Annotated in this window: 142 protein-coding genes, 9 tRNA genes and 2 pseudogenes (1 of these 153 running past the window's edge); 51 read left to right on the forward strand and 102 right to left on the reverse strand. The window is 45.2% G+C overall.

Features of this window, described 5'->3' with window-relative positions:
* On the forward strand, positions 1-266 hold the 3' portion of the coding sequence (locus OH460_RS06615; RefSeq protein ID WP_061032531.1) for an AMP-binding protein. The gene continues 1,423 nt to the left of window position 1, outside the view; only the last 266 of its 1,689 coding nucleotides appear in the window; its start codon lies beyond the left edge, outside the window; it ends in the stop codon at positions 264-266.
* A gap of 338 nt (positions 267-604) precedes the next feature.
* Complete coding sequence (locus tag OH460_RS06620; protein WP_061032529.1) at positions 605-1,510, forward strand: LysR substrate-binding domain-containing protein; 906 nt, start codon at positions 605-607, stop codon at positions 1,508-1,510.
* A gap of 147 nt (positions 1,511-1,657) precedes the next feature.
* Here OH460_RS06620 and OH460_RS06625 read toward each other — a convergent pair whose 3' ends face one another.
* Positions 1,658-1,864: a DUF1127 domain-containing protein gene (locus OH460_RS06625; protein ID WP_017063291.1), complete on the reverse strand. Its 207-nt coding sequence runs from the start codon at positions 1,862-1,864 to the stop codon at positions 1,658-1,660.
* A gap of 103 nt (positions 1,865-1,967) precedes the next feature.
* Here OH460_RS06625 and OH460_RS06630 point away from each other — a divergent pair, with 103 nt between their 5' ends.
* Both OH460_RS06630 and OH460_RS06635 read left to right on the forward strand, forming a co-directional pair.
* A complete protein-coding gene (locus tag OH460_RS06630) occupies positions 1,968-2,924 on the forward strand; it encodes a LysR substrate-binding domain-containing protein (RefSeq protein ID WP_061032528.1) in 957 nt (318 codons plus the stop codon).
* 39 nt (positions 2,925-2,963) lie between these two features.
* The gene (locus OH460_RS06635; protein WP_004740608.1) at positions 2,964-3,176 is read left to right on the forward strand and encodes a VF530 family DNA-binding protein; all 213 of its coding nucleotides are present in this window, start codon (positions 2,964-2,966) and stop codon (positions 3,174-3,176) included.
* 271 nt (positions 3,177-3,447) lie between these two features.
* Here OH460_RS06635 and fusA read toward each other — a convergent pair whose 3' ends face one another.
* The gene (gene fusA, locus OH460_RS06640) at positions 3,448-5,538 is read right to left on the reverse strand and encodes an elongation factor G (protein WP_008218763.1); all 2,091 of its coding nucleotides are present in this window, start codon (positions 5,536-5,538) and stop codon (positions 3,448-3,450) included.
* A 234-nt stretch (positions 5,539-5,772) separates the two neighbouring features.
* On the reverse strand, positions 5,773-7,152 hold the full coding sequence (gene radA, locus OH460_RS06645) for a DNA repair protein RadA (protein ID WP_061032527.1): 1,380 nt from the start codon (positions 7,150-7,152) through the stop codon (positions 5,773-5,775).
* Between the two features lie 161 nt (positions 7,153-7,313).
* On the opposite strand from radA, the gene OH460_RS06650 reads away from it, so the two are divergent.
* Positions 7,314-9,662, forward strand: a complete 2,349-nt coding sequence (locus tag OH460_RS06650) for a PilZ domain-containing protein (RefSeq protein ID WP_239939543.1) — start codon at positions 7,314-7,316, stop codon at positions 9,660-9,662.
* Between the two features lie 110 nt (positions 9,663-9,772).
* Here the strand turns inward: OH460_RS06650 and serB are convergent, their stop codons facing one another.
* Positions 9,773-10,753: a phosphoserine phosphatase gene (gene serB / locus OH460_RS06655; protein WP_105057548.1), complete on the reverse strand. Its 981-nt coding sequence runs from the start codon at positions 10,751-10,753 to the stop codon at positions 9,773-9,775.
* 109 nt (positions 10,754-10,862) lie between these two features.
* On the opposite strand from serB, the gene OH460_RS06660 reads away from it, so the two are divergent.
* A complete protein-coding gene (locus OH460_RS06660) occupies positions 10,863-11,474 on the forward strand; it encodes a YtjB family periplasmic protein (RefSeq protein WP_080566560.1) in 612 nt (203 codons plus the stop codon).
* A 97-nt stretch (positions 11,475-11,571) separates the two neighbouring features.
* On the opposite strand, the gene deoD is transcribed toward OH460_RS06660, so the two are convergent.
* The 7 genes from deoD to OH460_RS06695 form a co-directional block, all read right to left on the reverse strand.
* The gene (gene deoD / locus OH460_RS06665) at positions 11,572-12,291 is read right to left on the reverse strand and encodes a purine-nucleoside phosphorylase (protein WP_061032524.1); all 720 of its coding nucleotides are present in this window, start codon (positions 12,289-12,291) and stop codon (positions 11,572-11,574) included.
* Positions 12,292-12,358: 67 nt separating this feature from the next.
* On the reverse strand, positions 12,359-13,579 hold the full coding sequence (locus OH460_RS06670) for a phosphopentomutase (RefSeq protein ID WP_269996061.1): 1,221 nt from the start codon (positions 13,577-13,579) through the stop codon (positions 12,359-12,361).
* A gap of 76 nt (positions 13,580-13,655) precedes the next feature.
* The gene (gene deoA, locus OH460_RS06675) at positions 13,656-14,984 is read right to left on the reverse strand and encodes a thymidine phosphorylase (protein WP_061032523.1); all 1,329 of its coding nucleotides are present in this window, start codon (positions 14,982-14,984) and stop codon (positions 13,656-13,658) included.
* A gap of 221 nt (positions 14,985-15,205) precedes the next feature.
* The gene (deoC, locus tag OH460_RS06680) at positions 15,206-15,982 is read right to left on the reverse strand and encodes a deoxyribose-phosphate aldolase (RefSeq protein WP_008218778.1); all 777 of its coding nucleotides are present in this window, start codon (positions 15,980-15,982) and stop codon (positions 15,206-15,208) included.
* A 509-nt stretch (positions 15,983-16,491) separates the two neighbouring features.
* A complete protein-coding gene (locus tag OH460_RS06685) occupies positions 16,492-17,754 on the reverse strand; it encodes a NupC/NupG family nucleoside CNT transporter (RefSeq protein WP_269996065.1) in 1,263 nt (420 codons plus the stop codon).
* Between the two features lie 204 nt (positions 17,755-17,958).
* Positions 17,959-18,771, reverse strand: a complete 813-nt coding sequence (locus OH460_RS06690; protein ID WP_269996067.1) for a TatD family hydrolase — start codon at positions 18,769-18,771, stop codon at positions 17,959-17,961.
* The gene (locus tag OH460_RS06695; RefSeq protein WP_004740620.1) at positions 18,752-18,907 is read right to left on the reverse strand and encodes a DUF5363 family protein; all 156 of its coding nucleotides are present in this window, start codon (positions 18,905-18,907) and stop codon (positions 18,752-18,754) included. The genes OH460_RS06690 and OH460_RS06695 overlap by 20 nt, the downstream gene beginning before the upstream one ends.
* A gap of 245 nt (positions 18,908-19,152) precedes the next feature.
* On the opposite strand from OH460_RS06695, the gene OH460_RS06700 reads away from it, so the two are divergent.
* Together OH460_RS06700 and OH460_RS06705 are read left to right on the forward strand one after the other, a co-directional pair.
* The gene (locus OH460_RS06700; protein WP_269996069.1) at positions 19,153-21,201 is read left to right on the forward strand and encodes a hypothetical protein; all 2,049 of its coding nucleotides are present in this window, start codon (positions 19,153-19,155) and stop codon (positions 21,199-21,201) included.
* 97 nt (positions 21,202-21,298) lie between these two features.
* A complete protein-coding gene (locus OH460_RS06705; protein WP_269996071.1) occupies positions 21,299-21,997 on the forward strand; it encodes a hypothetical protein in 699 nt (232 codons plus the stop codon).
* Here OH460_RS06705 and OH460_RS06710 read toward each other — a convergent pair.
* The 6 genes from OH460_RS06710 to ubiT form a co-directional block, all read right to left on the reverse strand.
* Positions 21,994-22,824: a LysR family transcriptional regulator gene (locus OH460_RS06710; protein ID WP_269996073.1), complete on the reverse strand. Its 831-nt coding sequence runs from the start codon at positions 22,822-22,824 to the stop codon at positions 21,994-21,996. The two genes, OH460_RS06705 and OH460_RS06710, sit on opposite strands and share 4 nt — an antisense overlap.
* 106 nt (positions 22,825-22,930) lie before the next feature.
* Positions 22,931-24,511: a peptide chain release factor 3 gene (gene prfC / locus OH460_RS06715; RefSeq protein ID WP_269996075.1), complete on the reverse strand. Its 1,581-nt coding sequence runs from the start codon at positions 24,509-24,511 to the stop codon at positions 22,931-22,933.
* A 159-nt stretch (positions 24,512-24,670) separates the two neighbouring features.
* Entirely contained in the window at positions 24,671-25,126 is a 456-nt protein-coding gene (gene rimI / locus OH460_RS06720) for a ribosomal protein S18-alanine N-acetyltransferase (RefSeq protein WP_269996077.1), read from the reverse strand.
* Positions 25,119-25,517 (reverse strand): DNA polymerase III subunit psi, encoded by a 399-nt coding sequence (locus OH460_RS06725; protein WP_137407274.1) that lies wholly within the window; start codon positions 25,515-25,517, stop codon positions 25,119-25,121. The genes rimI and OH460_RS06725 overlap by 8 nt, the downstream gene beginning before the upstream one ends.
* Before the next feature lie 158 nt (positions 25,518-25,675).
* Positions 25,676-26,179, reverse strand: coding sequence for a GNAT family N-acetyltransferase (locus OH460_RS06730; RefSeq protein ID WP_269996081.1), 504 nt, complete (start codon positions 26,177-26,179; stop codon positions 25,676-25,678).
* Positions 26,163-26,690 (reverse strand): ubiquinone anaerobic biosynthesis accessory factor UbiT, encoded by a 528-nt coding sequence (ubiT, locus tag OH460_RS06735; protein WP_032498359.1) that lies wholly within the window; start codon positions 26,688-26,690, stop codon positions 26,163-26,165. Before ubiT ends, OH460_RS06730 begins: the two co-directional genes overlap by 17 nt.
* Before the next feature lie 257 nt (positions 26,691-26,947).
* Here ubiT and OH460_RS06740 point away from each other — a divergent pair, with 257 nt between their 5' ends.
* From OH460_RS06740 to OH460_RS06750, 3 genes are all read left to right on the forward strand, one after another.
* Positions 26,948-28,987, forward strand: coding sequence for a bifunctional diguanylate cyclase/phosphodiesterase (locus OH460_RS06740; RefSeq protein WP_116871705.1), 2,040 nt, complete (start codon positions 26,948-26,950; stop codon positions 28,985-28,987).
* 176 nt (positions 28,988-29,163) lie between these two features.
* The gene (gene ubiU / locus OH460_RS06745; protein ID WP_186171214.1) at positions 29,164-30,177 is read left to right on the forward strand and encodes a ubiquinone anaerobic biosynthesis protein UbiU; all 1,014 of its coding nucleotides are present in this window, start codon (positions 29,164-29,166) and stop codon (positions 30,175-30,177) included.
* A gap of 18 nt (positions 30,178-30,195) precedes the next feature.
* Positions 30,196-31,074, forward strand: a complete 879-nt coding sequence (locus OH460_RS06750) for a U32 family peptidase (RefSeq protein WP_008218800.1) — start codon at positions 30,196-30,198, stop codon at positions 31,072-31,074.
* Positions 31,075-31,154: 80 nt separating this feature from the next.
* Here OH460_RS06750 and OH460_RS06755 read toward each other — a convergent pair whose 3' ends face one another.
* From OH460_RS06755 to rlmE, 17 genes are all read right to left on the reverse strand, one after another.
* Complete coding sequence (locus OH460_RS06755; protein WP_061032512.1) at positions 31,155-32,492, reverse strand: MATE family efflux transporter; 1,338 nt, start codon at positions 32,490-32,492, stop codon at positions 31,155-31,157.
* An 88-nt stretch (positions 32,493-32,580) separates the two neighbouring features.
* Complete coding sequence (locus OH460_RS06760) at positions 32,581-32,988, reverse strand: MarR family winged helix-turn-helix transcriptional regulator (RefSeq protein ID WP_029235552.1); 408 nt, start codon at positions 32,986-32,988, stop codon at positions 32,581-32,583.
* A gap of 153 nt (positions 32,989-33,141) precedes the next feature.
* The gene (nlpI, locus tag OH460_RS06765; RefSeq protein ID WP_269996090.1) at positions 33,142-34,065 is read right to left on the reverse strand and encodes a lipoprotein NlpI; all 924 of its coding nucleotides are present in this window, start codon (positions 34,063-34,065) and stop codon (positions 33,142-33,144) included.
* A 124-nt stretch (positions 34,066-34,189) separates the two neighbouring features.
* Positions 34,190-36,310 carry a polyribonucleotide nucleotidyltransferase gene (pnp, locus tag OH460_RS06770; protein ID WP_008218809.1) on the reverse strand — a complete coding sequence of 707 codons (2,121 nt, stop codon included), beginning with the start codon at positions 36,308-36,310 and terminating at the stop codon, positions 34,190-34,192.
* A gap of 355 nt (positions 36,311-36,665) precedes the next feature.
* Positions 36,666-36,935 (reverse strand): 30S ribosomal protein S15, encoded by a 270-nt coding sequence (gene rpsO / locus OH460_RS06775; RefSeq protein WP_004740633.1) that lies wholly within the window; start codon positions 36,933-36,935, stop codon positions 36,666-36,668.
* 218 nt (positions 36,936-37,153) lie between these two features.
* Positions 37,154-38,107, reverse strand: coding sequence for a tRNA pseudouridine(55) synthase TruB (gene truB / locus OH460_RS06780; protein WP_269996094.1), 954 nt, complete (start codon positions 38,105-38,107; stop codon positions 37,154-37,156).
* Positions 38,107-38,520, reverse strand: coding sequence for a 30S ribosome-binding factor RbfA (gene rbfA / locus OH460_RS06785; protein ID WP_269996096.1), 414 nt, complete (start codon positions 38,518-38,520; stop codon positions 38,107-38,109). The genes truB and rbfA overlap by 1 nt, the downstream gene beginning before the upstream one ends.
* Positions 38,521-38,653: 133 nt before the next feature.
* A complete protein-coding gene (gene infB / locus OH460_RS06790; protein ID WP_269996097.1) occupies positions 38,654-41,344 on the reverse strand; it encodes a translation initiation factor IF-2 in 2,691 nt (896 codons plus the stop codon).
* Between the two features lie 22 nt (positions 41,345-41,366).
* On the reverse strand, positions 41,367-42,854 hold the full coding sequence (nusA, locus tag OH460_RS06795; RefSeq protein WP_008218818.1) for a transcription termination factor NusA: 1,488 nt from the start codon (positions 42,852-42,854) through the stop codon (positions 41,367-41,369).
* A gap of 35 nt (positions 42,855-42,889) precedes the next feature.
* Positions 42,890-43,345, reverse strand: coding sequence for a ribosome maturation factor RimP (gene rimP / locus OH460_RS06800; RefSeq protein WP_004738265.1), 456 nt, complete (start codon positions 43,343-43,345; stop codon positions 42,890-42,892).
* A 234-nt stretch (positions 43,346-43,579) separates the two neighbouring features.
* Positions 43,580-43,656: transfer RNA gene (locus OH460_RS06805), tRNA-Met, on the reverse strand.
* A 53-nt stretch (positions 43,657-43,709) separates the two neighbouring features.
* Positions 43,710-43,794, reverse strand: a tRNA-Leu gene (locus OH460_RS06810).
* Between the two features lie 16 nt (positions 43,795-43,810).
* Positions 43,811-44,143, reverse strand: coding sequence for a preprotein translocase subunit SecG (secG, locus tag OH460_RS06815; protein WP_105057553.1), 333 nt, complete (start codon positions 44,141-44,143; stop codon positions 43,811-43,813).
* A 279-nt stretch (positions 44,144-44,422) separates the two neighbouring features.
* Entirely contained in the window at positions 44,423-45,763 is a 1,341-nt protein-coding gene (glmM, locus tag OH460_RS06820) for a phosphoglucosamine mutase (protein WP_116871702.1), read from the reverse strand.
* A gap of 21 nt (positions 45,764-45,784) precedes the next feature.
* Entirely contained in the window at positions 45,785-46,615 is an 831-nt protein-coding gene (folP, locus tag OH460_RS06825) for a dihydropteroate synthase (RefSeq protein ID WP_105057556.1), read from the reverse strand.
* Positions 46,616-46,703: 88 nt separating this feature from the next.
* Positions 46,704-48,671 (reverse strand): ATP-dependent zinc metalloprotease FtsH, encoded by a 1,968-nt coding sequence (gene ftsH, locus OH460_RS06830; RefSeq protein ID WP_105057557.1) that lies wholly within the window; start codon positions 48,669-48,671, stop codon positions 46,704-46,706.
* Positions 48,672-48,778: 107 nt separating this feature from the next.
* Positions 48,779-49,408: a 23S rRNA (uridine(2552)-2'-O)-methyltransferase RlmE gene (gene rlmE / locus OH460_RS06835; protein ID WP_004738253.1), complete on the reverse strand. Its 630-nt coding sequence runs from the start codon at positions 49,406-49,408 to the stop codon at positions 48,779-48,781.
* A 114-nt stretch (positions 49,409-49,522) separates the two neighbouring features.
* Here rlmE and yhbY point away from each other — a divergent pair, with 114 nt between their 5' ends.
* Complete coding sequence (gene yhbY, locus OH460_RS06840; protein ID WP_004738252.1) at positions 49,523-49,819, forward strand: ribosome assembly RNA-binding protein YhbY; 297 nt, start codon at positions 49,523-49,525, stop codon at positions 49,817-49,819.
* Between the two features lie 125 nt (positions 49,820-49,944).
* Here yhbY and greA read toward each other — a convergent pair whose 3' ends face one another.
* Entirely contained in the window at positions 49,945-50,418 is a 474-nt protein-coding gene (greA, locus tag OH460_RS06845; protein WP_008222155.1) for a transcription elongation factor GreA, read from the reverse strand.
* 513 nt (positions 50,419-50,931) lie between these two features.
* Between greA and OH460_RS06850 the strand changes: the two genes are divergently transcribed.
* Positions 50,932-51,966 carry a porin gene (locus OH460_RS06850; RefSeq protein WP_019824353.1) on the forward strand — a complete coding sequence of 345 codons (1,035 nt, stop codon included), beginning with the start codon at positions 50,932-50,934 and terminating at the stop codon, positions 51,964-51,966.
* A gap of 111 nt (positions 51,967-52,077) precedes the next feature.
* The gene (gene dacB, locus OH460_RS06855; protein ID WP_269996109.1) at positions 52,078-53,511 is read left to right on the forward strand and encodes a serine-type D-Ala-D-Ala carboxypeptidase; all 1,434 of its coding nucleotides are present in this window, start codon (positions 52,078-52,080) and stop codon (positions 53,509-53,511) included.
* 108 nt (positions 53,512-53,619) lie between these two features.
* Here the strand turns inward: dacB and OH460_RS06860 are convergent, their stop codons facing one another.
* Positions 53,620-54,465 (reverse strand): magnesium transporter, encoded by an 846-nt coding sequence (locus tag OH460_RS06860; protein ID WP_061032502.1) that lies wholly within the window; start codon positions 54,463-54,465, stop codon positions 53,620-53,622.
* A 423-nt stretch (positions 54,466-54,888) separates the two neighbouring features.
* Positions 54,889-56,076: a tyrosine--tRNA ligase gene (tyrS, locus tag OH460_RS06865; protein ID WP_269996112.1), complete on the reverse strand. Its 1,188-nt coding sequence runs from the start codon at positions 56,074-56,076 to the stop codon at positions 54,889-54,891.
* Between the two features lie 129 nt (positions 56,077-56,205).
* On the opposite strand from tyrS, the gene OH460_RS06870 reads away from it, so the two are divergent.
* Positions 56,206-57,495, forward strand: coding sequence for a peptidoglycan DD-metalloendopeptidase family protein (locus OH460_RS06870; protein WP_269996114.1), 1,290 nt, complete (start codon positions 56,206-56,208; stop codon positions 57,493-57,495).
* A gap of 83 nt (positions 57,496-57,578) precedes the next feature.
* Here the strand turns inward: OH460_RS06870 and OH460_RS06875 are convergent, their stop codons facing one another.
* The 3 genes from OH460_RS06875 to erpA form a co-directional block, all read right to left on the reverse strand.
* Positions 57,579-60,671: an efflux RND transporter permease subunit gene (locus tag OH460_RS06875; protein WP_269996116.1), complete on the reverse strand. Its 3,093-nt coding sequence runs from the start codon at positions 60,669-60,671 to the stop codon at positions 57,579-57,581.
* Positions 60,672-60,681: 10 nt separating this feature from the next.
* On the reverse strand, positions 60,682-61,806 hold the full coding sequence (locus OH460_RS06880) for an efflux RND transporter periplasmic adaptor subunit (protein ID WP_269996118.1): 1,125 nt from the start codon (positions 61,804-61,806) through the stop codon (positions 60,682-60,684).
* Between the two features lie 249 nt (positions 61,807-62,055).
* Positions 62,056-62,397 (reverse strand): iron-sulfur cluster insertion protein ErpA, encoded by a 342-nt coding sequence (erpA, locus tag OH460_RS06885; protein ID WP_004738231.1) that lies wholly within the window; start codon positions 62,395-62,397, stop codon positions 62,056-62,058.
* A gap of 296 nt (positions 62,398-62,693) precedes the next feature.
* Between erpA and hemL the strand changes: the two genes are divergently transcribed.
* A complete protein-coding gene (gene hemL, locus OH460_RS06890) occupies positions 62,694-63,989 on the forward strand; it encodes a glutamate-1-semialdehyde 2,1-aminomutase (protein WP_269996121.1) in 1,296 nt (431 codons plus the stop codon).
* A 131-nt stretch (positions 63,990-64,120) separates the two neighbouring features.
* Here the strand turns inward: hemL and OH460_RS06895 are convergent, their stop codons facing one another.
* Positions 64,121-64,246: a hypothetical protein gene (locus OH460_RS06895; protein ID WP_269996123.1), complete on the reverse strand. Its 126-nt coding sequence runs from the start codon at positions 64,244-64,246 to the stop codon at positions 64,121-64,123.
* A gap of 76 nt (positions 64,247-64,322) precedes the next feature.
* Here OH460_RS06895 and OH460_RS06900 point away from each other — a divergent pair, with 76 nt between their 5' ends.
* From OH460_RS06900 to OH460_RS06960, 13 genes and pseudogenes are all read left to right on the forward strand, one after another.
* A complete protein-coding gene (locus OH460_RS06900; RefSeq protein WP_008222174.1) occupies positions 64,323-65,408 on the forward strand; it encodes an AI-2E family transporter in 1,086 nt (361 codons plus the stop codon).
* A gap of 110 nt (positions 65,409-65,518) precedes the next feature.
* Entirely contained in the window at positions 65,519-66,541 is a 1,023-nt protein-coding gene (rsmC, locus tag OH460_RS06905) for a 16S rRNA (guanine(1207)-N(2))-methyltransferase RsmC (RefSeq protein ID WP_269996126.1), read from the forward strand.
* A gap of 216 nt (positions 66,542-66,757) precedes the next feature.
* A complete protein-coding gene (locus OH460_RS06910) occupies positions 66,758-70,147 on the forward strand; it encodes a response regulator (RefSeq protein ID WP_269996128.1) in 3,390 nt (1,129 codons plus the stop codon).
* Between the two features lie 698 nt (positions 70,148-70,845).
* A pseudogene (locus tag OH460_RS06915) lies at positions 70,846-72,527 on the forward strand (ABC transporter substrate-binding protein).
* 169 nt (positions 72,528-72,696) lie between these two features.
* On the forward strand, positions 72,697-73,683 hold the full coding sequence (locus tag OH460_RS06920) for an ABC transporter permease (protein WP_004738220.1): 987 nt from the start codon (positions 72,697-72,699) through the stop codon (positions 73,681-73,683).
* Between the two features lie 2 nt (positions 73,684-73,685).
* Entirely contained in the window at positions 73,686-74,711 is a 1,026-nt protein-coding gene (locus OH460_RS06925) for an ABC transporter permease (RefSeq protein WP_008222181.1), read from the forward strand.
* 2 nt (positions 74,712-74,713) lie between these two features.
* Entirely contained in the window at positions 74,714-75,697 is a 984-nt protein-coding gene (locus OH460_RS06930; RefSeq protein WP_008222182.1) for an ABC transporter ATP-binding protein, read from the forward strand.
* Between the two features lie 88 nt (positions 75,698-75,785).
* Positions 75,786-76,781 carry an ABC transporter ATP-binding protein gene (locus OH460_RS06935; protein ID WP_008222184.1) on the forward strand — a complete coding sequence of 332 codons (996 nt, stop codon included), beginning with the start codon at positions 75,786-75,788 and terminating at the stop codon, positions 76,779-76,781.
* Positions 76,782-76,879: 98 nt separating this feature from the next.
* Positions 76,880-78,601, forward strand: a complete 1,722-nt coding sequence (locus OH460_RS06940) for a glycoside hydrolase family 9 protein (RefSeq protein WP_269996136.1) — start codon at positions 76,880-76,882, stop codon at positions 78,599-78,601.
* Between the two features lie 2 nt (positions 78,602-78,603).
* The gene (locus OH460_RS06945) at positions 78,604-79,488 is read left to right on the forward strand and encodes an N-acetylglucosamine kinase (protein WP_269996137.1); all 885 of its coding nucleotides are present in this window, start codon (positions 78,604-78,606) and stop codon (positions 79,486-79,488) included.
* A 12-nt stretch (positions 79,489-79,500) separates the two neighbouring features.
* A complete protein-coding gene (locus OH460_RS06950) occupies positions 79,501-81,435 on the forward strand; it encodes a beta-N-acetylhexosaminidase (RefSeq protein WP_269996139.1) in 1,935 nt (644 codons plus the stop codon).
* A 127-nt stretch (positions 81,436-81,562) separates the two neighbouring features.
* A complete protein-coding gene (locus OH460_RS06955) occupies positions 81,563-83,968 on the forward strand; it encodes a GH36-type glycosyl hydrolase domain-containing protein (RefSeq protein ID WP_269996141.1) in 2,406 nt (801 codons plus the stop codon).
* A 72-nt stretch (positions 83,969-84,040) separates the two neighbouring features.
* Positions 84,041-85,453, forward strand: coding sequence for a phosphoglucomutase/phosphomannomutase family protein (locus OH460_RS06960; RefSeq protein ID WP_269996143.1), 1,413 nt, complete (start codon positions 84,041-84,043; stop codon positions 85,451-85,453).
* A 131-nt stretch (positions 85,454-85,584) separates the two neighbouring features.
* On the opposite strand, the gene OH460_RS06965 is transcribed toward OH460_RS06960, so the two are convergent.
* The 10 genes from OH460_RS06965 to hrpB all read right to left on the reverse strand — a co-directional run bounded on the left by OH460_RS06965 (position 85,585) and on the right by hrpB (position 102,189).
* Positions 85,585-86,613 (reverse strand): ABC transporter ATP-binding protein, encoded by a 1,029-nt coding sequence (locus tag OH460_RS06965; protein WP_061032490.1) that lies wholly within the window; start codon positions 86,611-86,613, stop codon positions 85,585-85,587.
* The gene (locus OH460_RS06970; protein ID WP_061032489.1) at positions 86,613-88,238 is read right to left on the reverse strand and encodes an ABC transporter permease; all 1,626 of its coding nucleotides are present in this window, start codon (positions 88,236-88,238) and stop codon (positions 86,613-86,615) included. The genes OH460_RS06965 and OH460_RS06970 overlap by 1 nt, the downstream gene beginning before the upstream one ends.
* A 248-nt stretch (positions 88,239-88,486) precedes the next feature.
* Complete coding sequence (locus tag OH460_RS06975; protein ID WP_269996147.1) at positions 88,487-89,500, reverse strand: Fe(3+) ABC transporter substrate-binding protein; 1,014 nt, start codon at positions 89,498-89,500, stop codon at positions 88,487-88,489.
* A 144-nt stretch (positions 89,501-89,644) separates the two neighbouring features.
* Positions 89,645-90,874: an ammonium transporter gene (locus OH460_RS06980; protein WP_076655082.1), complete on the reverse strand. Its 1,230-nt coding sequence runs from the start codon at positions 90,872-90,874 to the stop codon at positions 89,645-89,647.
* Positions 90,875-90,901: 27 nt separating this feature from the next.
* Positions 90,902-91,240 (reverse strand): P-II family nitrogen regulator, encoded by a 339-nt coding sequence (gene glnK / locus OH460_RS06985; RefSeq protein ID WP_004738200.1) that lies wholly within the window; start codon positions 91,238-91,240, stop codon positions 90,902-90,904.
* 224 nt (positions 91,241-91,464) lie between these two features.
* The gene (locus OH460_RS06990; protein ID WP_269996151.1) at positions 91,465-91,833 is read right to left on the reverse strand and encodes a YacL family protein; all 369 of its coding nucleotides are present in this window, start codon (positions 91,831-91,833) and stop codon (positions 91,465-91,467) included.
* 282 nt (positions 91,834-92,115) lie between these two features.
* Positions 92,116-94,704 carry a bifunctional aconitate hydratase 2/2-methylisocitrate dehydratase gene (gene acnB, locus OH460_RS06995; protein ID WP_171762431.1) on the reverse strand — a complete coding sequence of 863 codons (2,589 nt, stop codon included), beginning with the start codon at positions 94,702-94,704 and terminating at the stop codon, positions 92,116-92,118.
* Positions 94,705-94,976: 272 nt separating this feature from the next.
* Entirely contained in the window at positions 94,977-97,316 is a 2,340-nt protein-coding gene (locus OH460_RS07000) for a patatin-like phospholipase family protein (protein ID WP_269996153.1), read from the reverse strand.
* 38 nt (positions 97,317-97,354) lie between these two features.
* A complete protein-coding gene (gene mrcB / locus OH460_RS07005; protein ID WP_269996155.1) occupies positions 97,355-99,754 on the reverse strand; it encodes a penicillin-binding protein 1B in 2,400 nt (799 codons plus the stop codon).
* Positions 99,751-102,189: an ATP-dependent helicase HrpB gene (gene hrpB / locus OH460_RS07010; RefSeq protein WP_269996242.1), complete on the reverse strand. Its 2,439-nt coding sequence runs from the start codon at positions 102,187-102,189 to the stop codon at positions 99,751-99,753. The genes mrcB and hrpB overlap by 4 nt, the downstream gene beginning before the upstream one ends.
* Before the next feature lie 94 nt (positions 102,190-102,283).
* Between hrpB and sfsA the strand changes: the two genes are divergently transcribed.
* The 7 genes from sfsA to panC all read left to right on the forward strand — a co-directional run bounded on the left by sfsA (position 102,284) and on the right by panC (position 108,388).
* The gene (gene sfsA / locus OH460_RS07015) at positions 102,284-103,009 is read left to right on the forward strand and encodes a DNA/RNA nuclease SfsA (RefSeq protein WP_105057575.1); all 726 of its coding nucleotides are present in this window, start codon (positions 102,284-102,286) and stop codon (positions 103,007-103,009) included.
* A 135-nt stretch (positions 103,010-103,144) separates the two neighbouring features.
* Complete coding sequence (dksA, locus tag OH460_RS07020) at positions 103,145-103,591, forward strand: RNA polymerase-binding protein DksA (RefSeq protein WP_004738189.1); 447 nt, start codon at positions 103,145-103,147, stop codon at positions 103,589-103,591.
* 184 nt (positions 103,592-103,775) lie between these two features.
* On the forward strand, positions 103,776-104,651 hold the full coding sequence (gene gluQRS, locus OH460_RS07025) for a tRNA glutamyl-Q(34) synthetase GluQRS (RefSeq protein ID WP_269996158.1): 876 nt from the start codon (positions 103,776-103,778) through the stop codon (positions 104,649-104,651).
* Positions 104,652-104,834: 183 nt separating this feature from the next.
* Positions 104,835-106,190: a polynucleotide adenylyltransferase PcnB gene (pcnB, locus tag OH460_RS07030; protein ID WP_269996160.1), complete on the forward strand. Its 1,356-nt coding sequence runs from the start codon at positions 104,835-104,837 to the stop codon at positions 106,188-106,190.
* Positions 106,187-106,672, forward strand: coding sequence for a 2-amino-4-hydroxy-6-hydroxymethyldihydropteridine diphosphokinase (gene folK, locus OH460_RS07035; protein ID WP_008222704.1), 486 nt, complete (start codon positions 106,187-106,189; stop codon positions 106,670-106,672). Before pcnB ends, folK begins: the two co-directional genes overlap by 4 nt.
* 22 nt (positions 106,673-106,694) lie before the next feature.
* Positions 106,695-107,489 (forward strand): 3-methyl-2-oxobutanoate hydroxymethyltransferase, encoded by a 795-nt coding sequence (gene panB, locus OH460_RS07040; protein WP_269996163.1) that lies wholly within the window; start codon positions 106,695-106,697, stop codon positions 107,487-107,489.
* An 8-nt stretch (positions 107,490-107,497) separates the two neighbouring features.
* On the forward strand, positions 107,498-108,388 hold the full coding sequence (gene panC, locus OH460_RS07045) for a pantoate--beta-alanine ligase (RefSeq protein WP_102426163.1): 891 nt from the start codon (positions 107,498-107,500) through the stop codon (positions 108,386-108,388).
* Positions 108,389-108,472: 84 nt separating this feature from the next.
* Here panC and OH460_RS07050 read toward each other — a convergent pair whose 3' ends face one another.
* From OH460_RS07050 to OH460_RS07060, 3 genes are all read right to left on the reverse strand, one after another.
* Positions 108,473-109,243: an ABC transporter permease gene (locus OH460_RS07050; protein ID WP_004738182.1), complete on the reverse strand. Its 771-nt coding sequence runs from the start codon at positions 109,241-109,243 to the stop codon at positions 108,473-108,475.
* Position 109,244: 1 nt separating this feature from the next.
* Positions 109,245-110,162: an ABC transporter ATP-binding protein gene (locus OH460_RS07055; RefSeq protein ID WP_269996167.1), complete on the reverse strand. Its 918-nt coding sequence runs from the start codon at positions 110,160-110,162 to the stop codon at positions 109,245-109,247.
* 326 nt (positions 110,163-110,488) lie between these two features.
* On the reverse strand, positions 110,489-112,120 hold the full coding sequence (locus OH460_RS07060) for a SulP family inorganic anion transporter (protein WP_008222712.1): 1,632 nt from the start codon (positions 112,118-112,120) through the stop codon (positions 110,489-110,491).
* A gap of 286 nt (positions 112,121-112,406) precedes the next feature.
* Here OH460_RS07060 and can point away from each other — a divergent pair, with 286 nt between their 5' ends.
* Positions 112,407-113,075 (forward strand): carbonate dehydratase, encoded by a 669-nt coding sequence (can, locus tag OH460_RS07065; protein ID WP_008222714.1) that lies wholly within the window; start codon positions 112,407-112,409, stop codon positions 113,073-113,075.
* Between the two features lie 72 nt (positions 113,076-113,147).
* Here can and hpt read toward each other — a convergent pair whose 3' ends face one another.
* Complete coding sequence (hpt, locus tag OH460_RS07070; protein WP_061032638.1) at positions 113,148-113,678, reverse strand: hypoxanthine phosphoribosyltransferase; 531 nt, start codon at positions 113,676-113,678, stop codon at positions 113,148-113,150.
* A gap of 336 nt (positions 113,679-114,014) precedes the next feature.
* Between hpt and OH460_RS07075 the strand changes: the two genes are divergently transcribed.
* A complete protein-coding gene (locus OH460_RS07075) occupies positions 114,015-114,620 on the forward strand; it encodes a LuxR/HapR/OpaR family quorum-sensing transcriptional regulator (protein ID WP_004738173.1) in 606 nt (201 codons plus the stop codon).
* Positions 114,621-114,860: 240 nt separating this feature from the next.
* Here OH460_RS07075 and lpdA read toward each other — a convergent pair whose 3' ends face one another.
* The 5 genes and pseudogenes from lpdA to ampD all read right to left on the reverse strand — a co-directional run bounded on the left by lpdA (position 114,861) and on the right by ampD (position 123,031).
* A complete protein-coding gene (gene lpdA / locus OH460_RS07080; RefSeq protein ID WP_004738171.1) occupies positions 114,861-116,291 on the reverse strand; it encodes a dihydrolipoyl dehydrogenase in 1,431 nt (476 codons plus the stop codon).
* A gap of 241 nt (positions 116,292-116,532) precedes the next feature.
* Positions 116,533-118,428: a pyruvate dehydrogenase complex dihydrolipoyllysine-residue acetyltransferase gene (gene aceF / locus OH460_RS07085; RefSeq protein ID WP_269996171.1), complete on the reverse strand. Its 1,896-nt coding sequence runs from the start codon at positions 118,426-118,428 to the stop codon at positions 116,533-116,535.
* A 30-nt stretch (positions 118,429-118,458) separates the two neighbouring features.
* Positions 118,459-121,122, reverse strand: coding sequence for a pyruvate dehydrogenase (acetyl-transferring), homodimeric type (gene aceE / locus OH460_RS07090; protein WP_061032475.1), 2,664 nt, complete (start codon positions 121,120-121,122; stop codon positions 118,459-118,461).
* 62 nt (positions 121,123-121,184) lie between these two features.
* On the reverse strand, positions 121,185-121,946 hold the full coding sequence (gene pdhR, locus OH460_RS07095) for a pyruvate dehydrogenase complex transcriptional repressor PdhR (RefSeq protein WP_008222726.1): 762 nt from the start codon (positions 121,944-121,946) through the stop codon (positions 121,185-121,187).
* Positions 121,947-122,429: 483 nt separating this feature from the next.
* Positions 122,430-123,031 (reverse strand): annotated as a pseudogene (gene ampD, locus OH460_RS07100) (1,6-anhydro-N-acetylmuramyl-L-alanine amidase AmpD).
* An 83-nt stretch (positions 123,032-123,114) separates the two neighbouring features.
* Here ampD and nadC point away from each other — a divergent pair.
* The 8 genes from nadC to yacG all read left to right on the forward strand — a co-directional run bounded on the left by nadC (position 123,115) and on the right by yacG (position 130,260).
* Positions 123,115-124,005 (forward strand): carboxylating nicotinate-nucleotide diphosphorylase, encoded by an 891-nt coding sequence (gene nadC / locus OH460_RS07105; protein WP_004738163.1) that lies wholly within the window; start codon positions 123,115-123,117, stop codon positions 124,003-124,005.
* 253 nt (positions 124,006-124,258) lie between these two features.
* Positions 124,259-124,732 (forward strand): pilin, encoded by a 474-nt coding sequence (locus OH460_RS07110; protein ID WP_269996177.1) that lies wholly within the window; start codon positions 124,259-124,261, stop codon positions 124,730-124,732.
* Positions 124,732-126,417 (forward strand): type IV-A pilus assembly ATPase PilB, encoded by a 1,686-nt coding sequence (gene pilB, locus OH460_RS07115; protein ID WP_269996178.1) that lies wholly within the window; start codon positions 124,732-124,734, stop codon positions 126,415-126,417. Before OH460_RS07110 ends, pilB begins: the two co-directional genes overlap by 1 nt.
* 15 nt (positions 126,418-126,432) lie before the next feature.
* Positions 126,433-127,662, forward strand: a complete 1,230-nt coding sequence (locus tag OH460_RS07120) for a type II secretion system F family protein (protein ID WP_269996180.1) — start codon at positions 126,433-126,435, stop codon at positions 127,660-127,662.
* A 66-nt stretch (positions 127,663-127,728) separates the two neighbouring features.
* Positions 127,729-128,598, forward strand: a complete 870-nt coding sequence (locus OH460_RS07125; protein ID WP_269996182.1) for a prepilin peptidase — start codon at positions 127,729-127,731, stop codon at positions 128,596-128,598.
* 2 nt (positions 128,599-128,600) lie between these two features.
* Positions 128,601-129,215: a dephospho-CoA kinase gene (coaE, locus tag OH460_RS07130; protein ID WP_269996184.1), complete on the forward strand. Its 615-nt coding sequence runs from the start codon at positions 128,601-128,603 to the stop codon at positions 129,213-129,215.
* A 26-nt stretch (positions 129,216-129,241) separates the two neighbouring features.
* Positions 129,242-129,982: a cell division protein ZapD gene (zapD, locus tag OH460_RS07135; protein ID WP_061032469.1), complete on the forward strand. Its 741-nt coding sequence runs from the start codon at positions 129,242-129,244 to the stop codon at positions 129,980-129,982.
* Between the two features lie 80 nt (positions 129,983-130,062).
* Positions 130,063-130,260, forward strand: coding sequence for a DNA gyrase inhibitor YacG (gene yacG, locus OH460_RS07140; RefSeq protein WP_008222354.1), 198 nt, complete (start codon positions 130,063-130,065; stop codon positions 130,258-130,260).
* Positions 130,261-130,753: 493 nt separating this feature from the next.
* On the opposite strand, the gene rplS is transcribed toward yacG, so the two are convergent.
* The 5 genes from rplS to ffh all read right to left on the reverse strand — a co-directional run bounded on the left by rplS (position 130,754) and on the right by ffh (position 134,373).
* Complete coding sequence (rplS, locus tag OH460_RS07145) at positions 130,754-131,107, reverse strand: 50S ribosomal protein L19 (RefSeq protein ID WP_004738151.1); 354 nt, start codon at positions 131,105-131,107, stop codon at positions 130,754-130,756.
* Between the two features lie 59 nt (positions 131,108-131,166).
* Positions 131,167-131,907, reverse strand: a complete 741-nt coding sequence (gene trmD / locus OH460_RS07150; RefSeq protein ID WP_061032468.1) for a tRNA (guanosine(37)-N1)-methyltransferase TrmD — start codon at positions 131,905-131,907, stop codon at positions 131,167-131,169.
* Positions 131,908-131,934: 27 nt separating this feature from the next.
* Entirely contained in the window at positions 131,935-132,489 is a 555-nt protein-coding gene (gene rimM / locus OH460_RS07155; RefSeq protein WP_061032467.1) for a ribosome maturation factor RimM, read from the reverse strand.
* 24 nt (positions 132,490-132,513) lie between these two features.
* On the reverse strand, positions 132,514-132,762 hold the full coding sequence (rpsP, locus tag OH460_RS07160) for a 30S ribosomal protein S16 (RefSeq protein WP_004410028.1): 249 nt from the start codon (positions 132,760-132,762) through the stop codon (positions 132,514-132,516).
* A gap of 219 nt (positions 132,763-132,981) precedes the next feature.
* Complete coding sequence (ffh, locus tag OH460_RS07165) at positions 132,982-134,373, reverse strand: signal recognition particle protein (RefSeq protein WP_061032466.1); 1,392 nt, start codon at positions 134,371-134,373, stop codon at positions 132,982-132,984.
* A 200-nt stretch (positions 134,374-134,573) separates the two neighbouring features.
* Between ffh and OH460_RS07170 the strand changes: the two genes are divergently transcribed.
* The gene (locus OH460_RS07170; RefSeq protein WP_004738143.1) at positions 134,574-135,368 is read left to right on the forward strand and encodes a cytochrome C assembly family protein; all 795 of its coding nucleotides are present in this window, start codon (positions 134,574-134,576) and stop codon (positions 135,366-135,368) included.
* A 127-nt stretch (positions 135,369-135,495) separates the two neighbouring features.
* On the forward strand, positions 135,496-136,767 hold the full coding sequence (locus OH460_RS07175; RefSeq protein WP_008221067.1) for an HlyC/CorC family transporter: 1,272 nt from the start codon (positions 135,496-135,498) through the stop codon (positions 136,765-136,767).
* 109 nt (positions 136,768-136,876) lie between these two features.
* Here OH460_RS07175 and luxS read toward each other — a convergent pair whose 3' ends face one another.
* The 22 genes from luxS to OH460_RS07285 form a co-directional block, all read right to left on the reverse strand.
* On the reverse strand, positions 136,877-137,395 hold the full coding sequence (gene luxS, locus OH460_RS07180) for an S-ribosylhomocysteine lyase (protein ID WP_171731672.1): 519 nt from the start codon (positions 137,393-137,395) through the stop codon (positions 136,877-136,879).
* 24 nt (positions 137,396-137,419) lie between these two features.
* Complete coding sequence (locus OH460_RS07185) at positions 137,420-138,070, reverse strand: transglycosylase SLT domain-containing protein (protein ID WP_239931035.1); 651 nt, start codon at positions 138,068-138,070, stop codon at positions 137,420-137,422.
* Positions 138,071-138,080: 10 nt separating this feature from the next.
* Entirely contained in the window at positions 138,081-139,649 is a 1,569-nt protein-coding gene (gene gshA, locus OH460_RS07190; protein ID WP_269996197.1) for a glutamate--cysteine ligase, read from the reverse strand.
* Positions 139,650-139,748: 99 nt separating this feature from the next.
* The gene (locus OH460_RS07195; protein WP_269996199.1) at positions 139,749-142,607 is read right to left on the reverse strand and encodes a M16 family metallopeptidase; all 2,859 of its coding nucleotides are present in this window, start codon (positions 142,605-142,607) and stop codon (positions 139,749-139,751) included.
* 9 nt (positions 142,608-142,616) lie between these two features.
* Positions 142,617-143,078, reverse strand: a complete 462-nt coding sequence (locus tag OH460_RS07200) for a YqaA family protein (RefSeq protein ID WP_004741880.1) — start codon at positions 143,076-143,078, stop codon at positions 142,617-142,619.
* Between the two features lie 6 nt (positions 143,079-143,084).
* Positions 143,085-144,038: an NADP-dependent oxidoreductase gene (locus OH460_RS07205; protein WP_269996202.1), complete on the reverse strand. Its 954-nt coding sequence runs from the start codon at positions 144,036-144,038 to the stop codon at positions 143,085-143,087.
* A 153-nt stretch (positions 144,039-144,191) separates the two neighbouring features.
* Positions 144,192-145,322, reverse strand: a complete 1,131-nt coding sequence (locus OH460_RS07210; RefSeq protein ID WP_004741882.1) for a sodium ion-translocating decarboxylase subunit beta — start codon at positions 145,320-145,322, stop codon at positions 144,192-144,194.
* A 9-nt stretch (positions 145,323-145,331) separates the two neighbouring features.
* Positions 145,332-147,119 carry a sodium-extruding oxaloacetate decarboxylase subunit alpha gene (gene oadA / locus OH460_RS07215; protein ID WP_269996205.1) on the reverse strand — a complete coding sequence of 596 codons (1,788 nt, stop codon included), beginning with the start codon at positions 147,117-147,119 and terminating at the stop codon, positions 145,332-145,334.
* A gap of 31 nt (positions 147,120-147,150) precedes the next feature.
* A complete protein-coding gene (locus OH460_RS07220; protein ID WP_004741884.1) occupies positions 147,151-147,408 on the reverse strand; it encodes an oxaloacetate decarboxylase subunit gamma in 258 nt (85 codons plus the stop codon).
* A gap of 375 nt (positions 147,409-147,783) precedes the next feature.
* A tRNA-Arg gene (locus tag OH460_RS07225) sits at positions 147,784-147,860 on the reverse strand.
* A gap of 57 nt (positions 147,861-147,917) precedes the next feature.
* A tRNA-Arg gene (locus OH460_RS07230) sits at positions 147,918-147,994 on the reverse strand.
* Between the two features lie 79 nt (positions 147,995-148,073).
* Positions 148,074-148,150 (reverse strand) — tRNA-Arg (locus OH460_RS07235).
* Positions 148,151-148,202: 52 nt separating this feature from the next.
* Positions 148,203-148,279, reverse strand: a tRNA-Arg gene (locus OH460_RS07240).
* An 89-nt stretch (positions 148,280-148,368) separates the two neighbouring features.
* Positions 148,369-148,461, reverse strand: a tRNA-Ser gene (locus OH460_RS07245).
* A gap of 44 nt (positions 148,462-148,505) precedes the next feature.
* Positions 148,506-148,582, reverse strand: a tRNA-Arg gene (locus tag OH460_RS07250).
* A 43-nt stretch (positions 148,583-148,625) separates the two neighbouring features.
* A tRNA-Ser gene (locus tag OH460_RS07255) sits at positions 148,626-148,718 on the reverse strand.
* 474 nt (positions 148,719-149,192) lie between these two features.
* Positions 149,193-149,390 (reverse strand): carbon storage regulator CsrA, encoded by a 198-nt coding sequence (csrA, locus tag OH460_RS07260; protein ID WP_004415691.1) that lies wholly within the window; start codon positions 149,388-149,390, stop codon positions 149,193-149,195.
* Between the two features lie 92 nt (positions 149,391-149,482).
* Positions 149,483-150,664 (reverse strand): aspartate kinase, encoded by a 1,182-nt coding sequence (locus tag OH460_RS07265; protein WP_008221085.1) that lies wholly within the window; start codon positions 150,662-150,664, stop codon positions 149,483-149,485.
* A 220-nt stretch (positions 150,665-150,884) separates the two neighbouring features.
* Positions 150,885-153,467, reverse strand: coding sequence for an alanine--tRNA ligase (gene alaS / locus OH460_RS07270; RefSeq protein WP_102423637.1), 2,583 nt, complete (start codon positions 153,465-153,467; stop codon positions 150,885-150,887).
* A 251-nt stretch (positions 153,468-153,718) separates the two neighbouring features.
* Positions 153,719-154,207, reverse strand: coding sequence for a hypothetical protein (locus OH460_RS07275; RefSeq protein WP_269996208.1), 489 nt, complete (start codon positions 154,205-154,207; stop codon positions 153,719-153,721).
* A 183-nt stretch (positions 154,208-154,390) separates the two neighbouring features.
* Positions 154,391-154,897: a thiol peroxidase gene (tpx, locus tag OH460_RS07280; RefSeq protein ID WP_137408059.1), complete on the reverse strand. Its 507-nt coding sequence runs from the start codon at positions 154,895-154,897 to the stop codon at positions 154,391-154,393.
* A 164-nt stretch (positions 154,898-155,061) separates the two neighbouring features.
* Entirely contained in the window at positions 155,062-155,340 is a 279-nt protein-coding gene (locus OH460_RS07285; protein ID WP_004739063.1) for a hypothetical protein, read from the reverse strand.
* A 239-nt stretch (positions 155,341-155,579) separates the two neighbouring features.
* On the opposite strand from OH460_RS07285, the gene OH460_RS07290 reads away from it, so the two are divergent.
* The gene (locus tag OH460_RS07290) at positions 155,580-156,458 is read left to right on the forward strand and encodes a winged helix-turn-helix domain-containing protein (protein ID WP_269996212.1); all 879 of its coding nucleotides are present in this window, start codon (positions 155,580-155,582) and stop codon (positions 156,456-156,458) included.
* A 164-nt stretch (positions 156,459-156,622) separates the two neighbouring features.
* On the opposite strand, the gene recA is transcribed toward OH460_RS07290, so the two are convergent.
* Both recA and pncC read right to left on the reverse strand, forming a co-directional pair.
* Positions 156,623-157,663 carry a recombinase RecA gene (gene recA, locus OH460_RS07295; RefSeq protein ID WP_061032452.1) on the reverse strand — a complete coding sequence of 347 codons (1,041 nt, stop codon included), beginning with the start codon at positions 157,661-157,663 and terminating at the stop codon, positions 156,623-156,625.
* Positions 157,664-157,804: 141 nt separating this feature from the next.
* Positions 157,805-158,299 carry a nicotinamide-nucleotide amidase gene (gene pncC, locus OH460_RS07300; protein WP_105057592.1) on the reverse strand — a complete coding sequence of 165 codons (495 nt, stop codon included), beginning with the start codon at positions 158,297-158,299 and terminating at the stop codon, positions 157,805-157,807.
* A gap of 124 nt (positions 158,300-158,423) precedes the next feature.
* Between pncC and mutS the strand changes: the two genes are divergently transcribed.
* Positions 158,424-160,985, forward strand: a complete 2,562-nt coding sequence (mutS, locus tag OH460_RS07305; RefSeq protein WP_186171239.1) for a DNA mismatch repair protein MutS — start codon at positions 158,424-158,426, stop codon at positions 160,983-160,985.
* A gap of 108 nt (positions 160,986-161,093) precedes the next feature.
* Here mutS and rpoS read toward each other — a convergent pair whose 3' ends face one another.
* From rpoS to rlmD, 13 genes are all read right to left on the reverse strand, one after another.
* Complete coding sequence (gene rpoS / locus OH460_RS07310) at positions 161,094-162,074, reverse strand: RNA polymerase sigma factor RpoS (protein ID WP_008221135.1); 981 nt, start codon at positions 162,072-162,074, stop codon at positions 161,094-161,096.
* Between the two features lie 98 nt (positions 162,075-162,172).
* Entirely contained in the window at positions 162,173-163,087 is a 915-nt protein-coding gene (gene nlpD, locus OH460_RS07315; RefSeq protein ID WP_269996220.1) for a murein hydrolase activator NlpD, read from the reverse strand.
* A 34-nt stretch (positions 163,088-163,121) separates the two neighbouring features.
* Complete coding sequence (locus tag OH460_RS07320; protein ID WP_105025545.1) at positions 163,122-163,748, reverse strand: protein-L-isoaspartate(D-aspartate) O-methyltransferase; 627 nt, start codon at positions 163,746-163,748, stop codon at positions 163,122-163,124.
* Entirely contained in the window at positions 163,749-164,492 is a 744-nt protein-coding gene (gene surE, locus OH460_RS07325) for a 5'/3'-nucleotidase SurE (protein ID WP_137408053.1), read from the reverse strand.
* 77 nt (positions 164,493-164,569) lie between these two features.
* Positions 164,570-165,616, reverse strand: coding sequence for a tRNA pseudouridine(13) synthase TruD (truD, locus tag OH460_RS07330; RefSeq protein WP_061032447.1), 1,047 nt, complete (start codon positions 165,614-165,616; stop codon positions 164,570-164,572).
* 22 nt (positions 165,617-165,638) lie between these two features.
* Positions 165,639-166,118, reverse strand: a complete 480-nt coding sequence (gene ispF / locus OH460_RS07335; protein ID WP_004739053.1) for a 2-C-methyl-D-erythritol 2,4-cyclodiphosphate synthase — start codon at positions 166,116-166,118, stop codon at positions 165,639-165,641.
* Between the two features lie 2 nt (positions 166,119-166,120).
* Positions 166,121-166,822 (reverse strand): 2-C-methyl-D-erythritol 4-phosphate cytidylyltransferase, encoded by a 702-nt coding sequence (ispD, locus tag OH460_RS07340; RefSeq protein ID WP_102424617.1) that lies wholly within the window; start codon positions 166,820-166,822, stop codon positions 166,121-166,123.
* On the reverse strand, positions 166,822-167,103 hold the full coding sequence (gene ftsB, locus OH460_RS07345) for a cell division protein FtsB (RefSeq protein ID WP_008221147.1): 282 nt from the start codon (positions 167,101-167,103) through the stop codon (positions 166,822-166,824). Before ftsB ends, ispD begins: the two co-directional genes overlap by 1 nt.
* Positions 167,104-167,401: 298 nt before the next feature.
* Positions 167,402-168,700: a phosphopyruvate hydratase gene (gene eno, locus OH460_RS07350; RefSeq protein ID WP_061032445.1), complete on the reverse strand. Its 1,299-nt coding sequence runs from the start codon at positions 168,698-168,700 to the stop codon at positions 167,402-167,404.
* A gap of 80 nt (positions 168,701-168,780) precedes the next feature.
* Entirely contained in the window at positions 168,781-170,421 is a 1,641-nt protein-coding gene (locus OH460_RS07355; RefSeq protein WP_269996231.1) for a CTP synthase, read from the reverse strand.
* Positions 170,422-170,571: 150 nt separating this feature from the next.
* A complete protein-coding gene (gene mazG / locus OH460_RS07360) occupies positions 170,572-171,369 on the reverse strand; it encodes a nucleoside triphosphate pyrophosphohydrolase (protein ID WP_061032443.1) in 798 nt (265 codons plus the stop codon).
* A gap of 330 nt (positions 171,370-171,699) precedes the next feature.
* Complete coding sequence (gene relA, locus OH460_RS07365; protein ID WP_171731450.1) at positions 171,700-173,922, reverse strand: GTP diphosphokinase; 2,223 nt, start codon at positions 173,920-173,922, stop codon at positions 171,700-171,702.
* Between the two features lie 135 nt (positions 173,923-174,057).
* Positions 174,058-175,377 carry a 23S rRNA (uracil(1939)-C(5))-methyltransferase RlmD gene (gene rlmD, locus OH460_RS07370; protein ID WP_269996236.1) on the reverse strand — a complete coding sequence of 440 codons (1,320 nt, stop codon included), beginning with the start codon at positions 175,375-175,377 and terminating at the stop codon, positions 174,058-174,060.
* Positions 175,378-175,542: 165 nt separating this feature from the next.
* Here rlmD and barA point away from each other — a divergent pair, with 165 nt between their 5' ends.
* The gene (gene barA, locus OH460_RS07375; protein ID WP_061032441.1) at positions 175,543-178,356 is read left to right on the forward strand and encodes a two-component sensor histidine kinase BarA; all 2,814 of its coding nucleotides are present in this window, start codon (positions 175,543-175,545) and stop codon (positions 178,354-178,356) included.
* Positions 178,357-178,922: the final 566 nt, after the last annotated feature.

A 178,922-nucleotide genomic window follows, 5' to 3' on the forward strand; every position in this document is an offset into this window, starting at 1 on the left:
CAATTCTGCTTGTTGTCCCACATGACTTCCCTAACTTTGATCGCGCTCGCTACGAGAGAACCACTAAACGAGTGATCGAGAGAATGAATGAGAAGCTCGCGTCTCATGAGAAGATCAAGGGCGTACTGATGATTAAAGAACCATGGAGTATTGAAAATGGTGTGTTAACACCAACACTCAAGATCAAACGCCATGTACTAGAGCAGAAGTACCATGAAGCCGGTCATAACTGGCCGAAAGATAAATTGGTGGTTTGGGAAGAATAATTAAAATCGAAAGGGAGCCATTATGGCTCCTTTTTTGTAAGCTCACATTATAAGTACTTAGTATAATCCGCAGCATCACTACTCTCGTAATCTAAGCCGACATCCTTTCTCATTCGATGACTTAACGATTCCAAGCAAACAACTTGTCTAGATTTATTCGGCTTCCTCACCTTAGTATTATCATTGATTTTAAGTACCTGAGTAACAAATATACCGACCCAGCAGGTTATTGCTTTCATGTTCTCTCTCTTGTATTCCCTGTTTATTTATCGCTATTATGAAAACAACCTGTTCGATAATCGAACAACCATTATTAACAAGAACTATAAGCTGAGATTATGGACAATAGACTGCGTCACCTTTCAGGTCTCCGTTACTTTGAAGTTGCGGCTCGCTTGAGCAATTACAGCAAAGCTGCTGAAGAGCTGTTCGTCACTCAAGCAGCCGTCAGCCAGAAGATTCGACAGTTAGAAGAACAGATTGGATGTAAGCTCTTTATTCGTAAGGGGCGTGCAATGACTTTGACGCATGAAGGGCACACACTTTTTAGACATGTCTCTGATGGATTTCAAGAGGTTCTGCTGGGGTTAAACAAGATCCAATCAGAACCAATTCAAGGGCTGCTTGTTGTTAGAACTCCCCCTTCTTTTGCTTCTCGTTGGTTACTGCCTAGGCTGTGGAAGTTCTCGGTAAAGCACCCAGAAATCCCAATTAAGGTGCTAACAGGGTCTGATACCCCAAATTTAAAACATGGTGAGATTGATGTGGCTATTCTGCAGGGCGAAGATCTATGCGTTGAAGAAGGCTTGACTCTAGAGATGCTAATCAACGAACCGGTTTACCCTTTTTGTTCTCCTGAACTCGCAAACTCTTTGAACTTCACATCACCGGAACAACTCCTCAAATGTTGGCTGATTCAGTTTGATAGCGGTTGTTTCCCGTGGGAGGAATGGTTTAGGCAAGCAAACATATCGACTCAAAGCAGCGCCATTCAGTGGATGGAGGTCGGTACCTTTGATATGGGGTTAACCACGGTCATGGCGGGGCATGGGGTTTGCTTGGCAACAGACAGCTTAGCTGGTGACTTCATCGAACGCGGCTTGCTAGTGAAGCCTTTTGATATTGGCATGACACCTGGTGTTCAAGTAAACCTGTGCTTTGATCCTAACTCCCCGAGAGAAGAGCGTATTACTGCGTTCACCAATTGGTTGCATGAAGAAGTAAACGAGCTATTGGAGAATTAGATCTCACCTACTAATTACTTAAACAAGGAATAGGCTTAAATAAACCATAAACCTAACTCAACATAGAACGGTAACGTAAACCTCTCGACACCGACAAAACTATGTTGAGTTAAAGCAACATCGAGTTAAAAGCTACGTTGCCTTGAATCACTCCCAAAATGACTTCTTCAGTTCTTTCTCGACTTGTTCCGACGTAATACCGATATCTCTCAGTAAATAATCGGGTAGCTCAGACAGTTGCTTTCTGGTTCTACGATTTTGAAAGTACAGGCTTAATTTAGAATAGAATTTCTTAATTGATAATGATGACAAAAATGAATGGTTGGTATTTGCTGTTGCTGTGATCGTATTCATAGCCTTTCTCCTGTTGATCTTTTGCTTTGTTATGGTTAATAATCAACCAACAGAGCAACGTCGACAAACGATAGATACTGGCATTCAGTTAAGGAAAACTAATGTGAGAGAGCGTACCCCACCATTCCAAGGGATCTACTACTTCTATATCGCAGCCGACAAAGGTAGCTTTAAGCTCGCTGCAGAAACCCTGTTTGTTACAGCCGCAGCAGTCAGCCAACAAATTCGCCAACTTGAAGAGTGGTTAGGCGCAGATCTGTTTATTCGCCAACACCGAAAAATAGTCTTAACTCATGAAGGCGAAGTACTATACCTACAAGCGAAAAAAGGCTTTGCTCACCTTCAAGATGGCGTAAGAAGAATCAACCAAGACCCTAACCCTAATCAGTTATCAATTTCGACCGTTCCATCTTTTGCCCAGCATTGGTTAGTGCCAAGGATTGGGGATTTCAGAGAGCGACATCCAGACCTTTCTATGTTGATTGAGCCGACCAACAAGCTGATCACCTTTGAGGATTCAAGTATTGATATCTGTATACGCTACGGGCACGGTAACTACCCAAACTTAGAGTCGCGCTGGCTAATGGATGAGGTGTTATATCCTGTTTGTCATCCGCTCTATCAGGAGAAGTATGGAATATACAGTGTCGAGGACCTGCACAAAGCCGAGCTAATTGAAGACCGATGGCCCGATATGGATTGGTCAATATGGCTTAATGAAGTAGGCGTTGAAGGCGGTCACACCACGTTGCAGTTTGATGGCTCTCACTTTGTACTAGAAGGTGCACTCTCTGTTCAAGGAGTCGCCTTAGTCAAACACAGCTTAGTGTATCGATACCTGCAAGAAGGGAAGCTAGTTAGAATTGGTAATACAGCGCTAAGACCAAAATACAACTATTTCTTATGTGCGCCGCCTGGATACTTTCATCGCGACAAGATTCAACGCTTCTCCAAATGGATAGAAACGCAGGTCAGTGAGTTTGGTAACAAAGGAAGGGAAATGCTCAACATCGTCGATACCGACTTCTCATTGAAATGGTCGGGAAACTCCGATGGCTAAACTGATATACTGAGAGCAAATAAATGACGAGTAAATCTCATGACACAAGCAAATAACCCACTTCACGGCATCACACTGCAAAAACTGCTAACAGAATTGGTTGAACATTACGGTTGGGAAGAGTTGAGCTACATGGTAAATATCAACTGCTTCAAAAAGGACCCAAGCATCAAATCGAGCTTAAAGTTTCTGCGCAAAACAGAATGGGCACGAACTAAAGTAGAGCAAATCTACATTGATTTAAAGCGTTAGCCTCCCCCCGCTGTATCAGTCCCGTATTGCTGAATACGGGATTCCCCCTGTGTCTACTTTTTAGGGGCCACATCGTATCTCGTATCTCGTATCTCGTATCTCGTATCTCGTATCTCGTATCTCGTATCTCGTATCTCGTATCTCGTATCTCGTATCTCGTATCTCGTATCTCGTATCTCGTATCTCGTATCTCGTATTATGATTCCCATAAAACAAAAGCCCCGCAAGCTTTCACTTGCGGGGCTTTCTAGTTAATTTAGAAAAGAGCTAATTACTTACCAGCTTCTTTGTCTGCTTTAACTTTAGCGATTACTTCGTCTGCCACGTTTGTTGGACATGGAGAGTACTGTAGGAATTCCATAGAGAATTGACCACGGCCTGAAGTAATAGTACGTAGGTGACCGATGTAACCAAACATTTCTGATAGTGGTACGTCAGCTTTGATACGTACGCCAGTAGCGCCAGCTTGTTGATCTTTGATCATGCCACGACGACGGTTAAGGTCACCGATTACATCACCAACGTGATCTTCTGGAGTGAATACGTCAACGTTCATGATTGGCTCAAGAAGTTGTGCACCCGCTTTAGGCATAGATTGACGGAATGCGCCTTTCGCTGCGATTTCAAATGCGATTGCAGATGAGTCAACTGCGTGGAAGCCACCGTCGAATAGTTCTACTTCAACATCTAGAGTTGGGAAGCCAGCAAGAACACCGTTTTCCATCATAGATGCGAAACCTTTCTCAACTGCAGGCCAGAATTCCTTAGGAACGTTACCGCCAACAACTGAAGAAGAGAACGTGAAGCCAGAACCTGCTTCGCCTGGTTTGATACGGTAATCGATCTTACCGAATTGACCAGAACCACCAGATTGCTTCTTGTGCGTGTAGCTATCTTCAACAGCTTTCGTGATTGTTTCACGGTAAGCTACTTGAGGAGCACCTACTACAAGGTCAACGCCGTATGTACGCTTAAGGATATCTACCTTGATGTCTAGGTGAAGTTCACCCATACCTTTCAGGATAGTTTCGCCAGTTTCTTCGTCAGTCTCAACTTGGAAAGATGGATCTTCTGCAACCATTTTACCGATCGCGATACCCATTTTCTCAGAACCGCCTTTATCTTTTGGAGATACAGCGATAGAGATTACTGGAGTTGGGAAGATCATTGGCTCAAGAGTACATTCGTGCTTCTGATCACATAGAGTGTGACCAGTTTGAACGTTCTTCATACCTACAACAGCGATGATGTCACCAGCTTGTGCAGATGTAAGTTCGTTACGCTCATCAGCTTGCATCTCAACCATACGGCCGATACGCTCAGTTTTACCTGTTGCTGAGTTAAGAATTGTATCACCCTTCTTCATTACACCAGAGTAGATACGGATGAACGTTAGAGCACCGAAACGGTCGTCCATGATCTTAAATGCTAGAGCACGTAGAGGCTCATCTACAGATACTGTTGCAACTTCACCAGTTGGTTCGCCAGTCTCTTTATCAGTTAGAGGCTGAGGATCAACTTCAGTTGGAGCTGGTAGGTAATCTACTACAGCGTCAAGGATAAGTTGCATACCTTTGTTCTTGAATGCAGAACCACAGAACGTAGGGAAGAATGCGATATCACGAGTACCTTTACGGATACAACGCTTGATGTCTTCGATAGAAGGCTCTTCACCTTCCATGTAAGCTTCCATTAGGTCATCGTCTTGCTCTACAGCAGTTTCGATTAGCTCTTCACGGTATTGCTCAACGTCATCAACCATGTCCGCAGGAACATCTTTGATTTCGTAGTTTTCAGGAAGACCAGTGTCATCCCAAACGTATGCTTTACGGCTTAGTAGGTCTACAACACCAACGAATTCATCTTCGCGGCCGATTGGTAGAACCATTACTAGCGGAGTAGCGCCTAGAACGTTCTTAACTTGGTCAACAACGCGGTAGAAGTCAGCACCCATACGGTCTAGTTTGTTAACGAAGATCAGACGAGATACTTCTGATTCGTTAGCGTAGCGCCAGTTAGTTTCTGATTGAGGTTCAACACCACCAGAACCACAGAATACACCGATACCGCCATCAAGTACTTTAAGAGAACGGTATACTTCAACTGTGAAGTCAACGTGTCCAGGAGTATCGATAACGTTTAGACGGTGATCATTCCAGAAACAGCTTACAGCTGCTGATTGGATAGTAATACCGCGCTCAGCTTCCTGTTCCATGAAGTCAGTCGTTGATTCGCCGTCATGTACTTCACCAGTCTTGTGGATTTGACCAGTTAGCTTAAGGATACGCTCAGTGGTAGTTGTTTTACCCGCATCAACGTGCGCGAAAATACCAATGTTTCTGTATTTCGATAAATCTGCCATTGTCTTACTCTGTTAATAGGATATAAAATGCGCGCAGAGTATATCACAATCTGTGAAGACTGATAGCTTTGCATGCATTTGGGACTAAAAAACTTTGCCTTTTCCTAACATTTAGAAAAAGGCACGCTGTAGAAACAATCTAAATGATTGTTAATTATAGTGCTAACCCAAAGCCCAATCGGGGTTCAAGTTAGACTGAATTGCTGCTGTATAGATTAGCTGAAGTGAGTTCAATTACAACTCATCAAAAGCATTAATTGCCTCTGATAGTTTTTTCACTCCGTGGATTTGCATTCCTGGAATACCACCTTTCGGCATATTAGCTGCAGGAACAATTGCTTTCTTAAAGCCGTGTTTAAATGCTTCATTCAAGCGTTCTTGCCCACTAGGTACAGGACGAATCTCACCCGCTAGGCCTACTTCACCAAAAACCACCACATCTTTAGGTAATGCACGGTCTCTGAAACTAGAAAGTAATGCCATGACTAATGCAAGATCAGCACTAGTTTCGGTTACTTTAACACCACCGACGACATTCACAAACACATCTTGGTCAGCCATTTGTAAGCCGCCGTGTTTATGCAGCACCGCAAGTAACAAGGAAAGACGGTTCTGCTCAAGACCAACCGCGACTCGCCGAGGGTTTGCCAACTGGGAGTAATCCACCAACGCTTGGATCTCAACAAGCAGTGGTCGGGTACCTTCCCATACCACCATCACTGAACTGCCTGACGTTTCTTCTTCACCACGAGACAAGAATATAGCCGATGGGTTGCTGACTTCTTTTAGGCCTTGACCAGTCATAGCAAACACACCCAGCTCATTCACCGCACCAAAACGGTTTTTGTGGCTGCGCAGCGTTCTGAAACGGCTGTCTGTTCCGCCATCTAACAACACTGAACAGTCAATAATATGCTCAAGCACTTTAGGGCCCGCCAGCGTGCCATCTTTAGTTACGTGTCCAACTAGAAAGATTGCTACATTATTCTGCTTAGCAAAACGAGTCAGTGCAGTGGCTGACTCACGAACCTGAGCCACACTGCCTGGTGAAGATTGAACATCAGCAACATGCATTACTTGGATCGAGTCGATAACCATGATCTTAGGTTGTTCTTTTTCGGCAACCTGACAAATCTTGTCCACGTTCGTTTCTGAGAGCATCTTAAGGTGTTCTTTAGGCAAACCAAGACGTGATGCACGCATCGCGACCTGCTGCAAAGATTCTTCACCCGTGACATAAAGGGTCGGAAGTTGCGAAGAGAGCAGACACATGGTTTGTAACAATAGTGTCGATTTACCCGCCCCTGGGTTACCACCAATAAGGATCGCAGCACCCGGGACAACACCGCCACCAAGCACGCGGTCGAGCTCTTTAAAGCCACTACTAAAACGAGGCACTTCCTGCAGGTCGATTTCTGACAGTGTTTGAACCGAAGACTCTGTTGCGCCACCAGCATAACCACTCAATCGTTCATTGCGCGCTACCTGAGGTGAAGCGGCTAACCTAACTTCTGTAATTGTGTTCCAAGCACCACACGCATTGCACTGTCCTTGCCAACGTGGGAAGTCAGCCCCACAGTCATTACACACATAAGCTCGCTTTGCCTTAGCCATAAAACCTCAATAATTTACCCAGTTACACAATGATGTTGTCAATTTGTGACTTATTTGACCGTACGGGTGCAAATAAACGTTGCAGTCATACCACTTATATTTAAAGATCGATTTAAACTAGTCGATAACATAAATGTACCTTCCATTCTAACAAGAAAAGTATGCAGCAATCTGAAATTCTATCTATAGCAGAGCGTCTTATCCCGGCTTATCATGCCGAAGATTTCGAATTCCTTCTTTCTCAAATGACAGAAGGCGAATCACCGTCTCTGAAGCTGCTCGTTAAAATGGAACTGAATCGTATCATGGCTCCATGTACAAAGAGCATTGATTTACGCGGACGTATCGATAATGAGTGTCGTCAGTTCACACTCGATGGTCGTAAACACTGGCTCGACGACATCGCGTTAAATGCCTATCAGCGCGGTACAAAAAAATTCAAAGGCTACACCGAAGGCGCTTGGGAATTAGTAATGACTCCAAGAACTCAACCTCTGCGTAGTGTTGTTAATAGCGCTTCTCACAACACCCAAGACATCACCAGTGCCAACAGCCCTTATGAAGCTGAAGCCATTAACCTAGGTTATGACTTAAAGCGTCAAGAGAACCGACTCAAGATAAGCTCACAAGTTGAGGTCACCACTTCAAAAGGACAAAGCCTACACGGTGTCACGGTCGATATCTCTCCTTCAGGTGCAAAATTCAAAGTACCAAGCGTCTTTCGCTATAACCTAGGTGAAATCATCAGCGTCAAGTTTACCGAGCTGGTCGAGAAGTCACTCGAAACCGATGTGAACCAAGCAGTAGAATTTCGTGTGCTCGGGATTGATGAATCCTATGAAAATGACGCGGTTAAATTCCTAAGAACCATCAAGGTAAGCGACAACAATATTGTGGCGCGTTTACTTGATGAGTCTTTAAATAGCACAAGCAAGAAAACCAGCCACGAAAATCAAGATAGAGTTATTCGAACCCGCACTCGAGGTATCGAGCACACCTATCTAAAACACACTTGTAACCTTCCTCTGTTCTTTAGTGGCAGTGAACTCAAGCTTGCACTGCTTACAGATAACAACCATCCGCTATGGCAATACTGGCACGACGAGCGAAACCAACAGGCACTAGGAACTCTGTTCAACGAACAGCGCATGAACTTACTGGCGAAGCCCGGTGTGAAAGGCACCAGCAACGTTATCTATTCGTTTACTCATGAACATCAAAATAAGACGCTGTTCTATTCGATGATGTTACCTGAAGCGACCCGTGAACAAAGACAACTGTTCTGGCACATTGGTGGTAAGCGTAAAAGTTGGAAGGCGTTTAAATTCTCTGTATTCGAATTATCAGAAACGGAGCGACAAGCTTTAGCCAAACATTCAGACACGCTAGCGCAAAGCTCAGCACAACTGACGCATTGCGGTATATTGCAAGAGATTGGCGATCACGAGAGTGCTGCGGATTACTTGTTGAGTGAAAAGCCACGCATTCCAAGCAGTGAACTAAACCGCTTCCGCCACCCACGCACTGTGGTTGGGAACATTCAAAGTATCTATTTTGATTCTCAGACCCGTCGTAAAGAACCGAGATACCAGTTTAAGTCACCGTTGCAACTTACCTCACAAGATGGCGCAGCGGCAAACGGCCACACCTCAGATATCTCGAAACGTGGGTTGAGCATTACTCTTGAACAGCCAATGGTCCTCAAGATCAATGATCCGGTGATCGTGAACTTTAATGAGCTACAGCTTTACGATAAGAATCTGCCATTAAGCACAGTGCCTTATCACGTGATTCGTGTGAGTCCCAATGGCCGAAATGTCCAATTAGTGATAGCTGAAAACGCTAAGACAATGCGTACTATCGCGTTCCTGAATGGGCTTATCGATCAAAACCAAAGCAAGCTAATTAAGAAGAGAGAGATACTGCCAACGAACTCCTTACTTGAGTCGCTGCACAATATTTTGTTAAGCAAGATGGTCAGTAGCCCTATCTTTATTGATAAACCAAGTTCAACACTGCGTTGTAAGATCATTGGTGTGAATTTCCCACTCAATAAACACCTGACTTTACTGGCGAAACTTGGACACAACCAAAAGTTCTCACTGGAGCCTATATTTAAAGGCCACACCAATTCGCTGCTGGCTGAGCCCCTCAAGAGAATCGAGGGTGCAGAGCCTAAACACCACGACGTCTATATCGCTGCGGTGAAGTTCGGCGACAAGATCCAATCAGTACATACAAAGTTGGTGAAAGACTTTACCTCGGCAAAAGAAAGAATCTTATTCATTAAGAAAGCGCAGCACTTAGGTGATGTGTATGTACTTCGCGTTACGACCGCGCCAATCTTCAATCCATTGACCACCTTATTCCAATCGGATTTAGAAGAGCTTGCTCGTATCAGCATGCACCAAGCGAAGAAGCTAGAAAACGAGATCACCGCGTTTATCGGTTATGGTGAGATAGAAGATATTACCGATGAAGTGTTGATCCGATTGGAGCTAACGCGTTAGTCATAATACTCCATCATCTCTAGGTACAATAAAAAAGAAAAGCAGGCTCAGTGCCTGCTTTTGTGTCTTTGTAATATCACACGATTAAATAATCATGCTGTTGTGAACCTTTACGGTTTCGCCTGCCAGCTGATTTTTTGTTGCTTAGCCAACGCGCCAGACAGGATACACAATACCCCACCTAAGCCAGCATAACGCACAGCAGTTTGAGCTTGTTGCTCGACTTTTGGTTTTGCATGGAAGGCAATACCTAAACCAGCAGCGCCCATCATCACCAAGTCATTCGCGCCATCACCAACAGCAACCGTGTTATGTAGCTCCAACTCATACTCTTCAGCCAGTTCGACTAAGATATCGGCTTTGGTTTGCGCCGAAACTACATCACCCAACACTTCCCCTGTCAATTTACCCTTAACGATTTCTAAAGTATTCGACTGGGCATGATCTAAGTCTAGCGTGTCTTTTAAGTAATCAGAGAAGTAAGTAAAGCCACCCGATGCGATAGCGGTTTTCCAACCCAGTTTGTTAAGCGTATTCACCAGTCCAACTAAGTCTGGCATGAAAGGCAGTGATTGGCGCACTTGCTCTAGAATCGACTCATCCGCACCTTTCAGTGCTCCAACTCGTTGACGCAGGCTTTGTTCGAAATCTAACTCTCCTTGCATAGCACGCTCTGTAATTTCAGAGACTAACTCTCCTACTCCAGCGAGCTTGGCTATTTCATCGATACACTCGATTTGAATCGCTGTGGAATCCATATCCATTACGATCAAACCCGGCTTAGATAAGTCTGGAACTTCGCTAAGGCAAGCATAATCAAGCTTCAAAGCCTGTAGGATTTCTTCATGTGCAGGCGTTAGGTTGCCAGACATTAATGCCACTTCGTAATGGCCAACTTTCCACGTATCTAAAACGGTGTTGTAAATGCCAGTGAAAAAGTCGATGTCATCGAAAGATTGCGGTGATAGGTACTCGCCAAATACAATCCAGTTAGCTTTGGCTTTAGCGAGTTGAGAAGCGAAACGAGTCTCGGGGAGTCGAGTTAATAATGTAGTATGCCTTTTTATCGGCAGATATTTCTGAGCGTCCATGTGTATGATTCCTAATTAACTATGCTAAACGTTAACCTATTGCAATTTGAAAACGCAAGTCTCAATATGTCTTAATCATAACATTTGTTTATTTCAGGCCCCGTGAAACATGAATGAATCATTGTTCTCAATACGTAACGCTTTGCGAATGTTAGCCCTCATTTTGTTGGCTACTATGTTCGTCGTTACGATTAAAAATACGGTCGTGATCAGTAAGGGTAACGAGAAGATCCAAGCGAAACAGCTCGAGACACTTACCAAGCTGCTTATCTCTCAAGCATCCCTTTCAGCCAGCAAAATGATCGCACAACAAGACCAAGAGCGACTGCTTGATCTGACCAATCAGCTATCTCAAGATCGACTGGTGTTCGATACCACCATCTATGATGCAGAAGGCATTCGACTGGCTTCGAGCGAAAAGGCGCTGTCAGTACGTGAGGTACTCGGCTTAGATACGCCACTTTCAACCGCGAGTATCGGTAGGCAACAACTCGTTGAACCCATTTACTCGAAAGAAAACACCATCATCGGTTTTATCCGCGTCACCTTTGAGACAGGTAAAATGACAGCGATATCGGATCACCACTACCGCAAAAGTGATCGCTACATGATCGGTATGGTATTAATGGGCTTCGTCAGTGGTGTGCTGTTTATTATGTTGATTCGTAGAAGACCAACCAAGTCAGGCGAGAACTTACTTCTGAAGAACGTAAATTCATAAATAGCGCAATTACGTTATCCAATAAAAAGCCCCGACGCTCAGGCAGCAACGGGGCTTTTTGTTATCTGTTACTTTATCAAGCTACAGTGAAGAACAATTACTCTTGGTCACCAAGAAGTACAGAGTCTAACGCAATAACCATCATGTCGTTGAAGGTTGTTTGACGCTCATCTGATGTGGTTTGCTCACCTGTTTTGATGTGATCAGACACGGTACAGATAGTCAGAGCTTTTGCGCCATATTCAGCACACACACCATAGATGCCAGCCGCTTCCATCTCTACACCAACAATGCCGTATTTATCCATCACTTCAAACATTTCAGGATCTGGCGTGTAGAAAAGCTCAGCAGAGAACAAGTTACCGACTTTTACATCAACACCGCGTGCTTTAGCTGCATCTTCTGCCGCGCGAACCATTTTGTAGTCAGCAATAGCGGCAAAGTCATGACCTTTGAAGCGAATACGGTTCACTTTAGAATCGGTACATGCCCCCATGCCAATCACGACATCGCGCACTTTGATATCTTCGCTCACTGCACCACAGCTGCCGACACGAATGATCTTTTTCACACCAAAGTCTTTAATAAGCTCAGTCGCGTAAATCGAACAAGATGGAATACCCATACCGTGCCCCATTACCGATACCTTACGACCTTTATAAGTACCTGTGTAACCAAACATATTGCGCACGTCACACACCTGAACCACCTCTTCTAAGAAGGTTTCAGCGATGTATTTAGCACGTAGCGGATCGCCAGGCATTAAAACAACATCAGCGAACGCACCCATTTCAGCATTAATATGTGGAGTAGCCATTGAAAATATCCTTAATCTCAAAACAAAAAAGAAAAGAGAGGTCTCCCTCTCTTTTATTCATTACCAATTATAAAAAGCTTTCACCGTATTCCATTGGCGAAGTACCAAAGTAAGACGCCAAGCTTTGGCCGATATCAGCAAACGTATCGCGGCGGCCTAAAGAACCAGCTGGAACATTTTTACCGTAAACAATCACAGGGATGTGTTCTCGAGTATGGTCTGTACCTGGCCATGTTGGATCACAACCGTGGTCAGCAGTAAGGATAAGTACATCATCCTCTTTCATCATATCGATGATTTCATTGATACGACCATCGAAGTACTCAAGTGCAGCAGCGTAGCCCGCAACATCACGGCGGTGACCGTAAGCTGAGTCAAAATCAACGAAGTTAGTGAAGACGATGGTGTTATCACCTGCTTCATTGATCGCTTCTTTGGTTGCTTCAAATAGCGCAGGGATACCCGTTGCCTTTGTTTTCTGAGTAATACCGCAACCAGCGTAAATATCAGAGATCTTACCGATTGAGTGAACGTTACCGCCCTTCTCATCAACAAGCTTCTGAAGAATCGTTGCTGCCGGTGGCTCAACAGAAAGGTCACGACGGTTACCAGTGCGCTCAAATTGACCTTTACCCGGACCAACGAACGGACGCGCGATAACACGACCAATGTTGTACTCTTCAAGCTCTTCACGAGCGATCTGACAAAGGTCTAATAGGTTTTGCAGACCGAATGTCTCTTCATGACACGCGATTTGGAATACTGAGTCAGCAGACGTGTAGAAGATCGGAAGACCTGTCTTCATGTGCTCTTCACCTAGGTTATCTAGGATCTCAGTACCAGATGAGTGGCAGTTACCTAGGAAGCCAGACAAACCTGCACGCTCAAGAATGCGATCAGTCAGCTCTTTAGGGAAGCTGTTCTCTTTGTCGGTGAAGTAGCCCCAATCAAACAGTACCGGTACACCTGCGATTTCCCAGTGACCTGATGGCGTGTCTTTACCAGAAGACAGCTCAGCAGCGTGACCATAAGCGCCAATGATTTCCGCGTCTGCATCCATACCAGGAGCAAAGCGACCTGTAGACTCTTTGTGAGCCATCGCTAAACCTAGCTTAGACAGGTTTGGTAGCGTCAGAGGACCTTGACGATCGGCATTGTCTGCAAGACCTTTATCACAATGGTCTGCGATGTGGCCCATAGTGTCAGAAGCTACATCACCGAATTTGTCTGCATCCGCTGTCTCACCGATACCGAATGAATCTAAAACTAAAATAAATGCTCTTTTCATTTTCTTCACCAACTTATTGCTCTTTGCACCAGCGTTTTGATTATCGGTATACACAAGGTATACCGATAGTTGTTATTTACACGTCTTCAGAACGAATCTGACGGTAAACGTCTGGTGTTGCTGTATATTCTCCGCCCACAGTGATTGCATTTTGTAATGCCGTTGCAGCTTCTTGCCACTGTTGTTCGTTGCGAGCATGAATCATTGCTAATGGTTTATCTTCACTTGCTACTTCACCTAGGCGAATAAAGTGATCAAAACCGACTGCGTAATCAATGCTGTCCGTTGCTACGCGGCGACCACCGCCCATACCAACGACAGCCATACCAATTGCACGAGTATCCATCGCTGATACCACACCGCTTTCTAACGCGTACACTGGTTTAATAATTTCTGCTTTTTCTAGGTAGTTATCGTAGTTTTCTACGAAGTCTGCTGGACCACCAAGGCCCGCTACCATTTTACCAAAGCACTCTGCTGCTTTACCGTTATCCAGTACTGCCATCAGTTTTTCGCGCGCTTCTTCTGAATCTTTTGCAAGGTTACCCAACACTAGCATTTCAGCACACGATGCCATCGTAATTTCTAGCAAACGTGGGTTACGGTATTCACCCGTTAGGAATTGAACCGCTTCACGTACTTCTACTGCGTTACCCGCCGAAGAAGCCAGAACTTGGTTCATGTCCGTTAGGATTGCCGTTGTTTTAGTGCCTGCACCGTTTGCTACTGCAACGATAGATTTCGCGAGTTCTTCAGACGCTTCGTAAGTCGGCATGAATGCACCTGAACCTACTTTTACGTCCATCACTAGAGAATCAAGGCCCGCTGCCAGTTTCTTAGATAGGATTGAAGCCGTGATTAGCGAGATGTTATCGACTGTTGCTGTGATATCACGCGTCGCGTAAACACGCTTATCAGCTGGCGCTAAGTCGCCCGTTTGACCGATGATAGCAACGCCCGCGTCTTTAGTTACTTCACCAAACACTTCATTTGTCGGTGTAATGTTGTAACCAGGGATAGATTCTAGCTTGTCTAGGGTACCGCCAGTGTGGCCTAAGCCACGACCAGAGATCATTGGAACGAAACCGCCACATGCTGCCACCATAGGGCCAAGCATCAGAGAGGTAACGTCACCAACACCACCAGTAGAGTGCTTATCAACGATTGGGCCATCAAAATTCATGTGGCTCCAGTCAATCACCATGCCTGAGTCGCGCATTGCACATGTTAGTGCGATACGTTCTGGCATTGTCATTTCGTTGAAGAAGATAGCCATTGCGAATGCTGCAATTTGGCCTTCAGAAACCGTGTTTTTCGCGACGCCTTGAATGAAGAAGTTAATTTCTTCGGCTGTTAAGACTTCACCGTCACGTTTTCTGCGAATAATTTCTTGAGGTAGATACATTAGTGCCTCCCAAACTCTAGTGAGTATGGTTTGTAGGGAAAGAGGTAATATGGAGTGACTTAACGCCACTCCATCAAACAGACTAAATATTGTTACACCCTATATAGTTGGCGTTGCAGCTAGGCGGCCAGCAAGTTCATTCCTATGAGCATAGAAGCTCTATGTGATTAGGAGGAACTTGCGCAGGCAACAACGCTGCTACGTCAAATATGACGGGTAAATTAGTATGCTGCTGGATCAGCAGTCTCGTCTGTCACTTCTAATGTATTAAGAAGGTTAGTTAGTAGGCTTGAAGCACCAAAACGGTAGTGCATGTTGTCTGCCCACTCAGCACCTAGTAGCTCATCAGCCATTGCTAGGTATTGTGCTGCATCTTCAGCGGTACGTACGCCACCTGCTGGTTTGAAACCAACAGTTTTAGCTACGCCCATGTCACGGATAACTTCTAGCATCATGCGCGCGTACTCTGGAGTCGCGTTTACTGGCACTTTACCTGTTGAAGTTTTGATGAAGTCAGCGCCTGCTTTGATACAAATCTCAGATGCTTTCTTGATCAGTGCTTCTTCTTTTAGCTCACCAGTTTCGATGATTACTTTCAGTGTGATGTCGCCACATGCTTCTTTACACTGTTTAACTAGCTCGAAACCTACTTCTTCGTTGCCAGCGATTAGAGCGCGGTATGGGAATACTACGTCTACTTCGTCTGCACCGTATGCTACTGCTGCTTTTGTTTCAGCAACTGCGATCTCGATGTCATCATTACCATGAGGGAAGTTAGTTACAGTCGCAATACGTACTTCTGGAGTACCTTGCTCACGCAACGCTTTCTTAGCTGCTGGGATAAAGCGAGGGTAAATACAGATTGCAGCAGTGTTGCCTACTGCAGTCTTCGCGTCGTGACAAAGCGCTACAACTTTTTCAGTTGTGTCGTCGTCATTTAGCGTAGTTAGGTCCATAAGTTTAAGTGCACGTAGAGCTGCTGCTTTTAAATCGCTCATTTCTATCTCCGATCAATATATTCAAATAGTTAACTACTTCGCCCTCCATCCAGTATAGATGGATATTTTAGTAATGCTCAGTAGTCACAAATGAACGGACTTGGTTCCCTGAAGACTTGATAACTTTCGTTACCAATTGCAATCCTTGTCACCGCACAGTACCAGTTTGGTCTATGGCACAACAAATCAGTCATGTTGTGTCTAACATCTATAGCGTATCGCTAAGTTTGGCTTAATCCCAGAAGAATAACCACGGACGAATCCAAGCGGTTACTTTCTTGCCAACAAGAGACATCCTATCCCTTGAGCCTATACATTATAGGTATCCATTAATAAATTGTAGTGCTCCTTAGAACGCAAACGGTTTGTATCTCAAAAAAACATTTTAGACCCACCATCGAATCGAACTCATGTTCAGAATCAATAGGCCTAAAAACAAAAAAGCCCCGCAGCAATTTCTTGCTACGGGGCGATATTAAAGTGGCGTCTATATATCTAAATCTACTTGATTAGAAAGATAGGAAGAAGCCAGCAATTGTTGCTGCCATCAGGTTAGATAGAGTACCAGCTACAACCGCTTTAACACCCATACGTGCGATGTCGTGGCGACGGCTTGGTGCAATACCACCTAGGCCACCTAGTAGAATCGCAATAGAAGAAAGGTTTGCGAAACCACATAGTGCGAATGCGATGATAGCTTGAGTCTTCTCAGACATCACTTGACCAGTCGCTGCAACAACTTGAGCGTTTTCACCAACGTATGGTACGAAGTTTAGGTATGCAACGAATTCGTTAACAACTGTCTTCTGACCAATGAAAGAACCAGCAATAGTTGCTTCTTCCCATGGAACACCAATGATGAATGCTAGCGGTGCGAAGATCCAACCTAGAAGAAGTTCTAGAGTTAGGTTTTCCATACCGAACCAACCACCGATGCCACCTAGGATACCGTTGATTAGAGCAATTAGACCGATGAATGCTAGTAGCATTGCACCAACGTTAAGAGCTAGTTGTAGACCAACTGATGCGCCGCCTGCTGCTGCGTCGATAACGTTAGCTGGCTTATCGTCGCCGCCGTCGATGTCGTCAGCGATGTTATCGTCTGGCGTATCTGTTTCAGGCTTGATGATTTTAGCGAATAGTAGACCACCTGGTGCTGCCATGAATGACGCTGCAACTAGGTACTCTAGAGGAACACCCATAGATGCGTAACCCGCTAGTACACCACCAGCTACAGATGCTAGACCACCACACATTACTGCGAATAGTTCAGAGTTAGTCATCTTAGGAACAAATGGGCGAACAACTAGAGGTGCTTCTGTTTGGCCAACGAAGATGTTTGCTGCTGCAGACATAGACTCGGCGCGAGAAGTACCTAGAGCTTTCTGAAGGCCACCACCAAGAACTTTGATTACTAGCTGCATTACACCAATGTAGTAAAGTACAGAGATAAGTGCAGAGAAGAAGATCAATGTTGGTAGAACTTGGAAAGCAAAGATGAAACCGATACCGTCAACAGAGAAGTTAACTAGGCTACCGAATAGGAAACCAGTACCGTCTTTACCGTAGTCGATTACGTTTGCTACACCAGCAGAGAAACCTGCAAGCAAATCACGACCCCAAGGGATGTAAAGTACGAATGCACCAAGTGCGAATTGGATAGCGAATGCGCCACCCACCGTTCTAAAGTTAATAGCTTTGCGGTTGTCAGATAGTAGTACTGCGATTGCAATCAGTACAACCATACCGACTAGGCTCATAAACAGGCTCATAGTTTATGACTTCCTTATTAGTTATTTATTGGCGTGTTACAAAATGGGGCTATAAAGCGGAGGCAATTATACTCATGCGACCACTAATAAAGTAATGCCGCCCTCACACTTTCGTAGAAGATTCATGTACCATTCACACGCAAATGTGACTCAAATCACAATAGAGGTGCAATTTACGCAAACGATAAACAAAAACATTAGATTTTATTCACATATACCGAATGCGCGATGGCTATTTTGCCAAATTTGCGTTGCAATCGATTGCTTTGGCTCTTTTCTAAGCAAAAAAAGTTCATTTGAAATCGTAACTAAATATTTGGAATGATTAACATTTCCTTGTTTTCCATAAGTTGGCATATCTGGAGCATCGGTCTCTAACACCAGGCTCTCAAGCGGCAATTTAGCAATGGTTGTGCGTGTTTTTTGTGCTCTTGGGTAAGTTATCGTTCCACCGACACCAATATAGAAACCAAGCTTGATCCACACCAAAGCTTGCTGTTCACTTCCTGAAAAACCGTGAATTACTCCACCTAAAGTAAACTTGTGCTGCTTTATTAGTTGAATAAGACGGTTGTAAGACTTCCTTTCATGGATAATCAGAGGCAAATTAAACGCCTTGGCAAGCTCCATTTGTTGGATGAAAAAGCGCTCTTGTTTCTCCTGTTCCACATCCACAAAAAAGTCCAACCCACACTCACCAATGGCCACACACTGGCGTGTTTTTGAAGCGAGTAATTGATGAAGTTCTTCAAATTGCGCCGCATCCGCTTGCTCTAAAAAGTAAGGATGGAAGCCTAATGCGTAGTAAACATTGGGGTGAGATTGCGCGATCTTTTCAAGCTTATGCCAGTTGTTTTGACCGATAGAAGGGATAAGTAACTTCTCAACTTGAGCCTGTTTTGCCTCTTTGATATACCCATCAATGCTCTGCTCATGGGAAAAATCTTGCTCAAACACCTCAAAGTCCGCGTGGCAATGGGTATCAAATAGCGGAAAATCACTTGTTTGCTGTGTCATCTTTCCCACTCTCAGCTTGCTGCCCTTGAGGATCTCGACGATAAGGAACACAGCTGCGCTTGTTTTCAGGTGTCAAACCAAGCTCTTCACACCACTTATCGTATTTCCTAACCCAAGCTTTTATCCAACCGAACATATTTACCTCGCGTCTTCTATCAATACTTATCAAAAACCAAAACATAAAACAGAGCGCTAAAACTACACATACAAATCATTTAAAAGCTCAATGATCAGCCGGAATATCATACAAACATAAATCTAATTTATACATCAACACTAGCTAGCTATATTGTTGAAAACCTCATAAGAACAAATAATAGCCGCACTTGCCAAGGAGGCACCGATAGCAAGACGCCTAATTAAACGACGAGATCCTACATTATGAAAGCATCACTCTTAGCCATTTCAATTTCTAGCGTGTTAGTTGCACCAGCTTTTGCTACTGCTCCTCAAGTCAACGTAGAGCTAGCAAACCAACAAACACTTCAACTTATTGACGGGCAGATGAACGCTATTGATGCTTCTGTTCAGTATAAATTAAACGAACAATATGCCAATGCTACTCCAGGCACGACAGCTACAGTCGATGACGTAACTTACGAAAAACAATCTAACGGTACTTGGGCTGCAGTTGGTGCCGCTTCTGCTGCATTGGTTGCTGGGTTGCTTTCAAGTAGTTCGAGTACGTCTTCTGGTACTGACGAAGCTATTCCTTCATTACCTGTATACATTACCCCAGACAATGACCTCCCTGAATACGGCGAAGGTGATTGGGGGCAAAATGCAGTAGCTGTTATTGGCGACCAAGTTATCGTTAACGGCGAAACGGTCGGCACTATTTCTAAAGTAAACAACGGTTATGTCATTACTGGTAATGATGGGCAAGTAATGTCTGGCATTCAAATGGGTGACACTGAGTACTACGTTATCAGTAATGGTGGTGAGCTCTCTCTAGTTCATATCGCTGAAAACGGCATGGCTCAAATCATCTCTGGCGACCGTGTTGCTGATGCTATCAAGTCTGCTGACTTAGGTTGGGGTAAACCAGGCACACCAGACAATGAACTCCCTGAATACGGCGAAGGTGACTGGGGGCAAAATGCAGTAGCTGTTATTGGCGACCAAGTTATCGTTAACGGCGAAACGGTCGGCACTATTTCTAAAGTAAACAACGGTTATGTCATTACTGGTAATGATGGGCAAGTAATGTCTGGCATTCAAATGGGTGACACTGAGTACTACGTTATCAGTAATGGTGGTGAGCTCTCTCTAGTTCATATCGCTGAAAACGGCATGGCTCAAATCATCTCTGGCGACCGTGTTGCTGATGCTATCAAGTCTGCTGACTTAGGTTGGGGTAAACCAGGCACACCAGACAATGAACTCCCTGAATACGGCGAAGGTGACTGGGGGCAAAATGCAGTAGCTGTTATTGGCGACCAAGTTATCGTTAACGGCGAAACGGTCGGCACTATTTCTAAAGTAAACAACGGTTATGTCATTACTGGTAATGATGGGCAAGTAATGTCTGGCATTCAAATGGGTGACACTGAGTACTACGTTATCAGTAATGGTGGTGAGCTCTCTCTAGTTCATATCGCTGAAAACGGCATGGCTCAAATCATCTCTGGCGACCGTGTTGCTGATGCTATCAAGTCTGCTGACTTAGGTTGGGGTAAACCAGGCACACCAGACAATGAACTCCCTGAATACGGCGAAGGTGACTGGGGGCAAAATGCAGTAGCTGTTATTGGCGACCAAGTTATCGTTAACGGCGAAACGGTCGGCACTATTTCTAAAGTAAACAACGGTTATGTCATTACTGGTAATGATGGGCAAGTAATGTCTGGCATTCAAATGGGTGACACTGAGTACTACGTTATCAGTAATGGTGGTGAGCTCTCTCTAGTTCATATCGCTGAAAACGGCATGGCTCAAATCATCTCTGGCGACCGTGTTGCTGATGCTATCAAGTCTGCTGACTTAGGTTGGGGTAAACCAGGCACACCAGACAATGAACTGCCAAGCATCGATGGTGGTATGGAAAACAATCACTACCAAGTATCTGGTGTTCGTGAAGAAGAACAAGGTCACTACGGATACTTCTCTGTTAACGGTGAAGAAGTTGCTTACCTTGAATACAGCGATGGTCAGTTGGTTGTGAATGCTTACGACTCAAACGTAGCAAAACAATATGATGTAAGAGTCATTGATACAGAAAATAACGGTAGCAAACTGGTTCTAATTGGTGGAGATAACACTACCGAAGGCCAATTAGTTCACATTAACCCAGAAGGAGTTGTTACACCTATCGATGCTGAAAAAGCTAAGTCTAGATTGCAATCTATTGACCGAAGCAAACTTCAATCTATCGACCCTGCTAAGCTACAGAAAGCGAAGTCAGCAATTCAACAACGTTTACGCGGCTAAAATTTAACCTGAGTTGAACCCGCTCACCCGATAATAGTGAACGCTATTATCGGGTGTTTTTACTCACTAGCTAAGGAAAGCGATTCGGAACTAAAATATGAAACGCCTTCTATTAATACTTGCTTCCACCTTCCCTTTTCATTCATCAGCAAGTGACACCCTTGTTGAATCTATTGAGCGTTTTACCGATATCTTTGGTATTAGCTTTTCCAAAGTCGATGATTCCACAGTAGCAACGCTCGATACTAACTATAGAATGACGGATGACTTTCGCGTCTTTGGCGATATTGATACCGACTTAAACTGGGAAGTTGGAGTCGGCTATTCATTCTGGCAGGGGAATACTTACTATACCGAAAATACATTTAAAGCGAGTGAAAACAAACTCACCACAGGGATCTTTGCGGCTAAATTACTGCATCAAGATTGGACGCTGATCGGTGATATTAATTACAACTACAAATTCGAACAAGAGCAATGCTATGACTTCCGCAACCTAACCTGTACTCCATCAGACTCTATAGAATACAGTGCAGGCTTAATGTGGAGCCCTATAAAATATGCTGATCTCTTGCTTAAATACAACCAAGAGATTGGGGTAAAGAATAACGAGTACTATCTAGATATCCCAGCGACTGGAAATAGAATCAGCCAATCAGATAAAACAAACCTCCAGTATTATGAGCTGGTCACTTTTATTAACATTAAATATCTAAAGCCCTCTATAACGTACTCATACTTCCCAGAAAACACTGATAATAACTATGTGGAATTCGGTCTAGCCTTCGATTTCTAGCTTTTTAGTAGCTGTTTAAGCTTCTCTCGTAACTCTTGGTGTTGCCCATTAGTTTGATACTTTTTGTGGTAAACAAACTCAAACTCCACCGGACGCATTGAGAATGGAGGCTCGTGAATTTGTAAACCGATTGTTTTAGCGAAATGGACCATGCTAACCGGGATAGCTGCAATATAGTTGGTCCCTTTTACTGCTAAGATTAAGTTCGTTAGGTTTCGAACTTCAATCGCCACATCACGAATAAAGCTCTTTTCAGAAAGGAAGTCGACAATTTGAATATCTTGTCGCAGTAGCTTCAAGGTTACATGCCGTGCTGCAAGAAACTCTTCCATGGAAATTCGTTCACCAAATTTACTCACTTCAGGGTCACTCATAAGAATAATCCTGTCAGTAGTCGCAAATTCAGACTCTAGACTCGCCTGCTTTGGTAAACCAGTATCCACAACTAGGTCGACCCGATTCAATCGAATATCTTCAATTATATGATCGACAGATATGGGGGATTCAACTAATTGAACGCCATTGAGCATAGGAAGTTTATGGAAAAGGTTAACAGGGATGTAAACCGTAAAGTCTCGCTTCCTAGATACAGCACCTTCCATCAACTCTAACGCACTTGACAGTTGGCCTGCTAATTTGTGAGCCATCGAGGTTGGTTCTATTGAGCGACCCACTCTGACAAATAACGCATAGCCTACCACCGCTTCAAACCTTTTGATTGCAGCGCTAACGGCTGGCTGGGTTAGCTCTAATGATTCAGCCGCTTTAGTTATCGATCTTTGCTGATATACAGAGAGGAATGGCTTTACTAAGTTAAGGTCAAACACGCTTTACTCCATCAAAACGGTGTACTCTTAGTGTAACAAAAAAGCCGAATGCTGGAAGCAATTCGGCTTTAATATTATCCAACAGTGTTATGTAGAACTGTCGCTATTAGTGCTCGCGCGTAGCTCGGAATTGAACTTCAGGGAAACGTTCAGAAGCTAGGTTCAAGTTCACCATAGTTGGTGCGATGTAAGACAGGTTGTCACCGCCATCTAGCGCTAGGTTAGATTGGTTCTTACGTTTGAATTCTTCTAGTTTCTTAGCGTCATCACATTCAACCCAACGAGCTGTTGCAACGTTAACACCTTCATAGATAGCTTCTACGTTGTATTCCGCTTTCAAGCGCGCTACAACCACGTCGAACTGAAGTACACCAACCGCACCAACGATCAGGTCGTTGTTCTGCATAGGGCGGAATACTTGCACTGCGCCCTCTTCTGAAAGCTGAACCAAACCTTTTAGAAGTTGCTTCTGCTTCAGAGGATCACGTAGACGAATACGGCGGAATAGCTCAGGCGCAAAGTTTGGAATACCAGAGAACTTCAGGTTCTCACCTTGAGTAAAGGTATCACCAATCTGAATTGTGCCGTGGTTGTGTAGACCGATAATGTCACCTGCATACGCTTTTTCAGCACGTGCACGGTCACCCGCCATGAAAGTTACCGCATCAGAAATACTAACGTTCTTACCGGTACGAACGTGGTTCATCTTCATACCTTGGCTGTAAGTACCAGATACGATACGCATGAAAGCGATACGGTCACGGTGTTTAGGGTCCATGTTTGCTTGGATCTTAAATACGAAACCAGAGAACTTCTCTTCTGTCGCAACAACATCACGCTCATTAGCTTGACGAGTTTGCGGTGCCGGAGCCCACTTCGTTAGGCCATCAAGCATGTGGTCAACACCAAAGTTACCAAGTGCAGTACCGAAGTAAACAGGCGTTAGCTCACCAGCAAGAAACAGGTCGTGATCAAACTCAGGACAAGCACCAATAACAAGCTCTAGCTCTTCACGTACGCTTTCCGCTAAATCAGCACCTACCGCTTCATCTAGATCTGGGTTATCTAAACCTTTGATGATACGAACTTCTTGGATCTCGTGGCCGTGGCCAGATTCGTACAAGATCGTTTCGTCACGGTGAATATGGTAAACACCTTTAAACTCTTTACCACAACCGATTGGCCATGAAATTGGAGCACAAGCCATACCTAGCTCGCTTTCTACTTCATCAAGCACTTCCATTGGGTCACGAACGTCACGGTCAAGTTTGTTCATAAACGTTACGATTGGTGTATCACGTAGACGCGTTACTTCCATCAGTTTACGAGTACGATCCTCGACACCTTTCGCAGCATCGATAACCATCAAACAAGAGTCAACCGCCGTTAATGTACGGTACGTATCTTCCGAGAAATCTTCGTGTCCTGGAGTATCTAGTAGGTTTACTAGGCAATCATTGTATGGGAATTGCATTACCGACGTAGTTACCGAGATACCACGTTCTTTTTCCATCTCCATCCAGTCAGATTTAGCGTGCTGGTTAGAGCCACGGCCTTTTACGGTACCCGCTTTCTGAATCGCGTTTCCGAATAAAAGAACTTTTTCAGTAATCGTGGTTTTACCCGCATCCGGGTGAGAGATAATTGCAAACGTTCTACGTTTGCTCACTTCTTGTTGGAAAGACATAGTCGCCCTTTGCTGATCTAAAGCGTAAAAAGGGCAAGTAGATAATACTTGCCCTTGAATTCTGTGTGCGGATTATACAGAAAGCGTGTCACTTTCTAAAGGGTCAGTTTGCACCCTATTTGCCACTTATTCTCTGCTTAGCGAAAAGCGACAAGATGACTAGCCAAAAGACATAAAAAGATAGCTCATAATGATGGCGTCTTCTTGTCCTTGCTTGGTTGGGTAATAGTTACGACGGCGGTCCACCTCATTAAAGCCAACCTTTTCGTAAAGATTAAACGCGTTCACATTACTTTCGCGAACCTCTAACCACGCGCTTTCTGCGTCAGCTTGTTCACACATATCTAGGAAGTGCTCAGTCAGCGCTTTACCGTAGCCTTTGCCTTGTTGGCTTGGATCCACAGCAATATTTAATAGCGTTACTTCACCAACGATATTCTGCGCGAAGAAGTAGCCGACGACTCGCCCATCGACTTCAAGAACATGATGACAAGCGCCTCGGCTATCGAGATCTCGGATCATATTTTCTGACCATGGATGAGAGTGCGCAGCCTGTTCTATCTGCCAAATAGCGTCTAGATGATGTGATGAAGTCGGTAAAAATTGATTAGTCATATGCACAAATTTGTTGCCATAAGTCTCGGCGATGTTGGTTATTGCCATTGATGTCGGACAACAATGGGGATTGCAGTGTTTTAGCTTTAATCTCTTGAGTCGATTCACAACCTGCAAACCACACCCATTCAACATCACCAAGTTCGATAGAGGTTAGGTGTTGAGGCTGAATATGTAGTGCCTGAGATAAATCAAGCTTGATACTTTTCAGCACACGCTCAAACATCACTGCGAGCTCGCCCTGAGGTTTTTCAGGCGAAACCAACAGTAACTTGCAATCGCTCGCTAGCGGAGTCAGTTTTGATTCATAACCCGCCAAACGTTCTGGATGACTAAGCTCCCATTGGCTTATGCCCATCTCTTGCAGGTACTGTGCGTGTGTTTGTGACATATCTAGGGTTATAACCTTAGGTTGGTGGTCGGCGGTTTGTTTGAACGAACTTCAAAACCGCTTATGAGAGTTGGGCTGATACTAACAAAAAATAAAGGAGCATCAAGCTCCTTTATTTAGACTAAATCAGTTTGCATCATATTGCGTGAGAAGTAGCCTTATAACTCATTGAATTCTGAGCTGTAAGCCACTTCACCAGCATGCCCAGTAAGTGCACCTTCAACCAACTCAATGGCTTGAAAAGCACCTTCAGGTACATCCCAAGCGCAACTCAAACCAAATTCGCTCGCGGCTTTGAAACCAAAACGACCGTAGTACGCAGGATCGCCAAGCACGACACAGGCTGGGTAACCAAAATCAACCAAAGTAGAGAAAGCATCTTCAACCAGTGCCTTGGCAATACCTTGATTGCGAAACTCTTCTTTCACTGCAAGCGGAGCAAGCCCTTGCCAGTTATGATCGTCACCATGCAGCGTGATCGGGCTAAACATCAGGTGCCCAACAACCTCGCCTTCATCAGAACAAGCCACCAGCGACAGCGTTAAATGACTATTCTCACGCAAGCTCATAACCAGGTTGGCTTCTGCATCCGTTTCAAAAACAGATTTCAATAAACGATCAATGACAAGTATATCTGCCGGTGCTTCAGTTCGAATAAGCATTCATTACCTCACTTTGTGTATCCGGGGATTGTACTCCCTTCTGCACAAAATCAGCTAATTGATTTAACAAAGTTTTCAAGGGAGTTGGCAATAAGTCTAAATCTACGCTGTCCATCAAGTTTTTGACCTCTAAACCAAGCTCTGTATCGCCCTCTATAGACAGTCTACGCTGGAAGAAAAGCGTATCAGGGTCTTCTTTACGACCGGCAATCAGTACAAGATCATTGAGATTCCCGCTAAAGCTTACATCTTCAGCAACCTCTTTATCTGCTACAACCAGTTGCTCATTTTGGTAGCTAATACACCAACTTAACCCCATATCCTTTATCGAGACTTTAAGCCATTTATCTTCTAGGAACTCAAAGTCACCGTCTTCTAGCGCCTCTTTGAATACGTTCTTAAGCCCCTCTAACAAGGCTCTTTTTTGTACTGTTTTAGGCAATAACTGGACTGGAGATCGCAAAATTGATGCGGCATTTTGAACTAGTTGAGTGCGAATCTTGTTTATCACGTGACTTATCCGTAACTTTGTCAATAATATGGAATGCATCATAGATGATGTTAAGATCTCAGTTACTGTTATGTATCAAATTAACTTCTGTTTGATGCCCGACCTTTAATATCCTGAAAATCACAGTTATAGTAATTCAGGTAATGAGAATTACAGCGGATCGCTGCACTCACAGGTAAATATCGATAACCACACAAAAGTAATAACTATTTATCGATTGTGAATAATCAAGCTCTTGGAGAATTGGTAGTACTTTGATGCCTCCCCAGCAACTACAACATTGGTTTACCCAGCTAACTGCAAACAGCCCTTTCTTTTTTGCAGTGCTTGATGCTCAACATAACTACTTTATGGTGAATGAGCGTTATTGCGATATTGCTGGTTTGAGCCAAGCTGAACTTGCAGGCATGAACGACCGCCAAACCTTAGGCGAACAATTCTATCAACACCTAAAGCCTTACTACGAACGTGCATTCAACGGCGAAACCATTGAAGCCGAAGTCACCCTCAACGAAACAGACCTTGATACTAGCCTCCACTTCAGCTTGTCTCCACTGACCAATGGTAAGAATACGGATTACATCGTCTTCCACGCCTTCGATACGTCAGAAAATCAAGTACTGGTTCGCTCTTTAGAAGAATCCGAAGCAAAATTCCATAAGCTCTCTCAACTGCTACCCGACGGGCTACTACTGGTTGAAAACGACTACATTTTGTCGTCTAACCCAGCTGCTGCACGCCTGCTTGGTTTTAACTCCACCACCGAATTGATTGGTGAAGAGTTAGGACGCTTATTTATCGATGAACAAACCAAAACAGTCTTCAATAACAGCCTCAGCTCTATTATTTCTGAGTCTGGTTTGGTTTGCTTAACGGGTGCCCGATGCGGCTTCGAACGTAAAGTTCAACTGCACATAGACTCAACCGCTATTCTTGGAAGCAGCACCCAACTGGTACTCATTCAAGACGCTCAAGAGACAACCAAACAATACACCCCAGCCAATAGTGAAGATGCCTACATAGACGCGCTGACTAAACTCTACAATCGAGTCGGTTTTACCAAGCGCCTAGAGCAATTCATTCACAACGATACACCGGTTGTCATGATGTACTTAGATATTGATAACTTTAAAAATATCAATGACTCGCTAGGGCATCATATTGGCGATAAAGTGATCAAAGAAGTGGCTTCACGCCTTAAACGATTACTGCCTCGTCAAGCGGTGGTCGGCCATTTAGGCGGCGATGAATTTGGTATCATTCTGCCAGAACCGGAACACCCTAGAACCGCAGAAACACTAGCAGAAAAGATCATTTCACTGATCAATCAGCCTTTTGACCTTCACCATTTTAGTAAGCGCCTAGCTTGCTCGATTGGTAGCGTACGCTTTCCTCAAGACGGCACCGATGCGCGTATCTTGCTGCAAAATGCCGATACCGCGATGTATGAAGCCAAAGATCGTGGTCGTAACCGCTTAATTAAGTTCAACGAGCAGATGAACAAAGAAGCACGCATGCGACTGTGGCTTGAGATAGAGCTTCAGAAGGCGCTGCAACAAAACGGACTCGAGGTTTGGTATCAACCAAAAGTAAACGCCCGTGACTTCACCATCAATGGCGCAGAAGCTCTAGTTCGTTGGAAACACCCTGTTGAAGGCTATATCAGCCCAGCCGCGTTTATCCCAGTAGCAGAGCGGGCTGGCCTTATTGAACAACTTGGCCGTGTAGTCATGCGTGAAGTCTTTGCGACCGTTAAGCGTTGGAAGATGCAAGGGATTCTACCTGGTCGTGTGGCAATCAACCTTTCTCCAGAACAGTTTGGTAACCCTAAGCTGATTGATTACATGGAGAAGTTACTACGCTCGACAGAGCTAGACCCAAGTGCGATTACGTTTGAGCTCACTGAAAGCGCCGTGATGAGTGATAGTGAACACACCGTGCAGATGCTTAACGCAATTAAAAAGCTCGGCTTCGCTCTATCGATTGATGATTTCGGTACCGGTTACTCTTCTCTGTCTTACCTTGCTCGGTTCCCGATTGATGAGCTTAAAATAGACCGTGCTTTCATCTCAGATATCGATACCCTACCAAAACAGATCACCGTGATTGAAAACATCATCAACCTAGGTAAATCTCTCGATTTAACTGTGGTTGCAGAAGGTGTCGAAACAAGTGAACAAGCAACGCTATTGTCGAATCTAAACTGCAGCTCGATTCAAGGTTTCCACTTCTATCGCCCACAACCAAAACAAGATGTTGAAGAGCTGTTCGCTCAAAACCGCCGCCATAAGAACTAATTAGACGATTCGACCACGCACTTCAAAGCCACAGCAACATACAAAACGACCATTCGTCAGTACCCCAAACGGAGTAAAAGCAGATTTATCCATCTAAACCTGCCTTACATCAATTCCGTCATTCACAATTCTTCATAAAATGCCCGCTTCAACTTAATTTTACTGGTAGTGAGCAAATGGAACTCTTATGCCCAGCGGGTAACTTACCTGCTTTGAAAACCGCCATTGATTGCGGTGCGGATGCTGTCTATATCGGATTCAAAGACGATACCAATGCCCGACACTTTGCAGGCCTAAACTTTGCGGGTAAAAAGCTCGATCGTGCTGTGCAGTATGTGCATGACCACAACAAGAAAATTCATGTTGCTTTAAATACATTTGCTCACCCAAATGGCTTCGAGCGTTGGACTAACGCCGTGGACAACGCAGCAGCTTTAGGTGTTGATGCACTGATCATCGCTGACATCGCTGTACTTGAGTACGCTGCAAACAAATATCCAGATCTAGAACTGCACCTATCAGTTCAAGCTTCTGCAACCAATGCCGCTGCGATCGACTTCTACCACAAAAACTTCAACGTAAAACGTGTCGTACTGCCGCGCGTTTTATCAATTCATCAGGTTAAACAGCTTTCTCGTAACATCACTTCTGACGTTGACCTTGAAGTATTCGCTTTCGGTAGTTTGTGCATCATGGCGGAAGGCCGTTGCTACCTCTCTTCATACATGACGGGCGAATCACCAAATACAGTGGGTGCTTGCTCTCCGGCGAAATACGTTCGCTGGCAAGAAACAGAATCGGGCCTAGAGTCTCGCTTGAACGAGATCCTTATCGATAAGTATGAAGCAGGTGAGAACGCTGGCTACCCAACACTGTGTAAAGGCCGCTTTGAAGCGGATATCGATGGTGAACGCAAGCGTTATCATGCACTCGAAGAGCCTACTAGCCTTAACACACTATCAATGCTTCCAGAGTTGTTCGCCGCGAATGTTGCTTCAGTGAAGATTGAAGGTCGTCAACGTAGCCCGGCTTATGTAGAACAAGTGACTCGTACTTGGCGTGCAGCCATCGACCGCTACTTAGCGAACCCTGAACAATACCAAGTTGAACAAGCTTGGAATGCGACACTGGCGAATGTATCGGAAGGTACACAAACCACGCTTGGCGCTTACCATCGCAAATGGCAATAGAGCCAAATGGAGAACTCAATGAAATACGCATTAGGCCCTCTACTTTATTTCTGGCCAAAACAAGACGTTGAAAGCTTCTATGAGCAAGCAAAATCAAGCTCTGCAGACATCATCTACCTAGGTGAAGCCGTGTGTTCAAAGCGTCGAGAGATGAAAGCGAAACACTGGATGGACATCGCTAAAGAGCTGTCCGCTTCAGGTAAGCAAGTGGTATTGTCGACCATGGCATTGCTCGAAGCGCCGAGCGAAGTCAACATCATGAAGAAGTACATTGATAACGGTGACTTTGCGATTGAAGCCAATGATGTGTCTGCTATTCAGCTTGCAAGCGAAAGTAAAGTGCCTTTCGTGGTTGGCCCTGCGGTAAACACTTACAATGCACGCACGCTGAACCTATTCTTAAAGCAAGGTATGACGCGCTGGTGTATGCCAGTCGAGCTTTCTCGTGAATGGCTGAGCAATGTGATGACGCAGTGTGAAGAGCTCAATATTCGCAACAAGTTTGAAGTCGAAGTGTTCAGCCACGGTTACTTGCCTCTTGCTTATTCAGCACGCTGCTTTACGGCTCGCGCAGAAAATAAAGCCAAAGACGATTGTGAGACCTGCTGTATCAAGTACCCAACAGGCCTTCAAGTTGAGAGCCAAGAGGGTCAGTCTGTCTTCAACCTTAACGGCATCCAGACTCAATCAGGCTACTGCTACAACTTGGTGAATGACTTACCAAACATGCATGACTTAGTGGATGTGGTTCGTTTAAGCCCACTTGGCGTTGATACCTTCTCTGAAATCAATAACTTCAGAGCCAACGAACAGGGCCAAAACCCAATGAAGATTGAGAGCCGCCAGTGTAATGGCTATTGGCATCAGCTTGCAGGTTTAGACGTTAAAAACATCTAGCCTCAACGATTGAGCCGAATAACAAATAAAAAAGGTCTAGCATTTGCTAGACCTTTTTAGTTCGTCTCAAGAAAAGCGACCTATGCCGTTGCGGTTTCCATCGGCGAGGCGTCGAGCTTCTTTACGTCTTTGTAGAGCATCACCATAACCACTACGCTCAGCGCGATATTAGACAATGGATACGCAATCCAGATCCCCGGCACGCCATATAGCTTAGGCATAATGTACAGGAACGGCAGTTGAATCAGCATGTTACCTATCGTCACAAACATCGCTTTGCTGCCCTTGTTCACCGCCTGGTAGTAAGCCCCCGCAACCACCAAGAAGCCATCAAGCGCCAATGCAAACATGTGCAGTCTAATACCCAATACGGTGTACTCAACTAACTGGGGTTCGTCCGAGTTAAACACTGAAACAAACTCACGCGGGAATACGTTCAATAGCAACACAAACGCGACACCAATCAAGACAGAACTCGACATCGCAATCTTAAGCAACTTGCGAATATTCGCTTGGTTACGTGCGCCATGGTTGTAGCTCACCAATGGTTGCATACCGTTAGCAATACCTTCCGCAGTGAGGTAATAAACCGTCACGATGTAGCCCAAAATAGCGTAAGCACCAATCATCAACTGGTCGCCATATTGAGAGAACAAAGCGTTGTGCAATGCCACCATCATTGAGCCATAAGCGTACATAAAGAAGCTTGATGTACCGATCGCGAAGATCTGTGGGATTACCGCAAGCTTCAATCTCAATTCACTCCAACGTAAACGCAGGTTTGCACGGCGTGAGAAGAAGTAAGCGAGACCCAAAGCCGTTACCACAAACTGAGCAATCGCCGTAGCCAATGCCGCGCCCATCAACTCCCATCCAAATAAAGCGATAAGCACGTAATCCAGAACGATATTAATAACCGCACCAATAATCATCAGGATTGTGGCTAAGTTCGGGCTATCGTCGTTACGCAGTAGAAACGGCATTGCGATAGAACCCAAGGTAAATACACTGGCGCCAATCAAGATGTGTAAGTACTGCAAGCCAAGCTCATACACTCGCCCTTCAGCGCCCTGCCAAAGCAAAAAGTTATCGGCAAACAGATACAGCAATACAGAAACAATTGGTGTTATGGCTAACAACAAGGTTAAACCCGTGGCTAAGATCTGCTTGGCACCTTGGGTGTCTTTTTCACCTTGACGAATCGATACCAGCGCACCAGTACCGACACCCACCAGCATACCTAGGCCAAGAATCGAACCGATCACCGGCCACGCGACGTTGATACCCGCCAGCCCATCAGCGCCGACATAACGACCGATAAAGATGCCATCTACCACTTGGTAGAGGCCATTAACCAGCATCGCTGCTACCGTTGGGATTGTGTATCGCCAAAATTGACGACTAATTGAGTTACTCATCTCTTACTCTACTTTCATTGTGAGTTACATATCAGTGGGATATGACTCGATAAATTAGTTAATAAGGCTAACTAAATATCTAAATTAATTACTTCAACGCTTTGTCTAATAACTGGTTCAATTGCGTAGACTCTTGCTCAGACAAACGACTTTCCAGTATTTGTGCCATCACATGATAGATCTTGCTCTCTTCTTCTAAACCTAGCTCTGCTTTGTGCGTCAGTACTACGAGTTTAGATCTCGCGTCTTCCAATGAAGCCTTACGCTCGACCAGACCTTTTCTCTCAAGCCTTTGAACCATAGTGGTCGCTGAAGGCTTAGTCACTTGCATTTCAATAGCAAGATCGGTCAATCGAATCGGCTCAGGAGAGGCCTGAATCACCTTCAAGTAATCATATTCATTGAAGCTCAACTGGCAGATAGGATCTTCATTTACCTGTGTCCGCCATACTTTCGAGGCGAAACGTTCTATCTTCTCTAAATTCTGGTTCAGCATACTCACCCAATCAAAGAATGGCATTTAGTTAGCAAGACTAACTATTTTAATCTTGTTTAAATAAAAAGCAATCCAAAACGAGACAAAGACCATAAAAAATAGGCGCAAAAAAGCCGCTGACTGGCAGCGGCTTTGATAGTAAAAATAATCTATTTAGCGAGCATCAGCTTCTTGCTCTGCTTCAGCTAGCTTAGCTTGAGCGAGGTGCTCTGCTTTTAGCGTGGTGAAAATACGGCTCAACTCTAAGAAAGAGTAACGATGCTCTACGTATTCGAATACGTTAAAAGAGACCGACAACTTATACAAAGAGATCGCATTCGCGTAGTCACCGTTCATGTGGTAACGCTTAGCCAGATAGAAATATGTCTCAGTTAAACGCTGTGCCAGCAACGTGTTATCACGAGTACCGGTTAAGATCGCTTTGAATGCCTGCTCTTCAGTGATGTCATCGAGCATGATAGCGACTAATACCCAGCCCCACTGCTCGTCATGATTCTCATAACGTTTTTGCAGGTCAAGCTTAGCTTGCTCAGGCGTTAGCTCATGCTGAATGATGTATAACCAAAGCGCGCGGAATGGATCGCTCGGATCATCGGCGTAGTGCTTCATCATTTCTTCATTGGCTAAGTCGTAACGCTCACCATAATAGAGTGCGATAGCGCGGTTTCTCTCAGCATATGAATTCGTAGGATCAAGCTCGAGCGTAGAGTCGAAAGATTCATAAGCCGCATCAAACTCCCCTACTTGCGTGAAGTAGACGCCCAAAAGGTTGAAGATATCAGGCTGAGCAGGATTCAATGAAAGAGACTGATTGAAGTCTAAACGCGCTAAATCCCTTAGACCGACACTGTCGTAGTAGTTGCCACGTTCAAACAGCATCTTAGCTCTAACTTCATCATTCAGATCTGGGCGCTGCAGTAGCTGACTCAAACGTGCAATCTGAACTTCTTGCTGAACGCTTGGTTGCAATGGCACAGCCATAGGCGGGTAAACCCAACTTGAGGCGTTATCTGATGTTGTTGCACAACCAGTTAGTACAAGCAGTAAACACATACTCGCGGTTTGAAACCATTTCACAAATAATTACTCCTGTTATGACCGCAATTAAAAAGGGGAGCGATATGCTCCCCTTTATAACATGCTTTGTTGACGATAGGTTAAAAATCACTAAAAAGCGATATCACTATCGACACACTGAGAATTACTCAGCAGCAGGTGCTTCGCCTTCAGCCGGCGTTTCAACTGCTTCTTTCATGCTTAGACGTACACGGCCTTGACGGTCAATCTCAAGAACCTTAACAGGAACTTCTTGACCTTCAGTTAGGTAGTCAGACACTTTCTCAACGCGCTTGTCAGCGATTTGAGAGATGTGTACTAGACCATCTTTACCTGGAAGGATAGTTACGAATGCACCGAAGTCAGCTAGGCGAGCAACTTTACCTTGGTAAATGCGGCCAACTTCAACTTCAGCTGTGATCTCTTCGATACGACGGATAGCTTCTTTAGCAGCAGCGCCTTCAGTAGCAGCAATCTTGATTGTGCCGTCGTCTTCGATTTCGATCGTAGTACCAGTTTCTTCACAAAGAGCACGGATAACTGCGCCGCCTTTACCGATAACATCTTTGATCTTATCAGAGCTGATTTTCATTGTGTGGATACGTGGAGCGAATTCAGAGATATCTTCACGAGCACCAGAGATAGCTTCATCCATTACAGAAAGGATGTGCTTACGTGCACCTTGCGCTTGGTTAAGAGCAATTTGCATGATCTCTTTAGTGATACCTTCGATCTTGATGTCCATTTGAAGTGCAGTGATACCGTCGTTAGTACCTGCTACTTTAAAGTCCATGTCACCTAGGTGGTCTTCGTCACCAAGGATGTCAGAAAGAACTACGAAGTCATCGCCTTCTTTAACAAGACCCATTGCGATGCCCGCAACAGAAGACTTGATTGGAACACCTGCGTCCATAAGCGCTAGAGATGTACCACATACAGAAGCCATTGAAGAAGAACCGTTAGATTCAGTGATTTCCGATACAACACGAACTGTGTATGGGAACTCATCAACAGAAGGCATTACTGCAGCGATACCACGCTTAGCTAGCTTACCGTGGCCGATTTCACGACGCTTAGGAGAACCTACAAAACCAGTTTCGCCAACACAGTATGGAGGGAAGTTGTAGTGTAGTAGGAAGTTATCTTTACGCTCGCCTGTTAGCTCATCGATGATTTGAGCGTCACGCTGTGTACCAAGCGTAGCAGTAACGATAGCTTGAGTTTCACCACGAGTGAATAGAGAAGAACCGTGAGTACGTGGAAGAACGCCAGTGCGAACGTCTAGTGCACGAACCATGTCTTTTTCACGGCCATCGATACGTGGGTTACCAGCGATGATGCTGCGACGTACCACTGTTTTCTCTAGGTCGTGGAAGATAGAGTGAACTTCTTTTAGGTTTACTTCTTCGTCTTCAGATACTAGTACTTCGTTAACTTCAGCCGCGATCTCGTGGATACGGTCGTAACGAGTCATTTTCTCTGTGATTTGGTAAGCTTCAACTAGCTTCGCTTCTGCTAGCTCAGCGATGCGAGTGTTAAGCGCTGTGTTCTCTTCTGGAGCAACCCAATCCCATGCAGGAGTAGCAACTTCAGCTGCGAATTCGTTGATCGCGTTGATAACAACTTGTTGTTGATCGTGACCAAATACTACCGCTGATAGCATCTCTTCTTCTGTTAGGTTGTCTGCTTCAGACTCAACCATTAGAACCGCACCAGCAGTACCAGAAACAACAAGGTCAAGCTTAGACGTTTCTAGCTCAGTGTTGCTTGGGTTAAGTACTAGTTGACCGTCGATGTGACCAACACGTGCTGCACCGATAGGACCGTTGAACGGGATACCAGAGATAGCGAGTGCTGCAGAAGTACCGATCATTGTTACCATGTCAGGCTGAACGTCTGGGTTTACAGACATTACTGTAGCGATAACTTGAACTTCGTTCTTGAATGCATCTGGGAAAAGAGGACGAATTGGACGGTCGATTAGACGAGCCGTTAGTGTTTCGCCTTCTGATGGACGACCTTCACGCTTGAAGAAGCCACCTGGGATTTTACCAGCAGCGTATGTACGCTCTTGGTAGTTAACCGTTAGAGGGAAAAAGTCTTGACCTTGTACCGCTTCTTTTTTACCAACAACAGATACGAATACTGAAGTATCGTCCATTGTTACCATAACTGCTGCAGTAGCTTGACGAGCAATAACGCCAGTTTCTAGAGTAACTGTGTGGTTACCGTACTGAAACGTTTTTACAACTGGTTTCTCAAACATTGTATTTCCTTTATCTAAAGATTGTTCTTTAGAGTCAGTAAGTTGAAACCCAAAAATCACCAATCGCGACTAGTCGAAGCAGACGGATTTTATGAGCTGTATCGAAAAAATACAGCGTACATCCACTTTGAATAGTCGCGACCTATTGGCCGACATCTGTGACTGTAACTTCTGGGTCGTATAATACCTATACAGTTAGCTGTACAGGCGAGGCATAGTATAAACTATTTTTATATACAGGGATATTTTCGTACTGAAAAAGCTCCGTGAAATAGCTCAAACTCTGTCTTTCAGGCACAAAAAAAGGAGCAATAAATGCTCCTTTTTCTTCAAACAGTCTTTGCAGACATCGCTATTAGCGACGTAGGCCTAGGCGCTTGATTAGGTCTTGGTAACGAGAAAGGTCTTTACCTTTCAAGTAGTCAAGAAGCTTACGACGGCTAGAAACCATACGTAGAAGACCACGACGGCTGTGGTGATCGCCTTTGTGAGCTTTGAAGTGACCTTGTAGGTGGTTGATAGAAGCAGTAAGTAGTGCTACTTGTACTTCTGGTGAACCTGTGTCGCCTTCAGAGCGCGCGTATTCTGCAACGATTGCTGCTTTAGTTTCTGCATTCAGAGACATAATTCTCTCCTGATAAGAGTAGTTTAATATTTGTAGCAGCCAATCTCTGATTCAGCCGCTACGCGAGCCGAGGATTATAGGGAAGTTTGTCATTTGGTGCAATAACAATCGATGGCCTTAGAAACGAAAAAAGCGAAGCGCTTAAATTAAGCGTTCGCTTTCTACTTTATTGATTCGCTTTTCAAGGCTAAACACCAATACCTAACTCGGTTTCAGCGTTACGCTTGTGGCTCTTCATCTCTGAAAACAACCAAACGTTTCGGTGCAACTCGGCCATCGTCCGCAATCTGAGCAACGCCAACAAACAGCTTCTCTTCGCCGCTTGTCATGCGAACCGTACCTTCCGTTGGCGCACCGGCAACCTGAACAGGCATACCGTGCTGAACCAAATCTGTCAGTTCTGCATTGAGGTTTACTTCTGGTAAATCTTCAACGGCAGTATCCATTGGCATTAGTAACGGATCAAGCAACTCTTTAGGTGCAATCTCTTGCTCCTGTGCTTGCTCTAAGATCTCGTTAAGCTGCTCCAATGTTACCATGCGATCGTAAGGGTATTTCGCAACACCAGTACGACGAAGCATGGTCACGTGAGCACCACACCCTAGCATTTCGCCAAGGTCATCCGTGATCGTGCGGATGTAAGTGCCTTTCGAACAGTGTACTTCCATCTCAACCTCATCGCCTTCAAAGCGAAGCAGATCAATCGAGTAGACAGTGATCTTACGTGATTCACGTGGGACTTCGATACCAGCACGAGCGTACTCGTACAATGGCTTGCCTTGGTACTTCAATGCAGAGAACATCGATGGTACTTGGTCTGTTTCGCCTTTGAAGCTTTCAATGCAACGCTCAAGTTGCTCTTGAGTCACATTCACTTCACGAGTTTCAACCACTTCACCATCTGAATCCGAAGTGTTGGTACGCTCACCAAGCTTAGCGATCACAACGTAGCGTTTGTCAGAATCTAGAAGAAACTGAGAGAACTTCGTAGCTTCACCAAGACAGATTGGCAGCATGCCGGTCGCAAGAGGATCCAGTGCACCTGTGTGCCCTGCCTTCTCTGCAAAGTAAATACGCTTTACTTTTTGCAGTGCATCATTAGATGAAATGCCCGTTGGCTTATCTAACAGAATTACCCCATTAATAGGGCGACCTTTACGACGGCGAGCCATTACTCTTCGCCCTTAGACTGATTTTCGTCAGTGCGGCCTGCAGCTTCTTGTTTACGCTTGTCGTCATTCAGAACTTCACTTACGAGGTTAGACATACGCATACCTTCTACTAGTGTGTTGTCGTAAGTAAAACGAACTTCTGGTGTTAGGCGGTGACGAATACGCTTGCCTAGCGCCATACGGATTGGCACTTCATGCTCTTTAAGAGCAGCAAGGCATGATTCAGGTGTTTGCTCACCAATACATAGGAAAGTAACGAATACTTTTGCGTACGCAAGGTCACGAGACACTTCTACGTCTGAGATCGTTACCATACCGATACGTGAATCACGAACTTCACGTTGTAGGATAAGAGCAAGCTCTTTTTGAAGCTGCTGAGACACACGTTGTGTGCGGCTAAATTCTTTTGACATTTTCTTTTCTCACTTAGAAAGATGGGGGGCTTGGTAATTACCAGCCCCCCATGGTGTATTCAACAACCGATTACTTCTTACCTTTACTAGTAATGTTAGTAACCTTAGTCAATATGTCGAGTCGTACAGACGATTAGTCTAGAGTACGTTTAACCTCAACGATTTCGAATACTTCGATCTGGTCACCAACGCGTACGTCGTTGTAGTTCTTAACGCCGATACCACACTCGTAACCATTCTTAACTTCTTGAACGTCGTCTTTGAAGCGACGAAGTGACTCAAGTTCACCTTCGTAGATAACAACGTTGTCGCGTAGTACGCGGATTGGGTTGTTACGCTTAATTACGCCTTCAGTAACCATAGAACCAGCGATCGCGCCAAGTTTAGGTGACTTAAATACGTCACGTACTTCAGCAAGACCAATGATCTCTTGTTTGAATTCAGGAGCAAGCATACCGCCCATTGCCTGTTTCACTTCGTCGATCAGTTGGTAAATGATTGAGTAGTAACGTAGATCTAGGTTTTCGTTCTGAACCGTGTTACGCGCAGTTGCATCAGCACGAACGTTGAAACCAAGGATGATAGCGTTAGAAGCTGCTGCAAGTGTTGCATCAGTTTCAGTAATACCACCAACACCAGAACCTACGATGTTCACTTTAACTTCGTCAGTTGATAGTTTCAGTAGAGAGTCAGCAATTGCTTCTACAGAACCTTGAACGTCAGCTTTAAGTACTACGTTCAGTTCAGCAACTTCACCAGCAGCCATGTTAGAGAACATGTTCTCTAGTTTCGCTTTCTGTTGACGAGCTAGTTTCACTTCACGGAATTTACCTTGACGGTAGTTCGCAACTTCACGAGCTTTACGCTCATCACGTACTACTGTTGCTTCATCACCTGAAGCTGGTACACCAGAAAGACCTAGGATCTCTACTGGGATAGAAGGACCTGCTGTCACTACTTCTTTACCGTTTTCATCGCGCATTGCACGAACACGGCCGTACTCTTGACCACAAAGAACGATGTCGCCTTTGTTTAGAGTACCAGACTGAACTAGGACTGTTGCAACTGGACCACGACCTTTATCAAGACGAGATTCAACAACAACGCCAGATGCCATGCCTTCTTTAACTGCAGTCAGTTCAAGAACTTCAGATTGAAGAAGGATTGCTTCTAGAAGACCATCGATGTTTGTACCCTGTTTAGCAGAGATGTGAACGAACATGTTCTCACCGCCCCATTCCTCAGGGATTACGTCGTATTGAGCTAGCTCATTCTTAACGTTGTCTGGGTTTGCACCCTCTTTATCGATCTTGTTCACAGCAACAATCAGAGGAACGCCTGCCGCTTTCGCGTGCTGGATCGCTTCGATTGTTTGTGGCATTACGCCATCGTCTGCTGCTACTACTAGTACAACGATATCTGTCGCTTGAGCACCACGTGCACGCATAGCAGTAAACGCTGCGTGTCCAGGAGTATCAAGGAAAGTGATCATGCCGTTGTCAGTATCTACGTGGTAAGCACCGATGTGCTGCGTGATACCGCCAGCTTCGCCAGAAGCAACGTGTGCTTTACGAATGTAGTCAAGTGTCGATGTTTTACCGTGGTCAACGTGACCCATGATAGTAACAACTGGAGCACGACCTTCAGCGATAGCATCGTTATCACGGTCTGCTAGTACTGCTTCTTCAAGTTCGTTTTCTTTACGTAGGATTACCTTGTGACCCATTTCTTCAGCAACAAGTTGTGCTGTTTCTTGGTCGATCACTTGGTTGATAGTCGCCATAGCGCCCATCTTCATCATTACTTTGATAACTTCAGTTGCTTTAACTGACATTTTGCTAGCCAGTTCAGATACAACGATAGTTTCGCCGATAGCAACGTCAGATTTAGCAACAGTTGCTGACTTATCGAAGCCTTGCTGCATTGAAGTTGGTTTAGCAAGCTTACCTTTAGCACCACGACCACGTTGGTTGCGACCACCACGGTTGTTGCCTGGTTGGTTAGCTGGAGCCGCTTTCTTCTTACGACGACGAGGCGCTTTTTCTTCTTTCTGGTCAGCTGCATCTTCAGCTTCACGAGCGTAAGTAGAAGTTGTCACGTGGTAGTCCGCAGACTTCTCTTGTTCTTTCTTCTTCTGCTCTTCTTCAGACCAGCGCGCTTCGTTCTCTTCAGCTAGCTTACGAGCTTCTTCAACTAGCTTCGCCGCTTCAGCTTCAGCTTTACGCTGTGCTTCTAGCTCTTGACGAGCTTTTAGTTCATCCGCTTCTTTTTTCGCTTGTGCGTTAGCGTCTGCATTTTTTGAATTCATGTCTTTTTTAGCCTTTTCAGCTTGGGCGCGTTGAGCTTTTTCTTCAGCATCACGTTTTGCATCCGCTTCACGTTTTGCTTTCTCATCAGCTTCGCGCTGTGCTTTCTCTGCAGCTTCACGTTTCGCAAGCTCTTCAGCTTCTTGACGTGCTTTCTCTTCCGCTTCACGCTTAGCTGCTTCCTCAGCTTCACGTTTCGCTTCATCTTCAATAGCGCTGCGCTTCACGTAAGTACGCTTTTTACGTACCTCTACTTGAACATCCTTACTCTTACCGCCTCCAGCGGCAACACTTAGCGTGCTGCGGGTCTTGCGTTGAAGAGTTAAACGAGTCGGCTCTGCTTCACCAGAAGTATCGCCATGCTCCTTTTTAAGGTGCGTTAGCAATGTTTGCTTCTCTGAATCAGTTACTTGATCCGACCCTGATTTCTTCATGCCTGCATCAGCAAGTTGTTCAATTAAGCGGTCAACTGGCGTACCAATCTCTTCACTCAGTGCTTTAACTGTTAATTGTGTCATACCGCTTTCTCTCCTTGCTGAATTATTCTTCGTCGCCGAACCAACAGATGTTACGTGCAGCCATAATTAGCTCGCCCGCACGTTCTGCAGTTAGGTCTTCAATGCCTTCTAGTTCATCAACGCCTTGGTCAGCTAGGTCTTCCAATGTTGCCACGCCTTTTGCTGCAAGTTTGTAAGCCATTTCACGCTCTAGGCCTTCAAGTGCTAGCAAGTCTTCAGCAGGTTCAACACCGTCAAACGTCTCTTCTTTCGCAAGTGCTAGAGTCGTTAGTGCATCTTTTGCTCGGTTACGTAGTTCTTCAACGATACCTTCGTCTAGGCCATCAACTTCAAGAAGTTCGTTTACTGGTACGTAAGCCACTTCTTCTAGCGTAGAGAAGCCTTCTTCAACAAGTAGCTGAGCAAAGTCTTCTTCGATGTCTAGGTGCTTCATGAAGTTTTCAATCGAAGCAACCGCTTCTTCTTGGTGTTTCTTCTGAAGGTCTTCAACCGTCATTACGTTCAGTTCCCAACCAGTCAGTTGAGATGCTAGACGTACGTTTTGACCGCTACGGCCGATAGCTTGCGCTAGGTTGTCCGCTTCAACAGCGATGTCCATTGAGTGAGCATCTTCATCAACGATGATAGAAGCAACATCAGCTGGAGCCATTGCATTGATTACGAACTGAGCTGGGTTATCGTCCCAAAGAACGATATCGATACGCTCGCCGCCAAGCTCGCCAGATACAGCTTGTACACGTGCACCACGCATACCAACACACGCGCCCACTGGGTCAATGCGCTTGTCGTTTGTTTTCACAGCGATTTTAGCACGAGAACCTGCGTCACGTGCAGCACCTTTAAGTTCAATTAGCTCTTCGCCAATCTCAGGTACTTCAACACGGAATAGCTCAGCTAGCATTTCAGGCTTAGAGCGAGTAATGAATAGCTGGAAGCCACGAGCTTCTGGTTTAACTGCATATAGAAGACCACGTACACGGTCGCCTGGACGGAAGTTTTCACGAGGAAGTTGGTCATCACGTAGGATTACCGCTTCAGCGTTGTTACCTAGGTCTAGGATGATCGTGTCACGGTTTACTTTCTTAACCACACCAGTAACTAGCTCACCTTCGTTGTCGATGAACTGTTCAACGATTTGAGCACGCTCAGCTTCACGTACTTTTTGTACGATAACTTGCTTCGCAGTTTGAGTGGTAATACGGTCAAACGTTACTGACTCGATGTCATCTTCAATGAAACCGCCAAGTTCGATCTCTGGATCGTCGTACTTAGCAGCTTCAAGAGAAATCTCTTTTGTTGGGTTTTCAACAACTTCAACAGCTTCCCAGCGACGGAAAGTTTCGAAATCACCTGTTTTACGGTCGATTTCAACACGAACTTCAATTTCTAGTTCGCTTTTCTTTTTTGTTGCCGTTGCAAGCGCGATTTCAAGCGCTTCAAAAATACGCTCACGAGGAACTGCTTTCTCATTAGAAACAGCTTCTACTACCGCCAAAATTTCTTTGTTCATTAATCTAGCCTCTTAAGCTCTTCTCTCTAGGAGAACTAAAATTTAGGGATCAGGTTCGCTTTCGCAATATTGCTTAGGACGAATTCTTCTTCTTGTCCTTCAACCAATACTTTTACTGTCTCGCCTTCAATAGATTGGATATCACCTTTCCATTTACGACGGTTGCCGACAGCCATTTTCAAAACGATGCTTACCTCGTGACCAATAAATTGTTGGTAATGCTCTGCTTTGAACAGTGGTCTCTCTAAACCTGGTGAAGACACTTCAAGGTTATAAGCCACTGAAATTGGATCTTCAACATCCATTACGGCACTTACTTGGTGACTAACTTCAGCGCAGTCGTCTACATTGATGCCGTTTGGAGAATCGATGTAAATACGTAGCGTTGAGTGCTCACCAGCACGAATAAATTCTAATCCAACTAACTCATAACCTGATGCTGCTACTGGAGCGTCAAGCATTTCAGTAAGTTGTCTTTCTAAACCAGTCATTTAACCACTCCAGAAACAAAAAAAGGGCTCAAAGCCCAATTTAAATTCCAAGCAAACATTATCTAAACGCATTTACAAATGCTTAGATAACAAAAAACCCCGTATAAGCCGGGGTTTTTATTGCTGGACCCTTATATGCTAAGTGCCATCACATTCGATATCGCACTTAACTCACAGTGAGGTTCACACTGTGCAAACTTGCTACCAATCAAGACTAAATATAGCACTTAAAATTGGTTGCGGGAGCCGGATTTGAACCGACGACCTTCGGGTTATGAGCCCGACGAGCTACCAAGCTGCTCCATCCCGCGTCCGACTTGCGAGCATTATACGCCCAACAAGATGTTTTACAAGTTTGTAAACATGGTGCCGAGAGAGGGACTCGAACCCTCACACCCTAAGGCACTAGCACCTCATGCTAGCGTGTCTACCAATTTCACCATCTCGGCATCAAATCTTTACAGATTATTGTGGAATCTCGTCGCCTTGCGCCGGAACTTCACTCACTGCATCTTCAGCTTGTTGGATTACCTGACCTTGAGTCGGGTCCATCCATTGTGACTCAGTTTTATGTGTAGACATATTACCAAGCACTAAGCTAAGGATAAAAAATGTAGTTGCAAAAATTGCAGTCATTCGGGTTAGGAAATTTCCTGAGCCACTAGCACCAAACACAGTGTTTGAAGCGCCAGCACCGAAAGAGGCTCCCATATCTGCGCCTTTACCTTGTTGAATCAACACTAGGCCAATTACACCAAGCGCTGCCAACAGGTAAATCACAAGTAGAACTGTAAACATTTTTCCACCTATGTTCCTAATTGTTGAGCCAGCGCCGTTCAAAAAAGTTATTTTCAAGAACAAGGCTAGCGACCTCCTAACTGAAGGCCGAGCAATACTAGCGAATGCGACGATGGCTGACAAGGAGAATTTGCTAAAAAATAAGCCTTTACCAAGTGAACGGTTAAAAAAAGGCCAAAAGCGACACAAAACTCATTTATGCCCCTTTTGACCACTCTATAACTCAACCGTTTTTACGTAGAGGCACTCTTGATGGTACCTGCTGAGTAAAGCACTAAATTAGCAGTTTGCTTTTACTGCATCTGCAATCTTAAGTGCTGATGATTGAACCAGTTCAGCATCTTCACCTTCAACCATTACGCGTAATAGTGGCTCTGTACCAGACTTACGAAGTAGTACACGACCCTTCTCGCCAAGCTCAGCTTCAACTTCTACTACAGCTGCTTTCACTGCGTCTGCTTCCAGTGGGTTTGAATCACCACTGAAACGAACGTTTTCTAGGACTTGCGGGTATAGCGTCATGCCCTGAGAAAGCTCATTCAATGTCATCTCACTGCCAACAACTGAAGCAAGAACTTGCAATGCTGCAACGATAGCATCACCAGTAGTCACTTTATCTAGCAGAATAACGTGACCTGAGTTTTCAGCACCGATCTTCCAACCTTTTGCTAGCAGTTGTTCCATTACGTAACGGTCACCAACTGCAGCGCGTACAAATGGAATACCTAGCTGCTTAAGGCCGTTTTCCATACCTAGGTTGGTCATCAGCGTACCAACAACACCACCTTTCAACTCACCACGACGCAATGCATCGCGAGCAATGATGTAAGCAATTTGGTCACCATCAACCTTGTTACCTAGTTCATCAACCATGATGATACGGTCACCGTCACCATCAAAGCCAAGGCCTAGTGCTGCTTTCTCTTCTAGCACTTTCGCCTGTAGAGCACGAACATCCGTCGCACCCACTTCGTGGTTAATGTTGGTACCGTTTGGTTCAACACCAATAGCAACTACCTCAGCACCTAGCTCTTTGAATACTGCTGGAGCAATGTGGTAAGTCGCGCCGTGAGCACAATCGACAACAATCTTCATGCCAGCAAGCGTCATTTGATTCGGGAACGTGCTCTTACAGAATTCAATGTAACGACCTGCAGCATCGTTTAGACGAACCGCTTTACCAAGCTCAGAAGAATCAACACACTCAATGTCTTTATCAAGCTCAGCTTCAATCGCCAATTCGATATCGTCCGGAAGCTTTGTACCTTCAGAAGAGAAGAATTTAATACCGTTATCGTAGTAAGGGTTGTGTGAAGCCGAGATTACGATACCCGCTTCAGCACGGAATGTTTGTGTTAGGTAAGCAACAGCAGGTGTTGGCATTGGACCTGTGAACGTAGCCTGAAGGCCTGCAGCCGCAAGACCAGCTTCTAACGCAGACTCCAACATGTAACCAGAGATACGCGTATCTTTGCCGATAATAACTTTCTTTGTGCCTTGCTTCGCAAGTACACGACCAGCAGCCCAGCCAAGCTTCAGAACAAAATCAGGTGTGATCGGGTACTGGCCTACTTTGCCACGCACACCATCTGTGCCGAAATAACGTCTTTTATCAGACATAGTGATTTTCCTTAATTATATTTAGTGATTGTTGTTCATCACTTCGATTATTTTCATCGCTTCCAGTGTCTCCTCGACATCATGAACGCGAATAATTTGTGCGCCTTTCATCGCGGCAATCGTCGCGCAAGTGACGCTTGCGACCATGCAGTCGGCCGGAACCTTGTCTAGCAATTTAAAGATCATCGATTTTCTCGACATCCCCGCTAAAACAGGTAAGCCTAACGAATGAAACTTTTCAAGATGCGCTAGTAGGTGATAATTGTGTTCGATGGTTTTCCCAAAGCCAAAGCCAGGATCAAGGATCAGCTGATCTTTTGAAATACCCACCGCCTCACACGCTTCTACCCTTTCTTGCAAGAATGCTTCTACATCCTGAAGAACATCATCATAACTTGGGTTAGCTTGCATGGTTCTCGGCTGACCTTTCATGTGCATCAGACAAATCGGAACATTAGCATCAGCGGCGACTTGTAATGCACCAGGCTCTTGCAAAGCGCGCACATCATTGATCAAATCAGCGCCCGCTTCAACAGCTTGGCGCATCACTTCCGCTTTACTGGTATCTATCGAGATCCACACATCAAACTTGGCACGAATGGCTTTAATAGCAGGAATGACACGGGCAAGCTCCTCTTCTAACGAAACATCAGGAGCGCCAGGTCGAGTTGACTCACCACCAATATCGATAATGCTAACGCCCGCTTGAACCATGCGTTCAGCTTGCTGTAAGGCATTATCAAGCGAGTTAAATTTCCCACCGTCAGAGAAAGAGTCAGGGGTGACATTGAGGATACCCATCACATGTGGGCGATCTAACACGAGAGTTTTATTATTTGCTTTTAATATCATGGAAGGCCGATCTTAAAGGGAAAAACACCATAGGCTATAAACAGAAAAACCCTGAGCGTACTCAGGGTTTTAATTGATAGTTTAGCGATTAAGAATCTTTGTTTTGAGCATCATCTGATTCAGATTTAACTTCTTCAACTTTTGACTCTTCAGCTTTAGGTTCCGCTTTAGCTTCTTCTGCCTTAGCTTCAGGTTTTGCTTCTTCCTTTGTAGGTTCAGCTTTTACCTGATCACCCCAACCAGCTGGATCACGAATCTCTTGCTTACGCTCCATCAAGTCATCAATTTGACCTGCATCGATCGTTTCGAACTTCATTAGAGCGTCTTTCATCGAATGCATGATATCCATGTTATCTTCAAGAATCTTCTTAGCTCTATCGTAGTTACGGTCGATAAGGATACGAATCTCTTCATCGATAAGCTTAGTCGTGTCATCAGAAACGTGCTTAGCTTGGCTCATGCCGCGACCTAGGAAAACTTCGCCTTCTTCTTCTGCGTAAAGAAGAGGACCCAATTTCTCAGAGAAGCCCCACTGCGTAACCATCTTACGAGCAATATCAGTTGCACGTTCGATATCGTTAGACGCACCAGTTGACACTTTGTCTTTACCGTAAATAAGTTCTTCAGCAAGACGACCACCGTACAGGCTAGAAATCATAGACTCTAGATGTTGGCGAGACATGCTCACACGATCTTGCTCTGGCAAGTACATGGTTACACCAAGCGCACGACCACGTGGAATGATTGATACCTTGTATACAGGATCGTGCTCTGGCACCAAACGACCAACAATTGCGTGACCGGCTTCGTGGTAAGCCGTTGACTCTTTCACTTCCTCAGACATCACCATTGAACGGCGCTCAGCACCCATCATGATTTTATCTTTAGCCAGTTCAAACTCAACCATTGAGACATTGCGCTTGTTACCACGAGCTGCAAATAGCGCCGCTTCATTCACAAGGTTTGCAAGGTCTGCACCAGAGAAACCTGGAGTACCACGAGCAATCAGAGATGGTTCAACATCGCCAGATAGTGGAACTTTACGCATGTGTACTTTAAGAATCTGTTCACGACCACGTACGTCTGGTAGACCAACTACAACCTGACGGTCAAAACGACCAGGACGAAGTAGTGCTGGGTCTAGTACGTCTGGACGGTTAGTCGCAGCGATAACAATAATACCTTCATTGCCCTCGAAACCATCCATCTCAACCAGCATTTGGTTCAATGTTTGTTCACGCTCATCGTGACCACCACCAACACCAGCGCCACGTTGACGACCTACCGCATCAATCTCATCGATAAAGATGATACAAGGTGCCGCTTTCTTCGCTTGTTCGAACATGTCACGCACACGAGATGCACCAACACCTACAAACATTTCAACGAAGTCAGAACCAGAAATAGTAAAGAACGGTACTTTCGCTTCACCAGCAATCGCTTTTGCAAGCAATGTCTTACCAGTACCTGGAGGACCAACTAACAGGATACCTGTAGGGATCTTACCACCCAGTTTTTGGAAACGACTTGGGTCGCGAAGATAGTCAACCAACTCTTTCACGTCTTCTTTTGCTTCGTCACAACCAGCAACATCCGCAAACAACGTTTTGATTTGTTCTTCGCTCATCATTCGAGCTTTGCTCTTACCGAAAGACATCGCGCCTTTACCGCCGCCGCCGCCTTGCATTTGACGCATGAAGAAAATCCATACACCAATCAGTAAGATCATAGGGAACCATGAGATGAAGATAGTGCCAAGTAGGCTCTGCTCTTCAGGTGGTGTGCCCTGAACTTTTACGTTTTGATTAATTAAGTCATCAAGTAGCTTTTGATCGTAAACAGGCATGTAAGTTACATACTTAGCACCACCGCCACGACGTGTGAAAGTGATTTCGCTGTTATTGAACTGTGCGTCTTGAATCTGGCCTTGGCCAACTTCCTGTACAAACGTGGTGTAATCTACTGCTCTGCCGTTACTTTCCCCAGGGCCGAAGCTCTGGAATACCGACATCAACACTACTGCGATAACAAGCCACAGAATTAAATTTTTTGCCATGTCACTCAAGGTGTCAGCCTCTCGATAACTAATTGTAATTAAAGGTAGGGTACTACAGTTTGTAACCTGTAGCCATATTGTTAACTCTCACTCTTGGAAGAGAATCGTTAACCTTTGTAACCAGTGGCTACGATAAACACTTCACGAGAACGAGCTCGAGAAGAGTCGGGTTTTCTGACTTTCACCGTTTTAAACATCTCACGGACATCTTTAACGTATTGATCAAACCCTTCGCCTTGGAATACTTTTACAACAAAACTACCATCGGTAGCTAGAACTTGTCGACACATATCCAAAGCTAATTCAACTAAATACATAGCTCTAGGCTGATCTACAGAGTTGTTGCCGGCGATATTAGGTGCCATATCGGACATCACGACATCAACCATGTTTGGTTGTATACGTTCCAATAAGGCTTCAAGAACAGCGTCTTCACGAAAATCGCCTTGTAAAAAGCTAACGCCAGCAATTGGATCCATTGGTAACAAGTCACACGCAATGATTTGTCCGTTGTCTCCAACAATCTTAGCAGCATATTGAGACCAACCACCAGGCGCTGCACCTAAATCCACAACGGTCATCCCTGGAGACAGCAATTTATCTTTCGTTTGAATCTCTTCCATTTTGAAATAAGCACGTGAGCGATAGCCTTTCTTTCTTGCTTCGTTTGCGTACTTGTCGTCGAAGTGTTCCTTCAACCAACGGCCTGAACTGGCCGAGTGTTTCTGTTTGCTCATTGGATACCTAAAGTGGAGGAAAGTACTAATTGCCGAATAAATTATAGTCTTCAGCATTAGATGGCGTTAAAATAGGTTTTTTCAACCCTAATAGTAAAGAAAATTGGCCGCGTAATGAACCTAAGTACCAAACAAAAGCAGCATCTAAAGGGCCTAGCTCACAGTTTAAAACCTGTAGTGCTAATGGGCGCAAATGGACTTACTGAAGCTGTTCTAGCGGAAATCGAATTAGCTCTAGACCACCACGAACTGATCAAAATTAAAGTTGCATCAGAAGACCGTGAAACTAAGCAGCTGATTATCGATGCAATTGTACGTGAAACTAAAGCTGAGAAAGTACAGACTATCGGTAAAGTTCTAGTACTGTTCCGTCAGTCAGAAGCACGTAAAATCGAGATTCCACGTAAATAAGCGAGCTTAATATAAGCTAACTTCACTAAGAGAAAGCCAGTGCGCTTATCTTTTAGTGTAGCGTGAGAAACGAAAAAGGTCGCATTTAGCGACCTTTTTACTTATCAGAAACAAAGAAAATTCAATTAGATATATTCTACTTTGTCAATTTCGTAATCTTTATCACCGCCAGGAGTCGAAATCATCACTTCGTCGCCTTCCATCTTGCCGATAAGACCACGAGCAATTGGTGACTTCACTGAGATACGGCCAGTTTTGATATCGGCTTCGTCTTCAGAAACGATTTGGTAACGGTACTCTTCGTCTGTATCAACATCAATCAGAGTGACTGTTGTACCAAAGATAATCTTACCCGTGTTTTCCATTTGGGTTACATCGATGATCTGAGCTAGAGATAGCTTGTATTCGATATCACGGATTTGAGCTTCACAGATACCTTGCTCTTCACGAGCGGCGTGGTATTCAGCATTCTCTTTTAAGTCACCTAGTTCACGAGCTTCACCAATAGCTGCTGAGATAACAGGGCGTAGCTTAAGTAGGCGATCTAATTCATCACGTAGCTGCTGAGCGCCACGTACTGTCATTGGAACCTTTTCCATTTTTTACCTCTATGCCAAAACTTTCTTTGGCGAACATAAATACACCCAACGTATTTATTGGGTAGTAGAAACAAAACGATTTGGCTTAGTGTAAACAAACTTTATGGCTAAATCATCTTTATTCCACTTTGCGTTATAAAAGCTGTATCTAGGTCTAAATTACAGACATCACAAAAATGAATAATAACGACCTAATCAATAAGACGACAAATAAATACCTAAAAAAACAAAAAACAAACAAAATAAACGCAGATCACACTTTTATAAAAGACATTTTAAAACAACAACTTAAACAACAACAAATATAATAAAACAGTGTTCATTTTTTAGTTTTATATCATTTTACTAACTAACTATGGAACTTTAGAGGTAAAAAGTAACCCATGGATTGCACTGGCATTTTTCAGACTTCTGTTCTAATCATGGTTATGAAGCCTGATTAATACAGGCAATACACAAAAGGGTTCAAATCCTTGATAAAACTTCTATGGACAGTAATTAGGAAATAATAACATGAACAAGACTATGATCGCGCTTGCTGTATCTGCTGCAGCTCTTGCTACTAACGCAGTAGCAGCGGACGGTAAACAAGCTGGTGGTATCGACGGCACTTCTGTATACAGCTCTAACGGCACTTCTCTAGAGATCGGTGGTCGTGCTGAAGCTCGTCTATCTCTAAAAGACGGCAAAGCTGAAGACAAAACACGTGTACGTCTTAACTTCCTAGGTAAAGTTGAAATCCAAGACGGCCTATACGGTGTTGGTTTCTACGAAGGTGAATTCACAACTGCTGAAAACGGCGGCTCTACTGATAACAACGACGGTGACATTACTAACCGTTACACTTACGCTGGTATCGGCGGTAACTTCGGTGAAGTTACTTACGGTAAAAACGACGGTGCACTAGGTGTAATCACAGACTTTACCGATATCATGTCTTACCACGGTAACTCTGCGGCAATGAAAATTGCTGTAGCAGATCGTTCTGACAACATGGTTTCATACAAAGGTCAATTCCAAGACCTAGGCGTTAAAGCAAGCTACCGTTTTGCTGACCGTTCAGAAACTGGTGGCGAATTCGTTGACAACAACGCAGACGGCTACTCTCTATCTGGTATCTACGCTATCGGCGATTCTGGCTTTAAGCTAGGTGCTGGTTACGCTGACCAAGACGAGCAAAACGAGTACATGCTAGCGGCATCTTTCCGTACTGACGCTCTATACTTTGCTGGTACATTCACAGACGGTGAGCTAGCGAAGAAGAACGGTGACTACACTGGTTACGAATTTGCAACAGCATACACGCTAGAAAAAACTGCATTCACGCTAACGTACAACAACGCAGAAACTGACGGTGAAACTTCAGCTGACAACGTTGCAATCGATGCGACTTACTACTTCAAGCCTAACTTCCGTACGTACATCTCGTACAACTTCAACCTAATTTCTGAAGGTGACAAGCTAGGTTCTGTTGGTCTTGTTAACGGTCCTGCATCTAAAGCAGACGCTGAAGACGAGCTAGCTCTAGGTCTACGTTACGACTTCTAATTCTGATTGACTAATGATTCATTAGTTAATTGAGAATCAAAACGCCCGCTCTCTAGCGGGCGTTTTTTATATCTGTATACTGAAAACACCAGCCATCCAAGACAATCTTCTATGCGCCTTCTATCCACACTACTGCTATGTAGTTTTTCCATTAGCGCTTTATCTGTTAACGCTTCCGCATACGCCCCTCTAGATACACTGCCCGATGGTAGTAGTACGAGTTTGATCATCAAATCGTTAAGCAATGATTCAAGCGAGCTTAATACCAATAGCGATGACTTTTATCCACCAGCCAGCACCTTAAAACTGGTGACGGCTTTAGCGGCCAAGCTAGAGTTAGGAGATGACTTTCATTACACGACTAGCATTCTTCGTTCTGGCAATGATTCAATCATTTCATTTAGCGGTGATCCAACTCTGCAGCGTGAACAGCTAAAAAGCCTGTTAGCTCAGTACGCTAAGTCGCAATCCAGAACCATCAAAGGCAACTTATACCTCGATAACACGGCTTATACAGGCTATCAACGAGCGGTAGGCTGGCCTTGGGACATTCTAGGCGTTTGTTACAGCGCGCCTTCTAGTGCGATGACCTTAGACAGCAACTGTGCACAAGCCTCTATTTATACAAAAGATAACGGCAGCACTCGCGTCTATATTCCAGCCCATTATCCGATAGACGTGACAACCAATGCAGCCACAGTGACGCGTTCAGGACAAAAAGCCACCCAGTGCGACTTAGAGCTCATCACAACGCCAAACAACTCGTACACGCTCTCTGGCTGCTTAGTGGAACGTAAGAAGCCACTACCACTAAAGTTCGCTATTCAAAATCCTGAGCTTTACACCTCTCAAGTGGTGAACTCACTACTTAAAGAGCTGAAAATACAAGTAAAGGGTGATGTACTCATTGGAGCTAAAGAAGGCACAAACAAAGCGACATTAGTGGCTAGCCATCACTCAGCGAAACTTCCAGAACTGCTCGATACCATGCTAAAAAAATCCGATAACCTGATCGCAGACAACCTAACCAAAACCTTGGGAGCAAAGTTTTATGTGCAATCGGGGAGTTTCAATAACGGCACTGAAGCAATAAAACAGATACTGCTGACCAAAGCGAATATCGACCTCAGCAAAGCGCAGCTCGTTGATGGTTCTGGGTTATCTAGAAACAACCGAATGAGATCGCAGACCATGGCTAAAGTGCTTCGTTATATCTGGGAAAACGACTCACAGCTCAACCTAATCAATGCCATGCCAATATCAGGTATGAATGGAACGCTTAAGTACCGACAAAGCATGAGGAAAGCGCCGATTCAAAGCAATATCATAGCGAAGAGTGGTTCTTTGTACGGAACCTACAATATGGCGGGATATGGTTTGGATGAGTCTGGGAAGCCAAGCTCGCTATTCGTACAATTTGTTCGTGACTACTTCCCAGAAGAGCAAGACCCAGACAAACCAGTAGAAGCACCGATTACGCAGTTTGAACGTGCTTTTTATAAAGATGTGATTGAATACAGTCAAACACAGAGCCAGTCCAAATAGCGAGCCGTTTGTTGTAAGCGGTTTATGACGCAATAAAAATGGCGCTGAAGATCTTAGATCTTTAGCGCCATTTTTTATTTTCGAAGTGCTGTTACTATTTAATAAGCGCTAGGCGATGCCTAAAAACGCATTCACGACCGTGAAATAGATCCACATCCCCGAGATGTCTACTATTGATGCTAATACCGGGCTCACTAGCACTGCAGGGTCCAACTTGAACAAACGAGCCACGATAGGCAACCCGCCGCCAAGAACCGTCGATATTGTCACCTGAATAAACAGAGCGACAGCGATAGCAAAGGCAATCATGTTAATGTCGTAACCACCAGTAGACTGGTTTTCACTGAACAGCAAGATACGTCCAATCATTACCGCGGCAATCGCCAGTGCTAAGCAAATAGCCACTCTAAACTCTTTCCATAGAACATTGGCCCACTGACGTTTTTTCAATTCACCAGTGGCTAAGGCTCTAATCACCAGAGTAGCGGCTTGTGTTCCCGTGTTACCTCCCGCTGCAGCGATAACTGGCATATAGATAGCTAGCAGTACCAGTTGGCTAAGGATATCTTCGTACTGAGCGATGATAAGACCAGAAACGATGCCTAGCAGTGCCAGCGCAATAATCCAACCGATACGCTGTCTAACATGGCTTAATACACCTGTAGAAAGGTACCCCTGTTGAGGCTCAACCTCTGAATAGATTAGCCCTAGTTGGTGAGCTAGATGTCGCGAACGCTTTTCAAAGCCTTGCTCCTCTAACTCACTAAGTAGAGCTTGAATCGTACTTAGAGAACATTGCCCTAATACAAGTACTGCATCTTCAAGCGGCATACAGTTGAGAAGCCTAACTTGCTGCTCACGTCCGTATTGCTGAAATGCATTCGATACTGCTTGGATGTCTTGCTCTGAGTACAGAGCTTCAATAGATAAAAAAGTGTTGTTCATTACCGTCATGGCGAATCTCCCGATTGGCAAAGGTAACGACCATCAAAACAAGTAGCCTACAGTGAGTACTTCACAAACATAAAGCGGTGTACACCAAGAGCGTATAACTCGATACATAAAGCATATAACTGAGCGCACCAAGAGCTTAAAGCACTGATGTGTCTACTTGTTAGAATCTAGAGTGTGGAAAAGAATGAAGGGAAAACAAAGATACCCTACCTGAACGGCAGGACAATAGATCAATACCGAGACAGGTTATTCTTCTCCATTCAAACTAGGAGGATGGTCGGTATTGTTCATAAAAATCTCCAAAATTACTGTCAGTTCGACAGCGCGCATAGTGTAGCAATGCTGTTAAAAAGACTTCGTCAATTCTCTGTCAATAAAAAAGGCATCCGTAGATGCCTTTTATTAAATCATTGATGTACGTTATTACTTGATAGTAATACGAGCAAACTTACGCTTACCTACTTGGTAAACAGCTGTACCAGCTTCTGGTACCAGTTTGTTGTCTTCAACTTTCTCGCCTTCGATCTTAGCAGCACCCTGCTTGATCATACGCATCGCATCAGAAGTCGAGTTTACTAGGCCCGCTTCTTTTAGAACGTTAGCAATTGGTAGACCCGCTTCGAATTCGAACTCAGGCATATCATCTGGCACTTGGTTTTTAGCAAAGCGGTTAACGAACTCTTGCTCTGCAGCATCAGCATCCGCTTCACTGTGGAAACGAGCAATGATCTCTTTAGCCAAAAGTACTTTCACGTCACGTGGGTTTTTACCCGCTTCAACACCAGCTTTCAGCTCTGCCACTTCTTCAAGTGGACGGAAAGAAAGTAGCTCGTAGTAGCTCCACATTAGAGCGTCAGAGATAGACATGATCTTACCAAACATTTCGCTTGGTGCTTCGCTAATACCGATGTAGTTGTGTGCAGACTTAGACATCTTCTTAACGCCGTCTAGACCAACAAGTAGCGGCATCATCAGTACCGCTTGTGGTTTTTGACCTGCTGCTTTTTGCAGTTCACGGCCCATTAGCAGGTTAAACTTCTGGTCAGTACCGCCAAGCTCAACATCGCTCTCTAGTGCAACAGAGTCGTGACCTTGTAGAAGTGGGTACATGAATTCGTGGATAGCGATTGGTTGACCACCAGCGTAACGCTTTTTAAAGTCATCACGCTCAAGCATACGAGCAACCGTTTGGTTAGAAGCAAGACGAATCATACCTTCTGCGCCAAGGTCAGATAGCCACTCAGAGTTGAAACGAATTTGTGTTTTCGCAGGATCTAGAATTTTGAATACTTGCTCTTTGTAAGTTTCAGCATTCTTTAATACGTCTTCGCGGCTTAGCGGTGGACGTGTTGAGTTTTTACCTGATGGGTCACCAACCATTGCAGTGAAATCACCAATCAGGAATGTCACTTCATGACCAAGCTCTTGGAAAGCACGAAGCTTGTTAAAGATAACCGTATGGCCTAGGTGAATATCTGGAGCCGTTGGATCGGCACCCAGTTTAATGCGTAAAGGACGACCTTCTTTTAATTTAGCAATCAGCTCGTCTTCTGGAATTAGTTCTTCTACGCCACGTTTGATCTCGGCTAGTGCAGCTTCAATACTCGCCATTCTTGTTCACTCCCACAGATTTGGCAAAAATATAATAGTTAGACATCTTACTTGAATAGCGATGTATTTTGAAACCAGTTACACTATTCCGTCGCCGATTTTCATAATATTTACAGAACGAACCGGAACATGTTGTCTATTTTTGCACGCCTTCCTATATTGCACCGGGCTTTTATCGCATTTTTTAGTGCCATAATTTTCATAGCGATTTTCTTACTTCCCGACGTCAACAGCTTGCGCGACGATACGGGCGCACTTGTTGTAGGAAAACATTACCCTTTGAGCATCGATGCTTCTGCGCTAGTAAGCTCGAATGACGCGCCACCAACGGCTGTACTTAACTGGGAAAAATACACGGTTCGCTCTGGCGAAAGCACTTCTGTTTTATTTGAACGTATTGGTCTCTCATACCGCTTGTTACTCAACCTTCTCAATACCAATCAAGACATCAAAAAGCAGCTCTCGAACCTAAGACCTGGTGACGTATTGCAATTCGGCTTTGATGAAAACAACGACCTTATTCAGCTCAAACGCCAACTAAGCGCGTTTGAAAGCTTCAAAATCACCAAATCTGGCGATTCATTCACTTCAAGTTTTGATAAAAAAGAAGTGGCTTACCAATACAACTATGCCGAAGCCAATATTACCTCTAACTTCTGGAATGCAGGCGTCAGTGCAGGCTTAACCGCCAACCAAATCATGGAGCTTGCGGGTATCTTTGGTTGGGATATCGACTTTGCATTGGATATTCGTAAGAACGACAGCTTTAAAATTTTATACCAAGAGAAAGTGGTTGAAGGTGAAGTGATAGGCCGAGGCAAGATCATGGCTGCTATTTTTACCAACCAAGGCGATTCATTTACTGCGGTATTAGACGATAAAAGCGGTAACTACTACGACGAAAACGGCCGAGCGATGAAGAAAGCCTTCCTGCGCTCTCCTATCGATTTTCGTCGTGTAACCTCGAACTTCAACCCACGCCGAAAACACCCAGTAACCGGTAAGGTTCGTGCTCACCGAGGCACCGACTATGCAGCCCCAGTTGGCACACCTATCTGGGCCGCCGGTGATGGTATCGTGCAGAAATCTGGCTATAACCAGTTCAACGGTAACTACGTGTTCATCCGACACAGCAACACTTACATCACTAAGTACCTGCACATGAAGAAACGCATGGTGAAAACAGGGCAACGTGTTAAGCAAGGTCAAACTATTGGCACTCTGGGCGGCACAGGCCGTGTAACAGGCCCACACTTGCACTACGAGTTCTTAGTTAATGGCGTTCACAAGAATGCGCGTACCGTGAAGTTACCTCAATCTAAGTCTCTAACGGGTAAGGCAAAAGCAACCTTTATTGCAAACTCTGAGATTCGATTGAAGAACCTTGAGCGATACGGTCAGTTACTAGCGACTAACTAGGCGTTTGTAGCTTCACAGCAAAATAGAAAATACAAAGAGCGCCCATCAAGGCGCTCTTTTTTATGCTCGCGTAACACTCCTATCTAGTGTTTTTCGGATTTGTTGTTACGTCCGAGCATCAACATGCAAGGAGTCAGCACCAAGGTCAGCACAGTGGCAAACGCCAAACCACCAGCTATAGCAGTAGCAAGCTGTGACCACCATTGGGTGCTCGGTGCACCGAATTCTATCTTTTGATTAATCAGATCGATGTTCATCTCTAACACCATCGGCATTAAACCTAAGATAGTCGTAACCGTCGTGAGCATTACCGGCCTTAAACGCTGAACACCCGTTCTCAGAATCGCATCTCGCTTATCTAAGCCTCTTTTGATGAGCTGGTTATAAGTATCAATCAACACGATGTTGTTGTTCACCACTATACCAGCTAACGCTATGACTCCAATCCCCGACATCACAATGCCAAACGGGCGTTGGAAGATCAGTAGACCGACGAATACGCCAACCGTAGAGAACAAGACTGCACTTAGAATTAAGAAGGCTTGATAGAAGCTGTTGAACTGAGTGATAAGAATCAAAGCCATCACCGCTAGTGCTACTAAGAATGCACTTTGCAAAAAGGCTGACGAGTTCTCTTGCTCTTCATTTTGACCACGAATACGAAAATCTACGCTATCTGGAAACCCTAGCTCACTTAACGCCTGCTCGATCTTTGGCAGTTCTAAAGCAAGGTTATATCCTTCTTCCATATCTGCCATGATGTTGACGACTCGCTTACCATCAAGGCGTTTGATGGTGTCTTGCTTGTGGTCTGGAACGATCTGAGCAAAATTGGTTATCGGAACCAGGCCTGCTGGCGTTTTGACTCTTAGCTGGTCGAAGCGTCCGATATCCCTTTTATCATTCGGATAACGCACCAAGATATCGACTTCTTCTGCTGAGTCATCAGGAAGATAATCACCAATTTTTAAGCCATTCGTTACAAATTGAACGGTATTACCCACCAAGGTGGCATCAGCTGCAAAACGCGCGGCATCGTCACGGCGGATATCCACCTTCCAGTCTATGCCATCTTTACTCGCGGTATCACTGATATTGGTCAGTGCTTGATTACCATCCGCCCAGCTTCTTACAATCTTTGCTGCCTGATTAAGCTGCTCGGGAGTTTTAGCCGACAGCTCGATCACCAAGTCATTTTCAACTGGCGGACCAGCGTCTGGGAACTTATATTCGATCTCAACCCCAGCGTATTGATCGGTTTGCTCCTTAAGTTCTTCGATGATCGCTTTAACGCTGCGGCGGTATTGCCAATCGACCGGTGTAATCGAGATCAAACCAATCTGATCATCGCCCCCCGTTCGCGTGTAAACCGTATCGAACTCGTCATGATTTAACATCACCTGTTCAATATCGCGCATGATCTCATCTTTTTCTTGAATAGAAAGATCACCATGCGAGCGCACTTTAACGTTAAAGAATGGCGGATCAACCTCAGGGAAGAACTCGGCTCCTAGACCTGCTTTGGAGTAAGTAAAGCCTACCGCAACCGCGAGTAGTATCGCGCTAAAGAGAATTTTAAATGGATGCTTAATCGCTAAAGAAAGTGTGTGGTAATACGCCTTGGTTAAGCCTGTCGCTTGAGAAAAATCGCCGTTGTGCAGGGCGACCATTCGAGCTTGGTTCTGAGGGGATACGTATTGAGGCTTACCAATCAAGCCACCTAATACAGGCACGAACAGCAGTGCCATAATCAATGAAGCTGTTAAAGTCGCGATCAGAGTTAGCGGTAAAAACTTCATGAATTCACCCGTCACATCCGGCCAGAACAGCAACGGAGCAAACACTGCTAAAGTGGTGGCCGTTGACGCTGTAATAGGCCACGCCATCCGCTTAGCGGCATCTCGGTAGGCATCTTTGCGCCCTTCTCCCTCTTGCATCCGTCGGTCTGCAAATTCAGTCACCACAATCGCGCCGTCGACCAACATCCCCACCGCCATAATCAAAGAGAACAGCACTACAATGTTAACGGTTAACCCAAATACTGAGAGAACCAATAACCCCGTGAGGAATGAGCCAGGAATTGAGATGCCGACTAACAAAGCAGTACGCACGCCAAGAATCGCGATGATTACGATCACCACCAGAATGATGGCGGATAAGATGTTGTTTTGAAGATCATTGAGCATGATCTTCACATCTTTCGATTCATCCCAAGTGTATTTAACCAATAGATTGTTTGGCCACTCAGCTTGCTGCTGAGCCCCAGCCATTACCGCTTTCACCAGCTCTACGGTTTCAATGATGTTCTCACCCGCTCGCTTCTTGATATCCAAGACCACCGCAGATTTCCCATCTAAACGCGCAAAGCTCTCTGGATCTCTAAATGCTCGACGAACTGTGGCTACATCACCAAAAGTAACGACCTGTTTGCCATCCACTTTGATAGGTAACTCAAGCACATCCTTTAAGGAGTTAAACACCGAAGGGACTTTGACCGAGAAACGACCGTAGCCCGTATCGACAAAACCTGCGGCAACTACTCGATTATTCAATGCGATCAGGTTATAGATATCCGCTTGGTCTAGGCTGTAACTTTCCATAAGCAGAGGATCTACGATAATTTCAACGATATCTTCTCTGTCACCGGCAATATCGACCTCTAATATTTGGCGATAACTCTCTAATTTATCTCCTAGCTCTCGGGCAATTTGTACAATAGTACGTTCAGGAACGGTGCCGAATAACACCACAGATAGCACAGGCTGCTCAGAGGCGAGCGTGACCTCATTAACCGTCGGCTCATCACTGTCTTCTGGTAGTTTTGGCTTGGCAAGATCAACGGCGTCACGCACATCAGCCATCGCTTTGGTAAGGTCAACTCCGACATTAAACTCCAACACCACAGAAGCATGCCCTTCTGCGGCGGTTGAATTCATCTCTTTTACGCCTTCAATGGATCTAAGCTCTTGTTCTATAGGTCGAACTAACAAACGCTCGGCATCGGTGGGCGAAATCCCTTGATGCCCAACAGAAACGTAGATAATCGGGATGGTAATATCGGGACTCGACTCCTTAGGTATCGTGAGATAGGTAATCACACCTGCAACCAAGATAAGTGCCAACAGAGAAAGCATGGTGCGAGCACGAGACAAAGCTGCATCAATAATTGAATACATCAGTTATCTCCTACTCAGCCGCTACATTTGACAGTTCAGCACCTTGCTCAACCGCAATCACCGAATCACCATCACGTACAAAGCCTTGTCCGACCGTAATAATATCGACCTGTTGACCTAAGCCCGTGAGCCAAACTCCATCTTGCTCCGCCTTCACTAGCTGTATACCGACAAACTTAACGCTTGGCGCATCATCAACTGACACCAGAGTTTTAACTCCTAGGTTACCCGCTTCGTCTAATGCCAACATCGCAGGAGTCACCTTGATAGCATCTCTTGTTTCTAGATTGAGTTTTACTTCAGCACTGACACCAGCTGGCAGTAAGCCATCAGAGTTATCGATTTCAATTTCGATTGGGAAGGTATTAGTAGAAGCTGAAGAGATTCGAGACACATAACGTAATCGCCCTTCGACTTCCTCTCTGCCAAGTAGACGAACCAATGCATCTTGATTGGCTAACAGGTGCTGAATATGACGCTCACTGACATCCGCTTTAATCACCAGAGGGTCAAGGTCAATCACACCAGCAACGGGGTCGCCAACGCCAACAAAATCACCGAGCTCAACCATTAAGTCTTGAACCACACCCGAGAAAGGCGAAGTAATCACAGTATTCTTTAAAGCCAACTCCGCATTACGCATCATAGCCTTCGCTTCTGTTAAGGATGCCTCAGCAGTCGTGTAGGCGATTTCACCTTGCAGCCCTCTTTTCTTCAGTGACTGCGCCGCTTTAAATTCTTTCTGCTTTAGACGATACAGAGCCGATGCTCGTTCTAACTGTATTTCCAAGTCGCCTTTATCGATCTGAGCAATGGCTTGGCCTGCTTTAACGCTATCCCCCTTGGCAACATTCAACCTAACGACCTTACCGGCGACTTCTGCGCCTAGGCGTGCGTGTCGGTCTGGTGCTGTTCGACCGTATAAATCAATGGTTCTAAACGTGGGTGATGAGGTAAATGTTTGGTAGGAAACCTTTGCCAATGGAATCTCGGTCGCTTTTTTCTCAGGCGACTCTTCAGCTTGTCCCACTCCTAAACCCAGCCAGATTGAAAGCAACATCACTAAAATCAAAGAAACTAACCATGGCTGCTTAAGTTTCTGAAAAAGTGGCGAGTTAGAAAATAGAGTGGGCATAGCAAATCCTTTTCTGGCGCATTAGGTGCATTAATTGACGCAACAGCGTCATAAGAGACGCACTGATACAAATAAGTAATATTAACAGGACAGGAGAAATAAAGTTGAGGACGTTATCGACAGTTTAAAAAATATGCCATGTACTAAAGGAAGTAAAAATGAAGGGGATAAAAAACAAAAACGCCGAACATAAGTCCGGCGTTTACGGTGTTTCGAATATAGCTTTCAGAGAAAGCTTTTTATTTATTGCTATACGCTAAATGATGCGCCACAACCACATGTTGTTGTTGCATTAGGGTTGTTTACGAAGAAACGTGCACCCTCTAGACCTTCTGTATAATCAACCACACCACCCATTAGGTATTGTAGGCTCATTGGGTCAACAACCAGTGTTACACCGCTGTTTACAATCGTAGTGTCGCCATCATTTACTTTTTCATCGAATGTGAAGCCGTATTGGAAACCACTACAACCACCACCTGTAATGTATACACGCAGTTTTAGTTCTGGGTTTTCTTCTTCAGCAATCAGCGTTTGTACGCGGGTAGCTGCTGCATCAGAAAAAGACAATGGGATATTTGCTTCGCTCACGACAACCTCTCTTACCTGTGTCAAAAACAACATGATACAAATCTAATTCGAGACCATAGTTGTTGAGTATTTTCTTATATTCTGCTGATTATCCAATACCTGACTGAAACGTTCAAGTATTCACCACCTGATCGCCGTTTTTCCTGCTAAAAACTCATCAAATAAAAACAAAATGAATGTGCAACCACACAAAACAATCAGATTCGGGCGATTATATCAGCGAAACCATTCCTAGTTGGATTATGGATAGGTACAATGCCTGCCAATTGGTCCGACAGTCAAAAGAGGATATATCAATGACCAAATCAGCAGAGCTGTACGAAAAAGCACAGCAAACTATTCCTGGTGGCGTAAACTCTCCAGTTCGTGCATTCAATGGCGTAGGTGGTTCTCCAATCTTCGTTGAACGCGCTGATGGCCCACTTATTTTTGATGCTGATGGTAAAGCATATATCGATTACGTTGGCTCTTGGGGTCCAATGATCCTTGGTCACAACCACGCTGTTATCCGTGATGCAGTAATTGAAGCGGCTCAACGTGGTCTTAGCTTCGGTGCCCCAACTGAAACTGAAATCAAAATGGCTGAGCTTGTGTCTGAGATGGTTCCTTCAATGGAACAGCTACGTATGGTTAGCTCAGGTACTGAAGCAACGATGAGCGCGATTCGCCTTGCTCGTGGCTTTACTGGTCGTGACAAAATTCTTAAATTTGAAGGCTGCTACCATGGCCACGCAGACAGCCTACTTGTAAAAGCAGGTTCTGGCGCTTTGACTCTAGGTCAGCCAAGCTCTCCAGGCGTACCAGCAGACTTCGCTAAGCACACACTAACGGCGACATTCAACAACCTAGACTCTGTACGTGAGCTGTTTGAAGCAAACAAAGGTGAGATCGCTTGTATCATAGTTGAACCTGTAGCGGGCAACATGAACTGTATTCCACCAGTAGAAGGCTTCCACGAAGGTCTACGTGAGATCTGTGACCAAGAAGGCGCGCTACTGATCTTTGATGAAGTAATGACAGGTTTCCGTGTGGCTGAAGGCTGTGCGCAGGCTTACTACAACATCAAGCCAGACCTAACGTGTCTAGGTAAAGTTATCGGTGGCGGTATGCCAGTCGGTGCTTTTGGTGGTCGTAAAGACGTGATGCAATACATCGCACCAACGGGTCCAGTTTACCAAGCGGGTACTCTTTCTGGTAACCCAGTAGCAATGGCTGCAGGCTATGCATGTCTGAACCTTCTACGTGAAGAAGGCAACGAGAAGCGTCTAGCATCAAAAACTAAGCAGCTAGCGAATGGCTTCAAGCAACTTGCTGACAAGCACGGCATTCCAATGCTGGTTCACCAAGTTGGTGGCATGTTTGGTTTCTTCTTCACTGAGCAAGAGGCTGTAACTTGCTACGAAGATGTAACTAAGTGTGATGTAGAACGCTTCAAGCGCTTCTTCCACCTAATGCTAGATCACGGTGTATACCTTGCACCCTCAGCATTCGAAGCAAGCTTCACATCGCTTGCTCACGGTTCAAAAGAGATTGATGCGACACTAGAAGCCGCTGACCGCTCTCTTGCGATTATTGCTGCAGAAAGCAAATAATCATAAGCGCTGATAAGTCGCTAACTGATTGAATTTAGGGCTGCATTAACGCAGCCCTTTTTAATGGATGGCACTCAGCTTTTTTAAGGGAACCTCCCTTTCACATCCGTCATCCAATGTCGGCAAAGCGCTTAACGTTCCCAGAACAAGAAAACCAACAGCATCAGCGTACCAAGGAACATTCTGAACCAAGGGATCTCTTTTTTCGTTTGCTGCTCTTCATCTTGGTATTTCTTATCTTTATTACAGCATCCCATAATCAAAACTCCTCATTGCTAACTCTCTGTTTTGCAGCCATTATAAACTCAGAACGCAAATATAGAGACCATTACCGTGTCAGAAAAAATTAAAATCAATTCCAGTCACTGGGTAATCATCATTGCGCTGCTCGCTGCGGCTTATGCTTGTTACTTACTTATAGAACCATACGTTAACTCTATCGTGATGGCCTTCATCATTTCACTATTGATGTTTCCGATCCATGAGTGGCTTGAAAAGAAGATCCCAAATAAAGCAAACCTAGTCTCATTGCTTTCGTGTGTGATTCTAACCTTTATTATCGTTATCCCTCTATTGGCGGTGTTTGCAGCGATCGTGCAACAAGGCTCTCTATTTTCTCAAAACACCTATCAATGGGTAACCCATGGCGGTATTCAAACCCTGTTTGAGCACCCTATCGTGGTTAAAGCGCTGTCGTTCGTAAATAACTACCTGCCTTTCGATAACATTGAACCGAAAGCTATCGCACAAAAAGTTGGCGAGTTCGCGACGAGCTTTGGCTCTAAGCTTGTCGGCATTAGTGCGAAGATCCTTGGTGATGCAACCAACTTCTTGATGGACTTCTTCTTGATGCTGTTCGTCCTGTTCTTCCTACTTAGAGATCATGACAAAATCATCAGTGTGGTTCGCCACATTCTTCCTCTGTCTCGCAGCCAAGAAGACAAACTTCTCGCTGAGATTGAGCAAGTATCAAAATCAGCAGTGATGGGCTCATTCCTAACTGCAATCGCACAAGGTATTGCTGGTGGTTTCGGTATGTGGATTGCTGGCTTCCCAGGCCTGTTCTGGGGCACTATGATGGGCTTTGCATCTTTCATCCCGGTAGTCGGTACTGCGCTAATCTGGATCCCGGCGGCGGCTTATTTGTTCTTAACCGGTGACACAACTTGGGCCATCTTCCTAACGGTATACTGCGTCGCAATTGTTGGCTCGATAGATAACCTACTTCGTCCACTGTTGATGCAAGGCAGTGCAGGTATGAACACACTAATGATCTTCTTCTCGCTACTGGGTGGTATCCAACTATTCGGACTGATTGGTCTTATCTACGGCCCGTTGATTTTTGCGATTACCATTGTTCTATTTAACATCTACGATGAAGAGTTTAAGGACTTTTTAAATCAGCAAGACAAGAGTTAAACCGCTCTTCAATCACTTACTTGCCAAACGAGTATTAAACACTTCAAGCTTTGGGCGGATTATGCGAAAATCCGCCCTCATTTTTTGCTAACGATTCAATAGAGTGTCCTATGTCAGCTTATATTGCCCCAAGCCAGATTGCTGAGCGCCAACTTGCCTACTTTGAAGGTAAACATGTTTTAGTTGCCGGTGAGGCTGAAGACTTATTCCCTGTTGAGTTAGCAAAACACTGTGAATCAGTCTCTGTATTTACTTCAAACTACAGCTACTACCGTCAGCTTGAAGGCTACAGCACGATCCAACGTTTTTACGGCGCTGAGTTTACCGAAGAGACCAAAGCTGACTTAGTGATGTTGTACTGGCCAAAAGCAAAAGCTGAAGCTGAATTTTTGCTGGCAATGCTGTTTGCCAAACTAGGCAAGGACACTGAGATTGTTGTGGTTGGTGAGAACCGCTCTGGCGTGAAAAGCGTTGAGAAGATGTTTGTCGCTTACGGTAAGGTCGTAAAATACGATTCAGCGCGTCGTTGCTCTTTCTACTGGGGTCAATGCTTTGAGCAGCCAGCCGCTTTTAACCTGCAAGACTGGTTTAAAACCTACACGGTGAACATTGGTGAGCAGTCACTTACCGTAAAAAGCCTGCCAGGTGTATTTAGCCATGGTGAATTTGATGTCGGTAGCCAGCTTCTGCTAGATACATTACCAACGTTGAAGGGCAAAGTATTGGACTTCGGTTGCGGTGCCGGCGTACTCGGTGCAGTAATGGCCTCTCGCAATCCTGATATTGAACTTGAGATGTGCGACATCAGTGCGTTTGCAGTAGCGTCTAGCCAAGCAACTTTGGAAGCGAACGGCTTAACGGGCAAAGTTTTCGCTTCTGATGTCTATTCAGATACGGCGCAAGACTATCAATTCATTATCAGCAACCCACCATTCCACTCGGGCTTGGATACGAGCTACAGTGCAACAGAAACCCTTCTGGCACAGGCTCCACAGTATTTAAACCGTTCTGGTGAGCTGATCATTGTTGCCAACAGCTTCCTAAAATACATCCCAATTATTGAGCAAGCATTTGGAAAATGCGCGACTCTAAATAAGACCACCAAATTCGCGATCTACCACGCAAACAAGTAGCCTCTCTAGCACAGCGCAGGGTCATTATCTGCGCTGTCTGTTCATATTTTTGTCAAAAGTCTATAAAAGTGAGCTTTTGCACACGCTTTAAATACCACTTACTTGTCAAAGTAAAAAAACTCGTTAATTTCGTTAAATTGGAAACCATTAATTCTATTCTCTGTACTTGTTTTCGCCCCTTTTAGCAGTACATCAAAGGAAAGTAGTACCCAATTTATGTTTAGATTTTATCGTAAGCAGAAGTTTAAGCGCCTTCAAAACACCCTAATGCTGGCATTTCTTGTCCTTAGTATTACCCCAGTGACACTTATCGCGATATTTTTCCTTCAATCGCACAGTCAGGATCTTCAGGAACAAAGCACTTCGCACCTTGTTTCTGTTCGTGATACTAAGCAACAACAGATTGTCGACTACCTACAGGCTCAAGAATCCCAAGTCATGGGCTTTGTTCGCTCAGAACTAGCCAATGCCAGTGGCGGACGCTTCTATGGCTTAATCAATGCCTTCCAACGCCTAGGCTTGGATATTGACGAAGCTCGCAGCAATGCTCAGCAACGTTATATCCAAGGTTCTGGTGATCAGATCAAAACATCCATTCTTCCAGAATCGAGCAGCTATATTGGTAGTGAACGTTATCGCCTACTGCATAAGCGCTATCATAACGCCTATCTAGAGCTACTTAAACGCTCCGATTTTGACGATATTTTATTGGTTGATATCAACGGTAACGTTGCTTACTCCGTCTTCAAAAATGACGATTACGGCACTAACTTGCTGACTGGTAAGTACAAGGACTCAAACCTAGGTGTTACTTTCAAGCGCCTAGCTAAAGACGTCACAGACCGACGCAAGTCAAATGAAGATTACACGCCAGTTATTGTCTCTGACTTTAAGGACGAGAACGGTAAACAGACGGCATGGTTAGGTGCACCTATCGTACAGCAAGGTTACTTACACAGTTACGCGATGTTTAGACTACCAATCAACGGCATCACAAAGCTGATCGCCGATCTAAACAAGAGTTCTAACATTCAGACTCTGCTCGTTGGTAGTGACCACTTACCTCGTAGCCTTGCTCACTCGCAAGAATCTATCAATCTAAGTCTAGATGTGGTGGACAAAGCACTGGCAGGCGAAACCGCTGTTGGCACATTCGATAACACCCAGAATCAAGCCATCATCGCAGCTTATACACCTATTGAACTCAAGTACGCCACTTGGGCTTTGATCGTTGAGCTTCCAGAAAAAGAAGCCTTCGCACGTATTCACCAGCTTGAAAAGATCTTCGTTATCGTGATGCTCACAGCCATCATTTTGGTGGTGGTTGCATCGCACTATTTATCAAACTTCATCACCTCACCGCTGCTTAAACTGACATGGGCAGCTGAGAAAGTCTCTGCTGGCGATCTTGATGAAACTATGATCAATACCGAGCGCAAAGACGAAATCGGTCGCTTAGCGGTTAGCTTTGAGCGAATGCAGCGCTCGATTCGTGACAAGATGCAGCTGATCAAGAGTCAAAATGATGAACTTGAGGATAACCTTAAGACCATCCAGAAACAAAATGATGAGTTACAGCTAGCCAACAAACTCAAAGATGAATTCTTAGCAACCACCTCACACGAGTTGAGAACACCTCTGCACGGTATGGTTGGTATTGCTGAAGCACTGATATCAGGTGCAAATGGCCCTATTCCGGCTAACCAGAAATATCAGCTGGATATCATCATCAACAGTGGTCAGCGACTAGCAACCTTGGTTGATGACCTGCTTGATTATCACAAGATGCGTTACGGCAGTTTGGATATTAAGAAATCTGCTGTTGATCTTTCTGCTGCCACTAGCTTGGTACTTGAGCTATCTCACCACCTATTGGGTAATAAACCGATTCGTATCATTAACCAAGTACCAAGCGATTTAGGGCTAGTCTCGTCTGATCCTCAACGCCTTGAGCAGGTAATGTATAACTTGGTCGGCAACGCCATCAAATACACATCAGAAGGTAAAATCGTTATCTCTGCGAGCGTAATCGACGACAACATTCGTGTGCAAGTGGTCGATACTGGCCAAGGCATACCAGCAGAGTATCTTGAACATATCTTCGAGCCTCTCATTCAAGCAGGCCAAGACGCCAGTAACTATCGCCAAGGTGCAGGCCTTGGCTTATCGATCAGTCGCCAGTTAATTGAATTAATGGGTGGTTCGCTATACGTAAGTAGCCAGCCAATGCTAGGTACTACGTTCAGCTTTACTCTGCCTCTGGCGACAGAAGAAGAACTTAAAAACTACAACGAATCAGGTAGCTACTCACACTTCAAAGCGCCTGACTTGATTGATAACACACAGCAAGAAAACAGCGTCATCAATGAGAACCCTGATGGTCCACTGCTGGTTATCGCCGATGATGAACCCGTTAACCTTCGTGTACTAGACAGCTTCTTGAAACTAGAAGGCTATCGAGTACGTACAGCCTGCGATGGCCCTGAAACCATCGAGTTGATTGAAAAAGAGAAGCCCGAGCTATTACTGCTAGACATCATGATGCCGGGCATGAGCGGCTATCAAGTGTGTGAAACATTGCGTAAGCAATATGACCATGCACAATTACCAATCATAATGCTGACCGCCCTCAACCAAGCAGAAGACCGTGTACGCGGCTTCGAAGCTGGCGCTAATGACTATTTGTCTAAGCCATTCAACAAACAAGAACTAGCAGCTCGAATCACAGCGCACCTCTCAGCAAGTAAAGCTGAGCAGAGACGCCTTGAGAACGACCAACTACAACTCGAACTCAAGCACAGAGCGATGGTTGAAGCTAACTTACTAGAAACTCAAGGTCGCTTACTCGAGCAGCTGGAATCAGCGCCAGAGGCCATCATCTGTATTCGTGATGACCAACGTATTCGCTTTGCCAACGAAGCCGCTGCCAAGCTATTTAGACGTGGCCAAGAGCAACTCAAGCGCTCAATGGCCGACGAAATCATCGCGCCTAAATACCTTAAGGTGGAACAAGCACACTACTGTGGCGATATCGACATCTATGTAGATGACACTCGTCAGCGCATACCGAGTGACATCCTCAAGTTACCTGAAGGCTCTGGACTCGACACCATGTACATCTTCAATGTTGGCGGTGGTATTAACTCAAACCGTATCAATAACCTTGAGACGGCTGTTGAAGCGCTTTCTAGCTATGCCTTTGAAGGTGATAAGGACAAACTTCAACAGTTGAAAGAGCTCGGTGGTGAGTTTACTCGTCTTGCTGATAAAGCCACTGGAGAAGGTAAAAACAAACAAGAGTTAATGCGTGAAGTCTTAGTCGACGCGATGACCAACGCCATCCTTTACTGGGAATCAGTTACCGGAGAAACCAAGTTTGCGTTCGCAGAAAAGAGTGGCTTATGGCGCGTTTATCTAGACAGAAGCACACTACAAACGCGAACGTTAGACAAATATCTACGTGTAGAAACACTGCCTAAAACGCCTCGCTGGCGAACCGTTCTAAGCTCTATCGAGTTCATTCTCGAACACTGTAAAGAACAGACACCGGAAAGAACGCACATTGAGATGCTCAGAGACAAACTACAGAAATTACTGACCAGTTAATCCTGAACTAACATCACTCTATTAGCCCACCTTGCGTGGGCTTTTTTGTACATATAAGAGTCGTAAAAAGCACAATTAGAGCCATTCACACCCACTTCTTTTACAGCTTTAAACAAGAGAAATATCACGCTATTTCGACGTAATGAGTATCGGCATCAGCTACCAATTTTCGCTCTATTCTCCACCGATTCTAACCGTAGCCTGACTATTTGTTGCAGTTTGAGAAGCGAGTCACAACAGAACGGCAGATTTAATTTTCTCGGAAAATTTAACGTAAAATTAGTAAGTGACCAAGATCTACAATTAGATTAAATTAGAAACAACCGCCATCTTTAAATACACTAGATGTAAGTAACCACTTACATACAACATTCAACACTAAACTAGTTGCGAGTCACATCACCCTAACAATTACGAACAAAAAACCACCAAAGCGCCCTGTTTTGACGTTAATGACGTGAGGTTATCTGTTTTTAACGTTTTTGACGGGAAACGAGTTTGATTAATTCATCGATAAGGTGTTTTCTTACTCCTGCCAAAGGCCTACAGGCCACTCTTACCACTTCTCAGAAACAGCGATGAATCTGGAGCAACGAAGAAGAGGTAGGCCTTTAACCAGAGTGTGTATCTACTAACCAATTAGCGATAGATAACATTCAATCCATTAGTGAAATGAAAGCAAATAGTAAGGAACAGCTATGCTTGCCAATATAAAAAAAACAGCACTAGCAACAGCAATTATTGCAACTGCTACGACAGGTTTTGCATCAGTAGCAACAGCTGCAGAACGCAGCGAACTGACTATTCACCCGAAAGAGTACACAACATTCGTACGTAACTTTAACCCGTACCTTGGTGCTACTAACCTTCATACTACAACTGACTTCTTATACGAGCCGCTAGTAGTATTTAACGAAATGCACGGTAACACTCCTGTGTTCCGTCTAGCTGAAAACTTCAAAATGTCAGATGATCTGATGAGCGTTGTTTTCGACATTCGTAAGGGTGTTAAATGGTCTGATGGAGAAACTTTCTCTGCTGATGACGTTGTTTTTTCTTTCAACCTTGTAAAAGAGAAGCCAGAGCTTGACCAATCTGGTATCAACTCTTGGGTAACTTCTGTAGAAAAACTAAACGACAACCAAGTTAAGTTCAACCTAACAGAAGCAAACTCAAACGTACCTTACGAGATTGCTAAAGTACCTGTAGTACCTAAGCACATCTGGAAAGACGTTAAAGATCCATCAACGTTTACCAATGAAAACCCGGTAGGTTCTGGTCCATTTACAGAAATCGATACGTTTACAGCGCAACTATACATCCAGTGTGCAAACCCGAACTACTGGGATGCAGACAACCTAGACGTTGACTGTCTACGTGTTCCACAAATTGCTAACAACGACCAATTCCTAGGTAAAGTTGTAAACAGTGAAATGGACTGGACGTCTTCTTTCGTTCCAGATATCGACCGTACGTACGCGGCAGCTAGCCCTAAACACCACTACTGGTACCCGCCAGCAGGTACGCAAGCATTCGTTGTTAACTTCAAGCACCCAGATGCTGCGAGCATGAAGCATTAAGCAACGTTGAATTCCGTCGTGCCTTCTCTATGGCGCTTGACCGTCAAACTATCATCGACATCGCATTCTACGGTGGCGGTACAGTGAACGACTTCGCATCTGGTCTTGGCTACGCATTCGAAGCTTGGTCTGATGAAAAGACTCACAACAAGTACAAAGGCTTTAACACTTACAACGCTGAAGGCGCGAAGAAGCTTCTCGCTGACGCTGGCTTCAAAGATGTAAACAATGATGGTTTTGTTGACACTCCATCTGGTAAGTCTTTCGAACTAATGATCCAATCGCCAAACGGCTGGACTGACTTCAACAACACAGTTCAACTAGCGGTAGAGCAGCTAAACGAAGTAGGCATCAAAGCGAAAGCTCGTACGCCAGACTTCTCTGTATACAACCAAGCAATGCTTGAAGGTACATACGACGTAGCATACACAAACTACTTCCACGGTGCGGATCCATACACGTACTGGAACAGTGCTTACAACTCATCACTACAATCTGGTGACGGTATGCCTCGTTTCGCTATGCACTTCTACAAAAACGACAAACTAGATGGTCTTCTAAACAGCTTCTACAAAACAGCTGATAAGAACGAACAGCTAGACATTGCACACGGTATCCAGCAAATCATCGCTGCAGACCAAGTGACAATCCCTGTGATGTCTGGTGCTTACATGTACCAATACAACACAACTCGCTTCACTGGTTGGTGGAACGAAGAAAATCCAAAAGGCCGTCCAAACATTTGGGCTGGTATTCCAGAGCGTCTACTTCATGTACTGGACCTAAAACCAGTTAAATAAGTAATCGTTCAATCCTTGCGGCGTAATCTCTTACGCCGCTTATAAAAATCCCCACACTCTCAATTGAAAGTATGGCGCTCGTCGTCAGGGGATTTTTCGTTCCAAATTTCGCTAGGAGCGACCTGAATCCAGAAACAGGGAAACAATCTGGGTGAGTAAGGTGTGAGTTATGGGTTATTTTTTAAGACGTTTGTCATTTTATTTTGTCGCGCTATTAGTTGCAGCGACGTTAAACTTTATTATTCCAAGAGCAATGCCTGGTGACCCAGTTACCATGATGTTTGCGAACGCTTCGGTACAAGTTACTCCAGAACGTATTGCTGCAATGAAAGAGCTATTAGGTTTCGTTGATGGCGGCTTGCTAGTTCAATACGCAGCGTACATGAAGAACATCCTTAGCTGGGAGCTTGGTACATCAATTCAATTCTACCCTCTTTCTGTAAACTCATTGTTGGGTGGAGCATTCGGCTGGTCGCTGTTCTTAGCAGGTACCGCAGTAATTCTTTCTTTCTCTATCGGTTCAATCCTAGGTATTTTCGCGGCGTGGAAACGCGGCAGTAAATACGATGCCTTTGTGACGCCAGGAATGCTGATTCTACAAGCCGTTCCTCAAGTCGTTATCGCGATGATTGCACTATTTACCTTTGCAATCGGCTTGAAGTGGTTCCCGACGGGTTACGCTTACACCGCTGGTACTGTACCTGATTGGACAAGCTGGGCATTCATCAAAGACGTGGCTTACCACGCTTTCTTACCACTGTTCTGTGCTTCAGTTGTTCAAATTGGTGGCTTCCTAGTCAACATGCGTAACAACATGATCAACCTACTTGCTGAAGACTACATCACTATGGCGAAAGGCAAAGGCCTGAGCGAAAACCGAGTGGTATTCAACTACGCAGCGCGTAACGCAATGCTACCAAGTGTGACAGCTCTTTCTATGTCGCTAGGTATGGCAATCGGTGGTCAGCTAATTATCGAAATCATCTTCAACTACCCAGGTCTTGGCAGCGTACTTTTCAACGCAATTAACGCTCGTGACTACCAAGTACTGCAAGGTCAGCTACTTATCATGACGCTATTCATGCTGTTCTTTAACTTGGTTGCAGACATGCTGTACGTAGTTCTTGACCCTCGTCTTCGTAAGGGTGGTAAATAATCATGAAAGACTTTCTAAAACTCATTTGGCGTAACCCGATGGCCCTAACTGGCGTCATCATCCTAAGCATCTTTGTTCTTGGCGCTCTTGCTGCTCCACTGATCACCAAACATGCACCAGACAAGCGCACAGGTAACCCACACGAGTACCCAGGCTTTGTTGTTAAGTCTGCACAAACTAGTCCGAACGGCTGGGTGGCACAAAACCTTGCAGACGACCGCCGCACGTTGATCATGTCTAAAAAGGCTGACCACGTATTAGGTACAACTCGTATGGGCCGTGATGTTTGGTCACAAGTGGTATACGGCGCACGCGTATCACTCGCTGTAGGCTTCGGTGCTGGTCTAACAGTATGTCTACTAGCAACCGTTATTGGTGTTTCTGCAGGTTACTTCGGTGGTCGTGTCGATGATGTACTAACCGCGGCAATGAACATCATGCTGGTTATCCCTCAATACCCATTACTGTTCGTGGTAGCAGCCTTTATCGGTGAGGCAGGGCCACTCACAATAACCTTGGTTATCGGCTTTATGTCCTGGGCTTGGGGCGCCCGTGTTGTTCGTTCCCAAACCCTAGCACTGCGTGAAAAAGAGTTTGTTAAAGCAGCAGAAGTACTTGGTGAATCTCCAATTCGCATCATCTTCGTTGAAATTCTGCCAAACCTTATCTCTATCGTAGGTGCAAGTTTCATCGGTTCAGTAATGTACGCAATCATGATGGAAGCAACAATCTCGTTCCTAGGTCTTGGTGACCCGAACACAATCAGCTGGGGCATCATGCTTTACAACGTTCAAACCTCTTCATCAATGCTGATTGGCGCTTGGTGGGAACTGTTGGCTCCTTGTATTGCACTGACAATGCTAGTTACAGGCCTTGCTCTGCTTAACTTCGCTGTCGATGAGATTGCTAACCCACAACTACGTTCTCACAAAGGTATGAAGCGTTGGAAAAAGCTTGCAGCTCAAGATAAACAAGAACGCGAACCAGAACTACCACCACAAAATGCACTTTGGAGCGGAGATAAATAATCATGTCTGAACCACTAATTTCTATCCGCAACTTATGCGTGGATTACATCACAGAGTCAGGCGATGTGCGTGCGTGTAACAACGTTAGCTTCGATATCGCGCCTGGTGAGGTATTTGGTCTAGCCGGTGAATCGGGTTGTGGTAAATCAACCGTTGCTTTCTCGCTAATGCGTCTTCATAAGCCGCCAGCTTACATCAGTGGTGGTGAGGTTATCTTCAATGGTGAAAACATTCTTGAATACAGTGATGACCGTATGCAAGCGTTCCGTTGGAGTGAGATGTCGATGGTATTCCAGAGTGCGATGAACGCACTCAACCCAGTATTACCAATGGAAGAGCAGTTCTGTGACGTAATCATGCGTCACACGAACATGACTCGTGAGCAAGCTAAAAAGCGCGCTGAAGGCTTGCTGGAAATCGTAGACATTCACCCGAGCCGTTTGAGTGATTACCCTCACCAATTCTCTGGTGGTATGCGTCAACGTCTAGTGATTGCTATCGCGTTAGCACTGAATCCAAAGCTGATCATCATGGATGAGCCAACAACAGCACTCGATGTGGTTGTACAACGCGAAATTCTACAAAAGATCTATGCACTAAAAGAAGAGTTTGGTTTCTCGATTCTGTTTATCACCCATGACTTATCGTTGATGGTCGAGTTCTCTGACCGCATCGGCATCATGTACTCGGGTGAGCTTATCGAGGTCGCTAACTCACAAGATATTCTAGAAAACCCTTACCACCCTTACACCAAAGGGCTGGGTAGTTCTTTCCCTCCACTAACAGGGCCAAAGACAAAACTAACCGGCATTCCAGGCAACCCTCTGAACTTATTAGAGATTCCTGAAGGATGTCGCTTCCAAGCTCGTTGTGACCGTGTACATGAAACCTGTACCAAGGTGCCAACCAAGCTGCGCTCTATCGAGCCGGGACACTTGTCGAACTGCCACCTGTACGGTGACCCAATAGTACAAAGGAAGCTATAGCTTGCACGCTGATTCAGCGTGAATAACGAACAAGGCGGCTCCGACCGCCAAAAAGCAAGCGAAGCGAATAAGGATTCTGGAGACAATTATGAGCAAAGATTTCGGTCAATTATTGGTAGAAGGTAAGAACGTCGTAAAAGACTTCCCAATAAGCAGTACCACCATTCAAACCCCAATGATGCGTGCGATTAACGACGTGTCATTCAAAATGTACAAAAGCCGCGGCCTAGCCGTCGTTGGTGAGTCTGGTTCAGGCAAATCAACCACAGCAAAAATGATCGCAAAAATGTACGCGCCTTCAGGCGGTACCATTGAGTACAAAGGCCGTGATATTCAAGATATCTCAAGCCGTAAAGATCTGATGCATTACCGTGAAGGTGTGCAAATGGTATGGCAAGACCCGTTTGGTTCTCTGAATCCAACCCATAACATCTTCCACCATATTGCTCGACCACTGTTGATCCACAAGAAGGTGACTTCTGGCAACAAGAGAGAGCTAGAAGAGCGTGTATACGATCTTTTAGAGCAAGTAGGCCTAATCCCACCAAAAGAGACAGCGAAAAAGTATCCACACCAGCTGTCTGGTGGCCAACGTCAGCGTGTCAACCTTGCTCGTAACATCGCGGTAGGTGCTGAAGTCGTTCTTGCCGATGAACCGACGTCAATGCTCGACGTTTCGATTCGTGCCGGTGTTCTGAACTTGATGGAAGAGATGAAGTTTGAGAAACAAATGTCTCTGCTTTACATCACCCACGATATCGCCACTGCGCGTTACATCGCTGAAGACCTGTCAGTAATGTATGTGGGTCACATGGTTGAGTGGGGTGATACCGATGACGTAATTGCTAACCCTCAGCACCCTTACACCCAACTATTGGTTTCAGCGGTTCCAGATCCAAAGAAATCAATCCATGACCAATTAGCTGGCAACAAAGGTGAAATCCCGCTTTGGACACCAGCATCTGTAGGCTGTCCATTCGCTGGCCGTTGTACTCACGCGATGGACAAGTGTAAAGAGCAACTTCCTGGCGTGACTCAATTAGCAGAGAACCACTTCGTTCGTTGCTACCTACACGAAAGCTAAACATTAAGACTGAGTTAGGGTCTGCGGACCCTAACTACTTATATCCAAAACAATTCAGGTACCTAGCCACAAGAAACTAGGACCTTTGGAGAATATTGATGCTGTTATTGACCAACCATATTGGCTACGAATCTTCGGCTCCTAAGCAAGCTATTCTGCAGACAAAGAAAGCGCGTTTATCCAGTACCACTGCATTGCTCGTGTGTGCCGACAACCACATTACCGTGGGTAACTTCGACGTTGTAAAACAGGGTCGCGTAGCAAACTGGCATCAAGGGCAATTCTTCACGATCGATTTCAGCGCATTCACTGAGAGCGGACGTTACTACCTGCGCTTTGACAACCTTCGCTCTGAAGTGTTCGAGATTGGTAACAACCTACTAATGAGCCACACTTTTTCTGATGTGCTTCACTACTTTAAGTCACAACGTTGTGGCGGCATTTTTGATAAGAAAGATCGTCAAGCCCAAATTCTTGGCACCGACCGATACGTTGATGTTCATGGTGGTTGGTACGACGCATCAGGCGATGTAAGCAAGTATTTTAGCCACTTGTCGTATGGCAATTACCTAAACCCACAACAGATTCCAATGGTAGTTTGGAACATGCTTAAAAGCGTGCGCTTAACCAGCAACAACCCAGATTTCCCTAAATTCTCTATGACACGACTAATGGAAGAAGCGCTATTCGGTGCCGATTTCTTAGTACGTATGCAAGACGCGGCTGGATACTTCTACATGACAGTATTCGATAAGTGGAGCAAAGATATCAACCAACGCGACATCTGCGCGTACTCCACTCAAGAAGGCCATAAATCAACAGATTTGCAAGCCGGCTACCGACAAGGTGCTGGTGTGGCTATTGCAGCACTTGCCGCAGCGTCTGAACTAGACATATCGGGTAGCTACTCGAGCCAAACCTATCTTGATACCGCGACCAAAGGTTACTGGCACCTAAAAGAATACAACTTACAGTACCTAAACGATGGTGAAGAGAACATCATCGATGAGTATTGCGCCCTACTCGCGGCCAATGAGCTTTACCGAGTAACACAAGACGAACAATACCTTTCAGAAGCAAGAACTTGGGCGACTCGTTTAATCTCTCGCCAACAGTCAGATGATTCATTTGAGCACTTCTGGTCAGCTAATGCTGATGGCTCTCGTCCATACTTCCACGCTGCGGAAGCAGGGTTGCCAGTGATAGCCCTGTGCGAATACATCAATAATGAAACTGACGCAGAGCTCAAAGAACAAGCTCGCATTGTTGTTGAACAAGCATGTCAGTTCGAAATCAACATCACCGATAAAGTCACCAACCCATTTGGCTACCCAAGACAGTACGTAAAAAATGTTGATGGTGATAAGCGCGATGCTTTCTTCGTAGCTCAGAAGAACGAAACCGGCTACTGGTGGCAAGGTGAAAACGCACGTCTTGGTTCCATTGCAACCATGGCTTACCTCGTTCAACCACATATTAAAGATCACGGCTTGCAAGAACGTTTGATCCAGCTTTCACAGAACAGCCTCGACTGGATCTTGGGCCTTAACCCTTACCACATGTGCATGCTTGATGGTCACGGTCATAACAACCCTGACTACTTACCTCAGCTTGGTTTTTTCAATGCCAAAGGCGGTATCTGTAACGGCATTACCGCTGGCTTTGAAGATGATCAAGACATTGCGTTCAATCCACCAGCACAAAAAGATGACATGCTTCAAAACTGGCGCTGGGGCGAGCAATGGATCCCTCACGGTGCATGGTTCCTATTGGCAACCGCTGCGCAATTCAATTACCTAGCACAACGTAAGGAGCAATAATCATGACGCTTTATTACGTAGGTATTGATGGCGGCGGCACCTCTTGTCGTGCTCGTATTCGCGATGACCAAGGCACACTCATTGGTGAAGCGAAAAGTGGCAGCGCTAACATCCTTTTGGGTGTTGATGTGGCGATGAGCTCAATTGTCGATGCTATTACTCAAGCGGCACAGCAAGGGCAACTCGATTCAAGTCATTTTTCAAATATGCATGTCGGCCTAGCGCTGGCAGGTGCTGAGCAAAAGTCAGCATGGTTCGACTTCATGGCACAACCGCACCCTTTCGCCAGCATGACGCTCAACACTGACGCTTATGGTGCTTGTATTGGTGCTCACAATGGCCAAAACGGCGCCATCATGATAGGTGGAACAGGCTCATGCGGCATTTACCTACAAGATGGTGAGCAACATGTCGTTGGTGGCCGTGAGTTTCCAATTTCCGACCAAGGTGGCGGCGCGGTGATGGGGCTTCGCTTGATTCAACAAGTTCTGCTGGCAGAAGATGGCATTCGCAACAAGACAGCACTGACTCAACACGTGATGAACCACTTTGGCAATGATGTTGATGCCATCGTCAAATGGTCAAAAGACGCTATTCCAAAAGACTACGGTCAATTCTCGCCAGTAATTTTTCAACTGGCTAACGAAGGCGATGAGCTCGCTATCGAGATGCTCAAGCAAACCGCCGCTGATATCGAAATGTTTGTACTAGCACTACATCGAAAAGGTGCAGACAAGGTGTGCCTAATGGGCAGTATCGCAGAGCGCATTCTCAACTGGCTATCACCACCAATACAACAATGGATCGTTGAACCTCAATTTGACGCTATCGAAGGCGCATTGATGTTTGCCGGAAAACCACAACACAACTTGTATCAACAGGCTTAGCAGGGAAGTTATATGAATTATCGCATCGACTTAGCTGTTCTTTCTGAACAAAAAAATAACTGCCGATTTGGCCTTACGGTACATAACTTAAGTGATCTTGACGTTACAGATTGGTCACTCCACTTTGCGTTTGACCGATTCATCCTTCCAGAGAGTCTGTCGCAAGGCGAATTAACTCAGGTAGGAAGCTTTTGTTCTTACCAGCCAAGTGCCACCGTATTAAAGGCGAACAACCATTACTATCTAGAATTTAGTATTCAAAGTGCCCCATTCCGTTTCTATTCTGATGGTCTCAATGACGCCTTTATCCAAACACATAACCAAGGCGAAACCTCGGTACTACCAGTAGCAATATCACCAATAGTGCTGGCTTCACCATATCGTGAACGCAGCCAAATCCCAGAAGTAGATGCGGCACAGGTAGCACTGATCCCCCAACCAAATCAATTCGATCTGAAACAAGGCGGCTTCGCACTGAACAAAGAGTGCAAAGTTGAAGTTCAATCTCACCTTGCAGAGAAAGCTAGCACTTGGCTGCAACAAGAATTACTGACTACGTTTGAGCTAGCGGTTTCAACAGAACTCTCACCAGAAGAAAACGGTGACATTCTACTGCGTAGTAATCCGACTTTAGATGAAGCCGAGTACAAGCTAACGATCACAGCTCAGCAAGTGGTCGTAGAATCCGGCAGCCAATCAGGCTTTACGCATGCCGTCGCTAGCTTAATCCAATTGGTTCAACAACAAGATGCTGAACACTTCTCTGTGCCATGTTGCAAAATCGCCGATCAACCTCGTTTCAAATACCGAGGCATGATGTTGGACTGCGCACGTCACTTCCACTCTGTGGCGCAAGTGAAGCGTTTAATCAACCAACTGGCGCACTACAAATTCAACGTTTTTCATTGGCACCTAACCGATGATGAAGGTTGGAGAATAGAGATTAAGCGACTACCTCAACTCACTGAAATCGGTGCTTGGCGCGGCCCTAACTATGCATTGGAACCGCAATATACCCATATTGCGGAAAACTACGGCGGCTTCTACACACAGCAACAGATTCGCGAAGTTATTGAATACGCAGAACAGCGCAGCATCACGGTGATCCCAGAGATCGATATCCCGGGACACTGCCGCGCCGCGATCAAATCACTGCCTGATATGTTGGTAGAGCAAGCGGACACCACTCAATATAAGAGCATTCAGCACTACAACGACAATGTACTAAATCCAGGTTTATCGGGGACTTATCAGTTCTTAGATATCGTTATTGAAGAAGTCGCTGAACTCTTCCCGAGTGAATTGATTCACATGGGCGCAGACGAAGTGCCACCGGGTGTGTGGACCAACAGTCCTGCTGCTCAAGCACTGATGAAAGAGCATCAATACCAAGACAGCAAAGATTTACAAGGTCACCTATTTCGCTATGCCGAGAACAAACTTAAGCAGCTAGGCAAGCGCATGGTGGGCTGGGAAGAGGCACAACACGGCGACAAGGTGAGCAAAGAGACCATCATCTACTCGTGGCTCAGCGAAGAAGCCGCAGTGAACTGTGCTCGCCAAGGCTTTGATGTAGTCCTACAACCCGCACAATTTACTTATCTCGACATGACCCAAGATTACGCACCGGAAGAGCCGGGCGTAGATTGGGCTGCCGTTATCCCATTAGAACAAGCTTATACCTACGAAGCGCTTGCTGAGATATCCGACACCGACCCAATTCGTAAGCGGATCCGCGGAATTCAGTGTGCTCTATGGTGTGAGATCGTCACCAACCAAAAGCGTATGGATTACATGGTCTTCCCAAGAATTAGCGCTTTAGCTGAAGGATGTTGGACACACAAAAACAACCGAAACTGGCTTGATTACCTGTCTCGCCTAAAGGGTCACTTGCCGCTACTCGACAGACTCAATGTTGATTACCGCAACCCTTGGAAAGCTGAATAAAACAAAACCACAGCATGCTCATACCGAGTGATAGCTGACTCAAATTAAGGTGCTCAGTCCAACGAAACTCAGCATCACTATTTAAAAATTAGCTGCATAGATGCAGTTTGTTAAAAAGGAAATGACAATGAAATACGGCTATTTCGATAACGACAATCGCGAATACGTCATCACTCGCCCTGATGTACCAGCACCTTGGACCAACTACCTAGGTACTGAAAAGTTTTGTACTGTAATTTCGCACAATGCGGGCGGTTACTCGTTCTACAATTCTCCGGAATACAACCGTGTTACTAAATTCCGTCCAAACGGCACCTTGGACCGCCCAGGACACTATGTTTACCTACGTGATGATGAAACTGGTGACTACTGGTCTATCTCTTGGCAGCCAGTGGCAAAGAGCCTAGATGAAGCGAACTATGAGGTTCGTCACGGCCTGTCATACTCAAAGTTCAAATGTGAATACAGCGGCATTACCGCAACCAAAACGCTATTCGTACCTAAAGGTGAAGATGCAGAAGTTTGGGACGTTGTGCTAAAGAACAACACTGATAAACCACGTACTATCAGCACATTCTCATTTGTAGAGTTCTCGTTCAGCCACATCCAATCAGACAACCAAAACCACCAGATGTCTCTGTACTCTGCGGGCACGTCTTACCAAGAAGGTGTGTTGGAATACGATCTGTACTACAACACTAACGACTTTGAAGGCTTCTACTACTTAGCGTCAACCTTCTCACCAGACAGCTACGACGGCCAACGTGACAACTTCCTTGGCATGTACCGCGATGAAGCTAACCCGATTGCGGTTGAAAACGGTAAGTGTTCGAACAGCGCTCAAACCTGTTACAACCACTGTGGTTCTCTGCATAAGCAATTTACCATTCAACCAGGTGAAGAAGTTCGCTTTGCTTACGTACTAGGTATCGGTAAAGGCAACGGTGAGCGTCTACGTGAAAAGTACCAAGACACTGCAAACGTAGATGCAGCGTTCCAAGGCATCAAAGATCACTGGGACGAGCGTTGCAACAAGTTCCAAGTTAAGTCTCCAAACGAAGGCTTAGACACCATGATCAACACCTGGACACTATACCAAGCAGAAACCTGTGTGGTGTGGTCGCGCTTTGCATCATTCATTGAAGTTGGTGGTCGTACTGGTCTGGGTTACCGTGATACCGCGCAGGACGCTATCTCAGTGCCTCACGCGAACCCTGCGATGACTCGTAAACGTATCGTCGACCTACTACGCGGTCAAGTTAAAGCGGGCTACGGTCTACACCTATTCGATCCAGACTGGTTTGATCCAGAGAAAGCAGACGTCGAGCCATCAAAATCACCAACGGTAGTCCCAACGCCATCAGATGACGACAAGATCCACGGCATCGAAGATACTTGTTCTGATGATCACTTATGGATCGTTCCGACCATCATTAAATACGTGATGGAAACTGGTGAGCATGAGTTCTTTGATGAAGTGATTCCTTACGCAGACGGCGGTGAAGCGACAGTCTACGAACACATGAAAGCGGCACTGAACTTCTCTGCAGAATACGTTGGTCAAACAGGTATCTGTAAAGGTCTACGTGCTGACTGGAATGACTGTTTGAACCTAGGTGGCGGTGAATCTTCAATGGTTTCATTCCTACACTTCTGGGCTCTGCAAGAATTCTTAGACTTAGCTAAGTTCCGCAATAACGACGCTGATGTTGCGAAATACACAGAAATGGCAGCGAACGTTCGTGAAGCGTGTGAAACACACCTTTGGGATGATGAAGGCGGTTGGTACATTCGTGGTCTAACCAAAAATGGCGACAAGATCGGTACAGCTCAACAAGCTGAAGGTCGTGTACACCTTGAGTCAAACACGCTAGCAGTTCTATCTGGTGCAGTTTCTCAAGAGCGCGGTGAAAAAGCGATGGATGCAGTCGATGAGAACCTATTCTCTGAATACGGCTTGCACTTAAACTCTCCATCGTTCGCGACACCAAACGATGATATCGGCTTCGTCACTCGCGTTTACCAAGGCGTAAAAGAGAATGGCGCTATCTTCTCTCACCCGAACCCATGGGCTTGGGTAGCAGAAGCGAAACTTGGCCGTGGCGACCGTGCGATGAAATTCTACGATGCACTTAACCCATACAACCAAAACGACATGATTGAAACACGTTACGCAGAACCATACTCGTACGTGCAATTCATCATGGGTAAAGACCACCAAGACCACGGCCGTGCAAACCACCCATGGTTAACCGGTACCTCTGGTTGGGCTTACTTTGCAGTAACCAACTTCATTCTTGGTGTTCGTACTGGCTTTGAAGGCTTAACCGTAGATCCTTGTATCCCAACAGATTGGCCAGAGTTTGAAGTGACTCGTCAATGGCGTGGTGCGACATACAACATCACAGTACAGAACCCGAATGCAGTAAGCAAAGGGGTTGCCTCTATCACTATCAACGGTGAGTCAGTAGAAGGCGCAATCCCAGTTCAAGCAGAAGGCAGCGTGAACGATGTTGTCGTTGTTCTAGGCTAGTCACGCAACTTAACCAACCACTCTTGCCCCAAACCTATTGAGTTTGAGGCAAGAGACTAAAAGGATTTTCTAATGATTAAATTTGGTACAGGTGGCTGGCGCGCTTTCATTGGTGAAGAGTTCACCAGAGAGAACGTTCGCCTTGTGGCACAAGCGCTGGCAAACATCATCAACAATGAAGATGCAGCTAAAAACGGATTTGTGATCGGTTATGACCGTCGCTTCCTTTCCGATAAAGCTGCATGTTGGTTTGCTGAAGTTTTAGCCGCTAACAACATCAAAGTCAGCTTCATCGATAAGTTTGTTCCAACCCCTATCGTCATGTTCCAAGCTAAAGAGATGGGCTGCACCTACTCGGCATGTATTACCGCTTCTCACAACCCAGCCGATTACAATGGTATCAAGGTGTTCATTGAAGGTGGTCGTGATGCTGATGAGATCATCACAGAGAAGATCGAACAGCAAATCGCAACTCTAACCAACGAAGACGTTATCCGTGTCGACTTCGAACAAGCGTTGAACGACAAAGAGATCCAAATCATCAACCCAATGAACGACTTTGTTGATTCGATCATTAACTTCATCGATATCGAGTCGATCAAGAAAGCGAACCTACGCGTACTGATTGACCCAATGTTTGGTGTAGCGAAGAACGCCCTACAAACGGTTCTTATCAATGGCCGTTGTGATGTCGACGTGATCAACGATGGTAAAAACCCAGACTTCGGCGGTTTGATGCCTTCACCGAGCGCAGCAACATTGTATCGCTTGAAGCACTTGGTTGCGGCTGAAGGTTACGACATCGGTATTGGTACCGATGGCGATGCCGACCGCCTAGGTATCATCGATGAGAAAGGTAGCTTCATTCACCCTAACGAAGTGCTACTGCTGCTTTACTACTACTTGTTGGAGTACAAAGGCTGGAAAGGCTCGGTAGTTCGCAATATCGCAACCACTCATCTACTCGATAAAGTGGCGGCCGATCATGATGAAAAGAGCTTTGAGGTTCCAGTAGGCTTTAAGCATATCAGCTCGCAAATGGAAGCCGACGACTCTCTGATTGGTGGGGAAAGTTCGGGTGGTTTAACCATTCGCGGCCACATCAAAGGTAAAGATGGTGTCTTTGCATCAAGCCTACTGGTTGAGATGATCAGTGTAACGGGTAAGAAATTGTCAGAGCTCCTTGATGAGATCTACTCTAAATATGGCTATGCCTACACCGCGGAAGGCGATTGCAAGTTCAAACCTTCAGAAAAAGAAGCGCTCTACACCAAGCTCTATGTAGAGAAACAGCTGCCTGAGTTTGAGTACGAGATTGAAAAAGTCAGCTATGAAGATGGTGCCAAGGTGTACTTTAAGAATGGCGGCTGGGTGATTGCTCGTTTCTCTGGAACAGAGCCTTTACTACGAATCTTCGCAGAAATGGAAGATAAAGAGACAGCAGAACGTGTTCTTCAAAAAGTGAAAGACTTCCTCTCTCTATAGGCTTATAGAGTGCAGCAGTTTTGGATGGGACTTAACAAATCACTGCCTTGTTAAAGCCTATAGGTGAAGAACTCTTGCCCAGTACTTTGGTGAAAGTACTGGGCTTTTTTATAGCTGAGCCACTAAACCACCTAAAAAGCCAGTACGCCTTTAGTGTCTACTTTCACGGTCACTGGCATACCAACTTCTAACGCTTCCGACGAAGTCGCCAGTAGCTTTTGCCCATTGGCTTCAATCACATAGCGACAATGGTCCCCCATGAATTGCTGCTCCAATACCGACAAGTTACTGTCTGTATCATGGCTCGCGACAATGTGCTGAGGTCGCAGTAACAGCGCACACTCAGAGCCAACATCAATTTCCGTTTGCGCTTTTGCTTCCACTAAGCCCAAGCTGGTTTCGAATTCATTATCTGAGATACGCTGAGCATTTAAGTAACTACCACCACCTAAGAAATCAGCCACAAACTTGCTTGATGGGTGGAAGTACAACTCAGATGCTGAGCCATATTGTTCAATCACACCATGGTTCATTACGGCCATTTTATCCGCAAAGGCAAACGCTTCTTCACGACTGTGAGTAACAAAAATAGCGGTTACGCCCTGCTTCTTAAAGATCTTGCGGATCTGAGAAATCAACTCGTGACGAACTTGGGTATCAATGTTCGAGAACGGTTCATCAAGTAGCAATAAATCAGGCTTGTAAGCCAAAGAGCGAGCAATAGCGACACGTTGCTGCTGCCCACCAGACAACTGATGAGGATAGCGCTCACCATATTGATCAAGGTGAACCAGTTCTAGCATCTCTTTAACTTTTGCTTTCTTGTCTTGCTCAGACATATCACGCAAGCCAAATGCTACGTTCTGATTGACGGTAAGGTGCGGAAACAGCGCATAATCTTGGAAGATCATGCCGATGTTACGTTGCTCTGGTGGTAGCCAATTCTTACCATCATCAATAGTCTGACAGTTAAGATTCATTACCCCATGACTCAACGGAAGTAATCCAGCAATCGCCTTTAGTAAGGTTGTTTTACCACAGCCACTAGCGCCAAGTAGACATACGATCTCGCCATGTTCAACTTCAAGAGAAAGCGACTCGAGAACCGTTTGAGACTCATACTTACAAGTCAGATCTTTAATAGATAATGCACAGCTCATTAGTTTTTTTGCTCCAAAGAACGGTTGACGATAATCAATGGGATTAGACCCACAAGTACAAGTAACACAGCAGGCATCGCAGCCAGCTCTAGATGCTCGTCTGAGGCATAGTTATAAACATAGGTAGCTAGAGTTTCAAAGTTAAACGGACGCAGCAATAGCGCTGCATTCAACTCTTTCATCGATTCGATAAACACCAATAGTCCTGCAATCAAAGCACCACGCTTAATCAGAGGCAAATGCACTCGGCGTAACATCTGGTTGGTGTTACAACCCATGGTCTTTGAAGCCATATCCAAAGACGGCGACACTTTACTAAGGCTACTTTCCACACTGCCGATAGCAACCGCAGAAAAACGCACTACCATCGCAAAAATAAGCGCGAACATAGAGCCAGAGAAGATCAGCCCCGGACGTCCCCACTCCATCACTTTCGCAATATCATTAATTAAGTGGTCCATGAACAAAACCGGCACCATCACACCAATTGCCAACACGGTGCCAGGTACGGCATAACCCATAGAAGCAAGACGCATGTATGCCTGACTTCTCTTACCTGGGCTTACTCGCTGATTAAAGTTCACAATGAGAGCAATGATCACACCGATAATCGCAGCCACAATAGAAACATATAAGCTGTTAACCGCGTATTCTCTAAATTCTGGAGTCCAGCTTTGACCGAAGTATTTATAAGCATAAATAATTAACTGGCCAAGCGGGAACAAGAATGCGACGCAGACTAGACCCCAACACCAAAACATTGCTAGCCATTTTTTCCAACCAGACAGGTCATAACGAAAATCTTCACTACTACTGAATTGATTTTGAAATAGCTTCTGTTTACGGCGGCTGTATCGCTCCGAGCTTAGCAATAGAATCACGATAACCAACATGATTGCCGATATTTTCGCTGCCGCGGTCAAGCTTGAGTAGCCTAACCAGGTATCATAAACCGCCGTTGTTAAGGTGTTCACCGCAAAGTAACTGACCGTGCCGAAGTCACCGATGGTTTCCATGGCAACAAGCGATAAACCGACAGCCATTGATGGGCGCACAAGCGGCAAAGAGATGCGGCGGAAGCTTTCCCAAGGTGAGCATTTCAATAATCTAGCGGATTGGAGTAGAGAGACGTTCTGCTCCATGAATGCAGCACGGCACAGCAGGTATACATAAGGGTATAGAACAAGCGACAGAACAATAATTGCGCCAGACAAGGTTCTAATATCCGGGAACCAATACTCTCCTGGCCCCCAGCCAGTTAGGTCGCGAAGCAGAATCTGCACCGGGCCGGCGAAGTCAAACCAATCGGTAAAGATATATCCGACAATATAAGCTGGCATTGCGAGTGGCAAAACTAATGCCCACTGCAACACTTTCTCACCTGGCAGGCGACACATCGCCATGATCCAAGCTGAAGGAATACCAAATAATAGCGATAGGAACATGGTTCCGATCACCAAAACAACCGTATTATAAGCGTAAGTCGGCATCACTGTAGACATCAAATGAGAAAACAGCTCATTTGTCTCACCTACAGCGGTGGTGAATATCGCTAAGATCGGAAAAACCAGTAGTAAAGCTATCAAACCACTACTGGTGTTCCATAAATAATTCTTTTCTTTCATCGCCTAATTACAACGAGGCTTAATGAAACACAAATGCAGTTGCAAATACATCTCATGCCCTTTTAGTGGTGGGGGTTATTTATACCCATATACGGTAATGACTTCAAGGAGCTGTGCTAATAACTCTCAAGATCAAACGAGAGCTTTGTTTCAAAAAGTGACTTAACTAAAAACAAAACAACCTCAAGTACCCAAAACGGCAACTTGAGGTTGTTAAATCTAATATTGGCCGAAGCCTATATTAATAATTACAGGTCGAATTTAACTTCGTCTAGAAGCTTGATTGCAGCTTCATGGTGATCTGCAATTTGGTCTAGAGAAATAGTATCTGCTTTGAATTCACCCCAAGAAGCGACTAGCTCAGAAGGTTTAACATCAGCTTTAACTGGGTATTCGTAGTTTACTTCTGCGTACATACCTTGTGCTGTGTTACCAGATAGGAATTCCATTAGCTTAACTGCGTTCTCTTTGTTTGGAGAGTACTTAGCCATTGCCATACCAGAGATGTTTACGTGAGTACCAGTCGTCTCTTGGTTAGGGAAGTTGATGTAAACAGCGTCAGCCCAAGCTTTTTGCTCTTTATCGTTAACCATCTTACCTAGGTAGTAGCTGTTACCAAGAGAAACGTCACATAGACCTTCTTTGATAGCTTTAACTTGTGCACGGTCGTTACCTTGAGGCTTACGAGCTAGGTTTGCTTTAACGCCTTCTAGCCACTCTTTAGTTTCTGCTTCACCTTTATGAGCAATCATAGAAGATACTAGAGAAACGTTGTATGGGTGCTTACCGCTACGAGTACAGATTTTACCTTTGAATTCAGGCTTCGCTAGGTCTGCGTAAGTGAAGTCTTCACCTAGACGACCAACACGGTCACGTGAAGAATATACGCTACGAGTACGAGTTGTTAGCGCAAACCACTCGTTGTTTGCATCTTGGTATTGAGCAGGGATGTTCTTTTCTAGAACGTCGCTGTTTACCGCTTGAACCAAACCTTTTTCAGTTAACTCAGATAGACGGCTGATATCAACAGTTAATACCACGTCTGCAGGGCTGTATTCGCCCTCTTGAGCTAGCTTCTCTGCTAAACCTTTCTTAGCAAACTTAACATTCACCTCGATACCTGTCTCTTTAGTGAACTCATCGAACATTGGCTCAACAAGGAAAGGTTGACGGTAAGAGTATACGTTTACTTCTTCTGCAGCCATTGCTGCTGGTGCGATAGTGCTGCACGCAATAGCTGAAAGAGTTAGCAGTTTTTTCATGATTCAATCCTTTTTTGCATAGAAATGATAATATTTATCAGTTGCATTATTATATGTATCATTAGATTAAACACAACGTTAAACATCAAAAAAACCTGCTCAAATGAGCAGGTTTCAAGTAGGTTAAATGTAAATGTTTGTAAATTATTTTACCGACACAAATTCTGGATAAGCACCTACACCACAGTCATGCATGTCCATACCTTCTAGCTCTTCGTCTTCACTTACACGAATACCGATTGTCGCTTTAAGTACAGCCCATACCGCTAGACTTGCACCAAATACCCAAGCAAAGATTACTGCTGCACCGAATAGTTGTGCACCGAATGTCGCGTCTGCATTGCTTAGTGGCACAGCCATTAGACCGAAGAAACCACACACACCGTGTACTGAAATAGCACCTACTGGATCATCAATCTTAGCTTTGTCTAGAGCAATAATGCTGAACACCACTAGTGCACCAGATACTGAACCAATTGCCACTGCAAACAGAGGTGATGGTGATAGAGGGTCTGCAGTGATTGCTACTAGGCCAGCCAACGCACCGTTAAGAATCATGGTTAGGTCCGCTTTACCCCAAGTTGTCTTACATACTAGTAGTGCTGCGATTGCACCCGCTGCTGCTGCTGCGTTGGTGTTAAGGAAGATTTGACCAACTGCTGTTGCGTTCTCGAAATCTGAAACCATCAGTTGAGAGCCACCATTGAAGCCGAACCAACCAAACCAAAGGATGAATGTACCTAATGTAGCAAGTGGCATGTTCGAACCTGGAATTGGGTAGATTTCACCGTTTTTACCATATTTACCTTTACGAGCACCAAGTAGTAGAACGCCTGCTAGCGCTGCTGCTGCACCCGCCATGTGTACGATACCTGAACCTGCGAAATCACTGAAGCCTGCTTCTGATAGGAAACCACCGCCCCAAGTCCAGTAACCTTCCATTGGGTAGATAAATGCTGTTAGCACTACAGAGAAGATTAGGAATGACCAAAGCTTCATACGCTCAGCTACTGCACCAGATACCACAGACATTGCGGTTGCAACGAATACTACCTGGAAGAAGAAGTCTGATTCTAAAGAGTGGTCTGCACCTTCACCTTGAGTACCAATCAGAGTACCGAACGATGGTAACCAACCGCCTTCGCCGTTATCGACATACATAATGTTGTAACCAACGACTAAGAACGCAGTACATGCAATCGCGTACAAGCAGATATTCTTAGTTAAAATCTCTGTGGTGTTCTTTGAACGAACTAGGCCAGCTTCTAACATTGCGAAGCCTGCTGCCATCCACATTACCAACGCACCTGAAATGAGGAAGAAAAAAGTGTCTAGTGCGTAACGTAGTTCCGTTACTGTTGTTGTAAGTTCCATATTAAAGTCTCCAGTCCTTGTAATTCTTTAAAGTGCTTCTGCATCCATTTCACCAGTACGGATTCGTACAGCTTGGCTTAGGTCATACACAAAAATCTTACCGTCACCGATTTTGCCTGTGTGTGCTGCTTGGCTGATCGCTTCAACAACTCGGTCAACGTTTTCAGCTTGAGTAGCAATCTCTAGCTTCACCTTTGGTAGGAAGTCGACTTGGTATTCCGCACCACGGTATAATTCAGTATGTCCTTTCTGACGACCAAAGCCCTTCACTTCAGAGACCGTCATACCTTCAATACCCACATCAGACAGCGCTTCACGTACGTCATCTAATTTGAATGGCTTAACAATGGCATTTATTAGTTTCATATTCGTTCCTTAAATTCTTCACTAATTCCGTTAATTCTCTTATTACAATCCAAGTTGCGTGCCAAAAAGTTAACTTATTGATTTTTAATAAGATTAAGATAATTAAGCGCTAATAACAAAAAAGGTCGCACCAATTCGGTGCGACCTTTTCACTATCTTAATGCGTAACTCTATTATTGCTCCAGTTTTGGGCAACGGAGTCTTAAGCACTGTTATAACAACGGCTAGTAACCTAGAAACTCAATCCAACGCTCTATTAGCAACTCGAAGTCATCAATTCCACAGCTTGCTTGGCTCTCACAGTTGTAGAAGTCGAACTCACTGCCCTCTTCCATCTCTTGCTCATGACCAAGTACGTTTTCTTGAATCGTTACTTCATCTTCATTGATGGCAAGGCTAATCTCTTTGCCAAGCAGCGTCACTTCATTGCTCAGATCCTGTCGTGATTGCTCGATAAGCGCCATCACATGATCTAATTTCTGCTTATCTTTACCGATCTCTTCTTGTAGCCAACGGCCAACGATTTCATGTCCCATGCTGCATTTCACGTAGTACTCACCCATCAGAGTGTTTCTTGTAAATTCGAATTCCATAGTGGCTCCACGCAGTAACTGCAGACAGGGTTAAAAATGAGGCGAGAGTATATAGTGAAGTGATCAATAGATCGAGCTACTCATCCCCCAACATTCAGACATAAAAAAACGCCTACCGAAGTAGACGCTCTATCATTTGGGTTCCTCTAAATAGTTGGAGTGGCAGCTAGGCGACAAGTACGTTCATCCCTATGAGCATAGAAGCTCTATGCGATTAGGGCGGCCGGCGCTCCGGTGAACGTACGCCGTCAACAACGCTGCCGCTACAAATATGACGAGGAACTAGGCTGGTTCTTGGAAAATAACCGTGTCCGCTTTCTCCGTGTACTGACCCATTTTATGGAAGTTCAGGTAACGGTATGTATCAGCAGCCGTTGCATTAATCTTATCCGCGTACTCTAGGTACTCTTCCTTCGTTGGAATGCGACCAAGAATCGCACCTACAGCAGAAAGTTCAGCAGATGCTAGGTAAACGTTAGCACCTGTACCCAAACGGTTCGGGAAGTTACGAGTAGACGTAGACATTACTGTCGACTTGTCTGCAACACGTGCTTGGTTACCCATACATAGAGAACAACCCGGAGTTTCGATACGAACCCCGGCACGACCGAAGATACCGTAGTAGCCTTCTTCTGTTAGCTGGTCTTTATCCATCTTAGTTGGCGGAGCCACCCATAGACGAGTGCTTAGCGAGCCGTTGAACTCTTCAAGCATCTTACCTGCAGCACGGAAGTGACCAATGTTGGTCATACAAGAACCGATGAACACTTCTTGGATCTCTGTGCCTTGAACGTCAGAAAGAAGACGAGCATCATCTGGATCGTTTGGTGCACATAGGATTGGCTGATCGATGTCAGCAAGGTCGATTTCGATAACGTGAGCGTATTCAGCATCTGAATCGGCAGACAGCAACTCAGGGTTCGCTAGCCACTCTTCCATTGCCGTAATACGACGCTCGATAGTACGAACATCACCGTAGCCTTCAGCGATCATCCACTTAAGCATAACGATGTTTGAGTTCAGGTACTCTTCGATAGACTCTTGAGACAGTTTAACTGTACAACCTGCAGCTGAACGTTCAGCTGAAGCGTCAGAAAGTTCGAACGCTTGCTCAACAGATAGGTGCTCAACACCTTCGATTTCTAGCACTCGACCAGAAAATTCGTTGATCTTACCTGCTTTCTCTACAGTTAGTAGACCTTGCTTGATGCCGTATAGAGGAATCGCATGTACTAGGTCACGTAGCGTGATACCTGGCTGCATTTCACCTTTAAAACGAACCAAGATAGATTCAGGCATATCAAGAGGCATAACACCTGTTGCTGCCGCGAATGCTACCAGACCAGAGCCCGCAGGGAATGAGATCCCTAGAGGGAAACGAGTATGCGAGTCACCACCAGTACCTACTGTATCAGGTAGAAGCATACGGTTTAGCCATGAGTGGATAACACCATCACCTGGGCGTAGTGAAACACCTGCACGGTTCATGATGAAATCAGGTAGCGTATGGTGCGTGTTAACGTCAACTGGTTTCGGGTATGCCGATGTGTGACAGAAAGACTGCATCACTAGGTCAGCAGAGAAGCCAAGACAAGCAAGGTCTTTAAGCTCATCACGCGTCATAGGGCCAGTAGTATCTTGAGAACCTACTGTCGTCATCTTAGGCTCACAGTATTGACCCGCGCGAACGCCTTCAACACCACATGCTTTACCAACCATCTTCTGAGCTAGTGTGTAGCCTTTATCAGATGCAGATGGATCAACAGGCTTAGCAAATAGGTCTGTTTCTTCTAGACCAAGAGAAGCACGAGCACGACCTGTTAAACCACGACCGATGATAAGTGGGATACGACCACCAGCACGAACTTCATCCAGCAATACTTTGCTTAGTTCGAAGCTAGAGATCTCTTCACCGTTTTTACGTACAACACCTTCATATGGGAAAATATCGATAACATCGCCCATGTTCATGTTTTGAACGTCTAATTCAATCGGAAGTGCGCCTGAATCTTCCATCGTGTTGTAGAAGATTGGAGCAATTTTACCACCAAGACAAACACCGCCAGTGCGCTTGTTTGGTACGAACGGGATATCTTCACCCATGAACCAAAGTACTGAGTTCGTCGCAGACTTACGAGAAGAACCTGTACCAACAACATCACCTACGTAAGCAAGCTGAATGCCGTCTTTTTGCAGTTCTTCGATTTGAGCGATTGGGCCAACCGTACCTGGTTGATCTGGGTTGATGCCATCACGTTCCATCTTCAGCATCGCTTTTGCGTGTACTGGAATATCTGGGCGAGACCATGCATCAGGTGCTGGAGATAGGTCATCGGTGTTCGTTTCACCAGTGACTTTGAATACTTTTACAGTGATCTTTTCAGCGACTTTATCTTTCGCTGTGAACCATTCTGCATCAGCCCAAGATTGAATAACTTGTTGCGCTGATTCATTGCCAGCTTTTGCTTTCTCTTCTACGTCGTAGAACGCATCAAACATCAGTAGAGTATGAGACAGTGCTTTCACAGCGATTGGAGCAAGCTCAGCATCATCAAGTAGAGATACTAGAGATTCGATGTTGTAACCACCTTGCATAGTACCAAGCAATTCTGCAGCTTTTGCTTTGCTTACTAGTGGAGATGCTACTTCACCTTTAGTGATAGCCGTTAGGAAGCCCGCTTTTACATAGGCAGCTTCATCTACGCCTGGTGGAATGCGGTTTTCTAGTAGGTCAAGAATGGTTTCTTCTTCACCTTGAGGTGGGTTCTTCAGAAGTTCAACTAGGCCAGCTACCTGCTCAGCATCTAGTGGTTTAGGAACAACTCCTTCGGCAGCACGTTCTTCGACGTGTTTACGGTAGGCTTCAAGCACGACTTTTTTCCTCTCATTGCGGTTCACTTCTCACCTTCATAATTGTTAGTAAAATAAAGAAGTGAACATCCTTGGAAACTTGGCTCTCCATTGCCATTTTTGTCATTCAATTTGTATTGATGAGCGGCGTCATAGAGGCCAAACTGTGGGCGGTAGAATAGCAAATTTAACGTTAAATTAAAATCTTATCATTTTGACCAACATAGCAAGTTAAGACGAAAGTCCCACTATTTTGGCCTATTTACGCAGTTAAATAACGACTCCGCGCATGATTATTTGTAAGACGTACCAACAATCAAGTAAACCGAATCGTAGTTATCTTCCGTACGTCCATAAGCTAATATGATTGGTCCTATCGGGGAGTCAACACCGGCAAAAACCGAGCCTGCGGTGTACATCGGCGCTTCATTAAGCTTCAAATCATTGTTCGACCAAACGCCACCATGCTCGATAGATGCGCCCACGTAGAACGGTGATTCAAAGAGACCGAAATCATTTTCAAACCACTTATAACGATAAATCAGACTGGTGTACGCCAAGTTCTGACCGATTAAGCTGTTTCTCGGGATACCAGACAGGTTTAAGAAGCCGCCGAGCTCTCTAGGATCAATAGGAAAGACTGAGTTCTTGCTCTCTACAATGCCATAATCGACTTTTCCGACTAAAGTATGTCTTTCATAGCTTTGCGCTGCCATGAAATTGGCTGAGAATTCATAAACGGTATCACTTTCTGAGGTTAACTCTGTGTCGTTGATCTCCGTATCGTTTTGAAAATCATCATGAGAGACAAGGTATTCCAAATCGACGAAATAACCTTCGGTTGGCAAACTGAAGTTATCTAAGGTGTCCAATCGATAACTAATAAAACCACCAATACGTGAGTAGCCGCCACTTCCTAATGAAGGTAACGAAGCGACTTCTACGTCACCGTTAGTATAGCGAGCACCAAACTTTAGCTCTTGCCACAGAGTAGGCTGATAACCTAACGCTAATTCACCGATGTATTCACTGTATGTCATTGGGAAATAATCGTTAGTTACATCGAGTGTCGGCTCTTCAATTTCATCAATATCGACAGGTAAGTTTCGATTTTGCTTACTGTAGACAATCGAGGCAGAGGTAAATAATTTCTGACTTGAGAAAAACGGCGAGTAAAGCTCCGCCTCAATTCGCTTATCTGTTCCCATCTCAACATTTGTTCTTAATTCAGCGCCATGTGAGTTGATATCGGTAAAATTGGCCGAGACACCAATAGAATATTGACTTGTCGTAGAAAAATCGTCTTCGAGGAAGAATCGAAAGTTGAGGTAATTAGGTCCCCAAGACTTTTCATCCACATTAACCGTAAGTTGATCTTCACCATCAACGTTTTCGAACTCATAAGTCACCAACTCAAAGCGATCCAACGCATAAAGGTCTTGCACCTTTGCCTCGATTTCGCTGGTTTTGAGAACCTTGCCTGAATGAAGGTTCAAACGGTTTTCGAGCAGCTTATCTGAGTAGTGGGTATTGTTATTAATGACCACTTTATCAACCACGGTTTTATCACCATGCTTCAGCTGCCTGCGAGCTTTTTGTTTGTCTTCGATATAGTGTTGGTAATCAGCATTCGAGAGCGACAACTTAGAAAGCTCAACAGAGTGCTGCTTCGCTGCCTCGTAACCGGCTTCGTAAGCTGATGGCATTTTATCGAACTCGGTCGTTTCCATTTGCCCAACATCAGGCTGGAGAAATACATCGTTGTCTTTGAGTGTCTCGGCTTGTTCCTGGGTACTACGTTGAACAAGGTAATTGGAAAGTTGGTCTGCTGCGGCTAAAAAGGTCGTGAAGTCCTCTTTGCCTTTGTAGTTGGTACTGATATCGACCGCAATAATGATATCTGCGCCCATCGCCCTTGCGACATCAACCGGCATATTGTTGGTTACGCCACCATCAACCAGCATTCGACCATCAACTTCATAAGGAGGCAGAGCACCAGGTACCGACATACTCGCCATCATGGCATCGACAAGGTGGCCGTGGTCAATCACGACTTCTTCAAGTTCAATAATGTCGGTTGCGACGGAGCGATAAGGAATGGCAAGATCATCGAAAGAGTCGAGTGGCGACAAGTTACCTGTGGTTTCACGCAGAATACGCAGCATATTCTGGCCTTGTACCACGCCTTTTCTGGCTTTGATTTCTCCCCAACCTAAACCAAGATCGGTATTCAGTTGGTAGCGGTCTTCATACTCTTTATCTCTTACACGACGATCGCTACGGTTTACACGGTCTCGGTAACCGCGATTCCAATCCACCGTATAGATAAAGCTTTCAATCTCGTCTGCGCTCATCCCTGTCGCATAAAGACCACCAACGTATGAACCCATACTGGTACCGGTAATGTAGTCAACCGGGATTTGCATCTCTTCGAGCGCTTTAAGTACGCCAATATGGGCAGCACCTTTTGCACCGCCGCCCGCTAAAACAACAGCAACCGTTGGCCTCTTATGAGCTTGTTCAAGTTCCACATGCTCAGATGAATCAACCTGTGCCGCAGTCGCTGCGAACAGTTGAAAACTGATCACAGTTCCGACCATACCTAAGCTGCTCACTAACCAACGAGAAATCATTATTTAAACTGTCCTTGTCATTGTTTTCTGTTATGACTTTACCATTGAAAAAGCTTCTTTAGCCACTGTTTTGGTTGACTTTCACAGCTCTTTTTAATGTTTCCATTTTCATCCCAAACCGGCAATTTAACTGCGCCATCACAGTCAAACTCCAACGCACCATCAGACGTACGAGTAAAGCTCGCGGTTGCGATTCCGGTTGGCCATGGCAGTAGTAGCTGTTCAGGCGTTCTCTGCTTCAAGTAATCAGCGTAGACACGCAATGCACCACTAGAACCAGTAAGCTTAGTCGGTTTATTGTCATCACGTCCAAGCCAGATGGTTGTTACTTCGCGCCCATCAACACCCACAAACCAACTGTCGCGGCTGTCATTACTGGTACCTGTTTTACCGGCCAGTCCTGCCCATGCAAACTGGTTCTGTAGGAATCGACCTGTCCCTTCCGATACACCACGTTTCATTGCGTAAGTGGTTAGCCAAGCGGCTTGCTGATCAACGCGCTGCGATACTCGAGGGATTGATTGGTATAAAACCTCACCATCACTATCAACCACTGAGCGGAGTGCAGACAAAGGTGCGATACGGCCGGAGTTAGTGATCGTCTGGAACATCTGAGACACTTGGAATGGTGTCAGAGAGAACGCCCCCAAAAACATCGATGGTACTGGGCGAATTTCATTTTTATCGACACCCAGTTTACCTATGGTATCGGAGACCTTATCAATGCCTAACTGCATGCCCAAACGAACGGTAGGTACGTTATAAGACTTAGAAAGCGCCACATACAAGGGCACATCTCCGCGGAACTTACGGTCGAAGTTTCTCGGGCTCCATACGCTGCCCTTACTGCCTTTCAAGCTGAGCGGCGTATCCATCAAGGTCGTTGCCAGGGTGTACTTTTCTGGCTGCTCGAGTGCGGTTAAATATACCGCTGGTTTCACCAAAGAACCGATAGGGCGACTTGCATTCAATGCACGGTTAAAGCCGTCGTAGCCAGTACGCTTACCACCGACCATTGCTCGGATTTCACCGGTATTTCTATCTACTGCTATCGCCGCAGCCTCTAATTTATCACCTGCCGTTTTCGATAGCTCAGGCACCTTGCGAGCAATCGACTTCTCTAGCTTGTCTTGCGAAACCGGATCCAAAGAGGTGAATACACGTATCCCTTTCTTAGCTTGGAACCTATCACCAACATACTTTTTCAGCTCGATATTGACCTGTTGGAAATAAGCAGGCTGACGGCTGGCAATGCGCGGATTGTCTTGGATATCCAAATCACGGCTTGCTGCTTCTTCATATTGTCTTGGGGTCAAAATATCTTGTTGCATCAACAAGCGCAGAACCAGATCGCGTCGAGTTTTAGCGCGCTCAGGGTAGCGAACCGGGTTGTAATACGATGGTCCTTTCACCATGCCCACCAGCAAGGCTAACTGATCAATACGCAGTTCTTGAATCGGTTGGCCGAAGTACAAGCGCGAAGCCAAACCAAAGCCGTGAATCGCTTCACCGCCATTTTGACCAAGATAAACCTCGTTTAAGTAAGCCTCTAAAATACGATCTTTGCTGTAACGATGATCCAAGATAAGCGCGATATAAGCCTCACGAATCTTACGCCAAAGCGTACGTTCACTAGATAGGAACAGGTTTTTCGCGAGCTGCTGTGTCAGCGTACTACCACCTTGTACAGTGCGCCCAGCCTTGACGTTAACCACCATCGCACGAGCAATCGCTAGAGGTGAAACACCATCGTGCTGATAGAAGTTTCTATCTTCCGTCGCCAACAAGGCATCAACCATCACCTCTGGAAATTGGTTACGTTTTAAGAACAGACGTTGTTCATCGTTACTTTTCTCAAGCATGCCCAACATCTTAGGTTCGACACGCAAATACCCCATGTCGCCTTTCTTCTCTAGCGACTGAATACGAGTTAACTCATTACCATTGAAGTGCAGCATCACGTGACGATCAGCTTCCGGCCCATCGACAAACTCGAACGGACGACGAATCATCTCAATTTTAGTTGATGAAGATGAATACTCACCAGGATGACGAGGGGAGCTCACCTTACGATAATTCAGCACATCCAATTCATTCTTCACCTGAACAAGGCTGACCTGAGTACCTGGAGATAAATCCAACACACGCGCATAAACAACCGTTGGTAAATCAAACAGCTGGCCTTCAAAGCGCTGCTTCACCACAGAGTCAAGATAGATACCAACAAACAATAGCAATGCAGCCAGTGCTAGGCCCGCTTTCCACGCGATACCCCACAGGATCTTTAACCAACCTCTGTTACCCGCCTTTTTCGCTTTTGATTTGCCTTTCTTGGCCGTCGCTCTCGGCTTTCTTGGTTTAGCTTTGGTCGCTGGTGACTTCTTTGCTGGCGCTTTTTTAGGTGGTGCCTTTTTTGGCGTTAACATTTTGGTCATCATCGGTTCAACTGTCGTTTGGTTTTAGTGGTTGCAACATGGTTAGCAGGGTCATCAGGCCAAGGGTGTTTTGGGTAACGACCTTTCATCTCTTTTTGCACTTCTTTGTACGCGCCAGCCCAAAAGCCAGCTAAATCCTGAGTAATTTGTAATGGGCGCTGTGCAGGAGAAAGTAATTCAAGCACAACCTTTTTACGCCCTTGGGCTATCAATGGTGAGTCTTGTTCACCAAAGACCTCTTGCATTCGAACCGAGATCACAGGTTCAGATTGATACTGGTATCGGATCGCTTTTTTACTGCCTGTAGGCATCAGATAATGTGTTGGCAGCCACTGGTCAATCTCTTGATTCAGAGGCCAACCGAGATACGCGGACAGTGCCTGCTCAATCGAAACGTTTGCCAGCCCTTTCGCAGATTTAACGCCGTTCAAATACGGCGATAGCCAAGTATCAAGATGTTCAACTAAACTCGCGTCATCCATTTCTGGCCAATCATGCTCCGGCATCCAAAGTTGGGCGCAGCGCACGCGTTCAACAAGTTGCTTCGCCGATGGCGTCCAATGTAAACGGTCCAGTCCACATCGAGCGATGTAATTCAACAGCGCTTGGCTAATCTGACTTGCGTCCGGCTCAGGTAATGTCTTAGTGCTGATAACAAGCTTACCCAAAGCGACTCGCTGCTCGGCAACTAGTTTGCCACGTTTTTCATCCCAGTCGGCGTAATCGGAACGCACAAACAGTTTTGGAAATTCAGATTCTAACTGTGCAATATCAACTGGCGTCGCCAAGAAGATCTGACTAGCACGCCCGGTGCTGCGCATCAAATCAATCACCACGATATAATCATTGTTTGCCAATGGATCATCATCGCGCACCTCTGCACCGTGACCGTTCGCTAACAGAAAAGCATTATTATTGGCACTTCTCGCTTGAGCAATTCGGTCTGGGAATGCAAAACAAAGCACCAATGGTAGCAATGATTCGTCAAGTTGTGACAAATCTAAGTGATGATTCAGTTTGCTAGCGAGGTTTTTCGCTCGCTGCATCACAACGCTATTTTTCGTGTGCTTTCTCTGCTTTAGCCTATGTAGCGAATGCTGAATATCCGAGACATTGCGCTCTGGCTCTTCCAACAACGCAGCGGCAACAATAGCAACATTCAACATGGCTTGGCTGCCCTGCTGCGCTTTGATCAGCATACTGGCGATACGCGGCTCAATACCTAATCGCTGCGCTTGCTTACCTAACGAAGTAAACTGACCATGGGGGTCTAATAGCTCAAGGCTTTGCAACAATTGCCTAGCTTGCTCTATAGAGGCACGTGGCGGAATATCAAGCCATTGCAGTTCATCCGCATTTGCAGCGCCCCACTGGGTCAACTCTGCCACCAGCGAGGAGAGGTCTGAATGGAGAATTTCAGGCTCAGGTACAGCGGGTTGCTGTATTAACTGCGTTTCGCTGTACAAGCGAACACACAGCCCTTCTTCAATTCGCCCTGCACGACCCGCGCGCTGCTCAGCGGAAGACTGTGAGATTTTGACTTGCTCGAGCTTAGTGATACCAGCTTTCAAATCAAACTTAGCGACTCTTTCAAGCCCTGAGTCCACCACTAATCGAATACCTTCGATAGTCAAAGAGGTTTCAGCGATATTGGTAGCCAATACCACTTTGCGGCGTCCTTTCTCCGATGGTGCAATCGCCTTCTGTTGCTGAGAAAAATCAAGCTGCCCGTATAGAGGGCACACATCAATGTCACTGGCTAAGTTCTCTAACTGAGCTTCCACCTGCTTTATTGCAGACACTCCAGGTAGGAACGCCAATAGTGACCCCGACTCCTTCTCCATCAGAGAACGAATCACGTTAGCCATTTTAGGCGCCAAGTAATCATTAGTACCCAGAGGCTGGTAACGGAATTCAACCGGAAAAGTGCGACCTTGCGATTCAACATACTTAGCCTCTGGCAACAAGGATTGCAGAGCTTGCTGATCTAAGGTGGCCGACATCACTATCACTTTTAGATCGTCACGTAGCGCTTCTTGGATCTCCAAGCTAAACGCCAATGCCGTATCCGCATGAATACTGCGCTCATGGAATTCATCGAAGATCACCATATCGACCCCAGTGAGTTCTGGGTCGGTTTGGATCATTCTGGTCATGATCCCTTCGGTAACGATCTCTAAGCGAGTTGCACTACTGGTTTTAGATTCGCCACGAACTCTAAAACCGATGCTCTCCCCGACTTTTTCTCCCAATTGACTCGCCAAGTAAGCCGCAATATTTCTTGCAGCCAACCGCCTTGGTTCAAGCATGATAATTTTACCTTGAACGGCTTTGGTCTTAACTAACTGTAAAGGGAAGAATGTTGACTTACCCGCACCGGGAGCCGCTTTAAGAATTAGTTGAGTGTGTGTTTCTACGCCAGCGAGCAGATCTGGCATCACAGCTTCTATGGGCAGTTGTGGCAATGGGAGAACCTTGTGGTGTAATGTTGGCAACATTGTACATAAAAACCTACCCGTCTAAATAAGTAATATGCAGTTCAATCCACCATTAGAGTCAGCGACTCTTATCAAACGCTACAAACGTTTCCTCACTGACATCAAACTTCCCGACGGCAGCGAGCGTACTATTCACTGTGCCAACACTGGAGCGATGACAGGATGCGCGACTCCGGGTAACACTGTGTGGTATTCAACCTCCGATAATGCAAAAAGAAAGTACCCAAACAGCTGGGAGATCTCAGAAACGGACAAAGGTCACCGGATTTGTGTAAATACTGCGCGAGCAAACCAGCTAGCAGTGGAAGCAATTGAAAATAAGACTATAGTTGAACTCTTAGGTTATAACGCGTTACGAACCGAAGTGAAGTATGGTAGCGAGAATAGTCGAATTGACATTCTGCTTGAAGATAACGAAAAGCCGCCTTGCTATATCGAAGTAAAAAGCGTCACCTTACTCGATGAACAAGAGACCTCAACTGAGGGGCAAGGTTTTTTCCCTGATGCGGTGACAACCAGAGGCCAAAAACATCTGCGTGAACTCACAGAAATGGTCGAATCTGGAAATAGAGCCGTACTTTTATTCACTGTTTTACATTCAGGTATTGAAAAAGTGTCTGCGGCACACCATATAGACGCCAAATATTCGTTATTACTAAAACAAGCACAAGACGCTGGAGTTGAAGTGCTTTGCTACAAAGCAGAGCTCAGCAGTACTCAAATACAACTAAAACAATCTGTTGAATTTATCAATAACTAAACAAAGATGTTGAACAAATCACATTGATTGCAAGTTTGAATAAGAGTATTTGCCACCATTCGTTCTTTCTGCTATAGATACCCGCCTTAAAATTAGCTGCTTTGCAGTTGACTAGGTGTAAATAGGAGATGCTGTATGCCAGAATCTAAGAAAAAAGCGCTAGGCATCCTAGCCATCGCAGGTGTTGAACCGTACCAAGAAAAGCCAGGTGAAGAATACATGTCACCTGAGCAAACGGAACATTTTACAAAAATTTTAGCAGCTTGGCGCAACCAGCTCAGGGAAGAAGTTGATCGTACTGTGCACCACATGCAGGACGAAGCAGCGAATTTCCCAGACCCAGTTGACCGTGCTTCTCAAGAAGAAGAATTCAGCCTAGAGCTACGTAACCGTGACCGTGAGCGTCGTCTAATCAAGAAAATTGAGAAGACACTAGACAAGATCGAAGAAGATGATTTCGGCTTCTGTGATTCTTGCGGTATCGAGATTGGCATTCGTCGCCTTGAAGCTCGCCCAACTGCTGACCTTTGTATTGACTGTAAAACACTTGCAGAGATCAAAGAGAAACAGATGCAAGGTTAATGCTTGCGGATGTAAAGAAAGGGAGCTTTGGCTCCCTTTTTTGTTTGCTGCCCAAGCGAGATAGCTTAAATAGCAGTGTTAAAACGAGTGCTAAGCAACGACAGTACTCACTGCATGCATTAAACCACATTAAACGTCTTAAGAATCGGCTACTGCGGTATCCTCTAGATTAGGTTGTTCACATATGAATTATATCGGGCGCTTTGCACCATCACCGTCAGGTCCTCTTCATTTTGGCTCACTGGTTGCCGCTCTTGGCAGCTACTTCCAGGCAAAATCTTATCAGGGGCAATGGTTGGTCCGCATGGAAGACCTGGATCCGCCAAGAGAGATGGCTGGCGCTGCAGACCTAATTCTTAAGACGCTTGAGGCATACCACCTATTTTGGGATGGTAAAGTCGTTTATCAGAGCCAACGTCACGACCTATACCAAGCGCAAATTGATCAATGGGTGGCTGACAACCAAGCCTACTACTGCCAATGCACGCGCAAACAGATAAAAGCCTTGGGTGGTTTCTATAATGGCCATTGTCGACAGGCAGGATTAACGGATACTGGCGAGCAAGCCGTGCGCTTATGTATGGATTTCCCTGTCGAGTCATTCGACGATGTCCGTCATGGCACCATTCAAATCCCTAAGGCACTGGCAGAAGAAGATTTCATCATCAAACGCCGCGATGGCTTATTTGCTTATAACTTGGCTGTGGTACTTGATGATATCGAGCAAGGCGTAACTGAGGTGGTGAGAGGCGCGGATCTCATCGAACCTACCGGCCGCCAAATCAGTCTTTATAAGACACAGAAACAAAACACAGTGAGCTACTTGCACTTGCCGTTAGCGACCGATGCGTCTGGCAATAAACTATCAAAGCAAAACCACGCTACCGCTATTGACCTCGATAACCCTAAACCAACACTGCTCAATGCCATGCAGTTCTTAGGCTTTGAGGTTCCTAAAGCTGTTTGTGAGGCTTCAATCGATGAGATATTGGCATGGGGCTGCCAGCAATGGAACGTTGCTCAACTACCTGATAGTTTACAAAAACAACACTGCAATTAGCTCAAAACTAACGGCAAATAGTAAAAACGAAACACAAAAATGCCATAACCAACCACTGTGGTTAAGCAGACGATGTTCTCAAATGGCTCGCGCTAAGCTATTATTAGCCGCAATTAAACTCTGCACTACCACTTTGGACTAAGAGAAAAACAAAGTTGGCGATACCTACTTTGTTCTAAACTAATGAATAAAAACGACAATACCCCAAGCGAACAACGCGGATTCCACGAACTAGCACTGAATATTTATACTCGCCAAGAGCACAATATTTCACGTAAGCAGATCAGCGATAACGCACTAAAAGTACTATATCGCCTGAATGGTGCGGGTTTTGACGCATTTTTAGTCGGTGGTGGTGTTCGTGATATCTTACTTGGCTCTCAACCAAAAGATTTCGATATTGCGACCAACGCGACGCCAGAGCAGATCAAGAACCTTTTCCGAAACTGCCGCCTAATCGGCCGTCGTTTCCGCTTGGCACACATCATGTTTGGTCGTGACATCATTGAGGTGGCAACTTTCCGAGGTCACCATCAAGAGCCGTCTAAAAACGTATCTGCACAATCGAAAGAAGGCATGCTACTACGCGACAACGTGTACGGCAGTGTTGATGAAGATGCAGAACGTCGCGATTTCACGATCAATGCGATGTACTACAACATTGCAGACTACAGCATCCACGATTACGCAGGTGGTGTAGAAGATTTAGAAGATAAACTGATCCGCCTAATTGGTGACCCAGAGACACGCTACCGTGAAGACCCTGTACGTATGCTGCGTGCAATGCGTTTCTCAGCGAAGCTGGACTTTGACATTGAAGAAGACACCGCCGACCCAATTGAAGGTTTGGCGCACCTTCTAAAAGACATCCCAGCAGCACGTCTTTACGAAGAATCTCTAAAACTGCTTCAATCAGGCTACGGTTTAGAGACCTACCACCTGATGCGTGAATACAACCTATTCCAGCAGATGTTCCCAGCAGTAGCTGAGTACTTCACTGAAGATTACGACTCACCGACTGAGCAGATGCTTGATTTGGTGCTCGACTCTACCGACCTTCGTATCGAAGATGGTAAGCGAGTAAACCCTGCGTTCATGTTTGCCGCGATTCTTTGGTACCCAATGAACAAACTGGCAGACAAGCTTATCTCTGAGCAAGGCATGGCACACTACGATGCGATCATGGAAGCGAGTAACATCATTCTGGATCAGCAAGTAAAATCCATTGCTATTCCTCGTCGCCACACAGCAACCATTCGCGAAGTTTGGCAACTGCAACTGCGATTACCTCGCCGTAACGGTAAGCGTGCCGTTCGCCTAATGGAGCTCAACAAGTTCCGCGCTGGTTACGACTTCTTAGAGATGCGTGGCGAGATTGAAGGTGGCGAGACAAAAGAGTTAGCTAAATGGTGGGAGCGCTATCAAACAGCTGGTCGTAATATGCGTCAAGCAATGGCTAACGACGTAGCGGCGCCATCAAAGTCAGGTCATCGTCGCCGTAAGACTTACCGAAACAAAAAGAGTAAGCAAGCCGAATGATAACTGCTTATATTGCGGTCGGCAGCAACCTTGCCGACCCAGTTAGCCAAGCAAATTTGGCTATCGAAACGCTAAAAAGCCTACCGCGATCAACGTTTATTGCGACCTCTCAGCTATATAGTAGCACTCCAATGGGACCGCAAAATCAACCGGACTACATCAATGCGGTAGTCGCGATTAAAACCGAATTAACGCCTATTGAACTGCTTGATTGCACTCAAAAAATCGAGTTAGAGCAAGGGCGTGTCCGTAAAGACGAACGCTGGGGACCAAGAACCTTGGATCTCGACATCGTGCTGTACGGCAATGAGGTGATCGATTCAGAGCGCTTAACCGTTCCTCATTACGGAATGAAAGAACGAGAGTTTGTACTCTACCCGCTTGCTGAAATCGCACCAAGTTTACAACTCCCTGATGGGACTGAGCTGACAGAACTACTGAAAATTGTAGATAAAAACGGGCTCAATGTTTGGCAGCAATAGCCAGGCGCATTAAGGAAAACCAATGAAAAAAGTAACCATTAACGACCTGATCAAGTGTAAACGTGAAGGCCGTAAATTCGCGACGTCAACAGCTTACGATGCGAGCTTTGCTCAATTATTCGAAAGCCAAGAGATGCCAGTTCTGCTTGTCGGTGATTCACTGGGTATGGTTCTACAAGGCCATAACGACACATTACCAGTAAGCGTTGAAGACATCGCCTACCACACTCGCTCTGTGCGTGCTGGTAGCCCTAACTGTCTTCTTATGGCTGACATGCCTTTCATGAGCTACGCGACTCCAGAGCAAGCTTGTGAGAGCGCAGCTGCCTTGATGCGTGCTGGCGCGAACATGGTAAAAATCGAAGGCGGAAGCTGGTTGGTTGATACTGTGAAGATGCTAACAGAACGCGCAGTACCAGTATGTGCACACTTAGGCTTAACGCCGCAATCTGTGAACATCTTTGGTGGTTACAAGGTTCAAGGTCGCGATGACGACCAAGCAGATAAAATGGTTGCTGACGCACTAGCACTGCAAAACGCAGGTGCTCAAATCGTTCTACTTGAATGTGTACCAGCTTCATTGGCAAAACGAATTACAGAAGCTTGTCACGTGCCAGTTATTGGTATTGGTGCAGGTAATGTTACGGACGGTCAGATCTTGGTTATGCATGACATGTTCGGTATTTCTGCGAACTACATGCCGAAGTTCTCTAAGAATTTCCTAGCAGAAACAGGTGACATGCGCAAAGCAGTAGCTCTATACAAAGAAGAAGTAGAGAGCGCACGCTTCCCTGATGATGCTCATACAATCGCTTAGGAGTAAGTATGCAAACTTTTGCTGAAATAGCGGCTCTTCGTGAGCAGATTAAACAGTTTAAGCGTGATGGACGTACGGTTGCTTTTGTTCCGACGATGGGAAACCTGCATGAAGGCCACCTTACTCTGGTAAAGAAGGCTCGTGAACTAGCAGACATCGTCGTGGTCAGCATCTTTGTTAACCCGATGCAGTTTGATCGTGCCGATGACCTGAACAACTACCCTCGCACGTTAGAAGCGGATCTAAGCAAACTAACGGGCGAAGGCGTTGAACTGGTATTTACACCGACACCAGAAGTGATGTACCCAGATGGCCTAGACAAACAGACGTTTGTTGAAGTACCAGGGTTATCTCACATGTTGGAAGGTGCGTCTCGTCCAGGTCATTTCCGTGGCGTAGCGACGATTGTCACTAAGCTGTTTAACATCGTTCAGCCAGATTTTGCATGCTTCGGCGAGAAAGACTTCCAGCAACTTGCTGTCATTCGCCAAATGACAACTGACTTAGCGTTAGACATTGAAATTGTAGGCGTTGCAACGGTTCGTGAAATGGACGGTTTAGCAATGAGCTCTCGCAATAGCAATCTGACTATTGATGAGCGCCAACGTGCACCGGTTCTAGCGCGCACTATGCGTTGGATCAGCAGCGCAATTCGTGGTGGACGTGATGACTACGCATCAGTGATTGAAGATGCGACAGACCAGCTTCGCGCAGCAGATCTGCAACCAGATGAAATTTTCATTTGTGATGCTAAAACTCTGCAAGCCATCACTTCAGAATCGACTCAAGCTGTGATTCTTATGTCGGCCTTCTTAGGTAAGACGCGTCTTATCGACAACCAAGTTCTCGACTTGGTAGCGGAAACCAAAGAAGAAGTGAAAGAAGAAACCGCTGAGTAGCGTGCTGATTCTCAAATAAAAGAGACAAAAAAGGTCGATGTAATATCGACCTTTTTCTTTACCTGCGATTCAGGGGCGCCGGAGTTAGCTGCGTAAACCGATGCCCTTAGTCACTAGGTAATGTGCAATGCCATACAGTACAACGATAAACACACCTAGTACGCCAAACGACGTCACAATACCCACATCAGACACACCCAAGAAGCCATATCTAAACGCATTCACCATGTAGACAATCGGGTTCAACTTCGACACACCCTGCCAAAACTCAGGCAGCAGGCTAATCGAGTAGAACACACCACCAAGATAAGTAAGTGGCGTCAGAATGAAGGTTGGAATAATTGAGATATCATCAAACGTGCGTGCAAATACCGCGTTAATAAGACCACCTAACGCAAATACCACCGACGTTAGGAAAACGGTCGCAATAATCACCCCCCAGTGATCCACCTGAAGGTCAACGAAGAACAGAGAAACAAAGGTCACGATAGTACCGACCAATAGGCCGCGCACCACACCACCCATCACGAAACCAGCAATGATCACGTAGTTCGGCACCGGCGCAACCAGCAGTTCTTCAATGTTCTTTTGGAATTTGGCACTAAAGAATGATGAAGCCACATTCGAGTACGAGTTAGTGATTACCGACATCATGATCAAACCCGGCACTATGTACTCCATATAACTAAAGCCGTTCATTTCACCGATTCGCGCACCAATCAGGTTACCGAAGATGATGAAATAGAGCGTCATAGTAATTGCAGGTGGGACTAGCGTTTGCACCCAGATACGAGTAAAACGGTTGATCTCTTTGGTCAACAAGCTGCGAAAAGCGGTCCAATATAGGCTGTACATATTATTTACTCCCCTCACGCACGATACTTACAAACAGTTCTTCTAGACGGTTAGCTTTGTTACGCATCGAGAGGACTTTCACATTCTGCTCACTCAACTGAGCAAAGATGGTGTTCAAACCTAGGTTCTTATCAATTTCGATCTCTAAAGAGCCATTCACCAAGACTTGGTTATTCACGCCTTCTAGCTTAGGTTCAGTCGCGCCCTCTTCAAGATCTAAAATAAAGGTCTCGGCGCTCAACTTACCTAGTAGCGCTTTCATGGTGGTGTTTTCGATCAACTCACCACGATTAATGATACCGATGTTGCGACACAACATTTCCGCTTCTTCTAGGTAGTGCGTGGTCAAGATAATGGTAATGCCCTGCTTCTCGTTGATCTCTTTGAGGAATTCCCACATCGAGCGGCGCAGTTCAATATCGACACCTGCAGTTGGCTCATCAAGGATTAACAGCTGAGGCTCATGCATCAGCGCACGCGCGATCATCAAGCGGCGTTTCATACCACCAGACAAGTTACGCGCACGTTCGCTACGTTTTTCCCATAAATCGAGTTGAGATAGGTACTTTTTCGCTCGCTCTTTTGCCAGAGATTTAGGGACACCGTAGTAACCCGCTTGCTGCAAAACGATCTGCTCAACCGTTTCAAACGGGTTGAAGTTAAACTCTTGAGGAACTAAGCCTAGGTTTTGCTTTGCCAGCTCCAGATCGGTATCAATGTCGTAGCCGAATACCTTAACCTTGCCAGAGGTTTTATTTACTAACGAAGAGATAACGCCAATGGTGGTGGACTTGCCCGCACCATTTGGACCAAGAAGCGCGTAAAAGTCACCTTTTGCTACCTGTAAACTAATGCCTTTAAGTGCCTCGAAGCCACCAGCATAAGTTTTTCTTAATTGCTCAATTTCTAATGCATACATAGAGATGATTGCCATTTGCTATAAATAGTGTGGTTAGCCGGACAGGATGAAGAGGACGAAACCTGAAATGAACCAGTTGAACTAGCTCAAGATAATGTACGCGGCCATTTTGCAAACAAGTTTATCGTTGAATGACGATGAATACAAATATCGATTAACGGTTTCGTTATAAAACTTAAAAGAACTAAGGCTGCATAAAGCCCTATATCGAATATCACAGACAAAAAAATACCGCTAAGACATTAACTTAGCGGTACTTTCCGTTATTAGAAATTCATGACCAATATTGATAACTATTGTTCAGTCACAGTGAATTAATAAGAGTATTAAACCGATTCAAATTGGTGCTCGTCTCTCTCAACGTAGCTTGTTGCAGCTGTCAGAGCTTCATAACGGAAGCGATATGTGTTCGATTCCGGTACTAAATCAATTACGTGGAATTTCTCCAACTGTTGACGAGTGTTCTCATTCGGACACAACAAGTACACCTCACATTGAGCGTCTAGCGCATCTTTGATTGCATTCTCTAGCGCAAGACCAACCGTAACATCAATCATAGGTACATCGGTTAAGTCTAAAATCATTGCTTCGTAATCAGAAATACTTGAGTGCTGTCGTGAAATCGCCTTTGAGACACTGAAGATCATCGGCCCTGATAGATAGAAGAACAAAACCTTGCCGTTGGCATTATCCAGTAGCTGACGTTCGCTGTCGGTCAATGGGATATCGTCTTCATCATCACCATCACTGATCGCCTTAACTTGTCTGGCTTGCTCACGGCTCAATCTTTCAATAATCAGAATGTTCGAGATAAATACGCCCAATCCAACCGCGATGATCAGGTCAACAAATACGGTTAGCAGCATTACGCCATACATGACGCCCATGCCCGCATAACTGACCTTGTGCGCACGCTGAATGAAACTCCAATCGAGAATGTTGAAGCCTACATACATCGCAATACCCGCCAGCACAGCCATAGGGATAGGTTCTGTCAACCCACCAGCGACCAAAACCACTAACGCCAATACTAATGCTCGAATCACACCTGACAGTGGAGAGCGCGCTCCCACCTGAATATTGGTTACAGTGCCCATGGTAGCACCCGCACCTGGCAATGCACCAAACAAGCCGGAAAGCATATTTGCGATACCTTGGCCACGCAGTTCTTTATCTGAGTCATGCTCTTTACGAGTCAATGAGTCTCCAATAACAGCGGTCAAAAGCGTATCAATACAACCTAAAGTACCAAGCACTAAAGCATCAATAACCATAGTTGTGAATTGCTCAGCGCTAATAGTAGGGATAACGAGAGAAGGCAGACCTGCTGGGATTTCACCAATACGGCGAATAGAATCGGTATCGAAGAAAATAACGGACAAAAGAGTGACGGCTACCAACGCAACCAGTTGCGCAGGCACATACTTACGGTACTTAGCTGGGAAGCCAAACAGAATACCGAGTGTCAGTGCACCTAGAAATAGCTCACTCACTTTTAAGTTTGCTAGCGTATCAGGCAAAGCAGAGAGCGTGCCCATTACACCACCGGATGGAGCGGCATGTCCTAACAATGGAGACAGCTGCAAGATAATCAGAATAACGCCAATGCCCGACATAAATCCAGAGATCACGCTATATGGCATCAAAGTGACGTATTTTCCTAGCTTTAACGTGCCAAGTAATATCTGGAATGCACCGGCCATCATCACAACAGTAAAGGTCATTGCCATACCCGTTTCAGGATACTTCGCAACCATACTCGTCATTACGGCAGTCATAATCACCGTCATCGGGCCGGTAGGTTCAGAAATCAAACTACTCGAACCGCCAAACAATGCTGCAAATAGGCCAACCATAATGGCGCCCCACAAGCCAGCTTCAGCTCCCGCGCCAGAAGCAACACCAAATGCCAACGCTAAAGGTAACGAGATGATGGCTGTAGTTACACCGCCAAACATATCCCCTTTGAGATTGATATCCGTAAAACGACTTCCAAACAAAACACACCTTCCTGATGATGAAATGACAAACCTTATCACTTTAACAAATGTATCAAGTGTTCAGAAAGTGTTAATTCAATCACATTATTCATGTCTTATAACCGGAACATTGATAGAGAGCTAAGTTTATGATTTTCCGTACTAGAACACGTCAGATGAGTACATTTTGACGCAGTTTTTACGAGATTGAATTTGTAACATTGTGTATAGTTAAGCATCTTAATTGAGGGATGTAAGAAGCAAGATGCCAGAAATAAAACAGCTTTTTGAGAACAATTCCAAATGGTCTGAAGAAATTCGCTCTGAAAGACCTGAGTATTTTACAACGCTTGAAGAGGGTCAAAGCCCTGGTTTTCTATGGATAGGTTGTTCAGATAGCCGAGTCCCAGCCGAGCGCCTTACTGGCTTATATTCTGGAGAACTGTTTGTTCACCGAAACGTGGCCAACCAAGTGGTTCATACAGACCTAAACTGCCTATCTGTCGTTCAGTACGCAGTAGATGTGCTTAAAGTGAAACACATTATTGTCTGTGGTCACTACGGTTGTGGCGGTGTTAATGCGGCAATTGATAACCCGAAACTTGGCCTTATCAACAACTGGTTACTTCACATTCGCGATAACTACCTAAAATACCGTAAAGAGATCGAAGCGCTTCCACGTGAACAGTGGGGTGACAAGCTTTGTGAGATTAACGTCGCAGAGCAGGTTTACAACCTAGGTAACTCAACCATTATGCAAAGTGCATGGGAACGTGGTCAAGAGGTCGAGATCCACGGTGTGGTGTATGGTATTGGCGATGGCAAATTGCAAGACCTTGGCGTGCGCTGCTCTAGTAACGATACTTTAGAGAACAGCCACTTAGAAGCTATCAATAAAATCTTAACGACGCCTCTTCTTAGCCAACAAGGCTAATTATCTCTATCAAAATACAAAAAGCCCGCATCAAGCGGGCTTTTTAATGTCTTGTGTCGGCAAGTGTAGTGATTACTCTTGCGGTACCACTTTACCAATGTATGGCAGGTGACGGTATTTTTGAGCGTAGTCGATACCAACACCAACAACGAACTCGTCTGGGATCTCAAAACCAATCCACTTAGTGTCCACTTCAACTTCACGTCGTGAAGGCTTGTCTAGTAGCGTACAGATCTCGATAGATTTAGGACCACGTAAGCTCAGGATCTCTTTTACCTTAGTCAGTGTGTTACCAGTATCGATAATATCTTCTACAAGCAGAACGTCTTTACCTTGGATGTCGTCATCTAGGTCTTTCAAAATACGAACATCACGTGAGCTTTCCATGCTGTTGCCGTAGCTAGACGCGGTCATGAAATCAACTTGGTGAGTTAAATCAATAGCACGAGCAAGATCCGCCATAAAGACAAACGATCCACGTAATAAGCCAACTAAAACCAGATCTTCACTGCCTTGGTAGTGTTCCGTGATCTGTTTGCCTAGTTCGTTTACTCGATCCTGAACTTCTTGCTCAGAGATCATGACTTCAACTGTATGCTTCATACTGCTCTCATTTTGTTTGGTGATTGCGACAAGTGTAGACAGTTTTGCCATTGGTGCCGCTCAATTTGTGCGTAAGTCTAGCACTGCTCAAATACCCACACCACCTTATGGCTCCAATTTACTGTCAGATTATCAATGAAATGTGCACTTGTGCTTTGTCTGATAGTCGCCTCCTTTCACATCAATGTGGATCACGCTTTATGTATCAAGTTTGATGTAACTGTCTATTAAATAAGCTCAAAGGATTGACCATTCGCATATGCACCATTACACTCATCTTGGCTTAAATAATAATAAAATCATTAATATAAAAAAATCGTTGGCAAGGAAAATAAAATGGACTCAATCTCTAAGAGACCTAGAACTAGGCTTTCACCTTTAAAAAGAAAACTTCAGCTGATGGAAATCGCGCTTGAAGTATTCTCTCGTCGCGGCATTGGCCGTGGTGGTCACGCTGACATTGCAGATATCGCTCAGGTATCAGTAGCAACAGTATTTAACTACTTCCCTACTCGTGAAGATCTGGTTGATGAAGTGCTTAATCATGTTGTCCGTCAATTCTCAAACTTCCTTTCAGACAATATCGATCTAGATATTCACGCAAAACAAAACCTACATAATATTGCGACTGAAATGGTGACACTAGTCGCTCAAGACAGCCACTGGTTGAACGTATGGTTCGAATGGAGCGCATCGACGCGTGACGAAGTATGGCCACTGTTCGTAACGACAAACCGCACTAACCAAATGTTGGTACAAAACATGTTTAGTAAAGCGATTGAGCGCGGCGAAGTTTGTGACGATCACGATCCTAAGCATCTTGCGAATCTATTCCACGGCATCTGCTACTCGCTATTTATCCAAGCGAAACGTGTCGATACCAATGAAGAGTTGTCTACTCTAACTGACAGCTACTTGAACATGCTGTGTATCTATAAGTAGATTCGAGATTCGAGATTCGAGATTCGAGATTCGAGATTCGAGATTCGAGATTCGAGAAGAAGTATGAAGGGTTGACCTAGTGGGTCAACCCTTTTTGTTTTGATGTACTCGCTTTTCGTATCTCGGAGCGCAGCGTACTCGCATCTCGAAGTGAAACGTTACTGCTCTTTACCTCAGAAATAAAAAAACCGCTGACGAATCAGCGGCTTTTAAAAACATTAGCGAGTGGCTAAAGGAGAATTACTTCTTCTTTTTCACTGCTTTTTTGTTTGGAAGGTCAGTGATTGAACCTTCGAATACTTCCGCAGCAAGACCAACAGACTCGTGTAGAGTTGGGTGAGCGTGGATAGTAAGAGCGATATCTTCTGCGTCACAACCCATTTCGATTGCTAGGCCGATTTCACCAAGAAGCTCACCACCGTTAGTACCAACAACAGCACCACCGATTACGCGATGAGTATCTTTATCGAAGATCATCTTAGTCATACCATCTGCACAGTCAGAAGCGATTGCACGACCAGAAGCAGCCCAAGGGAAAGTCGCCACTTCGTAGTTTAGGCCTTCCGCTTTCGCTTCTTTCTCAGTCTTACCTACCCAAGCAACTTCTGGCTCAGTGTACGCAATTGATGGGATTACTTTAGGGTCGAAGTAGTGCTTCTTACCAGAGATAACTTCAGCAGCTACGTGACCTTCATGCACACCTTTGTGAGCAAGCATTGGTTGACCAACAACGTCACCGATCGCGTGGATGTGAGGAACGTTTGTACGCATTTGCTTATCAACGTTGATGAAGCCACGCTCGTCAACTTCGATACCTGCTTTTTCAGCATCGATAAGTGCACCGTTTGGAACACGACCGATAGCAACAAGAACAGCATCGTAGCGCTCAGCTTCAGCTGGTGCTTTCTTGCCTTCCATTGAAACGTAGATACCGTCTTCTTTCGCTTCAACTGCAGTTACTTTAGTTTCAAGCATTAGCTTGAACTTGTTCTTGATACGCTTAGTGAAGACTTTAACGATGTCTTTATCCGCAGCAGGGATAACTTGGTCGAACATCTCAACTACGTCTACTTTAGAGCCTAGAGAGTGGTAAACCGTACCCATTTCAAGACCGATGATACCACCGCCCATGATAAGCAGTTTTTCAGGAACTTCTTTCAGCTCAAGTGCATCCGTAGAATCCCAAATACGTGGGTCTTCATGTGGAATGAAAGGAAGTTTGATTGGGCGAGAACCCGCAGCGATGATTGCGTTATCGAAGTTAACTGTTGTTGCTTCGCCTTCGCCTTCAACTAGGATGCTGTTAGGACCAGTGAACTTACCGAAACCGTTAACAACTGTTACGTTACGCATCTTAGCCATACCGCCAAGACCGCCAGTTAGTTGGTCTACTACTTTTTCTTTCCAGATACGGATCTTGCTGATGTCCGTTTGTGGCTCGCCGAATACAACGCCGTGCTCTGCCATCGCTTTCGCTTCTTCGATTACTTTAGAAACGTGAAGAAGTGCTTTCGATGGAATACAACCAACGTTTAGACATACACCACCAAGAGTGCTGTAACGTTCAACTAGTACTGTTTCTAGACCTAAATCCGCACAACGGAATGCAGCTGAGTAACCAGCAGGACCTGAACCAAGTACAACAACTTGGGCTTTAATTTCTTTGCTCATTGTGACCTCTTGTAGTCATTATCCCTAACAGGCTGAGTAGATGTTCTTAAAATTATTGGGCTTTCAAACAGCCAACATTTTACAGAGATGTTAACAGTGTGAAAGTAGCTTTAAGTTAGCCTGTGAGCTAGACAACACTTCCCTTTCGCTTTATGAGAAAAGCGGGAACTGTTCTCTAAAAATAGTCTTTATATAAAGAATTAAGGTGACCCGAAAGCCACCTTAATAATTACTTTCTCAATTACAGTACTAGACGACGGATGTCAGATAGTGCGCTGTTTAGGAAAGTAATGAAGCGTGCACCTTCAGCACCATCGATCACACGGTGGTCGTATGATAGAGATAGTGGAAGCTGAAGACGTGGCTGGAACTCTTTACCATTCCAAACTGGCTTAATTTCAGACTTAGATACACCTAGGATACCTACTTCTGGAGCATTTACGATTGGCGTAAATGCAGTACCGCCGATGCCACCAAGGCTAGAGATTGTGAAACAACCGCCTTGCATGTCAGCTGCAGTTAGCTTACCAGCACGTGCTTTCTTAGACACAGCCATTAGCTCTTCAGATAGCTCGTAAATGCCTTTCTTGTTCACGTCTTTGAATACAGGAACAACTAGACCGTTTGGAGTATCTACCGCGATACCTACGTTTACGTACTTCTTAAGAATGATGCTTTCGCCATCTTCAGAAAGAGAAGAGTTAAACGCAGGGAACGCTTCTAGCGCTTTAGCAACAGCTTTCATGATGAACACAAGAGGAGTGATCTTCATGCCAGTGTCTTTCTTAGCTTCGATTGCGTTCTGCTCTTTACGGAATGCTTCTAGCTCAGTGATGTCTGCGTTATCCCACTGTGTAACGTGAGGGATCATTACCCAGTTACGGTGTAGGTTTGCACCAGAGATCTTCTTGATCTTAGAAAGCTTCTGAACTTCAGTTTCGCCGAACTTGCTGAAGTCAACTTTTGGCCATGGTAGTAGACCAAGAGCAGAGCCGTCACCGCCTTTGCCAGATGCCGCAGCACCAGACTCTAGACGCTTAAGTGCATCTTTAACGTAAGACTGAACGTCTTCTTTAAGTACACGGCTCTTACGACCAGTACCTTTAACCTTAGATAGGTTTACACCGAACTCACGAGCTAGACGACGAACAACTGGAGACGCGTGTGCGTACTCACCGTTTTCTTGGAAGTCGTCTGCAGCTGCGGGAGCTGCTGCCGCTGGAGCTTCAGCTTTAGGTGCAGGTGCCGCCGCTGGAGCTGCTGCTTGTGCAGGTGCTGCAACAGGAGCTGGAGCTGCGCCTTCAACTACGAAAGTCATGATTAGAGAGCCAGTTGACACTTTATCGCCAGCTGCAATCTTGATCTCTTTAACTGTACCAGCGAATGGTGCAGGAACTTCCATTGAAGCTTTGTCGCCTTCAACAGTAATTAGAGATTGCTCTTCTTCTACTGTATCGCCAACCGCTACCATTACTTCAGTAACTTCTACTTCGTCACCGCCGATGTCTGGAACGTTTACTTCTTTTTCAGCTGACGCTGCTGGAGCCGCTGCAACTGGTGCTGCCGCCGCTGGAGCAGGAGCTGCTGCAGGTGCTGAGCCAGCAACCTCGAATACCATTACTAGAGAACCAGTAGAAACTGAGTCACCAGAAGCGATCTTGATTTCTTTAACTGTACCAGCGAATGGTGCAGGAACTTCCATTGAAGCCTTGTCACCTTCAACAGTTAGAAGAGATTGCTCTTCTTCTACTGAATCACCGATAGCAACCATGATTTCAGTAACTTCTACTTCGTCGCCACCGATATCTGGAACGTGAACTTCTTTAAGCTCTGCCGCTGCTGCCGCTGCAGGAGCAGCTACTGGAGCTGCCTCTGCTGCTGGAGCAGGTGCAGCGTCAGCTGCACCCTCGGCTTCGAAAATCATGATTAGAGAACCAGTAGAAACTGAATCGCCTTCAGCTACTTTGATTTCTTTAACGATACCTGCTTGAGACGCTGGAACTTCCATAGAAGCTTTGTCGCCTTCAACAGTGATCAGAGACTGTTCTTCTTCAACCTTGTCGCCAACGCTTACAAGAATCTCAGTAACTTCAACCTCATCCGCACCGATGTCAGGTACATTAATTTCGATTGCCATTGCTTATTTACCTTCTAGTTAAGCGCTGTATTAAGCGTATTGTGGGTTTGTTTTTTCAGTGTCGATATCGAATTTAGCAATTGCTTCAACTACTACAGATTTCTCGATATCACCACGTTTAGCCAGTTCAGTTAGAGCTGCAACTACGATGTAGCCAGCGTTAACTTCGAAGTGACGACGTAGGTTTGCACGGCTGTCAGAACGGCCGAAACCATCAGTACCAAGTACTTTGTAAGACTCGCTTGGCATGTAAGCACGTACTTGCTCAGCGTAGTTCTTCATGTAGTCAGTCACTGCGATTGCAGGTTCTTTACCAAGTACAGTTGTGATGTACGGTACTTTCTCTTCAGCTTCTGGGTGAAGCATGTTGTCACGCTCTACCGCTTGACCGTCACGAGTTAGTTCGTTGAACGACGTTACAGAGAATACGTCAGATGCTACGCCGTACTCTTCGCTTAGAATTTCAGCAGCTTTACGCGCTTCGTTCATGATAGTACCAGAGCTCATTAGTTGAACTTTGCCCTTAGCACCAGCGTGAGATTCAAGCTTGTAGATACCCTTACGGATGCCTTCTTCAGCGCCTTCTGGCATTGCTGGCATCGCGTAGTTCTCGTTCATTACTGTTAGGTAGTAGTAAACGTTCTCTTGCTCAGGGCCGTACATGCGACGGATACCGTCTTGCATGATTACTGCTAGCTCGTAAGCGAATGTTGGATCGTAAGAGATACAGTTCGGGATAGTGTTCGCTTGGATGTGCGAGTGACCATCTTCGTGCTGTAGACCTTCACCGTTCAGTGTTGTACGACCAGCTGTAGCACCTAGTAGGAAGCCGCGAGCTTGTTGGTCACCTGCTAGCCATGCCATGTCACCAATACGTTGGAAACCGAACATAGAGTAGTAGATGTAGAACGGGATCATTGGTAGGTCGTTCGTGCTGTATGAAGTTGCCGCTGCAACCCATGAAGCCATAGAACCTAGCTCGTTGATACCTTCTTGAAGAACTTGGCCAGATGTTGCTTCTTTGTAGTAAGAAACGATGCCTTTATCTTCAGGTGTGTATTCTTGACCGTGTGGGTTGTAGATACCAACCTGACGGAATAGACCTTCCATACCGAATGTACGAGCTTCATCACAGATGATAGGAACGATGTTCTTACCGATGTTCTTGTCTTTCAGTAGGATGTTTAGCGTACGTACGTAAGCCATAGTCGTTGAAATTTCACGCTTCTGTGCACCTAGTAGAGGAGCAAACTCTTCTAGCTCTGGTACTTTGAATTCTTGAGTGAATTTTGGCAGACGTGCTGGCGTGTAACCTTGTAGGGCTTTACGACGAGCATGTAAGTATTCGTATTCAGCAGAACCTTCTTCCAGTTTCAGGTAAGGAAGCTCAGACACTTTCTCATCAGAAAGGATGTCTTGTAGGCCTAGACGGTCACGTAGGTATTGTACGTGAGTCATGTCCATCTTCTTAACACCGTGTGCGATGTTCTTACCTTCTGCAGCTTCACCCATGCCGTAACCTTTAACTGTCTTAGCTAGGATTACTGTTGGCTTGCCACCTGTCTCTTTTGCATTGTTGAATGCAGCGAACAGTTTAGAAGAATCGTGACCACCACGCTTCAGTTCGAAGATTTGGTCGTCAGTCATGTCTGCAACTAGTGCAGCTGTTTCTGGGTACTTACCAAAGAAGTGCTCACGTACGTATGCGCCATCTTTAGATTTGAATGTCTGGTAGTCACCATCGATAGTTTCGTTCATTAGTTGAAGAAGCTTACCAGTGGTGTCTTTAGCTAGTAGAGAATCCCAGTTGCTACCCCAGATAACTTTAACAACGTTCCAACCTGCACCTTTGAATAGGCCTTCAAGTTCTTGGATGATGCTACCGTTACCCATTACAGGGCCGTCTAGACGCTGTAGGTTACAGTTGATTAGGAAACATAGGTTGTCTAGCTTCTCACGCGCAGCGAAAGAGATAGCACCACGTGATTCTGGCTCATCCATCTCACCGTCGCCTAGGAAAGCGTATACACGTTGAGCAGAAGTATCTTTAAGACCACGGCCTTCTAGGTACTTAAGGAAACGAGCTTGGTAGATCGCAGAGATCGGACCTAGACCCATAGATACCGTAGGGAACTGCCAGAATTCAGGCATTAGTTTAGGGTGCGGGTAAGAAGGGATACCTTTACCATCAACTTCTTGACGGAAGTTATCTAGCTGCTCTTCAGTTAGACGACCTTCAACGAATGCACGAGAGTAGATACCAGGAGAAATGTGGCCTTGGTAGTAAACTAGATCGCCACCGTCCGTCTCGTTTGGAGCACGGAAGAAGTGGTTGAAACAAACTTCGTAGAACGCTGCTGCTGACTGGTAAGAAGCCATGTGACCACCTAGGTCTAGGTCTTTCTTAGAAGCACGCAATACGATCATGATTGCGTTCCAGCGAATAATCGAACGAATACGACGCTCAAGAGTTACGTCACCAGGGTAAGCTGGCTCTTGCGCTGCTGGAATTGTGTTGATGTAGTTTGTGTTGATACCTGTAGCCATATCAACGCCATCTAAACGCGCTTTATCTAGAACTTGTTCTAGTAAAAACTGTGCACGTTCTACACCTTCTTCACGTACTACTGACTCAAGAGCTTCTAACCAATCTTGAGTTTCCAGAGCATCAACGTCATGCTTCATGTCAGACATGGCGATCTATCCTTTTTGTTAGTTGGATTCTACTAAACACGTAAAAAGCCGAAGTATTACGGCTATTTACCCTGTTGAATTCGACGTAGAGAACGTTCGCGGCGCGATTCTTCCTTCGTCAAATCCAGCAATGTTTCTTCGATGTAAGCTAAATGAGAGTGTGACATTTCACGCGCCTTCTCAGGCTGGCCAGAAACGATCGCATCTACGATATTAGCTCGATGTATACTCACTTTCTCCACAACGTCTTTACGACGATGCAACAGCTTTAAATTTTCTAAGACGTTTTGTTCGAGTAACGGAGCCAAGCTACGAACAATGTGCAATAACACCACATTGTGCGCTGCCTCTGTTAAAGCAATAAGAAAAGCCATCACCGCTGCAGATTCGGCTTCAATATCACCCTTCTCTTGCGCGCCGTGAATTTTTTCTTGGCAGGCTTGAATACGAGCAAAGTCTTCATCGGTTCCACGCAATGCCGCGAAGTAAGCCGAAATCCCTTCCATCGCATGACGCGATTCCAACAAGTCTAGTTGGGTTTCAGAATGGGATGACAACAAATTAAGCAAAGGATCTGAAAAGCTTTTCCAGATATTTTCGCTAACAAACGTACCTCCACCTTGACGGCGAGTAAGCAAGCGTTTTGCTTCTAAACGTTGTATCGCTTCTCGGATTGAAGGACGAGACACATCGAACTGTTTCGCCAGTTCGCGCTCAGGCGGCAGCTGCTGCCCTGGAGCCAGTGTTCCTTCCACAATCAACCTTTCTAACTCTTGTTCGATAACATCGGAGAGTTTTGGCTGACGAATCCTTTGATAAGCCATAGTTTGTTGTTCTTCTTTTTCTTCGCTGACAATTGGTAATACCAATTTTAAGTTGGGCAGAAATTAACATAATTAAAACGCCACTGTCCAGCGTAAAATTGACCTGCATCATAGAACGCAGTGTGAATTAACCACGATTTAACAAATGAAATTTAAAACAGCAACCAAATTGGTCTTACCATTTACAGCGGTAATACTTTTGGGGAGTACTCGTGCTAGAAAGTTTCAGGATAAAAATGAATTGTTTCAGAAAGATTAGTCTAAGTCGGTCAAAAATCGAACCAAGCGCACATTTGAGGGGAAATTTCTGTTCATAAGCTTTAATATCTGGGTGTTTGATAAGCTCGTCACACTCTTGATTTATTGACACCCATCAACGAACCACTTTCTTTACATTGCAACAACAAAAAATCACAAGTGGTTATGCTAAGCGTTGATTAAGCAAGGCTCTGCAATTGGCAGAGCCATAAATAGGATTAGGGATTAGAAGCGCAATTTGCCTTTAAATTTTGTCCAGTCGAAGACCAACCCAGGGTCTGTTTTGCGTAAAGGTGCTATGTATTGATGGCCAGTGATACGTTCATTAGTGATCTGAGGAAAACTTGAGACCAGTGTTTCCGTTAGCTCAGTCAAGGCTTGATACTGCTGCTCTGTATAGGCAATAAAGTCACTGCCCTCTAATTCAATCCCAATAGAGTAATCATTACACCTTTCACGACCAGCAAAGCTCGATTGGCCGGCATGCCAAGCCCTGTCTAGGAAAGAAACGAACTGCACCACTTCACCATCACGGCGAATCAAGCAGTGAGCAGATACGCCCATTTGATGAATCACCTTGAAAAACGGGTGTTCCGCGGGCTCAAGCTGGCCCGTAAAGAACTGCTCGATATAAGGTCCACCAAATTGCCCCGGTGGCAGGCTAATATTGTGGACCACCAGCAGAGAGATATCACCGACACTCGGCCGAGCGTCAAAATACGGGGAAGGAACATGCCGAGCGTTTTCGTACCATCCTTTGGAGCAGATCGTCATCTTGGTCTCGCTTTCTTTTTTTTGCTAGCACAGTAGATTGTGACCTTGCCCATGGAGCAGTCACGCTAGCCTCTTTAATTTGAAGTTAAGCAAGAGTATCATTCCATTCCCACTCCCTTTCAAGATTAGATTTGCGATGAAAAACACACATAACAGCCACCAACGCCTTGACTACTTAAAAGAGCAACTGCCTCTCGAGATTACTCGAGCAGTCGCAGAAACAATCAAAGAAGACCTAGGCGGTACGTTAGATCCAGCGGCTGATATTACGGCAAGTCTAATCCCAGCTGACGCTATCAACAGCGCAACCATCATCACTCGTGAACACGGTGTATTCTGTGGTAAAGCATGGGCTGATGAGGTGTTTAAGCAGCTAGGCGGTGAAGTGACTATCGAGTGGAACGTAGAAGATGGCGATAAGGTAGAACCAAACCAAACGCTTTGCACCCTAACTGGCCCAGCACGCGCACTATTGACTGGTGAGCGTAACGCAATGAACTTCATTCAAACGCTATCTGGTTGTGCGACAGCAACCGCTATCTATGCTGACAAAATCAAACACACAGAGTGCCGTCTGCTAGATACTCGTAAAACCATCCCAGGCCTACGTAGTGCACTAAAATACGCTGTGGCTTGTGGTGGCGGTTTCAACCACCGTATCGGTGTTTTCGATGCCTACTTAATCAAAGAAAACCACATCATCGCATGTGGCGGTATTGAAAAAGCTATCTCAACAGCAAAAGAGCTCAACCCGGGTAAGCCTGTTGAAGTGGAAACTGAGAGCCTAGAAGAGCTAGAGCAAGCTATCAATGCGGGCGCAGACATCATCATGCTAGACAACTTCACCACTGACATGATGCGTGAAGCTGTGAAGATCAACGCTGGCCGTGCTGCACTAGAAAACTCTGGTAACGTGACGCTAGACACTATCGCTGAGTTCGCTGAAACGGGTGTTGATTACATCTCGGTAGGTGCATTGACCAAGCACCTAAAAGCAATGGACCTATCAATGAGGTTCAAAGCGTAATTTACTGAATAGTAAATAGTTTCTATAAAGGCACTGTTGATGACAGTGCCTTTTTTATTGCCTTAATTATCAGTATTTCAAACCGTTATTTAAGTTGATCGCATAAATTTGCGTGCTATATGCAACAGCTATTCAATAAATTCAAAACCACTCGCGACCGCACCTGAACACCATTCCACTTCCCCCCCTCGACTTCTATTCTCTCTACCATCTTGTGCTTGCACTGAAACAAACTAAAGAATGGAATTAGACAATGAATAACAAGAACAAAAGAACGAATCAGAAAGGTTTCACACTGATTGAATTGATGATTGTGGTTGCGGTTATTGGGGTTCTCTCTGCAATTGCGATACCTCAGTATCAACAATATGTTGCTAAAGCGGAAGTAGCTTCTGCACTAACTACTCTGACGGGGCTTAAGACCAATGTAGAGGCATCTACTGTAGAAAATGGGACATTCCCTGCAGCAGGTAGTGAAAATGACTTGGGGGCACCAGTTTCATTAGACTTAGGTGATATAGACTTTACAGGACAAGGAACAGGTGCAAGCGCTGCTTCAGGCACAATTACATTTGAATTTGCAACAAGTGCAAGCTCAGGTGTGAGCACTTTGGTATCAGGTAGAACTTTTGAATTAAACCGCGATAATAACGGTACTTGGATCTGCAGAACAGGGACAACCGGAACAGCTGTCTCTTCAAATCTCCTTCCGAAAAGCTGTCAATAGTGCTCACCAACCTCCCAACCGTTCTCCGTCAGGCTGATTTAATTAGCCTGACTCAAGAACAAGCCGTGGCGGAACATGTACAAGCTTCAGGTATTTCAACACCTGAAGCTTTACTCGTTCTTGATCTCTTCACGAGCGACTCCTTAGCAAACAATATACAAGCCATCTTCGGCTTACCGTTAGTTCAATTGAGCAACACCGATTATGAAGCCTTATGTGATCAACTAGGGCTACGTGAACTGATCACCAAATACCGTGCTATCCCGATCTCAGTCTCTAATTCGACGCTCACACTGGCTTCAGCCGACCCGACCGACTTACAAGCGGAAGATGATTTTCGTTTTGCGACCGGGTTGCAGATAGAACTGACAGTCGCCAATTACTCGGAACTCGAAGGTGCAATACGAAAGCTGTATGGTCGCTCTATTTCCGGACAAGATTCTAAGCGTAAAGAGATCACCCAAGATGAGCTGGCTAACCTAGTTGAAGTGTCTGACGACGAGCTCGCGTCGATTGAAGACCTTAGCCAAGACGACTCTCCGGTTAGTCGTTTTATCAACCAGATACTGGTCGATGCGGTACGTAAAGGCGCATCCGATATCCATTTTGAACCTTACGAAGAGCACTACCGTGTTCGCCTGCGTTGTGACGGTATATTGGTTGAAATCCAGCAACCCGCCTCTCACCTAAGCCGTCGTTTATCCGCCCGTTTAAAAATTCTCGCCAAGCTTGATATTGCCGAGCGTCGTTTACCTCAAGATGGACGCATCAAGTTGCGCCTGAATGATGAGCTTGCGATTGATATGCGCGTCTCAACACTGCCTACCTTGTGGGGCGAGAAAATTGTACTGAGGCTACTTGATAGCAGCGCAGCTAATCTCGATATCGATAATCTCGGTTACAGCGACGATCAAAAAACACTGTATCTAAATGCACTAAAACGCCCACAAGGAATGATCTTAATGACAGGCCCTACTGGCAGCGGAAAAACCGTCTCGCTTTATACCGGCCTTCGAGTGTTGAACACCACAGAACGTAATATCTCCACCGCGGAAGATCCGGTAGAGATTAACCTGTGTGGCATCAATCAAGTGCAAGTGATGCCAAAGATCGGCTTCGGGTTCGCTGAAGCCCTGCGCTCGTTTTTAAGACAAGATCCAGATGTGGTGATGGTAGGTGAGATCCGTGATTTAGAAACCGCAGAGATCGCCATCAAAGCATCGCAAACCGGTCACTTAGTACTTTCAACGCTCCATACCAACTCTGCGGCAGAAACCGTTACCCGACTCGCTCATATGGGGATTGAGCCCTTTAACTTAGCCTCATCGTTGAGCTTGATCATTGCCCAACGACTGGCAAGACGCTTGTGTAGCCAATGCAAAGTCATTGACGACTCACCAGACATCTTCCTGCGTCACTCAATACCTAACAGCAAAACCATTTATAAGGCTAACCCACAAGGGTGTAACGAGTGCAATCAAGGCTATTCTGGGCGTGTCGGAATTTATGAAGTGATGCCATTCACCGACAAACTCAAAAATAGCCTTATCAGCAAACCGAATGCGCTGGAGGTTGAAGACCTCGCCCGCCGAGAAGGGATGCGCACACTGCAAGAGTCAGGATTAGATAAGCTACTTGAAGGCACCACCAGCTATCAAGAGCTGCAACGTGTTCTGTACCTATAATCCATTGGAGCTTCAATGATCAGCAAAACTAAGCAATCACAATTAAAAAGCTACCACTGGAAAGGCATCAATAGCTCTGGTAAAAAAGTTTCAGGGCAAACCTTAGCTCTTACCGAATTAGAAGTACGTGAAAAGCTCAAAGATCAGCATATCCAGATAAAGAAAATCAAAAAGAAAAGCATCTCGGCACTGACGCGTTTAACCCATAGAGTTAAATCTCGGGATATCACCGTATTGACCCGCCAACTTGCGACTATGTTAGGAACCGGAGTTCCGATTGTGCAGGCGATTAAGTTGGTCTCAGATAACCACCGCAAAGCTGAAATGAAATCTATCCTGTCACACATCTGTAAAGGTGTTGAAGCTGGTACACCTATCTCAAAAGCGATGCGAACCGCAAGTCGTCACTTTGATGACCTCTATACCGATTTAGTCGCAACGGGTGAGCTCTCGGGTAACCTTGCGCAAGTCTTTGAACGCTTAGCGACCTATCGTGAGAAGAGTGAACAGCTCAAGTCTAAAGTCATCAAGGCGCTCATCTATCCTGCAATGGTGGTCACTGTCGCACTTACTGTCTCCTATTTAATGCTGACCATGGTGATTCCTGAGTTTGAGTCGATGTTTTCAGGCTTTGGTGCCGACCTCCCTTGGTTTACACAGCAAGTACTAGAGCTTTCTCATTGGATGCAGGCATACAGCTTTTATACATTTGTAGGTGCAGGGTTAGCAGCATTAGTTATCTATCAACTCTGTCAGCGTTCCTACTCGATTCGATTATCGACCAGCCGCTTAGGGTTAAGGTTTCCAATTCTAGGCGGTGTTATGGCAAAAGCCTCCATTGCCAAATTCAGTCGCACACTATCAACCAGTTTCGGTTCTGGTATCCCCATTCTCATGAGTCTAAAAACCACAGCCAAAACCACAGGTAATTTGCACTATGAATCGGCAATCATCGAAGTACATCGCGAAACCGCTGCGGGCATTCCAATGTATATCGCAATGCGAAATACCAACGCCTTTCCTGAGATGATGTTGCAGATGGTGATGATTGGCGAAGAGTCAGGCAACCTTGATGAAATGCTCAACAAAGTCGCCTCGATTTACGAGTTTGAAGTCGACAACACCGTCGATAATTTGGGCAAAATATTAGAACCGCTGATCATTGTGTTTTTAGGATCCGTCGTAGGCGGTCTTGTGGTTGCGATGTACTTACCGATCTTTAATCTTATGAGTGTGTTAGGATAGCCAAAAGCAACTCAACACTCATGAGTAGAAACCTCTACTCATCTTGATTAAGTGGTAAAGGACACTATGGAAGTATTTCACTACTATCCTTGGCTATTCCCGGTATTAGCATTCATTTTTAGCCTTCTGATTGGCAGCTTCCTTAACGTCGTCATACATCGTTTACCTATTATGATGGAACGCGAATGGCAACAAGAGTGCTCGGAGTATTTCTCACAATATAAAATCCCTGCGCCAGAAGGTAAGTTCAACCTCAGTGTTCCTCGCTCAACCTGCCCTAAATGTAAAACTCAATTAAGAATCGTCGACAATATTCCAGTGTTAAGCTGGTTATTCTTGAAGGGCAAGTGTCACAGTTGTGCCACACCGATCAGCATTCGCTACCCTCTGGTTGAACTGCTGACCGCAATACTTTGCACAGTTGTCGCGAGTCATTTTGGTTTCAGTTTTTACGCTATTGCACTGATATTTTTTACCTTTGCACTAATTACCGCGACTTTCATCGACCTCGACACCATGCTATTGCCTGATCAAGTTACCTTACCGTTAGTTTGGTCTGGTATCGCTTTAGCCCTATTTAATATCAGCCCAGTATCGCTTCAAGACTCAGTAGTCGGCGCTATGGCTGGCTACCTCGCGTTATGGTCCGTGTACTGGCTGTTCAAACTGCTGACAGGTAAAGAAGGCATGGGTTACGGTGACTTCAAGTTACTGGCTGCACTTGGCGCATGGCTGGGTTGGCAGCATCTACCGATGATCATCCTGCTGTCTTCGCTTGTTGGCCTGGTGTTTGGTTTGATTCAGCTGCGCTTGAAACAGCAAGGCATTGATAAAGCCTTCCCATTCGGCCCTTACCTTGCGATTGCTGGTTGGGTAAGCTTGATGTGGGGTAACGACATCATGGGTTGGTATTTCACTTCAGTATTAGGAATGTAACCATGGCAATCATTATCGGATTAAGTGGCGGTATAGCCAGTGGAAAAACGACTGTCGCTAACCTATTCAACGAACATTTTGGCATTGATATTGTCGACGCCGATATCGTGGCACGTGAAGTGGTTGCGTTAGGCAGTGATGGACTAAAACAGATTACTGCTCATTTTGGTGAAACCATCTTGCTTGAAGATGGCACACTCAATCGATCTAAACTGCGCGAGCTGATCTTCTCAGACCTAGAGCAAAAACAATGGCTCAATGATCTTCTTCATCCCATGATCCGTGACAAAATTGACAGTGACCTGTCTAAAGTCACCTCTCCCTATGGTTTATTAGTCGCACCTCTATTGGTTGAAAACCAGATGCAAGGAATGACGGATCGCGTATTAATTGTTGATGTGCCTACAGAAGTGCAAATTGAACGAACGATGAACCGTGACAATGTTTCTAGGGAACAAGTTGCATCAATTTTGAAATCACAAGCTTCAAGAGAACAACGCTTAGCAGTTGCAGATGACGTGATTAAAAACCATACTAAAAACCAAGAACTTTTGCCGCAAATCACAGATTTACATAAAAAGTATCTGGCAATCAGTACAGTAGATGGGTCAGAATAGAACTATGTTGAATGAAGGCTTGCTCGATGATCACCCACAAATTTGAACATCCTCTAAATGAGAAAACACGCATCTACCTAAGAGTGGAATCGCTCTTGAGGCAGTTACACCTGTCTTCTACATTTTCCGATGCTCAACAGTATCAACTCTTTTTCCGCTCTATCTTCGATCTGATTGAAATCTTCGAACAGATCCAACTCAAGAGCGAACTTGCAAAAGATCTTGAGAAGCAACGTGTCACCTACAAAAGCTGGTTAGACGTTGAAGGTGTCGATCAAGAGATGCTTACGTCACTGCTCAATGACATTGGCAACATCTATCGTGATTTAATGCACGCGGAGCGTTTTGGTCAATCTCTCAAAGAAGACCGCTTCCTAAGTGCCATTCGCCAGCGTTTTAATCTGCCTGGCGGTTCATGCTGCTTTGACCTACCAGCGCTGCATTATTGGTTACACCTCCCTCTGGATAAGAGAATGAGAGATGCCAAGGCGTGGATGGATAGCCTACAGCCTCTGTATGAAGCGCTAACGCTATGGTTAAAGCTAACCCGAGAGACTGGTCACTTTAAAGAGCAAATTGCTCGCGCTGGCTTCTTCCAGAGCGATGCTGAAGAAGCGAATATCCTTCGCCTATCCATTCCGATGCAATACGGTGCCTACCCGATGATCTCAGGGCACAAAAACCGCTTTGCTGTTAAATTCATGAGTTTTGAAACAGGACAAGCCTGTACTCAAGATATCGAATTTGAGCTGGCTATCTGCACCTAATTAATTTCCTTTAGCGTTTGGCTTGAGTGAACACTTGAGCCTAAACTCTTTGTTATTACACCCTCTAATTAAGAATCACTATGTCGAACAAAATCACCATCGTTAAATGCCCTCAATGTAATACTGACGTTGAATGGGGTGAACAGAGCCCACACCGTCCGTTTTGCAGTAAGCAATGTCAGATGATTGATTTCGGTGAATGGGCAGACGAAGAGAACAGTATCGCTGGCGCACCAGATATGTCTGATAGCGATGGTTGGTCGGAAGACCAGTACTAAGATTCGAGATTCGAGATTCGAGATTCGAGATTCGAGATTCGAGATTCGAGATTCGAGATTCGAGAAGAATTGTTAAGGGTTGGAGTTTTGCGTCAACCCTTTTTTATGTCCGCTAGTTTGGGGTTTGCTAAAAGAGATTCCCTACTCCTTCCTCCGTCAGTCTAGGGAATGACGGTAACTTCAGTGTTCGGTTTACTCTGCCACCTCCATAAATAAGGAACAGGCTAGCCCGGAGCTAATGTCTCTAAGCTAGATACATAGCATCACAAACCAAATGCAGACTACTGTACTTCCTCACAGACAGGATTGATGCCCCAGTCCTCTCATAGCGAGCCCTTTGGTTTGATGTACTAATTCGTACATAAAACCTCCCGTCATCCCCAAGAGTGAGGGACGAACGAGTTGGGGATCTCTTACTTTCAAAGCTCTAAATAGCAGGCACAAAAAAGCGGAGCCAAATGGCTCCGCTTTTATCGATAGAATGCAAAAAGAATTACTTCTTAGCAAGCTTCTCTTTAATACGAGCAGACTTACCAGAACGCTCACGTAGGTAGTACAACTTGGCACGACGTACTGCACCACGGCGTTTAACTTCGATGCTATCAACCATTGGAGAGTGAGTTTGGAACGCACGCTCTACACCTTCACCGTTCGAGATCTTACGAACTGTGAATGCAGAGTGAAGACCACGGTTACGAATAGCGATTACTACGCCTTCGAAAGCCTGTAGACGCTCACGGTCACCTTCTTTTACCTTAACCTGAACTACAACAGTGTCACCTGGTGCGAATTTAGGAAGGTCTGATTTTAGTTGCTCTTCTTCAAGAGCCTTAATGATGTTGCTCATTTGTATAAATTCCTAGAATAAACTGATACTAAATTTAATAGGTTACTGCTTGCTTTTCGTTAAGAGCGTTGCTCTTTAATGAATTCAGCCAGTAATTGTTCCTGTTCGTCAGTCAGAGCTAGGTTTTCCAGGAGTTCTGGTCTTCTTAGCCAAGTTCGGCCCAACGATTGTTTTAATCGCCAACGACGAATGTCCTTATGGTTTCCAGACTTGAGCACCGAAGGCACTTCTTTGTCGTCTAGCACCTCAGGGCGCGTATAGTGAGGGCAATCTAGCAAACCATTTGCAAAAGAATCTTCTTCTGCTGATGCGAAATCTCCAAGTACACCCGGTACAAACCGAGAGACTGAATCAATCAGCGTCATGGCTGGCAGTTCACCACCCGTCATCACAAAATCCCCAATCGACCATTCTTCGTCAACTTCAGATTGAATGATGCGCTCATCTACCCCTTCGTAGCGACCACAAATAAGAAGTAAATTCTCGTTTGTTGCCAGCTCTTCAACACCTTTCTGGTCGAGTTTACGACCTTGAGGTGAAAGGTAGATAACTTTCGTCTTTCCCGGTGATGCTTGTTTGGCAGTTTGGATAGCGTCGCGCAAAGGCTGAACCATCATTAACATGCCAGGACCACCACCGTAAGGTCTATCATCAACAGTGCGATGTTTATCATGAGTGAAATCACGAGGATTCCATGTCTCAATAGATAAAAGACCTTTCTTTACCGCTTGACCCGTTACTCCAAAATCAGTAACTGAACGGAACATTTCAGGAAATAGGCTAATTACGCCAACCCACATGTGTTCTCTCGCTCTATGATTTTAAAGTTAGAATCCAGGATCCCAGTCAACTTCGATCCGTTGAGCTTCGCGATCAACTTTCTTGATCACTTGCTCTTCAAGGTACGGTACTAACCGTTCCTTTTGTCCGAAAGCATCCTTAAGATTTGCTTTGATTACTAGAACATCGTTTGAGCCAGTTTCTAGCATGTCGGTAACGACACCTAGATCGTAACCTTTAGTGGTTACAACTTGCATACCAAACAATTCACGCCAGTAGAATTCCTCTTCTGACAATTCAGGTAATGAAGCAGGGTCTATTGCGATTTCAAAGTTAGTCAGTACATGAGCGTCCTCGCGAACCTCAAAACCTTCCAGCTTACACACCATACCTTTGTTATGGCGCTTCCAGCTTTCTACTTTGAATTCAACCCACTTCCCCTTTTGGTTAACGTACCAAGGAGAGTAATCAAATATGCTTTCAGCGTTGTCTGTGTAGGAAAAAACTTTAAGCCAGCCACGAATGCCATAGGTAGCACCAAACTTGCCCATAACAATTTTTTCGTCTTGCTTGCTCATCGTTTCTTTACCCTTCATCGACATAAGCTATTTCTCTTTTAAAAAGAATTAAGCCGCTTTTTGAGCGTCTTTAACTAGCTTAGCTACACGATCAGATAGAGATGCGCCTTGACCAACCCAGTGGTTAACGCGATCTAGGTCTAGACGTAGACCTTCTTCTTGACCTTGAGCAGTAGGGTTAAAGAAACCTACTTTCTCGATGAAACGGCCAGTTGCAGCGTTACGGCTATCCGCAACTACGATTTGATAGAATGGACGCTTCTTAGCGCCGTGACGTGCCAAACGAATGGTTACCATGTCGTCCTCTTTGCTTTCTTAATAAAATAATTAACCCCAATAACCATTTATCACTAAACAGCTTGGGGTCTCGTGCCAAATTAAAGCCCCGGAATTTTACTCTTATTCCGGGGCAATGCAAGGGGTTTAGCTATTTTTTCACCAACATAGTGCCTGTATACTTTCTGTGACACAGATAACACTATGAAAAGTAAAGGTGCTACAGGTTACATTAGGCGATTATCGACCGAACGGGTTGAAGCCGCCGCCCATACCACCCATGCCACCGCCGCCCATCATGCCTTGCATGTTGCGCATCATGCCTTTCATGCCACCTTTCTGCATTTTCTTCATCATTTTCTGCATTTGGGTGAACTGCTTAAGCATACGGTTTACATCTTGTACCTGTGTACCAGAACCAGCGGCAATACGTTTTTTACGTGAGCCTTTGATTAGCTCAGGGCGTTGACGCTCTTTCATGGTCATAGAGTTGATGATCGCTTCCATCTGCTTGAACATCTTGTCATCAACTTTATCTTTCACGTTGTCTGGTAGCTGAGACATGCCTGGAAGTTTATCCATCATGCCCATCATGCCGCCCATGTTTTGCATCTGTCCTAGCTGTTCACGGAAGTCTTCAAGGTCAAAACCTTTCTTCTCTTTGAACTTCTTAGCCAGCTTCTCTGCTTTCTCGGTATCAACGTTTTTCTGTAGGTCTTCAATAAGCGACAGAACGTCACCCATACCTAAGATACGAGAAGCAACACGATCAGGGTGGAATGGTTCTAGTGCGTCAGTTTTCTCACCAACACCTAAGAATTTGATTGGCTTGCCTGTAATATGACGAACAGACAGCGCCGCACCACCACGCGCATCACCATCAACTTTCGTTAAGATAACACCGGTTAGTGGAAGCGCATCACCAAAGGCTTTTGCCGTATTCGCCGCATCTTGACCTGTCATAGCATCAACAACGAATAGAGTTTCAACTGGGTTGATTGCCGTATGAAGCTCTTGGATCTCGCCCATCATCTCTTCATCAATCGCTAAACGACCCGCAGTATCGACAAGTAGCACGTCGTAGAATTTCTTCTTCGCGTGGTCGATTGCAGCGTTAGCAATATCAATCGGCTTCTGGTCGGCCGAAGATGGGAAGAAGTCAACGCCAACATCGCTAGCTAACGTTTCAAGTTGTTTGATCGCCGCAGGACGGTAAACGTCGGCAGACACAACCAATACTTTCTTCTTGTCACGCTCTGTCAGCAATTTAGATAGCTTACCTACCGATGTGGTTTTACCCGCACCTTGTAGACCAGCCATTAAGATAACCGCTGGCGGTTGCGCTGCTAGGTTAAGTGCTTCGTTAGACTCACCCATCACCGCTTCAAGTTCAGCTTGAACGATCTTAATGAATTCTTGGCCCGGTGTTAGAGACTTAGAAACCTCAACACCCACAGCGCCTTCTTTTACACGCTTAACAAAATCGCGGACAACTGGCAGTGCCACGTCAGCTTCAAGAAGCGCCATACGCACTTCACGTAGCGTATCTTTAATATTGTCTTCGGTCAGACGACCTTTACCGCTGATATTCTTCAGCGTTTTGGATAGACGATCCGTTAAATTATCAAACATAGTTTTCTCTTCGCTCAATCCTGCGACTATTAAGTTGAGTATACATTAGCGTGGATTAGAGTCATACCCGTTGTAGAGCGTTAATCATCCACGCTTGTGATGTGAGACGGTGTTCACTTGGAATTGAGTGAGGTTCACCATAGCCCCAAAGAGCGATGCAAGGTATAATTCGCCAATTAGTAATCATTTTAATGGATACCATGGACAGTCTTATTGCGATCGCAGCAGCCTTTCTTTATACAATGGCGATTTCCACGATCATTCCAGGTCTCGTGCACCAAACAGGAATCCGTGTAAAAACGGTGTTTATCAGCGCATTACTTGCTCTAGCTTTCCATGCTTGGTTGCTTGGCGATTTAATCTTTAATGCCAGTGGTCAAAACCTCAGTATCTTAAACGTTGCGTCACTGATCAGTTTAATCATTTCTCTAGTGATGAGCGGTGCTATGCTCAAAACCAGACTGTGGTTCATTCTTCCTGTGGTTTATAGCTTCGCAGCACTGAACTTGATGGCGGCAACTTTTCTTCCAAGTACCTTCATCAAACATTTAGAGAATGACCCAAAACTGCTGATGCACATCTCTTTGGCGCTGTTCTCTTACGCGACGCTCACGATTGGTGCTCTATACGCACTGCAACTTGCGTGGCTAGATCACAAACTTAAAAAGAAGAAAGCACTGGTTATCAACCCTAACCTACCTCCATTAATGATGGTTGAAAGACAACTTTTCAAGATCATCCTAATTGGTAATGGCTTATTAACGGGTACCTTACTGACTGGTTTCATCTTCGTACAAGACATGTTTGCTCAAGGTAAAGCACACAAAGCCGTGTTGTCTTTTATCGCTTGGGTTATCTACTCCATTCTTCTGTGGGGCCATTACCAAAAAGGCTGGCGTGGACAAAAGGTGACTTGGTTCGCCCTTGCAGGTGCTAGCATGCTCACATTAGCCTACTTCGGTAGCCGCTTCGTTCAGGAAATCATCCTGAGATAACACCCAAATTAAAGGCAAGGTCACGCATACCTTGCCTTTAAAATATTGAGTCAGATAGATTCAATTGACATCTCGACCATGTTCGGTCATAAATTAATCAAGATACACAAATAGGAAAAGAATAGTTTTGGACGACATATCAACGGGTATCTTATTTGCGCTACTCGCGTGTCTCATTGTAATTTCTGGTTATTTCTCTGGTTCCGAAACGGGCATGATGTCCTTGAACCGCTACCGTTTAAAGCACTTGGCCAACACGGGTCATAAAGGTGCAAAGCGCGTAGAAAAACTTCTGAACCGCCCCGACAGGTTGATAGGCCTCATTCTCATCGGTAACAACCTTGTCAACATTCTCGCTTCTGCGATCGCTACCATTCTTGGTATGCGTATCTACGGGGACATCGGTGTGGCTGTCGCAACCGGTACCCTGACTCTCGTGATCCTCGTATTCGCTGAGGTCACACCAAAAACCATCGCTTCTCTGTTTCCTGAACGTGTCTCCTACGCCAGCAGTATCTTGTTAATGATTCTGATGAAGGTGCTGTCACCACTGGTGATATTAGTGAACTTCATTACCAATGGCTTTATTCGTATTTTGGGTGTCAAAGCCAGTCACGACGCGACCGATCATTTGAGCTCTGAAGAGCTAAGAACCGTTGTAAATGAAGCGGGCAATCTGATACCTCAACGTCACCAAGATATGTTGGTGTCTATTCTAGATTTAGAGCACGTTACGGTGAACGACATCATGGTGCCTCGTAACGAGATTACCGGTATCGACATTAATGATGATTGGAAATCCATCGTTCGCCAGCTGACCCACTCCCCTCATGGCCGAGTTGTTCTTTATCGTGACCAAATTGATGAAGTAGTTGGCATGCTAAGGCTGCGCGAAGCGTATCGTTTGATGCTGGAAAAAAACGAATTCAACAAAGAGACTCTGCTGCGTGCCGCAGACGAAATCTACTTCATTCCTGAAGCAACCCCACTCAATATTCAGCTGCTAAAATTCCAACGCAACAAACAGCGCATCGGTCTAATCGTTGATGAGTACGGTGATATCAATGGCTTGGTGACATTAGAAGATATTCTAGAAGAAATTGTCGGTGAGTTTACCACTTCAATTGCGCCAAGTTTGTCTGATGAAATCACACCGCAGAGCGACGGCAGCTTCCTAATTGAAGGCAGTGCGAACATTCGTGATATCAACAAAGGCTTGCAGTGGGCTCTCCCAACCGATGGTCCTAGAACGTTAAATGGTTTGATACTTGAACATCTGGAAGACATTCCAGAGAGCCACCTAAGTGTTCAGGTTGCCAGTCATCCAATGGAGATTGTGGAGCTTGAAGAGAACCGCATCAAGCTAGTACGTGTCTTTCCACAAATCGTCAATGGATAACAGGTTCAAATAGTGCTCGCTATTGACCTGCTACATGAGAAAACAGAAAGGCCCGGTTCAATGAACCGGGCCTTTTCATATCTTACTCATCGAGAATCAACTCAAATGATTAATCGACTTTAAGCTCTTTAAGCATTGACTCTGGCAGTGCTAGTTCGTCATTCTTGTTTACTGAGATACCAGCAGCGATGATGGCATTCGCGATCTCTTTCGCTTCGTCCAAAGAGTGCATTGCTGCTGTACCACACTGGTATTCGTTCAGCTCAGGGATCTTATTCTGGTTCTCAACTTTCAGCACGTCTTGCATTGCCGCTAACCAAGCATCAGCAACTTGCTGCTCTGAAGGTGTACCAATCAGGCTCATGTAGAAACCTGTACGACAGCCCATAGGTGAAATATCGATGATCTCTACGTCTGCACCGTTCAGTTGAGCACGCATGAAACCAGCGTATAGGTGCTCTAGAGTGTGGATACCTTTCTCAGATAGGATATCTTTGTTTGGTGCCGTAAAACGCAGGTCAAATACCGTAATGGTATCCCCTTTTGGAGTTTGCATTGTTTTCGCAACACGAACTGCTGGTGCGTTCATACGAGTGTGATCTACAGTAAAACTATCTAATAAAGGCATTGCTATTCTCCGTGACGGTTGGCTTTAGAAAAACCAACTTCGATTGTCTTCTAGTTCTTTGCGGCACTGTTTCAGTTGCCAGCCATAATCTTTTGCTTGCTGTTCGACTTTACGAGCCACCTTAATTAAAGATGGTTTGCTGTTATACGACTTACGTTTATAACCACCGCGGCCTTCATGGTAAGCCAAGTACTGGTTGTACGGGTCCCATAGCGAGATACCGAGTTGACGACGCGTTTCGCTGGTGTACCAGCCTATAAACATCAGCGCATCATCAAAGTTGGTTCTTGAACCGCCATTGTTGGTCGCTTTTTGGAAATCTTCCCAAGCGGGATCCTGAGCTTGAGCATAGCCATAAGCGCTGCTTACACGGCCCCAAGGGATGAAACCAAGGATGTAATCTTTTGGTGGCCGAGCATCATGACGAAAGCTACTCTCTTGTTTTACAAAAGCCATCGCTACGTTGATGGGAGTGCCCCACTCTTCTTGCATATCTAAGGCATCTTCATACCACGATGGATGTTCTCTGAAGATGCTGCATAGGTTATCTTGCTGTTTCGGCGGTGGTGTTGCACAACCAACCAAAAGGCTAGAGACAACACCGACAGTGACTACAGGTAACCATTTACTACTCACACGAGTAGGCTTACCAAATAAGGCTTGCTTCCTTTCCACCAACGTCTCGCTATGCTTTTAAATACGAAAAATAATCCGCTAAGAAGCTATCAAAATCTTGAGTGCTCGCTTCTTCACTTTGTTGCTGAGCTACCACAGAGCGTTGAACCTCTGCTTCCATCAGCTCAGCTGAATATACTTTGTATTGATGTGCTTTGTGCTGTTGAGCGTACGTTTTGCCTAGCGCACAGCCAACTTTACCTAAACCACCTAACTTCTTAGTCTCTTCTAGCAATTGGCCAGAAATGGTTAGCTCTGGGTTATCAATCCAAGCTTCAAGCGTATCGCAGGTTTCTTGGTAAGCTCGGCCGCCTTGTTCAGCATCCATCATCTCAGCAATTAAGCGTAGGTCTTTGAACACGCGCTTCGCCCAATCTTGCAGAGACAATCGCTCACCGTGACAACCAATTTGCAGTTCTAGACCAACTTGACGACCTTCCAAGATCACCTTGTTCCAGTTATCACGCCAGCATTCAAGCTCACAGTTATCCATTTCAGCAGAGTCAGTTAGCACACTCCACGTTAGGAATAGATCTAAGAAGCGAACTTGCTGCTCAGTAATACCAATTGAGCTGAATGGGTTTACGTCTAGAGAGCGAACCTCGATGTACTCAACACCGCCACGAGCCAGTGCTTCAGATGGTTTCTCACCACTCTTTGCCACACGCTTAGGACGGATAGGTGCGTAAAGCTCATTCTCAATTTGCAATACGTTGCTATTAAGCTGACGGTATTCGCCATCAACCTTAACACCAATCTCTGCAAACTCTTCAGATGGCGTGCGAATCGCTTGGTTTAATCCTTCAAGGTACTGACCTAGGCTGTTAAAGCCTATCTTCAATACGCTTTGTGCGCTGTTAGTGTAACCAAGATCACTCAGACGCAGCGCCGTTGCTTTTGGTAGATACAGTGTCTCGCCAACCTTTTCAAAAGGTAGGTTGGTTTCTCTTCCTTTGATGAAAGAAGAACACAATGCTGGCGAAGCACCAAAGAAGTATGGGATTAACCAACCAAAGCGGTAGTAGTTACGGATCAAACCGAAATACGCATCTGACTTAGCTTCACAACGCGCCTCTTCTGTTTGCTCTCCAAATAGGCTATCCCAGAAGCTTTCAGGGAAAGAGAAATTGAAGTGCACACCAGAAATAATCTGCATCAAGCTACCGTAACGACGTTTCAAGCCTTCTCGGTATAACGTTTTCATTTTACCGTTATTAGACGTGCCGTATTGCGCGAGCTGAATGTAATCTTCGCTACCAACGTAACAAGGCATAGAGAGCGGCCACAGCTTTTCGCCGTCTAACTTGGTTTGCGTGAAGTGATGAATATCAGACAACTGATTCAAAAGAGTAGGAACGTCATTTGAAACAGGCGTGATAAATTCCAGTAACGACTCAGAGAAATCGGTTGTTACCCACTCGTTCATCAACGCAGAACCTAAAGCCTTAGGGTGCGGCCCAGTAGCAAGGTGCCCATCTTCCGTGTAGCGTAATGTTTCCCTTTCAACACCACGACCAAATTGAGAGAAGGTCTTAGGGTTGGTTGCAACTTGCTTTAGTCGCGCAGCAAAATCAGTCAAAATTCAGTTCACTTATCTTATATCGTTCTGATTAGAACTATCATAAATTAGGTTGGAGGAGAAAAGTAGAGTCTCTTCCCTCCCCCTTTAATGTGTACTCTAACGAATGATTTCAAGCTCTTCTATTGGAATATCTAACTTTTCTAATTGAGGGCGAAGCGAAGCCGCATCACCAACCACAATTATTTGATAATCATTCGGGTCGAACCATTTCTTCGATAGTTCATTCAATGTCTCTTTTGAGACCGTCTCAACTATCTGATTACGTTGTTGTAGGTAATCTTCATCAAGGCTCAATGCGACAATATTACTCAACAAACCAGCCTTTTGACTTGGCGTTTCGTATTTGAGCGCATCTTGTTGACCGACGGCAAGGCGCATAAATTTCACCTCATCATCAGTTAATCCACTTTGACTAAACTCATTCAGTTCATTAATAAACTCTTGAATCGATGGCACTGTCGCATTCGCTCTTACCTGCGCGCTAAATACCACCGCGCCCGTTTCGCGTGTACTGGCAAAGTAACCGCTCGCACCATAAGTGTACGCCTTGTCTTCGCGTAGGTTTTGGTTGATACGGCTATTAAAGTTACCCGCTAAGTTAAAGTTAGCCAATTGGCTCTTGTATAGTTCACCTGTTGCATCAAAAGGCAGGCCTTTACGTACGAGACGAACAATACTTTGTGGCGCCCCCGGCTTATCGACCAAATATAAACGCTGCTCGGTCAGCTCTTTGACGATCTGTGGGCGTATTAGCGGTGCCGCCTCGCCTTGCCACTCCTCAAAGAATTGTAGCTGCTTTCCAATCTCTTTCTTCGAGATGTCTCCCACAACGACAATATTGGCACTCTCAGGGGTGTAATGCTGAGCATAGAACTTTTTCACATCATCCAAGGTCAATGTAGACAATGACGCTTTAGTGCCATCACTTGCCCTCGCAAAAATACTGTCACCAAACAGCACTTCACGGGTTGCTTGAGACGCCATCCAACTTGGTTGTTGATGTTGATACACCACACCTTCTAACATCTGGCTTTTCACGCGATCAAAGTCTTGACTGTCGAACTTAGGCTCAAACAGAACCTCCTGCACGATAGCGAGTGTTTGAGGCAGATTTTTCTCTAGCGTGGAAATAGAGATATCTGTGGTGTAGCTACCAGCACTAATACTTACGCTACTACCCAGCTTATCTAAAGTCGCCTGTAATTCTTCAACCGTTCGCTTAGTGGTACCTTCTTCCATCATAGCGGCTGTTAGGTTTGCTAGGCCCTCTTGACCTTTACGAACATAACGCTCACCCGCCGGCAGTTGGATTTGCATCTGTACTGTCGGCGTTTCACTGGTTTCAGTACCAATCAAGTCGCTACCGTTTGCAAAGTGCATGCGATACAGCTCTGGCATCGTCGCTTCTACACCAAAGTTGACCTCTGGCATCACACTGCGATCAAAGGTTTCCGTAACTCTTCTGAAGTTCAACTGGTCTTCTGTCACCTTGCTGTATTCAGGCAACGTACGTGGTGGTGTGGTAAACGTCGCTTCACGAACCGCTAAATCAAGCTGCTTCTTAGGAACCACACTTAAAGTCACTTTGTGCTTACCTTCGATGAAATCTTGGTAGGCCTTACTCACGCTTTCAGGCGTGACGGCGCGGATTTGATCCAGCTGGGATTCAATGCGATCTGGCTGACCATAGAAAGTTTGGTTAGATGCCAATTGCGACACCTTGCCTTTTACACTTTGCAGTGCAAAAACCGCATCCGCCTCAGCCATTCCGGTAATCTGGTCTAGACGCTCTTGTTGAACCCCCTCTTTCGAGAACTTATCTAAGGTATCCATTAACTCTTTATTGAGAACGGTTAAGTCACCTTTTTTACCAGAGTCTCCCATCGCATATACGTACATGGTACATGCCAATTCAGCACAATCATGAAATGAACCAGCACTCACTGCCTTTTGAGTTTTCACTAGATTTTGGTACAGATAGCTGTTGGTGCCAGAACCTAAAACGTTAGACAGCGCATTCAGTGACGCTTGGGTCTCTTCGCCGCGATAAGTCGTTGGCCAACCAACCAATACCATTGGCTGACGGATGTTATCTTCTAGGGTGATGTACTTATCTTCCGTTAGTACCGCAGGTTGTTTCTCAGCAGGCTTAACCTCTGGGCCTTTTGGGATCGGGCCAAAGTATTTATTAACCCACTCAAGCGTATCGTCGACATCGATATCACCACCGATTGTCAGTACCGCATTATTTGGGCCGTACCAACGCAAGAAGAATGCCTTGAGATCATTCACATCCACTCGGTCAAGATCTTCGACATAGCCAATTGGTTGCCATGAATATGGGTGCCCTTCAGGGTAAAGCGCTTCACCCATGCGCTCCCACATCAAACCATAAGGGCGATTTTCATAGCTTTGAGCTCGTTCATTTTTAACCGTACCTCGCTGAACCTCGAATTTCCGCTGAGAAACAGCATCAAGTAAGAAGCCCATTCGGTCTGACTCTAACCACAACATTTTTTCAAGTTGATTAGATGGGACGGTTTCAAAGTAATTAGTGCGGTCACGATTAGTGGTGCCGTTTAACGAACCACCGGCCTCAGTAATGATCTTGAAGTGCTGCTGGTCACCAACGTTCTCAGAGCCTTGGAACATCATATGCTCGAAGAAGTGAGCAAAACCAGACTTGCCTATCTCTTCACGTGCAGAGCCGACATGATAGGTAACATCCACGTGTACAAGTGGATCGGAATCATCGGGAGAAAGGATAACGGTGAGTCCATTATCTAATTGATACTTAGCATAAGGAATCACCACTTTATCTTTAGAGGGCTTAACCTCTTCTAAAAGAGTGACACCTTCTGGTAATGAGGAAAAGAAGGATGTTGAGCTAGGTACATTGTAAGAACAGCCGGCAATGGCGATAAGAGAAAATGTACCAAGTAAAACCTTTTTCATAGGTTCTCCTTAGAAAAAACCGAAGTAGATAGCAGCAAGTAAGCTATAGCGAGCAGCTTTACCAATCGCAATCAAGATAACGCTAGGGATGAATTTCATTCTCAACCAGCCAGCGGCTAGACACAAAGGGTCACCGATAACGGGCAACCAACTGAAGAGTAAAGTCCAATAACCATAACGGCTTAGCCAAGCCATAGCCTTATGACCATGCTTTTCTGATTGAGTTCGATTAGGCAACCACAAACCAATCCAATAATTAGTAAGGCCACCTAACGTATTACCGAGTGTCGCTATTAGAATAATCGATGATGTTGAGAATTGATCTAAGCTCAATGCTGCAACAAGGCTCGCCTCTGAGCCTCCGGGTAATAAGGTGGCACTTAAGAAGCCACTGATGAATAAGACCCATAGCGCTGAATCAGAGAACCACAGCGCTATGTTTTCAAAAAGAGAATTAAAGAACTCTAGCACTGCATATTAACCTTCTTGCATCTTAAGCAGTACCTTGCCTCTGGTGTGTCCGGTTTCTACCTGCAGATGAGCCGACTGTGCCTCTTCCAGCGGGTAAACACCTTGAATTTCTGTTTTTAACAATCCAACACTCACCATATAAAGCATGGTATCCATTTGCTCTGGGTTAGGTTCTACCAACATACCAGACGCTGTGAAACCTAAAAGTTTTGCCTTCTCGCAGATTAACTCTGCTGATAGGGTCGGAACGGTAACCACTCTTGCGCCATCTTTCAGGCACTTCAACGCATCAAGCGCCGTATCGCCACCCACCAAATCAATCAGCACGTCAACATCCGACACACGCTCAGACGCTGGAGCAAATTTATAGTTGATAGCATGGGCACCTAGCGTTGCTAGGTAATCAAGATTTGCTTCGCTACAAGTCGTGTAAACCTCAGCTTTTGCCGCCACGGCAATTTGAACGGCAATATGTCCAACACCACCCGCACCCGCTAAAATGAGTACGCGATCGCCCTCTTTCACTTCCGCTTTATTGAGCGCTTGTGCCGCCGTTTGACTCGCCAGAGGGAGAGCGGCTGCCGCTTCTAATGTTACAGAGTTAGGAATGATGCTCAGTGCAGTTTCAGGTACACATACATATTGACTGTAACCACCACCTTGTAATGGGAAGCCGATAAAGCCCGCCACATTATCACCAACAGTAAAACGCTCAGCCTGTTCGCCTAACGTAACCACTTGCCCCGCGATATCGTAGCCTGGTACCCAAGGTAGGTTATCTTTGTTTTGTGCAGCCGCCCAACCTAGCCCGGCTCGAGTTTTAACATCTATCGGATTGACGCCGGAAAAAGAGACCTTAACCACCACTTCGCCAGCTTTAGGCTCTGGTATTGCACTGGTTTGAAGTACAAGGTTTTCCACCCCACCAAACTCGGTAATCGCTATCTGTCTATTTTCCATTTAAACACGTCCCTAATTAGTTAAAACCTAACGAATAAAAGAAAGGGATGCACAAGCATCCCTTCGACTATAAACCATTTAATAAGGCTAAGTTAACCGCTCATTCGTAAATTGACGACCAATTAACGTAACGATACATGACCTAGGTATCCATTAACCGACTAGCGCTAATAGAATACCGGCCGCAACCGCACTACCTAGCACACCTGCTACGTTCGGCCCCATTGCATGCATCAACAAGAAGTTCTGAGGGTTCGCCTCAAGACCAACCTTGTTCACAACACGAGCCGCCATTGGAACCGCTGATACACCAGCAGCACCAATCAGTGGGTTGATGTCCTCTTTCGAGAAACGGTTTAATAGCTTCGCCATCAACACACCACCCGCAGTACCGATACTGAACGCTACCGCACCTAAGCCTAGAATACCTAACGTTTCTAAGTTCAAGAAGGTATCTGCTTGAAGCTTAGAACCTACACCCAAGCCAAGGAAGATAGTTACAACGTTGATCAGTTCGTTTTGTGCAGTCTTCGATAGACGGTCAACCACACCCGCTTCACGCATTAAGTTACCTAAACAGAACATACCAACCAGTGGTGTTGCTGAAGGTAGGAACAAGATCGTCATCAGTAACACTGCAAGTGGGAAAAGGATCTTCTCACCTTTGCTTACGTGACGAAGCTGAGCCATCTTAATTTTGCGCTCTTCTGGAGACGTTAACGCCTTCATGATTGGCGGCTGAATGATAGGAACTAAAGCCATGTAGCTGTATGCCGCTACGGCAATCGCACCTAGCAGATCAGGGGAGAGCTTACTCGCTAAGAAGATAGCCGTTGGGCCATCTGCACCACCGATGATTGCGATAGAAGAAGCATCTGCCATCGTAAATTCCATGCCTGGAATGTAGTTCAGCAAGATCGCGCCAAACAGTGTTGCGAAAATACCGAACTGAGCAGCCGCACCTAACCACAAGGTTTTAGGGTTAGCAATCAACGCACCGAAGTCCGTCATCGCGCCCACGCCCATAAAGATCAGCAGTGGGAAAATACCCGTTTCAATACCAATGTAGTAAACGTAGTAAAGCAAACCACCTGGATCAGTAAATCCAGCATTTGGAATATTGGCTAATACAGCACCAAAACCAATCGGCAACAACAGTAAAGGTTCAAATCCTTTGCGGATTGCCAAAAACAACAGCAAGCAACCGACCAGCATCATACAGATCTGGCCGAACTCGAAGTTAGCAATCCCTGTTTCAGACCATAAGGTCATCAATCCTTCCATGGTACTCCCTTACGCTAGGCTTAGTAGTGGAGCGCCTACAGTAACTGCATCGCCTTCTTTAACATTCAGTTCTTGAACGATACCACCACGAGCAGCACGAACTTCCGTTTCCATCTTCATCGCTTCAAGAATAAGCAGAACGTCGCCTTCAGCGACTTCAGCGCCCGCCTGAACGTTAACTTTAAAGATGTTACCCGCTAATGGAGCTGGTACCGCTTCCGCGTCAGATGCCGCTACAGGTGCAGCTTGTACCGCTTGAGCTGGTTTTGCTGATGGTGCTACTGACGTCAGCTCACCTTGTGGGCCAACTTCTACATCATAAACCTGACCATCCACTTTCACGCTGTAGCTCTCGATACCACCAGGTACGGAAGCTGGTGCCGCTGCTGCCACAGGAGCCGCAGCTTCTGCCGTTGGTGCTGGTTCAAATGCTTCAGGATTACGACGGTTCTTAAGGAACTTAAGACCCACTTGTGGGAACAGTGCGTAAGTCAGTACATCATCTACCGTGTCTTCCGCTAGAGAGATACCTTCTGCTTTTGCTTTTTCTAGCAAATCAGTCGTTAGCTCATCCATTTCAGACTTCAGCAGATCTGCAGGGCGACAAGTGATCGCTTCCGCACCATCCAATACTTTAGCTTGCAGTTCTGCATCCACTTCAGCTGGAGCTTGACCGTATTCGCCTTTCAATAGACCCGCTGTTTCTTTAGTGATGCTCTTGTAGCGCTCGCCCGTGAGTACGTTAATAACCGCTTGAGTACCAACGATTTGAGAAGTTGGCGTTACCAGAGGAATGTAGCCAAGTTCTTTACGTACGCGTGGGATCTCTTCAAGCACCTCATCCATACGATCTGCAGCGCCTTGCTCTTTTAACTGGCCTTCCATGTTGGTCAACATGCCGCCAGGAACCTGAGCAATCAAGATACGAGAATCAACGCCTTTTAGTTGGCCTTCCCATTTCGCGTACTTTTTACGAACATCACGGAAGTAAGAAGCGATTGGCTCAATCTGATCCAGCTTAAGATTAGTATCACGCTCAGTACCTTCTAGCATCGCCACAACCGTTTCTGTTGGTGTGTGGCCGTAAGTACAGCTCATTGAAGAGATAGCGGTATCTAGAATATCGATACCCGCTTCAACTGCTTTAACTGCTGTTGCTGTAGAAAGACCCGTTGTCGCGTGGCTATGCAGGGCTAGAGGTACATCACACGACGCTTTGATACGTGTAATTAATTCTTCAGCTTCGTAAGGCTTTAATAAACCTGACATATCTTTGATACATAGTGAATGACAACCTAGGTCTTCTAGACGCTTAGCCAGATCAACCCAAGTATCTGAGTTGTGGACAGGGCTGGTTGTGTAAGACAAAGTACCTTGAGCGTGACCGCCAACATCAATCGTTGCTTTCACCGCTTTCTCAAAGTTACGTACATCATTCATCGCATCAAAAATACGGAATACGTCCATGCCGTTCTTATGGGCACGTTCAACAAATTTTTCGACTACGTCATCCGCGTAGTGGCGGTAACCCAACAGGTTTTGACCACGCAGTAGCATCTGCATTGGTGTGTTTGGCATCGCTTTCTTTAGTTCACGTAGACGCTCCCATGGATCCTCTCCAAGAAAACGAATACACGAATCAAACGTCGCGCCGCCCCAAGTCTCTAAAGACCAGTAACCGACTTTATCCAGTTCTGCCGCTATTGGCAGCATATCTTCGATACGCATACGAGTAGCAAATAGTGACTGATGGGCGTCACGAAGTACCACGTCTGTGATAGCTAGTGGTTTAGACATGCTCATAAACTCCTTTTTAATCCTTTAAATGCTACTTAGCAGTCGACGCACGGTATTGATGAACCGCGGCCGAAATTGCTGCCACTACCTGTGGACTAACAGCTGAAGGGTTTGATTGTGATTTTTGAATTTTTTTAGGTGCTGCGATCGGCTCTGGTACTTCTTCTGGTACCAGTTTTGACATCAACCGAACGAGGTAAACTAGAATAGTTAGGAAAATAAAGACAACGGACATCCCCGTTATCATCAGAGTCGCCGCATCTCCTAGCAGGCTTCCAATATTAGTCATGTTGCTTCCTTTCTTCGTCATCCTGACATATGTACAGGATTTCAGCGAATAGTGATCCCGACCCTTGGATTATCTCGATTGGTAAAACTTTGTCAATTTTGTTTAAGGTTCTGTTACGGATAACGCACACATTAGGTTAATTATTCGCCTGTCAGATCACATAAATCTGTCAAATATGTAATTTTTAGAGAATTAAACTGTGACTTAAATAGAGCTTTTTTAAGAAATGATATGAGAAAGGTGGAATAACAAGGAAGTATTCAATAACCACTTAAAATACAACAAGTTAAATTTTAAGTAATTTTAACATTTTATCAACATTTATGCGGCAGACATAAAAAAAGCCTCGTAAAAACGAGGCTTTTTTTAATAATGTGGCGCGCTCTGGAGGATTCGAACCTCCGACCGCCTGGTTCGTAGCCAGGTACTCTATCCAGCTGAGCTAAGAGCGCACGGTTTTCGATATCAGTATTCCCAATATCAGGAGTTCACAAGGAAACCCTAAAGAGTGGCGCGTCCTGGAGGATTCGAACCTCCGACCGCCTGGTTCGTAGCCAGGTACTCTATCCAGCTGAGCTAAGGACGCACGGATTTGATATTAATTCTCGATGAATGATTTATCAATATCAGGATTCACATTCTTATCAGAACTAAACCCTAAATAGTGGCGCGCTCTGGAGGATTCGAACCTCCGACCGCCTGGTTCGTAGCCAGGTACTCTATCCAGCTGAGCTAAGAGCGCACGGTTTTAGTATCAACGTAGTCAATACAAGGATCAACAGACCCTTAAATAGTGGCGCGTCCTGGAGGATTCGAACCTCCGACCGCCTGGTTCGTAGCCAGGTACTCTATCCAGCTGAGCTAAGGACGCACGGTGTTCATTCATTAAGAATGAAGTTGTGAAATATATCACATTCTTCTTGCTACGAAGAAAAAAAAAGGCCATCGGCCTGTAATGAATGGCGGTGAGGGAGGGATTCGAACCCTCGATGCAGCTACAAACCACATACTCCCTTAGCAGGGGAGCGCCTTCGGCCACTCGGCCACCTCACCTAATTCATTATTCCCACATCACTTACAAGTAAGAGAAGAGAGAATGGCGCGTCCTGGAGGATTCGAACCTCCGACCGCCTGGTTCGTAGCCAGGTACTCTATCCAGCTGAGCTAAGGACGCACATTTACATTGTCTAAGTTGCTAACTTTAGACTCGCAAGAAATGGCGGTGAGGGAGGGATTCGAACCCTCGATGCAGCTACAAACCACATACTCCCTTAGCAGGGGAGCGCCTTCGGCCTCTCGGCCACCTCACCGTCTTGCGGAGGCACATATTACGTTTTACCGAAAATATGTCAAACACTTTATTGAAAAAAATTGGACAAAAACACTCAACCGTTTGCTATTTAATCAAAGCGCTTGCAATTTGAACTTATAACATCAAAAGCGCGCTTTTTCCCTTAAAAATTAAGGCGAAAGATTGGCAATAATAAACCGCTAAAAACAATTATCTGATTTCTCCAGCAGCAAGTGCTACCGCTGGATGAACAATACTACGGGATGCGTATTTGCGCTATAGGGGAAGCCAATAAATCTTGAAGTGTGGCAAAGAAATCACCGTCCGCTATCACGCCCAGCAATTACCAATAGCACCTAACTTGGTGAAGTATTCATTCTGCAAAATCAAAACAAATACGTTATCCGATGAACCAATGTTTCGACGTCGAATTATCATTCCTCAAGATCAAAAAAGGCTAGCAGTAATGCTAGCCTCTTCTCTACGCAAAGTATTAGTAGTTGCCAGATGCAACGTTACCATTACCTTTTTCAGCTTGAATGCGCATGTAGATCTCTTCACGGTGAACAGATACTTCTTTAGGTGCGTTAACACCAATACGTACTTGGTTACCTTTAACACCTAGTACAGTAACTGTTACTTCATCACCAATCATCAGTGTTTCGCCAACGCGGCGAGTCAAAATTAGCATTCTTTGCTCCTTGAGTAATCTCTAAATTTATCTAGCTACGAGAGCATTATCCAACAAAAGTTATATTTTCGTAAACTATCGATTGAGTTTATTTAACCAAAATGCACTTCTTTTTGGGGATAACCCTGCTTTTCACGCGCTACGATGTATGCATTATGTAATATGTTAGCAGCCGTATCGACTTGCGTTGGTGATATCACCAAAGTTAAAGACTGCTGCTGCAATAAGTGATGCTGTACATCAATTTCGCCTTCAGACAACAATCCATGTGAACTGACCACAATTTCTTGTGTTCGGCTTCCTACCACAGTTAACAAACTAACCTGTTCACTATTACGGATTTTCTCATCAAAAACTAGTTTTAATTTGGCACTTATGTCTTGTTTAATAATGAGTGCTGCCCGTTCTGTTCCCTCGATCACACTACAGACTTCAATTCCTAACAGTTGGCAATGCGATAAGAAAGAATCTAGGTCCTCATTCAAACACTCGATACGCACCATATCTCTTTGTATAGCGAGGCCAGAAATATCATTCAAACACTGGTCGCCAGCAATCAATGTACCCTCGCCTTCTTCAAAGCTTGAAAGTACTCGCAATGGCACATTGTGTTGCCACGCGTACTGCACGCACGGAAGGTGCAATACCTTAGCACCACGACGAGCCATCTCTTCCATCGATGGAAAGTCTAAGGTATCTAACTTCTTCGAATGTTTAACAACGCGAGGATCACACGAGTAAACGCCATCGACATCAGTATAGATCTGGCACTCTTTAGCTTGAAGGGCGCCAGCTAACGCAACCGCAGTGGTATCGGAACCACCACGGCCTAATGTCGTAATGTCGCCTTTAGCGTTCATACCTTGAAAGCCAGCCACAATCACAATCTGATTGTCGTCTAACAAGGTTTGAATAGGAGTAGTATCAATACGCTCGATCGTCGCATTGTTATGATTAGAATCGGTGTGAATCCCAGCTTGATAGCCCGTCATCGATGTCGCTTCATAACCTAACTTGTGCAGCGTCATCGCCAACAGTGCCATGGAAACTTGTTCTCCAGCCGTTAACAACACATCCAATTCTCTAGCATTTGGTACGCTATCGATTTGAGTGGCTAAGTTAACCAACCGATTCGTTTCACCTGACATAGCAGAGACCACAACCACAACCTGATTGCCTTCATTTTTCGCTTCAATGATTTTCTCTGCTACATGTTGGATTCGTTCTATTGAACCCACCGACGTTCCGCCAAACTTCTGCACGATAAGAGGCATTTTCACCCGTCCTCACCTTCCCAAGACCAATGTCTATATATGACAAAAAAACACACGCTCCGCGTCATGGCGAAGCAATAAAAAATTAACCAAGAAGTGTAACGCTGACATTAAACTTCTTAGTTAATCTCAATCAAACCTGGTTGAGACACTCTTCCAATAGGCAAAATAAAAGATGCCCAATCAACTGATTGGGCATCTTTGTGTCAATTACTTAAGCTTAAAGACGCTCTTCTAGCCAAGTACGTACAGATTTAAGCGCTTCAGGTAGTGCTTCAACGTCAGTACCGCCCGCTTGAGCCATATCTGGACGACCGCCACCTTTACCGCCAACTTGCTCAGCAACCATCTTAACTAGGTCACCGGCTTTTACTTTGCCGATAAGGTCTTTAGTTACACCTGCAATCAAGCCAACTTTACCGTCTGCTACGTTAGCGATCAGGATGATGCCGCTGCCCACTTGGTTTTTAGCGTTATCAACCATAGTACGTAGGTTCTTGTTGTCTGCACCTTCAATGGCAGCAACCAGTACCTTAGTACCAGAGATTTCTTCTACTTTGCCCATGATGTTTGCACTTTCTGCTGCAGCCATCTTTTCTTTAAGCAGTTGGATTTCTTTCTCTAAAGATTTTGCTTTCTTAGCTGACTCCGCTAGTTTCTCTTCGTAAGCGTTAGCTTGAGCTTCTACTGCATCTAGTGCAGCTTCACCCGTTACCGCTTCAATACGACGAATACCCGCAGCAATACCACCTTCAGAAGTGATCTTGAATAGACCAATATCACCTGTGTTTGAAGCGTGAATACCACCACAAAGCTCAGTAGAGAAATCGCCCATAGACAGAACGCGAACTTCATCATCGTACTTCTCGCCAAACAGTGCCATTGCACCTTTTTCTTTCGCTGACTCGATGTCCATGATGTTGGTTTCAATTGCATGGTTCTTACGAACTTGTGCGTTAACCAAACGCTCTACTTCTTTAATCTGTGCCGGTGTTACAGCTTCAAGGTTAGAGAAATCAAAACGTAGGTTGTCTGGCTTAACCAAAGAACCTTTCTGAGCAACGTGCTCACCAAGCACTTCGCGCAGTGCAGCATGAAGTAAGTGAGTTGCAGAGTGGTTTAATGAGATAGCAGCACGACGCTCAGCGTCTACGGTTGCTTCTACTTTATCGCCTTTAGCGAACACACCTTCAACTAGCTCACCATGGTGTGCAAATGCGTTACCTAGCTTTTGAGTATCTTCTACTTTGAAAAGACCTGAAGCTGTTTTCAGAGTACCTGTATCACCACATTGACCGCCTGATTCAGCATAGAATGGCGTCTCTTCAAGGATGATGATTGCTTTATCGCCCGCAGACAGAGAAGCAACCTCTTCGCCTTCAACGAACAGTGCAGAAATCTCACCAGCACCTTCTGTACCAGTGTAACCACAGAACTCAGTGTTGGTTTCAACTTTGATCGTCGCGTTGTAGTCAGTACCGAATTGGCCAGCTTCACGTGCACGCTGACGCTGAACTTCCATCGCCTTCTCGAAGCCTGCTTCATCAATAGTGAAGTCACGCTCACGAGCAACATCGTTAGTTAAGTCAGCTGGGAATCCGTAGGTATCGTAAAGTTTGAATACTGTTTCACCGTCTAGCTCTTTGCCTTCAAGTGCGTCTAGTGCTTCGTTCAGGATAACCATGCCGCGCTCTAGCGTACGACCAAAGTTTTCCTCTTCGATACGAAGTACTTTTTCAACCAGCTCTTGTTGCTTCTTAAGCTCTTCAGCTGCAGAACCCATTACTTCAGCCAGTACGCCCACAAGTTTGTGGAAGAATACACCTTGTGCACCAAGCTTGTTACCGTGACGAACAGCACGACGGATGATACGACGTAGAACGTAACCACGACCTTCGTTTGAAGGCATAACGCCATCAGCGATCAGGAATGAACAAGAGCGGATGTGGTCAGCAATAACGCGTAGTGACTGGTTTGATAGGTCTTCGTAACCGATCGTTTCAGCTGTTGCTTTGATTAGCTTTTGGAATACATCGATTTCGTAGTTAGAGTGTACGCCTTGCATGATTGCAGAGATACGCTCAATACCCATACCTGTATCAACAGCAGGCTTAGGTAGCGGTTCCATTGTGCCGTCTGCGTGACGGTTGAACTGCATGAATACGTTATTCCAGATCTCAATGAAACGGTCACCATCTTCTTCAGGTGTACCTGGACGGCCGCCCCAAATGTGTTCACCGTGATCGTAGAAAATTTCAGTACATGGACCACAAGGACCTGTGTCACCCATTGTCCAGAAGTTATCAGACTCGAACTGTTTACCGCCTTCTTTGTCGCCGATACGAACGATACGGTCAGCAGGTACACCTACTTTTTTGTTCCAGATATCGAATGCTTCGTCATCCGTCTCGTATACCGTTACCAGTAGACGGTCTTTTGGCAGTTGAAGAGTTTCTGTTAGGAATTCCCAAGCAAACGCAATCGCGTCTTCTTTGAAGTAGTCACCAAAGCTGAAGTTACCAAGCATTTCAAAGAATGTGTGGTGACGAGCCGTGAAACCTACGTTTTCAAGGTCATTGTGTTTACCGCCAGCACGTACACAACGTTGAGCCGTAGTCGCTCGAGTGTAGGCACGCTTTTCGGCGCCTAAGAAACAATCTTTGAATTGGTTCATACCTGCGTTAGTGAATAGCAGGGTTGGATCGTTATGTGGAACTAACGATGAACTGTCTACGATTTGGTGTCCTTTGCTCTCAAAGAACTTAAGGAACGCGTTGCGAACCTCATCAGTGCTCATGTACATGCAGCTCTTCCTGAAAATAGTCGAGTTAGAATTTTGCCGTATTGTAGATCATGGTTAAGGCTTCGACTAGTTTTCTTGTAGAAAAGACGCCCTTGGGTAGGATTTTAGTTGGAATTAGCGAAAATGAAGAATATTCCACTAGGTTGTACCAAGTAGATATGAAGAAAACCGGTGTGATGAATGTTTATGGGGGAGGCTTCAATCACTCTGATAAGTAAGAGAACGCACTGGGTATTACTGATTATGGAAGGCTAGCGCTTAGTGCAGATATGATTGAACTCTTCACTATTATTGGCAGAGAACAGATAAAGAAAATCATCTTCCAATTCAATATCATATTGAATCGTAAAACCCTTATACAGCGCCTGATTACGATTGATCATGTCATTCGGGTGTTTATGTCTGAAGTTCACTTCATTAAATACCATCTCTAAATGATTATCTTGCAATGTGTATTTTCCGACAAACACTACCTCTGCCGTTTCGACTGCCCCCTGCTGATTCACGGTTTGAATCCTATCGCTGACAAAAAAATCTTCGTCAGAACTAAATGAGTACAGCATAAATTCATTCAACTCAGAGTACTGCGCATACGATGGCGTAACAAAACCCACATGTTTAAGGTTACACGCCCATTGACTCCCTCTTAAAGAGATCGGTTGAATGAGTAATACGATTGCCAGAATAAATGCACCTAGCGCTGTAATCATGACAAAAATTGCAGGCTTAGATTTTACCAATGCGTGACACCTTGTATCTGATTCTATTCTTTACTTACTTGCCTGTCATTCACGGCAAGCATCTGAATTATAAGCGTAGACCGAAACCAACTAAGGTTCAGCAAAATATTGTAATCCATAAAGTTTCGCCTAATTAACGGTAAAGCCTTGGTGCCCAAAATTCACCAAGGCCTCTCGCTATGATTAAGCTTTCAGAGCTTCAACAATAGCGTTGTAGTTTGGCTCTTCAGTCACTTCCGAAACCAGTTCGCTGTGTAAAACTACATTGTTCGCATCTAGTAGGATAACTGCACGAGCTGATAAGCCAGATAGTGCATGCTCTTCAAACTGAGTACCGAATGCTTTTAATAGCTCTGGATTTTTGAATACCGATAGCTGCTCAATGCCTTTCACACCTTCGCTCTCTTGGTAGCGAGCAAGCGCAAATGGTAGATCGGTTGAAACCGTATATACATCTACTGACTCAGATTTTAGCTCTGCTAGTTCAGAGATCACCTTAGTACTGCTTGAACATACTGGTGTATCAACGCTTGGGAACAAGTAGATCAGTTTAAAATCAGCTTGTTTTTCTGAAATCGTTAGTGGTGCTAACGATACCGATGTCATTGCTGGTGTAGTAAGTACTTCACCTTTTTGTGGGAAGTCACCTGCTAGTGCGATTTTATCGCCCATAAATGTCACTGTGTTCATGTTTATTCCTTTCAATGTAATTCTAAAAATGGCTGTTGTAGCTGACTGTGTTGCTATTATCTAAAGACATTCAAATCGAACATCTCTTATCTATATGTCATTCATAATTCGCACCTGCGAAGTCAGTAAAAACGTTTATTAACCCTCGGGCGCAAATTCAACGCTTAGGCAGCTTCGATTACTTTTCGTATTTGATTGAGGATAGGAACCGCATCGTCGAAACCAACAGAAAGAGAGAAATCAATTTCTTGATCAATATGCTGCTGAGCAACCTTTAGTAAGGTCACCTTGTCGCAGCGTTCAAGGCTCTTCTCTTTATCGGCAAAAATCTTAGTAAGAGACTGAACAACATCCAGTTGAAAGGACTCTATGGAAGTGACGTCCTTATACTCTTGCAACAGCTGATTCACCGATTGAGAGTTTTTCTGTTTAATTTCTGGCATCCTAATTACCTTTAAAACAACGATTAGAAGTCAAGCTATCACCCAAGCTCGAGGCGGCATTACGTTAGCAACCAGCCCTCGTTCCCACCACAAACCATTGCCAAACAAAAACATAACGACATCGCTAAATGTAATCTTTATATAACCAATGAGATTTTACAGTTACAGACAGCCCTCCTATGCTTAAAGTACCGCCCGCCAAAATGAACTTCATTTAAATTACTAAGCCCATGAATCAAATGCGTAATATCACCGATTCCATCACTATTGATATTGAGATAAGGACACTGACTCACCATCCAGCGGATATCACGGTCAGCATGCGCCCTCTGCCGTTCAAGGTTCTGTTGTACTTGTTAAAGCACCAAGATAGATGCGTTTCACGAGAGGAGTTGTTTGAAGAGTGTTGGCAAGGTGTGTTGGTTACCGATCAGTCCCTAACCAACACCATTAGTTATATTCGTAAAGTATTCAAAAATTTAGATACTAATGAGTTAGAGCTCAAAACGATCAGTAAGCAAGGTTACTTATTGGTGATTTCACCAAAGCAACAAGCTCCGAAAGTTGAAGAAATTAAGCCGTTCGCTGAGGCTGAATTGCAACTTGAATTGGAGAATGCAGACACTAACATTGATGACGCAAAGATAAGCCCAGATTTACACCAACCAGTCAGTACTCAGAAAACGAAAACCAAGTTTCCTCGTCAATTTACGTTAAATTTATGTGCCCTGTGGCTTGGCTTCATATTGGTCGCCTACTACTCCATTCATTACGACAAAGAACGAGCGCCATTTTTAGATAAAGACAACTACCAGTCCTATTCGTTTGGTAGTGCCACGCTTTATGTTCATGACCAATCAAATACAATCACTGCCCCCGAAGTGACCTCATACATCAATCACCTCGAGCTATCGCAGTGCAATGTAAAAAATATCTACATTCGTATCACTAATTCAGCTTTCCGGGACAACATCATTTCCATGTATGCTTTTGTTTTTACCAACAATCGAAAGAGTCAAAATATCTTCAAACAGAAGCTAGACGGCCTCAATATTTACCCATCCATTATTGATCCCTTACTGGAGTCCTTTTACTGCAAAGGCAAACCACAACAATAAATGATCTTATCGCTCAAAAAAAATCAGTGGCTTAGCTTTGAAGGGTTGCAGATAGCGAACGCCAAAATGAGAAACTGAGGAAGCACGGTGGATGTGTCAGCCAATAAAAAAGCCCCGCATACAATGCGAGGCTTCAAGTTCTTAGCTAAGAGTAACGATTTAGATTAAAACTCTTCGTTCTCTTCTTCTTTCTCTGCTTCTTTCTCTTCTAAAACAGCTGGAGTCAGTAGCAAGTCACGAAGTTTAGTATCTAGCTCTAGAGCGATCTCTGGGTTTTCACGTAGGAACTTACAAGAGTTCGATTTACCCTGACCGATCTTGTCGCCTTTGTAGCTGTACCAAGCACCGGCTTTATCAACTAGCTTGTTCTTAACACCTAGGTCAATCAACTCACCTTCGCGGTTAAAGCCTTGGCCGTATAGGATTTGAGTTTCAGCTTGTTTAAACGGTGCAGCAATCTTGTTCTTAACAACCTTAATGCGCGTTTCGTTACCAACGATCTCGTCACCTTCTTTGATAGAGCCAGTACGGCGAATATCAAGACGAACAGATGCGTAGAACTTAAGTGCGTTACCACCCGTTGTTGTTTCTGGGTTACCAAACATTACACCAATCTTCATACGGATTTGGTTAATGAAGATACACATACAGTTAGACTGCTTAAGGTTACCAGTCAGCTTACGCATTGCTTGAGAAAGCATACGAGCTTGAAGACCCATGTGGCTGTCGCCCATTTCGCCTTCGATTTCAGCTTTTGGTGTTAGTGCTGCTACTGAGTCGACAACCAATACGTCGATAGCACCAGAACGCGCTAGAGCATCACAGATTTCTAGAGCTTGTTCACCAGTATCTGGTTGAGAAACAAGAAGTGCATCGATATCAACACCAAGCTTTTGAGCGTAGATTGGGTCTAGTGCGTGCTCAGCATCAACGAAAGCACAAGTTTTACCTACTTTTTGTGCTGCAGCAATCAGCTCAAGTGTTAGCGTTGTTTTACCTGAAGATTCTGGACCATAGATTTCAACGATACGCCCCATCGGTAGACCACCAGCACCTAGTGCGATATCTAGAGATAGAGAACCAGTAGAAATTGTTTCTACATCCATTGTGCGGTTGTCACCAAGACGCATGATAGAGCCTTTACCAAATTGTTTTTCAATCTGACCAAGGGCTGCGGCTAACGCTTTTTGTTTATTCTCGTCCATTACTATCTCCAGATAATCGGTTGTCGTGAAACAAGCGATTTAGAATCTATTTCGAACCCACATAGGGGTGACTAATTGGCTTTTATTATACTGTTGATTCATACAGTGTCTATACCTGTATGAAAATAATTTGTACAAATGTTACTTGTCTTCCATTGATAGGTAATCATAAATAACTTGCAGGGCATGGTGCGTGGCTTGTTGGCGTACTTGTGATCTGTCACCGGCAAATACATGCGTTTCCACTTTATTCCAACCACTTAGCGCCTTCCAAGCAAAGCATACCGTACCAACGGGCTTCTCTTTTGTACCGCCACCAGGACCTGCAATACCACTAATTGACACCGCGATGGTTCCGTTCGAATGCTCTAGCGCACCTTTAGCCATTTCTATGACGACAGGTTCACTGACCGCACCAAATTCCACTAAGGTTTCTAACTGTACGCCAATCATCTCTTGCTTTGCTTCATTGCTATACGTGACAAAAGCGCGATCAAACCAAGCAGAGCTGCCCGCGATATCCGTTACCGCACTTGCTACACCGCCACCAGTACAAGACTCGGCGGTGACCAACACCTGATTGTGCTCTGCAAGCAACAGTCCGAGTTTTTCACTAAGATCTTGAGTCATCTGCATTATCAGCTTCCCTTTATTTACCATTAGAACATTTGGATACGCATCTTTTCGCTTCAGCCGCTTTTCGCACGAAACGCTTTCACGTATCCTAAGCCGCAATAGAAATAAACGAAAGAAGTTAACTGTGAAAGCCGATCAAAAACATACCCCCATGATGCAACAGTACCTAAAACTGAAAGCAGAAAACCCAGAAATTCTGCTGTTCTACCGCATGGGCGATTTCTACGAGCTTTTCTACGATGACGCAAAAAAAGCGTCTCAACTCCTCGATATTTCACTGACCAAACGCGGCTCTTCAAATGGTGAGCCAATCCCAATGGCCGGCGTCCCATACCATGCCGTTGAGGGGTATCTAGCTAAGTTAGTGCAACTCGGAGAATCCGTAGCAATTTGTGAACAGATTGGTAATCCAGCACTTTCAAAAGGCCCTGTAGAGCGTGCGGTTGTGCGTATCGTGACACCAGGTACCGTAACTGACGAAGCACTGCTTTCTGAACGCGTCGACAATTTGATTGCCGCTATCTACCACCACAATGGCAAGTTTGGTTACGCGACGCTAGACATTACCTCTGGCCGATTCCAACTGTGTGAACCAGAAACCGAAGAAGCAATGGCAGCAGAACTGCAGAGAACTTCTCCGCGCGAGTTGTTGTTCCCTGAGGATTTCGAACCCGTTGAGTTAATGGCAAGCCGCACTGGCAATCGTCGCCGCCCAGTATGGGAATTTGAACTAGATACCGCTAAGCAGCAGTTGAACCAACAGTTTGGTACTCGTGACCTTGTTGGTTTTGGCGTTGAAGGCGCGAAGCTTGGCTTATGTGCAGCCGGCTGTCTTATTCAGTATGTGAAAGATACACAACGCACAGCACTTCCACATATCCGTTCACTGACCATGGACAAGCAAGATCACTCGGTGATCCTTGATGCTGCAACTCGCCGCAACCTAGAGATCACACAAAATCTTGGTGGTGGTACCGATAACACCCTTGCTGAAGTTCTGGACCACACTGCAACCGCAATGGGTAGTCGTATGCTTAAGCGTTGGTTACATCAACCAATGCGTAATATCTCGGCACTCGATCAGCGCCTAGACGCGATTGGTGAGATGAAAGATTTGGCGCTATTCACTGAGCTGCAGCCAACCCTAAAGCAGATTGGTGATATTGAGCGTATTTTGGCTCGATTGGCACTTCGCTCGGCTCGCCCTCGTGATATGGCGCGACTTCGTCAAGCGATGGAATACCTACCAGAACTTGCAGAAACGCTAACCCAACTTAAGCACCCATACCTCACTCAGTTAGCTCAGTATGCTTCTCCTTTAGATGAGGTCTCAGAACTACTAGAGCGCGCCATCAAAGAGAACCCACCCGTGGTTATCCGCGATGGCGGTGTGATCGCAGAAGGCTACAATGCTGAACTAGACGAGTGGCGTAACCTAGCCGCTGGTGCAACCGAATTCCTTGACCAACTCGAACAAGAAGAGCGTGAACGTCATGGTATCGACACACTAAAAGTGGGTTACAACAACGTACACGGTTTCTTTATTCAGGTAAGCCGCGGGCAAAGCCACCTTGTGCCGCCACACTATGTACGTCGTCAAACACTAAAGAACGCTGAGCGCTACATTATTCCCGAGCTAAAAGAGCACGAAGACAAAGTTCTAAACTCTAAGTCGAAGGCTCTGGCTATCGAGAAGCAGTTATGGGAAGAGCTGTTTGATTTGCTACTGCCACATTTAGAGCGACTACAAAACATCGCCTCTTCTGTGTCTCAGCTTGATGTCTTACAGAACTTAGCCGAACGTGCAGACACTCTCGATTACTGCCGCCCGACTATGACGGAATCCGCTGGCGTCCAAATCCAAGCAGGCCGTCACCCAGTGGTTGAGCAAGTGATGGACGAACCATTCATTGCTAACCCAATTGACCTTAACGATAAGCGTAAGATGCTGATCATCACAGGTCCAAACATGGGTGGTAAATCGACTTACATGCGTCAAACAGCACTTATCGCGCTAATGGCGCATATCGGTTGTTATGTGCCAGCTGAAAGCGCAACCATTGGCTCTATCGACCGTATCTTTACTCGAATTGGTGCATCGGATGATCTAGCGTCTGGGCGTTCAACCTTCATGGTTGAGATGACGGAAACGGCTAATATCCTGCACAATGCAACACCAAACAGCCTAGTGCTGATGGATGAAATCGGTCGTGGTACCAGCACTTACGATGGTCTATCTCTAGCTTGGGCAAGTGCAGAGTGGCTAGCGAATCAAATCAATGCGATGACACTGTTTGCTACGCACTACTTTGAGCTAACCGAACTACCAAACCAGATTCCAACACTGGCCAACGTTCACTTAGACGCAGTAGAGCACGGTGACAGCATCGCCTTTATGCACGCAGTTCAAGAAGGCGCAGCGAGTAAATCTTACGGCTTAGCAGTTGCAGGATTAGCTGGTGTACCAAAGGCCGTGATCAAGAACGCTCGTGCGAAGCTGACACAACTTGAAGCATTGAGTATTGAATCTCCTACATCGAAGCCAAGCGGCGTTGATATAGCAAACCAACTGAGCCTTATCCCTGAGCCAAGTGAAGTAGAACAAGCATTAGCGAACGTGGATCCTGATGATCTAACACCACGCCAGGCACTAGAAGAGTTATACCGCTTGAAGAAGCTACTGTAGTCAAAAGTGGTCTAGCTCATAGGCTAGTAAATTAAGAAACTTAAGACACCAGAAACTAAAAACGCTGACATTAAGTCAGCGTTTTTTTTCGATATCAATAAATATCGTTTAGTCGTTTTCAACGTTGAACAGGTTTTCCATGTTCAAACCTTGCTTGATTAGGATCTCACGTAGACGACGCAGACCTTCAACTTGTATTTGACGAACTCGCTCACGAGTCAGGCTGATTTCACGGCCAACTTCTTCTAGCGTTGACGGTTCATAACCTAGTAGTCCAAATCGACGTGCAAGCACTTCTTTCTGCTTAGGATTCAGTTCATCAAGCCAGAAGATCAGTGAGTTCTTGATATCACTATCTTGAGTTGAAACCTCTGGGTCAGAATTGTTGATGTCAGGAATAATATCCAACAGTGCTTTCTCACCATCACCACCAATTGGCGTATCTACAGAGCTCACTCTTTCGTTTAGACGAAGCATCTTACTCACATCACCAACCGGCTTATCTAGCTTAGAAGCGATCTCTTCAGCTGTTGGTTCGTGGTCAAGCTTTTGTGATAGTTCTCTTGCAGTACGTAGGTAGATGTTCAGCTCTTTCACAACATGAATAGGCAAACGGATAGTGCGAGTCTGATTCATCAGGGCACGCTCTATGGTCTGACGAATCCACCATGTCGCGTAAGTAGAAAAACGGAAGCCACGCTCTGGGTCAAATTTCTCTACGGCGCGAATCAAACCTAGGTTGCCTTCTTCGATTAGATCGAGAAGCGCCAAGCCACGGTTGCTATAACGACGGGAAATTTTCACTACCAAACGCAGGTTACTTTCGATCATGCGTTTGCGTGCTGCTTCATCACCGCGTAGAGCTCGACGTGCGTAAAGCACCTCTTCTTCAGCGGTTAGTAGTGGTGAGAAACCGATTTCGCCTAGATACAGTTGCGTCGCATCTAAACTCTTAGAAGTAACTTCAGTTTCTTCTTTAACTTCGGCTTTCTTAGTAGCTGTTCGCTTCCCTTGCTCAAGTATTTCCGATTCCGTGGTTACTTGGTCAAGATCGAACTCTTCTTTGGTTACTGCATTGCTTATACTCATAACGCCTCCCCCTGGCGAAATTAGCATGACATTACAACTTCATATGTCGCTAAATGACTATGTCACTTAATACAATACGTGATTAGTTGGTATTGTATTTAAGGTAAATATCGTTTTGGATTGACGGATTTACCTTGGTAACGAATCTCAAAGTGCAGCCTAACACTGCTGGCTCCAGAGCTTCCCATTGTTGCAATCTTCTGCCCTGGTTTCACACTTTGCCCTTCAGATACTAATAGTCGGTCGTTATGCGCGTATGCACTTAAGTAATTATCATTATGCTTCACAATCACTAGATTGCCGTAGCCTCGTAATGCATTACCCGAATAAACAACCGTTCCCCCTGCAGTAGATACTATTGGCTGACCTCGCTGTCCTGCTATGTCTATGCCTTTATTTCCTTGTTCGCCTACAGAGAAATTCTTAATTACTCTCCCCTTTGTTGGCCATAACCATTTGGATACTTTATCACTTGTTGGTTTGGTGGACGGTGTAACATTCTGTTTACCTTTAGACCCAACATACTCCTTTGATTTGGATTGTTCAACCTTCTTTGGTGGATCTTTTTTCGCCACTTTGGTGGTAGTTTGAGCTGGCGCAGGTTTAGAGTTTTTACTCTGTTGTGGAGTAGCTTTAGGTTTACTTGCCGTCGATGATGCTGTGGACGCGGCAACAGGATCAGCGACTGCTGCGGCTACAACCGTTGATTTACCATAGGCTGGCGCGTTATAGCTAGGACGCCACAACTTAAGCTTCTGCCCCGGGTGGATGGTATAAGGGGCCGCAAGTTTGTTATAGCTAATCAGGTCTTGTACATCTTTATTGGTGACATACGCGATGAAATAAAGCGTATCGCCTTTTTTCACTTCGTAGTAACTGCCACGGTAGCTACCGCGATCAACCGATGAGTAGTTTTTACTTAGGCTTGAAACTGGCGCAGGCGAATTCGCTGCACACCCAACAAGGGCACAGCTAAGCAGCAAGGAACTTCCTTTTAACAACTTCGAACGCATCGACTCTCTATCCACCTACACCATCAGTCTTTTATTAAGCTAACTCACCAGGCACCAGAGGTACAAATCGCACCATCTCGATGACACTCGACAAAAACTCATCACCATGACGCACGATCTTCAATAACTGTTGTTCGTCATCACCAACCGGAATCAATAGGCGACCGCCATCTTTGAGCTGTTGCAAAAGTGCTTGAGGAATAGACTCTGCAGCAGCGGTTACGATAATTGCATCAAAAGGCCCTTTAGAGGACCAACCTTGCCAGCCATCACCATGTTTGGTTGAAATATTATAAAAATCGAGCTGCTTTAGCCGACGCTTAGCGTCCCATTGTAGCGACTTTATTCTTTCAACCGAATAAACATGATCAACAAGTTGAGCTAAAACAGCAGTTTGGTAGCCAGAACCGGTTCCGATTTCCAAAACTCGGCTATCTTGTTGCAGCTCAAGTAATTCTGTCATTTTAGCAACAATATACGGCTGTGAGATGGTCTGCCCTTGCCCAATAGGCAGCGCATTATTGTCATAAGCCTGATGATACATAGCCTGAGACAAAAAACTCTCTCTTGGCAGTTGATAAATCGCATCCAGTACTTTTTGGTCTCGGATGCCATTTTCAATCAGAAAAGTAATTAAGCGTTCTGCTTGTGGGTTACTCACTTACTTCTCCCCTAACCATGTTGTCATAGCGCCCAAAGATTCGTGCGCCGTCAGATCAACCTGCAATGGTGTTACTGATACATAACCATGCTCAATCGCATAGAAGTCAGTCCCTTCTCCAGCATCTTGCTCTTTACCCGGAGGACCAAGCCAATAGATATCATGACCACGCGGGTCTTTTTGCTTAATCATATCTTCAGCATGATGACGTGCGCCAAGGCGAGTAACCTGAGTCCCTGATAGCTGTTCTAAAGCGAGATCCGGCACATTGACGTTTAACAAGCGGTTGGTTGGGATTGGTTTTGCTAAATGTTGTTCGACAATACGACGAGCAATCGCTGCCGCTGTCTTAAAATGTTTTTTACCAACCAGAGAAAACGCCACCGATTGAACGCCTAAGAAGTGCCCTTCCATTGCGGCTGCGACTGTACCTGAGTACAACACGTCATCACCCAGGTTCGCGCCGTGGTTAATGCCCGTTAATACCAGATCAGGCATATCATCCTTTAGCAGTTCATTTAATGCGAAATGCACACAATCGGTTGGTGTCCCTTGTACTGAATAGGTGCTTTCTGCGATCTCTTGAACGCGTAAAGGCTGTTCTAAAGTTAATGAATTTGAAGCGCCTGAACGATTACGGTCAGGTGCCACTATGATAACTTCAGCAAGATCACGTAATTCATCTGCTAGCTCATGAATACCTTGAGCATGCACACCATCATCGTTGCTGAGTAAAATCTTCATTCTGTATCCTTTCTTCATATTCCAATGCCAAGTGACTTAAATTCCAATATTAAGTCACTTAGTGCCAAGCAGAATCATTACTGCTCGTAGCTTCTCTCTACGTGTACTTCTTCAACCAATTCACGAACGATAGCCGTCGCAAAGCAGCCTGCATCAAGAGAGAACTTCAGAGTGACATTATCTTCACTTACTTCCCACGTTAGATCAGTAGGTTTCAGCGACGCTTCACGGCGGTCGTGACGCATACGGTTACCACGAATCAGAGCCATCAAATCCGGTTCAGCATCAAGGTGTTTCTGCTCTAAGACTTGAGACTCATCTGTTGTTGGCAAAGCGTTATCACCGGCCAACGCTACAGTCACCAATGCAGTACCATTCGCGATATCTTGCTTTACAGATTCAAGGTTTTCAGCCGTTACCGTTAGCTGGGCACCGTCTTTAACCACGATATCGCCAACCAATGCCGAGGCAAATACATCTTGCTCAATACGGTCTGAAAGGATTAGGTTGTAAATCCACGAGCGAGCTGCAGAAAGGTACAAGCTACGTTTGTTCTGATTACGAGTACGAACGTTATCACGGCCCCAACGACGAGCTTCCGACAGGTTGTTACCTTCGTTACCAAAACGCTGAGCACCAAAGTAGTTTGGCACGCCCACTTGAGCAACTTTTTCTAAACGCTTTACGACATCATCGCAATCCGTTACTTCAGACAAGGTCAACTCAAATTGGTTGCCAACTAAATCGCCTGGACGTAACTTTTTATTGTGTCGTGCTGTCGCTAGAATTTCGATGCTTGGGTACTGTGCTAAGAACGCTGAAAAGTCAGGCTCACCTTTCGGTAGGTGGACGCTCAACCACTGCTCGGTTACTGCGTGACGGTCTTTTAAACCCGCCCAGCTCACGTCTTTCGACTTAACACCACAAGCTTTAGCCAACTCATTTGCCACGAAGCTAGTGTTCTCACCCGTTTTACGTATACGAACCATGAGATGTTCGCCTTCACCGGTAAATTCAAAACCCAAGTCTTCATTAACGACAAAGTGTTCAGCTTTCGCTTTTAGTTTTGCTTTCGCAGTTGGTTTACCGTTTAGATAAGCCAATGAAGATAAAATATCTGACATGCTGTTCTTTTCGTGTTGGTGCTTACGCACTTTTGGTAATTAGGACCACCGCTTCACATGCGATGCCCTCTTTGCGACCCGTAAAGCCTAAACGCTCTGTTGTCGTTGCTTTTACGTTCACATTACTGATGCTGGTTTCTAAATCTTGTGCAATAGCTTGGCACATAGAGTCTATATGAGGTGCCATTTTTGGCGCTTGCGCCATGATAGTAATATCGGCATTACCAATCACGTAGCCCTGTTCTTTTACTCGACGGTACACATCTTTCAATAGCTCACGGCTGTCTGCGCCTTTCCATTCATCGTCAGTGTCTGGGAAATGACGACCAATATCGCCCGCGGCGATCGCACCTAACAGAGCGTCACACAACGCGTGAAGGGCAACGTCACCATCTGAATGTGCGATAAGACCTTGTTCGTAAGGGATGCTCACGCCACCAATAATTACCGGACCTTCACCACCAAACTTATGTACATCAAAGCCATGGCCAATACGAATCATCATTATTCCTTATTCTGACTTAAATAGAACTCAGCAAGCGCTAAGTCTTCTGGCTGAGTAATCTTAAAATTATCTGAACGCCCGGCGACTAAAGCGGGCGAGAAGCCTTTCCATTCAAAAGCAGAGGCTTCGTCGGTAATCGAAACGCCTTGTTTAAGCGCTTCGCTCAATACATTCCACAGAGGTTCCGCTCTGAACATCTGTGGTGTAAGTGCATGCCATAAATCGGCTCGTTCAACAGTATGCTCGATTTGCCCTTGAGCACCTCGCTTCATCGTGTCTCGAACTGGAGCGGCTAATATCGCCCCGACATCATGGCTCATCGCCGTAGAAATCAACTTGTCGATGTCACTTAGCTGAACACAAGGTCTTGCGGCGTCATGCACCATCACCCAATCACCGAGCTGTTGCTTCTCGATATAATCTAAAGCAGAAAGAACGGAGTCCGCTCTTTCACTTCCGCCAGCGACTCGAATCACTTGTGGATTCTGAGTAAGGGGTAGCTCTGGGTAGTATGGGTCATCATCACTGATTGCGACGACAATTTGAGAGACTTGAGGGTGAGCCAATAGCTTCTCAACAGTATGCTCTAAAATCGTTTTGCCATTGATCTTAAGGTATTGCTTCGGACGGTCAGCCTTCATTCGGCTACCCACGCCCGCAGCAGGGACAACGGCAATCACGCTTTGAGGTTGAGTCAACATTAATGGGATTCCTCACCAATGATGCGATAAAACGTTTCGCCTTCTTTAACCATTCCAAGCTCATGACGCGCGCGTTCTTCAATCGCGTCTAAGCCTTGGCGTAGATCGTCGATTTCTGCAAACATCTCATCATTTCGAATTTTTAATTTTTCATTTACTTGCTGCTGAACTTGGATTTCGTTGTTCACACCGTAGTAATCAGAGATACCATTTTTACCGAGCCACAGTGTGTGTTGTAGCCAGCCAAACACTATGAGCAGTACTAAAGCAAAAATTCGCATAACACCTTTCGCCGGTTGAAAAAGAAGGAACTAGAATAAGGCACATATATACCATAATGAGCTTATTGGTGCGAGATATGTGGTGTCAGGGAATCAATAAGTCGGGGAATTATTGTCGTTAGGAACCAGTGATGAGATTCCCTACTCCCTCCTTCGTCAGTCTAGGGAATGACGAACTTTATATGTAACAGGAGGAGCTTTAGAACCTAGGGGTTGTTTACTCTACCTTTCTGCAGACAAAAAAATGCCCCGCATAAGCGAGGCATTTAAAAAGCTTAGATTAACAATTCGCTAGGAATTATTGACCTTTAACTTCTTTAAGACCGTTGAAAGGAGCTTTAGAACCTAGAGCTTCTTCGATACGGATTAGTTGGTTGTACTTAGCAACACGGTCAGAACGGCTCATAGAACCAGTCTTGATTTGACCTGCAGCAGTACCTACCGCTAGGTCAGCGATAGTTGCGTCTTCAGTTTCGCCAGAACGGTGAGAGATTACAGCTGTGTAACCTGCGTCTTTAGCCATCTTGATTGCAGCTAGAGTCTCAGTTAGAGAACCGATTTGGTTGAACTTGATAAGGATAGAGTTAGCAACGCCTTTCTCGATACCTTCAGCAAGAATCTTAGTGTTAGTAACGAATAAATCGTCACCTACTAGTTGAAGCTTGTCACCTAGTAGTTCAGTTTGGTGCTTGAAGCCAGCCCAATCAGACTCGTCTAGACCATCTTCGATAGAAACGATTGGGAATTGGTTAGCTAGCTCAGCTAGGTAGTGGTTGAACTCTTCAGAAGAGAAAGTCTTACCTTCGCCTTTCATGTTGTAGATGCCAGCTTCTTTGTCGAAGAACTCAGATGCAGCACAGTCCATAGCTAGAGTAACGTCTTTACCTAGTTCGTAACCAGCAGCTGCAACAGCTTCTGCGATAACTTCTAGAGCTTCAGCGTTAGACTTAAGGTTAGGAGCGAAACCACCTTCGTCACCAACTGCAGTGCTGTAGCCTTTAGACTTAAGAACTTTAGCTAGGTTGTGGAATACTTCAGCACCGATACGTAGACCTTCTTTAAGAGTCTTAGCACCAACTGGTTGGATCATGAACTCTTGGATGTCAACGTTGTTATCAGCGTGCTCACCACCGTTGATGATGTTCATCATTGGTAGAGGCATAGAGAACTGACCAGCAGTACCGTTTAGCTCAGCGATGTGCTCGTATAGAGGCATGCCTTTAGCTGCAGCAGCAGCTTTAGCGTTCGCTAGAGAAACAGCTAGGATAGCGTTCGCGCCGAACTGAGATTTGTTCTCAGTACCGTCAAGGTCGATCATAACTTGGTCAACGTCAGCTTGAGCTTTAGCGTCTTTACCAACTAGAGCTTCAGCGATTGGGCCGTTTACAGCTTCAATTGCTTTAAGAACACCTTTACCTAGGAAACGTGATTTGTCGCCGTCACGTAGCTCAAGAGCTTCGCGAGAACCAGTAGATGCGCCAGATGGAGCAGCAGCCATACCTACGAAACCGCCTTCTAGGTGTACTTCAGCTTCTACAGTTGGGTTACCACGTGAATCGATGATTTCACGACCTAGAACTTTAACGATCTTAGACATTGAATGTTTCCTTCTCGTTGAATATATAAATGTCAAATTTAAAGGTAGCAGCACAACTTACGCTGCTACCTGTATTCCTTTTACTTCTCTAACTCGCCGCGCTGGAACTCACCAGCCGCTTTAACGAAACCTGCAAACAATGGGTGACCATCGCGAGGTGTTGAAGTGAACTCTGGGTGGAATTGAGCTGCAACGAACCATGGGTGGTTCGGGTTCTCAATAACTTCAACCAGTTTCTTGTCCGCAGATAGACCCGATACTTTTAGGCCCGCTTTTTCAATTTGTGGACGAAGATTATTGTTCACTTCGTAACGGTGACGGTGACGTTCATGGATCGTCGCGCTACCGTATAGTTCGTAAGCTTTAGTACCTTTCGCTAGGTGACAAAGCTGTGAACCTAGACGCATTGTGCCGCCTAGATCAGATGTCTCTGTACGCTCTTCAACTTTACCTTCGCCGTCTACCCACTCAGTGATTAGGCCAACAACAGGGTATTTAGTTTCAGAACAGAACTCAGAAGAGTGTGCACCTTCCATTTTCGCAACATTACGAGCGTACTCGATAAGTGCTACTTGCATGCCTAGACAGATACCTAGGTATGGTACTTTGTTTTCACGTGCGTATTGAGCAGCAAGAATCTTACCTTCAACACCACGGTCACCGAAGCCACCTGGTACTAGAATTGCGTCTAGGCCTTCTAGAACTTCTACGCCACGAGACTCAACGTCTTGTGAATCTACGTATTTAATATTAACGCTTAGGCGGTTTTTCAAGCCTGCGTGTTTTAGCGCTTCATTTACTGATTTGTATGCGTCTGGTAGTTCAATGTACTTACCAACCATACCAATCGTCACTTCACCCGTTGGGTTAGCTTCTTCGTAAATTACTTGTTCCCATTCAGACAGATCTGCTTCTGGAGCTGTAATGCCGAAACGCTTACATACAAGTTCATCAGTGCCTTGAGCTTTAATAAGCTGAGGGATCTTGTAGATAGAGTCAACATCGCGCATTGAAATAACTGCATTTTCTTGCACATTACAGAACAGAGCGATTTTCTTACGCTCATTCGAAGGAATGTTGCGGTCAGAACGACAAACTAGGATGTCAGGCTGAATACCAATAGACAGTAGCTCTTTTACAGAGTGCTGAGTCGGCTTAGTTTTCACTTCGCCCGCAGCTGCTAGGTAAGGTACTAGCGTTAGGTGCATGAACATTGCGCGTTCACGGCCTAGTTCTACTGCTAGCTGACGAATCGCTTCCATGAATGGTAGAGATTCGATATCACCAACCGTACCACCAACTTCAACGATCGCGATATCGTGGCCTTCAGCGCCAGAAATAACACGCTCTTTGATAGAGTTAGTGATGTGTGGGATAACCTGAATAGTTGCACCTAGGTAATCACCGCGACGCTCTTTTGCTAGTACGTCTGAGTAAACACGACCTGCAGTGAAGTTGTTACGCTTAGTCATCTTGGTGCGAATGAATCGCTCGTAGTGACCAAGGTCAAGGTCTGTTTCAGCGCCATCTTCCGTAACGAACACTTCACCGTGCTGAGTCGGGCTCATAGTGCCTGGATCAACGTTGATGTAAGGGTCAAGCTTCATCATAGTCACTTTAAGACCACGAGCTTCTAAAATAGCCGCAAGAGATGCTGCAGCAATACCTTTACCTAGAGAGGATACAACCCCGCCAGTAACAAAAATGTAATTTGTCGTCATGTTTAACCTGAAATTGGTTGAATGAGGGAAATGGACTACTTCTGGACGGGATGAAAATATACCAGAAGCCCCTTATCGCCACAACGTGAAATCTATCACACTGCTATTTTTTATTTTTTGCTTCAAATCAATTCATGATAAAAGCTTTGGTTATCTTTTCTCCGCTACTTTTACCTCATCCCACATGGAATCAAGCTGTTGTAGTGAAAAATCGGTCAGACTTTTATCTTGTTGACGCACTTTTTCTTCCACCCCTTTAAAGCGACGTGAAAACTTCAAGTTGGCCTTATTGAGCGCCGATTCAGGGTTTTTACCTAAATGTCGCACCAAATTCACCGTTGCAAACAGCAAATCACCCAACTCTTCTTCAACCAAATCTTCGTTTGGTGTCACTTGAAGCGCCTCTTCTAGCACCTCATCCACTTCCTCTATTACCTTGTTGGCCACTGGACCAATTGAGTCCCAATCGAAGCCATATTTCGCTACCTGCTTTTGAATCTTTGTAGCACGCGAAAGTGCAGGTAGAGAGTTTGGTATTGAGTCTAGAATACTTTCTTGAGTTTTGCCTGCTTGTGCCTTTTCTTTGGCTTTTTCAGCTTCCCAATTCGCATTGATTTCTTCGTCGCTAGCAAACTCGGCATCCGAGAACACATGAGGGTGACGGCGTGTTAGCTTCTCATTGATGCCATCAACCACATCAGAAAACTCAAACAGCCCCTGCTCTTTCGCCAACTGACTGTAAAAAATCACCTGAAACAGTAAATCGCCAAGCTCTTCTTGCAGATTCGACCAGTCTTTGTTGTGGATCGCATCCACCACCTCATAGGTCTCTTCGATAGTATGCGGGACAATTGTTTCAAAATTTTGTTTTAAATCCCAAGGACAGCCACCTTCTGGATCGCGCAGCTTAGTCATGATCTGTTCAAGTTGTTCAATCGGGTGATTCATCGTTTTCTTCCTATTCACTGTCTTTGATTTTTAAATTTATAACGTCTTCTAAAACTAAAAAAGGTGAGCAGCCAAAACCACTCACCTTTCTATTCTTTCCGTCATCCTCAAGAGCGAAGAATGAGCGAGTTGGGGATCTCAAATCGCTTGGCGAGATTCCCTATCACGTTCGTCCCTCACTGTAGGGAATGACAGCTATCTTTTTTTACTAAGTAATTAGTTCTTCTAACAAGGCAGTAAACTTATGAGGCTCCTGAGCATAGCTTGCCTATGTGATGGAGTGAAATAAGTGAAACTAACGCAGTTAGAAAGCTAAGTACGACGTAAAAACTAGCCTAGGCGTTTTACGCTCATAACATCTTTGATTTGTTCAACTCGACTGGTCACTCGACTCAAGATTTCAATATTGGTCACTTCCAAATCGAAATCCATTACCGATAGCTGACGCTTGTAGTCAATACGGCTTTTCATTGTGGTCACGCTGATCTTTTCATTCGAGAACAGTGAGGTGATGTCTTTCAACAAACCATTACGCTCTAGTGCTTCAACACGCAGCGTTAGAATGTAAGAACCGACAAAGCCATTACCCCAAACGGTATCAATGATACGCTCTGGTGCGTGCAGGCTTAGTTCACTTAACTGCTCACAGTCGGCACGGTGAACCGAGATACCACGACCTTGAGTAATGTAGCCTTTAATCACATCACCAGGAATCGGCTGACAACAGCGCGCAAGGTGCGTCATTAGATTATCAACGCCTTCTACTACCACCGCGTCTTTCTTAGGGCGACTCTGCTGTGCTGGCTTGCTTTCCGACTCAAGCAGTTTCTCTAATGCTTTCTTGTCTTCTTCTTCCGCCGTTGGCTTGTTCACTAACGCATTGATGTGATTAACCACTTGGTTAATACGCAAGTCGCCACTACCAATACCTGCATAGAGTTCGTCTGGCGTATTCACGTTAAAACGTCTTAGTGCATATTGATCAGCATCTTTCAGAGTTGCGCCTACTTTGGCTAGCTCTACTTCCAGGATGTCACGACCCGCTTCTAGGTTTTTCTCACGGCTTTGTGCGCGGAACCAAGCGTTGATTTTCGCTCGAGCACGTCCAGAGTGAACGAAGCCTGTGGTTGGGTTTAACCAGTCACGAGATGGGTTCGGTTCTTTCTGCGTGATGATCTCAACTTGGTCGCCCATCGATAGTTTATGAGTGAACGGTACGATACGTCCCGCTACTTTGGCACCGATACAGCGGTGTCCGACCATCGAGTGGATGTGGTAAGCGAAGTCCAACGGGGTTGCGCCCATTGGTAAGTCGACCACGTCACCACGTGGAGTAAATGCGTATACACGGTCATCGAAGACTTGGCTACGTACTTCATCCAGCATCTCGCCAGAGTCCGACATCTCTTCTTGCCAATCGATAAGTTTACGCAACCAAGTAATTTTCTCATCGTAGCCACTACGGCCGCTTGAAGCCCCTTCTTTGTACTTCCAGTGCGCCGCCACACCAAGCTCAGAGTCTTCGTGCATTTGCTTAGTACGGATCTGAATCTCAATAGTCTTGCCTTCAGGGCCAAGTACTACGGTATGAATCGACTGGTAACCATTTGGCTTAGGGTTCGCCACATAGTCATCAAACTCGCTCGGGAGGTGCTTGTATTTAGTGTGTACCACCCCAAGGCCAGCGTAACAGTCTTGTAGCTGGTCAGCGATAATACGTACTGCTCGTACGTCAAAAAGCTCATCGAAGGCTAAGCCTTTCTTCTGCATTTTGCGCCAGATGCTGTAGATGTGTTTTGGTCGGCCGCTCACTTCAGCATTGATGTTTGAACGCTGCATTTCTGCGGTTAAATCATCAACGAAATCTGTGATGTATTGTTCACGAACGATACGACGCTCAGACAGCTGTTTTGCAATCTGCTTGTAGGTATCTGGTTGTTGGTAGCGGAAGGCGTAATCTTCGATTTCCCACTTAAGTTGGCCGATACCTAAACGGTTTGCCAGTGGGGCATAGATGTTAGAACACTCTTTTGCTGCCGCGCGGCGCACAGCATCAGGCGCTTTTTTCACCTCGATAAGGTTACAGATTCGCTCCGCAAGTTTGATAACTACGCAGCGGAAATCATCAACCATGGCCAATAGCATGCGTCGAACGTTATCAACTTGACCCGAAGCAGCACTGCCTTCAAGGGTTACGTTTAACTGGCCCAAGGCCGCCATTTCTTCAACGCCGTCAATCAGCTTAACGATTTCTTTGCCGTAGCTTTCTTCGAAGGCTTCGCGCTCAAAAACGCCACTTGATACCACAGGGAAGAGTTGTGCTGCGACTAATGTTGCACGATCCATCGACAGCGTGACCAAGATTTCAATCATCTCGCGTCCACGCCATAGCAAGAGTGATGCTTGCTCGTGATCTTTTAATAGCTCTTCACAGTGACGATAAACTTTGTTCAGTTTATTCGAGGTTTTTGCGTCTTGCTTTAATGACGCAATCCAACTTTCTAGCTCAAACTGTTCGCTTGGGTTTAAATGTGCGCTTCGTACCGCAACCATCGTGCCTTCCTAGTTATTCTGTTTTATACCCAATTCAATATGACTAACTGGTTCCAAGTTAGTTCGACCATATTGATATCAGCGCAGATGTCCCTGCGCCTTTGTCATTCATTTTTAAGCCTTATTTACGGGCCTTTAAGCCTTGATAAAGAGAGCCATCGATTCTAAATGGCTGGTGTGTGGGAACATATCCAACATACCAAGTTTGGCTAATTGGTAGCCTTGCTTTTCTAAGCTCTCTGAATCTCTAGCTAGAGTAGCAGGATTACACGAAACATAAACCACACGCTTCGCTCCTAACGCTGAAATTTGATCAACAACACCACTCGCTCCAGCACGAGCTGGGTCCAGTAAGATTTTATCAAATTTCTCTTTTGCCCAAGCTTGTGCAGATAAGTCTTCTTCAAGGTTCGCTTGGTAAAACTCGGTGTTACTCAACTGGTTCAATTGGGCATTCGATGTGGCTTGCTGAACCATCTCATCGACACCTTCAACACCAACCACAAACGCCGATTGTTGAGTGATAGGTAGACTGAAGTTACCTAAGCCACAAAACAGATCCAGCACTCGCTCATCCGCTTTAGGTTCTAACCATTCAATCGCTTGAGCCACCATCTGCTGGTTAACCTTCTGATTCACCTGAATGAAGTGGTTTGGCTCAAAAGGTAAGGTAACACCTGTTTCGCTGTAGCTAGGCGCATCACCAACCAGGCGGACCAACTTGTCGGTCTCTGGCATTGAGTACAGTATCGCGCCTTCTTCTTTCGCCAACGCAATCAATGCTTGCTCATCTTTTTCAATCAAAGGCTTAAGGTGGCGTAACACCATTACCGGGCCAGTATCACCCAATACCAATTCAACGTGTCCTAAAGACGTAAGGTTGCTGAAAGTGTTGAGTAAATTTTTCACCTTTGGCAGCAATACATTTAGGCGAGGCTCAAGCACGGCACAATCTGTAATGTTTTCTATCTGCTTGCTCTGCTTCTTGCGAAAACCGAACTGAAGCTTATGCGTTTTCTTATCAACAAACAGGCTGATACGCGCACGACGACGATAACCCGTTTCATCACCCACAATCGGTTGAGCCATCTCTGTCTCATCTGTCTTATATTGGTTCATCAAATGCGTAAGAGATTGTGCCTTGTGTTCTACCTGAGATTGGTAACCAAGGTGCTGAAGATGACAACCGCCACACTGATTAAAGTGTTTACAAAAAGGCTTTAAACGTTGCTCGCTTGGCTTCAGTAATTTGATGAGTTTCGCGCGTGCAAACTTACTTTTACTTTCAGTAAGCTGAATAACCACTTGTTCACCGGGCAATGCGCCATCAACGAAAACCGGTTTGTTCTTCTGATAAGCGATGCCAGCGCCATTGTGATCCATTCGTTCAACCAAAACCGATTGATGCTTGGTCTCGAGTTGAGTTTTCTTTTTTGGTTGGAAAAAACGTGCCATTGCTTGTGCCTAATGTATCTTTTAATAAGTAATTGGTATCCAGGACTCACTATTCTGTCTTGGAATCATTGTCGAACGTCACGGCTTTTATTAAGCTTACCGTTCACTTAACCGCCATTGTGTGCGTTATTTTCCCATATCCAGACCTCGATGTAATTAAAGAACATGACCAGATATGGCTTAAGAGCCCGTGTAATTACCTTAACTCTAGCTCCAACCCTGATTATTGGGCTGCTATTGAGTGCATTTTTCTCATTTAACCGCTATCAAGACCTTGAAGGTCAGGTGGTGAACACAGGTACTAGCATCATTGAGCCACTGGCAATTGCGAGTGAATCTGGCATGCAACTCGAAAGTCGAGAGTCTGTTCGTCAGCTAATCAGCTATGCACATCGAAAGAACTCTAAGCTGGTACGTAGTATCGCGGTATTCGATGATCGTCATGAATTGTTTGTAACTTCAAACTTTCACCCTGATTTCGAAAGCCTGACTTATCCAAAAGACAAACCGATTCCTCATTTAAGCTCTTCTGACTTACTCGATAACACACTGATTCTTCGCACCCCGATTATTGCAGAAGGCCAGTACATCAACTCGGCTAATGGTCAGTCTCAAGCCAACCAAGCGATTGGTTATATTGCTATTGAGTTAGACCTTTCTTCACTTCGTTTGCAGCAATATCAAGAAGTCTTCTCAGCCTTCTTAGTGCTGATTCTTGGGTTGGGTCTTTCTGGTGTATTCGCTTTCCGCTTGATGCACGATGTAACTCAACCGATCACGCACATGAAGAACATGGTTGACCGAATTCGTCGTGGTCACTTGGATGTCCGTATCGAAGGCAAAATGCACGGTGAGTTGGACTCGCTGAAAAACGGTATCAACGCGATGGCGGTATCGCTGTCGGAATATCACGTCGAGATGCAGCACAGTATCGACCAAGCTACTTCGGATCTGCGTGAAACTCTTGAGCAGCTAGAGATTCAAAACGTTGAGTTAGACATCGCGAAAAAACGTGCACAAGAAGCGGCACGTGTTAAGTCAGAGTTCTTGGCAAATATGTCTCACGAGCTAAGAACACCACTTAACGGTGTGATTGGCTTTACTCGCCAGATGCTTAAAACTCACCTGTCGAACAGTCAGACAGATTATCTACAGACCATTGAACGCTCTGCGAACAACCTTCTCAGTATCATCAACGATATCTTGGACTTCTCGAAACTTGAAGCCGGTAAACTGGCGCTAGAAAACATCCCATTTGAGTTCCAAGCAAGCTTAGAAGAAGTAGTGAACCTTCAAGCGACCAACGCTCATGAGAAAGGTCTAGAGCTTACCCTTAAGATCGATCCTAAAGTACCGGCAGGCGTTGTTGGCGATCCACTGCGTATCCAACAAATCCTGACCAACCTAGTCGGTAACTCAATCAAGTTTACCGAGCGTGGTAACATTGATATTAGCGTTGAATTACGTTCACAAAGCGAAGACAACATCGAACTACAGTTCATGGTTCGTGATACGGGTATTGGTATCTCTGAGCGTCAGCAAGCCCAACTATTCCAAGCCTTCAGCCAAGCAGATGCAAGTATATCTCGTCGCTATGGTGGTACAGGCCTAGGTCTGGTTATCACCCAGAAACTTGTGAGCCAAATGGGCGGTGAGATCAGCCTAACCAGCCGCCTACACCAAGGTTCAACTTTCTGGTTTACACTAAGGCTATCTACCACGGATATGCCAATGACAGAGCTGATTGAGACTCAATGCCTGCAAGACAAGCAACTACTGCTTATCGAGCCAAACATGCAAGCCGCTTCGATAACTCAACAAATCCTGACCCAAGAAGGCTTAGTCGTTACCTATCGTTCGGTGATGCCTGACGAGTCAACTTCGTACGACTACGTACTGCTGAACCTTGCAGCCAACCAAGACTATCAGTTCGATACGGTAAGCGGCTGGGCGATTGGCGCGAAGAAGATTGCTCAGAACGTGATCATTGGTACACCGAGTACCGAGCTCGCACTTGGCGAACAATTGATGAAAGAAGTCGATGTTCAATGCATCACTAAACCTCTTTCACGTAAGAAGCTACTGCAAACTCTGGTGTCGAACCAAGCGCCAACCTTGATTGCACCAGCGATTGAAACCCATTCAGAAGAGAAACTACCACTGACTGTGATGGCTGTTGATGATAACCCAGCCAACCTGAAACTTATCACCGCGCTACTCAAAGAACGCGTGGAAACCGTTATCAGCTGTACCAGTGGTCAGCAGGCGATCGACAAAGCCACTGAGACTCAGTTTGATATCATCTTCATGGACATTCAGATGCCGCAAATGGATGGTGTGACGGCTTGTCAGAACATCAAGAAGCTCGCCAACAATGCCAACACACCTGTGATTGCTGTTACCGCACACGCCATGACAGGCGAGCGCGACAGGCTGCTAGATGCAGGCATGGATGACTACCTGACCAAACCAATTGAAGAGCATGTATTACAGCAAGTATTGATTCATTGGAGCCCAACCTCTGAGGTTGAGCACATCGAGAAGATAAATCCAGACCATCCAGCAGTGTCTGCAGAGGTCGATAACAATCCAGTATCTGAAAGTAACTCTAGCGAGCACAAAAACATCATCATTGATTGGCAAGCTGCGATGAAGCAAGCCGCCAATAAAGAAGACCTCGCACGCGATATGCTGCAAATGCTGGTCGACTTTATCCCTGAGGTGTATGACGCGGCGGAGAAAGCGATCGAAGACACAGACTACCCTGTTGAGCAGCTGATACACATCATCCACAAAATGCATGGCAGCAGCTCATACAGTGGGGTACCAAGGCTTAAATCAGTCTGTGCCACGATAGAGAAAGAACTGCGCTCAGGTACTTCGATTGAAGATATCGAGCCAGAATTATTTGAGCTTCAAGACGAGCTCGATAAAGTACAAGCGACAGCTGTTCACTACTTAAAACCAACCAGTGATTAGAGCGGCTTAGCCTTAAATTCCAGGTAAAAAATGGCAGAGCCTGCAAACCTAATACCGAGTAATTAAATGGAGTGGTTGATTGAACACCCCTCTAAAGATATCAAAATACGAACACTCCTTTAACACTCAGATTTTATATTTATCGGACAAGACCTTAATCAAATCCATAAACTTCTATCAAGGGCATCTCTCAGGGTATCAGCTCTTTTGTCTACGGAACTCATGAGCAATGCCTCTAAAGAGTTGGGGGCGAGTATTTGAAAACGCAGACAACCAGTATCAATGGTGGAGTTGTGTTGAGAACAGCAGATACTAGAGCAAGCAATAAGATAACGGATATCTAATAACTCTTAGAGAGAGCTATCCACGGCATGAATCTGCCCAGTTGTTTGTTCAACTGCGCTTCATAGAGCTCAGCATCAAAAAAGTGAGGTTAACTTTACGCTCCCTCTAATCTAATAATTCAACTCAACCAACTTAGCTATTTTTGACTGTATTTTTATGCCTTGGATTTATTAAATAAATTACGAATCAGTAGCTAAAATACACACTAGCTAAACATATTG

This window comes from Vibrio sp. Makdt, assembly GCF_027587015.1.
Lineage (GTDB): Bacteria > Pseudomonadota > Gammaproteobacteria > Enterobacterales > Vibrionaceae > Vibrio > Vibrio chagasii_B.

Excerpts from the sequence above, each read along its gene's own strand:
- OH460_RS06620 (WP_061032529.1), top strand. The coding sequence starts at position 605 with ATGGACAATAGACTGCGTCACCTTTCAGGTCTCCGTTACTTTGAAGTT.
- OH460_RS06625 (WP_017063291.1), bottom strand. The coding sequence starts at position 1,864 with ATGAATACGATCACAGCAACAGCAAATACCAACCATTCATTTTTGTCA.
- OH460_RS06635 (WP_004740608.1), top strand. The coding sequence starts at position 2,964 with ATGACACAAGCAAATAACCCACTTCACGGCATCACACTGCAAAAACTG.
- fusA (WP_008218763.1), bottom strand. The coding sequence starts at position 5,538 with ATGGCAGATTTATCGAAATACAGAAACATTGGTATTTTCGCGCACGTT.
- radA (WP_061032527.1), bottom strand. The coding sequence starts at position 7,152 with ATGGCTAAGGCAAAGCGAGCTTATGTGTGTAATGACTGTGGGGCTGAC.
- OH460_RS06650 (WP_239939543.1), top strand. The coding sequence starts at position 7,314 with ATGCAGCAATCTGAAATTCTATCTATAGCAGAGCGTCTTATCCCGGCT.
- serB (WP_105057548.1), bottom strand. The coding sequence starts at position 10,753 with ATGGACGCTCAGAAATATCTGCCGATAAAAAGGCATACTACATTATTA.
- OH460_RS06660 (WP_080566560.1), top strand. The coding sequence starts at position 10,863 with ATGAATGAATCATTGTTCTCAATACGTAACGCTTTGCGAATGTTAGCC.
- deoD (WP_061032524.1), bottom strand. The coding sequence starts at position 12,291 with ATGGCTACTCCACATATTAATGCTGAAATGGGTGCGTTCGCTGATGTT.
- OH460_RS06670 (WP_269996061.1), bottom strand. The coding sequence starts at position 13,579 with ATGAAAAGAGCATTTATTTTAGTTTTAGATTCATTCGGTATCGGTGAG.
- deoA (WP_061032523.1), bottom strand. The coding sequence starts at position 14,984 with ATGTATCTACCTCAAGAAATTATTCGCAGAAAACGTGACGGTGAAGTC.
- deoC (WP_008218778.1), bottom strand. The coding sequence starts at position 15,982 with ATGAGCGATTTAAAAGCAGCAGCTCTACGTGCACTTAAACTTATGGAC.
- OH460_RS06685 (WP_269996065.1), bottom strand. The coding sequence starts at position 17,754 with ATGAGCCTGTTTATGAGCCTAGTCGGTATGGTTGTACTGATTGCAATC.
- OH460_RS06690 (WP_269996067.1), bottom strand. The coding sequence starts at position 18,771 with ATGACACAGCAAACAAGTGATTTTCCGCTATTTGATACCCATTGCCAC.
- OH460_RS06695 (WP_004740620.1), bottom strand. The coding sequence starts at position 18,907 with ATGTTCGGTTGGATAAAAGCTTGGGTTAGGAAATACGATAAGTGGTGT.
- OH460_RS06700 (WP_269996069.1), top strand. The coding sequence starts at position 19,153 with ATGAAAGCATCACTCTTAGCCATTTCAATTTCTAGCGTGTTAGTTGCA.
- OH460_RS06705 (WP_269996071.1), top strand. The coding sequence starts at position 21,299 with ATGAAACGCCTTCTATTAATACTTGCTTCCACCTTCCCTTTTCATTCA.
- prfC (WP_269996075.1), bottom strand. The coding sequence starts at position 24,511 with ATGTCTTTCCAACAAGAAGTGAGCAAACGTAGAACGTTTGCAATTATC.
- rimI (WP_269996077.1), bottom strand. The coding sequence starts at position 25,126 with ATGACTAATCAATTTTTACCGACTTCATCACATCATCTAGACGCTATT.
- OH460_RS06725 (WP_137407274.1), bottom strand. The coding sequence starts at position 25,517 with ATGTCACAAACACACGCACAGTACCTGCAAGAGATGGGCATAAGCCAA.
- OH460_RS06730 (WP_269996081.1), bottom strand. The coding sequence starts at position 26,179 with ATGCTTATTCGAACTGAAGCACCGGCAGATATACTTGTCATTGATCGT.
- OH460_RS06740 (WP_116871705.1), top strand. The coding sequence starts at position 26,948 with ATGCCTCCCCAGCAACTACAACATTGGTTTACCCAGCTAACTGCAAAC.
- ubiU (WP_186171214.1), top strand. The coding sequence starts at position 29,164 with ATGGAACTCTTATGCCCAGCGGGTAACTTACCTGCTTTGAAAACCGCC.
- OH460_RS06750 (WP_008218800.1), top strand. The coding sequence starts at position 30,196 with ATGAAATACGCATTAGGCCCTCTACTTTATTTCTGGCCAAAACAAGAC.
- OH460_RS06755 (WP_061032512.1), bottom strand. The coding sequence starts at position 32,492 with ATGAGTAACTCAATTAGTCGTCAATTTTGGCGATACACAATCCCAACG.
- OH460_RS06760 (WP_029235552.1), bottom strand. The coding sequence starts at position 32,988 with ATGCTGAACCAGAATTTAGAGAAGATAGAACGTTTCGCCTCGAAAGTA.
- pnp (WP_008218809.1), bottom strand. The coding sequence starts at position 36,310 with ATGTTTGAGAAACCAGTTGTAAAAACGTTTCAGTACGGTAACCACACA.
- rpsO (WP_004740633.1), bottom strand. The coding sequence starts at position 36,935 with ATGTCTCTGAATGCAGAAACTAAAGCAGCAATCGTTGCAGAATACGCG.
- truB (WP_269996094.1), bottom strand. The coding sequence starts at position 38,107 with ATGGCTCGCCGTCGTAAAGGTCGCCCTATTAATGGGGTAATTCTGTTA.
- rbfA (WP_269996096.1), bottom strand. The coding sequence starts at position 38,520 with ATGTCAAAAGAATTTAGCCGCACACAACGTGTGTCTCAGCAGCTTCAA.
- infB (WP_269996097.1), bottom strand. The coding sequence starts at position 41,344 with ATGACACAATTAACAGTTAAAGCACTGAGTGAAGAGATTGGTACGCCA.
- nusA (WP_008218818.1), bottom strand. The coding sequence starts at position 42,854 with ATGAACAAAGAAATTTTGGCGGTAGTAGAAGCTGTTTCTAATGAGAAA.
- rimP (WP_004738265.1), bottom strand. The coding sequence starts at position 43,345 with ATGACTGGTTTAGAAAGACAACTTACTGAAATGCTTGACGCTCCAGTA.
- secG (WP_105057553.1), bottom strand. The coding sequence starts at position 44,143 with ATGTTTACAGTTCTACTTGTGATTTACCTGTTGGCAGCGCTTGGTGTA.
- glmM (WP_116871702.1), bottom strand. The coding sequence starts at position 45,763 with ATGTCTGATAAAAGACGTTATTTCGGCACAGATGGTGTGCGTGGCAAA.
- folP (WP_105057556.1), bottom strand. The coding sequence starts at position 46,615 with ATGATATTAAAAGCAAATAATAAAACTCTCGTGTTAGATCGCCCACAT.
- ftsH (WP_105057557.1), bottom strand. The coding sequence starts at position 48,671 with ATGGCAAAAAATTTAATTCTGTGGCTTGTTATCGCAGTAGTGTTGATG.
- rlmE (WP_004738253.1), bottom strand. The coding sequence starts at position 49,408 with ATGAGCAAACAGAAACACTCGGCCAGTTCAGGCCGTTGGTTGAAGGAA.
- yhbY (WP_004738252.1), top strand. The coding sequence starts at position 49,523 with ATGAACCTAAGTACCAAACAAAAGCAGCATCTAAAGGGCCTAGCTCAC.
- greA (WP_008222155.1), bottom strand. The coding sequence starts at position 50,418 with ATGGAAAAGGTTCCAATGACAGTACGTGGCGCTCAGCAGCTACGTGAT.
- OH460_RS06850 (WP_019824353.1), top strand. The coding sequence starts at position 50,932 with ATGAACAAGACTATGATCGCGCTTGCTGTATCTGCTGCAGCTCTTGCT.
- dacB (WP_269996109.1), top strand. The coding sequence starts at position 52,078 with ATGCGCCTTCTATCCACACTACTGCTATGTAGTTTTTCCATTAGCGCT.
- OH460_RS06860 (WP_061032502.1), bottom strand. The coding sequence starts at position 54,465 with ATGACGGTAATGAACAACACTTTTTTATCTATTGAAGCTCTGTACTCA.
- tyrS (WP_269996112.1), bottom strand. The coding sequence starts at position 56,076 with ATGGCGAGTATTGAAGCTGCACTAGCCGAGATCAAACGTGGCGTAGAA.
- OH460_RS06870 (WP_269996114.1), top strand. The coding sequence starts at position 56,206 with ATGTTGTCTATTTTTGCACGCCTTCCTATATTGCACCGGGCTTTTATC.
- OH460_RS06875 (WP_269996116.1), bottom strand. The coding sequence starts at position 60,671 with ATGTATTCAATTATTGATGCAGCTTTGTCTCGTGCTCGCACCATGCTT.
- OH460_RS06880 (WP_269996118.1), bottom strand. The coding sequence starts at position 61,806 with ATGCCCACTCTATTTTCTAACTCGCCACTTTTTCAGAAACTTAAGCAG.
- hemL (WP_269996121.1), top strand. The coding sequence starts at position 62,694 with ATGACCAAATCAGCAGAGCTGTACGAAAAAGCACAGCAAACTATTCCT.
- OH460_RS06895 (WP_269996123.1), bottom strand. The coding sequence starts at position 64,246 with ATGGGATGCTGTAATAAAGATAAGAAATACCAAGATGAAGAGCAGCAA.
- rsmC (WP_269996126.1), top strand. The coding sequence starts at position 65,519 with ATGTCAGCTTATATTGCCCCAAGCCAGATTGCTGAGCGCCAACTTGCC.
- OH460_RS06910 (WP_269996128.1), top strand. The coding sequence starts at position 66,758 with ATGTTTAGATTTTATCGTAAGCAGAAGTTTAAGCGCCTTCAAAACACC.
- OH460_RS06920 (WP_004738220.1), top strand. The coding sequence starts at position 72,697 with ATGGGTTATTTTTTAAGACGTTTGTCATTTTATTTTGTCGCGCTATTA.
- OH460_RS06925 (WP_008222181.1), top strand. The coding sequence starts at position 73,686 with ATGAAAGACTTTCTAAAACTCATTTGGCGTAACCCGATGGCCCTAACT.
- OH460_RS06930 (WP_008222182.1), top strand. The coding sequence starts at position 74,714 with ATGTCTGAACCACTAATTTCTATCCGCAACTTATGCGTGGATTACATC.
- OH460_RS06935 (WP_008222184.1), top strand. The coding sequence starts at position 75,786 with ATGAGCAAAGATTTCGGTCAATTATTGGTAGAAGGTAAGAACGTCGTA.
- OH460_RS06940 (WP_269996136.1), top strand. The coding sequence starts at position 76,880 with ATGCTGTTATTGACCAACCATATTGGCTACGAATCTTCGGCTCCTAAG.
- OH460_RS06945 (WP_269996137.1), top strand. The coding sequence starts at position 78,604 with ATGACGCTTTATTACGTAGGTATTGATGGCGGCGGCACCTCTTGTCGT.
- OH460_RS06950 (WP_269996139.1), top strand. The coding sequence starts at position 79,501 with ATGAATTATCGCATCGACTTAGCTGTTCTTTCTGAACAAAAAAATAAC.
- OH460_RS06955 (WP_269996141.1), top strand. The coding sequence starts at position 81,563 with ATGAAATACGGCTATTTCGATAACGACAATCGCGAATACGTCATCACT.
- OH460_RS06960 (WP_269996143.1), top strand. The coding sequence starts at position 84,041 with ATGATTAAATTTGGTACAGGTGGCTGGCGCGCTTTCATTGGTGAAGAG.
- OH460_RS06965 (WP_061032490.1), bottom strand. The coding sequence starts at position 86,613 with ATGAGCTGTGCATTATCTATTAAAGATCTGACTTGTAAGTATGAGTCT.
- OH460_RS06970 (WP_061032489.1), bottom strand. The coding sequence starts at position 88,238 with ATGAAAGAAAAGAATTATTTATGGAACACCAGTAGTGGTTTGATAGCT.
- OH460_RS06975 (WP_269996147.1), bottom strand. The coding sequence starts at position 89,500 with ATGAAAAAACTGCTAACTCTTTCAGCTATTGCGTGCAGCACTATCGCA.
- OH460_RS06980 (WP_076655082.1), bottom strand. The coding sequence starts at position 90,874 with ATGGAACTTACAACAACAGTAACGGAACTACGTTACGCACTAGACACT.
- glnK (WP_004738200.1), bottom strand. The coding sequence starts at position 91,240 with ATGAAACTAATAAATGCCATTGTTAAGCCATTCAAATTAGATGACGTA.
- OH460_RS06990 (WP_269996151.1), bottom strand. The coding sequence starts at position 91,833 with ATGGAATTCGAATTTACAAGAAACACTCTGATGGGTGAGTACTACGTG.
- OH460_RS07000 (WP_269996153.1), bottom strand. The coding sequence starts at position 97,316 with ATGATTTCTCGTTGGTTAGTGAGCAGCTTAGGTATGGTCGGAACTGTG.
- mrcB (WP_269996155.1), bottom strand. The coding sequence starts at position 99,754 with ATGATGACCAAAATGTTAACGCCAAAAAAGGCACCACCTAAAAAAGCG.
- hrpB (WP_269996242.1), bottom strand. The coding sequence starts at position 102,189 with ATGCCAGATCTGCTCGCTGGCGTAGAAACACACACTCAACTAATTCTT.
- sfsA (WP_105057575.1), top strand. The coding sequence starts at position 102,284 with ATGCAGTTCAATCCACCATTAGAGTCAGCGACTCTTATCAAACGCTAC.
- dksA (WP_004738189.1), top strand. The coding sequence starts at position 103,145 with ATGCCAGAATCTAAGAAAAAAGCGCTAGGCATCCTAGCCATCGCAGGT.
- gluQRS (WP_269996158.1), top strand. The coding sequence starts at position 103,776 with ATGAATTATATCGGGCGCTTTGCACCATCACCGTCAGGTCCTCTTCAT.
- pcnB (WP_269996160.1), top strand. The coding sequence starts at position 104,835 with ATGAATAAAAACGACAATACCCCAAGCGAACAACGCGGATTCCACGAA.
- folK (WP_008222704.1), top strand. The coding sequence starts at position 106,187 with ATGATAACTGCTTATATTGCGGTCGGCAGCAACCTTGCCGACCCAGTT.
- panB (WP_269996163.1), top strand. The coding sequence starts at position 106,695 with ATGAAAAAAGTAACCATTAACGACCTGATCAAGTGTAAACGTGAAGGC.
- panC (WP_102426163.1), top strand. The coding sequence starts at position 107,498 with ATGCAAACTTTTGCTGAAATAGCGGCTCTTCGTGAGCAGATTAAACAG.
- OH460_RS07050 (WP_004738182.1), bottom strand. The coding sequence starts at position 109,243 with ATGTACAGCCTATATTGGACCGCTTTTCGCAGCTTGTTGACCAAAGAG.
- OH460_RS07055 (WP_269996167.1), bottom strand. The coding sequence starts at position 110,162 with ATGTATGCATTAGAAATTGAGCAATTAAGAAAAACTTATGCTGGTGGC.
- OH460_RS07060 (WP_008222712.1), bottom strand. The coding sequence starts at position 112,120 with ATGTTTGGCGGTGTAACTACAGCCATCATCTCGTTACCTTTAGCGTTG.
- can (WP_008222714.1), top strand. The coding sequence starts at position 112,407 with ATGCCAGAAATAAAACAGCTTTTTGAGAACAATTCCAAATGGTCTGAA.
- hpt (WP_061032638.1), bottom strand. The coding sequence starts at position 113,678 with ATGAAGCATACAGTTGAAGTCATGATCTCTGAGCAAGAAGTTCAGGAT.
- OH460_RS07075 (WP_004738173.1), top strand. The coding sequence starts at position 114,015 with ATGGACTCAATCTCTAAGAGACCTAGAACTAGGCTTTCACCTTTAAAA.
- lpdA (WP_004738171.1), bottom strand. The coding sequence starts at position 116,291 with ATGAGCAAAGAAATTAAAGCCCAAGTTGTTGTACTTGGTTCAGGTCCT.
- aceF (WP_269996171.1), bottom strand. The coding sequence starts at position 118,428 with ATGGCAATCGAAATTAATGTACCTGACATCGGTGCGGATGAGGTTGAA.
- aceE (WP_061032475.1), bottom strand. The coding sequence starts at position 121,122 with ATGTCTGACATGAAGCATGACGTTGATGCTCTGGAAACTCAAGATTGG.
- pdhR (WP_008222726.1), bottom strand. The coding sequence starts at position 121,946 with ATGGCTTATCAAAGGATTCGTCAGCCAAAACTCTCCGATGTTATCGAA.
- nadC (WP_004738163.1), top strand. The coding sequence starts at position 123,115 with ATGAAAAACACACATAACAGCCACCAACGCCTTGACTACTTAAAAGAG.
- OH460_RS07110 (WP_269996177.1), top strand. The coding sequence starts at position 124,259 with ATGAATAACAAGAACAAAAGAACGAATCAGAAAGGTTTCACACTGATT.
- OH460_RS07120 (WP_269996180.1), top strand. The coding sequence starts at position 126,433 with ATGATCAGCAAAACTAAGCAATCACAATTAAAAAGCTACCACTGGAAA.
- OH460_RS07125 (WP_269996182.1), top strand. The coding sequence starts at position 127,729 with ATGGAAGTATTTCACTACTATCCTTGGCTATTCCCGGTATTAGCATTC.
- coaE (WP_269996184.1), top strand. The coding sequence starts at position 128,601 with ATGGCAATCATTATCGGATTAAGTGGCGGTATAGCCAGTGGAAAAACG.
- zapD (WP_061032469.1), top strand. The coding sequence starts at position 129,242 with ATGATCACCCACAAATTTGAACATCCTCTAAATGAGAAAACACGCATC.
- yacG (WP_008222354.1), top strand. The coding sequence starts at position 130,063 with ATGTCGAACAAAATCACCATCGTTAAATGCCCTCAATGTAATACTGAC.
- rplS (WP_004738151.1), bottom strand. The coding sequence starts at position 131,107 with ATGAGCAACATCATTAAGGCTCTTGAAGAAGAGCAACTAAAATCAGAC.
- trmD (WP_061032468.1), bottom strand. The coding sequence starts at position 131,907 with ATGTGGGTTGGCGTAATTAGCCTATTTCCTGAAATGTTCCGTTCAGTT.
- rimM (WP_061032467.1), bottom strand. The coding sequence starts at position 132,489 with ATGTCGATGAAGGGTAAAGAAACGATGAGCAAGCAAGACGAAAAAATT.
- rpsP (WP_004410028.1), bottom strand. The coding sequence starts at position 132,762 with ATGGTAACCATTCGTTTGGCACGTCACGGCGCTAAGAAGCGTCCATTC.
- ffh (WP_061032466.1), bottom strand. The coding sequence starts at position 134,373 with ATGTTTGATAATTTAACGGATCGTCTATCCAAAACGCTGAAGAATATC.
- OH460_RS07170 (WP_004738143.1), top strand. The coding sequence starts at position 134,574 with ATGGACAGTCTTATTGCGATCGCAGCAGCCTTTCTTTATACAATGGCG.
- luxS (WP_171731672.1), bottom strand. The coding sequence starts at position 137,395 with ATGCCTTTATTAGATAGTTTTACTGTAGATCACACTCGTATGAACGCA.
- OH460_RS07195 (WP_269996199.1), bottom strand. The coding sequence starts at position 142,607 with ATGAAAAAGGTTTTACTTGGTACATTTTCTCTTATCGCCATTGCCGGC.
- OH460_RS07205 (WP_269996202.1), bottom strand. The coding sequence starts at position 144,038 with ATGGAAAATAGACAGATAGCGATTACCGAGTTTGGTGGGGTGGAAAAC.
- OH460_RS07210 (WP_004741882.1), bottom strand. The coding sequence starts at position 145,322 with ATGGAAGGATTGATGACCTTATGGTCTGAAACAGGGATTGCTAACTTC.
- oadA (WP_269996205.1), bottom strand. The coding sequence starts at position 147,119 with ATGTCTAAACCACTAGCTATCACAGACGTGGTACTTCGTGACGCCCAT.
- OH460_RS07220 (WP_004741884.1), bottom strand. The coding sequence starts at position 147,408 with ATGACTAATATTGGAAGCCTGCTAGGAGATGCGGCGACTCTGATGATA.
- csrA (WP_004415691.1), bottom strand. The coding sequence starts at position 149,390 with ATGCTAATTTTGACTCGCCGCGTTGGCGAAACACTGATGATTGGTGAT.
- OH460_RS07265 (WP_008221085.1), bottom strand. The coding sequence starts at position 150,664 with ATGCCTCTTATCGTGCAGAAGTTTGGCGGAACGTCGGTGGGTTCAATA.
- alaS (WP_102423637.1), bottom strand. The coding sequence starts at position 153,467 with ATGTACATGAGCACTGATGAGGTTCGCAACGCGTTCCTTAAGTTCTTT.
- tpx (WP_137408059.1), bottom strand. The coding sequence starts at position 154,897 with ATGAACACAGTGACATTTATGGGCGATAAAATCGCACTAGCAGGTGAC.
- OH460_RS07285 (WP_004739063.1), bottom strand. The coding sequence starts at position 155,340 with ATGCCAGAAATTAAACAGAAAAACTCTCAATCGGTGAATCAGCTGTTG.
- OH460_RS07290 (WP_269996212.1), top strand. The coding sequence starts at position 155,580 with ATGCGTAATATCACCGATTCCATCACTATTGATATTGAGATAAGGACA.
- recA (WP_061032452.1), bottom strand. The coding sequence starts at position 157,663 with ATGGACGAGAATAAACAAAAAGCGTTAGCCGCAGCCCTTGGTCAGATT.
- pncC (WP_105057592.1), bottom strand. The coding sequence starts at position 158,299 with ATGCAGATGACTCAAGATCTTAGTGAAAAACTCGGACTGTTGCTTGCA.
- rpoS (WP_008221135.1), bottom strand. The coding sequence starts at position 162,074 with ATGAGTATAAGCAATGCAGTAACCAAAGAAGAGTTCGATCTTGACCAA.
- nlpD (WP_269996220.1), bottom strand. The coding sequence starts at position 163,087 with ATGCGTTCGAAGTTGTTAAAAGGAAGTTCCTTGCTGCTTAGCTGTGCC.
- surE (WP_137408053.1), bottom strand. The coding sequence starts at position 164,492 with ATGAAGATTTTACTCAGCAACGATGATGGTGTGCATGCTCAAGGTATT.
- truD (WP_061032447.1), bottom strand. The coding sequence starts at position 165,616 with ATGTCAGATATTTTATCTTCATTGGCTTATCTAAACGGTAAACCAACT.
- ispF (WP_004739053.1), bottom strand. The coding sequence starts at position 166,118 with ATGATTCGTATTGGCCATGGCTTTGATGTACATAAGTTTGGTGGTGAA.
- ispD (WP_102424617.1), bottom strand. The coding sequence starts at position 166,822 with ATGTTGACTCAACCTCAAAGCGTGATTGCCGTTGTCCCTGCTGCGGGC.
- ftsB (WP_008221147.1), bottom strand. The coding sequence starts at position 167,103 with ATGCGAATTTTTGCTTTAGTACTGCTCATAGTGTTTGGCTGGCTACAA.
- eno (WP_061032445.1), bottom strand. The coding sequence starts at position 168,700 with ATGTCTAAGATCGTTAAAGTTCTAGGTCGTGAAATCATCGATTCACGT.
- OH460_RS07355 (WP_269996231.1), bottom strand. The coding sequence starts at position 170,421 with ATGACGACAAATTACATTTTTGTTACTGGCGGGGTTGTATCCTCTCTA.
- mazG (WP_061032443.1), bottom strand. The coding sequence starts at position 171,369 with ATGAATCACCCGATTGAACAACTTGAACAGATCATGACTAAGCTGCGC.
- relA (WP_171731450.1), bottom strand. The coding sequence starts at position 173,922 with ATGGTTGCGGTACGAAGCGCACATTTAAACCCAAGCGAACAGTTTGAG.
- rlmD (WP_269996236.1), bottom strand. The coding sequence starts at position 175,377 with ATGGCACGTTTTTTCCAACCAAAAAAGAAAACTCAACTCGAGACCAAG.
- barA (WP_061032441.1), top strand. The coding sequence starts at position 175,543 with ATGACCAGATATGGCTTAAGAGCCCGTGTAATTACCTTAACTCTAGCT.